We start from the raw sequence: 230686 nt of genomic DNA, 5'->3' as shown, positions 1-230686 counted from the left end.
ACGTCTTCAGGGTTTGTTATAGTTGGATCCGCCAAAATTTCATCTTCCATAAACTGCCGCATTTCTGGCATAGTCGAGTAACTCGCCATCGCAACACCGATCAAAGCAATTGCCAAAATATTAAAAACAATTCCGATAATGCCAAGCACTTTCTCTCCCGATCTGTTCACCATGTCTTGATTCATTCAATCCACCTCTTCCTTTTTTTATGTCTCATGAGTATACGCACAGTTAAGGTTTTGGTCCCTTACTATATTACTCTGTTCCCCTAATAAAATTAATAAAACCTGTTTAAAAAGCGAAAAGAAGGGTATTTTATTAACAACAAAGATTTGAAAGGAGTTCTAAATAATGGAAAAAAATATAATTTTTAGCCAAGCAGATTTCATGTACGGTGTTGGCGGAGCTTCAGTTTTAACAGCTATCGTGTTCTTAATGACAAGCATTTAACCGGAGGTACCGAACACAAAAATACATAGTCTTCAATTAGCAAAAGCAATCCACTCGACTGACAGCGGATTGCTTTTCATATGCCCATTATTCTATTTTTTGACCAGAAGCAGTAACATGCATCGCACTAAAGATTTTCTTTATATTTTGACATCATCGTATTCTTTGTAACGATCAAAAGCCGTTACCGCATAAGAGCAGACTGGTTCTATTTTATAGCTGTGTTCACGGGCATAGTCTGCTGCCCGATCCAAAAGTTTCTTGGCCAGGCCGTGGTTGCGCATCGTTTCATCGACAAAGGTATGTTCGATAACCATAACATTTGCCAGCTCTGTCCACGTAATTTCCGCTTTTATCTTACCTTCTTCTTCAAGGCGATAAGCAAATTCGTCGCTCCCCAGTTCAATCAATTTGAAATCCATCTTCCATTCTCCTCCTATTCATTAATTGATACTCAGCGGACGAAGAGATGCTTCAATCTGAGCACGTTTCGGCTCTAAAAATGGCGGCAACGCTAATTCTTGCACTAAAGCATCCATCGGTTCGTCCGTCGCGAATCCTGGCTCATCTGTCGACAATTCAAAAAGAATCCCATTAGGCTCACGGAAATAAATTGCTTTAAAGTAATAACGGTCGACCTCACCGGAAGTCACAAAACCATTCGATTTCAAATAATTATTCCACTTGCTATAGTCTTCATACGTTTTCACACGGAACGCAACATGGTGGACACTCCCTCTTCCTGGACGTTCCGGCGGAAGGTCTAAACGTTCCTCTAAGTGTATTTCGCCAGCAGGACCCCCTTTTCCTGTCGAAAAGACCAAAATATCTTTTTGCCCTTCCACTGTGGACGGATAATACCCTATTTGTTCAAATCCCATAATGTCTGTCAGAACGGATGCCGTTTTATCGCTTTTCCGAACCGTTAATCGGACATGCCCCAATCCGACAATCGCAAACTCTTCCGAAATCCCGGCTTTGGTCCAAGGTATTCCATATTCAATACCACTGCCGTCATCGACAACAAGCATCAATCTAGAACCCTCGAAATCCTGGAACGTTAACGTCGAACGTTTGAAGCGCTGCTCAATACTGCCATGCGGGACCTCCAATTCATCAAAGCGTTCGATCCAGTAACCTAATGCTCTTTCGCTTTTCACACGGAACGCCGTATTACTGATGCTTGAAACGCCTGGGTAAGTTCGCCCTGCCATCGGGATATCGAAATACGTCATATCAGTCCCTGGAGTTCCGACAGCATCGGCATAAAACAAATGATACGAAGATGGGTTATCCTGATTAAAACTGTTTTTCACTAAACGCATTCCAAGGATCCTTGTAAAAAAGTCATGATTAGCATCGGCGTTGGCTGTTATCGCAGAAACATGATGAATTCCTTCTAATTTCATGCTAACTCTCTCCTCTTTATCTTGAATTCGAGATATTAATCCATACTATCACTGTCTTTTTTGTTGCACAAGCTATTTTGTTCCATAAAAAAAAAAGGCATTCCTAAGAATTAGGATTTGCCTGTTTTGCGTTAGTTTATCCAGCCACGTACTGCATCTGCTAGATTTTTAAAGAAATTCTTCACACTTTCCCAAAATCCCTCATCATTGACGATTGTACCAATTTTGTCTTCAATGGTCTTGCTCAAGTCTTCTAATTGCGTTGACCATTGTGAAAAATCAATATCAAGCTGACGGATGCGATCCATTAGATCCACCAATAATTGACGATCTTCGGGGCTTAATTCAATTTGCAGCTTGTTCAATTGCTCTTCGACTATCTGTTCTACTTCTTCACGTGAAGCCGGGTTTTGCTCAGCAATCTGCTTTTTGATTTCGGTTAATAGCTCACTGACTTTAGCGTCTTCCACGCCGCCGTCTGCAAGTTCAGTAGCAACGGTCAATTCATCATTTGCGACGTCCGTCCGTTCCGGATCCAATTCCTCACCATTTACTTCATAGGCTTTGTAGATTCCTACGAGCGCGGAATGGCCAGTTACTGCTTTAGGCGATGCCACTTCTACAGTCGCGTTTTCAATACCCGCAGTCAGCATGGCATTGGCGTACATTTCAGACGTAACCTGCGTAATGTTATCAGGAGTTACAATTTCGATGACTAGTCCAGCACCTTCATCTTTACGAGTAATTTTAGCGGATGAATACATATTGGCACGGGAATCGCCATCTTTAATGTAGTTGACCAGATCTTCACCCGTCACTTCAATTTCTTCCACATCCACTTCTCCTGCAACATTCAGGCTTTCAGCAACAGATGCTTTTTCATCAGCAGATAGATTGCCTCCGTACACAACGATTGGCAGGCCAAACTTTTCATTAATGCCGACATTTGCCGAACTGTATGACGGCAGCGTAACAGACAAAGTGAACAGTAATGCTATAATAGTTAGTAATTTCTTCATTTCATATTGCCCCTTTCTTCAAATTAATACGAAATTAATTTGAAAAGGTTCCTTTACTTGGTCGACTTGGTCCATCCTTCTTCTTGGATGATTTGACGGTTCTTATACAACTTGCCAATTGCCCGCTTAAAAGCAGCCTTACTCATGCCGAAGATTTCCTGGATTTCGTCTGGAGAAGATTTATCGGTAAACGGCATTTTGCCACCCGACTCCTCTAGGTAACGCATGATTTGTTCAGAATCATCCAGTAAGCGCTCTTGTTTTCTTGGAAGCAAAGAGCCGTTTAACGTACCATCATCTTTTACGCCAATGATACGGACTGTCTTTTCTTCGCCCAGACGCGGCTCTTCTTCCCGCTCAGTTTCGTGTACAAAAATCCGGTGCATGTCAGGCACGGACAGCATAAAGGTGCCGACTGGCAACAAACGGTAAGCACGTGCTTGCAGGTTTTGGTTAAAAATAGTTTCGGGTGCTGGCTGCATCAACTCCAACACTTTTTCTTCTGTCGCCAAGCGTCCGTATAAATCGCCGTGGCGATCGGTCCGAAGCGTCATAAAAATATGATCCCCTTGCTTTGGCCATAATTCCATGATTTGCGGAAGATCCGCCGGCAGTAAGTAGACTTCACGTGTTGTGCCGATATCAACTACTGCGCCTTCTCGAGCGGACACTTTCAAAACTTTCGCCCATCCGTATTCGCTTGGCAGAATGTGAGGAATCATCGGTGTTGCCGAAACGCCACCTTGACGATTACGGTAAAGGAAGACTTCAATTTGTTCGCCAATTTCCTGTCCTTCTTCTATTTCTGATGCATTCATCATTACTTCGTCACCTGAACCATCTGATAAGATCCATTGCGATGTCGAACGGTCTTTTACTTGTAATATTGCTTTTAATCCTGGGTGTAAAGCCATAATAAGCTCCTCCTAATTTCGTTAACTGTCTTTTCCTTCTTTTCTCAGCCGTTCAAGTTTGTCTCTGAAATCTGGACTTGCTTCTAGCAGTTGGACCAAATCGGCAATCCGATCGATTGAATTCCAGCTTAAGTGGTGTTCAATTCCTTCAACGTCCCCATAGATTCGCTCTTCTTCCACTCCGATTGACCGAAGAAATTCTTCAAGCAAGCCATGCCGCTGCAATAACCGTTTCCCCAGCTTCTGACCTTTTGGCGTCAGCACAAGACCTCTATAGCGTTCGTATATCAAGTATCCGTCTTTATCCAGCTTCTGCACCATCTTGGTAACAGAAGAAGGCAACACGGATAAGGCCTCCGCGATATCCGATACGCGCGCATAGCCCTTTTGCTCGATTAATGAATAAATGATTTCAATATGGTCTTCCATACTTGGAGTAGGCAAAATTCTTTCCTCCCTCACGTAGCTATGTTCAGTTTACTATACCGCCATCATTGAAACAACTGGGCTGGACCCCCTTTAAAACAGTCCGTTTTTTCAGAAAGGTTTACGGCAATTATCTCTGGGGTACTTATTACTATAACCAAAAAAATTATTATAGAAAGGTCAGGTGAAAAACATGGGACGCATTCTTTGGATTATTCTAGCAGTTATTATTGTAGTATGGCTTATCGGATTCTTAATGGACGTAGCAGGCGGACTAATACACATTCTTTTAATTATTGCTGCAATCGTACTAGTTATCAATTTGGTTACTGGACGGAAAGGCGTATAGCCATAGCATCAATCTAACACACACGGTTATCCCAAAAGCCACGATACACGGCTTTCGGGATAACCTTTTTTGTTTATCAGTTCAATAATAAAAGCAGAAGAAGAAATCATCGATTTTCTCTCCTGCTTTATTATTGCCTATGGCAGGCATCATTTTATTGTCTGATTTTTGCATAGACGCATGTATCCCGAAGCTTGTTGCCTACCCGGGAAACCGCATCATTGCGTAACGTCCCTTCCAGTTCGAAATGTAGCCGGTTGGCTACTGCACGGCTACGGACATTGTCTGGGTCACAACGAATTTCAACGCGATTAGCGCCCAATTCCTCGAAAGCAAAGCGCGTGATACGTTCCACCGCTTCCGTAGCAAATCCTTTGCCTTCAAAGCGGCTGTCGATCCAATAGCCGATTTCAAACTTGCGCACTTCCCAGTCAATGCGGTGAAGCCCTGTAGAACCGATAAACTGGCCGGTTTCCTTCAGAAAGAAATGCAGGCGCAAATCCTTGCGCAATTTAAAATTTGCTGCAGCTTCTATTAATGTTGCTTCTGTTTCCGACAGATCGGGTTTTTGTTGTGCAAACGGCAGCCATGGACGGAATGCTTCTAGGGAGTGCATGACAGCTTCGTAACTGGCCTTTGCATCTTCTCTCCTAGGTGCACGTATCAGCAATCGTTCGGACTCAAACTCTTCGGGGAAATCAAGCAATACCGGATTGAATGGCGGTTCTTTTGTTTCTATTACGGCGTCGTCCCACAAGACCGGTGTGGTAATTCCAGCCTGCCAGTCTTCTCGCGTCATGCCATAAATCACCGCATCGTAATAGCGGTTTTCCCGCGGAGAAAACCAAGCTTGCCGCAGATGAGCTTCCTTGACAAAACCAGTTCGTTCAAAAGCTTTGCGCATCGCAAAATTATCATGGCGTGTATTGCCTTCTAGACGAATCTTCTTTTCCGGCAACGAAAAAACAAAATCGGCGACCATTTTTAATGCTTTTGGACCATAGCCTTTGCTGCGGTAAGGATCTGCAATCCGCAAATCAAAAAGAGGGATGTCATCTTGCAGATCAAATATTTTCACTAAGCCTACTTGCTGATTTTCTTCGTTTTCAATCCAGAACGTCGTCACTTGATCCGACTTATAGCCGCCTTCTTCAATCGTTTTCTCGATCAAAGCACGGACTGGATGTTCATGGCCATGAAAAGGCCATGAATTTGTTGTCATAAAATGAATCAGCTGCTCTTGCTCTTCCATTGTCCATTCTGTTAACTTCAATACAAAACCTCCAAACATACCTTACTTCTGAACTTTTACAAGACGTAACGCATTCAAAATAACAAGCAGCGTGGCTCCCATGTCTGCAAAGATTGCAATCCACAAGGTTAGCCAACCCGGAATTATTAACAACAATGCAATGATCTTGAGTCCTAATGCAAAGACGATGTTTTCTTTTATTATACGCAATGTTTTTCGGCTGAGTCGAATCGTATAAGGAAGTTTTTCCAAATCATCAGCCATCAGCGCGATATCCGCCGTTTCCAATGCTGCATCCGTTCCTGCTCCACCCATTGCGATCCCGATACTTGAAGCGGCCAAAGCCGGTGCATCATTAATGCCATCTCCGACCATCGCTACTCGGCCGTATTGTTTTTGCAGCTCTTTAATCGCTGCTAATTTATCTGCCGGCATTAATCCTGCTCGAACATCTGTAACACCGATTTCTGCTGCAATAGCTGTTGCCGTTGCCGGGTGGTCTCCTGTCAGCATGATAATCTGGTTGATGCCCATCGTTTTCAGTTTCTGAATAATTGAAGGACTTTCTGTACGGATGGCATCGGCTATCGCGATAATGCCGAGCAATACCGTTTTTGAAAATACGGCAGTGACAGACTTTCCACTCTCTTGCAGTTTACGCGCTTTCTCAGGAATACGTAAGCCCTTTTCTTCAGCCCAATTTAAACTGCCGACGTAAAGGACTTCTTCATTAACGGTTGCATACGCACCTTTACCTGTAACTGAGTTAAAGTTTTCAGAAGGATATGTGCTCGCTGCTTGTTTTGTAATGGCTCTAGCTAACGGGTGCTGTGACATCGTTTCTACTGATGCCGCAAGCTTCAGCAGCTCTCGTCGTTCAATTGCTCCCTGTGCTAAAATATCCGTCACTTCCGGATATCCTTTTGTTAAAGTTCCTGTTTTGTCAAAAGCGACGGCATTGATCCGTCCGGTTTCTTCTAAATGAATACCGCCTTTGATGAGCACTCCTTGACGCGCAGCATTGCCGATGGCTGTCACGATGGCAACTGGTGTTGACACTACCAGCGCGCATGGACATCCCACGACGAGCACCGCTAAGCCTTGATAAACCCATAGTTCCCAGTTGCCGGTCAGAAAGCCCGGAACTAACGCTACCAAGAAAGCGACGATAATGACTGCCGGTGTATAGTATTTTGCAAACTGATCGATAAACTTCTGAGTCGGCGCTTTTTCAGCTTGAGCTTCTTCTACTAAATGAATAATTTTAGCGATGGTGGTATCTTCGACACGTTTTGTGACCGTAACTTCGAGTGCCCCTTCTTCATTCATGGTACCCGCAAAAACTTCGTCTCCTACCATTTTGACTGCAGGAATTGACTCTCCTGTAATCGCTGCTTGATTGACGGCAGATTGTCCGCGAAGGACTGTTCCATCCATGGCGATTTTCCGTCCTGGTTTGACGATCAAAATATCTCCTATGCGGATATCTTCTGTATCCAGCTCGACCAATTCACCAGCGCGTTGAACCAATGCGCGTGCTGGTGCCAAATCCATCAAACTACGGATAGACTGGCGCGCTTTGTTCATGGAGAAAGATTCCAATGCTTCACTGATAGCAAAAAGAAACACCACTACAGCACCTTCACGCCATTCTCCAATAATGACGGCACCAATAATCGCGATGGTCATCAATGTTTTCATATCAAACTGGAAAGCAGTGAGATTTTTTAGCCCGCTCCAGAACATGTGGTAACCGCCTATTGCCATAGAGCTCGCAAACAAAACGATCGACCAAGGATGTGTTTCGTCTAGTCGGAACGATGCGATAATTCCCGCAATCAACAATAGCAGTGAAAAAGCGGTCTCTATCGTCTGGCGTCGTCGATAGAAAGGAACGTGCTTGATCTTTTGTTTTTCAGGATAGACACGGATATGATCGAAAGCTCCTGCTTTTTCAAGCGCTTCAATCGTCACATTTCCGTCAATCATCAGCTTAGAAGCACCAAAATTCAACTTAACATTTTTAATTTCAGGCAAATTCAAGATATTTTTTTCAAATTTAGCTGCGCAACTAGTGCACGATAAATTTTCAAGACGATACGTTTTAATCAATTCCCACACCTTCTTTCGTGTGTTCGTGAGCAATCGTCACCAATTGACGTACATGATCATCAGACAGCGAATAATAAATTTGCTTTCCTTTACGCTCCGACTTCGCTAATGCTCTTTCTCTTAGATAACGCAAATGATGAGAAGCCGTTGCTGTAGAAGATCCAATGACCGCAGCGATATCACAGACGCACATTTCTTGCTCTATTGTTAAGGCATACGCGATGTTCAGTCTAGTTTCATCCGCCAGCGCTTTAAAAAGACTGGCTACCTCACTCAAATTGGTCATGCTCTTCTGTACACGGTCGACTACTTCTGGATGAACTTTTGTCACTTCACATAATTCTTTCATGTCGACACCTCTTTCATTCAAACTAGCATTTGACTGTTTTCCACAGTATATCTATTCCTCCCACCACAGTCAAACGCGCGTTTGAATGAAGCTTATTTACAAGCTGAAAAAAAGGTGCTACAGTTTTAAAGTTATTGCACGAAGAACATTGGATGCGACTCATCTGCTGAATTTGAAAGAGTAGCCGATTTGCTCCATATCTCAACTAAACTACCAGAACAATTGAAGCTGGCCTATTTTCCAATGTACTGGCCTAGCGCAAGTGCAGCCACGGGCTAGACAGAGCGATGAGACAGGTTTTCTCCCCGGCTTACTGTATGAGCTGGGGAGAATCCAGGTAATCCTGGGCCCGCCTTGGCGATGAGCCGGCTTAGGCGCAATTATCTTTGCTCTACTCAAAGCGCGTTTGAAATGCTATTTCTTAAGTTCAACTTATATAGTTCAATTAATATAGAAGGAAGTGGAGTTTTTTTGAATACCTTATCTTACAAAGAGCAATGGTTTGGCAATATCCGCGGTGACATTCTTGCCGGAATTGTTGTGGCTCTCGCGCTTATTCCAGAAGCAATTGCTTTCTCCATCATCGCTGGAGTAGATCCGATGGTTGGCTTATACGCTTCGTTTTCCATCGCTGTCATCATTTCTTTTGTCGGTGGGCGGCCTGCTATGATCTCAGCCGCTACCGGTGCCATGGCACTGGCCATGGTATTGCTGGTCCGTGATCACGGACTGGATTATTTACTCGCAGCGACTATCCTTACCGGTGTGCTGCAATTAATCTTTGGAGTATTAAAAGTTGCCCGCTTCATGAAATTCATTCCTCGAGCCGTCATGATTGGCTTTGTCAATTCACTCGCTATCCTTATTTTCATGGCACAGGTGCCATTCATTTTCGGCGTCAACACCCTCACCTACGTTTTTGTTGGAGTCACGCTAGCGATTGTTTACATTCTACCGCGGTTTTTCACCGCCATTCCGGCACCTTTGATTGCTATTCTGGTGTTGACAGGAGTGGTCATATACGGAGGAATCGATATGCAGAATGTTGGCAGTCTCGGCACCATTTCGCAAACCTTGCCGAGCTTCTTTATACCGAGCGTGCCGTTCAATTTTGAAACCCTGCAGATTGTTTTCCCCACTGCACTGGCTTTATCCGTCATTGGCCTACTGGAGTCCTTGTTGACTGCATCGATTATCGATGATGCAACAGAAACCGGATCAGATAAAAATCAAGAAGCTCGTGGACAAGGAATCGCCAACATCATCACTGGATTTTTTGGTGGAATGGCAGGCTGCGCCATGATCGGTCAGTCTGGCATCAATGTTCAATCCGGCGGTCGTGGACGGCTGTCTACTTTTACGGCCGGTGTCTTCCTGATGTTCCTGATCATCGTCCTCGGCAATTGGGTGGTTCAAATCCCAATGCCGGTCTTGGCAGGCATCATGGTCATGGTCTGCATTGGTACGTTTGATTGGGGCTCGTTCAAATATTTGGCGACTGCACCGAAACCAGATGCCCTCGTCATGCTGCTGACTGTTGTCGTTGTCGTTTACACGCATGACTTATCCAAAGGTGTATTTGCCGGTGTTATTTTAAGTGCTTTGCTGTTTGCCGCTAAAATTTCCAAAGTAGAAGTACGTAAAGAAGGATTGGAAACCAATCCGTCGAATAGATATACCGTACACGGACAATTGTTTTTCGCTTCTTCCCAAGACTTTGTTTCTGCATTCGATAAAGTTGAGACTTCCGAAGAGATTGTACTGGATTTTTCAGATGCAACCGTCTGGGACGACTCAGGCGTCGGTGCAATCGACCGAGTCATGAATAAACTACAAGCACAGGGACAGACTGTTGAAATTGTCGGTTTGAACGCTTCGAGTCATAAGCTTATCGATAAGCTAGCGACCTATAGCAATGCAGACAAAGGCATATAATTAGGAGGATGTTCTATGTATGAGAAAATTTTAGTTGCGGCCGACGGCTCTGACCATTCAAAACGAGCTGCTCATGAAGCTGTCCGAATGGCTAAAGCCAATCCACAGGCTTTTGTCACGTTGCTGTACGTTATCGATTACGAGAAAGCACGGACCGAAATTCTCCACGGGCACAGCAGCGAGGAAGTTCACCTAGAACGTCGCAAGCATTTAGTACCGCTTGAAGAAATCTTCCGTTTTGCAGGTGTTGATTTCGAAACCAAAACGTTGCATGGCGTTCCTGGCCCAACCATCGTCAAGCACGCCAATGAAACCGGCTACGATGTCGTGCTGATTGGTAGCCGCGGGTTGAACGCGCTACAGGAAATGGTACTCGGCAGCGTCAGTCATAAGGTGGCTAAACGCGTTCAAGCTCCTGTCATCATCGTAAAATAATAGCCCAGCCGCTTTTCGTGAATTTGCGAAAAGCGGCTGAATTTTTTCAGTTTTCAGTCGATCGATAGGATTTGTGATCGCTCATTCGGATGTGTAGTCGTTCAACAAGATTTACGGTCGTTCAGTCGAATTTGTGACCGCTCGACAAATTGTATCGTCGCTCACGAAAAAACTCCCCCATAGCAATCACAGGAAGAGTCCGAAATTATTGCATCAAGACGTAGCCGAGGCTGAATAATAACAGCCCACTGGCTAAAGTTGAGAGAATATATCCGCAGCCCTGTAGCCATTTTCCATCTTCGAGATCTTTAACGACGTCCAAAGCCATCGTCGAAAATGTAGTAAAGGCTCCAAGAAAACCGGTAATCCAAAAAACCGGCAAGTTGCCACTGCCAATAAACAGGCCCAGAGCGAATGAACCGGTACTGTTGACCAGCCAAGTTGCAGCTTTCGGCTGCCACATCTTGCTTTCAACTAGCAGGTAGCATAAGTATCGTGTGATGGCGCCTAAAAATCCGCCAATCGCTATGCCGATCATAAAGGCACCTCTCTCCGACCAACCCACAATCCTGCTGCAGCTGACACAATGCAGCTGACCATCATACTTCCAGCAAAAGCCAAGCCCAACCAGATAGATGACTCAAGATAATGAAACCAGTCAGCAGAGAACGCAGAAAATGTCGTAAATGATCCCAACAGGCCTGTCGACACTACTAGACGCAGTTCTACTGACTTGCGTGCCAAACGGATGGCAGCAACTCCGATCAAAAAACTTCCAGCTATATTAACAAGCCAAAGTCCCATCCCCCCTGTAAACGCCACGTATATACTTGCACGTAAAAGTGAGCCTATCATTCCGCCAAATCCCACCGCTAGTATCCTTTTCATTCAAAACGCCTCGCATCTGTTTTCTTTCAGTATAACTTATTCAGCTTTTAAAATTAATGTTGATCCTTCTATATCGTCCACAATTTCTGTTTCATGGAAATCACCTTCTGCCCAATCATCCACTTGATTATGAAAGTAATCCGATTTCAAATGTCCACTCAAGCCAGGTCCAACAATGTGGTAAGCACTTGATAAATCCGCGAGATCTGCTACAAAACGCCAAGATGCCCCATGATCGACATTGCCTTCAGGCGTTGACGCAGCGGCTTGAACCGTGACGTTGGAGCCACCCATTGGCACAGGGTCCGGGTTAAGAAATTCAGCAAAAATTGCGGAGGCACCTGCCAGTGGATGCGGGAAAGTCAATTGATGATTTTCTCCCCAATTCCAATCAGCAAGGTCAATTCCTTGCTCTTCTTCAATTTCAGCTACTGCTGCCTCTAGCGAATCCACGAGCCATTTTTCCGCGCCGCCGTATTCTGTTATCCAAACCCCATCATTTCCGGCAAACGCATTGCGCATCATTTCATCAGTAATATGATTTTTGCCTGCTAGCATTTCGAAAACGTCTTCCGGAAATTCATCTGCCAGCAGCGTCTCCGGTAATTGCCTCATCCATGTGTGGAATACTAAAGGCGCAGCCTGCTCTTGACTGTCGACCTGATCCCACTGTTCAAGAATGGTGAGTACTTCATCGTATTCATCAGTGCTGCTGCGCACCGCGGAAATCATATTCTTTAAAAATTCAGCTGCATACAAATTCTTTTGATCCATCTGTAGCTCCATCATATCCTGTGCCGTCAGTTCATCTGATGCTTCTAGCACCTCAGCAATCCGTTCGTAGCGATATGGCTGTGCCCAAAAATCGGTGATGTGGTAAGGATAGGAATCATCAATCACTTCATTATTCGCTGTGGCAATAAAGCCACTTTCCGGATTGAGCGCTTGCGGTAACTCTTCAAAAGGCACATATCCTTCCCAGCCATATTCTGCCGAATCTCCCGGAACCGGCAATTGTCCGTCTCCAGATTTACGGATAGGAATCCGACCATTTGCTTTGTAGGCAATGGTTCCATCTGTAGATGCAAAGACAAAATTTTGCGCAGGTGCCTGGAAATCTTCTAACGCCAGTTCGAACTCTTCCCAATTTGACGCTTTATTGAAATTTAGCACCGCTTGCAACTCGAGCGTCGGCTCAAGGGCTGTCCATTGCATGGAAAAGACCGCTCCCGCTTCCTCGTCGTCGTACAAGATATTCGAAACGACAGGGCCATGACGTGTTACCAACACTTCATAGTCTTCTGTTTCTTCGTCTTTCACTTTGATTGGTTCTTTTCTTACTTCTGCCTGCTCCCATTCACCTTCGTAACGGAACTGCGTGGGATCTTCAGGATTGGGTGTTTCGATATAAAGGTCTTGGACATCCGGTCCCACATTGGTAACGCCCCAGGCAATTTCTTCGTTGTGCCCTAGAATGATTCCTGGAATACCGGCAAAAATGACGCCGCTGACATTTTGTTCAGGAGATTCCAAATGCATCTGGTACCAGATTGATGGCGTACTGAGACCCAGATGCGGGTCATCTGCGAGCAGCGGTTTGCCACTTGCTGTTTTATCACCTGACACCACCCAGTTGTTGCTGCCATTAAATTCGGGCGGAATCACAGAAGCATCGAATTCGTCGGCCACCTTGACTTGCTGTTGTTTATTTGCAGCCAAAATTGCTGGTGCATTTTCCGGATAGTTAATAAATAGCTCGCGTGCTTTGTCTTCAGAAAATTCGTTTAATGCCCAGTGACGAACAGCGAGCGTATTCCAGTGACCCCCAAGATCATAAGCCATAAATTTGCCGATTGTCAGCGAATCGACGGCTGTCCATTCGGTAGGTTCGTAGCCGAGAAGAGCAAATTCAAAACTCAAATCACCGTTTTCTTTTGCCTCTTCTATATAGGCATTGACGCCTTCTGCATACCATTCTAGCACTTGCTTAGCTTCTGCGTCGTAGCCTTCCCAAGATTTTTCAGCAGCATCTCGTAAACTAAAGGTCCGGAAAAATTTATCGGTATCGACTGCATCTGCTCCGATTACTTCCCCCAATTGACCACTCGCTTGTCTGCGCGATAAATCCATTTGGAACATGCGATCCTGCGCTTGAACATATCCCTGTGCTCTGTAAAGATCAGCATCTGTATCCGCCTGAATATGCGGAACACCAATCTCATCACGGATGACTGTAGCATCGCTGTCCAATATGGCTACTACCGCTTCTCCTTCAATAACGGGCTTGGACTTCGATATGTAAACGTTTACAAAAATAAGCACTGCTACCGACACTGCCACAAGAACGCCCAGAACACCCAAAAGCCATTTCAACCATCTTCTTTTTTTTACTTTTCTCTCCACTGTCTAACCCCCTTTTTCCTATGGTATTTTATTCGACTGACGAAGGATAAATCCCTTTTTTGAAAATATAATATGCTTGTATGCACCATCTCACTTACCTCCAATTCACGTAAAAAAAGATGCCCCAGTTAAAGGACATCTTTTTTCCATCAAAATTGGTCTTCTCCTACAATCTTTACTTCCAGTTCCAAATCGATACCGAATTTCTCCTGGACAGCTGCTTTGACCATGTCGATGGTCTGGATGTAATCATTAGCGGATGCATTGTTTTTATTGACGATAAAACCAGCGTGTTTAGTAGAAACTTCTGCTCCGCCAAATCCTCGTCCTTGCAAACCGCTGTCTTGAATCAACTTACCCGCAAAATTTCCGGGCGGACGTTTGAAAACACTGCCTGCAGAAGGAAACTCCAAAGGCTGTTTCGTTTCTCGCTGATAGGTCAGTTCGCTCATTTTGGCATCAATGACCGTTTGCCTACCAACCTCCAGCTCAAACTCCGCCGACAAGACGTAGAAACCTTTTTTTGTAATGATGCTCTTTCGGTAACCAAGATCTAGTTCTTCTTTAGATAAAACCAGCTTTTCTCCTTCTTTTGAAAGAACTGTCGCCTGTTTAATGACGTCCTTGATTTCTCCACCGTAAGCGCCTGCGTTCATCGCCATGGCACCACCGATGGAACCTGGAATTCCACAAGCAAACTCAAATCCTGTCAGCTGTTTTGCTGCAACTGTTTTCGATACCGTTTTGATGTTTGCCCCACCTTGGGCATAAACTTTCGTACCTTCTATACGAATCGCCTTCAAACTCTTTAAAGTCAGGACGATTCCTCGGAATCCTCCATCCCGGACGACCATGTTTGATCCATTCCCGAGAAGCAGCAAAGGTATATTATTGTTATATGCATATTTCACTGTAAATGCAGTTTCATCTTCAGTCGTTGGTGTTACAAAAATATCAGCTGGCCCACCCATTTTAGTTAATGTATGAAGGTGTAGCGGTTCATCCATTTTGACGTGATCATCTGTCAAAAAATCACGCAAATCCGTTAACCATTGTTCTTTCGTCATCTGAAGCAAATCCTTTCTAAACTTATAGCTTCTACTAGTATCCAATTTTCATCTTGATTTGACAAGCAATAAAGCAAGGTTCAGGTCAAAAGTCCAATAAAATAACACCTTGAATTCGAGAATTATTAATTCGAAGTTATTGACTTTTAGATTTGATGGGGCTATATTTAAGTTAAATGATCGAATTGGAGGTACTTATATATGAGGAAATGGGCAATTGACTCTACACATTCAGAAATCGGTTTCTCAGTAAAACATATGATGATTTCAAAAATAAGAGGCTCTTTTACATCTTATGAAGCAACCATTGAAGCAAACGAAGAGGATTTGCAAGGGGCGTTGATCAATTTCAAAATCGATGTCGCCAGCATTCATACAAATAATCCAGATCGTGACGAACACCTTTGCTCTGCTGATTTTTTTGATGCTGAGAAATTTCCGCACATCACGTTTACAGCTAATGATATCGTTAAAAAAGAAGATGAATATGAAGTGACTGGAAATTTTACCATGAAAAGCATTACACGCCCAGCCACTTTTAAAGTGGAATATAGCGGCAAAGGAACAAACCTACTGGGCGTTGAAATAGTGGCGTTTAGCGTGGTAGGAGAAGTAAATCGTCAAGACTTCGGCCTCACTTGGAACCAGGCACTTGAAACAGGTGGCGTCATGGTCGGCGAAGACATCAAAATCACATTGGAATTACAAGGAAATCCAGCATAACCATAAAACATTAAAAGCAGTGTGAGGAAAATTCCTCACACTGCTTTTTTTAATTGAATCACCCGCCGTCAGAGAGCCATTACCGGCAAGACTTCCAGCGCTTGTCGGGGCTACGGCTGCTTACGCTTTTTCTTTGTCCAGACTCGAGCAGCCTGCCCCTCGAGTCGCTTCAGCCTTTCCACCAATGGCAAAGGACGCCATTACCGGCAAGGCTTCCAGCGCTTGTCGGGGCTACACGGCTGCTTACGCTTTTCTTTTATTCCTGTTCTATTTTCTTTAGTGGTTTAACCGCTGGCCCATTCAATACATCTCCGGTATAAGAAAAACGCGAGCCGTGGCATGGACAGTCCCAAGAACGCTCTGCATCATTCCAAGCGACGTCGCATCCCATGTGAGTGCATGCGGTATCGACAAGGTGGACTTGACCGTATTCATCTCGGTAGCCGCCTGCTTTTTTCTTACCTACTTTAACTAATGAACCTTCATCTTTGCCTAGATCCTCAACTGTTTTAGATGTTCTTTTCAGTTTGCCTGTGATCATTGCCTTGGCAACCGATGCATTGTCTTTCGCAAAATTTTTGGCATCTTCAACTTTAACCTTCGTACGGGTTGGACTGAAAAAAGCTGCATATCGATTTTCGATACCAAGCACTTGATCCGACAGCATCATACCCGCTAATGCGCCGTTCGACATTCCCCATTTATGAAAACCAGTCGCTACTAGAATATGCTCATAGCCAGCCGTAATGGTTCCAATGTATGGGATCTTATCAAGCGTTGTCATATCTTGAGATGACCAGCGATACGGAATCTCCTGAATGTCAAAATGCTCGTCGCCAAATTTTTCAAGGTTGCGGTAATGCTCCATCGTCTCGCTGGAGCTTTTGCCTGTGGCATGGCCATCACCACCGATTAGCAGTAGCTTTTCTCCATTTTCACCTGGTGCATAGCGCAGAGAGCGGGAAGGCATATCGCCGCTGATGTACATGTCGTTCGGGATATTGCCACTCACCTTAGCTGCAATGGCATACGAACGATTGACGGATAATCGCGAAAAATACAAGCCGTCAAAATCATTGAATGGATAATGGGTAGCGACGATGACTTTATTGCACGATAAATGCGAAAGATTTTCCGTTTGGATGACTGGATCGTTTTTACTCAGAATCTTCATAGCACGGGTCTGTTCGTAAATTTTCCCACCCAGACGTTCGATTTCTTTCACTAATCCTGCTAAAAATTTCACCGGGTGAAACTGAGCCTGGCTGCGCATGACCACTGCTTCTGTCACAGGGAATGGCAGTTCCACTTCTTCTTTTGCCAACTCACCGTCAATACCCAGCCTTTGATAAGCTTCCGCTTCTTTTTCGACAAGCTTTGCCCCTGCAGCCGTGTGGGCATAGACAAACGCATTGTGGTGAGAGAAATCACAATCGATATCAAGTTCATGGGCAGTTCCTTCTATAAATTTCAAACCCTCCATATTTGCCTCATAATACAGTTTTGCTTGTTCTTCTCCTACCAGTTTGATCAACGAATCATAATACAAGCCATGCTGTGCTGTTATTTTCGCCGTTGTACGGCCCGTTACACCATCCACCAGTTTCCCAGCTTCAATCAACGTTACTTTCTTGCCGGCTTTTGCCAACAGATAAGCACTAATGATACCGACCATCCCCCCGCCGACAACAGCAACATCTGTCGACTCATTTTCCTGTAAAGCGGGATAGCTTGGAATATCTTTATATTCTCTCCAATACGACTTCTGCACTTCCGGAACCCGACTCACGTTATCACTCTGCACTATGCCATTCCTCCTCAGAAAGCTTTTAATAGATGTCTACCCCTATTGGAAATTCTTAATCAGCTTAACTGCACAAAATATCGCAATTTCCCAGTTATTTGGATATACTGTCGGAAAAAGCTTGAATACTTTCCACCTATTAAAAATACTGTCCGTTCCAGCTATTTTACTGTCCGCTTCGCCAAATTTACTGTCCAAACAAAAAAGGACGCCCCGTTAAGGCCGTCCTTCGTTGCTTTATATTATGCGTTTACTTTTACTAACGAATTTGCCGATTGCTCTACGCGTATCATACCTTCAGCAATGATTTCTTCAGCACGGTCCGGGTACATATTGTGTCCTTCGATGATTACTTCTTCAATATCAGTGATGCCGAAGAAGTCCATGATCAACCGAATATAGTTGACGCTCATTTCAGCAGGAGCCATTTCAGGTGTTGAATAAACTCCGCCGCGTGCGTTCAAGATAATGACTTTCTTCTCAGGAACAAGACCAACTGGGCCTTCAGCTGTATATTTGAACGTAACGCCCGCACGGTAAACGTAGTCGATGAACGTCTGCAATGGCGCAGGAATTGTTTTATTCCATAATGGGAATGCGAATACAACGACGTCAGCATCCATGAATGCATCCATTGCTTTGTTGGCAGCAGTCAAAATGCGTTGCTCCAACTCCGTCATTTCTTCAGCCTGTGCAGATTTTTGCATTGCATCAAAAAAATCCTGACCGAAATAGGGCATATCTTCTTTGAATACGTCGAAGGTATTGACATCAAGTTCCGTACCCATACCGATCGAATCCATGAATACTTCATACATTTTACTTGAAACCCCTTCAGATGCAGGGCGATTGTTTGCTTTTACTACTAAAACATTTGTCATCAGGTTAAAACTCCTTTTGTAATTACATTAAAATTATTTATCTCAAATTAAAAGCACTTTGTTATCCTAAGAAAAAGCAGAGTAAAAGTCAATTACTCTGCCTCAGTCTTATTATCCGTCACATGAATCTCCAGTGCAATAGCTGGTTTTCTTCTTCCCCATTGGCTTTAGCTGAGGACGAATTCCTTCTTCTTCAGCAATTTGTTCAAGTGCTTCAACAAATGCTTCTAAAGGCTGGGCACCAGAAATGGCATATTTGCGGTTAACCACGAAAAACGGGACGCCTTGAACGCCAATTTGGCTGGCTTCTTCAATATCTACTTGCACTTGGGCCATGAATTGATCCGATTCCAGCACCTTTTTCGCTTCGTCACCTGGCAGTCCCACCGCTTCTGCAAGGTTCAATAAAACTTCGTGGTTGCTGACGTTTTTCGCTTCTACGAAATACTGATGCATAAGCTGTTCAGTCAGTTCTGCATCTTTTTCTTGGGTTTCAGCCCATTTAACCAAACGATGAGCTGCCAACGTATTGGCTTCCACCATACCATCAAAATTATATTCTAAACCAACGGAACGGGCATGCTGCGCCACTCCCTCAGTCATTTCTTTCGCTTGTTCCATAGTTTTCCCTAGCTTTTCCGCTAGACTTTCATGGGTCGAGACAGCAGAATCAGTCGGAGTATTCGGATCCAATTGATACGCCTTAAACGAAACCTCAGCCTGGCTTTCAAAACCTGATTGAACCAACGCCTTTTCCAACGTTCTCTTGCCTATATAGCAGAATGGGCATACGTAATCTGACCAAACTTCAATTTTCATTATCATCCACCTCGTCACTAACTATAGCAACGAAAACAACAGCCCTCAATTTTTTTGCCTGTGGAAAGAAAAGCGCAGGCGATCGTGTTAGACCTGACGGGCATAAGACGCGGTGGCGAAGCGGCGTTTTTTCAGCCGCACAGCTAGCGTGACTTATGACCCGAAGGTCTGATCGCCGGAGCTAGACAAAGAAAAGCGCAGGCGATCGAGCTAGACCTGACGGGCATAAGACGCGGTGGCGAAGCGGCGTTTTTTCAGCCGCACAGCTAGCGTGACTTATGACCCGAAGGTATGATCGCCGGAGCTAGACAAAGAAAAGCGCAGGCGATCGAGCTAGACCTGACGGGCATAAGACGCGGTGGCGAAGCGGCGTTTTTTCAGCCGCACAGCTAGCGTGACTTATGACCCGAAGGTCTGATCGCCGGAGCTAGACAAAGAAAAGCGTAGGCGATCGTGTTAGACCTGACGGGCATAAGACGCAGAGATGAAACCATACAAAAGTAGCAAAATTTTCTCGATTAGCTTGCTGTCTATCTTCATCTTCTTCTATAAAATAAAAAGCAAAGCATCAAATGCTATGCCCCTTGGAACAGCACACGCTCTCACTAACAAATTCCTCAGCGCCGCCGCTTCTACGGGCTGGGCGCTGAGGGGTGAAACGAGTGCTTTTCCCGGTTCATTGTGTGAGCCATGCCCAAAGCGGCATATAACAGAGGGCTCTCCCATAAATCACCCAGGAATTTCAAACGCTTAAAAACAATTCCTATGTTCCCTCTACTATAACTAATTCACAAAAAAACTGACTCCCAATAGGGAATCAGCCCAATGCTTCTGTAATGACAGGAACAATCTGTTTTTTGCGTGACACGACACCCGGCAGCAGGACGCGGTTATCAACCACACTTGATTTGAAGGCACTTTCGATGATACCAGCTCTTTCACCAAGAACGATGGCTACCGAATTATTGTTGAGAATATCAGTGACAACAAACACAAAGAGATCCAGACCCTTAGCAGAAATGGTATTTCCCATTAACAATTCAAGCTCTTTTTGACGAACTAGGACTTCTTCCACGTCGATAGCATTGACTTGCGCAACTTCAAATCGACGGTCTCCCGCTTCGAATTCTTTTGAATCCAATGAAATTAAGTCCTCCAAAGTTTTATTGCTTAAATCGGCTCCTGCTTTTAATAGGTCAAGACCGTAGTTCTGCATGTCGACATTAGCAATTCTCGCTAGTTCCTTCGCTGCTTCAACATCTTGTGGCGTGCAGGTCGGTGACTTAAAAAGAAGTGAGTCTGAAATAATAGCAGACAGCATCAAACCGGCAATATTCAACGGCACTTCTACCCCGTTTTCTTTAAATAATTTCAAAATAATGGTCGTCGTACAGCCAACCGGCTCCGCACGGAAAAAAAGTGGATCTGTAGTTTCGAAGTTGGCGACACGGTGATGGTCTACCACTTCGATTACTTGAACTTCATTGATATCTTCGGCGCTTTGCTGGCGTTCGTTGTGATCGACCAGAATTACCTGCCCAGCTTCTTTAGCGACATGCGTCACCAGTCGCGGCTGATCGAATTTGAAAGCCTCTAAAGCGAATAGAGTTTCGTTGTTCACTTCACCTAAACGAATAGGTTCAGCAACCATGCCCATTTCATTCTTTAAATACGCATATGAAATGGCTGAACAAATTGAATCGGTGTCCGGATTTTTGTGACCCAGTACTAGAACATTTGACATAAATAATAGCCTCCTGAAAAACTTAGTTTCTGTGCTTATTCTATCATAACAACCTCAATTGAAAAAATTGAACTTCTAAGCAATAAAAAAATAAAACTGAAGAGTATAAAATTTATAGAATTATCTGTTTTTTATAATTTTGTTATGTACTTTAGCACATGCTAATGGTATAATATGACTAACTAATTCAAAGTTAGGTGGAAGGAAGAGATGCTTGTGACTATTTTACTGGAAAAGAAATACATTCCTCTGGCTGATTATTTCTCCGGAGCGACAAACCCTTCAATAAAGTTAACATTTTCTGAAATCGAACAAATCATGGGACAGAATTTGCCCAATGCCGCCTACTTGAATAAAAGTTGGTGGAAAAAGACAAAAGCACCCGCAAAGCATTTTCACGCTTGGGTAGACGCCGGTTACTTTGTCAGCGACGTCGAACCTGATCGTTTTGTTTTATTTGAGAGGGTTGACCTTTCAAACGGAAATGCCTCGGGCCAAGACGAAGAAGATCAAGACATTCTGTTGATTCGAACTGCAGAGCACGGAGATGCACGCTCTCTTGCAGCCTTGCAGAAAACGGTAGAATCTGAATCCGAATTCATGTTGTACGCTAAAGATGAACGAACACAATCCACACAAAAAGTTCGTAAACAAATCATTGAATGGAAGCAAAGCGGCCATTCGACCATCATCATTGCCATCCTAAATGGTCAACATGTTGGTTATTTAATGATTATGGGAAATGATGCAAAGCGCGCCGCGCACCGGGCGACAATCGATCTTGGTCTCCAAAAAGACGCACAAGGCAAAGGAATTGCAAAGTCACTGCTTGAAAAAGCAGAGGCATGGTCCAAGGAAAAGGGGATCAACCGGCTTGAACTGGCAGTTGTCGAAGAAAACGAACCGGCCCGTAAATTATACGAAAAAGCCGGTTTTGAATCTGAGGGAATCCGCCAAAAATCCATGATGATAAACGGCAATCCCCATAACGAAATTTATTTAGCAAAGTTTTTGGATTAGCAAAAAGGAGCGTGCTTCTTGCACACTCCTTTTCCAATGGATTGAATCGTTGGATTTCATCAGCATAAAGACTTTCACGAAAAACCCGAACCAGTACTGCTGGTCCGGGTTTTATTTTTATTGAGCTAGTTTTTCAAGCAAACGCAAGGATTCGCGGTTGAATGCTGGAATGTCATCCGGCTGGCGGCTTGTGACCAATTGGTCTTGGCACACAGCCACTTCTTCGTCCACTACAGTGGCTCCTGCATATTCCATATCGACTTGAATCGATTTAAATCCTGTTGCTTTGCGGCCTTCCAATGCTTTGGCCGTAATCAATAATTGAGGACCATGGCAAATTGCAAAGACCGGCTTTTTCGCATCCATGAAGGCTTTTGTAAATGCCACAAAACGATCATCGGCACGCAATTGGTCCGGAGAAAATCCACCCGGCAAGAATAATGCATCATAATCCTCGAGGCTAACGTCGTCAATGCCTTTATCAATCGTGACAACGGCTTTGCCCTGTTTGCCTGTCACTTCTTTGCCGGCTTCTTTTTCGATAGTGAAGACTTCGTGACCCGCATCATTAAATGCTTTCGATGGTTCTGTATATTCCACATCTTCGAACATGTCTGTAATTAAAGTTGCGATTTTTGCCACTTTCTACCACTCCTTCTGTTTAATCATTCTCTTTCAGTATTCCACCAAAAGATGAAATTAAACACAGAACTAGCGAAATTTCGAGACAAAAGGATTTTCTGTCTCCCAAAAGCGATAGGGATAGTGGACTGCTTCAAGTGAATTCCCAATACCGACACGCGGTCCGACCGATACGGCATGAACCGGATCTCCTTGAGCGATGTAAAGCGGCTTCTCAGAAAAATGGCGACCGTAATGATCCATCGTGATGGCCATAGCCTTGGTCAGTTTTCCCGGTCCACTGGTCCAATTTTTCATCGGCATATGCTTGCCACGCAGTTCCGCCATCAGTTCGATGCCTTCTACCGGTTCAACTGCGCGGATTAAAATCGCCCGCGGGGTATCTTCCGGCCCACTAACAACATTGATCAGTGTATGGGTATGCATTTGATAGGTATAAATGAGTCCAGGTTTTCCGAACATAATTTCAGTGCGCTTGGTACGGCGATTGCCGAAACTGTGGGCAGCACGATCTTCTGCACCCATATAGGCCTCAGTTTCCACAATTCTCCCCGCAACAACGCCTTCTGGCAATTCATGGACCAGTATCTGGCCAAGTAAATTGCGAGAAAGTTCTAAAGTAGGAGCATGGAAAAAATCAGCAGTAACTGGTGTAAACATAAAATCTCCTCCTACCGGCATTATACCGAATGGGTGGCAGTCACTGCTTGAATAAGCGGTTCGATTTCCTGGATTCTATCATCATGGAAAGCTTCCACGATGGCACTTCCCACAATAAATCCATCCACGTCATCGCGCAGCATGTCGACATGGCTGCTCTTTGAAATTCCGAACCCAGCATACACCGGAACCGGACTTTTCTCCCGAACCTTGCGCATGAAGGCTTTGACTTCTTCCGACATTTTGTCACGGGAGCCCGTTATTCCTTTGACAGTTACTGCATAGACAAAGCCTTCCGCTCCACTGAGAATATCATCTAGCCGTACGTCAGTCGTCGTCAAGGTTACTAGCTGGATCAACTTGATGCCTTCTTTATCAATATAAGGCTGTACCAGCTGCTTATGCTCATAAGGAAGATCCGGAATAATAACAGCTGAAACTCCAGCCTTGCCGCATTGAGCCGCAAAACGCTCAACGCCAAACTTCAGTACCGGGTTCAAATACGTCATAATCAGCAACGGAATTTTGATTTGAAAAGTCCAGCTTTGCAGTTCTTCCAGCACTTTCTGTAATGTGACGCCCTGTTTTAAGGCGCGGTTGCCCGCCGCTTCGATTGTCGGTCCGTCTGCTACCGGGTCTGAGAATGGAATGCCGATTTCAATGGCTGTGACACCCGCTTCCTGCAAGTACAGCACTTGTTCCTTCAAACGGTCAAGACCGCCGTCTCCCGCCATGATGTAAGCAACAAAAGCTTTATTTCCTGAACTCTTCAGCTGTTCCAGTCGATTCATGACAGTCCCTCCAGTTTCTCGGCATACGTAGCCATATCTTTGTCGCCGCGCCCTGATACGCAAATGACCAGGATCTGATCGGAAGTCATCATCTTAGCTTGTTTTTCAGCTTCTGCAATGGCATGTGCCGTTTCAAGAGCAGGAATAATTCCTTCGAGACGGGACATGCTAATGACCGCAGCCAGCGCTTCATCGTCCGTAATCGAACGGTATTCAACACGTCCGATATCTGCTAAGTGAGCATGTTCCGGGCCAATCCCTGGATAATCAAGTCCGGCAGAAATCGAATGTGCTTCCTGTACTTGTCCTGCATCATCCTGAAGTAATTTCATCAAGGCACCATGGAGTACGCCTTCTGTTCCTTTCGTTAAAGTCGCAGCATGTTTTTCCGTATCAATACCTTCGCCAGCTGCTTCGACGCCGATCAGCTGAACATCTTTATCTTGAATAAATGGATGGAACATGCCAATCGCGTTGCTGCCACCGCCTACACACGCCAAAATGGCATCAGGCAAACGCCCTTCTTTATCAAGAATCTGACGTCTAGTTTCTTGGCCGATAACACTTTGGAAATCGCGAACCATTGTTGGGAAAGGATGTGGCCCAAGAGCCGAACCGATTAAGTAGTGCGTATCTTCCACATTGGAAACCCAGTAGCGCAAGGCTTCATTGACAGCATCTTTTAAAGTCGCACTCCCTTTGGTGACACTTTCAACACGTGCCCCTAAAAGTTTCATACGGAAGACGTTCAATTGTTGACGTTTGATGTCTTCTTCACCCATGAAAATGACGCAATCCAAATCGAAAAGCGCACAAATTGTCGCCGTGGCTACACCGTGTTGGCCTGCTCCGGTTTCTGCTACAATTTTGCGTTTACCCATACGCATAGCAAGCAAGGCTTGCCCAATTGCGTTATTCACTTTGTGGGCACCCGTGTGGTTCAAGTCTTCGCGTTTCAAATAAATTTTCGGTCCGCCAAGCGCTTCTGTCATTCGTTGCGCGAATGTCAGCGGTTGTTCTCGTCCAACATACTCAGATAAATAGTGATGGTATTCTTTCTGGAATTCAGGATCTTCTTTTACTTCATTATAGGCATCTTCCAATTCCTTGACTGCTTTCATCAAAGTTTCCGGTACAAATTGGCCACCATATTTGCCAAAAAAACCAGTTTTTTCTATTGTCTGTTCCATCGAATCATCCTTTACTCGTTTAATGAATTCCTGTATTTTCACCGCATCTTTGCGGCCATCTGTTTCGACTCCACTTGAAACATCTACCATATAAGGACTTGTCTGCGTGATAGCAGTATGAACATTTTCCGGATTCAAGCCACCCGCTACAATTAGACGGGATGGATCGATATCAGCTCCGTCGAGTAGAGACCAATCGAAAATGTTGCCGCTCCCTCCACGATGATTGGTGCCGGGAGCATCCACTAGTACGTAATCAGCCAAAGATTTCTTTAATTGAACTACATCTTCTTTCGTGCGGATCGAGAAAGCCTGAATGACTGGTACGCGAATCGCCTTGACCAATTCATCTTTTTCGTCTCCGTGCAGCTGAACCATTGTCAACGGAACGCCTGCAATCGTGTCTTCAATTTCTTTTAAAGAAGCATTGACGAAAACGCCAATTTTATCAGTATCTACCGGAATGTGCTTGGCCAGTTCAGCAGCTTGCTCAATCGTTACTTGACGTCTGCTCGGAGCGAATACAAAGCCGATAGCATCTGCACGATTCGCTGCTTTAACATGTTGCTCTTCTTTCAAGCCACAAATTTTCACTTTCGTCATTTCGCTGCCTCCTCGCTAGTCGCCTGGCGGATCCAACCGCCCGGATCTTCAGATCGCATCAATGCCTCTCCCACCAAAATTCCCGAAGCTCCACTCGCATAGGCGAATTTTGCATCTTCTTTTGTATGCATCCCACTTTCGCTAATCAGCACCCGTTGCCCATCAAAAGGGAAGTTCTCGGCCAATTGCGCGGTCCGTTCAATCGATACGTCAAATGTCTTCAAATTACGATTATTGATGCCAATCAGTTTTGCATCCAGTTCTAATGCTACCCCAAGTTCTTGTTCATCGTGAACTTCTACCAAGACCTCAAGCCCTTTTGAAAGCGCATAGTCGTTAAGACTTTTGAGCTGCTGCTTTTCCAGTGCCGCTACAATCAACAAGATGATCGTACCACCTGCATACTGAGCGCGGTCAATCTGAATTTCGCTGACCATAAAATCTTTGCACAAGACAGGAATCGAAACGGCTTGCGCCACTTCGCGCAGGTCATCAATTGATCCTTTAAAGTAGGTTTCATCGGTCAGAACGGAAATTGCAGCCGCTCCCGCTTCCTCATATTTTTTGGCTTGAGCTACAATATCCACTTCCATCTGAATATCCCCTTTTGAAGGGGAGGCACGCTTTATTTCGGAAATAACACCTTTTTTTTCCTGCAGACGCTGCAACAGCTTTGATTTCTCTGGAAAATGGATAGTGTCCGATTGGACAGGTTTATAAGTTTTTATTTCTTCGTGTTTAGTTGCAATTATTTTTTCCAGTATCGTCATACAAATACCCCCGCTGCTAACCGGTGCAAGTCGAAGACACGCTCGGTTTCGCCTGATTTGATTGATGTTTTTGCCTGTTTTACGCCTTCTGTCACGGTTTTGACTTTGCCACTGACGTAAAGTACCACTCCTGCATTTAATGCCACCGTATCTAGATAAGGGCTGTCGGTTCCGGATAAGACGTTCATGAAAATTTCAGCGTTGCGCTCCGGATCGCCACCGCGGATTGCTTCTATTGACGCGACCTCTAAACCAACTTCGTTCGGATGAATGGTCATTTTCCGCTTACCTTGTTCATCGAAAACAATCAATTCGTTGGTTCCCGCAAGCGACAATTCGTCCAATCCGCCTGCACCATGAACCAAGGCGCCTTTTTTTCTGCCCAGCCGAATCAACGCATCTGCCATCGGCTCAAGCATGTCGAGACGATAAACTCCGGTCATTTGTATCGTAATTGGCAACGGATTTGCTAAAGGTCCCACTAAATTGAAAATCGTCGGAGTTCCGATGTCTTTGCGAATTTGGCGCAAACCGCCAAGTGCAGGATGGATAGCTGGTGCAAACAACAACGCAATTCCTGTTTGGTCAAGCATTGCAGGAATTGATGAAATATCCGCTGCCGTCGAAATACCAAGTGCTTCTAGCACGTCGGAGCTACCAGTTTTACTGGAAACACTGCGGTTGCCATGCTTGGCAACTGTCAATCCACATCCTGCCAATACAAAAGCCGTCAATGTACTGATATTGAAGCTATAAGAACGATCGCCACCGGTTCCACAAACATCGACTAATTCGCCTTCCACCACTGGAAGTTTCACCGCTTTTTCGTGCATCGCTTTGACCAATCCAACTAGTTCATCAGCTGTCTCGCCTTTTTCATGCATGTCGGATAAAAACTTTTTAACTTGTTGTTCATCTATTGTGCCGTTCAATATTTCTAACGATTTTTCGTACATCATATGTTCACTCAAATTCTCTACTCTGCTCATCTCAATCTCTCCTCATCTCGTTTTTGAATACAAAAAGCCCCGCAACCAGATAATTATCTGATTGCGGGGACGGGTTAAAACCGCGGTACCACCACGCATTAATGCAATGTATTTCTGCACTCACTTAAACAGGCTCTTCGCCTTTCCCTTTAACGCAGGGCTTACGTCTCCCTTACTCGCTTTCGCTTTCAGGCCAGCTCTCCTAAGTCCATTCGCGCAGTTTATCCAATCAGCTCTCACCAGCCGCTGACTCTCTAAATGGATTTCCCTGCCTACTCGTCTCAATCCTCGATTTATACACTCTTCTATTCTCGTCTTATCTAAGCTCTTCTCTCAAACAGACTTGTTTTCCGCACAACAAGTTGTCCTTTATACTAAAAGGTTTTGTATATTCTGTCAAGTAAAAGGAAAAGCGGAGGCGCCCATGTAGATTCGACGGGCATAAGACACTTCGGCGAAGCAGCATGTTTTCAGCCGCACAGCCGGAGTGGCTTATGACCCTAGAATCTGGGCGCCGGAGTCTGGACATCAGGAAAAGCGGAGGCACCGTATAGACTCTGACCGACATAGACGCATATTTTCTTAAACAAAAAAAATTCCGCAGCCTCAGCTGCGGAAACATTTCTTATTCTTCAATTAACCCTTTCTCAATCAGGAACTCACGAGCGACATCGCTCGCCACTTCCTGATCTACGTCAACCCGTGAATTCATAGCCAGCATTTCTTCCTCGCTGATTTGTCCCGCCAGCCCACTCAAGACTTCCTCAAGCTCCGGGTATTCTTCAAGTGTTTCCATTCGCACGACAGGAACTGCATCGTATTTCGGGAAAAACGAAAGATCGTCCTCTGTTGTTTCAAGATCAAACAATTCAATGCGGCTGTCTGTCGTGAAAGCCGGAATAACATCTACCTCTCCGCTTTGGACAGCTTCATACATGATGGCCGGATCAAAGCTTTCCGTAGCTGAAAATTCAAATGGATAAGTCGCGACGAGGTCATCGAAGCCATCTCCCTGACGTTCGTAGAAAGGGTGTGGTGCGCCGAAACGCATATCTTCCGACTTCGAAATTTCCGCTAATTCTGAGTAGGTTTCAGCATCATAGCCGCTATCTTTCGAATACGCTAAGGTGTAGCCATTTTCAAAACCGAGCGGCTCTAGCCAAGTTGCATCCAAGGTCTCTTCATAGCCTGCTCTGACAATCTCCAATACTTCTTCCGAGGACTGGCCAGGCACAGACTCTTCCTTCAATACATCCTTCAGTCCCGTACCGGTATATTCCACGTACATGTCGATGTCCCCCTGCTCCAAAGCAGGCGTTAAAATCGCTACTTCCCCGAGACCATCTTCGTATTCCACCGCATATTCCGAATTCGCCTCAATGTATTGCCCAAGAATATGAGGCAAGATATACTGTTCCGTCCAGGGTTTGCCCCCGATTACAAGTGGCTCTGATGCATCTCCACTTGATCCACATCCTGCAATAACAGTTGTTCCAGCCATTAAAATGACTAATGCTGCTTTTTTCATCTTGATTTCCCCCCTATGTTTTTAAGCCTTTTGGCGTTGCTCTTTTTTCAATCCATTTCAAGATCTGATCAAATCCGATGGCCAGCAAAGCAACCGGAAGCGCGCCCGCTAATACTAACGAGTTATTATACGATTGCAGACCACGGTAAATGATGTCTCCCAACCCACCTGCTCCGACGAAGGTGGCAAGCGTGGCGATTCCTACAGTCAAGACGGTCGCAGTCCGAACTCCTGCCATGATGAATGGCAACGCAAGCGGCAATTCAATCTGCCTCAGGATCTGCGTTCGAGTCATTCCCATTCCCCTTCCAGCTTCGATTGTGGAGCCGTCGACACCCACAATTCCAGCATAGGTATTCCGCAGAATTGGCAGCAATGCATAGATAATGAGTGCGATTAATGCGGTCGGTGAACCGATTCCTAAAATAGGCACCAAAAAGCCGAACAAGGCAAGGCTTGGTATGGTTTGGAAAACAGCAGTCACCCCAATGATTGGTTCAGCATAGCGCCGGTAGCGTGTGATGATAATTCCTAATGGCAATGCAATGGCAATACCGATCGCCACTGCTACAAATGACAGATAGATATGTTCCAATAATGCGCTGATAATCATATCCTGTCGGCTGACAAGGGTATCCAGAAAATTTCTCATGCCAGTACCCCCGTTTCCTTAGCAAGAGCTGCTTTCAATAAATCACGGGCATTTGCATATGCCACAATCTGGTCATCCTGAATAATAGCTAAGTGATCCTGGTTGCTTTCATCCAATTGAAAAAAAGCTTCCTCAATTGTAGATTCAGCAGAAATTTTCTTGGTGTCACCTTTCCAATCGGTTGTGAACAAGCTCAGAAATTCCATTAATCTCTTTTCTCCAAATGTGCGCTTTTGACTGATGCGCTTTACGCCGATAAAATTACGCACAAACTCATTAGCGGGATTGTCGATTAATTGCTGCGGTGTTCCTGTCTGTTCGACTTGCCCATCGCGCATCACGATAATCGAATCTGCGATTTTCAAAGCCTCATCCATATCATGTGTAACAAAAACGATGGTTTTATTGATGGTTTGCTGAAGATTTCGGAGTTCGTCTTGCAATTGTTCCCGGCTGATGGGATCAAGCGCTGAAAACGGTTCATCCATTAAGACGATGTTCGGGTCTCCAGCAAGCGCACGGACTACTCCAACACGTTGTTGCTGTCCACCACTTAATTCGAGCGGATAGCGATCCATATAAATCGCTGGATCCAACCCGACCAATTCGAGCAGTTCCCGTACTCGCTCTTCTTTTTTTGCTTTTGGCCATTCCAGCAGTTTTGGTACCAGTGCCACATTATCCGAAATGGTCATATGGGGAAACAGCCCAATACGTTGAATAACATAGCCAATCGAGCGCCGTAATTGAACTTCGTCCATTCCATTAATAGGATTTTCGTCAATAAAGATACTTCCGGCAGTCGGTTTCTCTAACTTATTGATCATTTTCATCAAAGTGGTTTTACCGCATCCACTGGGGCCGATAATAGCAGTCAATTCATGAGTGGGCAGAACGAGTGAAATGTCTTTTAATGCTTCCGTTCCATCCTGAAAGCGCTTTGTGACATTTTCAAATCGAATCATAGCATCCGCTCCCTTCTGATTCTTTCAGCCTAGCTTTTTTATACCCTCTGGCGACTCACTTTACTCCTTTAAAGTATTCACGGAATAATTATTCTTCTTCAAAAACAAGATGAACCGGATTGGCGATTTGCACGTAGCCGATTTCTCTGTAGATTTTATTGGCTGTAGCATTGTTCAGGTCAGTGTAGAGCATTACAAAATCAAACTCTAGCAGCAATTCATCGGTGACTTCAGCAACCAGTGTCCGTGCATATCCGTTGCCACGCCAACTCTCTGGTGTAAACACGAAAGAAACGGTTATGCCGTTTTTTGAAGGACGTGATTTCTTCATGCAAGAAACCGCAACACCATCCACTTCCCACACATAGACTTCCTTCCTTTCCAGAAATATGGAAATCTGATGAGTCGCTTCCGCCTGACTAGAACGGCGGCCGATCCCTGTCTCCACTTCAAAAAGCCTGTACCATTTCTCAAGTGTTTCCCCATCTTTTTTACTGGCAATTCGCCAGGAGCCCTCACTTTTGCGCAATCCTTTATAAACCGCATCAATGCGATATAATCCTTGGTTCATCAATGTTTTTACCATTTCCTCCGTTTGTCTGGTCCACGCTTTCGCAAACAAGCTGCTCGTTTCCTGTTCCCCGACAATTCCGCTGATTTCGATTCCAAGATTTTGTAGACGTTCGGCAATTTCTTTTTCAATTTCAGGAAAGTGCCGAAAAACCACCAGTTGCAAAGCATGCGGCGGCGTCATCAAACACGCACCCACAATTTCGTGCCCAGTTTCTGCAATCGCTAAAAAATATTCCTCATATTGATTGGCTTGAATTTGTCCAAGAACTCCCAGGAACAAGCTATGAATATCTTCATTCTTATACAGCAACGGCGACACTCTTTCTGTAAAAGCTGCTGAATCCGAGTAGATAAGAAATTCCATTTCTCCACGTCCATTTCTGTCGCAATTCCTCTTCATAGGTATTAGCTATATTATGGAAAATCTCCTGCCTATATCTGTTATTTCTTTAATAAAAAAACACCTTTCTCCAAAGCGAGATTGGATAAGGTGTTTTTTGAGTGAATCTATTCCAATTCCATTTGCTTTGTTTCGGTTCCCAGAAATGCCACAGCCATTGCGCCAATGAGGATGGACACACAGAAAATCCCAAAAATCACGTTGATGCCAATACCAGCCGTCAGCATCGAACCGACCAGAAGCGGTCCAAGAACTCCGCCAATCCGACCAAAAGACGCGGCCATTCCTGTCCCTGTTCCACGAATGACTGTCGGATATTGCTCCGGTGAATATGCATAAAGCGCTCCCCATGCGCCCAGATTAAAGAACGACAGGAAAGCTCCAGCAATAACCAATAAGGTAATGGTATCCGCATTGCCGAACGCCAGCGCGCTGGCAGCTGTTCCAATCAAATACGTGACCAATACAAATTTCCGGCCGGCACGCTCGATGAGCCACGCAGCTGAAAAATATCCAGGCAATTGGGCCAAAGTCATAATTAATACATATTGAAAGCTTTGGATAAGGGTGAATCCCTTAAGCACCATCACACTCGGAAGCCAAAGGAACATTCCATAATACGAAAATACGACGGTAAACCAAACGATCCACAGCATCAAAGTAGGGCGTCTGTATTTTTTTGACCAGACATCTTTGATGTTGGTGGAAACCGATCTCAACACATTCTTTTTCGCGGAAAACTGCGGTGAATCGGGCAAGTTGAGACGCAAGTATAATGCATACAACGCCGGCAGCGCAGTCAGTAGCAATGCCACCCGCCACCCGAAAGATGGAATGATAAAATACGAAATAATCGCAGCGACTAGCCAGCCAGCTGCCCAAAAACTTTCCAGCAGGACAACAACGCGCCCACGCTCTTTTGCCGGCACGCTTTCGGATACTAAAGTAGATGCCACCGGCAGTTCGCCACCTAATCCCATTCCAACAAAAAAGCGCAGAATCATAAACGCTGCAAGCGTCGTGGTAAAGGCGGAGATTCCGCTAGCTATTGAAAATAGCAGCAAGGTAATGATGAATATCTTCTTCCTACCCACACGGTCTGCATAAATGCCGAAGACGAACGCGCCGACCGCCATCCCAATCGAGTTGACACTGCCGATCCAACCCATTTGGTTAGAAGTCAGACCCCAATCTTCATGCAATGCCGCAATGACGAAAGCTAAAATTCCGACATCCATTGCATCAAAGAGCCACCCCAGTCCCGCCACCCATAATAATTTATTTTTTGAAATAGAACCTGTTTGTTTCTCAGCTACAGTCGACATTGCCATTCCCCTTGTCTTTACACATGTATAGTCTTATCTTTGACAACTATACGCTCAACGGGATATGGTGACAAGCCTTGATGACAAGTCTGTTTTTTCAAACAACTCATTGTTGATTGCATTTACTTGGATTATATAGGTTGAAGTTGTGATTTTTAACTGTCGCTATTTCACACAACAGCTCTGCTTTCAGGCCGCAGGATATGGCCATGCAGCTGCCGCATTAGGAAGTCGCGCTGTCAGTCGCCAAGAGCTTGCGCCGGTCCAGACGGCCAAATTGATTTTTCATTTTGTCGCGCTGCTCTCTTAGGAGTCTCCACTGTTTTGCTCTTCTTCTGGCTAACTACCTGAAAATACATTATCCCTCAGACTCTCCTAAATTCTCCAGCACCGGCATTTCCATAGGCTAGGTGGCGCGCTAGAGACGTTCACGAAGCGGACGAAGTGATATAGAAAAGACAACTTTTGGCTCAGCCAGAAGAATTGTTCGTCGAAGAAATAATTGCCGCGTTGATACTGACCATCATTGCAGCCTGCTGCGCTTGCATCAGAGTTTCCAGCGAAGTAGAAAAAGTCATGGCAGAGATGTCTTGAACCTCTATATTATCGACCATCGCCTGCTGGACAGCGGTAGAAAAAGCCATATCTTTGTACCAGCGGAAAATCTTGCTTTTTTCTAATTCATGGGTATTTTCCGCAATCTCTTTCAACGTTTCGCCATCCACTTGCGTTACTGCTAAAAATCCTAGAATGAGATACTGCGTCAGACGGATTTTTATTTTTGCCGCTTTAAAAAATTGATGGATTGCCAATACCCTACCTACCATTTCCGAATCATAAGCAAGCGAGTCAAAGGTCATTATTTGAGACAGCCATTGAAGATCATTGCCCATAATGAATCTTTGTTCGCGAAGATCCCGATAATACATATTCATTGTCGTTGCCCGCTCTTCAAGCGATCCTTCTCTATTTCCAAGCAATGCAGCGTAAGGCATGTCTTCGTTCGACGTAAGGAACTTGTGATGCTTCTTCATCTCTTCGTATAATTTCCTTGTCCGTTCGGCTTGTTCTGGATTCTTCATCAACAGAGCCGCTAGGTACGTATAGGATGTTTTCCAAAACTCTGAATTATTTAGCGCTTCTGATTTTGATTGACCAGCTGCAATGAACTTTCCACGCCTTCTTCTTTCATCACCATAAAAGCTGCCGCTACATGAAGCAAATAGGAACGCAGAGGCGAAGTCCATCCCTCATTCTTTTTGATGGTATCAACTGCTGCCTCATGTTTTTTTCATCATAACCCTGACCACGAGACAAATATATATTAGTGACAGCCAATGCAATCCGTTTATCTACAGCCCAACCTGTTGTTTTTGACACTTCTGAGAAAGTCTGTTCAATGTGTTTGATATCCATAGAAAAAGCCTCTTTTTCTCTCTACTACGAGAAAAGGAGGCTAGAAGCTTCATAATTAGACGATCAATACCAAGCTGACTGCCATTACTGCCATACCAGCAACCAATCCATAGATGGATAGATGTGCTTCGTCGTAGCGTTTTGCGGCCGGTAATAACTCATCAAGCGAGATGAAGACCATGATGCCAGCCACGCCAGCAAATATAATGCCAAACAAAGTGTCACTGAGGAACGGCATTAAGAACAACCACGCAGCAATTGCTCCGACAGGCTCTGAAATACCTGATAGAAAACTGTATTTAAGCGCTTTTTTCCGACTTCCAGTCGCATAGTAAATTGGCACCGAGACAGCAATTCCTTCTGGTATATTGTGAATCGCTACTGCGATTGCAATGGCAATGCCGAGAGCCGGATCTTGTATTGCTGACATAAACGTGGCAATTCCTTCCGGGAAATTATGAATACCAATTGCTAATGCTGTAAAAATACCCATTTTCCGAAGTCGTGCATATTCGTCATTGGTCGGTCCGTCATCCATATCTTCTACCGTTTTGACTTCATGCGGATTCCCTAATTTAGGAAGAATACGGTCCACTAATGCCATGAAAACCATGCCACCGAAAAAACCAGCAAGTGTGAGCCAATATCCAGTGACCTCCCCTTGCGCATTCGTCAAAGCGTCTTTTGCTTTAAAGAAGATTTCAATCATAGAAACGTAAATCATGACCCCTGCCGAAAAACCTAATGAAATCGATAGGAATTTTGTATTAGTACGTGATGCAAAAAACGCAATTAAACTGCCTATCCCTGTGGCTAGTCCAGCAAAAAGAGTTAATCCAAGCGCAAATAAGACTGTACTATCCATAGACATGCCTTCCTTCCAATTCTAATAACTATGATTATTGTACGCCAAAAGTTTCCTTTGAGCAACTTTTTTTAATCAGGAAAGATTTTCTGTTGTTCATTTATCTCCCTTCTACAAGCAGACCCTTCAGTTTCTGCCAATCCGCATCCTTCATTGTACGAACAGACGGATTATAAAAAACGCTGGCCGGATGAAAAGTAGGGAAAATATAATAAACTTCAGCAGTTTTTTTAAAGCTGCCTCTCTCTTCATCCCAGTATAAAATCGGTGTCTCCATTAAAACACCATGAAGTTCCGTGACTTTGGCTTTTGCACCGATCAACCGCTGTAAACCGACATTTCCTAAAGTCACAATCAACGGAGGTTGGATGTCCTGAATCTCCGTATCCAATATCGGCGCATGTGCAATGATTTCTTTTTTGGTCGGCGCCCGGTTAACTTTTCCCTGAATTATTCACCGATTTATTGATAAAGGCCCCAAAACCCGAGTTCATCGGCTTTTGGGGCCTTTGCTTATGCATGAAAAAAATGAAAAAAGAATCCGTTTCTGCTAAGGTTAAATCACCACAAAATAACCAACAGAAAGGATTCTTCTTATGGCTACATTACCGCAAATATCCCTTGATTTCAATCGTCAGATCAAATTATCAAATGATGGAGGTTCACTTTCCTCAGATACCGGCGCGTTCCTGTTCAAGGAATTCGACGTAAAGCTTGGCTTTTCGCAAACCGTGGCGAAGCATCTTCATTTGAAAGATACTCGTTCTCATTGGATCCATTCGAACGAAAAATTATTCGGCCAGAAAATCTACCAGATAATAGCGGGTTATGCGGAAGATGATGCTGCGGACCACCTGACGGACGATCCGATTTTCACTCAAGTTCTCGGACAAGGAGCGTTAGCTTCCCAACCCAGTCTATCTCGTTTTTGGCCACGTTTTAATCCGGAAGCGATGATTCAATTACAACAAGCCAACCAGGAACTGCTCGATAAAGTGCATCGGCACCGGAAAGCTGAAGCGATCATCTTCGATCTGGACTCGACACATGCCGATACCTACGGCAACCAGTGCGATGCGGCGTACAATGCCCATTACGGGACGGTCGGTTTCCATCCGTTGGTCGCTTTTGACGGGATCACCGGTGATTTCTTGAAAGCCCAGCTGCGCCCCGGCAATGTCTACACATCCAACGGAGTCGTGGATTTCATCCGGCCGCTGATTGAACATTATAATGAACAGTTTCCTGAGACGACGCCGTTCATCCGCGGGGACAGTGGGTTTGCCGTTCCGGCTTTGTATGAACTATGTGAAAAGGAATCGGTCTATTACGTCATCCGGCTCAAATCCAATGCCATCCTGCAATGTCTTGCGGAGGAATACCATCCATCTTCGACACCATCTGACAGCACAAAGACCGAATATCATGTTTCAGAAACAACCTATCAGGCGAAAAAATGGGATAAGCCCCGGAAAGTCGTCATCCAGTCCGCACGGCCTGCGGGTGAATTGTTCTTTACCCATACATTTTTTGTGACGAATTTCACGGACGTGTTCTCCCCGGAAGCCATTGTCCGCACCTATCAAAAAAGAGGAACCATGGAAAATTACATCAAAGAAGCTAAAAATGGGTTTGGATTTGATCGAATGAACAGCCATTCCTACCAAGTGAACGAAGCGAAAATGATGCTAAGCCTGTTGGCTTATAATTTAGTGAATTGGCTGCGCACATTAACGTTTCCGGAAGGGCAAAAGAAGATGCAGATCCAGACCATCCGGACACGACTGGTAAAAGTGGCCAGTAAGCTGGTGAAGTCAGGACGGTCTCTTTACTTCAAATTGTCTTCCAGTTTTGTCTACCAAGACTTCTTTTGGAAAATCCTCGCCCGGATTCAACAGCTGAAAATCGAATAGCTTCTCATTACTCCTTTTTTGAAATTTGGATCTCTGCCAAGGGAGTCGTCTGCCCAAAAACGCTCTTTTTAAATGAGTCGATGCAGAATTTCACGTAGATGAAATGAAAAAGAGGAAATATGCCTTAAAAAATTTCGACAATCAGTGAATTTCAGCTAAATTCCCGGATGAGCGACCAAGCGTGAATAATTCAGGTTTTCTTTCGATAGTTTCACCGTTGCGCTTATTTTTGGTTCCCCATCTATAAGGCCTGCTACGTACTGCACTTGCAATATACACATCTTCTCTTGCCAAACCGACACTTTCAAGAGAAATCATCAATTCTTTTCCTGCACGCCCTGTAAACGGAATGCCAGTTTCTACTTCGTTTTCTCCTGGCGCTTCACCTACCAGCATGATTGCCGGATTTTCTGGACCACTCCCCCAAACAAAGCCCTCAACAGGACACTCTTTGATTCTTTGCTTCCCTAATGTAGCTAACTCTTCTGAAATTCTGTACATGCCATATCACCTCTATTATTTTTAATGTGAGGAAACCTAACGCAATTTTAAAATAAATCTTGCATTATCAGAAAATATAGACTAATATGTTATAAAACCTAACATAAAGGAGGAAGAGATATGAAAAAGATTGAAACAATTATTCGACCATCGGTTTTCGCAGATGTTCGCCAAGCTCTGGCACTTGAAGGTATAGACGGTTTGAGTGTAACGGAAATTGCGGGAATCGGAAAGCAGGAAGGCCGAATCGGTTTATTCCGAGGTAATGCCTATACGATGGAGTTTTCTCCAAAATTGAAATTGGAGATGGTAGTGGATGACCATAAGGTTGAAGACATCATTCAAGCTTTACTGGAATACGCTTCAACCGGCCAGGTCGGGGATGGCAAAATTTTCATTCTCCCTGTCGAAGAAGCTATACGAATCAGAACAAAAGAACGCGGCACAGTCGCAGTTGGATAAGGAGGAGATTGGATGGAAGCAGTTCAAAGTTCAGTAGATATGTTATGGGTGATGCTCGGGGCCATGTTAGTATTTTTCATGCACGCAGGATTCGCCATGGTGGAATCAGGCTTTACGCGCTCTAAAAATACATTGAATATTTTAATGAAAAATATAATCACTGTTTCACTTGGATCAATTCTTTATTTTATTGTTGGATACGCTCTTATGTTTGGTCCTTCATCTTTTGGGTTGATTGGGACAGAAGGTTTTGCCCTATCAGGAGTTGAAGACATTGGATTCTTTGTTTTCCAAGCTGTCTTCGCTGCCACTTGCGCAACGATCATTTCGGGGGCCGTTGCTGAACGGATGAACTTATCCGCTTATATTCTGTTGACTATCGCCATGACCGCAGTCATTTATCCAGTGGTCGGACATTGGGTATGGGGCGGTGGCTGGTTGTCACAAATCGGCTTCATTGATTTCGCCGGCTCGACTGTCGTACATTTGACAGGGGCTGTAGCTGCATTTATCGCCGCTTGGAAAATCGGTCCTCGTATTGGCAAGTACAGTGGAAAAACCGTCAATACGATCCCTGGTCATAGCTTGCCACTTGGCGCATTAGGTGTTTTCATTCTTTGGCTCGGGTGGTTTGGTTTTAACGGGGGCAGCACCTTAGCAGCTGATCCTGCCCTCGTGCCACCAGTAATCGCTAATACACTATTAGCAGCTTCTGCAGGTGTCATCGCCACTGCTGGATATACACGACTGCGCTATGGCCGCATTGACGCTTCTTTGACCATGAACGGTGCGCTCGCAGGTCTTGTTGGTATTACCGCAGGGGCAGCGAACGTTTCTTTCCTCGGCGCCATTGCCATCGGTTTGCTTGCTGGAATTATCATGACTGAAGCTATCCGTTTGCTTGATTCGAAAATTCGTGTCGACGATCCGGTCGGAGCTATCTCTGTTCACGGTATTGCAGGTATCTGGGGGACGCTTGCAGTCGGCTTGTTTGATACTACTGGTGGATTGCTTTATGGTGGTGGAACGGAAATTCTTGGCCTCCAGGCAGTCGGAGTTCTGGCAGTAATTGCGTGGGCTTCACTATCAACTGGCTTAGTGCTGTTCGCAATTGGCAGTATCGTACCACTCAGAGTTACTGCCGAAGATGAAGAAGCGGGTTTGGATTTTTCAGAGCACGGATCACAGGCTTACTCGATGCAGGATGTCTTGCATGGTTCACCAACGGGTCGCAATGATTCGTTTGCACACCGGCTAAATCAGTTGGGCGATGCATCTACTTCTCAAAAACCGACTTCATGATCAAAACTACAAAAGAGGAATTTCCGGTCAATCCGGAAATTCCTCTTTTTTTCGATTTTCGTCTCTTTTGCGAAATAGGCGCTCTCGCAGCTCGTACCAGACGGCTACCGCCACAAACCAGGCATAGCCCACAAAAAGACCCGCCACTATGTCAGAGAAATAATGTTCTCCTCCTGCCACTCTCGATAAGGCGACAGTCATCGACAATCCAACAGCCGTCAGCCAGATCAGTATCTTGGTCTTTCGTGAGACAGTACCTTCCGAAAGAAAGTAAGCCAGTGTAAAAAGGTACAATAAGCCAACCATCGCATGGTTGGCTGGAAAACTGAAGGATTCCAGGCCGTACTGTAATTCCGGACGCGGCCGCTCGAACCATTCTTTCATGGACTGATTCAGCACATTCCCTACGCCCACAGCAAGAAGGACAAACAGCATTCCTCTGTAATTTTTCCGGAACAGCCACAAATAGACAAGCAGCGTCAGACTCACAGCAGCGATCATCCACGGGTCTCCTATAAATGACATACTGTCGAGCAGTCGCCTCCCGCCAAGCAGTTCCGCTACTTGCTGATCGATTTGAACAATGGCTTTCTCCGGATAATTTACAAGTATGGCAAAGAAACCGAGCAAAGCCGCTATTGCCAATGGATAAAAAAGACGCTTCACGACATCCACCCTCTTTCATCATTACCTCTAGTTTATCACAAGCGAAGCGAAAAGCCCCCTCGCCATATAGGAAAGCGGGCTCAATTGCTCTTTAGTTCATTGTAGCCCCATTACGCCATCGACCATTTTGTATACTTTGTCGCAATAATCGACTAAGCGGATATCGTGCGTCACCACAATCGTTGTTGTTTTTTTGTTTTTCGTTTCTTCCTTCAATAACTCCATTACTTCATAAGCACGGTCGGAGTCCAAAGAAGCTGTTGGCTCATCCGCTAAAATAATGGATGGGTTGCTGTATAGCGCTTTAGCAATCGCAACCCGTTGGCGTTCTCCACCAGAAAGATCCGATGGGTATTTGTCCCGGAGATCACCAATCCCCAAATCTTTGTAAAGCTGTTCAAGCTGATCTTTGGTCATGTTGTCTTTTTTCACTTTATCTAACAGCTTCAACTGCTTTTCAACAGTCAAGAACGGCACCAGATTCGAAGCCTGTAGGATAAAGCCAATTTCTTTCAAACGAATCTTAGAAAGTTGTTTTTCTTTTAAGGTAGAGATGTTTGTATTGTTGATCAGAATTTCTCCATTTGTCGGAGATAAAAGACCGCCGGCAATCGTCAAAAATGTGCTTTTCCCGGAACCCGAAGGCCCGATGACCGCAATCAATTCTCCTCGTTCTGCTTGAAAGTTTGTTTCTTTTAATGCGTCTACTTTCTTGTGGCCTGTGCCAAATGACTTTTTCACCTGTTTCATTTCTAATACTGCCATGATTTAACCTCCAATCGCTTTTAATGGATCAATTTTCACAATCGTCAAGACAGAGAATACAGCACCCAAAATCGCAACCACAATCAGGACCACTCCGTAGATCAGCATCGTCAGAATATCAAATGATACCGGAACCGCACTTGGCAGAAAAGCTCCAGTGAGGAGGGCCAGTCCGAGCCCCACCGCAACACCAATAGTTGCCAGAATGGCTGTCTGCGCAATAACCGAACGCGCCAAGTAGCCACTCGGAATCCCCTGCGCCTTCATGACGCCGAACATGCTGATTTTCTGAACCGTCAGAACGTAAAGGAATATCGCGACGATTACTGACGAAATGACAAATAGAAAGTAAATCATAAAGTTCAAAGTCAGACTTTGCTCGGTATATCCAGGCAGGCTTTCAATGAAGGTTTCCGTTTCGATCACCGCCAGTTCTTCTTCATTTGTAACCGATGAAGGATCAGCTGTACGCACTGCAATGCCGCTGATCTGGCTGTCATTACCAGCTGCCTCTTCCCCGAACTTTACACGCTCGAATGTTTCCAAATCTGTATAAAGAACAGGTGCAGCGTTAAAACGGGCCTCATCCGTAAAGCCAACAATTTCCAGCGTTTCTTTCGTAGAAGACAGGCTCAGGGTATCTCCAAGCCTAAAGCCATCATCTTTAAGTGAATCTCCGGCAACCACTTCATTGCTGCTGGTGAATGCAGTTCCTTCCGTTACTTCCGGCATGATGAATTCGCCGCTGTCAATTCCAAAAATCGAGACATTAGCTTTTTGATCGCCGGTTTGGGCAATGGCATTGAGCTGTCCGAGAACAGCCGATTCCTCAGCATCGATGTCACCAACTAGATCAATGTCAAAAGAAGACTGCGTCAAGCTTTGATCCGATTCCTCAGTCAGCACGATGGCATCCGCATCCCATTTGTCCACCGCTTCCCTATTTAAACTCGCCAGCCCGTTCGCTAAACCAGATAAGAAAAACACCAGGTAAGCAACCAGCATCAAGACGCCGACAATCAATGTAAAACGCAGTTTATTTTTCATTATTTCGTTCCATGCCAAAAACATCTTTTCACTTCCTTTTCTATAATTTATATAGGTTGAGCTAAAGATTAAGCTTTTCCTACGGTTTAAAAAATCTCTCTAGGACAACATTTCCACTGGTTTTCTTGCATGAGATATGGGCAAAAGTTAAGTTCTTTAGTTCAACTTCGATATCTTATTTCTTATCACTTTCAATTATACTGCACGAGGCTCTACACCTCCTGTATAAACCTTATATAAATATAGTATTTATTGCTAATTTGTGAAAACTCCATCAAAAAAGGCGAACCTTGTTTAGATTCGCCTTTTGTCATCTTACAGTATGGACATAATAGGTATTTTGTGAAGACTCGAGTATATGGTCTGGTTTCGGTTTGCCGAGATTGGCTTTGTGTCCGGCAATGTGTTCGGGATTCTTCTCCCAATTTTCCCAATCACTTTCCGATTCCCAGCGTACATAAACGATTAGTCCTTATCACCCTTGCGAACATTTTTCTTTAATACAGTACGGTCAATATAACCAGGCTGCTTTTCGAGCTTGCCTTCTCCGGAGAAGCGGTTTAGTACGAGTTCTGAAAAACCTTCTTTTACTATAAAGCGTTTCATTTGCACAAACATTTCACCGTCTCCTTTTGTTCTATTTCTGGATAAAGTAAAACTCAACAGGAGGCATCCTGCTGAGTTTTACTTATTGTTTCAGCTTTTCTTTGTCCAGCTTCTCGGGTCATAAGTCAACCCGGCTGCGTGGCAAAGTACGTCACTTCTCTGGTTCGCCTTATGCCTGTCGAAGCTAACGGGCCGTTTCAGCTTTTCTTATTCAAATGCAGACTGTACATCCGTTACCATTTGAGCGACTGACTGCAATCCGCCACCTGATAAGTACCAAAAGTCTGGATCCAAGTAGGTGATTTTATCGTTTTGAGCAGCATTAGTTTTTTCAACCAATTTATTTTCAAGAGATTCTGCAGCACTGGCTTCGTTTCCGACAGCCGCGTTGCGGTCAACTACGAACATCATGTCCGGATTTGCTTCCAAAATGTATTCGTAAGAAATGCTTTGTCCGTGAGTCGAAGCTTCAATGCCCTCATCAGCTTGTTTAACACTGAAGACATCATGGATGATGCCAAAGCGCGAAGCTTCGCCACACGCACTATTAACGTTCTTTTTTCTACATATCTAATTGATAGTGACCCATCAGCCTGTGATATCTTGTGCAGCATTTAACACGTCTTCCGGTACAGTAATCGCTTTAATTTCGTTGAATTTACTGTAGTCTGCTTGCATATCAGACTTGATGTTCATCGTTTCACCTTCAATATTCATATCCACGTCCATCTTCATATCCATACTTGTCGTTAAGAATGTTTCCTTATCGATATTGATAATATAGTTCACCGAATGAATCGTCATGTCTTCGAGTGCCATTTGTGCTTCAAGTTCCATTTGCCCTAATGTTTTATCAAGTTGCTGATCCATCAATTCTTTGAATTTATCACCCGACGCATCAAGCGTCACAATGTATGCATCTTCAGTTTGTTTAAACGTAAAATCATCTTTAAACTCTGCCAGTTCTTCAAGCTGTTGAGAAGGATCAGCCGTTTGCTGATCAGCAAGCGCTTTTAAATCTTCAATACTTTCATCGGGCATTTTCAGCCAAGTCGCCATTGTTTCTTCGTACATGTACATGCCTTGATCTGTAAAGTACATTTCCATGTTCATCGGATTGCTGTTATCGATATCTTTTGACACAATGGAGGTTTCTGCTTTTTGGTGGAATGCCATCGGATCAATGGTCATATCCATAGAGGAATCCATTGTCATATTCATTTCCATGCCATCGCTCTGAATCGCCATTGTTTGATCGGTTACAATATCTGCATGCACACTCGTAATGTCTTCAGATGCTTCTACTGACTTCGTATATACTTCTTGAACAGTTAGCTCACTATCTTCTCCTTTTGTTTTTTCATCACCAGATGCCGGTTCTGCAGTTTTGCTGCAAGCGGAAAGGCCAATGGCTAAAGTGGCTGTGCTCATAAACATGATCCATTTTTTCAAAACGATCACCCTCCTGTAGTTTGTTCTAGTTTCACACTATAAAACTCTGTTGTTTTGAATCTCCCTATTCTACGGAAACCCTTGGAAATAGTTTCATATTCCTTGTTTACCCAAATTCCATTCGTTTATTTCTTTCACTTCGATTATACTTTTCATTGTGAGTTAAGAATATGAGGTGGACTTTTTGAGATTAAAACATTTTTTTGGTTACTATAAACCGCATAAACGGCTGTTTATCATTGATTTTTCCAGTGCAGTCTTTGTAGCGATTCTGGAACTTGCGTTTCCAGTCGCTGTTCAGTGGTTTATTGACGATTTGCTGCCGAGCGGCAATTGGGGAACCATTACCACAGTCAGTTTCTTGCTGTTGGCTATTTTTCTATTGAGCACCTTTTTACAATATATCGTCAGCTATTTAGGACATAAACTGGGCATCAACATCGAAACAGATATGAGAGAAGAACTGTTCACCCATGTCCAACGGCAATCCTTCCGTTTCTTTGACAACACCAAAACAGGACATATCATGAGCCGTGTCACCAATGATTTGTTCGATATCGGCGAACTTGCCCACCACGGGCCGGAAGATTTCTTTATCGCCATCATGACTTTTTTCGGAGCATTCGGCATCATGTTCTGGATCAACCCTAAACTGGCCCTAGTCACACTCATTGTCATTCCATTCCTGATCTGGCTCATCACGTTCTGCAACATCAAGATGAACCAGGCCTGGGGCAGCATGTATGGGAAAATTGCTGACGTCAACGGTCGTGTAGAAGATAGTGTTTCCGGAGCGCGCGTTGTTCAGTCATTCACAAACGAAGAGTTTGAAATCGAACGTTTCAAATTAGATAATGACCGTTTCCGTATGGCCAAAATGGTTGCTTATAAAGTGATGTCGGCAACCCATTCAAGCATTTACATGATGACGCGTTTGTTGACTTTAGTCGTGCTGGTTTACGGAGCATGGCTCAACTTCCAAGGTGAATTATCGTATGGAGAGCTTGTCAGTTTCGTGCTGTTCTTGAACGTACTGATCAAGCCTATCGATAAAATTAGCGCGTTGCTCGAACTTTATCCAAAAGGCATGGCTGGCTTTAGCCGCTTCCGTGAATTAATTGAGCAGGCACCAGACATCAATGATCGGAAAAACGCCGTAGCTGTTGAGAAACTAATCGGCAATATCACTTTTGAAGACGTTCATTTTGGTTACGAAGACAATAAACATGTTTTGTCAGGCATTGACTTAAAAATGAGTGCCGGAGAAACCATTGCGTTTGTCGGCCCTTCAGGCGCTGGAAAAACGACTATTTGCTCATTAATTCCAAGGTTCTATGACATTCAAGAAGGTACCATCTCTATCGATGGAATGGATATTCGCGATATGACCAAGCATTCATTGCGCTCACAGATTGGCATCGTCCAGCAGGATGTTTTCCTGTTTACGGGAACTATACGTGAGAACATTGCTTACGGCAAAAGACATGCCAGTGAAGAAGAGATTTTAGCAGCTGCCAAAAAAGCGCATCTAGAGGACTTTGTCCTGAAATTGCCGCTAGGCTATGACACCCAGATCGGGGAACGCGGATTGAAATTATCCGGCGGCCAAAAACAGCGCCTGGCTATCGCGCGCATGTTCCTGAAAAATCCGCCGATCCTGATCCTTGACGAGGCCACTTCGGCACTCGATACGCAAACAGAGAGAGTCATTCAAGAAGCTTTGGCCGAACTGGCAGAAAATCGCACGACCTTGATCATCGCCCATCGCCTCGCTACAATCCGTGATGCAGATCGCGTCGTCGTCGTAACGGAAGATGGCATCGCTGAACAGGGCGGATATAGTGAGTTGCTGGAAAGCGATGGCATTTTCGCAAATCTCCACCGCATTCAGTTTCAGCAATAAAAAAAAAGAAACCGCTCCAGACGAACGCTTTCCTGCGGACTTGCGCCGAACTAACTCAGACTCTAGCGCCCGAGTAGATTTCGACACTTCGTCGCTGCGCTGCTCCGCTGGAGTCACCGTCTTCCGTTCTTTCTTCTAAGCATCCATTAATAATTACTCATTAAAATCTCAAGCACTGCAGCGGCCGTGGCGGTTGAGCGACTTCAGGCAACATAAAAAAACTGCAGACATTTCGAATCGACCGATTTTTTTGCAGTCTAAGGAAGCTATTCTATTGGCCTCTAAAAATAAGATTGGTGGAGAAAAATATTTAATTTTCTCCACCAATCTTTTCTTTCTATACAGGTTGAGAACAGGCTAATTGGAATGGAGGCGGCGAAGTGCAAAGATGTGCTCTTGCATCGCTACGCTAGCTTCGCCGCAATGGACATTAGCCAGTCTTTTCGAGAACAACAAAAGGGCTGTCACCAAAAGTCATTTTTTTATGACCTTTTGGGACAGCCCTTTTTCTTTCTAGCTTCCGACGACAAACTGCTGATAGCGGTCATAGTCTGCATGACTCAATTCGACTTTCAACAAAGTGCCTTCTTCTTCGTATTCAGTTTCGTGAATACTGGCATGTTCATTCAAATAAGCAACGATGTCCCCGCGGTCAAATGGAATGACCAACCGGCAAGTGACATAATCCGCAAAAATCCGTTTTTTGATCACTTCTAGCAATTCATCCAGACCTTTGCCTTCTTTTGCCGAAATCCATAAGCCATCACCGTTTGCATTTGGATAACGGACTCCTGCCAAGTCTGATTTATTGTAAACATACAGCGTCGGCACATTTTCCACACCAACCGCTTGCAACGTCAGATTCGTCACGTCCATCATATAACGGTGTTCTTCATTGGAAACATCAACTACATGCAGTAGAAGGTCCGCATTTCTGGCTTCCTCCAATGTCGAACGGAACGCTTTGACAAGATGATGCGGCAGTTTACTGACAAAACCAACTGTATCTGTCAGCAGGAAGCTTTTATTGTCTTCCAGGCGAATCTGACGTACAGACGTCTCCAACGTAGCGAACAACATGTCTTTTTCAAATACCCGCTTTTCTTCATTCTGTCCAGTTTTCGCCAACAAGCCATTCATGACTGTTGATTTTCCGGCGTTTGTATAGCCGACCAGTGATACAACAGGCATACCTTTTTTAGTGCGCTGCTTGCGCTGTGTGACGCGCTGGTCTTTAATATGCTCGAGCTCTTTATGAAGCTTTGAAATCTGCTCTTCAATTTTCCGACGATCTAGCTCCAGCTTAGTTTCTCCGGCTCCACGGTTGGCTACACCGCCACTGCTACTGCCGCCTTGTCGGCCAAGTGATGCGCGCAGTCCAATCAAACGTGGCAGCATGTATTGAAGTTGCGCCAGTTCTACTTGGACCTGTGCTTCACGCGTTTTTGCACGACGCGAAAAGATGTCTAGAATCAGCATAGTCCGGTCAATGACTTTGCATTCCAGATCTTCTTCTAGGTTTCGGATCTGTGATGGTGACAGCTCATCGTTGAAGATGACTAGATTGGCATCTGCCTCTTCATAGAAAGCTTTAATTTCTTCTACTTTTCCGCTCCCGACATAATGGGAAGGATTAATGCGATCCAGATTTTGTGTAATTTCCCCTACTACTTCCACGCTACATGCCTCGGCTAAATTGTGAAGCTCTTCCATGCCGTAGACGAAATGAAGATCTTTTTGAAGTTGCACACCGACGATGACCGCTTTTTCTTGTAATTCATCCATTTATGTTGTCCTCCTAGTTCAGGAAAGGAAAATTCCCATTCGATGTCTCCATTTTACCACAGTTTCTCTACTGCCCAACTACAGGCGCGGCAGACAGTAACGCCCTTGTTCAAATTCCACGCTATCTACACCTTCCGCAAAATGAACTTCTTCCAAACGTTCTTTTAGACGATCGGTTTCTCTGAATTCAATACGGCAATTATGAAGTTCCAGACTACCGCCCAGAATCTTCTTCCACGCGTTGGCAACTCTTTTTATATCTTTTACCCCAAAAACACAACACTCGATTGCCAGTATCTCATTTGATTCTTGAATGGCTCCATGATCTCTCAACTTTTTGTAGCGCTGACCGTCCGTTTCCTGCCATTCAATAAAAAATGGAGAAGGTAATTTGGCTGTTACTTCTTCTTTGATAAATAGCATTTTCCATTTGATCAGTTCTCCACTTTCAGTCCGGCGTTCAGCGTCCAAAACTCCTGAGGTGTTGATCTCCTGCTCTCTCAAATCGTCATTTAATCTCTGAATGTTATTAGTTCGAAGGCAAATCGTTCCAAAACCCACTTGGTCATGTAGTAATTGCCGAGTAAGCGGATGGTCAGCCTGCAGAGCAATTTCTTCTTTCTCAACTGACAGCCATTCGATATAACAATCCTTCAAATACAATAGTGCATTATGTGTCCCCCAGCTCAGATGCTGCCCCCCGACAGCCGCATGAAACCCTCGTCCCTGCCAACGAGCTGTCGTTTCCTGCGGATTTTTACTTACAAAATGAACAATATGATCTAATTCCATAAAGCACCTCACTTTTTTTGCCCTACTATACCGTTCGCCATTGTTTCTCCTGTCTCCTCTAAGAGGTAGAAACTAAAATTCTGTGTAAATAACTAAGATATTTTAACAGTAAATTTGTTTTTTTACCAAAACAGGTGGTTTTTCATGTTTATGTTCGATAGGCTAAGGTATAGAAAAAAACTATAGGAGGCCATGATGGATAAAAAATTATTGAAAAACCCCGTATTTATAGTATCCACCGCCGTCATTCTGGTGCTTGTCATTTTAGGTGCTGCCACACCGGTACAATTTGGGGAAGTAGCAGGAAGCTTATTCAGTTTCACCACCTTGAACTTCGGCTGGTTTTACTTGCTAGCCGTATTCGTTATCACCCTCTTCCTCATCATCATCGCATTGTCCAGATACGGCGGTATTCGGCTTGGAGCCGACAGCGACCGTCCGGAATTCCCCTTCTTTACTTGGATCGGCATGCTGTTTTCCGCCGGCTTTGGAGCAGGCCTCGTATTTTGGGGAGTAGCTGAACCAATGAGCCACTTTTTCACCACTCCTTTCGGCAATGAAGCACAAACACCGGAAGCGGCAAGAATCGCCATGGGCTATTCATTTTTCCATTGGGGCGTCAGCCAATGGTCGGTATTTGCCATTGTCGGACTGGTCATCGGATTTCTTCAATTCCGTAAAAAGAAACCGGGCTTGGTCTCTACAGCTCTTGAGCCGGTGCTTGGCAGCAAGCCCTTGATCAAACATTCTATCGATTCTCTTGCAGTTATTGCTACAGTAATGGGAATTGCTACATCCCTCGGATTAGGTGTCCTTCAAATGAACGGCGGATTGAATGCCGTATTCGGAATCGACAATGCCTTTCCAATTCAACTGGGCATTATCGCTGTTATGTTTGCAGCCTACACCCTATCTTCTTCTACCGGCCTGAAAAAAGGGATTGCCTACTTGAGCAACTTGAATCTTGGATTGGCACTGGTTCTAATGGTATTTGTCTTTATTGCCGGGCCAACCGTCTTCATCATGGAGACCTTCACATTGGCAATGGGCGATTATATCACCAACTTCGTCTCTTACAGCCTACGCCTCGAGCCTTATGCAGATGGCGAATGGGTAGAGGGATGGACGATTTTCTATTGGGCTTGGGCGATTGCTTGGTCCCCATTTGTCGGCGCATTCGTAGCGCGTGTCTCCAGAGGACGGACTATACGCGAATTCGTAATGGGTGTACTTGTCATTCCACCGGCTATCGCTTGCCTGTGGATTGCAGTCTTTGGAGGTACAGCGCTTTGGTATGACTTGAATCAAGGTACTGGAATCGCCGAAGCGGTCAATAACGACCTAACATCGGCTCTTTTCCAGACTTTCGGAGTTCTTCCGTTGACAACTATCATGTCGATTCTTGCAATTCTGCTGATCTTCACGTTCCTAGTGACTTCGGCTGACTCAGCCACTTATATTCTAGCTTCCATGACCAGTTACGGAAGCCTAAATCCGCCAACAGTCTTCAAGATTGTCTGGGGCATATTGATGTCTGCGATTGCTGCCGTTCTGCTTTATGCAGGCGGACTGGAAGCTCTTCAAACGGCTTCACTGATATCGGCTTTGCCGTTCACTGTATTGCTCATATTAATGCTATGGTCCTTCACTAAAATCATTCGTACAGAATCACCGCCAATTCGAAAATCTGAATTGCAACGATTCAAGCGCATGGAACAGGAAGCTCGAAAGCAGCGCAACAAATAACTGGTTACTTAGAAAAAAGGTGTACAACTCTTCCAAGTGGAAGGAGTTGTACACCTTTTTGGATCGAAACTTTATTTGTCTTCGTTGATCAATCGAACTGTTTCATCAAATTCTTTGTCAATCTGTGCATCTGGTTTGTATGTCGCAAGACTGATAAGCCACGTAACAAGGAGACACAGGAAGAACCCTGGAATGATTTCATAGACACTGCCCATGAAATTGGTCATTTCAGTAGCTCCAGGCTCGTCTGCTGCTGTACCCATTGAATCCCAAAGGATAACCGTAACAGCACCCACGATCATTCCGGCTAACGCACCTTTTGAAGTCAGCTTGCGCCAGAATAGAGACAATAGAATGATTGGTCCAAAAGCTGCACCAAATCCGGCCCATGCATAAGCAACTAAGCCCAAGATGGTATTATTTTGTTCCCATGCCAGGTAAGCCGCAATAACAGCAATCAATGCTACGGCGATTCGCCCAAGTGTTACATATCCTTTTGCTGATGCTTCTTTTTTGAAAGCAATTTTGTATAAATCTTCAATAAGTGCAGATGAACTTACTAAAAGCTGAGAAGATATCGTACTCATAACGGCTGCCAAAACAGCTGCTAGTACAAATCCAGCAACCAATGGATGGAACAAGATCTGGCTCAAGTCAAGAAAGACAGCTTCAGGATCTACTAACGTCGCTGAAGGGTTTTGCTGGAAGTAAGCAACCCCGATAAGCGCTGTCGCAGTTGCTCCGATAAGACTGAAAATCATCCAGCCCATACCAATGCGACGAGCCACACGAACTTCCTTCAAAGTTTTTATCGCCATAAAACGAACGATGATGTGTGGTTGGCCGAAGTAACCAAGACCCCAAGCGACTGCAGAAATAATCCCGATTGTGGAAGCCCCGGAAACCAGGCTCAACATATTCGGATCTACTTCGCGGATACTCGCTGCTGTTTCGCTAAATCCACCTGTGACGAAAATTCCGACTATCGGTACTGCAATTAACGCCAGCACCATCATAATCCCTTGAACAAAGTCGGTATAACTGACAGCCAGGAATCCGCCGAATAAAGTGTAGGCTACAACAACAATTGAGCCCAAGACAAGTCCTAAATGATAGTCCATTCCGAATGAACTCTGGAAGAATAGCCCAGAAGCTACCATACCGGATGAAACGTAAAATGTGAAAAAGATCAAAATGATAATACCTGCAACAATTCTTAATAACCGTGATTTGTCTTTCAAACGGTTTTCCAAGAAACTTGGAATCGTAATCGAGTCACTGGTAACAAACGAGTAAATTCGTAAGCGTGGTGCTACAAAGTACCAGTTTAAAAAGGCACCAATTGTCAATCCGATGGCAATCCACACTTCAACTAATCCGCCGAGGTAGATCGCACCCGGTAAGCCAAGCAATAGCCAGCCAGACATATCCGACGCACCGGCACTAAGTGCGGCGACTGCTGGTCCAAGCCCCCGCCCGCCAAGCATGTAATCGGATAAGTTGGCAGTTTTTCGGTAAGCGTACCAGCCAATATACAGCATGGCGCCAAGATAAACGGCTAACGCAATGATTTGATAAGTTGTATCTGTCATTTTATCCCCTCCTTATTTACAGTGTAACATTATTGACATTTATTAAAAGTCCCATTTTGGTTTTACAGACATTCCGAGCGGGGAAAAGAGTCTCAAGGAGGCGATTATGATGCCATGGAGCAAAAACGATTATCCAGATTCATTTAAAAATCTAGACAACGCTGTCCGCAACAAAGCCATCGAAATTGCTAATGCACTGCTTCGCGATGGTTATGAAGAAGGCCGCGCTATCCCTATTGCCTTAAGCCAAGCCAAACAAACTGAAACAGGAGGTGAGGAGCGGCCGGTCTATGAAATCAGAAAGCACGATGAAGGATGGCAGTTAAAGAAAAAAGACAGCAAAAATGCGATCTTTATCGAAGAAACTAAAGACAACCTGATGGAAGAAGCGAAACGATACGTCAATAGGAATCAGGGAGAGCTCCATGTTTACAACGAAGATGATTCCTTATCGGATACGCTCTACGAATGACGCTGAAATAGTAAAACGCCGCTGTCGAATGACAGCGGCGTTTTACTTAAACCAGCCTTTTTCTTTGAAACGGGAAATTGCTTCGATCCGATTCCCAACTTCCAGCTTATCCAGAATCGTCGAGATATAATTTCTCACTGTACCAGTTGTGATAAACAGCTCTTTAGCAATTTCTTTTGTGCTCCGTCCTTCAGCAATCAGTTCCATCACCTGTTTCTCTCTGTCGGTCAATGGATTTTCGTCCGCATATGCCAAATCCACCAATTCTGGCGCGTAGATGCGACGTCCATCCATAATCGTTCGGATGGAAGCAGCAAGATCCTCACTCGGACTGTCTTTCAGCAAATATCCACTGACCCCTGCTTTTCTGGCGCGTTCAAAATAGCCTGAACGTGCAAACGTAGTCAGAATAATGATGTTGCACGGTTGATCCTTCAAGATTTCCGCAGCATCCAATCCACTTTTTAACGGCATTTCAATATCCATGATGCAAATCTCAGGCTGCAGTTTTTCCACAAGCTCGATTGCCTCTTCTCCATTAGATGCTTTGCCGACGACTTCCATGTCTTCTTCCAAGTCCAAGAGTGACCCTAAAGCTCCCAGCATCATCCGCTGATCTTCAGCTAATACGATTCGAATCATTTCACTGCCTCCTTTGAACTATAAAGAATCACATTCGGTACCCTGATGTTTAAGGTCGTGCCATCCATTACTTTAATGCCCACCGAACCATTTACAAACTCCAAACGTTCGCGCATACCTGCTAATCCGTTTCCCTGCAGAGAAGTATTTCCTCCAGGAAATCCCTGTCCGTCATCTTGAACCTGCACAAGAATTTCTTCAGGGTTTTGCTTAATCAATACGCTGCAACGCGCCGCGCCACTGTGTTTTACGACATTCGTCACCGCTTCTTTCAGGCACATGCTCAGAACATTTTCCACCAAAAGCGGTGTATTGGTTAACTTCGGTGAACCATAGAAGACAAAATCGATTTCAGCGGCTTTCAAAATCTGTTGGACCCGCAAGATTTCTTCATCCAGTTTGGTGCCGCGCATATTAGACACTAGCTCGCGTACTTCCTTTAACGCCGTGCGCGCTGTCTGGCGGACATCATTTATCTCATGTAAAGCAGATTCAGGATTACGATAAATCAATTTGCCAGCTAGATCACTTTTCAAACCGATCAATGATAATTTTTGCCCCAATGTATCATGAAGATCACGAGCAATCCGCTCACGCTCTTCTATAATGACAAGCTGTGAAATTCGTTTATTGGCATCTTCAAGCTGCCCTTCCAGCTTTTCCCGTTTGTTGCGATTATAGGTATTGAATGGCAGAAGGATGACGCCTAATATACTGAGTACAATAAACGGCAGTTGAGAGATGTAAAATTCACTGTGCTCAAAAAAGCCGAATACCACAGCCGCTATCGTCATTCCAATGTGGATGCCATAGATAATGAAAAAACCAACTTTATTGCGCAAGTTTCCAATGAAAAATGCAACAAAAATAGACAGATAGACATAACCAAACAGGATAATCATTCCGATATTAATAGCCATTTCAAAACTCACCCAAACATAAACAAACCCGGTTCTCGAATTATAAGAAAGTCGGTAAGCAATGAAGAACAGCAATAGCAACAGAATGCCTAAAATGATTTCAGTCAATGAAGAAGCGCGAAAGATAAAGAAAAAAGGCAAAATACAAAAGATGACCCAGGCGTAAAGACTCAACCATGGATTTTTAGGAAATATCTGATACCAGCTTTGCATAAGAGCCTCCTGTTCATTTCTATATGACCTAATCATAGCAAACAATAAGAAAAAGAAAAAACCATTCCGCTAAGAATGGCTTTTTCTAGTTATCTCTTATTGTTCAGCGGTTTTCGAATCAGCTAATAAGTGTTTGATTTCACCAAATGTAACGAATGTTTTATTTGGTGCATCATACAATTTATAGCTCAATGATTTAAGACTAGATTTAATATCGATTGTTGTCGCCTGTTGAAGTGGTGGCGTCGATTCGTGTACTTTTTCCAAGTTGTAATTTGGAACACGCGGGCTCAAGTGATGCACGTGATGGAAACCGATGTTACCAGTTACCCACTGCAATACTTTTGGAAGTCGGTAATATGAACTTCCTTCGATTGCCGCTTTTACATAATCCCACTCATTTTCATCTTCAAAATACGAATCTTCAAAAGTGTGTTGAACATAGAACAACCAAATTCCAAGTGCTCCTGCGATAAACATCGTTGTTCCCTGCACAATTAGGAATGCCTGCCAACCAATTGCCAAGATTAACAATGTGTAAATCACAACAAGCGAAATATTGATCAAGTACGTATTGTTACGTTCTTTTTTACGGGCATCTTTACGGTTGAACCGGCTTGAAATCAAGACAAGGAATAGGGGTCCAATTCCGAACATGACCAACGGATTGCGGTACATACGGTATTTGAAACGTTCCCATTTTGAAGCTTCTACATATTCTTCGATCGTCATAATCCAAATATCGCCGACTCCACGCTTATCTAGATTACCACTTGAAGCATGGTGAATCGAGTGTTCGCGTTTCCACTTTTCATAAGCGAAAAGCGTCATAATACCTGTAATGGTACCGACAATTGCATTTGCTTTTTTGTTTTTGAAGAACGATCCATGTGTGCAATCATGAAAGATGATGAACGTACGAATGACGAATGCTGCTGCTACTGCTGATAATGCAATGGTTAGCCAAATTGAGACATCAAGTGCTTGATAGGCCAAGAACCAGGCCAAGATAAAAGGTGGAATTGTATTTACTAATTGCCTTACACTAGATTTTACGTCTGCTTTTTCGAAAGGGGCAACAAATTTGCGTAACTGTGCTGTTTTTTCTCTGCTCATGTTTTCAAATTCCTCCTTAAACGGACTTTTTCGGTCCGGATAACTTATTAACCTAATCATAAAGGGAAAGTTGCCTGACCATAAGACATAAACGTCTATATTTCTATATGACAGTTGTCATGTATTTCAGAAAAACTACTTCTTTAAAATTACAAGCGATATGTGTATACTGATAGTAATCAGAAAAATCAGAACGGAGTGAGACATATGACAGGTCTTGTAGCCGTCATTATGATCTTTTCGATTCCACTTGCAGGCATCATTACTTCCCATCTCCAAACACAGACTAAACTCAAAAACAAGAGGGTAGATACTGAGTTGGAACTCGAAAAATTGAAACACGAGAATTTCGTTATTGAAACACAAAAAATGCGTCTTGAGCTGGAACAATTGAAATTGGCAGATGCAAAAAAAGACGATCACCTGCTGTTGAAATAACGGCAGTGATCTGCGCTGCAAACATTGAAAAGACCCGCTACTCAATTGAGTAGCGGGTCTTTTCGGGACTAAACGGGCACTTGCGCTTTTCGATGTCCAGGCTCCAGCGCCCAGCTCTTCGGGTTGTAAGCCACTCCGGCTGTGCGGCTGGAAACATGCCGCTTCGCCAGATCGTCTTACACCTGTCAGCGCTTTACGGGCACTTGCGCTTTTCGATGTCTAGGCTCCAGCGCCCAGCTCTTCGGGTTGTAAGCCACTCCGGCTGTGCGGCTGGAAACATGCCGCTTCGCCAGATCGTCTTACACCTGTCAGCGCTTTACGGGCACTTGCGCTTTTCTAGGCGAATACGCTGTTTTCGATTTGTTTTAATTGATAGAAATAGGACTTTCTTTCCATCAGTTCTTTGTAGGATCCGCTTTCTACAATCTGACCATTTTCCATAACGACTATCTGATCCATTTTTTCAAGACCAGCCAAGTCATGGCTGATTATGACAAATAGATCTCCCTTACCTTGTCGGAAAAGCTCTTGGTAAATAGCTTGACCAGTCAGGTTGTCGACTGAAGAAACCGGTTCATCGAGAAGCCATAGCGATTTTGCTTTCAAGAGAGCTCGCGCGATTGCCAACCGCTGCTTTTGGCCTCCTGACAGATTCTGTCCTTTTTCTTCTACAGTCATGGTCAACGGAAACAATTCCAGCTGAACTTTGGCTAATGCCTTTTGCAGCTGTTCATCGCTTGCCGCTGCGTCCGCAATCATTAGGTTGCTGCGTATCGTACCATAGAAGAAATGATTTTCCTGTAGCACTACATTCATTTTCTGCCAGGTGGCTTCCTGATCAAGTGTTCCGATAGGATTTCCACCAATTAACAGTTGCCCTTGATCAAGAGGAAAGACATTTAACAGCAATTGCATAAGTGTCGACTTTCCTGAACCACTCGGTCCGACAATCGCGGTCTTCGTGCCCGGCTTTAAATGGATGGAAACATTATCAACTGCCAAACTCTTTTCTCCCGGATAGCTGAAAGATGCTCCTGTGAGCTTGATATCAAGTGGTCCGTCTGCAAGCTGCTCTGTTCCTCGTGGCGCGACCGGCTCTGTGACAATCTCCTCTAACCGCACTGCGGCTTTTCGACTTTCTTCGAAATATGCTGGAAAGGCAGCCATTGGCGCCACATTTTCAAAGGCAGCGATAGAAATCATAACGAGCATGGCTAGATACAAGCCATTTAATTCACCCGCTGCGACAAAATAAGCTCCGACACCCAGCACAAAAAACGACACTAGCAATGCTACAAATGAATTGATAGACTGGGCTAAATTTTCCTCTAGCCCTTCTTTTCGCTGTCCTTCATTATATTGAGCTGCATCAGTTGTCAGCTGCTGTTCTTTGACGCTGAGCTGCTGGTGAATTTTCAAATCCCTAAACCCATAAAGAAATTCTGTGGCTTCAATAGCCAAACTTCCTCGCTTAGCTCTACCTTGTCCATCTGTCCGTCGTTTTCTGATGGAAAAAATTGCTGGAACTGCCACAACCGTCAGCAGCATACCGATGAACATAACAGCAGCAATTCCCATAGAGAAAAATGAGCTGAAGAAAATGGTGCTTAAAAAGACGATCCCTAATACAACTGGTGGATAAAAAACCCGTAGCAAGAAATTCTGTAGGCTTTCTACATCCCCCACGATTCGGGCCAACAAGTCCCCACTCCGGTACTTGCCGAAGATTCCAGGAGCAAGTGGTGCTAGACGCTCAAAAAATGACACTCTCAAATGGCTGAGCATAGTAAACGTTGCCCGGTGAGAATACAAACGCTCTCCATAACGGCTCAATGCCGAAACAAAACCAAATAATTTCAGGCAGGCTGCCATGACAACAAGTGTCGTCATTTGAGAAGTCAACGCCGCTTTGGAAATTAAATAGCCACTTGAACCCATTAATGCGACTCCAGCTACACCTGCTATAAATCCAAAGAAAATGGCAATTGAGACATCCTTCTTCTCAATCAGCGTCAACTTTAAAACATGCTTTAATTCATTCATCGCACGCCGCCTCCCTGCTGTGCTGCTAGCATTTCTTTGTAAGGACCGTAATTTTGCAGCAGTACATCGTGGCTTCCAGCGGCTTCAAGTTTCCCGTTTTCTAGGAAGAAAATGGTATCTGCTCTTCTAATGGTATGAAGGCGGTGAGCCACCGTGATAACCGTTGACGTTTTTTGCAGCTCACGAAGCGAGTTCTGGAGGATTTTTTCAGTCCGCAAATCGAGGCCCGTTGTCGGTTCATCAAATAAAATCAATGATGGTTTCTTTAAAAAAGCACGAGCCAGCGCAATCCGTTGCTTTTCTCCGCCTGATAATCCGCGGCCCGCCTCGCCTATCGGTGTCTCAAAGCCTTGTTCAAGTGTTAACACCATTTCTGCAATTCCCGCCTTTTCGGCAGCTGCCAGTACTTCTTCATCGCTGACTGGCCGATTGGCCCCAATCTCCATATTTTCACGGATAGTACCGGCAAAAAGGTACGGATTTTGTGATATATAGCTTAATTGGTCAAACCAGGACTTTTCGCTGATGGTCTCCCGCGGAACTCCGTTGATCATCAAACGCCCCGTATTTTGTGGCAGAAGTCCCGCCAACAGATGCATAAACGTCGTTTTACCGGAACCACTTTTTCCGACAATCGCCACTTGGCTATAAGGGGGGATTTCTCCATTAAACTGTGCTAGCGCAAATCCCTCTCCATATTGAAAAGACAAATCCTCTAAGGAGATGTGCATAGGTTCAGATGCAAGGGATTCATTGCCCCAAGTCAATGACGAGTGATTTTTCTTGAGCTCAGCACCTAATTGATTGGCTGCCGACACACTGCCACGCGCAGTGTGAAAGGCACTGCCGAAATCCTTAAGTAGATTGAAGAAATCTGGTACTAAAATCAAAATAAAAAATGCTGTAAAAAAGCTAATGCTGTCAAATACGACTAGGCGCAAACCAATTTCAAGCGCGATAATACCGATGCTCAACATAGAAATGTACTCTAACATCAAAGATGATAAAAACGCTGATTTCAACACTTCCATCGTTGAATCACGGAAGCTTAAGCTGCTTTTACGAATGGCCCTCTGCTGTTTTTCAGCCTGACCAAATAATTTGAGCGTCGATAGCCCTTGAAGAATGTCCAAAAAAGTTCCAGAAAATCGGTTAAGTTGCTCCATTTTTTCGTCCGCTTTTTTCTTTGTTCCTTTTCCGACCATCGCCATAAAAACCGGGATAAATGGTGCAGTAATCAAGATGATGACACCAGTTGTCCAGTTTTGAGTGAAAATAACGCCCAACAGCAGCAGCGGAATGATATAAGTTTGGATCATTTGTGGAATGTATTTACTAAAAAACCCATCTACTTCATCCACTGCATCCATCAGCAGGCTGACTTTTTGACCGGACTGGCCTTGAGCCGCAGACAATAATGGATTTTCAGCATAAGATTTTATCAAAGTAGTTCGGAACTCACTCTTTACATCAGCAGCGAGGTTGACACCCGCTCTACCAATTGCATAACCGGCTCCTACACGTAGTAGGATGGCTGCGAACAAACCGCCAAACAACGGCATTAAGCTTTCGAATGCCGCATCCTGAAGAAAAACACGATTTGCAATGAACACGAAAAATAAGGCTTGCCCGATTGTCGCAATCCCTTTTAATAGCGATGCCACTGCCAGGAAGGCCATTTTGTTTTTCCGCTGGAATGCAAGCTGTTTTAACTCATTCATGCCATTCTCTCCTTCGCTTTACCTCCTTCTATTATAGAGCATTTTATGCTGAAACCCTCGTCAGGTGCCCATGAGAGCTGTATTTATCAAAGGCTTTGTTACAACTGTGTTCACAAGTTCCGTCGTTATCTGCACACACAAAACCCTGCGGGCCAAATGCCTGCAGGGTTGGAATGGTTAACTTTCAATTGTTTGTTCATAAGAGCTTGTTGAAAAAATGGCCGTTTTTAACCAAACCATATCTTCGTGTATTTTCAGTTTCAAGGATTGATCAACACATTCTCGGTATTCGGCCGTAAGCTTGACCAGTTCGTATTCGAAAATGGCTAACTCTTCTTCTGTAATCACTGCAAACACCCTCTTAGGTAAGCCGTTTTAGACACCATGCTTTATTACCTATTATAATAAGTCTATTATACCAAAAGATTTATTTTTTTACCATTAAAATAAATTTTTATTTCACAAAAGTAACAATAAGATGGAATAAGATGTTAATCCAAGACAAAAAGCCAACAAACTACTTTCTCTTTCTTCTGGTAATTCTTCTTTTAGGACGTTCAAGATGACACCCCCTGCGAGAAAGGCCGTAAGTACCGAAATAATCCATTCATGAACATCTGCAAAAGCTCCGATTCCCCAGCCGATTAGGATAGAAAAGGCCAGCAGCCATCTACCGTATCGATCGTATTCTTCTTGATGAGTGGCACGCAACCCTTTGTCGTTCGTCATAAAATGAACGCCCATCGCGATGAAGAACAACAACATTCCCCAAACATCTTCATACTCTTCTCTGACAAGGAGATAGCTGATGACACCGTTATACAATGCGAAGGAGATGATATGAACCCAGAAAATACCGGATGTAGCTTGTGGATTTCCTGATTGTTTGTTTTTTCTTTTCGAAGTTTTAACTGAGTGTTCTAAAGCATAGAAGATGACCAGACCAGCCATGGCAATCAGGTATATGTGGTTTTCCAAAAACTGCAGACCGCCATTTTCAAGCTTCCCTTGTAATTCCTTCTGAAAGACACCCAATTCGGGCAATAGATGCATAAAAACATAAGCAACTGATATTCCGCCTGCGATGGAAAGGAATCGGCTACGTGGCAAAACTTTCAGCAGCTTTAAACGTTTTGAAAAAAGGTGGATTCCTACAAATCCAACCGCAAAGATAAAGCTCAGCCAAATCATCTACACGCTTCCTCCTTTTGATATGAATGCTGAGTGACAACTCCTTCAGTATTTCCGCTCAGAAACAGCAGACATCGTATGTTCAAGATAATTCTTCTTTTTACTTATGTCCCCCTAGTTGTAAAAGCGTAAACTAACTGGATAATTAGTGAGTATTTCTTCTATATCCAAATAAAAAAAGCGTCTGGAAAGACGCTTTCTACCTACACCACTCTATACCTTTAGACTTCCGTTTGCTGACTATGCTCAACGGATAATTCACGCAGCTTAAATTTCTGTATTTTCCCCGAAGCCGTCATCGGATATTCTTTTGTGAACTCGATATAGCGTGGGATTTTATGGCGGGAAATTTTTCCTTTGCAATAAGCTTTCAACTCTTCTACACTCAGCTGTTCGCCCTTTTTTAAAATAACCCAAGCCATCAGTTCTTCTCCGTATTTCGGATCAGGCACACCGACTACCTGAACGTCTTGGATAGAAGGGTGCTGGTAAAGAAATTCTTCAATTTCACGCGGATAAATATTCTCTCCTCCACGAATCACCATATCCTTTATGCGGCCAGTGATCGCGATGTAGTCTTCTTCGTCTTGCACCGCAATATCGCCAGTATGAAGCCAACCTTCCCGATCAACAGCAGTTTTTGTTGCTTCTTCATTTTTATAATAGCCTTTCATGACATGGTATCCTCTAGTACAAAGTTCTCCAGGAATTCCGATTTCTACTACTTCTCCTGTTGCCGGGTCGATGATTTTCACTTCCACCTCGGTATGAGGTTTACCGACTGTTGACACACGCTTTTCAATATCGTCATCAGCTCGAGTCTGTGTAATGACCGGTGATGATTCTGTTTGCCCATAAGCGATGGTAATGTCCGATGCGCCCATGTCAGTGATGACTTTTTTCATCACTTCAATCGGACAAGACGACCCTGCCATGATGCCAGTCCGCAGTGTCGAAGTATCGAATGACGAGAATTCGGGATGGTTTAACTCTGCGATAAACATCGTAGGCACCCCGTGAAGCCCTGTGCATTTTTCGTCCTGTACCATCTGCAGCACACGTTTTGGCTCAAACTGCTCCGCGATAATCATCGTTGTAGAATGTGTCACTGCCGCCATCGTTCCGAGGACACAGCCAAAGCAGTGGAAAAACGGCACGGGAATACAGAGCCGATCTTTTTCCGTCAGGCTCATCGTGTCTCCAACCAAATTGCCATTATTGACAACGTTGAGATGTGTCAGCATGACTCCTTTTGGAAATCCAGTTGTGCCCGACGTGTACTGAATATTGATGACATCGTCTGGCTGCATCGAATGGAAGCGTTCCTCAAACTCAAAGTCACTGACTTTTTCAGCAAAATCCTCAAACTCTGTCCATGTATAGATTCCCGGATAGCTATTATTGCTCATGACAATAACTCGCTTAAAATGAGGCAACTTGGCACTTTTAATTTGTCCTTTTTCTGCTGTTGCCAACTCCGGACAAACTGTGTTGAGAATGTCTATGTAGTTCGTCCCTTTAAATTCTTCTCCCAATATCAAAGTCGTCGCGTCCGACTGCTCCAATAAATACTCAAGTTCACTCGACTGATAGCTCGTGTTGACCGTCACCAGTACACCACCCATTTTGCCGGTAGCGAATTGGCTCAACAGCCATTCACGTTTATTGTCTGACCAAATGGCCACATGTTCCCCTTTTTCAATGCCAATTCCGATAAATGCCTTTGCCAGGCGATCTGTTTCATCATCAAATTCTTTGTAAGTTTTTCGAATTCCATGCTCTGGATAAACATACGCCTCTGTTTCCGGATTATGCATGGCTTGTTCTTTAACTACTTGGCCAACTGTTTTCTGTAAAATAACCATTTTCCATCCCCCTAGTTGAAAACGTTTTCAGTCCTCTCTATATTATCACAAAATTCCAAATTAACGGAAGTTGCTGATGTTTCCACACAAACGGAGCGTTCGCTCTTTTTATGCGCTGCATGATAAACTATAGCTATTACATGCTACGGAAGGGACCCATTATGGACTTACAAACAATGCAAGACCAACTTACAGAACGCCTATTGCAGCAACAGCTGATTTCCGCGACCATCAGCCAACCGAGGTCAAAATCAAATGATATTAAGCGCATCAAACTAAAACCCGTTGAAATAAAAAAGAAATACCTGATTCAATTTGAGTACCAACATGAGTATGTTCTGAAGCACGAAAATCTGCCGGTCGAAGAAGCAGCCAGAAAATTGGCTTCGCTGTTCACAGATTTCCGTCAAGCCTTGTTCCAATTTACAGACGAGCAAGTGCAGATCCAGCTTTCTAAAAAATTTAAAATTAGCTGGAAAGCACAGCAGACTGGCGAAAAAAAAGTCGAGCTTTCGCATAACCGCAAAAAGCAGTATTTGCTGGAAGATGGTATTCCATACCCGTTTCTGGTGCGTCTTGGCGTACAGAATACGGATGGAAAAGTCAAAAAACAGAAATACGATAAATTCCGCCAAATCAACCGCTTTATCGAGTTTATTGACGATGCGCTCTCTTATTTGCCGCAGGACCGTACTGTCCGTATCCTCGATTTCGGTTCCGGAAAATCCTATTTGACTTTTGCGCTGTACCATTATTTGCGTATTGAAAAAGGCTTGGACCTCCGTGTCACCGGCCTTGATTTGAAAAAAGAAGTAATCGAGGAATGCCAGCAAATCGCGCAGGACCTTCGCTACGAGCAACTTGAATTCTTGGTCGGCGACATCAACGATTACAACGACGAATCAGCTGTCGATATGGTCGTCACTTTGCACGCCTGTGACGTAGCGACCGACATGGCTTTGGCACGTGCTGTTAAATGGAATGCCAACGTAATTTTAAGCGTTCCCTGTTGCCAGCATGAATTGAATAGCCAGATTGAGGCGCCGGAACTTGGCATCATGCTGCAACACGGGTTGATCAAAGAGCGTTTCAGCGCTCTGGCTACAGACTCTGTTCGTGCGGAACTGCTGTCGCTGGTCGGCTATGAAACCCAATTGATGGAGTTTATCGATATGGAACATACCCCTAAAAACATTTTGATCCGCGCCTATAAAACGGGTCGAAAACCAGCTGCCGGGCAATTTGAACGCTATCGTCAATTTACTGCTCTGCTGTCTGCTAAGCCCTTTCTAGAAAACGAATTGAAGGAGTACTTATGAAACTTAAAAACCTGGTGAATGGTATAATTCTAGCTTTTTCGGTCGTTCTGATCCGGTTTATCGATGTCCAGATCTATGACATGAACATAGTCATCACTTTACTGTTGCTAGTTGCCCTTATCTACGGATCAATGCGGATTGTCGAACGATTTCCGTCTCTCGATCAGCCAGTCAGCAAACGCATGTCGTTTACCGTCAACACACTTGTCATCGTCTCCATCTTTCTGGTATTTTTCATCTTTAAATTGTAGCAAATCAAAAAGAAGCGATAGCCGATTTGGCCGTCGCTTCTTTTTGTCCATCAAGGTGAATTTCTGTTTGGCTTTTTCTGTGCCTGTTCTTCGATAATTTTGTATATATAAGTCTCCACCGTCTCAAGGGTGAAATTCAAATTGCTGGTTTTCAGGTTATTCTTCAAGTAATCCAATTGATGGTCTTCCACGGCCTCCGACTGAAGGTTCAAGGCGTTATTGACATAAAGCATGCCTTCGTTGGTCGGCATCGGACTGTCTACTCCATCTTCTTTTTGGCGCGCTTCCACTTCTTCCATCCCGAAAATTAAGCCCTCTTCTTTCAATCTCTTCATCGCTGTCTCGTAACGCTCTACACCGATTCCCTCAGAAAGCTGCTGATTAAGCTGTTTAATATCCTCCAATGATGCCCCTTTGAAATATTGGGCATAATAAGCCATCAAAATCTGCTCTTTGTCCTGCAATTTTTTCATTGCAATCCCTCCCACGTTAGAACTGTATATAACTCCCTTCCCGATTAAAGGCTTCGTTAGACATTGATACGTAAATTTCTATTGTCTTCCAATCTACCCTAGTGTACTATTAAATTAATACAGTATAACAGGGAGATGGAATTATGAATCAATTACGTGGGTTATTTATGAAAGATTGGACCATCATTAAGGGGTATGTATTATTGGCTTTGCTTTTGGATATCATTATCCCAGTCGGTTCAGCCACACTGTTTCAAGCGGAATTTTACGAAGGACTTCTTGTTTTCTCTGGAACTGTTATGGCGTTGCATACATTGGTTCCGATCGTTCTACTTTCTATTCTATTTACAAAAGAGATGGATCGTCCGGATATATTTTTCCATTCTAGTGCATCAATTCATAAAATCAATGCCAGCAAGCTGCTAACAGTACTTTTTGCAACTGCTATTTCACTGATTTGGATAAGCGCTTTGACATTCATTACTTTACTCTTTGCACCCGATTTAGCTGAAACGAAAAACCTGCTCCCAACTGGCACCATGTTTGCGGCTGGAATCCTTTTTTTCTCTATTCAAATAACGTTTATTTACTATTTTTATTTAACAATTTTTTATACAATGAAATCAAAAATTGGTGGCTTTTCTTATATCGTCACTTTTGGATTATTTATGTTCAGCCTGGAAATGTGGGATCGGTTCAAAACTACTGAACTATATGCTACAGTGACCAATTTCTGGATTATCCCAATAAAAGAGTCCGATCTTTTAACGAATGTATCGCGTGGTTTAATGGGTGCGTTTGAAACTCCTGGTAGGCTCCCCATCGGCGAGTTTCTGATCAGTTCCCTTTTATTGGTCTTCCTATACTTCTTATCGTCTTATTTGTTCGAGAAGAAAGTGAGGGCTTAACATGGGACTCGATTTTGATAAAGACAAACCAATTTATCAGCAGCTGATAGACCGCCTGTCTGGAGACATCATTCGCGGTGTCCGAAAACCCGGTGACAAATTGCCTTCTGTCCGGGAATATGCAATCGAAGTCGGTGTCAACGCCAATACAGTACAACGCGTCTACAAGGAGATGGAATCGATGGAACTTACAGAAACTCGCCGCGGCCAAGGTTCATTCATAACTGAAAATGAAGAGCGCTTCAACCTGTTGCGAAACAGCAAGAAAACGGACTTGGTAAAGTCATTTATTGCCGACGTAGAAGCTTACGGATTTTCAAAGGATGAAATCGTAGAACTTGTCAGGAGGGAAATCACATGATTGAACTGAAGCATATTACAAAATCCTACGGTGCCACCAAAGCGCTGCAGGGTACTACATTAACCCTCGAGACGGGAAAGATAATCGGTATTGCCGGCGAGAACGGCAGCAGCAAATCGACTTTGCTGAAGTCTTTAGCAGGAGTCAGCAAAATCGACAGCGGGTCCATCTTGATCGACGGAAAGCCAGTCTCCCGGAAAGATGCTGAACAGATTGCTTACCTTCCTGATGCCGATATGTTTTATCCGTATTTCACAGTCGATCAATTATTCGCCTATTACAAAAGTCAGTTTGCAGATTTCAGTGAAATAAAAGCAAAACAGGTTCTTGATTTTTTGGAAGTCTCTTTATCTTCGAAAATGAAAAGCCTATCCAAGGGCATGCGTGGCCGAGCAAAAATGGCCGCAACTTTAGGGCGTGAAAGCCGTTATTATTTAATGGATGAACCGTTTTCTGGACTCGATCCGATGGTCCGCGGTGACCTGGTTAAGGGACTGATCCGGTTCACCAATCTTGAGCACCAAACCTTGATCCTGTCGACACATGAAATCCGGGAAGTGGAAACTTTGCTCGATGAATTGGTTTTACTGAAAAACGGCAAGGTGTTGGCGCACAGGCAACTGGATGAAATTCGGGATGAAACGGGTCTGGATATGGTGGAATGGATGACAAATCTGACGAAAGCGGGTGCAGCAAGATGAGTGAGCAGGCATTGGTACAGATTAAAAACCTGTCAAAAACGATCGGTAAAAAAAAAATTATCAAGAATTTGAATCTGGACTTGCACAAAGGACAGATTACCGGATTTCTCGGACCAAACGGAGCCGGCAAGACCACGACCATCCGAATGATGGTCGGATTGATGAAGCCGACGGAAGGCGATGTATTGATCGATGGCCAGTCGGTAAAGCACCATTTTGAAGAAAGCATCGAGAAAGTCGGAGTTATCGTCGAAAACCCCGAAATGTACAAATACATGTCGGGCTATAAAAACCTACTTCACTTTTCCCGAATGCATAAAGGCATTTCAAAAGAGCGAATCGATGAAGTCGTGAAACAAGTTGGCATGCAGAAGCGCATCAAGGAAAAAGTGGGTTCTTATTCACTTGGCATGCGCCAGCGCCTTGGTCTCGCTCAAGCGCTTCTTCACGACCCCAAATTCCTCATTCTGGATGAACCCACTAACGGGCTTGATCCGTCTGGTATCCGTGAGTTTCGGATCTATCTGCAAAAAATCGCACAAGAAAATGACGTCGCAATTTTTGTGTCGAGTCATCTATTGTCTGAAATCGAATTGTTATGCGACCGGATTGCCATTATACAAAACGGTGAATTAATTGATATTAAAAGTGTCAATGAACTTCAGCAATCCCGCTATTATATTCAAGCTGAACCATTGGAGATTGTCGGCGAAGTGCTGACGGGGGCTGGATTTCCTGCAGTGTTGCATGACAAAGGCTATTTAATCGATTCTGGAGCAGAACACATTCCAGGAGCCATCAACCTATTGGTCGGAGCCGATGTCCGAATTTTTGCCGTTCAGCCTTATCGCGAGACACTGGAATCCCAATTCCTTGAAATGACCGGAGGTGGAGAAATTGCTCAAGCTCATACAGAATGAATGGATGAAGTTATGGAGTCGTAAATCTTCCTGGATTATGATTATTCTACTAGTAGTCATCCTGCTCAGCTCTGCTGCCATCACCAAATGGGTCGATGATTCGATGAGTGCCAGCAATACAGAGACTTGGCAGCAGGTAGAAGCGAGCCAAATGGCGTACAATTCAAGCATGTTAGAGGACAGCAACTTAAGTGAAGGTCAGCTTGAGTATTTTGAAGGTCAAGTAGCCGTTTCCGAACATCGTCTCGAAAACAACATTGCTCCTTATGAATACAACAGCATGCAGCAAGGCGTCGTTGAATCGTATATCATGATGTCCGTTGTCACTTTGTTCACTGTTATCGTTGCTGGTGGCATTGTGGCTGCCGAATTTTCGCAGGGCACCATCAAAATGCTGTTGACGCGCCCTGTTAAACGCTGGAAAATCTTAAGCTCGAAGTATATTGCTACGATGCTCTACGCATTGTTGCTGGCGATAGTATTATTCATCGTAACTGCATTGGCAGGCTTAATTTTTTACGGTGTCAGTGATGGAACACTGCTTGTCTGGAACGGTTCAGAGGTAGTAGAAGGATCGTTCTGGCTAGAGGGCCTTAAACTGGTCGCACTCAGTTTTGCCAGCGTCTGGATGATCGGTACTTTCGCCTTTATGCTCGGCACCGTATTCCGTTCCAGCTCTCTAGCTATCGGCTTATCGATTTTCCTGTTGTTCACAGGCGTTCAAGTGGCATTCCTATTACAGAATTATGAAATCGTCAAATACTACTTGTTCACTCATACGGACCTGACACAATTTTACACTGGCAACATCCTGATTCCGGATATCACCATATCAATGTCCATTCTTGTATTGATCGTTTACTTCCTAATATTCATGGCCATCAGCTACTGGACATTCGGAAAAAGAGACATCACAGCTTAACCGAAAAGCGCAAGCAGCCGTGTAGATTTGACGGGCATAAGACGCTCCGGCGAAGCGGCATGTTTTCAGCCGCACAGCTGGAGTGGCTTATGACCCGAGAATCTGGCTGCTGGAGTCTAGACACCGAAAAGCGCAAGCGCCCATGGAGATTTGACGGGCATAAGGCAGACCGGCGAAGCGGCGTTCTTTGCCGCAAAGTCGGGTTGACTTATGACCCGAGAATCTGGGCGCTGGAGCTGGACACCAAGAAAAGCGCAAGCGCCCGTGGAGATTCGACGGGCATAAGGCAGACTCAAAAAAATTATAAAAAAACGAAAGCTGGCCCAGAATCTCTGGGTCAGCTTTCGTTTATCCATTCTACCAATGCCTCTACTACTTGGTCCTGCTGTTCGATTGCAGGTATTTCGGCTGGGTTATCGCCTTTTTGTTCCCCATATAAACCGAATTGCGCATGATTGCCGCCTTCAATTTCCACGAAGACGCTGTTATTTGAGAACAGCTCCCGACTTTCTTCAATAGCTTCAACTGTCGACAAGCCATCCCGCTCTCCATATATCGACAGCATCGGCAAGCCGCTGCTTGAAAAATCACTCGCAGGATAAGCACCCAGAAAATAAAGCCCGGAGAGCTTCGGTGAAGGATCTTCTGAATAAAAAGAAGCAGCTACACCGCCCAGAGAGTGGCCGCCAAGAAACCATTCTTCGACTTCTGAATGCTCGTCGATCACATCAGCTGCTGTTCCAGAACCGAGTATCCCAAAATTCAACGGCAATTGAGGAATCGACACTACAAAGCCTTGTTCACTTAAGGATTGCCCAAGATAGGCGTAAGCTTCCTTTTCGACCTTGGCACCCTGATACAGGATTACGCCTTTGCCGTTCGGCGATTTCGGCTGAAAAATCAGTCCTTCTCCATCACTTTCAATCGCATCCAAATCTACTTTTTCGGCCAAGGTGGCACTTGGTTCATAATCGAACTGAGCATAAACAACAAAACCGACAACCGCAATCATCAATAACGCAAAAACTGTCATTACAATACGGAGCAGTCATTTTTTCATCGGGACACCTTCTGTCTGAGCCTATTAATAAGCCAAGCCTACACGGCTCTGAATGAATTCCTGTGATTCTAGCTGACGATAGGCGAATTCTGCCGTATCACCAACTGTGATCTCTTTGCCTTCTTTGGGCAGCAACTCTTTTTCTGCACGATAATTGCCTCTGGCATCGCCGTCCGGTAAGTAGGTTGGACAAACAATCGTCCAATGAAGAGACGTTTTTTCAAACAACCGATAGACGGCTTCGTGCTCCTCGGCAGCAAAAGTCAATTTACGCTTAGAATCTCCGCCTTCGTAGCGAAGTAAACCCGGGCTCAGCCGGCTGTCTAAAATTCCGGCCGTTCCGATTGTAATTACCCGTTTGATATCATGATTTTCCATCGATTGGACGATTAAAGGTGCAGCCTCAGACAAAGTTGTCGTCCGATCTGTGCCAATGGCGCTGAAAACTGCCGTAGTTCCTACAATTGTTTTTTCAATATCTTCCGCATTCCGCACATCTCCCAAGATAATTTCCAGATTTGGATGTGCCTGTAGCTTTTCTGAACGGACTAAAGCCTTTACGTGATGGCCATCAGCGAGAGCATGCTTAAGAATCTCACCTCCGACACGGCCGGTCGCTCCAAATATCGCTAGCTTCATTGATTTCCCTTCTTTCATTTAATTTGAAAAGATTAATGTACGTTCTATTTGAAATGGTACCCTTGTTTTGCCAATACTTCCTTTATGTCTTCACGATGCGGTTTGCCCAGAAAATCGGCCATTTGCTGTGTCCAAGTTGCAATTTTCTGATTCGAACCGCGGCCGGCATAATAAGCTTGGATCGTGCTGTCGTATTCTGGCAAAAGAGTTTCGTATTTGGCTTCGTCGTATTCGTTTTCGTGCAAAATCGCTCCGACTGGCAAGCGAGGCTTGACTCCATTGGCCTCGTCCGGTACACCAATTGTCAAACCATAAACCGGGAAAACCCCTTCCGGCAAACCGACCAACTCGCTAATGGCTTCCATATTATTACGGACACCGCCGATATAACAGATTCCGTAGCCTTTTGACTCTGCTGCTAATACTAGATTTTGCGCGAGCAACCCGACATCCGTTACAGCGACGATCAGGTTTTCTGCACGGTCAAAGACAATTTCCTGTTCCTGTAATCTACCCGCATGCTGCAGGCGATTATAATCGGCACACATTAAGAAGACAGCTCCCGCCCCTTCCATTTGCTTGGCATTTTTAGATAACTCGCCTAATTTTTTGCGCTTTTCAGGGTCTGTCACCCATACGATCGAGTAAGCTTGGACAAAATGGGAAGTGGCCGCATGCTGTGCTGCCTCGACCAGTTCACTGACTTCCTCTCGCGACAATTGTTTTTCTTTATAATTTCGCACTGAAGCATGTGTTTTCATTAACTCGATAGCCATTAATTGCATCTCCCTCTTTATTCGTTTCTCTTATCGTACCAAATTCTTCACTATGATACTGTTTTAGTGATTTTTGCTACAATAGAAGCAATAGAGGTGAAAGATTTGAAACATACAAAGACTGCTTTTTCCATTCTTTTCTTATTAATTCTTGGTGGTTTTTTATTCATATGGCTGGAAAATGAACTGGCATTCCGGGAAGAGTTGGATGGGCGTCCTTTGCCTTCTGGACTACACCCCATCGTGGAAGAAAAAAGCGACTTACTGGTTGCCCAAGCTGCTGAGATTGGTATCGATATTCTGATTACAGACGGCTACCGCTCGCCTGAGGAACAAGACAGGTTGCACAACCAGGGCCGCAGCGCACCTGGGACTGTCGTCACCTATGCAGAAGCCGGAGAATCCTACCATAATTACGGGTTGGCCATTGATTATGCTCTGCGACTTGATGATGGTTCGGTTGTATGGGATATTACACGGGATGATAATGACAATGGTGAAAGCGATTGGTTCGAAGTCGCGGCCATCGGCAAAAAATTGGGCTTTGACTGGGGTGGCGACTGGCAGCGCTTTAAAGATTATCCTCATCTGGAAATGACTTTCGGTTTGTCAATTCGCGAGTTGCAACAGGGATGGCGTCCAGAAGATAAGATGAAGTGAAAAAGAACTTTTCGATGGCTCCAGAAAACCCTACGAAATCGCTACACAAAACGATCTTAAAATAAAGTAATAAAAAAGCCAAAACGCCCTCCAAGTAGAGAGGTTTTCGGCCTTTGACGATTCTGTTTTCTGGAGTAATTTTCTATTCATTAGATTCTTCTGTTTTTGCTACTCACCGTGTGCCCAGGCAATACGTGGATCAATCTGTCTCGTCATACGCACCATGACAGGCTGAAAACCCATTCTCGGCCAGAAGTAAGAAGCCAATTGGTTTGCTGTATTCCAGTCAGCAACAAGATAGTCGAACCCCTGTTTTTTCATCTCACCAAAGCAATGATTTGCTAACGCACGCCCGACTCCTCTGCCGCGAAGATCCGGATTTGTAGAGGCAGCGGGTAGTTCTGCACAATTCTCGGGTGTCACCAAACTCAACGGATCTTCTTTGCGGAAGTAGACATGGAATCCGGCGATTTGATCTCCCTGCTTGGCCATCCATAAGTAAGCATTTTCATCTTCGGTCAAGGCCTCATAGCTTTCCTTGACATCTTCTAAAGTTTCCCGTGTGATAGGTAGCCAAGAAGGCGCTGTTGCCTGGTGAATGCTGTTCCACATGGCCATTTTCTTCAGCAGCGGTGAATCTTCCCTATCGCCTTTGCGAAATTCAAGCTTCGCAATTGCGCCATTCTTCGGTTCGAAATCATCTAATGAAAGAACCCCATATTTTTGGTCAAAACTAAACGATTGATCCAGCCACTGATCAATGACTGCATCGTTGCCAAGAGGCGCCAACAGCATGTGGTGAAAGTAGCCATGCTTAATCCATTCAGCTCCAGCATTTGCATATAGCAGCCTCAATAAACGAGGATGCTCGTGTTCGCTAATGGCGATGGATTCATAATCCATCCAAACATAACGGCCATGCTTGTCATCTTCTTTAAATTCGTAAATCAAGTAACCGATAACGTCAATACCTCTGACTGCAACAATCCCGTTGATGAAAGGACGCTTTAATAACTTCCGCACGACTGCTTCTGTATCATCAATTTCTTCAAATCTTTCAGGTAAAAAGCTGAAGATTTTCCGTTCTCGCACTTGACGCTTTGCCAGCAGAACTGATATTTGCCGAATATGCTTTTCTTCCATTCCCGTAATTTGAATCATCCATTATCACTCCTCTGAATGAAGTTTCACTTCCAATATTCCGTAATTGCCGGCTTTCACTTTTTCACCAAACCGGACTGGAACCGGCTCTACGAAAATAGGACCATCTATGATGATTGTGTGGAATTCGCCTTCTTCACCGCAGGCATCTACCCCTGCAGCTTCGAGTTCACTAATCAGTTCATGCGTAAACTCACGTCCTAAAAAGCGTTCGTCCAAGCGCTTGGTATCAACAACGGTAATGATAGCCCGAAATCCTTCGTCGATCAATTCTTCCAGTAATTTCTTACGCGGCTCCTGCCACAGCGGATGGCTGACATCTATTTCTGCCTCTGCACTAACTTTTTGCACCCATTCCAAGTGGTCCTGCAAATCGATATCGCCGTAGACTCCCATGTCGATGCCTTGCGCTTTGAAGCTCTTCAAATGTTTGATGAATTCCTTTTCATACCCCGACCAGCTAGCTTTTCCAATAACTAAAGGCAAACCCATCCGTTCAGCCTGTGCTTTCATAACTTCAATCGGCAAGCCATGTGAACGGGATTTGGTGCCATCTTCTTCAAACATTGTAAATAATGCAAGCGGTACATGCCCTTCTAGCACTGCACGGTAATAGGCAAGCGATGAATCTTTCCCGCCGCTCCATGACATAACAAATGATTTTTGCATAATGCACCTCTTTTTTATATTTCTGTGTTGTTGTAACTAGTTCGCCACAGCTTGATTAAAACCCTTTTGTACAGATTCATTTTGATGTTCTGAAATAAGTGGAAACGCTATCTAACTATCCGAAAGCCTGCCTGCCTCGCACAAATCCATATTTATTGAAACTCTACCTGTTTAACACGTTAAAACACAGGGAAAACTTTACTATACTCAAAGGAGGCAGAAGCATGCAACAGCATAAATTATACGTAAACGGTAAGTATACAGAATCCGCAGGAACGGAATGGATTGACATTATTAATCCTTCGACTGAAGAAGTCATTTCGCAGATTCCCAAAGGAAACAAAGAAGATGTCGACCGTGCCGTAGACGCCGCATTTCAAGCACAAAGAGCGTGGGAACTGACACCAAACATCGAACGCGGTAAAATTGTCCGCAAACTCGGAGACAAAATCGCAGAAAGACGTGAGACATTTATTGACCTACTGCAAGAAGAGCAGGGAAAAAGCTATGAATTGGCAAGTGGCGAAATCGATCTTGCTATTGATTACTTCCATTACATGTCAGAATGGGCAAGACGAATCGAAGGTGAAATTCTGCCGAGCGACCGGCCGAATGAAAATATTTTCATCTTTAAGAAACCGATTGGCGTCGTAGCTGGCATTATTCCTTGGAATTTCCCGGTCTTCATACTCGCTAGAAAAGTAGCAACTGCCTTGGTAACCGGCTGTACGATTGTCATAAAACCAAGCCAGCAAACACCGAACACTGCCATGGAATTCACAAAAATCATCCATGAGATGGACGAGATTCCAGCGGGTGTCTACAATGTTGTGACTGGAACTGGCTCCGAAATCGGCAACGCACTTGCGTCACATAAAAAAGTGCAACTAGTTACCTTGACCGGCAGCGTGCCAGCGGGTACCAAAGTGATGGAGGCTGCTGCGCAGAACATTACCAAAGTTAATTTGGAGCTGGGCGGCAAAGCTCCTGCTATTGTCACTCAAAATGCGGATCTCGACTTGGCTGCAGAAGCCATCGCCACTTCTCGCTTGGCAAACAATGGGCAGGCGTGCACAAACGCCGAACGGGTGTATGTGCATGACAGTGTTGCAAATGAATTCACAAACAAGCTTATTTCTGTGTTTGAATCGAAAGTTATGGGAGACCCACGCCGGAACAAAGAGGCGGACATGGGACCACTTGTCAGCCAGGATCGGCTCGATACTGTAGATGACATGGTTAAGCAAGCAGTCACAGAGGGTGCCACTGTCGCAATCGGCGGCGAACGCGACAGCAGCCAATCCGGCTTTTTCTACAAACCGACTATCTTGACAGGTGTAGAGCATGATTCGGCCATTATCCGAGATGAAATTTTCGGTCCCGTACTGCCGATCACCACCTACAGCACCTTGGAAGAAGCTATCGAAAAAGCCAATGATACAGAATTCGGCTTATCTTCATCCGTCTACACAGACGATTTGAACGAAGCTATGCAAGTTGTCAACGAAATGAAGTTTGGTGAAACCTATGTGAACCGTGAGAACTTCGAAGCTGTTCAAGGCTATCACGCCGGCATGCGAAAATCCGGACTCGGCGGCACAGACGGCAAACACGGCATGGAAGATTTCCTTGTCACACAAGTGGTTTATATGCAGTATAAGACCGGAAAATAACTACATGCAAAAACACTCTTCCTTTTTTCGGGAAGAGTGTTTTTTGGAAACTTGAATGAATCAGAAAAAAGCGACTGGGGTTTTCCCAGTCGCTTTTCATCTTTTTATTTTCCTACCATGTTCTCGGGTTTTACCCATTCGTCGAACTGATCAGCAGTCAAATGTCCGCTGTTTACGGCAGATTCTTTTAACGTCGTGCCGTCTTTATGTGCTTGTTTCGCAATTGCTGCAGCTTTTTCGTAACCGATATGCGGATTCAACGCTGTAACCAACATCAAAGAATTGCTGACGTGGTTTTGGATAACATCCAGATTGGCTTCGATGCCCACTGCGCAGTGATCATTGAAGCTGACTAAGCTATCTGCCAGGAGACGGACAGACTGTAGGAAATTGTAGGCAATGACTGGCTTGAAGACATTTAATTCAAAGTTCCCTTGACTTGCCGAGAAGCCAATTGTTGCATCATTGCCCATTACTTGAGCCGCAACCATCGTTAATGCTTCGCTTTGAGTCGGGTTGACTTTACCTGGCATGATCGAGCTACCAGGCTCATTTGCAGGAATCGTGATTTCGCCGATCCCGCTACGTGGACCACTTGCCAACCAGCGAACGTCGTTTGCAATTTTCATGGCGTCTGCAGCCAATGCTTTAATGGCACCGTGCGTGTAAACCATTTCGTCATGGCTTGTCAGCGCATGGAATTTGTTTTCTGCAGAAGTGAAAGAAGTTCCAACAGCTTCGCTGATAAATTCTGCAACTGATGGACCAAAAGTCGGATCGGCGTTGATGCCTGTTCCCACTGCCGTACCACCGATTGCCAATTCACGCATGTATTCAACGCTTTCTCGGATCATGCGCTCACTTTTTTCAAGCATATGTCTCCAACCGCTGATTTCTTGTCCAAGTGTCAACGGCGTCGCATCCTGAAGATGAGTACGTCCAATTTTAATGATTTCGTCAAATTGCTGCGCTTTCTCATCCAATGTTACCTTTAGCTTCTGAACAGCAGGTACCAAGTTTTCAGTTACCGCTAAAACGCCTGCAACGTGCATCGCTGTCGGATACGTATCGTTAGAGCTTTGAGACATGTTCACATCATCATTTGGATGAAGTTTTTCATCAGAATTCTGTTCTGTCAAAATCTCATTACCGCGACGAGCCAGAACTTCGTTCATGTTCATATTAGATTGTGTACCGCTCCCCGTCTGCCAGACCACCAATGGAAAATGATCATTCCACTTGCCTTTGATAACTTCATTTGCAGCAAGTTCAACAGCTTTCATCTTCACTTCAGACAACTTCCCAAGTTTATGGTTCGCTTTGGCTGTCGCTTTTTTCAATTGGGCAAAGGCCATGACCACTTCATGCGGCATACGCTCCGTGCCGATTGCAAAGTTCTGTACGCTGCGCTGCGTTTGAGCGCCCCACATTTTATCTGCTTCAACTTGAATTTCACCAATCGTATCCTTTTCTGTACGATACTGCATTCCATTCACTCCAATTCTGGTTTCTATGTATCCTTCTCTTCTATTATAACCACATCCACCAGCAAAAAAGCGACTTTTGCAGTTAAAAGTCGCTGGTTTTGCTGCTAAAAAATTCTTCTATTATCGCTTCATCAGAATGGGGAATATACTCGCCTTTGACGATTTGTGCACCGTTGATTGAGCCGCTGGACAGCAGGATCAGATCATCCGGCCCACTTTCCTGTAGGGCTGCCAGAACTGCTTCGCGCCGTGAATTGGCAGTCACCACTCGCTGCTTGTAAGGCGTTGTAAAACCTTTCAATACTGCATCGACTACAGTGCCCGGCTCATTGTCGCCAGGATGATCGACAGTGACGACAAGAACGTCGGCTTTTCCTTCAGCTGCTCTCGCCATTTTCGGCATTTTCGAAAAATCCCGTATACCGATGCCTGCAATGAGTGCAATTAAACGATTATGCGACAATTTTTTCACTTCTTGCAGTACGGCGGCCAAAGCGACTGGCGTATGGGCATAATCCAGAATGATTTTCCGATTTTCAGGGCCGTGGATCATTTGAAAGCGACCTTCGACCTGTGGCATGTCAGACAAAACAGCTAAGATATCTTCCAGCTGAACGCCTGACAAAATAGCCGTACCAATCGCTGCCGTCAGATTAGCTGCATTATATTCACCAAATAGCGGCACGTGTACTGGCCACCGCTTTTGCTGATAGCATAAATCAAACTTCAATCCGGTATCTGAAGATTCACAAGCTGTCCAAATTAGATCAGCACCAGAATGCAGCTGATTGCTGTATGTCAGATGAGGATAGTCAATGGCTTCCAGAATCTCCTTTGCCATCCCTTCGTCATCGATATTAACTACGGCAGCTTTGGCTTGTTTGAACAATAAGAGTTTCGACTGAAGGTAGTGGGTAAATGTCTTATGGTACTCCAAATGTTCTTCTGAAATATTGGTGTGGATGGCGACATCAAAATTAATGCCCTCCACACGCTTTTGATCTAACGCAATAGAAGAAACTTCCATCGCCACTGCCCGATCTTCTTCAGTCACAAACTTCGCAAAAATTTTATGGATATCAGAAGAAATTGGAGTAGTTGGGGTGCTTTTGTAGAAAGGGATTTTGCCATTCGCGCCTATAATTCCAGTTGTCCCAATGAATCCACAAGCAATACCAAGGAGGTTGAACAAATTGTAGACATAAGTCGCTGTCGTTGTTTTTCCATTAGTTCCTGTAACACCTACTTTAAACAAGCTTTTTTGGGGAGAATCATAAAAAAAATCGGACACATGAGCAAGTGCTGTCCGGACATTAGCAACCACTGCAAACGAAAGTTCCGGATATTTTTCGGCATAATACACAATTATCTGTTTGTTTGAACCGATAATTGTGGATGCTCCATTTGCGATAGCTTCATCGATATACAAATGTCCATCAGTATTTTCACCCGGCACACAAAAGAAAGCGCAGCCTTGAGTAACATGTGTTGAATTGTACTCGATTGAATTAATGTTTGATTTTTTAGGTCCAAATTGATCGATTACAGGGAAAGACGGGATGCTGGCGAGTTGTATCTCCATTAAAAAGCTCCTTAGGGAAAAAAATTATGTCAAATACCTATAGTTTCACAGGAACATGTATCATTATTCTATCATTTCCCTCTGATAGCGCCAACATTTTCAGTCGAATTACGTCGAATTTTTCTAAAACAGAAGATTTTATGCATGCATTTACCAACACAAAGAAACCCTTGCCCAAGAATATCTTTGAGCAGAGGCTTTTGTGGCTATTTGCATTTCGAGTTCTTTTCGGTGAACTCATCATGCATGTATTCAACTATTGGTACAATCTAGTTTGCCCGTCAGATTTCTGAGTGCAGCCATCCACAGCCCACCTTCATCTTATATTTCACTCCTAAATATCATTTTCTTCATAAGCCTCAATGGTCCCAGGCCTGCACATATAAAGTATCGCCACTCACTTCAACAATCAATACTTTCTCGTCTTGACCGATGGCTTCATTGTCAAAGCCGGTTGCACGCTTTGAAATCACTCCGGCATAAGTCTCCAAAATCACTTCCCCGTATCCGTCTACAGGAATCGGAATGGTGACATCAGCTACTTTTCCAGGTAGTGATTCTTCCGAATAGGCAATTGTTGGCTCTACGGAAGAAAGTGGCAATAAAATAAAAACGTAAAGTAATAAGTCTAATACAAATGCAAATCCGGCAGAAATCGCCAAAACTGACCATTCGTTAAATTCTGTAGCTGTTTCCAACAAAAAGCCGATTGCAGAGCCGATTGTAATAAAAGTAAGAATGACGGTTGGATTGATTATCGGCAAAGCATCTCTGAGGTCAACAATGTCTCCGAAAAAGACACATAGCACAGTGAGCGCTCCTGCTACTAGAAGGATATACATATAGAGCTGTTCCATTTGCATGCCAAAAATCATCGTACCAAAACCTCCCAATCCAGTAAAATATTTTCCATCTTATTTATTAATACGAATAACGCTGGAAGAAGTTGCAGAATTCTTTGAAATCCAACAAAAAAAACCCGTTCTATTATAGAACGGGTTTTGCGAATTGAAGTTCATGAAAACCTTGTACCAGTTGAAATCCGATTCCTACATATCCTTCGTTAAGCAATTGCTGCTGTTTTTCGAGATCATCTAGTTTCACAGTGACATAGTTATCATAACGGACGACAGAATTTTCCAAGTCCTTCACCAGGATGTAGCGTTTTAATCCATCGTACTTTTCCTTCAGGGCAGCAATATGCATTGCCTGGGTAAACTTGTCTTTCAGGCTAGGGATATTCATAGGCGCGACAGTACAGCAGACGTAGCGGAATTCCTCATCAAGATTAGGCAATTCTTTCATGATGACTTCAGCTAATTTTTGCTGGAGACGATTCCCTCTATATTCAGGAAGAACCACGGAAATTTCCTGATAGATCACTTTCCGCAACTGTTCCGGAGGTAGGCCGATATCCCAGCCCAGATGCTCTTCATCGATTTCGGGAATCAGTAATGCCCTAAAACCAATCAACTCGCCTTCGACAAAAGCACCCACCAGAAGCCCACGTTCGTTCAGGATAAATAAGAACTCCTCAGTAGTAAGAGCCTGAAGCGTGGCCTTTTCGGGAAGCAACTCAATTACTTTTCCTTGAATTTGTTCTATTACGGGTAGATCTTCCAAATACAACCGCTTCATAGAAAAGGGAAGTTTTTTATGAAGCACTTGGTTCGTTATTGTGCCTTCATGCAGTAACTTCATCAGCCATTCTCCTCCACATATTTATGTAGCTTTAGAATACCACTTCCATCTAGGAACGTCTGCAAGTTTTTCCAATTACCCCATTAATTAAATTATCTTATTGGTGGGTTCGAAAACAGAGCATCTGCTTTCTCTTTCAAAAACCTTTCAATTTCCTTTTGATTGCGCAGAAAAATGACTTGGTTGTGAGGACTTTCTTCTATAAATTGCTTCATCCTTTTTCTCATCTTCACTTTTCTAGCGCTGTATGTAGAAATGATGAACATCAAAAAGTCTTTATCTAGCTTTTCAGGACAGCCATGGGCCATATCTGGACGTGTTTTCCCATGATTCATGATGCGGCGCTTGACCACTCGATACAAGCAAACGGCTAAAGGAAGTTCCAAGTAGACGATGGCATCCGCCTTTTGGCTTCGGATTTCGTAGGTACTTGTGTAGTTCCCTTCGATGATCCAGCTGTCCTGCTCAACCAATTGCTGCTGTTTCCCCCAAAATTCTTTATCGCTACTTTCCACCCAACCAGGCTTCCAAAAATAAGCATCCAAGTGATAGACAGGGATTGCTGATATGTCTGCCAATTTTCTTGAAAAGCTTGATTTGCCAACTCCTGATGACACACCAAGCACCATAATTCTTTGCATAAACGTTTCTCCCCACTCTCAACTTGTTTAGTTTTTTTATTATAATTCAAGACGGAATACAACAGTAGCAAAAAGAATATTTCATAATCACTTGCAATACATGTAACCCCATGTTATTCTAAGGAAGAATTATTTTTGTTCGGATAACTTTTTATAAAGTGTCAGATGTTCATCTGCAAGATTTGAGCAAGGATAGTAATACAATGTATGCTCACGCATACGAGGAGGAAATACACATGGAACAAGGTAAAGTAAAATGGTTTAACTCAGAAAAAGGATTTGGCTTCATCGAACGCGAAGGCGGCGACGATGTATTCGTACATTTCTCTGCAATCCAAAGCGAAGGCTTTAAATCACTTGACGAAGGTCAAGAAGTAACGTTTGATATCGAGCAAGGCCAACGCGGTCTTCAAGCTACTAACGTTCAAAAAGCTTAATCTAAAGCTAACTTATCAATGAGCTCTTCTTCGGAAGAGCTCATTTTTCATTCATTTTCATGGAGCCGCAGCCAGTGAGATCTTGGTTGCGGCTTTTTTATGATTTATTTCAAATATGCAACTTCTCATAAGACCTCCATTCTTTTCGACCTTTTCTCCCCATTAAAAAAGACAGCATTTGCCCTATCGGCAAATACCGTCTTACATTTCTTTCTAATTCAGCCAAAAATACAGCTGAAAAACCACGAAAATCAAAATACATAAGCCAATTGTTCCGAAAACGATCGCCATCGCCAATTTCTTTCCGGTCATACTGTCACTCCTTTTCCATTCTCATTTCTTCAATGGTTCCGTTAATTTCATAAGTGCCTGTATCTTTATTCGACAAGACTGTCAGAATGCTGCTGTCTGCCGGGTAAAATGCAGAATGGAAACTGACGCCGGGATCGTATCCCGTGACATGATATTTTAGGACTCCATCTCCTCGGCATTGAATCCATAATCCATAGCCGTAGTCTCCGTCTTTTCCGGATGCATGTACTTGGAGCATCGTCTGCAGCATTTCTTTCGTCACTAAAACGCCTTCCATTAAGCAATTCCAGAAGTTCGCCATATCATTTGCAGTGACATAAGCTCCGCCATCAGCACCGCCCCGGATTGGAATGGCATATTGATTTGTTCGCCACATTCCATCTTCTTCAATATAGCCCAAAGCCGTTTGTCTCGGCAGGCGATCCAGACGGAAATAACCCGAGCTCTGCATCTTGGCAGGAGTAAAAATCTGTTGTTCTATAACTTCAGCAAACTCTTTTCCTGTGACTTGCTCAATAACAAGGCCCAGCGCAATAAATCCGGCGTTATTGTAACGGAATCTTTCACCCGGCTGGAACATCATCGGCTGGTCTTTAAATAAGGGAATAAAATCTGAAGCGGTTTCCATCAAATACATGGGCTGTTTTTTCCACAGTTCTTCAAAATCGTCCATCACCTGTTCATCAAAATAATCTGGTATGCCCGATGTATGCGTCAATAATTGATGGATGGTGACGTCAACATGCGAAAAATCCTGCGGTAGCAGCTCGGATAGTTTATCGTTGAAATCGAGCTTTCCAGCCTCCACCAATTGGCATACCGCAACAGCCGTGAACAATTTGCTACCGGATGCAATGCCGAACCTTGTATCGACAGCATTCGGCCGTTCGTCAGCACGATTGGCAAATCCTCTTGCGGTCGTCCAGGTTTCCTTCCTCTGCAGATAAGCGACACCTGAAAAATCGACATCCTCCATTTTATCCATAATCAGATTACTTGATTTCTTTTGCTGAAATCGGCCATCTTCTGTAATGATGATTTGGCGACCATCAAATAGCTCGATCGATAAGGGATGCGTTTCACTTTTTTGTTTCGAAAAATACCACGTACGCTTTGGTGCCACTAATATAATATAGGCATTTCCACTCCCCAGGAAATTCAATGCTTTCGGATCAATCCCTTTATTGCCTCGAACTGGGATGTCCATTTCCTCTATCTGCTCACCAACTTCTTCGACATTTGGTGTGGTGATGCTCACTTCGCTGATATCGAGCAGAGAGTCCACTGTAAAATTACCCATACGGTCGATGCTACGCCGCGCGATAAATTCAATGACATTACCGGCAGGATCTTGAAAATAAAAAGCATCAGCATCGAAATTAGCGTAAAAGACTTCATCCATGCCTTCTTGGCGATTCAAAGTTACCCGCTCACTGGCCCACCATTTGGCAAGCGTAAACTGGTTACCTGGAATGTTCAGTGCAAAATGATAGGTCGCGGAGCTTTCGGATTCCTGAAAGACCAATTGGGATTTTCCAATTGACAGGGTAAAGCTGCTTTCATCTTCTTCAACAATCCGAAAGCCCAACTGATATTCATAAAATCCTTTCATATCCTCTAACTGATTTGTGTATAAGGTCACCTTTTTAAACATGTCCTCACTCCTTGCCTTAAGCATACCGAAAAATCTGATCATTTACCTCTAATTAGCAATAAAAAAAAGAGCACTGGGCTCTTCTTTTCTGTCGTTGCCTAAATACTCAAGGTGGCAATCAGCTGCTTACCGTATAGCGGAGCCTGATCATGTCGCGGCATTCGATGCCATTTTCAAAAATAGGCTCCGGATAATTCCGTTTGAAAAAGTCTGAATCAATAGCATGGATGCGAAATCCACATTTCTGGTAAAGCGCAAGCTGGTCCAGACTTGAATTGCCAGTACCAATTTCCACAAACTGAAAACCGCGATGCATTGCTTCAGTTAAAGCACGCTGTAGAAACTGCCGTCCATAGCCTCGGCTGCGGAAACTTTCTGCAACCACCAAATTCTTGATTTCAACGGTTGTGTTCGATAGAGCGAGCAGAACATATACGCCTATCACTGAACCTTCCCGTTCCGCAATCATGCACCAGCCAGCTGCACAATAAGCACGAACCAGTCTTTCCGAAGGGTCCGCTTCCAATAATAACTCCATCGGCAGCGGTTCATGAGCCTGCAGCAGACGGAATTTCATCATTTCTTTTCTTTAAAGCCTTGATCAATCAAATAATCTTCAGCATTGTCGAAAGTCCCAAAACTTTCTTCCAGGTTTTTCCCTGTATAGACATTCCAGAATGGCTCTTCATAAACTAAATCTAACTTCTCACTGTCGCGATTCATCCAAGTCTTGTCATATGGTGGTTCCGGTTCCAAAGACAGATAATCTATGGAATCAGCAATTACGCTGCGCAGCTCTTTTTCGGAAAAATCACGAACGTTGACAAAACCTTTTTTGTCCGCTTCGTAATGTGGCAAGTTTCCGACGTAGACAAATCCGTTGCCCGTTGGATGCAAATGATAGATAGCAATTTTCTTATCGTAAAGACTTTCTTCATAATGAAAATTCACGCGTTTCATCGACACATCTTTTCTCGTTAACTCAGGAAAAGATTCAATGATTTCTAGTTTTTGTTCAAATGTCAACAATCTCATTACCTCGTTTCTCAGTTTCAATTATTTCATCAAAAACCTTAGTAAGCTCCAAGACATAAACCTGCACTTTGTACGAAAGTCTGCAGATATATAGTTACACCCATTTCGTATTTTCAATTACCATCCAGTATAACATGCCAAGCCTAATCCTACATCCATAGAAAAAAGCTGCGCGCGCGCAGCTTTTTTCTACCTATGACATTAATCAAAAAGTAATGCTGTTTTTAGCAAAACACGAACTCGCCTAATTACTTCTTTTTGCCGAACGGCCACCAAACACCCCGGTCAAAAGAAACCGAAATTGCCGGTATCAATAACGGCAAGACAATCAGTCCGTACAGCAGCAAGCCGGTAATAACGATGGTTGCGATTTGCACAAGGCTCAATACGCCAGAAGGCATCATGGCACCAAATGTACCTGCTAAGATGATGGCAGCTGTAATAATGACTGTTCCCATCTTCGCCATCGACGTACGCATTGCATCGCGAACGGTGACGCCATTGAATGATTCTTCGCGGAACCGGTCGAGCAGGAAGATCGAATAATCGACTCCCAGCGCCACTAGCATGACAAATCCAAAGAACGGCACTGCCCAGCTGATACCATCAAACCCAAGGCCATTCACAAAGATCAATTCTGCAATGGAAATCGATGTGTAATACGTCAGTAAAAGTGAACCGATCATATATAAAGGCATGATCAATGAACGGAATAAAATTGCCAGAACAACGAACAAACTGATCAACATGATGATCACTGTATTCGTAAAGTCACTGGATGATACTTCTTGTAAATCACTGTTGATGCTAGAAATTCCGCTGAACGCGATTTCCGTTCCCTCAAGTGGCGTGCCTGCTACAGTGCGCTCCACTGTTTCTTTAATCTCCGTAGTAATTTCGATTGCTTCATGAGAATAAGGATCTTCCGACAAGATTACTTCCATCACCATTCCTGTCCCATCGGCAAAAGAATAGCGGTCCAATACCTGTTCAAAATCATCACTTTCCAGTGTTCCTTCCGGAATAAATAAGCCTGTATCACGTACAGCTCTACTGTCGCTCATTTCTCCCATCATATTGACAGCTTCCGTTAAGCCGGTTTCGATTTCAGCAAGGCCTTCGTTCGAAGCACCGACTCCATCTGCCAACTGCGTTAACCCGGCACTGAGTTCGGCGGTTTGTTCAGCTGCTCCAGCTAAGCCTTGCTGAATTTCTGACAAGCCTCCACTGATTTGCGTCAAAGCTCCTACAGTTTGGGGAATATTCCCTGTTTGCTGCAAGCCTTGAGAAACCTGACCTAATTGTTGATTGATTTGGCCAAGCCCTGCAGCCGCCTCAGTCAAGCCTGCGGAATTTCCGGCTTGTTCGCTGATGGCGGTTAAGTTGGCCTGAACTTCTGTAAGGCCCGCCTGAACTTCGCCGATGCCATCACGTGCTTCGCCAAGCCCATCAGCTAACAGACCAAGTTGCTCGTCCACATAAAGCTCTTCGATTATATCCCCTGCCGGACGTGTAATTGACCGGACAGTTTCGACGCCATCGATTTTTTCAATCTCTGCACTTAATGATTCGAAGTAAGGGACAGTCGACCGCCCCGTCAAGGATTCATCTGACTTCACAATTACTTGGACAGGCAATGAATCGCCTTGCCCAAACCCTTCTTCGATCGCACGCAAGCCTTTCACTGATTCATATTCCGAACCGATTTCATCCACCGTGTTAAACGATAGAGAATTATCGTACGTAAACAGTAGAGGTACCGTAATTAGAGCTACTACTAGCATTGATAACAACGGTCGGTTAATTGATAGTTTGCTCATCGTGACCCACAATTTGCTGTCTTTGTGAGAAGCCGATTTTTTTGCCGGCCAGAATAATTTCTCTTTCAATAAAGACATAAAGAACGGCACGATCGTATACAGTACCAGCAACAGAACAAATATCCCGACCGCTACCGCTACCGCTGATTTAAAAATCGGAAATTCAGCAAATCCAATGGCAAAAAAGCCGACAAACACAGCAACTCCACTAATCAGCAAAGTTCTTCCCGCTGTTTTATAGGTATTAATGATTGATTGTTCCACACCATGCCCAGCCGACAATTCTTCTTTGTAGCGACTCAACAGCAGGATACAATAATCTGTTCCGATTCCAAACAGAATGGCCACTAGGAATATCTGTGTATAGTTGGAAACCGGGAATCCGAACCAGTCGATGAAAAATGCCACAATCGATTGGCTCAATAAATAAGAGATTCCGACTGCGACAAGTGGAACGAACGGTGTCACAATCGAACGGAATACTGCTAGCAATAAACCAAAAATCAAGACCACTGTAATGATTTCTGTGCGTTTCAATCCTTCCTGTGAGCTGACGTTGACATCATTACTAATGATGGCTTCTCCAGTTACATATGCCGTAAGGTCCTCAGGAATAATGGTTTCCCTGATTGTGTCAGCAACGGCGTTCACTTCTTCGTTCGTACCATCAACCGTAATCGGCATCAACACCGTTTGACGGTCTTCCGAAATCAGCTGGTCCTCCAGTTCTTCGCTTTCAACCGGATTCAATACACTCGTCACGGGACTACCCAGCGCTTCGATATCCGTCACCATCTGTTCGAGCGTTTCCCGCATCGGTTCCGTCATTTCACTTTCCAGCGGTATGACAAGAGAGATGGTTTGATCCGAGGCATCTGCCTCCGTTAGAATACTCGATGCGATTTGCGAAGAGGCTTCATCAGATAACTGAAACGATCCCGCTTCTTCTGCTTGCTTTGTTAAATTCGGCGCCAATAAGAATAAGACAACCGTCAATACGATCAAACTAATCGCAATCAGCCATTTAAATTTCAATACATTGTGCACGTGTTACACTCCATCCATTTTTATAATTTTTTTCAGTTTCCGAAAAATCGTCAGAAATTGGTCTATTTCTTCGTCCGCAATATTTTCGGACATTAGCTTTTCGATGTAATCCGTCAACACTTGATCCAGCTCCAAAATAAGAACCTGGCCTTTATCCGTGAGTTCCAGTAATTTTTCACGTCTGTCGGCAGTCTGAACAACTTGAATCACTTCTTTTTGCAGCAACTTTTTTATACGGCTGGAAATCGCACTTTTATGTACGGCCTGTAGTACCGCTAACCTTGCTGAAGTAACTCTTTTTTCCTTACCAATCAGCTTCAGCATTTGAATCTGCTCTGGTGAATACTCTTTCCATAAAGGGTGATCAACCGACTTGATAACTCGCTCTGTTCCGTAGATCAGCACCTCTTGAAAAAGATCCACCGCCTCTTTTATTCGCATGTCCAAAATAGTTTACCCCCTCAACCAATATTATTAGTTTAGGGGGTAAACCTTATCAGGTCAAGCAAGAACTTTATTTTCAAAAAAAAAAAACCTGTGAACATAAGTTCACAGGTTGGTCTATTCGATATCGCGTGTAGCTGTTTTACTGATTTCAATTCGTCTTGCATAAACATTTTTCGCGATAGTCTTAATCACGGCATATACTGGAATCGCTAAAATGATGCCCCATAGACCGGCAATATTTCCTGCTGCTAAAATCAGTGTAATAACCGTTAACGGGTGTACGTCGAGTGATTTCCCCATAACGTTCGGCGTGATGAAATTACTTTCGATCTGCTGTGCGACAAGCATGATGATGGCTACATAAACTGCCATGATTGGGTCTTGTACAAGCGCAATGATAATTGCCGGAATAACCGCAATATAAGGTCCTAAAAACGGAATGACGTTAGTGGCCATACCGATTAAAGCCAGCAGCAACGCATAGTCCAGCCCAATTATCAGATACCCGATCAGCAGCATGATTCCCACGAGAAAGCTGACAAACAACTGGCCTTGAATATAGGCCTGCAGGGTTTCATCGATGTCATGCAATGTTTTGCGGATCCACCCTTTCCGTTCTCCGGAAAAGAAACCGGAAATAAACGGAACAAATTTCTCATGGTCGACCAATAGGTAAACCAGGAAAAACGGCACCAGCACCAAAGTTATAATACCAGAGACAAGGCTGGTGACAAAGGAAATGATCCATCCACCAACGTCACCAAGACGATCACCAATTTGACTAGCCATGCCATTCAACTGTTGTTCAATTGAATCAGGAAGACGATCTCGCTGATCGAATATATATTGAGCGGATTCTTCCACGCCTTCTATAATTTCAGGTGCGTTATCCACCAATGAATTAATCTGACCGGTAACAATCGGTCCAATCATGATGTAAAACAAATAAAACACTAAAACAATCGACAGAAGCACGGTAAGAACCGCAGCCCATTTCGGGAATTTCCGCTTCATTAGAAAATTCAGGATTGGTCGTGTTAAAAAGAACAAAACGCCCCCTAACAATAATGGCACAAAAATTGTTCCTGCTATAATAAACAGAGGATCAAATATACCTTGTACTTCAATAAACAATCGAATAATGACTAAAGCTAGAATTATTCCTACCCCTACTTGAAACCAAAGCTTGTTCGTCAAACATGTCACTTCCTTTCTTTTCATTAGTATACCCATTTTACCATGAAATTATGGTATTATATTTTTTATGTAGTTTTGAAAATATTAGACAAAAAACGTACGATTATGTCAATCAATGAACAATCAATGGAGGATTTCTTCTAATGGACCTATTATGGCTTACAATCAAATTTCTACTTCTTGGCCTGTTTCAAGGCCTTACCGAACCTATTCCCATCTCATCAAGTGGGCATTTGCTAATCGCTCAATATTTCCTGGATGTACAGATTGAAGGAAGCGTTTCAACTTTTGCATTGCTAGTCAATAGCGCCTCGCTGATTGCAGTCTTGATCATTTATCGTGATGATATTAAACGACTTGTCGTTAATGGTTTGAAATATTTTACCGTTAAAAATGCAGAAACCAAGCGGGACTTCATGTTTATTGTCTATCTCGTCGTCGCGACTATTCCCGCTGCCTTCATCGGTGTCTTGTTCCAAGATGCCATAGACGACAACCTTTCGACCATCGTGACAGTCGGTTTGACCTTAATCGTCACTGGCTTTGGTCTTTGGTGGATCCGCAATATGCGCGGCCAGCGTAAAGATGGCAATATGACAATGAAAGATGCCATCATCATCGGCGGAGCTCAGGCTATAGCCCTCATTCCAGGCATCAGCCGAAGCGGTGCTACCATCGTAGCCGCAATGGCACGAGGCATCAATCAAGAAACCGCTTTGCGTTTTTCATTCTTATTATTTATCCCAATCAGCCTAGGCGGTGCGGTTCTGAGCATCACGGATATCATCAATGATGATAACTTAGCTTCGATGGCAATTCCGTATTTGATGGCATTCCTTGGGTCTCTCGTTGCTTCTTATTTCTCATTAAAATGGTTCATGAATATTATGGCGAAAGGGCAATTAAAGTATTTCGCTATTTATTGCTTTATCGTCGGACCACTCGTCGTATTGGCATGGCTCTTATTAAATTAATCTAAAAGGCAGACTGTCATGAAAATGACAGTCTGCCTTTTGTTTATCGGTTAAAGAAGTTAGCCGTGTAATACGGCTGATTCTCTTCATTGAACGCTGTGCCTATTCCTAAATATCCAAACTCTGGTTTGACAATATTTTCACGGTGCCCCATAGAATTCATTAAGCCTTCATGCGCGAAAATACTGCTATACTGACCATATGCCAAATTTTCACCAGCCACATAAAATGAGATACCGTCTTCATTCATACGATCAAACGGTGATTGACCCTCCAGATTAGTGTGACTGAAATATTCATTGTCCGCCATGTCTTTACTATGCTTGCGAGCTGTCAGCTGGGTCTGTTCATCCCATTTCAACAGCGGCAAGTTGCGCTGAATACGTGCCGAATTGGTCAATTCGAAAAGCAGGTATTCATAGCCTTCCTTCAATTCTTCGTTCGCCTCTGCGTATATTTCGGGCCGTGCCTTCTCCAAATCCTCGTGGATCACCTGCACGGCGGTCACGCTATCTCCTTCGTGAATATCATAAAAAATCGTCGTGTAGGTATTATCGATTTTAAAGACATCGTATTCTTCACGGGTATCAAGTATATATTGAACATTACCTTTTTGAAGGCTTTTCAGCGGGACGCCAAGCAACGAACGGACTTCAGATTTAGTGGAGTCCATCGTGATGCCTTCCGTAGAAGAAATCAAATCCTGATTGGTGAACATTCCGTTCACTTTTTCATCCTTATCATAGGACAACAACACATAGTTCTGATAATCCTGATGATAGCTATGCCAGTCAGTGCCGTACTCATTACGCATCAAGCGGAGCGGCATCCCGACTTTTTCCTGGGCTTCATCTTTGTCCATGCCAAGCGTCACATTGTGAACGGCAACCAAGGAATCCGTTTCCGCTAGTTCCGGTTTCGCCACAGCTTCCGGCATTTCAAGCGAGCTGGAAGCGATCATAGACCGCAGTTCAGTCCCCACACGCGAAGTGAAGTTTCGGGCTCCATCCATCGCCCGGGACACTTCCGGATCTTCAGTGACATTTTCAATTGTGCGATCGACAGAATCCAAGAAACTTAAATCGACATATTCACCAACTGGTTCTTCCCAAATCGGGCGCGCAAAAAAAACGGCCAGCAACAGAACCATCAACCAAAAAAGTTTTCGCACACACATCACCTCTTACCTTATAGTTTAATGGCAAACGCATCATCCACAAAACAAAAAGCCTTTGTACCCGAAAAGCGCAAGCGCCCGTGTAGTCCCGACAAGCGCTGGAAGCCTTGACAGTAATGGCGGTCTTCAGCCATTGGTGGCAAGGCTGAAGCGACTCGAGGGACTGGGCGCTGAAGCTAGACAACAAGAAAAGCGCAAGCGCCCGTGTAGATTCGACGGGCATAAGACGCACTGACGAAGCGGCGTTCTTTGTCGCACAGTCAGAGTGACTTATGAGCCTAGAATCTGGGCGCTGGAGCTAGACACCGAAAGCGCAAGCGCCATTAACTCAAAAAGAGGGACCATCATTTATGATGGTCCCTCTTTTCTTCAATTAAACTCTTCTGTAATAGCGGTCTTTTTAGGTGAACTGAAAAGCAAAGTAAATGCCAGGCCAAGCGCAAACGTCACGAGGCTGGTGATGAGCGTGTCTGAATCAGCCGAGAAGCCAGGGAATACCACAAACAAAGACCCTATAATCAGACCGATAATTGCCGCGTAAGTAACGTAAGTAAAGTGCTCCAGTAAGTATTGGATTGCCTTACTGCTGACAATAAATCCAACGATGACGCCGGCACCGATAGCCAAGGCAACCGGAATGTTCAGCGTGGATAAGGCATTGATGGCTGTCGAGTAGACGCCCAATAACAGCAGAATAAACGAACCACTGATTCCAGGTAATAACATTGCCATACTGGCTAACCACCCGGAGAAAAACAGCAAAAAGAAAACAGGCAGAGTGAGTGATGTGATTGGCGCCAAGTCTTCCTCAGTCGGTATGAAAGCAGTAACCGCCAATGCCGCTCCAATAACCACCAGAATAATCAAATGTCGCGAAGTGAAGTTCTTTTTAACTTCCGCTTGTTTCATGATGTACGGAATGACCCCGATGATCAGCCCCATGAAGAAAAACTGCGTCGCTTCATAATACTGCTCCAATAAATATTCGATGACTCTACTGAACAATAGAAGGGTTATAACAATTCCAAGGCCGAGCGGCACTAAAAATCCGAGATATTTTCTCCAATCCCGGCTGAAAAATCCGCTGATTGACTCCAATAAGCGATCGTAAATCCCTAAAATAAACGCAATCGTACCTCCGCTGACCCCAGGGATCAAATCGCTAATGCCCATTAAGATGCCGCGGTATATATTCTTCCATTCCATTCGTCTAATCTCCTCATCTTAAAAATAACTTTCATTAGTATAGCATGTGCGAATTAGAAACTCGAGCTTCACTTTGATCGTTTCAATTCAGAAACAAGACTAGCTTAATATCCCTTTCGCCTCTTCTATGATGGTCCGAACAATTTCTGCCGCAGCTACTTCCTCCTTCAAACTCCGTGTAGATTGCCCAGCCCATAACGACATGAATTCAGGATTATTGGCTTTTGCTGCAGCTGCTCGAATGTCTTTGGTGATAGTGTTTTGAGAAGGGAATGGCAAAGGATTGATACCGGTTTGTTCAAATTCCTGAATAAAACGGTTTTTGATGCCGCGTGCCGGACGTCCCGAAAAACTTTTAGTCACAACCGTGCTCTCCTCGTCGCTTTTGAATACTGCCTGCTTGTAAGCACTATGCACGCCGGATTCTGTAGAGCTGACAAAACGGGTGCCGATTTGGACTCCTTGTGCTCCAAGAGCCAGCGAAGCAACCAGCCCACGTCCATCCACAATCCCCCCTGCTGCAATGACAGGAATTCCGACTGCATCGACTACTTGTGGAACCAAGGAAAGTGTTCCAATCTGCGCCCCTGCTGGATGCTGATCAAGCGAAAAAGTGCTACGATGCCCTCCTGCTTCACTTCCTTGGGCTACTAGAGCATCTACTCCTGAAGCCTCTGCCTGCTTTGCTTCTGCCACTGTCGTTACCATCGCCACAATTTTAACTTGTCGCTCTTTAGCAGCTTTCATTTGAGGAGCTGACAGGCAGCCAAAAGCTGTACTGACGATCGACACGCCTTCCTCAATGCAGATATTGAACTGTTCTGCGCTCCAATCTGGTGATTGATAAGAGGCTTGGATTTCTCGAATCCCTAGCTGCGAACGAAAAGGGCTTAACGTCTTTTGGACTTCTGCTAAGCGGCGAAAATCATCTTGAGCCGGTGCTGCAAAAATATTGACGCCAAACGGCTTTTGGGTTGCACAACGAATTTCCTTGATTGCTTGCCGCAATGCATCGGGCGCCATGTAAGCCGCCCCCAAAGTTCCCAGTCCTCCTGCATTGCTGACTTCAGCAACCAGCTCGACCGTCGTTGGTCCCCCTGCCATACCTGCTTGGACAATCGGATAATCGATTTTAAACAATCGACAAATTCCTGTTTCCAATGAAATCATGAATAGTCCGCCTCTCTTCGATTTGAATGTATTTTGCATTGTTCCAAGTATCTCGTAAACGGCAATAGACAGCAATAGGGAACTTTCTTACGGGATGCAGCGTTCTTTATTGTAAGCAAATACAAGAAGGCGGGATTTATTATGAAGGGATTCCTCTCACTTTTGGGCATCACTTTAATTGTTGGAGCATTTGGTTTAATCCTCTTATCTTTTTACGGCAACCCTTTAGAAAAGGTGATCAGCCAGGAAAGAATGTACGCATATATCGAGACACGTCAGAATGACCTACCGGAGATACCTCCCAAAAATCAATTGACCACTGAGATTCCTGAACAGGCAGCTTTCACGACTACAGCGTTTGCGGCGATTGACAATAGTTGCGATCAAGCTTCCTTGGAATGACAAAAACTGACTCGAAGGGTTGGCTGTCAGAGTCTAGACAAAGAAAAGCGTAGACAGCCGTATAGCTATACAAATTACTAAAATCATAATTTTCTAAAAAAAATAAGCACTTATCCAGTAAACCAGATAAGTGCTTATTTCATTTTGCCTGTAATTGCATGATGTGTTTCAACCCTTCATGAGCTGTACTGAATATTGGGGTCTTGCTGTCCAATTGCACAATCGACATGGCTAGCTTCGGGCTAATGCCGACAAGAATACATGTGGCTCCTATCAAATTCAGTGTGTCGTTCATCATCTGGATCTGATAACGGACCTGATTTTCAAACTCTTTGATACCACTTAAATCGATCAGGACATACTCGATTTGTTTCTCGGAACATTCCATCAAAACCGTAGCAATCAATTGGTCGGTCCGGTTTCTATCAAAATTTCCAATCAACGGCAACGCAATCGTCTTGTCCCAAATGTTTAAGATGGGAATCGACAATTCTTTGATCAGTTGCGCACTGCGCTTCTGCTCTTCTGCTTGCATTGTGACATCCATCAGCATGACGATATATCCCTCAGGTTCATCGCTGTTATTCATAATCGGTGCGATGACAATGTCGGTCATGACCTGGTTTCTGATTGTAATACGCGTTCGGTGAACTCCGGTCAGTTTCTGCATCACTTGCTTCTGGTGCGATGGGCGCTCATGGAAATCGTCCATGCTCATCCCGATCATTTCTCCGCAGTCCAGCATGCCGTACAAAGGTGCTACCTCATTCATTAATCGGCAGGCTTCAGAATTCATCCATCTGATGGTATAGGAACTATCCGCAATGATGATAGTTTCACCGATAACATCCAAGGCGTTCAGTAAAAATATATTTTCCGGAATCTCTCCTATAGCTGGCATATTCTTCCACCTTATCTTCTGATTTCCACAGACTCGTGTTTATTCATTATGCCATAGTAGTCCGCTAATTAATCGTTCTTTTGAAAACTTTATTTTGTAGGTACTATCACTTTTTCTCGTGCAGCAGAATAGTTTCCGTCGAACCGTTCGATTGTTTCGTTTCTTAGCCAGTACGTCACTGGAAACAGTTTATCAAGAAAATAACGGTCATGGGAAACGACGATGATGGTACCTGGAAACTCGCTCAAGGCCTCTTCCATCACTTCTTTCGCTTCCAAATCAAGATGGTTGGTCGGCTCATCCAAAATCAGGAGGTTGTGGTTTTGATGCATCAATTGCGCCAAGCGAAGCCTCATCCGCTCGCCTCCGCTGAGCTGACGAACTGGCTGGAAAACCATGTTACCGAAAAATAGGAATTTTGCCAACATCGGACGCGCATCATATTCGGACACAGCGACAGCGTCTCGGAATTCTTCAATGATGGTTCTGTCATTGTCCATCTCCAATGTGTGCTGGGACAGATATCCAATTGATAATCCGCTGCCCAACTTTACTTCCCCTGCATCCGCCTGTTCTTTTTCCAACATCATATTGAGCAGAGTTGTTTTCCCTGTGCCATTGGACCCTACAATTGCCGCGCGTTCTCCGTAACGAATATGCATCGAAACATCGTGGAATAAAATCCGATCCCCGAACTCTTTCCAGACTCCATCTAGGAAGATAACGTCTTTTCCGCTACGTCCATCTATTTGAAAATCCAGAGCCATCTGTTTTTTTGTTAGCATTGGACGGTCGAGTATTTCGATACGGTGTAAGGCTTTTTCTATGCTTTTCGCCTGCCGATGCATTCCTGCGTTCGGTGGATTCGCGCGATTTGCCCATTCTTTCAACCGCTTAATGGTTTCTTTCATCTTTTGAATTTTCTTCTGTTGGTCCTGATACTGCTGAAATTCAATCAGCAGGCGTGCTTCCCGTTCTTTAACATAACTTGAATAGTTGCCAGCGTATTGAATCAAGTCCCCTTGGTCGATCTCCCAAATATGAGTAACGGTTTCATCCAGAAAATAGCGGTCGTGGGAAGCGAGAACAATTGTCCCTTTGTAATGACTGATAAATGAACCTAACCACTCAATAGCTTCCAGATCCAGATGATTGGTCGGTTCATCCAGCAACAACAAGTCTGGCTTCTGCAAAAGTAATTTTGCCAGCCCCACTTTCGTTTTTTCTCCCCCACTCAAATGTCCCCATTGCTCAAATTTCAGTTGCTTAATTTTCAATCCATTCAGCACTTGATCGATCTTCACATCAATATCGTAGCCGCCCCGTTGAATAAAATCATCCTGCAACATGCCATAGCGCAGCAACAGACGGTCCAGCTCTTCTGGAGAAGCGTTTTCCATTTGGCGCTCCATCCCTGTCAGTTGCTGCTGGAGAAGAGTCAATTCTGAAAACACAGCGATCATCAATTGCTCAACAGTCCGTTCTTCCTGTTCATCAGGCGTCTGCTCCAGCAAACCACTGCTGCTGTCTTTTTTCCACGTTATGATTCCCTCTGTGGGCTGTAAAATTCCAGCCAAAACATTCAAGAGAGTGGTTTTCCCTTCTCCGTTCCGTCCGACAAGACCAATGCGTTGGCCTTGCATGACTTCGCCTTTTATTTGGTTGAATATTTTTTGTGTCGCAAAATGACACAGTATATGTTGAAATTGGCTAATAATCATGATGCTCTTCCTTTCCTGTGAAGAGACGCACGCACAGCAAAAAAGGCACGCCAAGAGGCATGCCTTTGTTAAAATCCGATTGCAGGCAGATGTCTCTTACTGATAATTTTCACTCGATGCAGTTAGTTGAAAAAGGACAGACTCCTCCTGTTCAGCTACTCCAGTGAAAGTAACGCCATGAAGAATGTAGAGATATTTTTGACATTCTGTCATGCGCTTACCAGTTTGATTCATCTTACCCACCTCCTTAATATATTTCCTATATTATACATTCCCCGATGACTTTCGTCAATATTTTGACGGAATATTCTTTTTTATCTGCTATCTGCTAAAGAGTAGGTATAAATTCCTTGAAATCGGGAAACAGTAAAGTAACAGTACTCTAGCGGAGAGGGGGATCAGGAAATGTCCATGTATTCCAGATTGGCTTTTGATAACGATACCCGAAAAGTAGAGAAGGCACTGAAAAAATACGAAGACAAAAAGACAGAAGCATTGGTATTGCTGGCAGAAATCGATATGCTCGAAAAAATGGAAGATGTTCAAGACGCAGAGCTGTGGAGACGACAGTCGATGAAAGAAAAATTAGTAGCAGTAGAACGCCAGCGAAAAGATTTAAAGGAAACCATTACAAACTACGTGGAAAAGTACGGAGATCACGACCTGCATCACTATACGGAACTGCTGCAGGAGCTTGAAAAAGACAAGGCAAAATGAGCAAAGGCAGGAGCCAGTCGGGTTCCTGCCTTTGTTTACTCATTTCCAGATTTTTTTCTACCAATGGACCGCAGGATGTCTCCCATCCATCCCTTTCGTTTCAAATAAAGATAAAGGAAAAATGTCGAGCTAAGAATCACCAGCAAGGACCCAACATAGCCAAACTGCCATTTCAACTCGGGCATGTTTTCAAAATTCATTCCCCAAAGGGCTCCCCATGCCATGACCGGTGTGAACAAAGTAGTCAGAACCGTTAAAGTTTTCATAATCTCATTGCCTCGGTAGTTGGCCACTACATTTTCGATATCGACCATGTTATTGACTTCATCTTCGTATGAATTGACGAGCATGACACAGCGCTCAATACGATCAGCAGTTCGTTGGTATTCTATTTCTTCTGTGACTTTTTTTCCGAACGTTTCTTTAATCGCCATTTTAATTTCTTGAAAACCCATAATGAGATGCTTCCATAACAAAATTTCATGACGAATATTCTCGATTTCCCCTAAGGTTTTCTTGTTGTTCTCTTCTTTGATTGCCCACAGTAAATCGTGCAACCGTTCTTCGAAACTATCTATTTTATGTAATATGGAAGCGACCATTTCTCCAAGTATGATCACCATCACTTCTATAGCAGAAGTGGCGCTTTCCATTTGACGTAAAATTTCTTCCTTCTCTAAATCGGCGTCTTTTTCAAAATCAATTTTATTGGTAACAAAGACCTCGTTGGACAAATAGAAGTGAAAGACTTCACGCGAGTCTTTAGACTTAGCACTCTGTCGATAGATTAATGATCCCCATAGCGCTTCTTTGCCACGATTCGCCGTGTGAGTATGGAGAATATTAACGGACAGATTTTTAGATTTGTCGATCCAATTATACATTTTCTCATTTTCCGGAAGAAATTTACGGAAATTATAATCTTCAACTCCATCTTCTTCATGCCAAATTGCATGCTTAAATGCATATTGCGGCATTGTTATATCTCCTCTCTATTCAATACGATGCAAAAAGCAAGCCAGTACATGGCTTGCCTACTCTTTTTGCGGTGTATGATCTCTATATTTTTCATTTGAGTTTTCTTCGTATTCCAGATCCCTGTCCGGCATGGGCTCCATCTCTTTTTCAAGCGGCATATTCCGGCGCGGTTCGACTTCTGGAATCAGTCTTTCGCCTTCTTTGCTTTTACGGCCTTTCTTCATCCAAAACACCTCCTTGGACTGTTGTTATACCATAATTACCCGTTTTGGTTTTTTATAATCCAATGAACCAACTTTGATCAATGCACCGTCAATGATTCGATTAGCGCTGCATCATCCGGATACGCCATTTCTAATTCCCCCAGTTCAGAAATCGATTTCCAAGCCACATCTGCAATCCACTCATCGCCTTCTCGCAGCGCAATTTCACCGCCGGTCACTTCTACTTTAAAATAGGTAATTTCGAATGATACTGCCGAGTCTTCATACTCACCCGTTCGTGTATTCAACTTCTCCAGCACCCGCACAGTCAATCCAGTTTCTTCAAAGAATTCCCGTGAGCAGCATTGTTCGGCAGTCTCACCTTCTTCAACACCACCCGCTGGTACTGTCCACTTCTTATCCTCACCAGGGACTCCCTGCAATACCAATAATACTTCATTGTTTTGATTGACGCACACGCCTGCTGCGCCTTTCCAGTTCGACATTTCCATACGATCTCTCCTATAGCCTATTTTTCGGTGTATGCACCTTATTTCTTTTTTCAACAGTCATCACCTGTCAGTTCTTTTTACGTTACCACATATTTCAGTGCACTGGGGAGGCTTCCACAAATAATTCAGGCCAAGACAAAACGGCTTGCCGAAGCACGCCGTTTCAGTGGGATGTTACTCTGCCTTTTTCCTGTGTTCCTGCTCCAAAACGATGCCATGGGTGACATCTGGCAGCCCAAGGTCTCCTGAAAAACCATTTGCCCTGTAAAAGGCATCCGCTGCCGAAGAATCTGTCCGGACAACAAGTTCACGAAAGTGACCTTGCGCATCTTCAAGAATTTTTTGCAGCAATTTTGTGCCGATTCCCTGTCTGCGGGCACTCGCAGAAATGTAAAATCTCCGAAGTCTGCCAATCCCTTCTTTGCTCGAATACGGGTCGCGATTTAATCCGCCGATTGCTACCAAATGGTCATGATGGTCCCATACTCCGTACAGCACTTCAGCAGTCTTATTGAATGTATTGCTTCCATCTTCATACTGATCTACAAGTCTTCTTAAAAAACGATAGCCTTCTGCTTCACTTTCTTCAACCAGTTTTGAAACATCCATTTGCTTTAAGTCTTGGATTTCTTTGATTTCTACTGCCATGTCGCATCCTCCTCATTTTGGATATCCACTTTCTACTTACGGATTTCTTGACAAATGCTTTCTCTTTCAGTGTATAGCAGTTAGGATTCGATTACCAATAAATATCAGAATTTTCTTTCAATAAATAAACAAGAAAGACTGCGATAATACACAGTCTTTCTTGTTTATTGAACAGGATCTTCAATTGCTGATTTTCTATCCTCTGTTTTCTTAATGATGAAAATACTAGCTTCGTAAAGTCCTGCCATTGGAATTAACACAAGCAACTGACTCAAAAAATCAGGCGGGGTGATCAACGCTGAAACAATGGCCAACACAAGATAGGACCATTTTCTGACCTTTTTCATTGAAACCGATGTCAATACACCAATAGACGATAAAAATAAGGCAATGATTGGCATCTCAAAAAGCAAGCCTAACGGAACTGTAGTCATTATAAGGAAATGAATATATTCATTTGCTGAAATCATTACATCAAAGTTCGCCATCCCAAGCCCAATCAGAAATTGAAAGCTCAATGGGTTAACAACAAAGTAACCAAAAGCGAGGCCTAGAATAAACAGCACAAGCATAACGGGAGAGTAAAGTCCGAGAAAACGTGCCTCTCTTTCTTCAAGTCCTGGTTTTACAAATTGCCAAATAAAATGAATCAAGAATGGCAAAGACAATCCCAAAGCGAGTGTCGCGGATATGGACGTATAAAATTTAATGACTTCCAGAGGTCCTAAAATAACCAGATCATTTCCTTTAACAATATAAGGGAACCAAAAATTTAAAGTTGAAAAGACAACCAACAGGAAAAAAAGGAAAACAATCGCACTTTTAATTAACTGTTTTCTCAGTTCTCCTAAATGGTCGACTAAAGTATCAACTTTCATCGTCGGTTCTTCTACTGGCGGTTTCGGCTCTTTAATAGGAGGCTCCGGCATTTTTTCCAGGGCCTTTTCCGCAGGTTTCTCTGGCTGCACCGCTTTTTTACGCAACGGACTTGTTAAGTTTTTGTCTCCATACGGATCCATCTAACCACCTTCATAGCTTCTCAGATTTTTTAAGGTCTTTATCCTCGACAGTTTCTTTTTTTACGGTTTCGTCGTCATCATCATCCATCAAGCCTTTTGTTGATCGCTTGAATTCAGAAAATGTTTTTCCAACTGCCCCACCGATTTCCGGCAATTTTTTTGGTCCAAATATAATTAGCACAATCACCAAAATGATGATCAAGCCTGGTACCCCAATTGAAGCTAATCCACCCATATTGTTTTCCCTCCTTTGTTAGACAAGTGATCCACCTTCGCGGCTGTAGCGGATAACGCCTTCTGCACACCGATAAGCCAACGCTCCGACAGTCCCGGTCGGATTGTAACCGCCATTATGCGCAAAGTTTCCAGCTCCTACAACAAATAGATTTTCAGCATCCCAGTGCTGCAAGAAATTGTTGACGACACTGGTAGCTTGATCTGCTCCCATAACGGTCCCACCTGTGTTATGAGTGGTTTGATAAGGAACAATATCATAATCTGTAATCGGGTTTCTTGTCACTACTGTTTTCGCACCCATTTCCTGCATGATTTCTCCAGCTCGTTCCGTGATATAGTTATGAAGCGCCCGGTCCTGATCAGTAAAGTTGTAAGTCAACTCCAGCAATGGGACACCGTAGATATCTTTATAAGTGCCATTAAGCGCTAAGAAATTCTCTTTATGCGGCATCGAAGCTCCTTGACCACCAACATTTAAGGTTCTCGTAAAGTTTTCAATTGAAGCACGCTTAAATTCCGCTCCCCAGGATGGCGTATCCGGTGGAGTCGAATTGGCGAGAATCGGACGAGATCCAGTTTGCGTTATCGATAAACTGGCACCGTGTATAAAATCCAGATCCCCATGTTCGAATGAATCTCCATTAAAATCATCCACGGTCATACCAAGTGCTCCTGCGCCCATAAAGGTATTCATCTGTTCGTCAAAGAAACCCGTTGCTCCTGGAAGAATTTGGTATGCATAGTTTTTGCCGAGTGATCCTTGTCCTGTTTCTGGATCGTATTGTTGTCCGATTTCAGAAACCATCAAGAGCTTGGCATTATTCATGACATAACTTGTCAGAACCACGACGTTAGCTGGCTGGATAAATTCTTCAAAAGTCACCGTATCGAAATAACGTACCCCTGTTACCCGGTCTCCTTCTTTCATAACTTCAACGACGTTGGCATTAAACTTAACTTCATAATTGCCTGTTTCTCTGGCCGCTGGAACAACGGTAATTTCCGGAGAAGTTTTCGCTCCATACTCACAGCCGAAACGCTCACAGAATCCGCAATATTGGCACGCATTGATTTGCTGTCCATCCGGATTTTCATAAGCTTCTGATAAGTTGGCAGAAGGGACCATAAAAGGAGATAGCCCCAGATTGGATGTGGCTGTTTCAAAACGCTGTAAAATTGGTGTTTTCTTCATCGGCGGAGTTGGATATGCACTCGACCGCTTGCCCCAAAACGGATTTTTGTCTTCTCCTGAAATGCCAGCCGTCTTTTCAAAACGATCAAAATACGGCTCTAATTCATCGTAGGTGATCCCCCAATCCTGGATGGTGTATTCAGCTGGCAGTTTATTGGCTCCGTATTTTTCATCCGTTATAGTTTTTATCTGAAGATCATATGGAAGAAAACGCCAAGTTTGGCCATTCCAATGTGTTCCGGCTCCACCCAATCCTTCACCCAGTAAAAAGGATCCCAACTGACGCATCGGCAATGCACGCTGCCGGCGATTGTTGCGGAAAGTAATGGTTTCCCTTGATAAATCCTGCATTAATTCGTAGCGGACTGCGTAGCGATATTCGTCATGAACAATGCTAAAATCCTCTGTACCGCGCTCCCGGCCACGTTCCAACCCGACCACTTTAAGTCCCTCTTTTGCACATTCAGCAGCGATGATTCCGCCTGTCCATCCGACCCCTACCGTTACTACATCAACGCTATCTAAAGTCGTTACCATATGAGTTCCCCCTTTTTATTTAATCATGCATGCCTAGAGACTGAGGTTCGATTTCGACAAAGTCTTCGCTTTCAATTTCATTGATATAGGCAGCCTGATGCCCAGGGAAGTCTTTCATCCGCCAGCCTCCCATATTGGCGTTGCCGCCATAAATCGGATCCGCGTATACGCCTTCTAAAGTAGCCTGTCTCAAGAGTCGGAAAAAGAACTGCGAATCGACTCCTCTCATCTGGATTTCACCTTCCTGAAAAGCTGTCAAAATTTCATCCATCTGTTCGCCTTCTATATCAACGAAATTCGCGTTAAATCGACTCTGTGCTTCCTGTTGCATCAATTGAATTCCCTGACGGAACATCTCATTTCTTTTTAATCGGCTTTGGTAACCTTGCGTGGGCTCTCCTTCGTAAAAAGGAGCCTGCATGTACTCTTTCGAATTTTCGCCATAGCTACCCGCCAGTTGCTGATCGATAAAGTAAGCTACCTTCAAACCGATGGCTCCCGGACCTAAATCATCCTCCGGAAAAATCCGCTCAGTGGCTTGATTTAAAATTTCAAATTCTGCGTTATTCCCAAAGAATACGAGTCCTCTAACTCCGCCAGCCGCGCCCATTGACTCCTCGGACGTGCCAGTTGAGGTAGGTGAAGCTGTATCTTGCTGATTAGTATTTGCACCTATCAATCCGCCAATAATTCCGCCGCCAATCAATGCACCTGTTGCAATACCTGAAGTCTTCAGAAAGTCCCGTCGCGAAAAATTCTTATCCTTTTTTGCCATCTTGCTGTCCCCCTTCTATTTGAGCTAATAAATATTTTTTGAATATTAGAATATTATTTACTATACCCCTTATGAAAATTCCTATTCATAAATTTTGAAGAAATTTATGACAATCATTTTTATCAAATAAAGGCGGTTTCTGAAAAATCTCAGAAACCGCCTTTATTTGCTTATTTAAAGACATGAAAAGAGCCAAGGGAGTGAACACCTCGGCTTTGTAGCATAGTAATTTTTAGTCTAAGACTTTGATAGTAATGTTTTTGCGACCAAATTCTAAAGCTTCACTTTGTGTTGGGATGAAAACATCGATTCTGTTGCCTTTGATTGCGCCGCCAACGTCTCCAGCGATTGCTTCTCCGTATCCTTCGACCCAAACTTTAGAGCCAAGTGGAATAACTGAAGGATCTACTGCGATTACTTTTTGGTTTGGATTTGCACGAAGATCAATTCCTGTTGCTGTAGTTCCAGAACATCCTATGCAATAAGCTGTATAAGCTGTCGCAGAAACAGTCATTGTTTTACCAGACTGCGTTGAAGCTTGTGCTGGTGCTTTTTCTGCTGGAGCACTTGCTGGTGTTGGAGCTGGTGCTGTTGATTTCGCTGGTGCTGGTGCTGGTGTTGATGCCGATGCAGTTTTGGCTGGTGCTTTTTCTGCCACTGCTGTTCCGCCCTTAACGACCAACTCTTCACCTGGATAGATCAGGTGACCAGAAACGCCGTTCCAGCTCATCAAACTATCCAATGAAATTCCGTTTGCGCTAGCGATTTCAAATAATGTATCGCCTGATTTTACTGTATATGTTGAGTTGTCCGCTTTTGTTTCTGACGCTACTTGTCCATCAACTTTAAGTTCTTGGCTCGGCAAGATCAGATCTGAGGATAAATTATTTAGTCCTTTTAAGCTTTCTACTGATACGTTTTTATCTTGTGAAATCCCCCAGAGAGTGTCCCCTGATTGAACTGTATACGATGATGAAGCGCTAGCCGACGTAGCTGCTCCCACACTTAATGCTGCGATAGCAGTTAGTGTAACGATTTGCTTTTTCATAAATTAAAATTCCTCCTTTTCACTAACAAGAATGATCATAACACCTTGACATTTCAGGAACATGACAGAACGGCAGATGGAACATAACAATTTAATGACACAGATTTATGTTTTATTACAAATTGTAATAAAACTGATAATTCATTGGGCAATTCCGACAAAAGATCAGGGACTCCCTATCTTCTTAACACATACTTAGACGCCTTGGCGCTCAGAAGCGGGATTTTTTTGAATCAAACTTCTTTGTTTCGACTTCTTATTTAGTTTGCTTCATTTTTTTCGCGGTGTTCGGTGTTTCCGCGTTAAACTGCGAACAAAATGGTATCGCTGAAATTTACGAATACAGTTTGGAAACTGTCACTTTCGGCGTCCAAAAATATTATCCACTTTGAAATTTGCTGTCGATTCTTACGCTGATTGTCATTGCGATATTTTCATCACTCCTGCCGATTCGGCTACGTCCGTGCTTGGCATGCAGATAACAGACGACACGTTGAATCCGCCGAACCTGGTCACAATTACTTGGGGCCTTACTGCCATCGTCATTTATACTGGCGGCACACAAGGCCTGCAGAATGCTTTAATGATCGCAGCGCTCCCTTTTTCAGTAGTCATCATCTTAACCGGTACTTCACTTTTCACGGCGGCTGCCACTGATCCGCTCACGAAAAAAAAAAAGAAGGTAACAAGAAAAGCGGAAGCGCCCGTGTAGCCCCGACAAGCGCTGGAAGCCTTATCGGTAATGGCGCTTTTTGCCATTGCTGATTAGGGCGAAGCGACTCGAGGGGCTGGGCGCTGGAGTCTGGACCACAAGAAAAGCGGAGGCGGCCACATACTTTCTTAAACCACCAAACACCAAAAAAGATCCGGCACATTTTCATGTGCCGGATCTTTTTTGGTGTTATTTAAAAACGCTGGTGCTGTGCAATGGTTGAACTTTAGATTTCGGATCTAGGTAGGACTTAGCGTTATTGATGGCTGTTGGCGCTTCACCGAAGCCTACTGCAATCAATTTGACTTTGCCTTCGTATGTGGCGATGTCGCCTGCTGCGTAAATACCAGGAATGCTCGTTTCCATCTTAGAATTGACGATGACCGAGTTTTTATCCATCTCAAGTCCCCATTCCTTGATAGCTCCTAGAGAAGTGATATTACCGTAGTTAACGATGACATGATCTACTTCAAGACGTTCTTCGTTGCCTTCTTTGTCGATCAATACAAGCTCATTGATCTGGCCGTTTTCACCAACCAACTCTTTGACACCAAATGGTTTTTTCACTTCAACTTTTGATTCCATCAAAATGTCAATGTTTGCCTCATGTGCCGTCATTTTTTCTCTGCGATGGCTTAACGTCACATGGGATGCCACATTTTCAAGCATCATCGACCAGTCGACTGCTGAATCGCCGCCACCTAGAACGACTACTTTCTTGTCACTGAAAACAGTCAAATCTCTAACACCATAATGAAGGGTTTTCCCTTCGAACGCTTCGCATTCTTCTACCGTAAGTTTACGGGGTTGGAATGCACCGACACCGGCAGTCAGCAGGATTGCTTTCGTGTAATGCAGACCTTTATCCGTCTGAATGACAAAATGGTCCCCCTGGCGCTTTGCAGCTGTCACGGTTTCCTCCAAACAAATTTTGGGATCTCCGTATTTCGCCTGCTGCACAAGGTTATCCACCAGGTCTTTTGCCAATATTTTGGGAAACCCACCTACATCGTAAATGAATTTATCGGGGTACAGCTCAGTCAGCTGACCTCCAAGCTGTGGAAGGCTGTCCAAAATCTTCACTTTCATTTTGCGCATACCGCCGTAAAAGGAAGCAAACAGGCCCGTCGGCCCGCCGCCAATAATTGTAATATCAAAAACTTCGCGTTCTCCCATTTATAACACTCCTAATCTACTCAATATCTATATCCTATCATATTTACCCTGGATTCACGCCATTGGACTTATGGCGGAAATTTAAAAAATAAAAATTTGAATTATCTGTCTGCTATCCTTAAACTGAAGAATGGATAGACAAGAAAGGATGAGTGTAGTGGATTTAGGAATCAATGGAAAAGTAGTCGTGGTTATGGCTTCCAGCAAAGGGCTAGGCAAAGCGACGGCACTCGAATTTGCCAAGGAAGGCGCCACGGTCATCATTTCAAGTCGCAACCAACAGGCGCTTGACGCAACCGCCACTGAAATAAAAGAGGCTTCCGGTAACCAACAAGTGTTCTCCCACGTTTGTGATGTTTCCAAAGAGCCTGATATCCAGGAACTGTTCCAATTCGTCACCGATCAATTTGGTCGCATTGATGTTTTAATCAACAATACAGGCGGTCCGAAAGCTGGTGGATTTGACGCAGTGGAAGATGCTGACTGGTATAAAGCATTCGACCAAAATTTGCTGAGTTATATCCGCGCCTCTCGTGCCGTACTTCCTTATATGAAAGAACAGCAATTTGGACGCATCATCAATATCTCTTCTTCTTCGGTCAAAGAAGTGATTGACGGCCTGATTCTCTCCAATACCTTCCGTGCAGGAATGGTCGGCTTCTCGAAAACGTTGGCACGTGAAGTGGCAGGAGATAATATCATGGTCAATATGGTCGGTCCCGGGCGCATTGCTACCGATCGTGTGGCAGAACTCGATCAGATTGCAGCAGACGCGCAAGATGTTCCGATTGAACAAATCGTTGAAAAAAGCAAGGCGAGTATTCCAGCTGGCCGCTACGGTGAGCCCGCGGAATTTGCCAAAGTTATTGTTTTTCTCGCTTCAGCTGCCAACTCCTATTTGACGGGCCAGTCCCTCGTCGTAGAAGGCGGTTCGTTAAAAGCCTTGTAATGTGCCAAATGATTATACAGGCAAGCTAAAAATCGATATACTGGGAAATGAACCAATTATAAAGGAGATGTTTTTAGAATGGCGAAAAAAGGACACATCCACATGGAAAATGGCGAAATCATCGAATTCGAACTTTTCCCGAACGAAGCACCCAACACTGTTGCAAACTTTGAGGACCTTGCAAACTCAGGTTTCTACAACGATGTAACATTTCACCGTGTAATTCCTGGCTTCGTAAGCCAAGGCGGCGACCCAACCGGCACTGGTGCTGGCGGCAGCGGCAAAACAATCAAATGCGAAACTGAAGGCAACCCGCATAAGCACCAGGCAGGAAGCTTATCAATGGCGCATGCTGGCAAAGATACTGGCTCAAGCCAATTCTTCGTCGTTCACGCACCACAGCCTCATCTTGACGGAGTCCATACTGTTTTTGGACAAGTGACTTCAGGATTGGAAACCGCTAAAGCAATGAGCAATGGCGACAAAATGACAAAAGTTCACGTTTTTGACGAAAAATAAGGATGAATAAACTTAACCGACCTGAATCAGAATTCAGGTCGGTTTTTGTTTGGCGTTTTTTCCATCATATTTTCTCTCAGTTTTGAAATACTTTCCGTTTCGAGTGAAATACTTTCCGTTTGGCATGAATTACTATCCAAATCGAAGCAAATACTTTCCAAGCGCCAAAAAGCGAAAAAAAATACGCCCGCAGGCGCATTTTCTACAACACTTTGCTTAAAAACGCTTTTGTCCGCTCATGTTGCGGGTTACCGAACAATTCTTTCGGTACGTTTTCTTCGACAATATAACCACCATCAATGAACAACACGCGATCGCCCATTTCAGCGGCGAATCCCATTTCATGCGTTACGACGACCATGGTCATGCCTTCACGTGCTAGTTGCTTCATGACGTCTAACACATCTCCTACCATCTCAGGATCGAGTGCAGAAGTCGGTTCATCAAAAAGCATGATTTTCGGGTCCATTGCAAGTGCACGCGCGATAGCAACACGTTGCTTCTGACCACCCGAAAGTTCTCCTGGATAAGCTTTCGCTTTCTCGCTCAATCCAACTTTCTCCAACAATTCATAGGCCTTTTTCTCAGCAGCTTTTCTGTCGCTTTTCTTCACTTTCATTGGTGCCAGAATCACATTTTCCAGTACCGATTTGTGAGGAAACAAATTAAATTGCTGAAACACCATTCCGACGTCTTGACGGATTTTATTAATGTCCACTTTGGAATCGGTAATGTCCGTTCCTTCAATGTAGACATGTCCACCCGTAATTTCTTCTAGTCGGTTTAAGCAGCGAAGAAACGTGCTTTTCCCTGAACCGGATGGGCCAATCACACAAATCACTTCTTTTTCTTCTACGACAGTACTCATATCCTTCAACACTTCCAGCTTGCCGAATGATTTTTTCAAGTTTTCTACTCTGATCATAGTCATCGTAAAACAAACTTCCTTTCTACGTAGCTCGCCAACATGGAGAGCAAGTATATGATGACGAAGTAAATGATCCCTAGGATTAAGTAAACATTAAAGGCATCAAACGTGGCGCTGGCCTGAATTCGGCCTTCTTGCGTCAAGTCTGCAACTCCAATGACCGATAGCAGGGATGTATCCTTCAATGAAATAATTGCCTGGTTGGTAATGGTCGGCAGCATTCGTCTGAAAGCTTGCGGCAAAATGATATAACGCATATTCTGTGTCGAATTCAGACCAAGTGAGCGCGCTGCCTCTGTTTGTCCTTTATCAATCGATTGAATACCGGCACGAATGATTTCCGAGAAATAGGCACCCGCATTGATAGCCACCGTCACAATTCCGGCTGTTGTATTGTCCAATGATATAAAATCCAACGAATTTAGGCCAAAATAAATAAAGAACAGCTGGACGATGAACGGCGTCCCACGAATGGCGTCAACAAAGATTTTAGCAATCCAATTCAGGATTTTCAGCGGTGCCAGTCTGAACAGTGCAACAACCAAACCAATCAGGAATCCAATAACAATGGCGATCGCAAAAATATAAAGTGTAACTTGCAGCCCTTCCATTAAATACGGAAAAGCATTGACAATTGTATCCATACACGTATCCCCTTTACATAAAAAAATGCAGCGCGCTTCTGCGCGCTGCATTCATTTTTTATCCCACTTTAACGATCAATAAGACTTTCACTAAATGAAGTTTTTTTATTCTGCGATATACTTCGCCAAAATTTCATCGTATTCTCCGCTGTCGCGCAATTCCTGAAGACCCGCATTGATTTGTTCAAGCAGTTCTGCGTTTTCACCTTTCAGTACTGCAATTCCGTACTGATCTCCGGTTAAACGCTCACCCACTGTTTTCAAAGCAAGTCCACTTTCGGCAATTGCATAAGCAATAACTGGATAATCTTCCAACAGCACATCCGCATTGCCATTTGAAACTTCCTGGAACATGGATGGGCTATCTTCGAATTGTGCAACGGTATAGCCATATTCCGCTTCATTGTCGCGGGCGAATTGAGCACCTGTTGTCCCGCTCTTCACCGCTACAGTCTTGCCTTCAAGGTCTTCTAGAGCCATGATGTCTGTATTTTCTTCAGCTACAACAAGAGACAATCCTGCATCAAAATAAGGATCTGAAAAATCAACTACTGCTTGACGTTCTTCCGTAATACTCATACCAGCAATCGCGACATCCAATTGGTCTGCCTGTAAAGCCGGGATAATTCCACCAAAATCCATCGGGCTAAATTCAATTCCAAACCCTTGGTTTTCAGCAATTGCCTTAATCAAATCAATGTCGATCCCCGTATATTCGCCATCTACTTCAAATTCGAAAGGTGGGTAGGTTGTGTCGATTCCTACTGTATACGTTTCTCCTTCACTGCTGCCGTCACCACTTGTCGCGCCTTCTTCACTTTCATCGGATCCACAGGCAGCAACTATGAGCATCGTTGCAATAAGTAGTGCTAAAAGACTCCACTTTTTCATTTTATTTCCCCCTTGTTTTCTTCCATCGGTCCATCTGAATATTAATATATCACAATTTTCTCAATTTCAGAACCTTTGATAAAAAATATCCGACATTTTATAAAATTAAACAGGATTAATGAACCTCTTTGTTAGCCACTTCTCTTTTTTTCCGCAAGCGGTTAAACAGCCGAAAATTATGAACTAGCGTTTTTATAACCGCATATGCAGGAATCGCGATCAAAATACCGATAAATCCGTACAATGCTCCGGCAATCATCAATAGCAGGATAATCGTCAACGGATGGATATTCAAGCGGTTGCCCATGATATTTGGCGTGACCAAATTCCCTTCTAGCTGCTGTACTACCAGTAAAACCAAAATCACTTTTATCGCCATCCACATATCGCCGCTCATCAAAGCAACAAACAGTGCAGGAATAATCCCAATTAGTGGACCCAAAAACGGGACGATAATCAGGAACATCGCAAAAATAGCCAAACTGAGGGCATAATCCAGTCCGATGATCAAATAGCCTATATACATCAATGCCCCAACTGCAGCAGCTACAATTGCCTGGCCTACAATAAACGCAGACAATGTTCGATCGACATCTCTCAATACTTTTTCACCTTCAGGCTTATGTTCCTCCGGCAAATACTTTATTAAATGCGGAATGAACTTTTCATCGTCTTTTAATAGGAAGAACAAGACGAACGGGACGACTATCAGCACAATAGCGATATTCATGATCATGGTCAAAATGCTCATCACATTCTCCAACAAGCCTTCAGAAAGATTTTGCAAATAATCTAAAGTCCATGCTCTTATTTCTGGACCGGTGACTCCTCCTATTTGAAAATCAGACAGAAAATTATTCGATTCCTCGGCTACTTCTTCAACAGTTTCTGGAGCTAAGTTTGCCAAGCTTTCGACCTGAGTAGTGATAACCGGACCGAAAAAATAAATCAGAATGGAAAAAATTAAGACGATGACTGTAAAGACAATTCCGATTCCAGCAAGTTTAGGTACATGACGCGTCAGCCACTTGACAAAAGGTCGCAATAGGTAGTAAAGAAGACCCCCTATTAGAATTGGGGCGAAGATAGTAGCGATGACAATTTGCAACGGTTCAAAAAGATAATCGATTTTCCCCAGAAAAAACAAGGTGACTGCAACCAGTAGTATCGCAGTTGTATATTCAAAAAATGGTTTCTTAATCCACAAAACTTTTCCTCATCTCCTTACATGTCAGCAATTTCTAGAACACACAAAAAAACGAAAGCAAAAAAAGCTTTGCTTTCGCTTACTGTCATTCTATTACTTATCTTCTTCAAGTTCACGCATTTCTTTATGGGTTTGTGGGAATGCATTTGCCTGCCATTCATCCCGGTAAGCAGAATCTAATTGAGACAAGCCCTGCTCAGCAGAATCTTCCAATGCATCGACACTTTCACGCTCGTCGATTTCCGCACTGTTACTCATATTCGAATCATCTGTTGTACGCACTGCGTTTTGTTCCTGATATGCTTTGTAAACAAAAATTCCAGAGGCTGCTGCGAGCGCGCTGCCAATAAGTGTATTCATCGTTGATTTTTTCATCTGAATCCCTCCAAAAGTACATGGTTTTTCTCACTTTTTTTTGTATACCCTATATATGAATTTTTAACTAAGCTACAGAGAATTTTTTTATGCTTCAGGATTTCAGCTGACGCAATGCTTTTTCTTCTGCTGGAATTCGGACGAAAAAAAGCAATAGCGCATTTGCAATGCTGAAGATCAAAGCTGTTCGCCATGCACCAAAAATGAGCGGCAACGCCGCAATTTCCAAAACGACCACTATGTAATTGGGATGTGGCAGCCATCGATACGGTCCCTTCTTCACTTTGTCCGCTCCAGGAAGAATGAGGATTTTGGTATTCCAAAAGCGTCCCAGAGAAGATAAAGCCCAAAAGCGAAGCAGCTGTGCACCAACGAAAATGACTAAAAAGATCTGCCAGCCGCTCCCTAGCTCTATTCCCGATGTCCAGCTTTCAAGAAGCAGAGAAACAAAGAAAAGCACATGAAGCAGGACAATCCATTTGTAATGTTCAGCTCCAACTTCAATGGCGCCTTGCTTTCTCATGGTTTTTTCATTGGAACGCGCATATACCACTTCCAACAGCCGTTGCAAAACGACAAAACCGATCAACAGATAGAAGAATGTCATAGCGCCGAATCTCCCCATTCAAGCCACAGCATTTCCGAACTGAAACCGGGTCCCAAAGCGGTAAGCAGTCCTTCTTCTCCCTGCTGCGGTTTCTTTTCCATAAAGTCCTTTAGCACATAGAGCACTGTAGGAGAAGACATATTGCCGTACTTTGCGAGCACTGCTCTTGAAATATCCGTCTTGTCCGTTGTCAGGCCTAGTGATTTTTCATATGCCGTCAATACTTTTTTACCGCCTGGATGAGCAATGAAATGGGTAATATCCAAAGACGTTTTTGAAATTTCTTTTAAAAAATGATCCACATTGGGTTTCAACCATTTTTCGATGATTTTTGGGATATCACGCGAAAAAACCACATGGAGGCCTTCGTCTTTAATGTCCCATCCCATAACATCTTCAGAATCCTGCATTAAGGTTGATTGTGTATCTTTAATATGGAATCCTTCTCCTGGCAAACTTACTTTATCTCCCGTAACCAAGGCACAGGCAGCACCGTCCGCAAACAAGGAAGTTCCAACCAAATTACTTTTCGAGGTGTCAGAGCGCTGAAAGGTTAAACTGCAAAGCTCCAAACAGAGAACCAATACGACCGCTTCGGGATACGCACGGCAATAATCGTCGGCACGGCTGATTCCCGAAGCACCTCCTGCACATCCAAGCCCCCATAGAGGGATACGCTTTATATGCGGAGGCATCTGCAGGTTATTCATGATACGGGCATCAATGGTCGGTGTAGACATTCCGGAGCTTGATACGAAGATAAAGGCATCGACATCCTTTTTGTCCACTTGTGCTTCTTCCAGACACCGAGCTACAGCGCGGCTTCCCATTTTTACCGCTTCCTCCACATAAAGTCGGTTCTTCTCTTCCAGACCTCGCTCTTTTTCAAACCAATCTAAAGGCGCAGCAAAATAACGGCCTTCGATCTGGCCGTTTCCAAATACCCTTAAAAGCCTTTCAATGTCATCGTAATGGCCGCCAAACAAACTCCGAACCACACTAACAATCTCTTTTTGATCTACATGATATGGAGCATTTTCCGTAACTACTTTTCGAATCATGGACATCGACATTTCCCCCTCTGCATCGTATTCATCAATTCTTTATTTCTACCATGGCAGTGCTACGATATTTCCGTCCTTGTCGTTCTGTAGTTGCTGACGCTTTTCGGTTTACAGCAATATTCCAAAATTACCCTATCATGCTTCCCAATAAACTTATTTAATAGAAATAAAACAACTATCACTAAAAGAATTGAATGGAGGACCCAATGCAAAAAGCACGAATGAGAAAGTGCCCACTCTTCTCGAAGTCCTCCCCATGATCAAAGGAAAAGCCATGATCAACGCAGATAAGGCTTGGAATTTGCGGCATGAACTTTATGAGCTGGTCGAGCAGCACGATTTATTCGACCACTTCATGTTAAAAAGTGATAAACCCGTTGAACAATTGACCGATTTTTTTCATTCAAATCCACGGAACATGTTTTATATGCATAAGCTGAGTGACAAAAATCTTCATCAACTCGACCAATTGCTGGAGGATATCTCCCCGATAGCAGTTGAACTTCTCTTTTATACAGAAGATGACGAGGTAGTGTCAGATACTGTCATTGCCAAGCTTAGGGACCAAACGAACTTATGGGGCAATGCGCTTGATTTTGCTGAGAATGCACGGCATTCAGATTCTCTTTCTCTACTGGATCCCGATAAAGGCTGGGGCTGGCTTATAGATCGGGGCATCTGTATGATTCAGACAGATCATCCATTGAAATTCATGGATTATGCAGAAAAGAAAATGAAGATAACCGAACCCGGCTGATTTCATGCCGGGTTCACTTCCTTTAACAACTTCTTCATCCTTTCTCCGACCAGTCTTGTTGAATCTGGATTCTGTCCGGTGCCAAGCGCCTGGATTCGCTAACACAAGCAACAGATGGCAGCTACGTTATTCGAAATAAGATCCTCGATTCCCTCAGCGTCTGTTACCGTGAAAATTAACTATTACTGTACATTCTCATCATCTTTTTCTTCAACTCTTAAAAATCAGTCGCGGAATAGCCCCCTAACAAGTTTGTCCATCGGATAAATGAATGTTCTGCTCAGACCGTTTACAAGGTTTATTCTTTTATTCTCTATTTTTTCGAAAAATTACTCTACAGCTATTTTTTACTCATTATATTATTTTTTATAACAATTTGTTATTACTTTTTACTTTTCAATGTGGTAAAATAAGATCAAATAGGGAGGGATCAATATGAAGATATTGTTGTCTTTAATTGCAGCTGTCATCCTGATGTTCAGTTCGTTTTTGTCTCCCGCCAAAGCGATTGTTTTGTTTGATGACGTCTTTGCCAGTCACCCGTTTGCTTTTGAAATCGCTTACCTGTACGAAGAAGGAATCATCAACGGCTATCCTGATGGAACCTTCAGACCAAATGATCCCGTTACGCGGGCTCACGCCGTCGCCATGATCGGACGCGCATTGAATTTGGACGATACATCCCGCCCCACTGGCTTTAGGGATGTACCGGCAAGCCATCCGTTTTCCGGTTACATCGCTTCAGCAGTTGAAGAGGAAATTATTGTCGGTTTCCCGAATAATTATTTCCGTCCGAATTGGACTGTCACTCGTGCCCAAACTGCCGTAATGCTTGATAGAGCTTATTATTTCCCAGAAGCTCCAGACAATAACTTCAGGGATATGAGGGAAAATCACTTCGCTTTTGATGCTGTATCAAGACTCGCCTACCGAGGAGTTGCACGCGGGTATCCGGATAACACGTTCCGTCCGGACACTCCTGTCACACGTGCTCAGTTTTCTGCATTCCTGGCCCGCGCGATTGAACCGGCTTTCATACCTGAAAAACAGGAGTTGCTTATGACAGCCAATGAAATCTTGGCGGACCTGCAAGCCGAGGATTTCGGTGATGTTGCTGCTTATGTCAGCTCTTCAGAAGGATTGACTTTCTGTCCTTACAGCGGCGGCTGTATTGACAGTGGCGGCGTCACTTTCACTAAAGCTCAGCTTCCTGATTTCATGAATGATCTTAATGATTATTTATGGGGATATCAAGACGGCAGCGGCTTTGAAATCAATTTGACACCTGCTGAGTATTACGATGAGTACTTGATGGATGCGACTTATACCGCCAAGGAACGCTATGGACGGACCATCCAGCCAACTACACATGAGTTTATTCACCAACTGTATCCGCAAGCGACCATTGTCGAGTTCTATTTCCCTGGCACAACGCAATATGAAGGGATGGACTGGCAAAGCTTGAACATGGTATTCGAGAAAAACAGCAGCGGAGACTGGGTATTGAAAGCGATCATCAATGACCGTTGGACTATCTAGTCTTTGAAACTAGACGAAGAAAGACCCGGCATTTTATCTGCCGGGTTTTCCTTCGTTTTCTTTTGTTTTTTTCAATAGTACCGTTAAGGCTGCTTCGAATTTTTCATTGTCTTCAGGACGCCGTTTTTTCGGTCCTTTCATCCGGCCTCCACCTTGACGTATTTTTTTAGCGACATGGCGACCGTGTAGCAGCTGTTCAATGTTTTCATTCGAATAGACGCGGCCGTTCTGATCAATCGGAATGCCCCGTTTGGCAAGTACCATTGCCGCAAGTCCATAATCTTGGGTAACGACAATGTCCCCTTTGTCGACACGGTTTACAAGGACGAAGTCGACGGCATCAGCGCCTTTGGATACAGTGATGGTTTCCGCTCCTTCCCTGTGCATCTCGTGAGAAGTGTCGCAAATCAATATGACCGGCAGCCGGTATGTTTTAGCCAAGTTGATTGTCTGCCCAACGACCGGACAGCCATCTGCATCAATAAGAATTTTGACCATTACTCCTCCGCTCCTTTCACAATTTCATCCACCAGTTTCTCCGCTGCTCTCCGGTAAAGGTTGCTGGTATGCACCAATGACGCAATGAGCAGTACGCGCTCCAGCTCCTCGGAATCTTCGACACCCGCCACTTGTTCGGCAGCCCCTTCCGCTTGCCGCTTTAAGGCATCCGCGAAGACTTCCGTGTTGCCCTGTTGGAGGTTTAAATAGCTTCGATAAAATTGCTCCAGATCCAGCTTTTTTTGTGCTGCCTTTTCATTGATGCCATTCAATACCAGCTTGACGTCATTAATCGACAATGCGCTTTTCATCTGATAAATCAAGCTGATCAGCATGATATGGTTACGGCTATATTTTTTATTTTGGACCGGATAAAATAATTTTCCTTTGGCATAATTATTAATCATGGTTTTGGTCAGAATCTTCTCATCCAGATGACGTTTTGATTCGGCAAAAGTAGATTCGAACAATTGAATGACCTGATCAATATACAAATCGATCTTCGGAATATCTTCTGGCAGAATCTGATTATGGAAAGCCATTGCTTCAATGATTTCATTTGTTTTCTCCATGTGCGCCCACGCTCCTAAGGTGTTTCATACACGCTATCTTACCCCATCATTAAGATTTCTCCAAACTTGACTCTATTTATTAATGCGAGTATCTTTATATGTAGTTTCAATAACTACATATAAAGAGGAGTTGTTCCACGTGAGCACCTATATCAGAGAACCCTTTAACGCCTTATCCCATTTAGCGGGTGCTGTGTTGTCACTAGCTGCGCTGTTAGCAATGGTCATCAAAGTCGCCTATGCCAACGAATCCGCTCTGCATGTTGCAGCTGTTACCATCTTCGGCATCAGCCTGATCTTGTTGTATACAGCTTCCACCATCTATCACTCAGCCCTATCACAACCTTATATCATTGCGTTCTTGCGAAAACTCGATCACTCGATGATCTTCACTTTAATCGCGGGCTCGTATGCCCCTTTTTGCCTAATTGCTCTTGGCGGAACACTTGGCTGGACCTTATTTTCCCTTGTCGCCATTTTAGGACTAAGCGGCATCTTCTTTAAAATGATTTGGTTTCATGCTCCGAGATGGCTGTCTACGGCACTCTACATTGCCATGGGCTGGATTATTATTTTCGCTGTGGTCCCATTGGCGGACAGCATGTCTTTGACCGGCTTGCTGCTACTCATAGCAGGAGGAGTTTCCTATACAGTAGGCGGTATCATTTATGGACTAAAACCCGACTTTCTGTCTTCCAAGTATTTGGGCTTCCATGAAATTTTTCACCTCTTTATCCTTTTCGGTAGCCTCTGCCATTTCCTATCCGTCTATTTTTATGTTCTATAGAAAAAACAGAAGCAACTAGGCAGCCCTAATAAGCTATTCACACTGCAGAGTATTCAAAGTAGTCTTTCAGAATGATAGGATAAGTGTTAAATCAGCTGAAACGAAAAAAGGAGTTCACAAATTTCTTTGTGAACTCCTTTTTCGATTCTTCAGTGAGAAGACGCATGTTTTTTGGACATCATCCACATATAGTAAAAGACGATAAGTATGACAAAAATACCGAGCATTAAATACAGATTTGAATACCCGACAATCCCGGCAATGATTCCCAGTGAAACTGAGCCCACTGCAATTCCGCTGTCATATAAAGCGAAAAAGGTTCCTGTGGCATATCCGCTGCGATGTTTATCAGCTGCCCGGATGGCAATCGTTTGGAAGCTTGGTAGCAATGTTCCATAGCCAAGACCCACCAATCCTCCCGAAGCTAACAACATCCATGAAGAATCCGCAAAACTCAGTGAAATAAGCCCTGCTCCAAAGATAATAATCGAAGGAATGATGACAACGCTAGGGCCTATTGTGTCAAACAATCTCCCCGTAATTGGACGTACAAGCAGCATAGCTATTGCATAAACTACAAAAAAGAAACTCGCTGCTTTGATTAATCCAAGCGACTCAGTATAAACGGAAATAAACGTCAGGATACTCGCATAAGCAAATGATATGAAAAATCCAACGGTTGCAATCGGTATGGATTTTTTCTCCAGAAAATCATTGATTGTCATTTTATGCTTGTCATTTTTACTAACCGGCTCCTTTTCCACTTTAACGGCTAAAGCACAAAAGAATCCGATAATCATTATACCGGCCAGCACAATAAAAATAATTCGTGCTGAGATATACTGTTGCAAGGTCAGCGCAATAAAAGGGCCGACTATTACTGCAAGATTCATGGCGATTCCATAATAACCCAAGCCTTCACCGCGCCGCTCTGGCGGAATGATGTCCGCTGCAATGGCTCCAGCTACGGTCGTAACCAAACTGAACCAGATGCCCTGGAAAAAGCGCAGCAGCAAAAGCACTGTAAAACTTCCGACAAACACATAAAACGCTGTACTGACGGCGAACAGAAAGAGAGCAATCATCAGTATTTTCTTCTTCCCGAATTTTTCCAGAATCATCCCTGCAAAAAAACGCATGATAATAGCAGATAGCAGGAAGATAGAAACCGCCACTCCTCCTTCTGTAACTGTGCCGCCTAAATCATTCAATACATAAAGCGGCATGAACGTCAGCAGTGCATAGAAAACCACAAAAATAAAAAACGTACTGATTGAGATATTAATAAAACTCTTTGTCCAAATCGGTCTTTTTTCAGCCATTCCCTATATCCTTTTCTTCAGAACTCATTCTTCCTATTTTTTTCAGCAAAGCAAGCAGCTGATTTTGTTCTTTATCCGAAAGGTGTGAAACCAGTCTCTCTTCTGTTTGAAGAATTCGATTTTCAATTTCCGGTATCTTTTGTTCAGCAAAAAGAGAAAGTTGAACAATTCGCTCACGTTTATCTTTTCCTTCTCGGCGTAATATCCATCCACTTTCCTCTAAACGGACAATTGTCCTCGTTACAGTTGGTGCTTCGACATTCAAATACTGCCAAATCTCTTTCTGTGTCATCGAACCGAATTGCTTCAGGCAAAACAGAATAGACCACTGAGAACTGTACAGTTTAAATTCCTTTAAGCCTGAATTATTCACGCTTGGTCGCTCATCCGGGAATTTAGCTGAAATTCACTGATTGTCGAAATTTTTTAAGGCATATTTCCTCTTTTTCATTTCATCTACGTGAAATTCTGCATCGACTCATTTAAAAAGAGCGTTTTTGGGCAGACGACTCCCTTGGCAGAGATCCAAATTTCAAAAAAGGAGTAATGAGAAGCTATTCGATTTTCAGCTGTTGAATCCGGGCGAGGATTTTCCAAAAGAAGTCTTGGTAGACAAAACTGGAAGACAATTTGAAGTAAAGAGACCGTCCTGACTTCACCAGCTTACTGGCCACTTTTACCAGTCGTGTCCGGATGGTCTGGATCTGCATCTTCTTTTGCCCTTCCGGAAACGTTAATGTGCGCAGCCAATTCACTAAATTATAAGCCAACAGGCTTAGCATCATTTTCGCTTCGTTCACTTGGTAGGAATGGCTGTTCATTCGATCAAATCCAAACCCATTTTTAGCTTCTTTGATGTAATTTTCCATGGTTCCTCTTTTTTGATAGGTGCGGACAATGGCTTCCGGGGAGAACACGTCCGTGAAATTCGTCACAAAAAATGTATGGGTAAAGAACAATTCACCCGCAGGCCGTGCGGACTGGATGACGACTTTCCGGGGCTTATCCCATTTTTTCGCCTGATAGGTTGTTTCTGAAACATGATATTCGGTCTTTGTGCTGTCAGATGGTGTCGAAGATGGATGGTATTCCTCCGCAAGACATTGCAGGATGGCATTGGATTTGAGCCGGATGACGTAATAGACCGATTCCTTTTCACATAGTTCATACAAAGCCGGAACGGCAAACCCACTGTCCCCGCGGATGAACGGCGTCGTCTCAGGAAACTGTTCATTATAATGTTCAATCAGCGGCCGGATGAAATCCACGACTCCGTTGGATGTGTAGACATTGCCGGGGCGCAGCTGGGCTTTCAAGAAATCACCGGTGATCCCGTCAAAAGCGACCAACGGATGGAAACCGACCGTCCCGTAATGGGCATTGTACGCCGCATCGCACTGGTTGCCGTAGGTATCGGCATGTGTCGAGTCCAGATCGAAGATGATCGCTTCAGCTTTCCGGTGCCGATGCACTTTATCGAGCAGTTCCTGGTTGGCTTGTTGTAATTGAATCATCGCTTCCGGATTAAAACGTGGCCAAAAACGAGATAGACTGGGTTGGGAAGCTAACGCTCCTTGTCCGAGAACTTGAGTGAAAATCGGATCGTCCGTCAGGTGGTCCGCAGCATCATCTTCCGCATAACCCGCTATTATCTGGTAGATTTTCTGGCCGAATAATTTTTCGTTCGAATGGATCCAATGAGAACGAGTATCTTTCAAATGAAGATGCTTCGCCACGGTTTGCGAAAAGCCAAGCTTTACGTCGAATTCCTTGAACAGGAACGCGCCGGTATCTGAGGAAAGTGAACCTCCATCATTTGATAATTTGATCTGACGATTGAAATCAAGGGATATTTGCGGTAATGTAGCCATAAGAAGAATCCTTTCTGTTGGTTATTTTGTGGTGATTTAACCTTAGCAGAAACGGATTCTTTTTTCATTTTTTTCATGCATAAGCAAAGGCCCCAAAAGCCGATGAACTCGGGTTTTGGGGCCTTTATCAATAAATCGGTGAATAATTCAGGTTAAGGTTTCGTTCACTTCTTTGATTGATAACCGAGATTTTTGATGAATTTCGTGAAATAGCAAGTTTTTCATTATCTTCACCCTCATAAATTATTTACTCAGGTAATTATATGCTCCTTAAATTTCTTTGTAAAGGAAAGTATTTTGACTCTCAAAGAAAAATAGGGCTGTCCCAAAAGATCACGAAAAATGACTTTTGGTGGCAGTCCTTTTATCGTTCTCGGAAAGATCGGCTAATTGTCATTTCGGCGAAAAGACATTGTACGAAGAGAGTTTGGACAATATCTTTTCGAAAGGGCTAGCAGAGCGATACAGGAGCACATCTTTGCACTTTGCCACCTCTATTCCAGTCAGCCCGTTCTCAAAATGCAGACAAAAAATTGGAAGAGAAAAAGGCTTGATTTTTTTCTCCTCCAATTTTACTTTTCGAAACTTGTGGGACAGTCTCTTTTCTTCTTTTACTAAATCAGAAATCCCTGTTTTTTTGCATCAAACAATAATTCTTCACGGAACTTTGGATGTGCGATGGCTACCAAGCGCTTGGCACGTTCTGAGATAGAAACCCCATGCAAATGGGCTACTCCATATTCAGTAACAATATTGTCCACGTCATTTTTTCCGGTGGTCACCACTGAGCCTGGAGCAAGCGATAATTTAATCCGTGATAAGGTGTCATCTTTGGCAGTTGATGGCATGCAAATATAACCTTTTCCATTCTCCGCAAACCGAACACCCCGGGCAAAATCAACCTGTCCGCCACTTGACGAATAATACTTTCCGCCAACCGTTTCAGATGCACATTGGCCGAACAAATCCACTTCTGTTGTCGAATTGATAGACACAATATTCTTTTCTTTGGCAATTTCTCTTGGATCGTTGACGACACTTACCGGCAAAAATTCAACTGCTGGGTTGTTATCGATGAAATCATACAGGTTTTTGGAACCAAAAGCGAAAGTGGCAACGATTTTTCCTGGATTCGTAAACTTCCGTGTTCCATCCACCGCACCCGCAGCTACCAGATTTGCGACGCCGTCCGGCAACATTTCCGTGTGGATTCCTAAGTGCCTGTGGTCCTTCAACATACTGATGACTGCATTCGGAACGGAACCGATTCCGATTTGCAGTGTATCACCGTCTTGAATATCTTGAATGATTGAAGAGGCGATCAACAGATCCTTATCGCTGACTTCCAGAATCTTCTCTTCTGAAAGGGCTGTGTGATGCTCCACATATCCCGAAATTTGGCTGACATGTATTTGATTGCGACCATATGTTCGTGGCATTTGGTCATTCACTTCTAGAATAAATGGCACTTTCCCAATAAAATCAGCAATGTAATCGGCTTGTGTTCCCAAAGTGAAATAACCGTGTTCATCCATCGGCGAAGCTACCGTCAAAATCATCGACATTTTGGTGACATTTTGAAGCATACGCGGCATTTCATGAAAATTGTTTGGGACCAGCTCCATCTTTGCTTGCTGGTAAACTTTTCGAGTAGCCCCACTCAGGAAATACGAAACATGCCGCAATTGCTCTATTTCGCCTTGAATGTACGACCGTGAGCGCAAAGCGAGCATTTGATGGACTTTTACTCCATCCAATTGTTGTGCATTTTCTTCCAATATATCCAGTAACCGGATTGGTTCCCCATTAGCAATCGGGATGATCAGATCCGCTTTGGGATCGATTAAATCTATAACTTCTTGTGGTGTTAACGCTTTTCCCATTATGTAACCCCCGCTTTTCTTCGTATTCTCTAACTTTACCATATATGATGTTGGCTCTATTTTTTCCGAAATTTCTGTACCATTGTGCTCTCTGTATAAATAAAAAACCGTCAGTTTTTCTGACGGTTTCGATTTTTCAAGGCAAAAACAACGCCGGACAGGCCGAACAATGCCATCAATGCCCATAGGATCACAAGAATCATAGAACCTATTCCATCGCTTCCTTCCACTACAGCAGTCAACTGCAAAGCAAAGAAAGCAAGGCTTATTAGAGCAATTGCACCGAAGTAAAGAATTCGCGCTTTAAAACTAAAGTTCTTCATGTTCTAGACTCCTTTGGTTTTTTCTTTGGTTTCCAAGTAAATCAACCATTATCTTTTATGCAATCAACCATTACCATTACCATTCACTTTTCAGAAAGACTTCAAACGTCAGAATCAGCAATAGTAGTCTTTATTTGATGAGAAACTTCGTACGGCTGTAGCCCTCTTTTGATTTTTCGACTTCCAAGATAGCTGGAATTGCGGCTTTCAATTCCTGAACGTGTGAAATGACCCCAATCATTCGTCCTGATTTTTGCAGGTCAATCAGCGTTTCAATCGATTTATTGAGCGATTCTTCGTCAAGCGAACCGAACCCTTCGTCGATGAACATTGTATCAATGGAGACATTTCCTTGGAAGCTTTGAATAACGTCCGCCATTCCCAATGCTAAACACAGCGATGCGTTGAACTTCTCCCCACCTGACATGGTCTTTACATCACGTGTCTGCCCCGTATACGCGTCATAGACGTCCAAGCCAAGCCCGCTTTGTTTGCCCCGCGCTTCCTGACGGTCACTACGGATCAAGTGAAATTGACCATTGGATAAATTTTTCAGCCGTTCGTTGGCTGATAGGATAATCTGTTCCAAATATTCGATTTGCAGATAGCGTTCAAAAGAAATCTTCAAACCGTTCTGTCCACGGATCATGTCATGAAGATCTGCAATCCGGTTTAGTGTTTGCTCAGCTTCAAGTGCTTTTCCAATTACCTCATGAATATTGGCAATCAAGCTCAATCCAGCCTTTTCGAAATCCTGTGAGCGATTGCGTTCAACAAGTGCCTGCTCGTAAGTACCTTTTAGTTCTGCCAGTTCTGTTTCAGCCTGGTTCAGGTCCTTGCGGCTTTGAGCTGCCAGCAATTCTTCCAGCTCGTTGACCTGCTGCAGCAAAGTATGGCGGGTTTGGTTATACTCCAAGACATCTTTTTTCAAAGCTGTGAGCGCGGCTTCTGTCATTTTTGCCTGCTGATAAGCTGCTTCAGAATCAAATGACGATTTTACCAGGGCTTCCGCAAATTGCTGCTGAGCTCTTGTTCTTTTTTTTGTTATTTCTTCTGCTATATCTTTGGAATATCCGATGGAAACCGCGGCACTCGCCAGTTGCTCTTTCGATTTTTGAAACTTTTCTTGAGCGCTAGTCCAGCTTTGTTCCAACTGCTGCTTGCGCGAAGCCGATTGCTGCAACTGCTGTTTCAAGACAGAAAGCTTTCGTAAATTTTCTGGAACCGCAGCCAGTTCGTTTTCAAAAACTGCTTTGGCGGTATGATAAGAAGACTGCTTTTTCTGCACATCTTCCGCCATCCCACGATTTTTTTGCTCTAATTCCTCAATCTTACTGGAACAAATAGCTAATTGTTCTTTCCATTTCCGCAAATCCAACTTAGCTGCCTGCTGCTCTTTTATTTGCTCTGTTAACTGAAGCTTTGTTTGTTCCAGCTGACGCGACTGCTCTTCTGCCTGCTCCGCATCCAATTTCAGGTTTGTTAGTTCTTCCTGTTTATTTCTCAGTTGCTCCTGCAAAGTGAATAGTTTAGCTGATCCATTGCGGTATTCTCCGTCCACTAAGTCAAAATCGGATTTTGCTGCTTCCACTTGCTCTTTTGATACAGTTTGTTCTTCTATTTTCAGGTCTATGCCAGGATGTTCCACGCTTCCACAGACTGGGCAGGCTTCCCCATCATGCAATTGAGTGGCTAGAATATGCGCTTGATCGGCAAACCACTGAGCTTCCAGTTGGCGATAAGAAAGTTCTACTTGTTCAAAAGTTATCTTTTTTGCTTCTTGAATAGCTTGTTGCTGCTTTTTTTGCTGTTTCAGCAAAATATACTCAGCTGCTAGTCTAGCTTTCTCTGTGACAGCCGTTAGTTCTTGCTGCGTTTCATCAGATGATTCCAGAAAAACTTCCAATTTGGCGATTTTTTCATCAAACTGTTGCTTCTCATCTTTTTGAATAGTAAACTCTTTTCCAGCTTGCTTCCGATGGATTTCCGACTGCTGCGCCTCTTTCTCAAGACTGGCTAGATTTTCTTTTTTCTGCTCCAGCTCTTGAATGGCTGGCAATAGCTTTTCCAGATAAATGATCTGCTCACGCAGCTTGTCCCGTTCGCCTTGAAGCGCCTGTTGCGCAATAAACACCTGTTCAGCAGAAAGCTTGTTTTGCTCTGCCTGCTCTTGCTGGCTGATTGAAGCTTTTAGATCCGCTTTTTTCTTCATTTCATCGGTGCTCAATTCATGGAATAAGCTTTCAATACCAGCAATATAGCCGGCGCGTTCCGCTGATTGCAAAGCTATTTCTTTTTCTGCATATTCTGCCTGCCGCTGTTTCAACTGTTCGAGCTGCGCTTTTTTCGTATCCAATTCGCCAAAGCGGTCATTCCATTTTCTTGCTTCGTGGTAAGCGCTCATTTTGTCAGCATGAAGGGTGTAGACAGTCTGGTATTTTTGTTCATCGCTATTGATCTTTTGTTTGTAATAGTCGGCCTCTTTTTCTAGTCCGGCAAGCACCTGATTGATGTTCGTATGCTCACGGCTCAATACTTCAAAAATTTCCGAATCGCGTTCCGGCAAAGAAGAAGTAATCCGTTGGATATAACTACTCAGGATATGCTGTTCACGCTCAAAGATTTTGGCTGCCTCGTCTTTTTTTTGCTTAAGCCGCTCACTGATCAGTTTATACGGCTCCGTTTTGAAGATTTTACGAAGAATTTCTTCTTTGTTATCTGTTTCAGAAGTCAGCAGCTTGCGGAATTCACCTTGTGGAAGCATGACGATTTGGCTAAACTGATTTTGTGTCAATCCGATAATCTCTTCGGCACGCCGATTGATTTCCGAAACCATCTGCCGTTCAACACAAGGCTTTTCACCTTCCCCGATACGTTCAAAAAACTCGTAGCGTTCGCCAGTGGCACTTTTATTTCCTTTTTTCACGTGTCCCATCTGGCGTAAAATCCGGTACACTGTGCCATGGATTTCGAATTCCATTTCAACGCAAGTATGCGTTGCATCATCCGCAAAATCACTTCTTAATATCCGTGATTCACTGCGGTCAGAGCCACTAGCTGAGCCATACAGAGCAAAGCAGATGCCATCAAAAATAGTGGTCTTCCCCGAACCGGTGCTACCTGAAATAACGAACAACTGATTTCCTTGTAAGTCAGCAAAATTAATTTCTTCGGTGTTTTTATAAGGGCCGAATGCAGTCATTTTCAGCTTTAAAGGCCTCATGATTTCACCTCTTCTGTTTTGGCAGGCTCTTCCTGCAGAAATTCCTGAAGCACTTCTTTGAAGATATCAGCAGTTTCAGCTGACGCTTTTTCGCCTTTCACTTCTTCGTAAAAAGTATGGAACAAGGACAATGAATCCATCTTACGGCGTGATCCCACTTCACTTTGCAGCATACTCCCGGAAAAATTTTTCCGTTCCACGTGCATGGCATTCGGGTACACTGAACGCACCTTTTCCATCGGAAACAGCACAGGAGCATCATCCAATAAAGTCACGAAGACAAAATCATCGCTAATTTCATGACGTAAAATTTCATTAATGGTGCCTTCAACAGTCCGCATGTTGCGCCTCGGCGAGAATAAGCGCTTCTCTACTGACACTTCGCCTCGTGCATCCATTTCAACAATATGAAAACCTTTTTGGTGATGCTCTTCTGAAATTGAATACTTCAAAGGCGATCCCGAATAACGGATTGTTTCATTTAACACGTAATGGGCTTTATGCAAGTGGCCAAGTGCTGTGTAGTGAAATCCTTCGAAATGATGGGCATCCACATGCTCTGCCCCGCCAATCGACAGCGGCCGTTCAGAATCACTGGTATTCTCTTCCTGTTCGCCATGATGTGTCACAAAAGCGTGTCCTACAAACACATGACGAGCTTGTGGGTCGTATGCGGCTTTGATGTTTTCCGTAATGGCTTTCATAGCTTCATTATGGGTACGGATGGCATCATCTTCAAACTCATAACGAACCATCGATGGATCCGTGTAAGGAATCAAATGAAAATGGACTTCTCCAAACTGGTCGCTCAAGACAACCGCTCGATGATCTTTATGGACATGCCCCGCGATATGGATTTCATTCATCTTCATTAGCCGACTGCCAAAATTCAACCTTCCAGGACTGTCGTGGTTGCCTGCTACTGCCAGTACCGGCGTCTTTAATTCCAGCACTATTTTTGCTAGTACCTCGTCCAGTAAATTGACGGCATCAGTTGGCGGAACTGCTCGGTCATAAAGATCTCCCGCAATGATGATGGCATCCGGCTGTTGCTCTTTTATGGCATCCATGAATTGCTCCAATACAAATTGTTGTTCTTCTGTCATATAGATTCCCTGTACCAGCTTGCCCAAATGCCAGTCAGCGGTATGAAAAAATTTCATTGTATTGCTCCTTTCTTCACTTACAAAAGAATATATGTTCGTTCCATTATACACGATACTGGCTGCTTGTTTTAATTTCACTTATGCCCTATAATAAGAACAAACGTTCTCACTAAAAGGAGGGTTACTCATGAAAGCACAAATTTTAAAGGCTTTTAAATACCAGCAGTTTGTTGACATGGTGTACATGGCCAATGATGGAACCATCAGCAAACGCCGCATCAACATTTTGAAGGTCAGTGGAGACTCGTTCCAGGCCTATTGTTTTCTTCGCCGTAAGAAACGCACCTTTAAAATAGATAATGTGCTTTCACTGATTCCCGTTATCCATAAAGAGCGCCAGATTATATAAGCCCATCTGTCCTTATGATACACTGTAGGAAACGTGTTTTGGAGGGTGAAATGATGAGATTAACTGTTTATCTTGCTGGGGAGATCCACAGCGCCTGGCGCGAGGAAATCAAAAAAAAGTCAGCCGCATTGGATTTGCCGATTGATTTTGTCGGACCGATGGAAATTCACGAACGCTCGGACAATATTGGTGAAGATATTCTTGGCGAACAACCTGATGCTGTCGCTAAAGACCACGCTGCTTCTAGTTTTAATAACTTGCGCACTGGTGTCTTGATGTACAAAGCTGATTTGGTCATCGCACTTTTCGGTGAACAATACAAACAATGGAATACGGCGATGGATGCCAGTACAGCACTTGCTTCCGGCAAGCCGGTCATTCTCATCCGTCCGGAAAAATTACATCATCCATTAAAAGAATTGTCACGAAAAGCAAATGCCACGGTTGAAACCTGTGACCAGGCAATTAAAGCGTTAACTTATATCATCGAATGAAAACAGCCGCTTTCGCCCTTTATCTTTCAAGGTTGAGAGTGGCTGTTTTTCAATTTTTTATGCGCTAGCTTCGTCGCTCACCCTCAAGACAAGGGCCCTTGCTCCTGCATCGCTCCGTTAGCTTCGTCGCAATAAAAAAAGTCCCTCAAGGGGGACTTTTTTATCTGTACCAGCTTCCGACTATTGGGTAGTCGAAATATTCGTTGTTGAGCGCTTTGATAATCCCCATAATTGGAATGATGACACCCATCAGCCCGAATACAATAAGCATCGGAATTCCAATAACGAAAATGATCAGCAAGCTGGAGATCGAAATCAGTACACCTATAGCAAGTTGGAACAGCAACGCTTGAATTGACAGCCTCTTGACTTCTTTATCTTCTGAAATTAGAAACACAATCACTGGAACAAGAAACGGAGCGAAAAACGCGCTGGCATGGACAAGTATTTTCAAACCTGTGTTTTCCATCATGTAAACCTCCAGTCAAATCTTTCTTATACTGTAATATACGGATGAACCACTGGAAAGTTTCAATCTTTATTCGCTAATGTTTAAAACGACTTTGCCAAATTGGTTGCCCGACGCTAAATAATCAAAAGCTTCCTCTACCTGGTCCAACGGAAATGCTTTGTCGACGACTGGCCGCATATTAAAAGACTCCATATGTTCAAGCATAGCACGTAATTCTTCACGGCTCCCCATAGTTGAACCGACTAATTGATATTGTCCATAAAAGAATTTGCGAAGATTGAGATCCACAGTATCTTCTGTAGTGGCTCCAAAAATAACGATACGTCCGCCTTTTTTGAGAATGTCGAGTGATCGATTAAAAGTAGCTCCTCCCACACTATCGATAACGAGGTCAATCGTTTCATCTGCTAATTCTTTCAGCCAATCACTGTCAGTAGGAATAGCTAAATCAGCTCCAATTCTTTTGGCGTGCTGACGCTTTTCTTCACTACGAGAAGTGACGATTACTCTAGCTCCCTCATTTTTGGCAAATTGAATCAGGAATGTCGCGACACCGCTTCCGGCGCCTGGTATAAAAAGAGTGTCCCCTTTTTTTAACTGTCCCTTTGTAAATAACGCGCGATATCCGGTCAATGCCGACAAAGCTAAACTCCCTGCCTCTGCCCAACTTAAATAAGGAGGTTTCTTCTCCAATTGTTCAGCAGATATCGCAATTTTTTCGGCAAATGTTCCATGGTCCGGCATTCCTAGGATATCGAATTCTGCGGGTGGTGCTTCGCTGTTTGTGTGCCAGCGTAATGCAGGATTGATGATTACTTCGTCTCCGGTGGCAAAGTCGACTACATCTTCGCCCACCGATTCAACTATGCCTGCCCCGTCAGATCCAACTATTAATGCTTCGGGATTATCCCCATAACGCTTAATCAAACCTAAGTCTCTACGATTTATACCTGCTGTTTTTAAAGACACTAAGACTTCTTCTGCTTTCGTTACTGGTTCTTCCATGTTTTTTAATTTCCATTCACCTGATTCCATTACGAATGCTTTCACATATTTCACCCTTCCTTAAAGTATTCACTGAATAACTCCAATTGCGTCTTGCTGACAATATCCTGCGAAAATAACGGAACATAAACCAGTTTTTGTTTCGGAAAAGTTTCTTCAATCTGCTGCATGTATTTTTTCTCATGCTTTTTTCGTTCCATTAAAAATTCACCATCTGCCGCTTCCGGCAAGACTTTATTGACAATGAGAGTATTCACATGAAGATGATAATTATGCAGAAGATCCAGGGCTTTTTTGGTTTCCAAAATAGGCAAGCGTTCCGGATTTAGTACAAAGATAAATCCAGTTTTCTGTTCATCCAACAGCAGATCACGAGCTTTCGAAAAACGCTCCTGCCTTTCTCTCAGAACATCATAAATCGGATCTTCCCGCGGTTCGCCATCGTTCAACAATTGTGTGTAATTAGCATTAGTTTTGCGGCGCTTTTCAAGCAGTCCTTCAATCCAGACACCCATCAATTCGGGTAAAGTCAAAAGTCGGATAGTATGGCCAGTTGGAGCGGTGTCGAACACCAATTTGTCAAAGTTCTGACGTTCTTCTAGGATGATATGAATCAGCTTATCAAATAACGCGGCCTCGTCTGCACCTGGCGAAGCTTTCGCCGTGTCTAATTGCCGGTTCACTTCTTCCATCATACTCGAATGGACCGTGCCTTTAATATTGGCTTTTACCGTTTTAATATAATTATCCGTTTCAATTTCCGGATCAATTTCAAGAGCATAGAGATTATCAGCAATCGCTTTTGTTTTGCCGCCAATTTTCTGGTTAAAAATATCCCCCACATTATGGGCAGGGTCCGTTGATATCAATAAAGTTTTATTGCCCTCTTTGGCTGATCTCCAAGCAATAGCTGCAGCTGATGTCGATTTTCCGACACCCCCTTTTCCTCCGACAAAAATGATGCTTTTCGATAGTACATTCATTCTATTCCCTCATTCCTAAAGAAATTAACAGCAGCGAATGCCTGTTAACGGTGATTTGTCCATGCCCATACGCAGATGCCAGTCATGGAATTCTTCAATCATGTACGGATACAATTCTAGTGTATAGTAATAGACTGGATTCGGGATCCCTAGCATCTCCGAATAAAGCATTAGGAGGAAGAGATCGTCCTCATCCCGAAGCTCACGGGCAATTTCAGTGCGATGCGGCAATTCAAGGACAGCTTCATAAAAAGCAATCAACTGTTTCAACTTGTCGAACACCAACATATCAACACCTCTTTCTACTAAAAATGGAAGGGATCACAAAACGCATGACCCCTTGGCCATTTTCTTATTTTACTCATCTTCTGAGAAACCAGGATCTGTTTTCTTAAGCAATGCCTGAATAGCTGTCAGGATAATCCAAAGTGTAAAGACAAAGATGATGGCTCCAAAGACAAATAACAGCATACTTGGCTGTTCTGCATACCACGCCCATTGCAAGAACACTTGCTGGAACATTGCCCAAAGCGTCATGAACATCAGGAAAATCATCGGGATGATTGTAATCATGTAATTTCGTCCAAGTTTCTTGAGCCAAATGGAAATAAGCAATAAACTGATGCCGGCAAGCAGTTGGTTGGCTGTTCCGAATAACGGCCACAATAAGTAACCGCCTGAGCCAAAGCCATTTGGCCCTTCAGGAAGCAAGACCAGTGCCGCACTTGCCCCAACAGCAATTGTCGTAGCTACGTGCTTTTTCTCAAGAGAAGGAATTTTGTATTCGACACCTAATTCCGAAATGATGTAACGCATTAAGCGGACCGAAGTATCCAATGTTGTTGCAGCAAACGACACGACGATAATAGAAACAATCGTCGAAGCAACTTCGGGTGGAATCAGCAAGCCTTGAGCTAAATTGGTAGCCCCTTCGATAAATGCGCCTAAACCAGCTCCGTTAGAAGCTTGGAAACTGCTGTAAGTTGCAAAAAATGTCTCACGGTCAGGGAACAATGTGATAACGGCAATGATTGAAATCAGTGCCAAAACCCCTTCACCTACTGCTCCTAAATAACCGACAAAACGTGCTTCGGTTTCTTTATCCAATTGTTTTGAGGTAGTCCCCGATGAAACAAGTCCATGGAAGCCTGATATTGCTCCACAGGCAATGGTGATGAACAACAACGGGAACCAGGAAATATCGGCATCTGGATTAGTTGCAGGCGCTGTAATTTCCGGATTAGTAAACAATAACCCAAGATAAAGAATTCCCAGTCCGACAATCAATTGGTGAGAGTTGATAAAGTCACGCGGCTGAAGCAATTTCCAAACCGGCAAAGTAGAAGCGATATAGACGTATACCATCAGCACGATAATCCAGATAAAGAAGGCTGTTGAAATCGCTCCGAGACCGAATAGCCCGGCTCCATCTTCTCCACCCATGTATTTAACAAGGTCAATTTGAAGAAAGCTCACTTGGCTGGCAACGATAGCGGTTATGTACATGACTGCCAGAGCAACAAGTGAAGGAACAAGCATTTTCTTATTCTTCTTATAAACGGCGTACCCAATCCAAATCGCTAAAGGAATCTGGATAAATACCGGAATGACGCTGGCAGGGTAAGAGATGAATAGATTGGCAATGACCCAAGCGAATACCGCATTAACCATTAAAACCAAGATCAAAATGATGAACAAGAATAGCATCTTTCCGCGCTGGCCAATCAAGCGATGCGCGAGCGTACCCACTGACTGTCCTTTGTTTCGGACTGACAAGACCAATGTTCCAAAATCATGAACTCCCGCAGCAAAAACAGTTCCGAGCACGACCCATAACACCGCTGGCAGCCAACCCCAATAAACTGCGATAGCTGGACCTAAAATTGGTGCAGCTCCAGCAACGGAAGTGAAGTGATGACCCCACAATACAAATTTATTGGTAGGCACAAAATCGACGCCATCTTTAAAGCGATGTGCGGGTGTAACATAGTTCGGGTCAAGCTTGAAAATCTTTTCTGCTATGTATTTGGAATAAAAACGGTAACCTAGTACAAACACAAAAATTCCAATAGCAGCAAGTGCAATAGCATTCATAAATCCAGCCCCTTTTTCTTTTTTGCAAGCGCTGACAAACGAACTTGTAGCTCAATCATAGAGGAGTCACGCAATAATGTAAATGTTCCGATAAATTATTCGTTTGATCAATTCAGCTTAAGAGATAACTTTCTATCTATCGCTTTAGCCTTTGCCAACGAATAAGCGATTTTCTGTTTTCTTCCTTAGTTGTCGAAAAATATAGAGCAAAACACTGAAAAGATTCGGAATGCTCATTAATCGCTTTGATGGACGTAACCCAGCTGCCGATTGAGTAACCTACTCGGAGGCGCAGCTCGAGTGGATTCGGCGTAAGCCTTTGGAAACTGTCTTAAGCAATATTAAATAAACAAAATCAGTTATTCACTTTGAAGGTCAGTGTTTATTTTTTGTTCATATAGTTTCAATTTGGTGTAAATGATTTCAAGGACAGGAGCCGCTACCTTCATTTCCTTGGCTCGTACAAGCAGGTATCCCTGTAAATGTTCAGCTTCAGTAGGCTGCATCTTCTCAATGTCCCGCTGCATGGAAGATTTCATCTCCGCACCCATGCTATTAATCCGCTTGAGTTGTGTTTCAGCAATTCCAGGTTTGATCGGAGCATCCATCTTTTCCATGATTGCCGTAAGCTCTTCCAAAAATGCTTGAATGGTGCGCTGTCCTGTTTCAAGATCTCGTATCGGTCCAATAGAAGTTTCCATCATTGAAGTAATGCCAGACATCGCAGTTATGAACAAATACTTATGCCACATTTCCTGATTGATGTGATCGCTCTTGATGAACTCCGCTTTGGTGCCCGTAAAGGCCGACTCTAGTTTTCCAATTCTTTCTGTTTTTTCGCCCGTTCGTTCGCCGTAAATCAGTTGATGGACAGGGCTAGTCTGAACAATTGTGCCATCTTCCGCTAAAGTCGATTCGACAAAACACAATCCTCCAAGAACGTTTTCTTCTCCAAACGCCTCAGTCAAGGACTGCAAGTGAGCGATGCCATTCAGTAGAGGCAAAATCATAGTTTCTGGACCAACGAACGGCTGAACATCCTCTATTGCATTTGCAAGCTGATAGGATTTTGTAGATATTAACACAACATCGAATGGTCGGCTTTGTTCATTTTTAGTAATCAACTTTGGTGAAAACTGCAGATCCCCATGCTTGCTGTGAATGTTCAATCCTGTCTGCTGTAACTTTTCTTTTTTACCTTCTCTCACCAGGAATGTGACGTCTTCTTCTTTCTCCAATAAACGCCCACCAAAATATCCACCAATAGCTCCTGCTCCAACAATTAATATCTTCATTACTTCACTCCTTTTCTATACCTTTTCATAACGCCAAATACCGTTGTCCATTATGCGTGTGCATTCTTTTCTGTGCCGCAAATATTCCAGATGTGCTAAGGTTTCTCCAACGGCAAAGCGCATTTCATGAACGGTTAAAGGACGATGAAATAACATTTCGCACGCTTCAAAAATACTGAGTGCCTGTTGGACGGTTTCCAGCGTTTCATCTAGCCGTATGTCATGATGCGTTAACAGCTCATCAATTCTCTGATTGGCTCCATAAAATGGTTTCCCATGAGATGGAATAACAAATTCAGCATCCAACTCCCTAACCTTTTTCAACGAACTCAAATACGATGCTAAGGGGTCATCATTGCCATGAAACCAATACGAAATATTGGGTGTGATTTTCGGTAGAATATGATCTGCAGAAAACAGCGTTTTTTGCTCTTCATTATAAAAACAAATCATGCCATCTGAATGTCCGGGTGTGCAAATAACTCGATATTCAAAATGACCAATCTTCACGGAATCCCCTTCTTTCAAATACTGGTCAATTTGCGGTAAAGGTGAAACAAGAGGCTTGAATTCTTCCGTATTCTTTGCCATCTGAGCTACTTGTTCTTCTGAAATTCCAGAAGTCCGGTAGTTTCCCGGTATGCTTTCCAAAAACGAAGCTGACCAGGCAGCCATGCCTACTTGTGCATCTATTTCTGTCATCCAGACTCGCGCCCCTGTTTTTTCTTGCAATCCACCCGCATATCCAAAATGGTCCGGATGGTAATGAGTCACCAGTATATCGGTGACTTTTTTATCACCCAGCTTGTCACTCCACACCTCTCTCGTTCTGTCATTGTTTAACCCAGCATCGATGACAGTCCAACCGTGATCATTTTCTGCCATAAAGCAGTTTACATGATCTAAACGGAACGGCAGTTCAATCCGAACCGGCTCAACTCCAAGCTTTTCCAGCATCGCCGCATTTTCAAGCTCTCGATTTGCCAAAGGAGGTGTCATGGCTTCAGCACTAGCTTCCCAATAGTTTTCCGTCCCTGCAGCGATTTGTGTGCTTTAGCAGCTTCTGCAAGCGGATAGGTTGCACCAATCGTTAAAATCAATTTTCCGCTCTTCATATAGCCTAATAATTCGCTGAAACTCCGTTGGAACAATTCCGGATAGCGCATAATCTGAGGCAGGAAAAAGCCGATGACTGATTGGTTCTTTCGCATTAACTGACCTGGACTGAAAGTGGCCTGTTTTCCACTGGCAGCCCCGAATATGACGAGCCGTCCAAATGGAGCAAGGCATTTCACGGTTTTATTGAAGACCTCGCCTCCTACCATTTCAAGTGCTAAATCTACACCTTTGCCATCGGTAATAGCCTTAACTTTTTCGACCCATCCTTCTTCCGTGTAGTTGACTAAGTGAGTTGCCCCCATTTTCTGTGCATGAAACAGCTTTTCTTCTGTGCTGGCAGTTGCGATGATTTTTCCAGCACCGAAAATCTTGGCTAATTGCACTGCAATTGCACCGACACCTCCAGCAGCCGCATGAATCAGCACCGTTTCTCCTTTTTCGAGCCTCCCCATGGTTTTCAAAATATGATAGGCACTCAGCCCCTGCAGTGGCAAAGCGACAGCCTGGTCAAAACCGACGCCTTCTGGAACTTCTGTCAGGACACTTTGGTCGACGGCGGCATATTCCGCATACCCTGCAGAACCGATCAGCGCGACAACACGATCACCTGCTTTAAAGTTCTTTACGTTTTCTCCGATCTCAACAATCACACCAGCCACTTCTGATCCTGGAATATAGGGTAGTTCAGTCGGTACTACATACTTTCCTTCGCGCCTTGCCGTGTCAGCATAATTGACGCCAATTGCCTTAACTTCGATAATTACTTCTGTACCTGCCGGATCCGGTTTTTCCGCCTCAACAAACTGCAGAACATCTGGTCCACCATATTCTTCAAACTTTATAACTTTCATCACTGTCTCCTCCTAACAAATATAATGTTCCTCATCCACCAGCTTCTCAGCAATTTGTCTCTTCACTTTATCCAGACCACTGCGCTGCAGCCGGATCAACTCGTTCGTCACAGCGGTCGTATTACGAGCCAATTGGTCTTCTGAAGAAGCTGCCTGCATCAATTTGCGCGCCGCCATTTCCACTTCCAGCAGTGCATCACCAGTTAGCGCCTGCACCATAAGAACTTTCAACGCGGACTGCTTTTCTTTATCTGTTTCTATTGCTTTCGCCGTTCTCATCACCGCAGATTCCAACGCGTATAAAGCAATTGCGATGTCCGCCAACGCCATCAAAACTTCCTGTTCTTCTCCCATTCCAGTACCATATGATTCATACGCAACACCTGTGCTGAACAGGAAAATACGCCGAACCGCCTCTACGGCCGCTATTTCCCGGGAAATGAGACCATCAACTATTTTTTGTGGAGATTGCATTTCTTCGATAGCCGAAACCGTCAATTACGAAAGTGGCACATTTCCTTTCGCTGTCTGTTTCAGCAAATTGCCAGGTATCAGCAAACGGTTTACTTCATTAGTACCTTCAAAAATCCGATTGATCCGTGAGTCACGATACATTTGCTCTACTTTATATTCTTTGATAAAGCCATATCCCCCGTGCAATTGCAGTGCTTCATCCGCTACAAAGTCGAGCGTTTCCGAGCCATGCACTTTGCAAACTGCACATTCGACCACATATTCCATCAACTGTTTGGCTATCTTGCTATGATCTTCCGATTCATAAAGGTCGCCAAGCGCATCCTCCAGATATCCGGCAGTTCGGTATTGCAGTGATTCGGAAGCAAAAATACGCAATGCCATATCAGCCAATTTTTCCTGAGTGGCTGTAAATTCAGCAATCGCTTTGCCAAATTGGTGACGCTCTTTAGTATATTTCAACGAAAGCTCCAATCCATACTTAGCTGCGCCCATGCAAGCAGAACCCAAATTATAGCGGCCCAGATTCAAGACATTCAAAGCAATGACGTGGCCTTTACCGATTTCGCCAAGAAGATTTTCCACCGGTACTTCACAATCCTCGAAAATGACTGCACGCGTAGAAGAACCTTTGATGCCCATCTTCTGTTCCTCGGGTCCAAGCGATAGACCAGGATGATCTTTCTCAACGATAAACGCAGTAAAGGCAGTGCCATCCACTTTTGCATAAACAATAAAGGTATCTGAAAACTCCGCATTGGTAATGAACATTTTCGTTCCATTTAATAGGTAATGAGTGCCATTCTCGTTCAGCTTGGCAGTGGTCTTGGCGGCAAGGGCGTCTGATCCAGCCCCTGGTTCTGTCAGACAATAAGCACCGATAAATTCACCGGAAGCCAATTTCGGCAAATACTTCTCTTTTTGCTGAGGCGTACCGAAATAAGTGATTGGCAAAGTCGCAATGCATGTATGATTGGAGTGCGCCACTCCGTAACCTCCAGCTGATCCGAGCGACTCGCCGACCAATCCTTTACTGATTTTGTCCAGACCGAGACCTCCGTATACTTCTGGAATACTGTGTCCAAGCAAGCCCAACTCTCCTGCTTTTCCAAACAGCTCTTTGACCAACCCGAAGTTTTGGTTTTCAATTTCTTCATTGTTGGGCCGAACTTCCTTCTCCAGAAAGCGCTTAGCTGTTTTAGCAATTAATTGATGTTCCGCTGTAAAATCTTCTGGGGAAAAAAAGTGCTCGGATGGCTGGTAAAGAAATGCTGCTCCTTTATAAGCCGTCGTTTTAGTTTTCATAATGGCTTGCCTCCCTGATTAAATGCTTTTCTAGATGCTCTCGGTTGGCCTCTGGCAAAGCTTCACTTTTTTGGGTTTTAAAATCGAAATGGACGGCACTTGCCTGCCCTTTTGCAATAAGCTCTCCGCTTTTCTGGCCTTTGATTTCATGTACAACCTGAAAACTTGAATTGCCAATTTTACTGACTTCTGTTCGAACCATCAGTCTTTGATTGTAGTGGCCTTGACTAATGAAATCACAGGATGCTGAAGCTAAAATAATTTTCCAGTTGTTGATATCGTGTCCAAAACCAAGTTCTGCAAAAAAGTCAGTTCGCGCTTCTTCCAGGTAAATGAAGTAACTGATATTGCTGATATGTCCCAATGCATCAGTTTCACTAAAACGCACTTTTATTGGAATTTCATGAGCCATCTCTATTTCCCCTCCTTTACGCATTAAGCGATTCCATTCAAAATCAAATCACTGTAAATGCCAGCTAGCCGATCTGCTGATATTCCTCCTGTTGGATTAAACCATTGATAACTCCAATTGGTAACGCCTAAAATAGCAAAAGCAACCATCTCAGGTTCAAGCCCTTGTCGAAATTCATGTTCAGCGACACCGTTACTTATAATCTTTTCAAGGTTTTTCCGGAATTTCTCACGTTTCCCTTTTACTTCTACCGCGTTTTCTTCGCATAAATGCCGCATTTCCCTGAAGAACACTTTCCCACTTGGTCCGTGATTTGCAATATCCGTAATCAATAATGCGATAAGTTGCTCTAGTTTTTCACGGTTGTTGAGCTGGCTTTGCCGAATTATTTCCTGGCGTTCCAGCAGATCATCGATATAGCCTAAGTGAATGTCCATCAGCAGCTGCTCTTTGCTGGTAAAATAATAGTAAAATGTTCCTTTGGTCACATTTAAAGCTTCAACAATGTCTTGTATAGACGTCTCACTAAAGCCTTTTTTCTCAAACAGAAGAATGCTTTGCTGTTTGATGTCCTCTTTCATGATTATTCCCCGCCATTCGTTTTTCGGTAATTTAAAGAGCGTGCATACCACCGTCGACGATAATGATATCACCCGTTATGTAATCGGACGCTTGGGATGCCAGAAACAACGCCGTTCCTTTCAAATCCTCTTCTGTCCCAAAACGATTCAAAGGCGTCCGGGCTAGCAAGCCTTCCTGCCCTTTCTCCATTACCGCTTTCGACATTTTAGTCGGAAAGAATCCTGGAGCGATGGCATTCACGTTGATGTTATGCTGACCCCATTTAGCAGCGAGGTCTTTTGTAAAAGTGATGACCGCGCCTTTGCTGGTGTTGTAGCCAATCGTATCCATTAGCGTCGGATCGATCCCCCCGAGTCCCGCAACTGATGAGATGTTGATGATTTTTCCGCTCCTTTTTTCGATCATCGTCTTTCCTACTTCACGGCTCATTAAAAAAGTGCCAGTCACATTTACATCCATGACTTTTTTCCAGGCATCCAATGGCATGTCGACAACAGACGCTCCCCATGTTGCACCTGAGTTATTGACCAGAATATCAATGGAACCAAATTTCTCGAGCGTTAGTTGAACGACATTTTCTACATCTTCCGGATTGGTAACGTCGCAGGCCAACGCAAGCGTACCAACGCCCATCTCCATGAGTTTGTCAGCCGTCTCCTGACAGGCCTCCACTTTGCGTGAACACAAGACAACGTTCGCCCCTGCTTCAGCAAAAGCTTCTGCCATCATAGCACCAAGACCTCGGCCCCCTCCTGTGATAATGGCCGTCTTGCCATCCAGCTTGAATAAATCCATTACGTTCATTTTCCATCCCCCTGACTGATAATAAAAAATCATACTAACTAGTTAGTATGTTCAGAATACTTGGATTTCATGTTACCGCTTTCAATTTTGTATTGCAAGAAGAGCCGCAATGGAAAAAATGCTCCTCCTCCTAGTTTCTCCTCCAATTCAGCTGGTCAAAAAATGTGGAATTTGGTACAGGTCAACATTGCCTCCTGACAAAATGACTGCAGCCTTTTCATCTGCCATGCCGGCTTTACCTGCCATCACCGCAGCCAAGGCAGTTGCACCTGATGGTTCTATCAGCTGTTTGGTACGTTCCAGCAGAAATTGAAACGCTTCTTTTATTTCTACTTCAGAAACCAGGACCAATTCATCCAGATGCTCTCTCAAAATCGGAAAGGTCAAATCACCGGGTTGCGAAGTGCGCAGTCCGTCTGCAATGGTCGTGGTTCCAGAAATCGCCGTGATTTCCCCTTTCTGAAGTGACAGGAACGTATCGTTTGCGGTCTCCGGCTCTACACCAATTACCCGGACTTCAGGCTTCAAAGCTTTTGCCGCGCACAGAATTCCGCCGATTAGGCCGCCCCCACCAACCGGCACAACGATGACATCAACATCCGGTACCTGCTTCAAAATTTCGATTGCGATAGTCCCTTGACCAGCAATGACAGCTGGATGATCGTACGGGGGAATATAGGCGCCGTGGTTGTCTTCTGCCAATTGCTTAGCTCTCGGTATCCGCTCAGCAGATGTCAGTCCGCAATACTCGACTTCGGCCTGGTAGGCTTTAATCGCTTCGACTTTCACGCGATTGGCGTCCTCCGGCACGACAATCATCGCTGGAATTCCTAATTGACTTGCAATATAGGCGACGGCCTGCCCATGATTGCCCGACGATGCTGCGGTGATGAAACGTGCACCTCCTGCCACCGCTTGCTTTACGGCATTCGTGGCTCCGCGTATTTTGAACGAACCCGTCTTTTGAAGATGCTCTGCTTTTAAGCAGACCTGCATTCCACAGCGCTCATTCAAAAGTGAAGAAGTTAAGATCGGTGTTTTTTGGATGGTATCACCGATTTCTCTATACGCTTTTTTCACGTCATCCAAGCTGACCATTTTACCCGCTCCTTTGTCTCGCTTTTTCTATCTGTCCCGATCTTATCATATTCATGTGTAAAAAATTAATTATTCAGATAAAATTCAGTCACCGATGAATACCCGATCACTTCCTGCTTAGTTTCTTTTATCGATGTAAGTAGGAGATGTGGGTATTCAATCCATCCCCCTTTACGGTAGACTAAGATTGCAAATCCCGCAAAGGAGTGAAGAAATTGTTGAAACGATTGGTGGTCACTGGCTACAAGCAACATGAACTAGGGATATTCGATGAAAAGAACCCGGGCATCCGTTTTATTAAAAAAGCGCTGGAAAACCGTTTTCGGGCATTGCTTGACGAAGGTCTGGAATGGATCCTCTTGAGCGGACAACTCGGAGTTGAGACCTGGGCTGCAGAAGTGGTGTTAAATATGAGAGAAGAGTTTCCGGAATTGAAGTATGCCGTGCTGACACCTTTTCTGGAACAAGAAAAAAGATGGAATGAAACAAAGCAAGAGCAGTACCGAATAATCCTCTCTAAAGCCGACTTTCACCGCAGTTTGACCAGCAAACCCTACGAAGCACCTTGGCAGTTTATCGAAAAAAACAAATTTTTCCTGCGCAACTCTGACGGCATTTTAATAGTCTACGACGAAGAAACCGATGGCTCGCCCAAATTCATCAAAAAAGAAGCTGATCGTTATGCAGAGACCACAGACTATCAGGTACTTACGATAACCGGTGATGACCTTCGAGTTGTGACAGAAGAAGAACAAATGAACGAATGGGATAGCTAAAAGCTTTCAGAACCTGTTCCCCAGTTGACGGTGAGCCTGCTTTTAGGTAACCTTAGCAACTATGTTAAAAAAATCATTTCAGGGGGAACTATGAAGAAAGCTTCGAAAGTCTTTTACATCACGTTTGCACTGGTCATTTTAACTGTCGCTTTCGGTGTTATCGCACCTGAAACCTTTGAATCTGCCACTGGAAGTATCCGTAACTATATCAACACTGCATTTGGCTGGTACTATCTATTGATCATGGCTATCCTAATGATTTGCGTTGCCATCATAATGGTCAGTCCTTACGGCAAAATCCGTCTCGGCAAAGATTCGGATCGTCCAGAGTTCTCGACGTTTAGCTGGATTTCCATGCTGTTTTCCGCGGGAATGGGAATTGGTCTCGTCTTTTATGGAGCTTCAGAGCCCCTATCTCATTTCGCTGTTCAAACAGCAACAACTGAACTTGGATCGGACGCGGCGTTCAAAGAAGCCTTGCAGCGCTCTTATTACCACTGGGGCATCCATATCTGGACGATGTACGGAATGGTCGCACTGTCTTTAGCATTTTTCCAATTCAGAAAAGGTCAACCTGCATTAATATCATCAACATTGAAGCCAATTTTCGGAGACAAGATGAACGGTCCTTTAGGAACGCTTGTTGACGTGCTCGCTGTTTTTGCAACAGTATTCGGCGTAGCAACATCACTCGGATTTGGCGCTGCTCAAATTAACGGGGGCATCGCTTATTTATTCGGAGCGCCACAGGAATATTGGGTGCAGATCATCATCATCGGCGTTGTAACCATCCTGTTCATCATTTCGGCCTGGTCTGGGCTAAACAAAGGAATTAAATACTTGTCCAATATCAACATGATTTTGGCAGTTATTTTACTGATGCTGGTACTGGTTTTAGGTCCAACTCTTTTAATTCTGAATATGTTTACTGAAACCTTTGGGGAATACATCCAAAACCTCATAAGCTTGAGTTTCAAATCTGCCCCTTTAAATGCGGAAAACCGTAGTTGGTTGGATAGCTGGACAATCTTTTATTGGGCCTGGTGGATTTCTTGGGCGCCGTTTGTCAGCATGTTTATTGCCCGCGTTTCCAAAGGTCGGACAATTCGTGAATTTCTAGCCGGTGTCGTTCTTGCACCAAGCATTTTCGCCGGAATCTGGTACGCTACTTTCGGCACAACGGCAATCAATTTCCAGAAAAGCGGAATTGATTTGACAGCCTTTCCAACTGAACAGACTTTATTTGCGATGTTCAACGAGCTGCCTCTCGGATTTCTCATGTCGATCATCGCGATTATGCTTGTTAGTACATTTTTTATCACTTCAGCTGACTCGGCCACTTTTGTATTAGGAATGCAGTCGACGCATGGCTCATTGTTGCCAAGCAATCAAATCAAAATTCTCTGGGGAATTGCCCAGTCGATGGTGGCTGCCATCTTGCTATCGGTAGGCGGCTTGACAGCGGTGCAAAATACCATCATCATTGCTGCATTGCCTTTCTCTTTTGTCATCATCTTGATGATGTTTGCTTTGTTCAAGGCCTTGAACCTCGAATTGCAATTGATGCAAAATAAAAAATAACCAGTAGCCACTTTTGGAGTCACCTCCAAAAGCGGCTTTTCTTATTGGTTAAATAGAGAAGGTTGGGGTATAGGATAACTAGACAGTAAACTTGGAGGTGTTCCAGACATGCAGGCAGAAACCAAAAAAATTATCCAGGAATCATTGGATGCATTGCTTGAAAATGATTTGTTCCTACCAGACTTGACGAACAGAAAACAGGCTTTCGCTTCACTGAGCGCCATTCTTTCCACACCCGACAAAATACATAAATCTTTTCTCAGAGTTCCCCTGGATGATGGGAGCGTGGTGCGAATTCCATCTTATCGTGCGCAGCACAACGATGCGATGGGACCTTATAAAGGCGGAATTCGATTCCACGAAAGTGTAAATGAAGAAGAAGTCATCAATCTGGCATTTTTGATGACCTTAAAAAATGCCCTGCATAAAGTTCCATTTGGTGGAGGCAAAGGTGGAATCGTCATCAACCCACGCGAATATTCGGAAAAAGAACTGAATCTCATTTCCAGAAAATATGTTAGTTATTTTGCGGATGTCATCGGTCCCGACAAAGACATTCCTGCACCAGATATGGGTTCAGGTGAACGGGAAATGGACTGGATGATGGCAGAATACAAGCTGGTCCATCCTGGCACGTCTTATTTGGGAAGCTTTACAGGTAAAAGTGTCGTTAACGGCGGTTCTCTTGGAAGGCGGGAAGCAACTGGAAAAGGCGTTTACTTTACCTTCCGCTATTTGCTTCATGATTATGTAAAAGCAAATAAACAGCTGCTTACCAAGAGTGACAATCTTTTTGCCAAAACCACTTTGGAGCTATACAACCGACCTTTAAAGATGGCCGTTCAAGGCTTCGGAAATGTGGGCTCTGTTGCAGCTCTTGAAGCCTATCATTGTCATTTAATTAACCATAAAATTATTGCTGTTAGTGATCGCAACGTAACTTTATACAACGAAAACGGATTAGATATCCCTGCATTGATTGAATTCACCAAAACAAACCGCGGGGATTTGCCCTCAACAGAAGAGCAACTGCAAAGTGCCACCATCAAAGCTGAAATCAAAGAACGCGATTGCCTCGTCACTTTGCCTGTTGACGTCTTACTTCTCGCAGCACTAGAAAACCAGATTCAAAAAGATAATATGAAAGATGTCCAGGCGCGAATCATCATTGAAGGGGCGAACGCACCGACTGCACCGGAAGCTGACCAATACTTGAGTGAGCAAGGAGTCGTTATCATTCCTGATATCCTGGCAAATGCCGGTGGGGTCATTGTCTCTTACTTTGAATGGCTACAAGGTCGTGAAACTCAATTTTATGATGAAGCTGAAGTCTATCGATTATTGATAGATAAAATGAAAGAAACGATGGACATGATATTACCGCAATACTATGGAGATCCATTTGCCCTTCGTCAAAACTGCTTTATCCATGCGGTCACGCGATTGTCGACTGTGCTCTATCGGCAAGGTAAGCTCTACTGAACTGCAAAAAGCACAGCCCGACTTACGGGCTGTGCTTTTTTATATTTCCGAAATTCTACGGTCATGCGAGATTTTGTACGCATGGTGCCGAAAGTTTAGGATTTGGTCTTCTGAACATTCGATGCCTTCTGTTACAAGAGTCGGATCGAACATGATTTTTTCTACTTCCGGTGCTTTTTCCGTAATCGTCAAATAGCCAAGCGTCAGCTTCTCCCGGTTTTCCGGCCACTCTTTTGTCGGATCATCGGTGGGATCTCCCGGCTGCCCTAAAATCACATTTAAACGGAACATCACTGGCCCTTTTGCAATACGATCTTCCATATCTGTTTCGAAAAAACCGATTGGCAAGGCAATCGCATCTAGCAGCGATAAGGTTTCCGTTCCACTTTCCGGTTCCCAAAGATATTTGACCGGCTGCCGCTGCCTTTCCTGATTGATGAAATAAAATGCATGGACTGAGTTGTATTGACCTGTTGCAAAACTTGACGGCGCCTGCATTTTCCGGATATTGGCAATCATCGCTCCGCTTTCTGGATAATCTGCCAGCAAGTCTGCCAGTTCCGTTAAACTTGGTTTGCCTTTCTTGAATGACTTGACGACGCCAAGCATCTCGGTAAAAATTTCAGGTGTTCTAGCAAAGAAAATGGGAGATGTGACACCCACGATGTTGGTGACTTCCCCGTTCGGCAATTGGAATTGCACCGCCATGCCTTTGACCGGAGACATCGCGTCGGCCCATGTCGGATCCGGAGAAAAATGCGAAAAGCGCACAAACGCTGCGATTTCCCCCTCTTGAAAATGCGAAGCTGTCGTCAAATGGCCGGCAAGACCGGTCGCTGTGAAACGTGCCCTGTAGCTCTTTCCTCTTGCATGGGCTCTCCGAAAACTTGGATGTGTACCAAATATCTTCTCAATCTGACCAATAGCCGTTTCTGCTAATTTGTCCATTTTATCACCTCTTACTACTTCATACCCCTTTTTGCACCCTTTAACAGCTCAATGCTGATCCGCATACAGCCACCAGAAAATGGTAGCTGCCAATCCGATTATTCCTGTAAAAAATACTGCTAGAAAGCTGCCAAGTCCAAGTGCTATCCTTGTCCCTGCTATTTCACTGAATATAGCCGGAACCGCCCATGGGAAAAATGCTCCATAGCCAGCTGCCGCAATCACTTGAGCAAGCACTACCATAAACAGGATAAAGCCGATTGGCGCCAGGTATCCTCTACTCCAACAGGCAAAAAAAGCCGGTGTTGTGCTCAGTGTCACTGTGAGTATTGTCGTAGTCAACAGCACAAAACCACTGTCCAATGCCACCTCCATAGACCCTTTGGCAGCTGGATGAAAAATCCAATAGCAATTCCGAGAACGATGACATATACGCTCAAAAGGAAATTGGTAAAAAACACTGCGAAAAATTTCGCCATGATGATGTTCAGGCGATGCGAGGGCAGTGTCAGCAAATCCTTGATGGTCCGATCTGCGTATTCTCTACCGAATACCCAGCTCGTTACAAAACCGAATACCAGGATTCCTCCAACCGCAATAATTTGGGCGATCATTCTCAGGTAGGTAGGCCAATCCGCCGAGCCAAAAATCTGCGCTTTATCCCCGATCAGCCCCGAACTTTTTGCAAGCTCTGGATTTTGTAAGACAAATATAAAAAATCCAGCCATTAAGGGCGCCACTGTAAAGACGGCCAAGGTAATCCAGATCATTTTAGACTTCCTGATCTTCAAGCCTTCCACTCCAACTGCTGTAAAAAAGCTCATCGATTCACACCCCCCGCTCTGTGATGACGCGTAAAAAGTATGCCTCCAGCTCTTCTTCCTCCAAAGCTAAATGATTGGGAGGAACGTCTTCGGATACCAAATAACGGGAAATTTTTTCTGGATGCCGCACCGCATATTCGGCAGTCGTTTCGATTTTCCCATCCTCATTGAAAAGAGATGGATATCCTGCTTTGTTCATCGCTGCCAAGACTTTCCCTCTGTCTTGCGCATCGATGACCAATCGTCTGTTGAGAAGGTCTTTAAACTGGTCTGCTTTGACTTCCTGAAGCAGGTTCCCTTGATGGATTATCCCTATTTTGGTGGCAACTTTAGCCACTTCGCTCAATAGATGGCTCGACATGAAAATCGTTACCCCTAGATCATAGGCTAAATGCTGAAAAAGTTCCCTGACTTCAATAATCCCTGTCGGATCCAGTCCATTTGAAGGCTCATCCAAAATCAAAATCTCCGGTTTATGCAACAATGCTTTTGCAATCCCCAAACGCTGCATATTGCCCAAAGAAAGCTTGCCGGCTTTTTTATCTGCGTATGCCGTCAGCTTTAGTTGGTCCATCACCTGTTGAACCGCGGAACTGTCAGAGACGCGGCGCAGCCGGCGGAAAATCTCCAAGTTCTCTTTGACTGTAAGTTCTGGATAAGCATAAGGCGTTTCCACAAGGCTTCCGACTTTTGCCCATAACGAATGGTTTGCAAGCCCTACTTTCTGATTTTCAATGTAACAGTCCCCTTCACTCGGACGGATCATTCCCAGCAGCATCTTGATGGTGGTCGTTTTGCCTGAACCATTCAATCCAATAAACCCGTAAATTTCCCCTCTTCCAATTTCCAATGAGATATCTTCTACAGCCAAAAACTTCTTGTAGCGCTTGGATACGTGAGACAACCGAATGGCTGAATTCATTTTCAATGCTCCTTTTCCTGAAGACTCCCTTTGCTTTAGAAATGACGATTTTTTATTTTCATTATGTGCCCGTTTCTTCAAACTTACAATCACCTGAGTGGCAATTAAAGAATTTTCTTTGGATCACTTGAATATTCTCTATCGGGAAGGGAATACAGAAAAAGAATGAGCAACACACAAAAAAGGAGGCAATATACGTGGATTTTAAACATGAAAACAATAAGTTCTCGGCTCTGGAAAATTCCGAAGAGATGGCTTTCTTGAGCTATGTATCAAATGGGGATGTATTGACTGTCGACCATACCAAAGTTTCTCCGCAACTGGAGGGTCAGGGGATCGGTAAGAAATTAGTGGCGCAAGTTGTTGAATATGCCCGCAGCGAAAACAAGACAATCGACCCGCAATGTCCATTCGCCAATGGCATCATCGAAAAGACTCCTGAATTCCAGGACGTGCTGACCAAATAAAAAAGCATCCGCATTTGGCGGATGCTTTTTCTTTTGGCTTTGTTTTCGAGAAAAGCAACGGCGTGAATACATCACTTAAGAAAGCAATCAAAATTTATGTACAGCCACCAGTTCAGTTGGAGATTTAGAGACATCTATTACTGATATTCACCCGTTCAATGACAACTTCTATAGAATTTCGCATGATCACGATCTAGATCTGAAGATCAATACGTTGGTTTGGAAAAATGCAGAAGACTATCATCGTGCGCTGGTGCAAAGTGATGAAATGCAGTCTATACTTCCGAATTCGAGGCCTCTGGCAATTAAGTCCCTGTAAAAAGATCTCAGCGATATATCGTTTTCATTTTTGTTGACTACACTTACGCATTTTAAACTAAATGCTGTTTCTGAAAAGAAGACACCATTTCGAGCAATTTTATGCAGTCTTTAAATTTCGAATGTTATTATAAAGTAAGACTTGCTTAGTCGAACATGATTCCGCTGGGCCTGAGTTGAAAAAGTGATTATCCATTAAAGGAGCTGTACTGACAATGACGGAAAAGAAACAACTTGGAAATACCGGTTTGTTCATTAATCCAATCGGCCTTGGCATAAACGCTGTTGGCGGACACAATCTTTACCCTAATTTAAATGAAGACACCGGCAAAGAACTGGTTCACGCTGGCATCGACAATGGGTTGAATTTCATAGATACTGCATATGCATATGGCTATGGCCGTTCAGAGGAATTGCTTGGCGAAGTGCTGCAGGAATCTGGTGCACGCCACGAACTGGTGGTTGCTACCAAAGGAGCTCAACGCCGGCAAGACGGCAAGGACACAATGGACAACTCCCCTTCATTTTTGAAGCAGTCAGTAGAAGACAGCTTGAAGCGCCTTCAGACCGACTATATCGATTTATTTTATATCCATTTCCCAGATGAACAAACACCAAAAGCCGAAGCCGTCGGTGCTCTACAGCGCTTGAAGGAAGAAGGCAAAATCCGCTCAATCGGCGTCTCGAACTTTTCCATGGAGCAATTGAAGGATGCCAACAAGGATGGCTATGTCGACGTTTTCCAAGGCGAATACAATCTGTTGAAGCGTCAGGCTGAAGAAGATTATTTCCCTTATGTAAAAGAGCATGGAATTTCCTATGTTCCCTACTTCCCTTTTGCTGCAGGCTTGCTTGCCGGCAAATACGATAAAAACAAAACCTTCGATGATTTACGGACGAATATGCCTCATCTCCATGGACAAGAGTTCGAACGCAACTTGGAGAAAGTCCGAAAGTTGAAAGATTTTGCTGAAGCGAAAGGGGCTGAAACAGCTCATGTTGTGCTGGCCTGGTACTTGTCGCGTCCTGAAATCGATGGCGTTATTCCCGGAGCAAAACGTGCAGATCAGGTGTTATCGAACTTGAGCGCATTAGACGTCGAGCTGAGTACTGAAGAACTTTATGAAATTGGTTCTATTTTCAAAAATTGACCTAAATAAAAGGCGACCCACAAGGGGTCGCCTTTTATGATGATCATTTAAATTCGCCGTCATTGATATTGTATAAGTAACTCCAGTTATCAGCTTTATACAATTCATGGAAAGTAATACGTTCCCCGGTTCCAAGGGTTACTTCTTCTCCAACAATCGCTACTACCATTGCCGTTCCTGTGTTATCCAAGTTCAAGTAAACATCTCCGATAGAAGGGCGGATCGCATTCTTCTCACGCAATACTTCTTCTAGTTGAGCATCTTGCTTCAGCTGCTCAGCCGAAACCTTGGATTTGTCCAAGTAGACGATATCATTGCTGTTTGCTTCTTCCCCAGGGGCCATGACGAGAAATTCTTTTGATTTTACGGTATTTTGGCGCGTAGTAATCACATTTTTTCCTTCAATCGATTCAACTTTTTCGAATTCATTCAGCGAATAATGGTCCATATAATCCGGATCGGGTTTAGTAATCAGGATATAACCGCCTTCTTCTGCTGGCTGATTCTCAATCAAAGTATATTTGGACCCAAAAAACAAGAAGGAATCCATGTGTTTCGGTTTGTAGAGCGTAACTTCATCAGCTTTGCTTGCGACTTGCTCCATGTCTTTGACGCGGAACATAAGCACCGACTTTTTAGCCAGTGGTTTCACAGAATAAACTTTGTGCAACTCATTTTGATAATAAACAAATTGTCCTTTTCGTACCTGCAATAATTTCATTATTTGCCCTCCGTTACTGTCATAGCTATGGCTTCATTCTAGAGGAAAAATGCATAGAAGTCCATGCAAGCACGCGTTTTTTTTGGTATGCTACTATCACAAAAACTATTATTGACGGGGGTGCCTTGAATGGACATTGAAAACCAGGATGACTTTATCATCAAAAAATACCAACAGGAAGAACAGATCATGGTTCAGCTATTTGTCCAATGGTGCACGAATCATAAGCTGAATCCGGCTGAACTTTACCAACGTGCCTATCCGGGACAACTACAAAGTTCTGTGCTGACTGACACAATAGATCAAGCAGATACAGAAGAGCTGGATATTGACCACGAAACTCTACTGGATGTCCTTCAGATGTTCGGAAATTACGATTTAGCTTTTATTGTTTCTGAAGAAAGTGAAAAACTCTCAAAAAAGTAAAGATCTTGTGCAAAGGCACTTAATCTTTACTTTTTTCTTTTCCGCAGTTCTTTGGCTTTGTTTTCAATATAGCTGGTGCGCAGATTTTCAAACCGATTGGATGCCACGTTGCTATAGATTTTATCAAACTTCGACTCTTCTTTGACCGGTTCAGCTTCGGTCTCCTCAATGCCCTCTGCTTCTACAGGTTCCGAACGTTCTGGCAGCTCTTCTTCTTTTTTGTCATTGACCATTAACCCATCACTCCTTTTTCTACAGCTACTCCTACTTTAAAAGTTTCCCTTGATCACATCAGGATAAACACCAGAAACAAGCGGCCCTCCTAAGTTAAAAGATGACCGCCCTTTCTGTCAGACGGTTAGTTTCGCTGTTTTTAATGCTTTCCCAAGAAATTTAGCAAGTTCCAGCATGCCATACTTGCCAGCTTGTGCTTCCGCATCAGCGTTATAGTTAGTGTTAGTGTTCACGTCATAAGTATAGATATCCCCAGCAGCGTTGCGAATAAATTCAATTCCGGCTACGTTGATATCATTTTGTTGCAAGAAAGCTTCGTATTTTTTAAGAATTGGATCATCAAAGCCTTCGATTACCTGGAATTTCGGCTTCTCTTCAGCTTCTTCCCCTACAGGACAAAATAAATCGTCGATCCGGCAAGCATCTGCTGGACACAACTCAAACCCTTCAGATGTATCTACTTGAACAGCATAAACAAATCCCCCCCGACAAATTCACATCGGGTGATGAATGGTTCTGGTGCTTGAATGTACTCTTGGATCAAGGTGATGCCGTCAATGGACGGTTCAAATTCAGTGCTTTCGACATATTCTTTCAAGGCTTCGAGCGAATGGAATAGTCGCACACCCAACCCTTTGCCGGCACGATTGTGTTTAGTGATGAAAGACGGAACATTCATTTTTTCAGCAGCTTTTAAAATCTGCTCTTGACCATTTACAGCAATCGTTTTCGGCGTTTGAATCCCTGCCGCATTTAATGCCATATATTGGTTGACTTTGCTCACTTCAAGACGCAAGGCACGGCTGCCATTGAAGACTGTACGGCCATGATGCTCAAGCCATACTAGCAAGGACTCGGTCAGTTCAGGCGCAAAGCGATGGCCTCTTGTATGGGAAGACGCGCTCATCCGGCTGTAAAAAACACCTTCAGGCGGTGCTTCGTTCAAATCGACTAACCCCTCATCAATAAACCAATCTTCATAGGGCAAACCCAGTTCGTCAAGCCGTTTGAATAAGTGGGTCGTCCATTCTTCGTTTTCGTGAATTACATAGATTTTTTCTGACATGTTGTACCCTCCTAGATGGTCAGCGCTTTATTCGCTTTTCTTTTTTCTTCGACCAATGGCATAACTTGTTGTGAAAAACGTTCCATTTCTTCCAGTTGCGGAGAAAATTGCAACAGCAGCAAGTCCAACCCAACATTTTCATAAGCAACAATCTGGTCTGCGATTTGTTCAGGCGTGCCGATCAAGTTCGGACGCAAGCCACGGTTTGATACCGAGTAATCTTCCAGCTTTATTTGCTGCTCCAATTGCGATTTGCTGACAAAATCATTATACCCGATATATCCTTCTGTTTCTTTGACATCGGTAATGCGCGCATATTCTTCAGCTGCTTGCTCTTCTGTATCCCGGCAAATCACATAAGCCGCCATGCCGAATGTCTGCAAAGGATCCCCACCAGCTTGTTGGCGCAACTCTTTCATGCCAATGATTTTCTCATGGATTTCTTCTACAGTTCCACCATGCATGACATAAGAATCACACGATTCCACGATTGATTTTTTGCCTCGTGTGCTTTCGCCGCCAGCATACAGAATCGGATGAGGGCGCTGCACCGGCTTCGGTTCAAGGCGCGCGTTTTGGATATCGTAATACTTTCCTTTAAATGAAAACTCCTTTTGCGTCCACATGCCTTTGACAACTTTCAAAAACTCGTCCGTCCGGTCATAGCGTTCGTCGTGTTCTGTGAACTCCCCGCCATATTGTCTCGCTTCTTCCGCCCACCAAGCCGACACCACATTCAATGTAAAGCGACCATTGGAGATTTGATCAATATTCGCAGCCATTTTTGCTGTGATTGCTGGGTTATGGAACGCGGGACGAATTGCCGCCATAATTTCGATTTTTTCTGTCACTGTTGCAAGTGCTGCAGCCGTAGACCAGGCTTCAAGGGAATCAGCCTCCATTCCTTTAATATCATTTAAATTCAATTCCGCGATCAAGGTTGTATCATAACCCCATTTTTCTGCGGATTGAACAACTTTCTTTGCGTACTCAAATGTCGGTGGCATCTGTTCTTCGTCTACATTTCGCAGCCATCCGCCAAAAATTGGCAACCAAAACCCATATTTCATCATCACCCACACCCTTCTTGTTCGAACCAACTTCTCGAAAGATTCAATCTTTTAAAAGAATAAAGATAGTATACAACATATCCGACAATTCTTACCAGTAAACTAGACTTTAAATTTCTATAAAAAAAAAGCCGAGTTATCGGCTTTATTCCTATAGATTATTTAGAGAACGAAGCCGGCATGACTACTCCAATGACTTCGCCTGTCGCACATAACGTATCACCTGTGTAGACCTTTGTCTTCACTTTAAATTTCTTCGGGTGAATTTCTTCAATTTTACCCACTGCTTTTAAAATAACTCCTTGAGGTGTCGGTTTTAAATAATCAACATGCAAAGAAGCCGTGACAAAACGCGGTGGCGCTTCCCCACTACCTGGCTCAAAGCCATTTTTCCGATGGAGCGCTAACGACGCAGAGCCTGTTCCGTGACAATCAACTAATGAAGCAATCAAGCCCCCGTAAACAAATCCGGGAATCGCTGTATGTACTTTCTTTGGCTCATATAAGGTGACAGTTTCCTCACCGTTCCAGGCTGTACGGAAATGGTGACCTTCTTTATTGAGTCTGCCACAACCATAACACCAAGCAAAGTCTTCTGCATACTCATCTTGTATTGCGATTACTGAATGATTCTCCACGACTTATTCCCCGTTTCTTTTCTAAGATAGAAGTTATGTCACATAAACTCCATTTTGTAAAAGTCTATACGAGTAGCCTACACTAAAGAATCTGATAGTTCAAAATCCAAAGGAAAAAGCATGATCCTTTTCATCAGATCATGCTTTTTCCTTTTTCCATCCCTCGAAAATCCTGAGGGAGTTTTGCACGCGGAAAATCTTATTAAATTCTTTCTACAAACTGTACATCTCTGACGAATACGAAACTCTCGTCATTGCAGTTTAGTTACGCTGACTGTCATTCGCCGATAAGGCAATTACATTCACATTTACATCTCAGTGAATTTTTTGGTACTGCAGTCAGGCTTTCAAATGCACTTCCACAAAAAACTTACAGCTTACTGTTTGAAACACTTACCGGATAGAAACCCAAATAACAATGGTTCCTGACAAGAGTAAATATCGTCAGCAAAGCAAATTTCCCGCCAAGGCTGTGCAATTTCTCGTCTGAAGGCGATTCTGGATCGAATCCAGTCGTATTCTTCCGACGGTGATTCCGCCTTGTACTTTACATTACCCACCTTATAAATGAATCTAAACCTATTTATTAAAATTTTTTTATGAATTCTGAATAATATTTTTACATTTCATCTTTCTCCCTCTATACTAATAATTAGTTCGAAAACCGTAATACATAAAGGAGAGATCATATGGTTAAAAGTTTGCCAACACGTTTAGCGGTTCCTGTCGGAGAGACATGGGACTTATCCAATTTATTCAATAGCTCCAAAGATTTCGATCAAGCATTGGAAAGCTTGGAGCAGGAAGCTGAAGCCTTAAATCATAAAACTCAAGGTACCATCACCGATGTGCCGACTACCATTCAGACTTTAACAGATTACATGGCCTTCCTTGAGAAATTAGTCATAGTCAGCACCTATGCGAGTTTGACGATCAGCACAGACCAAACCAACAACGAGGCTCAACTGCAGTCTAGTAAGTTTAGTGCTGTGGCTGCCAAGATTAGCAGCAAGCTGTCTTTTATCAACAGTGAGCTTCTCGCTTTGCCAAGAGAAACTTTGGAGCAGGCGATGCAGGAGTCAGCAGAATTCAAAGGTTTTCTGGAAAAACTGCTTCGCAAAAAACCTTACCAACTGCATCCTGAAGTGGAAAAAACGCTTGCTGCTTATTCTTCCACTTTCAGTGCGCCATATGGACTTTACAACACCACGAAAATGGTCGATATGAACTTTGAAGATTTCGAAGTAAATGGCCAAGCATACCCGCTCAGCTATGTTTCCTTTGAAGGAGATTGGGAAGCAGAGCCCGATACAGAGCTTCGCCGTGCAGCATTTGATGCTTTTTCCAAAAAGCTGAAAGATTACCAGCACACGACCGCGAAAACCTATGATATGCAGTTGCAAACAGAAAAAACAACAGCTGATTTACGTGGCTATGACAGCATTTTTGACTATCTTCTCTCCAACCAAGAAGTGGACCGCTCGCTCTACAATCGCCAAATCGATCTAATCACCAAGGAACTTGCACCCCATATGCAAAAATACGCAAAACTATTGCAGAAAGTTAACGGCTTGGATCGTATGACTTTTGCAGACTTAAAAATTTCCTTGGACCCGAGCTACGAACCCGAAATCACTGTGGAGGAATCCAAAAACTATATTGATGGTGCTCTGTCCATCATGGGCCCTGATTACATCGAAATGGTCAATCGTTCCTATTCTGAAAGATGGATCGACTTTGCCCAAAACAAAGGGAAATCGACGGGCGCTTTCTGCTCGAGTCCTTACGGTGTCCATCCGTATATTTTAATATCCTGGACTGGACGCATGAACGAAGTCTTCGTGTTGGCTCACGAACTTGGCCACGCAGGCCATTTCTACAACGCCAATCGTGAACAGAACATCTTTAATGCACGTCCTTCTCTTTACTTTATCGAAGCGCCTTCTACGATGAATGAAATGCTGGTCGCCAACCATCTGCTGAAAAATTCAGAGGATCTGAAATTCAAACGTTGGGTGATTTCATCGATTGTTGCGAGAACTTACTACCATAATTTCGTCACTCATCTGCTTGAAGCCGCTTATCAGCGCAAGGTCTATGAGCGGATTGACGGAGGACAAAGCGTCAATGCTGGAATTTTAAACACCATCAAACGCGGAGTGTTGGAGGAATTCTGGGGAGATTCCGTTGATATTACAGACGGTGCCGAGTTGACCTGGATGCGCCAGCCGCATTATTATATGGGCTTGTATCCATACACTTATAGTGCGGGATTGACCATCTCCACCCAAGTATCCAAACGAATTTTGAATGAAGGCCAGACGGCTGTAGATGAATGGCTGGAGGTTCTGAAAGCAGGAGGCACCAAAACGCCGGTGGAACTTGCACAAATGGCAGGAGTCGATATCACGACCGAACAACCGCTGCGCGACACCATCGCTTATATCGGCGAGCTGGTCGACGAATTAGTCCGCTTAACAGAAGAAATCGAAGCAGGCTAAAGAAAAGCGCAAGCGCCCATCTAGATTCGACGGGCATAAGACGCTCTGGCGAAGCGGCGTTTCTTCAGCCGCACAGCCAGAGTGGCTTATGACCCTAGAGTCTGGGCGCTGAAGCCTAGACAATCAAGAAAAGCGCAAGCGCCCATCTAGATTCGACGGGCATAAGACGCTCTGGCGAAGCGGCGTTTCTTCAGCCGCACAGCCAGAGTGGCTTATGACCCTAGAGTCTGGGCGCTGAAGCCTAGACAATCAAGAAAAGCGCAAGCGCCCGTCTAGATTCGACGGGCATAAGACGCTCTGGCGAAGCGGCGTTTCTTCAGCCGCACAGCCGGAGTGGCTTATGACCCTAGAATCTGGGCGCTGAAGCCTAGACAATCAAGAAAAGCGCAAGCGCCCATCTAGATTCGACGGGCATAAGACGCTCTGGCGAAGCGGCGTTTCTTCAGCCGCACAGCCGGAGTGGCTTATGACCCTAGAATCTGGGCGCTGAAGCCTAGACAATCAAGAAAAGCGCAAGCGCCCAACAACTTAAAAGAAAAAAAGCCGTACGCATTTCCTTTGCGTACGGCTTTTTCTACTTTTTCTTTTTGCGCCAAAGCAATAGCTGTTCTATACCAATGGCGATGACTGTACCGGTGATCAAGCCGTTTGATAAAGTAGCTGCAAGAACAGAAGGCAAGTTCCCCATGCTTTCAGGTGGCACGAACATAATGCCCACGCCGCTCATCAAGCCGAACGCAGCTACTTTATAGGAATATTGTCTGTTTTTTTCATTTTCCAGTTCCGTAAAGGCCATTTCCACCATTTGGGTGAATACAGCAAAAATGACCGCATAAGCTACCGGAGCTGGTAAAGAAGCAAGAATAGCCATGAGTGCTGGGAAAAAGCTGATTAGCACAACGATGACACCGCCGAAGATGAAAGGCTTGAGCGCTGGTGTTCTGGTGGCACTGACAAATCCAGCCGCTCCTGAAATCGGCACAGGACCGATGGACGAAAAAATTCCAGCAATGATGTGGTTGATACCGGATGCCACTGAAGCTTGTTTGATGCGCTTAGGCGCTTGAATTGAAAAGGAATTCTTCAATACGCTTTCCATTACCCGGATCGATGCCATCATATTGGCAATTAGCAGAATGGTTAAAAACAAAGCCGTGATGAACATGCCGCTGTCCCAAATCAACGGTCCAAAAACCAGCATTTCAGGCAAGGCAATTAAGGTGCTCCCCCCGCCTTCAGCCTCGGGTGATTTTCCAAGAATCCAAAAAATCAGCCACCCGGCTGCAATCGCAAACAGCATGGAATAGCGACTGACCCACGGCACTTTGTGGCCCATGAGAAAGAAAGTCAGTAGAATCACTGCAATGCCACCCAGCAGCACTATTCCATCCACTGCATCTCCTTTCGAAACGATTCCCAATAAGCCTGATAAAATCGACTCGCTGATTTGGAGCACCAACAATAACAAATACACGAAAGTGATGGTTGGTGTAAAAAAAACCTTAAGCTTGTCAACCAAACCTGTATAGGCAAACACGATAAAAAGGACACCGCTGTACAACAAACCACTCTGCAACGCTTGAAGGGATTCTTCCATAGAGGCATACAAAATTCCGACCAAGCCCGCGTAAACAATGAAAATACCCCACCACAAACCGGCAGGCCCTTCGTTGATCGGCATTCGATGCCCGATAAACGCCTGCACTAAACAAGCAATACCAAGCACGAACATAGTCCGCTGCACAAATAACGCAGTATCTGTCGCATCCATACCAAAGATGCTGGCAATTGCAATTGGTGCCGCAATAGAAGAAGCAATCAAAAAAACCGCCCATTGCACACCACCAAAAATATTTTTCATAATCAATTTCTCCACTTCTTTGTTCTGATCGGTTGGTTACAGTATACACCTATTGAAACGATCAAAAAAAGCCCTGACAGTTGTCAGGACTTTGATTTATTACGAGCCGCTTTTTCTTCATTCACTTTGTGTACGGCTTCTTGCGGATTAACGATGTCTTCATCTGATCTTTCCGAGTCAAAACCATCTTTGTAGACGACTGGATAACCTTGTTCTTCCAATTGCTTCACTTGCTTGTGTGAAGCTTTAACCAGCAAGCGCACGATCAGCACGGATAAAATGAATATAATAACGACAGAAATAATCCCAGGGATGTATTCCGATTTGTCTTCAGGAAAATATAAAAAATCCATTGTATTGATTCCCACCTTTAAACCTCAAGTTTCATCTTATTATACATGATTCTTGCGCTCACTCTTTGAACGAACGTGAACATTTCATGGCAAGTGCTTTTAGGCTTTCAAGGACTTCGTATCGATAAAAAAGCCGATTTTAGGAAAAATCGGCTTTTTCGAACTATCAATAACTTTCAGAAACGACGGCAAATCGTTTATTCTTATGTTCACCACTTTCGATTTCATCAACCAATGCAATTGCGTAATCAGCATAGCTGATGTAGCTTTTTCCTTTGCTGTTGACGATAAACCCATCATCGCCTTTTTGATAACGTCCTGTTCTGTGACCTTCCGGATCGAAAAATGCAGCAGGACTCAAAAATGTCCAATCAATCCCTTCTGATGCTTCCAAAACGGCCAGATTTTGTGCTTGGCCGTTAGCGACCGACTTGAACGCTTCAGGAAATTCAGGGGTTTCCACCAAACGAGTCGTCCGCGCTTCATCAACAAATAAGCTGCCAGCACCTCCGACCACGATCAAACGAGTATCACGAGCTTCTTTGAGCGAATCAATAAGAAGTCTTCCAGCTTCAACGTGTTGACTTGCCTTTTCGGGAGGGACACCAAAAGCGTTGATTACTACATCAAAAAGAGCTAAATCTTCTGACGTCAAACTGAAGACATCTTTTTCTAGCACCGGCACGTCCGGATTCTCAACTTTCTGCGAATCCCTCACAATGGCCGTCACTTTATGCCCTCTTTTCAAAGCCTCTTTTAAGATTAAATTACCAGCTTTTCCGGTAGCACCAATAATTCCTACCTTCACTTACCTCTCCTCCAATCTCTATCATCTGTACAGAACGAACAAAAAGATTAGCTTTTAAGAAATGGTTCGGCTTTGCTTTTTATATACTTGAAGAGGCGGAATGCTGTTGAGTCACATTAAATCGATCGGCCGCTTGCTTTAATATTTCGAAAGAACGTTTTCTTTTTTCCTGATCATAGATATAAGAAACAGCAATCACTTCATCAATCTGCAAGTCGGCTACAAAAGCCCCCAAGCGCTCGCCTATCGTCTCTTCATCACCTTTGAAAGTGTATTGCGACATTCCCCGCACCATCATTTCCTCGCGGTAGCTCCATTGTCCATCCATCGTATCGAGTGGCGGCTTCAGCAAGTTCTTGCTACCTCTAACGACATTCAAATAGAATTGATCAGCGGACGTCGACAAAATCTCAGCTTGTTTATTAGAATCGGCACCAATAACGTTGACACAGACCATTACGTACGGCTCAGTCAAGTATTCAGAAGGCTCGAACTGATTTCGGTAAATCTGCAAAGCCTGTTCTAGTTGCTGCGGTGCGAAATGGGCTGCAAATACATATGGCAGACCGAAGCGTGCAGCAAGCTGAGCACTAGAGGTGCTGGATCCCAAAATATAAATAGGTACTGCCGTTCCCACACCTGGATGTGCTCGGACAGGTCCTTGTTCTTCAAACGGTTTCAGGTAATTTTGCAATTCGACGACATCTTGCGGAAAAGCGAACGCAGTTTCCTGGGTAGTTCTGCGGAGCGCGTGTGCTGTCTGCATATCTGTTCCTGGAGCACGCCCAAGACCGAGATTCAAACGGCCCGGATGCAAGGTTTCCAAAGTGCCAAATTGTTCTGCGACAACCAAGGGTGTATGGTTTGGTAGCATGATTCCGCCCGATCCAACTTGAATGGATTCGGTATTTTCAAGCACCTTGGAAATCAAAATCGCCGTAGCAGAACTGGCAAGGGTAGCTGTATTGTGGTGCTCAGATAACCAAAACCGCCGGTAGCCCAATTTTTCTACATGTTGTGCGATAGTGACCATTTCGTCTAATGCGTCTTTCGTCGTTCCGCCTTCACGAACTGGAACCAAATCCAGAATGGAAATCGGAAATGAATTTACAGGATGTGACATTTTTTAACTTCCTTTCATCCTCCGTATGCTCTAAGGATAAAAGGAAAATTTATGGTACACAAACTATCTGCCTGCCTTTCGCCAATTAACATTTAGCCCATCGCCGATTCAGATTTCGTAACTCTTTCCTATTACCGCAAACTCTACTTTCCCAGAATAACTGGACTTTGCCGCATGCAAAATCTCATCCAACTCTCCATATTGTGGCAGATGGGTCAACAGCAATTGTTTGACACCGGCACGTTCAGCAAGGTTTCCAGCTTGACTGCCACTTAGGTGCCCTTGAATAATTCCAATGTATTTTTCATAGAGATTCGATTCAGCAACAAGTAGATCAGCTTCTTGAGAAAAATCGATCAACTCTTCTTTCCAACTCGTATCTGCAGTAAACACAACGTTCTGGTCATTCGCAGTGAATTTTATGGCCAGACAATAAACCGGATGAACCGTTTCACAGAATGAAACCTTCCACGGGCCTAGCTCAAGCGTTTCTGAAGCCTGTATGGCTCGACCTTCCGTGACGCCTTTATACGACAGCTTCTCGAATTCATTCCCATCCTTATCATGGGCATAGATAAGCAAAGGGGTCTTCCATTCTTTCAGTTGCATGCCTACCATAGCAGCATGTTGCAATACGCCGATATCAGCAACATGATCCGGATGGTAATGGCTGATGATTACAGCATTCAGATCACATAACGCTGTGTAATTCTGAACTGCCGCCAATACCCCGCTGCCACAATCGACCAGACAACGAAATCCGTTCTGTTCAATCAAAAATGCTGATGTTGCCTCATTTTTATTGGGATAACCGCCCCAAATGCCTATCGGTATGATTTTCAAAAAACCACTTCCTATCTGCAATTTTCTCCAGTATAACCTATCAATCAAAGTTCCTCTTGTTTAACCCTTCACTTGCGGTGGTATGCATACTAGTAAGATAGAAATTATTTGGAGGGATTACATTGACTTTAAAAATGACAGTTGAAAATGCAGTTCAAGCAAGAAAAGAAATCGAGAAATTAGCAGCTCAGGGATACACGCACGATGATATCTACATCTTCGCACACGACAAAAAACGCGGCAAAGACATCACGAAAGCATTAGACACAGAAGAAGTCGGCATGAAAGAACAGGGCTTCCTGGATAGCATGAAAAACATGACTAGCTCACGGGGCGATGAGCTCCGTGCAAAATTAGCAGCGGCCGGCTTATCGGATCAAGAAGCAGAGCAGTACGAGGAAGAGCTTGATAAAGGGAAGTTAGTTATTGTCGCAAACAAAAACGTAGAATAATTGACTTCTGAAGCATCGCTTATTACATAGCGATGCTTTTTTGTGCGATAAGTTATGTTGAGCTCTATTTTTCAACTATTCTAATATGTTATTTTTGTCCAATTAGTATGTAGGTATATTGAGTTATCTCTTTTTTTAAAGCCTTTTTCCTGTTGTGTCCCCATATCTCTTTTGTTATATTTAGATAGGGATTTTTTAATTATTAAAAAATTTATGAATGCATTAATTCGCACCAAGGGGGAACAATATGAAAAGTTTAAAAATGGGGAGTGCTTTTGTCGGCATTATCGTCGGAGCTGGATTTGCTTCCGGTCAAGAGATTCTGCAGTATTTTACTAGCTTCGGTCTTATGGGAACAATCGCAGCAATTCTTGCAACCGCTTTATTTGCATATTTAGGGATGAGTTTAACACGACTCGGAAGCCGGATGAAAACGACATCACATAAAGAAGCTATTTTCGGCATCAGCGGAAAAATAATCGGTACCATCGTTGATTACATTATTATCTTAACTCTTTTTGGAGTCGGGGTAGTGATGATTGCGGGGGCAGGCTCTATCTTTTCTCAACAATTCAATTTGCCAGCGCCACTCGGCAGTACGGTGATGGTGATTCTTGTCATTTTGACTATTATGCTGAATGTCCAAAAAGTTATCGCTATTATCGGCAGCATTACACCGTTTCTAATCATTGCTGTCATAGGCTTGGCTGTATACAGTCTGATGACGATGGATTCTACGTTTGCGTCATTAGATCCGGTTGCTAATAAACAAAATTCAGCTTTGTCAAACTGGTTCCTGTCTGCCATCAATTATGTGTCATTTAATATTGCAGTCGGTGCTTCGATGGCGATTGTCATGGGTGGCACCGAAAAAGATGAAAAAGTCGCAGCACGCGGCGGACTCATTGGCGGACTCATTTTAGGTGGTCTGATTATTCTAAGCCATTTGGCGATTTTCTCAAAAGTGGATGTTGTCGGCAATGCCGAAATGCCGTTGCTGCAAATTGCTGATGATATTTCGCCGGTGCTCGGAATCTTCATGTCATTTATCCTTTTCGGCATGATTTACAATACCGCGGTCAGCATGCTGTTTTCATTCTCTGCACGTTTTGTTGTAATGGGTACAGCGAAATCCCGCATTTTCATTATCGTTGTCGGCACTGTCGCTTACATCTTAAGCTTTGTCGGTTTTACAAAACTCGTCAGTTGGTTTTATCCGACCATCGGTTTTCTTGGTTTGTTCCTCGTCGGAGCTTTAATTGTTGCCGACATCCGAAAATCGCATCACAAGAAACTTCAGTAAGCGGGATCACTTTTCCGCGACACCCAAGCCGCCAAAGCCTGCCACACTGCTTTGGCGGTTTTTTTATGGTACTGTGAAAAGCGAAGGCGACCATGGAGCTCCGACAGGCTTAAGGCGGACTAGCCAAGTGGCGTATTTGTGCCACTGGGCTGGGCTGACTTGAGACCCCGAGGAGCTGGGCGCCGCAGCTAGACAAAGAATTGCGAAGGCGACCATGGAGCTCCGACAGGCTTAAGGCGGACTAGCCAAGTGGCGTATTTGTGCCACTGGGCTGGGCTGACTTGAGACCCCGAGGAGCTGGGCGCCGCAGCTAGACAAAGAATTGCGAAGGCGACCATGGAGCTCCGACAGGCTTAAGGTGGACTAGCCGAGTGGCGTATTTGTGCCACTGGGCTGGGCTGACTTGAGACCCCGAGGAGCTGGGCGCCGCAGCTAGATAAAGAATTGCGAAGGCGGATAATCACGCTAAAAATCAAAGATGCCATCATCTTATGACCGCTGAATAAATTGAAAAGGAGTCTCTTTATGAATCAATTTATCAAAACACCAGAACAACAAGCGTTAATCGATCGACTTCGTGCCTTACAGCCGATTTTCCAAGCACGCGAGCCGGAACTGGATGTACGTGGCTCCTTTCCTTTTGAAAACATCAAAGACCTAAAGAAATTAGACTACCATACCTTGACCTTGCCGCGGGAACACGGCGGTCAAGGGTTTGGGCTGTACGAATATGTATTGGCTCAGGAAGCCATAGCTGAAGGATCAGGATCGACGGCACTTTCAATCGGCTGGCACGTCGGCATTGTTCTGGAATATGCTGAGAATCGTCATTGGCAGTCAGAATCCGCTGATTGGCTGATGGCAGAGGTTGCAAACGGCGCGCTTATCAACACCGCGGCTACAGAAGCCAATGCCGGAAGCCCAGCCAGAGGCGCTTTGCCGCAGACCACTGCTGTTCTTGATGGAAACCACTATATCATAAATGGAAAAAAAACCTATACTTCTATGGCGCCCGCCCTCGATTATATTTTCGTAACCGCGGCCACAGAAAACGATGAAGTCATCACTGTCATCATTCCACGCCATACTGGTGGGGTGTCAATCGACGAAACCTGGGATATGCTAGCGATGAGAGGTACTGCGAGCCATACACTGGTCCTCGATAAAGTCCGGATTCCTAGAACCCATATTTTGAAACCCGCTAGAACTGCAGCAGCCACTAAAGGCTGGTTACTCCATATTCCAGCATGCTACATTGGAATTGCTGCGGCTGCGAGAGCCTATGCAGTCGAGTTCGCCGCTAATTACATCCCTGCATCTCTTGACAAGCCAATTGCAGAGACCCCTGCCATCCAGCAGATCATCGGTGAAATGGAACTTCAGCTTGCTACTGCCCGCCATCTTTTATACGGAACTGCAGAACGCTATAGCCATGCTGCCAACAAAGAAGACATGGATGAAGCTTTGAATATCACAAAAATAGCCGTTACTCACGCTGCTATGGAGGTTGTCGATAAGGCCATGAAGATCGTTGGCTCCCGCGCTCTTTCAGAAGACAACCCGATGCATCGTCACTATCTCAATGTCCGAGCGGGACTCTACAATCCACCAATGGAAGACATGGTCAAAAATCAATTGGTGACGCGAGCAATCAAGGCTTTTACACAACACTCAAAAACAGAGGTGAAATAAACCATGGAAACCATCGTTTGGATCAATGATACTAAGATACATGCTCTCAACTTCAAAGAAGAAGTGAGTGAAGAATCCAATTCTAAACAACAAAAAAGAAAAATCTCTTTCGACTTTAAAGTGACTAGCGAAGAATACCACGACATTGCAGTACTGCTGTATAAAATGCATTTTCAGATTCGCATTCCAGTGCAAAAACTGGAGTTTGATGCGTCAATTTCCAATTATTCAACGTCCATCACCGACTTGTATAAACCTGGACAAATAGCCGATTATTGTTTGGAGTTGATTGAAGAGCTGTAGATAGGCTAAATAGGTACTGTTCACCTTTCTACAGTTCGCAATATAGCGAATAAATAGCACTTCGTTGCTTATTTACTGTACTTCTTAGCACAAATACGATTGAAGCTTTGTGTAAAAATTGACTGCTTTAGTTCAATTCATGCAAACAGCAAAAGAAGCCCAAGACCTATCAGAGGTTTCGGGCTTTTTTCAATTCTGCTTAAAACGACTACCTTTTTTGTTAGTCCGCAATCTAGCCATTAATTCTTCTGCTTGCTCACTTTTGATACGGGTAGTTTCTTCATCCAAAGCAACTGCCAACTGGCCGTTCTCCGCACCGATGATAAACCAGGCATTGATCTGACTTCCTTCCGGCAAGCGGTTGGCGGGCAAGACCAATTCTAGCTCTTCGCCTTCCACTAAAATGACTGCATATCTGCCGTCTTCAATCCGATCTAAAATTCCTTTCATCGCCTTACCCTCCTATGCATGCCAAGTCCTGTTCTTGAATATCATCCAGCGTTCCTTGGCCAATTCCTTTAATATCAAGCAATTCTTCCACATTTTCAACTGGCCACTGGTCGATGATGGATCACGCATAAACTTCGCCGATTCCTGAAATTTCCTGCAATTCTGCTGAGGAAGCTATGTTCAAATCAATGCACCGGTTCTCACCTTCGGTTGGCACCCCTTCCTGCTGCGTCTCTACACGGTAAGACTTGCCGTCTGTTCTAACCAGAATGGTGCCGTTGACATCCGTGCCATATACTTCTGCTCCTGAGTTTTCTGCAGCAGCAATTACCTCTGCATGCGGATGGCCATAGGAATTATCAGCTCCAGCACTGTAAATCGCCACTTCAGGAGCTACTGCCTTCAAAAATTCTGGACTTGTCGATGTATTGGAACCGTGGTGTCCCACATGCAAAATTTCCGCATCCAGGTCCATGCCATTGTCGATCATTTCCTGCTCCTGCTTAACCCCTGCATCTCCTGTGAAAACAAATCCTACATCACCATAGGTTATTTTCAATGAAACAGATTCTTCATTCGTTGCACCGGTGATTTCGTCTGGGTACAGCACTTCGATTTGCAAAGATCCCACTTCAAAGCTGTCGCCGCTTCTCGGTTCCACATAATCCGAGCCGCTCGCTTCGATAGCCTGTAGGGCATTGAGGAATGTATTAGAACTGCTCGTATTTCCGGACATCCACACTTCCCCAACCTCGAATTCCCCGATTACCTGCGCTAGCTGGCCGATATGATCAGCATCGGGATGGGTGCCGACAACGATGTCAATATCCTGGATTTCCTGTTGTTTCAGGTAATCCACTGCTTCTGTCGAATTCCAGTTGCCTGCATCAATCAACATCGAAAACCCTTCAAACTCCAATAACGTGGAATCCCCCTGGCCGACATCAATATAATGCACTTTCAACCCCCCCTGGACGATTTCCTCCCCAGCGAGTTCTTCAACTTGCTCACTTTCTTGATCTGTTTCGTTGCCATTGTGTTCTTTTTCCGGCTGCTCAGTAATTTCCGTACAAGCTGTTAACAACACCAAAATAAGGACTGTCAGTAAAGGAATTATGATCTTTTTCAAAAACTCACTCCTCTTTCTCCAGTGAATTTTACCACAAGCAAACCGAAATGAAAAAGCAGGACAAGGGAAATCCCTTGTCCTGCTTTTATTTAAGTAGACATGTAGTCGCCGCCGTTCATATGCAGGAACTGGCCTGTCATATAGGAGTTCTGGGGATCCGCCAAAAAAACATAGGCTTTAACCAGCTCATAGGGCTGTCCTGGACGTCCTGCTGGCACATCTTCACCAAAGTCGTCGGCTACGTCCGGATTTAAATCAGCATAGGTTTTAGTGATTAACGGTGTCCAGATTGGTCCTGGCGCGATGCCGTTTACTGCAATTTCCTCCCTTACCAAGCGACGGGCCAACGACCGAGTCATTGCCACCATTGCCCCATTGGCTCCTGCATAATCGATCAGATCCGAATGGCCACGGTAAGCATTGATGGAGGCTGTGTTGATAATACGTGAACCTTTTTTCAAATGTGGAAGGGCCGCTCGAGTCAAGTAGAACATGGCAAAAGCTTTGATTTCAAAGGTCTTCAGCATCTGTTCATCGGTAATAGCCAGAGGAGAAGTTTGGGGATATTGATAACCGGCATTGTTGACTAAGATATCCAATTGGCCGAACTCAGCCAATGCGAATTGGACCAACCGGTCACAATTCTCTGATTTTCCCAAATCACCGCTTAGCGCTTTGGCATCGCCTCCGTAGCCTTCAATCAGTTGAATTGTCTTTTGGGCACCTTCGTCGTCACCGAGATACCCGATGACCACTTTTGCGCCTTCCTTAGCGTAAGCAATTGCGACCGCTTGTCCAATCCCACTGCTAGCGCCTGTGACTATGGCGACCTTTTCAGTGAGTGCTCCACTGGCTTTATAGTCTTTTAAATCGGTATTATCAAACTGCTTATCCACCATCTCCCCACCCTTTCAGCACCTAATATATACTAGGAATTTTTGTTAAATGCCAGACGTCGTTTGAGTATTGCTGGATGGTGCGATCACTTGAGAAAATACCGGAAGCTGCTATATTTTTCACGCACATTTCAGCCCACTTTTCCGGATGCGCATAAGCCTTCAAGATCTGTTCATGCGCTTTTGAATAACTGCGAAAATCCTTTAATACGAAATAAGGATCGCTATCTTCCATCAACTGTCCAACAATAAAATCGACATTGTTTTTTCCGTCTGTCCATTCACCTTTGATCAGCTCTTCCATCAATTGTGCAATTTCCGAATCCGAATCAATTATTTCCTTCGGATTGTAGGATTTTTCCTTCTCGTATTGCATGACCTGCTCAGCTCGCATTCCGAAAACAAAAGCATTTTCTTGGCCAACCTCTTCAAATATTTCGACATTTGCACCATCAAAAGTACCAATTGTCAATGCGCCATTCATCATCAGCTTCATATTACCTGTTCCTGAAGCTTCTTTGGAGGCTGTCGATATCTGCTCGCTGACATCTGCCGCCGGAATCAAGTATTCCGCTTGTGTCACGTTGTAGTTTTCAACAAAAACGACATGAAGGTGTTTTCTTGCCAACGGATCGCTGTTCACTTTTGAGGCAACTGTATTAATCATTTTGATCACTTGTTTAGCAAAATGGTAGCTCGGCGCTGCTTTTCCACCAAAGAAGAAGGTCCTCGGATAGGGCCGATACGTTGGATCTCGTTTGATCCGATCATACAGCATTTGGATATGAAGGATATTCATCAACTGGCGTTTATAGCCATGGAACCGCTTGATGTGAATATCAAAAATTGAATCCGGATCCACGACGACGTTTTGGTTTCGTTGGAGGTGGTGAATCAAATGCTCTTTTTTCAAGCTTTTGATTGCTTGGAAATCCTGAAGAAATGAATGGTTTTGCGCAAAATAATGCAATTCGCTCAACCGTTCAGGTTCCTTGATCCACCGCGGCCCAATCGCTTCTGTAATCAGTCCCGACAATTCATGGTTAGCTTTAAGCAACCACCGGCGATGCGTAATTCCATTAGTCTTGTTATGAAATTTATTCGGGAATTGTTCGTTCAGTTCTTTCATTTCGCGCTTTTTCAAAATCTCAGTATGCAATTTTGCCACGCCGTTCACTTTATAGCTTCCCACTACCGCCAGTACCGCCATTTTAATGGTGCCATTTTCGATAATGGACAGTTTGTGGAGAGCCTCCTCATCGAGTTCCTGCTGCTGCAAGCTCTTTTTAAAGCGTCGATCGATTTCTTCGATGATCAGATAGATTCTTGGGAGCAAGGACTGGATCAAACGGCTGTCCCATTTTCCCATTGCTTCTTCCAGAATCGTATGATTTGTATAAGAAATAGTGCGGGTCGTGATATCCCAGGCTTGATCCCAGCTTAAGGCATGATCATCAATCAACAGGCGCATCAATTCTGGAATGGCCAGAGCTGGGTGCGTGTCATTGATTTGGATAGCAGCATTTTCAGGAAGTGCCTCTATAGAAAAACTACGATTATTTAAAATGGTTTGAAGCGATGCACTGCATAGGAAATATTGCTGTTTCAGACGCAGAATTTTTCCGGCCTCTAGAGAATCATCCGGATAAAGTCGATCCGTGATTTTAGCAGTTTCATGCTCATAAACCGCATAATCTTCGCGACCGGGAAACGGTCGATCCGAAACCTCCGCTTGCCATAATCGAAGGGTATTGACTGTACCACCATTTGCCCCCACAACCGGCATATCATAAGGAATCGCTTTGACCCATTCCGGGTTTTCCACGTTGACTTTAAGTCCATCCAGCCCCATGACCACTTGGATCTCTCCGTAATAAGAAATGTCCACCGCCAGTTCCTCGCGGCGAATGTCTACATTGTGTTCTTGCTGTATCCACTGGGTAGGCTGTTCTGTCTGATAGCCGTTGACAAAATGCTGTGTGAATAAACCGCCCTTGTAGCGCAAACCATATCCGTGACCCGGCAACCCAAGAGACGCCAAAGAATCCACAAAGCAAGCCGCTAACCTTCCAAGACCTCCATTTCCGAGACCCGGTTCCGTTTCCAGTTCCTCTATCTCGGACAGTTGCAGACCCAGTTCATCAAGTCCTTCTTTTACGGTGTCGTAAAAATTTAAATTGATGAGGTTTTGCCCCAGAACTCTTCCGATAAGGAATTCTATGGAAAAATAATACAATTTTTTTTCGTTATTATCTCTATATAATTGGTTGGTTCGATTCCAGCGCTTCTGAATCCACTCCTGTGTCATTTCCCAAAGCGTTTCATAGGCCAGTTCCGCGGTTTTTTCCATTCCCTTGCGTTCCATTCGAGTGACAAAGCTTTTCTTAAACTCTTCTTTGTAAGAAAACATAATTGGCACACCCCTTCAGATTATCCTGTCATAGAGTTTAGCGTACTCGATCGCAGAGCGCGACCAGGAATAATCACCTTTCATGCCATTTTTTTTGATAACTTCCCAATGTTCAGGCTGCTGGTAAAAAGCCAGACATCGCTCGAGAGCAAGACTAAAGGCCTTGTTCTGTAAGAAATCGCTTAAGAACCCATTGCCGGCTTTTAAATGTTCATCATATTCTATTACCGTGTCTTTCAAACCGCCTGTTTTATTGGCTACCGGAACAGTTCCATAACGCATCGAAATCAGTTGACTCAAGCCGCAGGGCTCAAAATGAGAAGGCATCAAGAAGATATCGGCGCCCGCGTATAATAAATGAGCAAATGCCTCATCGAAGCCCACATGAACATAGACCTTGTTCGGGAAATCAATGGCTAGTTTCTTGAAAAACTGTTCATACTGTTCTTCACCAGACCCCAATAACACAAACTGAATCTCCTGTTCTGCTAATAAAGTGGGAAGCACTTCCTGCAGAACATCAATTCCTTTTTGCCCTGACAGCCTGGAAATCATCGTCAATAACGGCACATCCCCTCGTTCTGGAAGTCCCACTCTCGATTGGATTGCTCGTTTGTTGACTTGTTTTCCTTCTATGCTCATGGCATCAAACTCCCGTTCAATGGCCAAATCTGTCGCGGGATTATAAACTTCAGTATCGATGCCGTTTAAAATACCGATCAGGTCCTGCTCTTTTTCCTGCAGCAAGCTATTCAGTTTTTCTCCATAAAAATCCGTCAAGATTTCATCTCGATAAGTGGGACTGACAGTGGTTACTTTATCGACATAAGATATGCCAGTTTTTAAAGAATTGAAGTTGCCATTCCACTCTACGCTGCCATCATCATAATAACGTGCATCCATTTCAAAGTTTTCTAGGAATACACCCCTTGAGAACTTCCCTTGAAATTGCAGATTATGAATTGTCAGGACAGTCTTAATCGAGCTGATAGACGTATATCGCTGATCTTCTTTCAACAAAAATGGAACCATAGCGGTATGCCAATCATGAACATGCAGCAGATCTGCGGGCTTTTCCTGACGCCGGACGATTTCCAGAACTGCGCGGTTAAAAAAAGCATATCTCTCTGAGTCATCTACCTGGCCATAAATTTGATCTCTTTTGAAATAGTCATCATTTTCTACAAATAGAAATTTCACACCAGCATGATTGTATTCAAGGACTCTGAAAGACATTTGTTGACCTTTAAAGTCGAATTCCAGCGACTCTTTCAGAGCAAATTCAGATATATATTCTTCGGAAATCAAGCTGTACTTAGGTACGATGACATTGAGTTCATGGCCCAATCTGCTAAGCTCTTTCGGCAACGCACCCATTACATCCGCCAGGCCTCCAGCTTTGGCAAAAGGCGCGCATTCTGCTGCTGCCATAATAATTTTCATCACAAGTCCTCCTTAGTAACCTTTTCCCCTTTGCGTAAAACAATCGGATGCTCCGATGTTCCGTGCAGAACTACCCCTTCGCCAATATAAACTTCTTTATCTGCAATGACGTAAGATAAATCACAGTTTTCTTCAATAATACATTTTTGCATAATAATACATTTCTCTACACGTGCACTCTTTTTAATGTAGACTGCACGGCTAATGATACTGTCACGCACTTCACCCATAATAGTGCTACCATTCGCGACCAACGCCCGTTCGACATGTGAGCCAGTGATATAACGAGTGGGCGGTTCGTCTTTTACTTTTGTATAAATCGGACGATTAGGCAGGAACAGTTGCTTTCGATTTTCTTCATCCAACAAGGCCAATGAGGCACGGAAATAGCTTTGAATAGAATCAATAACGGCAAAATAACCTTTGTATTCATACTCATTAAATGTATAAGGACTCTTCTTCAAATTAACGACATCTTCAACGCTTACCACCCTTTTGTCACGGTGAGTCCGAATCAGTTCAACCAGCAGATCTTTGGACAAAATATAGGTTTTCAAGGAAACCCCTTCACTTACCGCTTCTGTGATATCTGCACCTGAACGGATATGCTGATCCAGCATGTCTTTGAAATCCAATTGGTTAACAACAAAGCTATTGATAACGACAGCATAGGGCTGAATGCTCTTCGTGAAAAACTGCATATGCTCTTCCAAAGCTGCAAATGCACCAATACTCGATATTCCTCCATCACGCTGGGTAACTGGAAGGAAAAAAAGGCCATTTTTTCTTCGGTCCAAATCCCAGCTTTTTCCTACCCCAATGTGATCCACCAAAGAGGCAACGGGGTATGAAGGGAAAACGCCAACTGTATTAACACCAGAATTCACAAGATTCGATAAAGGAAAGTCGATTAATCGATAGCGTCCCGCAAACGGTACAGAAGAAACAGTCCGTTGCATTGTCAGATCCTGCAGCCCTTCTTTTTTAACAGAGGCATCCACTACAGCCATTAAATTCATTTCCCACCACGCTCCTTCCATTCATCCAGTTGCTGTTGCGTCAATAAAACCACTTCATCCTGCTGTTGACCAAGTACTTCGAACCCTTCCGGTATATCAAGCCGAGGCGGCACAATCGCCCGATGAAGCTTGACGTCTTTATGGATCGTCACTCCGCTCATGATGACACTTTCCGAAACCGAAGCCCCTTCTTCAATCTTCACGTTCTGAAAAATGACAGATTTTATAACTTCACCAGAAATCACACAGCCCTCATTCACCATAGATCCTTGGACGTTCCCAGTTTCAGTAATGACCTGGGGTGGAAGTTGTGGATTTGAGGAGAAAATACGCCAAGCCGAATCGTGCAGATTCAGTCCAGAATTCAAGTCCAGCAAGTCCATATTAGCTTCCCATAGGCTTTCGATCGTTCCAACATCCTTCCAATATCCTTTAAACGGGTAAGCAACCATTTTTTCGCCTTTTTGCAGCATAGCTGGCAAGATGTCTTTTCCAAAATCATGGGAAGATTCTTCGTCTACATTATCTGTCTCCAGATACTCTTTCAATTTTCCCCATTTAAACACGTACACACCCATAGAAGCCAGATTGCTTTTCGGATTTTCAGGCTTTTCGTCAAATTCCATCACATCCATTTTGTCGTTGACGTTAATGACCCCGAATCGACTGGCTTCTTCCCATGGGACTTCCAGCACTGAAATTGTGACATCCGCCTCATGCTCTTTATGATAGTCCACAAGTAACCCATAATCCATTTTGTAAATATGATCTCCTGAAAGAATCAGCACATATTCCGGATTACAGGATTGAAGAAAACTGATGTTCTGATAAATTGCACTGGCAGTTCCGGCATACCATTTTATGCCCTCAATTTCTGCATAAGGCGGAAGCATAGTGACTCCGCCGTTATGGCGATCCAAATCCCATGGCGTTCCCAGCCCGATGTACTCATGTAGGACATGCGGCTGGTACTGTGTCAGCACGCCAACAGTTTCGATTCCTGAATTGGTGCAATTGGATAATGGAAAGTCAATAATCCGATATTTTCCGCCAAACGGAAGCGCAGGCTTGGCTATGGTATAAGTTAACGATTTCAACCGGCTTCCTTGTCCGCCGGCCAACAGCATTGCGACTACTTTATCGTTCATCATGCTTCACTCCCATCCTGTTTTTGTTTCCATATGCTCATCGTAAATGCAGGCAAATCCATTTCTACGGAATATGGCAAATCATCGTATGGATCACCCACCGCCCCAATAACAGTCCTTTGAACATCGTTTCCTGATGTAAAGATTTTTTCATACGCTGCGTTTTTTGGAACTCCTAGCCTAAAATCCTCGTAATGATGACTCGAAAAGTTACAGACGACAACACACTCATCCTGTGGCATATACCCCCTTCGAATAAAGGCGGCCACACTTTGTTCATGATTGTCCGCATCGATCCAGGAAAAGCCATCCGGATGGTCGTCTAATTGAAAAAATGCTTTTTCCTTTTTATAAAAAACTAGCAACTCTTTTGTAAAATCAGCCATTCTCTTATGTTCGTCGGTTTCCAATGAAGGCCAATCCAACTCCGGTTTAAATTCCCATTCTTCGAAATGGCCAAACTCTTGGCCCATGAACAGCATTTTTTTTCCGGGATGGGCAATCCAGAAACCGAACAGCAACCGTAATTGAAGAAAGCGTTCATCTAGTGTTCCAGGAAGTTTGTTTAATAGGGATTTTCTTCCATTCACCACTTCATCATGCGACAGTGCAAGAAGATAGCGCTCCTGATACTGATATATCAGAGAGAAATTCATTTTTTGATGTGCTTCAGAGCGTTGAGATGGCTGTATCTCCATATAATCCAACGTGTCACGCATCCATCCGAAGTTCCATTTATAGTGAAAACCGACACCCCCTTCAGAAACGTCGTGCGTTACTTTTGGGTAATGCCAAGCATCTTCGGCGATCAATAGAGCTTCCGGGTAAAACTCCCTTAAACTATTCGTCAATTTACGCAGAAAATCGGCTCCTTCTTGGTTGTGTGGACGATTTTCTCTATTTGGGATGAACAATAAACAAACCAACGCATCCATTCGGAAGCCATCAAACTTAAATTCGTTTAGCCAGTAATGGGCGCTGGATATCAAAAAGCTAACGACTTCCCCTTTTTGAATATCAAAGTTTAATGTTCCCCAGTCGGGATTGGCACGCCGCTCTTCGCGTTCATCCTCGTATAAAGGACCCCCATTAAATAGAGCTAGCGAATGTTCATCGACACAGAAATGTCCAGGAACCCAATCCAGAATCAGTCCAATTTTATGTTCCGCACATTGTGCGATAAAATATTTCAATTCATCTGCTGTTCCATAGCGGCTGGTTGGTGCAAAATACCCTGTGGTTTGGTACCCCCAGGATTCGTCCAGCGGGTGCTCTGTAATAGGCAAAATTTCTATATGGGTAAAACCCATGTCCAATATATAGGGGATCAATTCCGAAGCCAATTCACGGTAGTTCAAAAAGCCGCCTTGTGCATTGCGTTTCCAGGTCCCAATATGTAATTCATAAATCGCCATGGGTTTTTCACAATGGTCTTTGTTTTGAATTTTCTTTTGCTGTAAAACCGTTTTCGACCATGTATGCTTGGAGGATGCCGCTACCACTGATTTGGTTTCCGGTCTCATTTCACCCTCAAACGCGTAGGGGTCCGATTTCCTCAGCTCCTTACCATCCTTTGTTTTAATGATGTATTCATACGGATAACCGGTCAACCTTTGATGAATCTGTATCTGCCAAACGGTCGCGTCCAGGGGATGCTGCTCCATTTGAAAAACTTCTTCTTTTGGACTTCCAGGACCTGTACAAGCTACCGCTACTTTGTCCACATCCGGAACCCATATCGTGAATCTTGTTTTATCTGAAGTGGCATGTGCTCCAAAATAGAGATAAGCATCTTTCATGAGCCCGGCATGGAAAGCATCAAGCAGTTCCTGAGTAAGATGGCTTTGCAGGTCATTCATCTTCACACCTCCAATTTTTTTGCAGTTCCGTGTCTTCTTTAAATTCTACATGAGTCCTACAAATTCCTTGTTTAAAAAGAGAATTGTTCAAATTTTTAGATATATTTGAAGAGATTTACGGCATTTCCGTTCGGAATTTTTACACATTTCCTTTCCCTTATACCCTTGTTTAGAGCAAGAATATCCACTACGCTTAGAAGGATATTTGTATTATTGAAAGAGAGGCTGAATTTTTTGCAAAAATATAGAATACTATTGCTAGCTATTTTCTTCAGCATTTTTTTGACTGCATGCAATCAGGGCATTGAAGACCCTCTTGAATGGGAAATAGATGATTTCACTTTCACCAACCATAATAATGAAGATTTCGGCTTGGCCGATCTGGAAGGCGAAGTTTGGTTGGCCGACTTTGTTTTTACCAACTGCACCACGGTCTGCTTGCCAATGATGGCAAACATGACAGACCTGCAGGCACAATTGAAAGCCGAAGGACTAGATGTTCAGATTGTTTCCTTCAGTGTGGATCCGGCATTTGATAAGCCTGAAACTCTGAAATCTTATGCGGAGAATTACGGAGCCGATTTATCCAGCTGGAATTTACTAACTGGCTACACTCCTGAAGAAATCGATGAGTTTGCGATGGATAATTTTCAGACTTTAGCCAGAAAACCTGAAAATGATGACCAGGTCATTCATGGAACCTCTTTTTATTTAGTCGATCAGAAAGGCGTCATCATGAAATTTTATGATGGATTAAATCCACCGGTTGAAGAAATTCTGGCGGATGCGGAAATCCTATTGGCGGAGGAATAAAAGATGAAAAGAAAAAAAATCTGGACGGCTGCGCTGCTGCTTGCCGCTGCCGCATTGCTGCTACTTTTTTTCATACCAAGGGAAAATGTACCCGCACCAGAAAGTCGGGTAGTGCTGGAACATTCGTTTAGAACGTATATCGCACCTTCCTGTTTTGAGCAGGCTGACGCCACTAACTTTCTGGAAGAATCAACACTGGGGGAAGCGCAGGAGCTCAATTATCCCCCACATTCTTCCTGCACTGAAAAAGCCTTTGAAGGCAATCGGGACAGCGGCTTTATCCAACTGCTGAAAGAACTGGGCATCACGGAAAAGGAATCACAGGATTGGTAATAAAAAACAGCCAGAGAAAAATTTCTCTGGCTGTTTTTCCGTTATTGCATTCATGTAATCACTTTGACACAAACTGGAGCGGTGGTCTGGACAATATTCTCTACGGTACAAGGAGCACCTGAATCGACAATTTTCAAAACAGTTAGCGTATGTGAATTTTCGTTCGCCACTACCATCCAGACATTCCCCGGAATTAAAGCAAAATGCCTCGGCCCTTCCCCTCCCGACACGATTAAGCCAATATTCTCCAGGGTTCCGTTATCCTGAATGGCAAAAGACGCAATGCTGTTGTGACCGCGGTTAGAAGCATATACAAAAAGACCATCGCTTGAAACAGCAATTTCTGCGCTGGTATTTTCTCCTGTGTAGCTGTCAGGTACTAAAGGCAACAGCTGCAAAAAATCCAATTCTCCTTCCTGACTGATTTTGTAGACCAACAGCGTGGAATTAATTTCGTTTAATGAATAGACTAGAGGTTTTGCAGGGTGAAAACTTAAATGGCGTGGACCAGCTCCGCCTTCTGTTTGTACTTTGTATTTAAGCGTCAATGCGCCCGTATTAGCGTCTAGCTTGTAGGTGGATATGGTATCCGTTCCCAGGTCTGACACCAGAAACAAGTTTTTTCCTGGAACCTGGATAATTGAATGTGGGTGAGCAGCATCTTGCCTTTCTGCGTTCGGTCCGGATCCTTCATGTTGCACTGAAGCCACCAACTCTCCGATAGCCCCATTTGCACGCAGTGGATGGACATTAACAGTAGCGCCGGAATATGTAACAGACAACAGCCATTGCCCAGTTTCATCGATAGTGACATGAGCCGGATGATCGCCATTCGAAGATTGGCGATTAATTTCCACTATTTTTTTTGAAGCTGGATGAATCCAATAACTGACGAGCTCTCCATCATCCACTTCACTGGCAGCTATAAAGCTCGTGCCGTTCGGGTGAACAGTAATAAAAGAAGGACGTTCAATACCCGCTACGCCCATTAGCTCTGTCAATTCTCCGGTAATGTCTTCAAACTCCCAGAGCTTGATGCCCTGTTCTATTTCTGATGAATACGATCCTGTCAGCAAGTAGCTAGATGCCATCAAATTCCTCCTCGATATCTAATATGAATCACATTTTCCGGCTATAAAAGAGATGACAAGCTGCTTCTATCTATTTTATAGAGGCAAGTCAAACTAGCAGAAGCTCATGGCGGGAATATTGCCTCTCGCGGTGGTTGGAAGCAATCACTTCGCCACAATGTAATTTTTTAATTTCCGTGAATTTCTGGTACAGATGAGTTAAAGTAAGCTATGAAACCTGACCAGTCTATTATAAGAGAAAGAGGGTTGCCCATGAGAAATTTTGGTTTATCCATCCGCGAAAAAAGCATTGTGTGCATCGGCTTTATGGGTGTTGGAAAAACAACCGTTGGAAAACTGCTGGCTCAAAAACTCTATCGCAGTTTCATTGACATCGACGTGGAGATTGAGAAAGAATTTGCAATGCCGATTCCGCAAATATTCGAAGTCTATGGTGAGCAGGCTTTTCGTGCCAAAGAGAAAGAGCTGATTGTAAAGTACAGCAAACAGCCTTTGAATATCATTTCCGTTGGAGGTGGTGCCTTTTTGCAAAAAGAAGTACAAGATATCTGCATGGCAAATTGCATCGTCTTGTTTCTCGACATTTCATGGGAATCCTGGAAAGACCGCGTTCATATCCTAGTCGACAACCGGCCTTTGTTAAAAGGACGTTCTCTTGAAGACATGAAAACACTGTTTCTTGAACGGCAAACTATCTATGCATTGAATCACTCCAAATTTCAGGTCGATAATTTCAAAGCGGAAGAAGCCGCTGATTATTTGGCAGATGCTTTAAAACTATCCTGGGAAATCCATGCACCCCAGCCAAAATAAAAAGAGAAACCGCCAGAGATATGGCGGTTTTTTTGTATATGAGCACTTCCGCTTTTCTAATTGTCTAGACTCCAACAGCCAGATTCTAGGGTCATAAGCCACACCGGCTATGCGGCAAAAAGCGCCACTTCGTCGGTGCGTCTTATGCCCGTCGAATCTCCATGGCTGCTTCCGCTTTTCTTTGTCCAGACTCCAGTGCCTAGCTCTTCGGGATGTAAGTCGCTCTGGCTGTGCGGCAAAATACGCCGCTTCGCCAGATCGTCTTACACCTGTCAGAGCTGATCAGGCACTTCCGCTTTTCTAGGAGTATTGTGCTTTCACTAACTCTAATAATCCTGCTTTTTTCAAATAATGTTCAGGTGCAAGAAAGGTGATGGTCACCACTCCAGGATGCCGCCCGATTTCAATTGATCCGGTTATGGTGGCGCGGTTCATGATTTCTGGAACGGGGACGCTAAACAGATCAGCTGCCCGCTGCAGCCCGTTTTCCGTGGCATCATTCAAGGTTGGTCCTGTACCGACAAAAGATACCGGCAGCGATTCTTCGAGCTTGTCTATGTTCCATTTTTCTGCAAGCTGACGGGCCGTTTGTCTTTCATTTTCTGTAAAGGGTTTAGCAGTATATGGCAGATCTTCGACGTTCGGCAAAAGAATAGGACCTGCGTTATTCAATCCTTTAATGACATGAACTTCAAGATGAACAATACCGGCAACGTCCGAAGTATGCCCTGCAATTTCTCCATCTCCTTGCATGGCGTGCATATCCCCCAGATAAATCCCACCACCTGGCACTTTCACCGGACAAACTAAAACTGCTCCAGCACGGACACGGCTAATGTCCATATGACCATCTGTCCGATGAGTCTCCAGCTCTTCCTGCGTGCTCGCATATTCATGTGGAGCACCGACAAGAAAAGAACCAAAATCACCGGCATTATGCGAATCGGGTGTTGGGCGTGAAGGTGTTGTTCCCAGCTGTCCCAAAAATGGTCGCATGCGCGCGATGGTTCCAACCAAATCATGTGGCGCAAACGTCACAATCGGATTTTGCACAGAGTTCTCAGGCGTTTTCATGTAACCCCGGCCATCTTCAGCAATTGTCTCTGCTGCTTCTTTGGATAAGGTGATCCCCACATCCCCCTTTTCTCCGAAAAACATCGTATAGCCATTGGTAAAAACGAATGGTGTCACATCTGCATCGCAGTTAGCACAGCGAATAGCTTCCTGTCCAACGCCTTTGATAACGGTATCTGGATACATTGTTCCACACCCAGGGCATTTCACCGCAATAAAAGGATCTCCGAGAAAGCGACCTTCGACAGGGCTGTCATTTCCTGAAGATGTAGCTTGAGATGTCACTTCGACCGATTTAATTTTGATGACGATGCCGTCCCCCGGTTCTGCGCCTTCGACATAAACAGGTTGCGTTACTTCATGGCCACCTCGTATACAAGGAGTAATCATTGGTCCCCAACACCCTGGAGCAGTGTGAGCAATGATATGCCCGCCATCTTTTATAGGACCCAGCATTTCTTTTCCAGGATCTAAAACACCATCGATATACCGGTTGACCAGCAAAGTCTCGACCGCTGTTTTTGTTGTCTGAATTTTTCCATTCAATTTTTTACCTCCTCGTTTTAATATTCAGTTATCTCGAATTATACGTCATGAACTACAAGCTTTCAATTTTCTACCTTCTGAACTTAAGAAAATGCGCGTAAGAATCTTTAAAGACTCTTACGCGCATTAGGATTCTGCTATAAATGAATAGCTATCTGAATGAATAATTGGACCATAATGTAAAAAGCGATAGCAAATTTCAAATTGAATTGGAGGCCATTGCGGATTCCACTTAATCCATTGACACTGCTTAAAATAATGACCGGCATAACAAAAGGCGACAAGATGATAGAGATGACGCTTCCTGAAGTCACGGCTAATACCACCAGTTCCGGCGGATACGGGAAAGAGATTCCCTCCAACACCCCAGTCACCAAAACGATGACCGGCAACGGACCCAATCCGATAAACCCCAGGAAAATCACAATGAACGGAATCAGAAACAGAATATTTAGCAACGGGATGATTCCGGTCAAAAAATTCATGCCGCTAATCACATAGTCGCCGACATTCGATTGATTTAATGCATAGATTAACAAACCCGCAGCGATTAAAATGCTGAATTGCTGTGCCTGCTTGGCAATTCCCGTTGAAAAATAATACCGGGTCTCCACAACAAAACTGGAGGACTTTCTTTTGATTAGAAAATACAGCAAGGACCATATAAGGATGACTAATGGAACGGTTAGTAAAAACTCCACTCCAGTTATTTCGTGGACAAAGAAAATAGTCCCAAACAGAGAAATGAATAGAAAAACAAATTCCGCAACATCTTTATTGAAGTTTCCTTGATTCCGTGAATTCTTCATGGCTTTATTGACTTCTTGTTCTAAAACATGAGAAAAGTCCACTCCGTATTTCTTTTCCTGGAAATAGGAAAAGATTACTGATAAAATCGTTCCCGCTAAAGCAAAAACGAACCCAAGTGCAATCGATTTCCATAGAGTCGCTTCCAGCGCTTCCACAGCAAAAATAAAGCTAGGAATGCTGATGACCCATAATGTAGATAGCCCAAACCCGCGCAGAATAGCTGTTCCCTTAAAGTTTTCCCACGCCTCGTCTTTATGCTCTTTTAAAAATGTATCGATAAAACGGTACATCATCGGAACTACTCCAAACAAAAGGAAATGGGAGATCACTTGTGTCATCGCCATGAGACCAAAGTAAAACTTCTGGCTTTTATTTAGAAAATTATGTGCGAAACTCATAATTTCTTCTATATAAGGTTCTTCTTTCAAAACCCAACTGATCATTGGCACTATTAGCAGCAATCCGATGAGGCTTCTCATTTGCTGCAATCCTCGAACTATATCGTCCGCAACAGAATTACTCGTGAAAAGAAGAACAACCAAGGCCATAACAACTAAAAATAATTGCAGTTGAATTTTCTTGAAGGGCAGCAAGAAAAAAGCAGACAATAAAATTAATACACCTAAAATTGAGAGCATCGTGGTTAATCCAGCAATCTCAAAAAAGTAGGTGATAAAATGCACTAAGGCATATGCCGAAACAGAAAAAATAAATCCTTGAGCAGCTTTATGATTCATTCTTTTCCCCCTGACTGGCATAATTGCCTCTTTCTATTCTACACTTTTTTGTTCCACAACTTTTCAAATTCTATAAATTCCCATTTCAAGTCCAAATTGAGTGGCAGAAGCATGCAAGGAAATCTCATCAACTTCTTAAGATTTTTTATTTTTAATACATGTATGATATGCTCTGAGATAACAATGAATTATAGAACAATTCCCTCCAAGAAATGGACTGTATTTCATTGAGCAAGGCGTTTCTCTGGTCTAAAAGCTTAGGCTGTATCGACAAAGTGTTTTAACAGTATAGGAGGAGTTAGATGTGGGTGTAACAAAGAGCTTTTTCATTGCGTTGTCTAAAAATCAGGTGTTAAACAGCGCCGCTAAAAAATGGGGCTTGAAATTAGGGGCCGGTAAAATGGTTGCTGGAACTGATATTCAAAGTATGATGCAGTCGGTAAAAGAACTAAATTCGAATGGAATTAGCGCAACAATCGATAGTCTTGGTGAATTTGTGCATACTAAAGAGGAAGCGGTACGAGCCAAAGATGCTATCCTGCGAACACTAGAAGCTATTCAGAGTCATAGTGTGAATGCACATATGTCTGTTAAGTTGACACAAATCGGTTTGGACATCGATCCCGCCTTCTGTCTTCAAAATATCCAAGAAATTGTCGCTGCTGCTGAAAAATACGATATTTTCATCAATTTGGATATGGAAGATTATGCTCACCTGCAGCAAACACTCGATATTCTCGAAGCTCTGCTCAAGCAATACGAAAATGTCGGCACAGTTATCCAAGCCTATCTATACCGATCCGAAAAAGACGTGGAAAACTTGCAGAATGTCCGTCTCCGTCTTGTAAAAGGCGCTTATAAAGAAAGCGTAGAAGTTTCTCTTCAGGAGAAAAAAGAAATCGATGAAAATTATTTGAAGCTGATCAAGATCCATCTTCAAGCTCCTGGATACACGTCAATCGCGACGCACGATCATCATATTATTGGACAGGTTAAAACATTTATAAAAGAAAAAAATATCCCATTGGACAGCTTCGAATTCCAGATGCTCTACGGGTTTCGTTCAGAAATGCAAAAAGACCTGGCAAAAGAAGGTTTTGCTTTCACCACCTATGTTCCTTTTGGCCAGGACTGGTATGCCTACTATATGAGAAGATTGGCTGAAAGGCCTCAAAACATCAATTTGGCATTAAAAAGTTTAGTTTCAAGATAAAGAAGCACATCCGGAAAAATCCGGATGTGCTTCTTTATGTCGATTGGATCAACCGATTGCTCTGAGTGGAATCTACACGGGCGCCTCCGCTTTTCTTGTTGTCCAGACTTCTGCGCCCAGTTCCTCGAGTCGCTTCAGCCTTGTCCGCAATGGCCGAAGAACGCCATTACCGCCAAGGCTTCCAGCGCTTGTCGGAACTACACGGGCGCCTCCGCTTTTCTTGTTGTCCAGACTTCTGCGCCCAGTTCCTCGAGTCGCTTCAGCCTTGTCCGCAATGGCCGAAGAACGCCATTACCGCCAAGGCTTCCAGCGCTTGTCGGAACTACACGGGCGCCTCCGCTTTTCTTGTTTCAATCCAGGTTTCTTACTTGGATAGGTGGCAGGTCTTGCTGAAGATTTTTTCTGTGTCTTTCGTATTGCGGTGGCAGCATTAAGGCCTTTCCTAAAGACTCAGGTGATTCGTCAATTGCAAATCCTGGTGGATCAGTAGCAATTTCAAATAAGATATCTCCGTATTCACGGAAATAGATGGCATTAAAGTAATTGCGGTCCTGAACAGGCGTCACGCCGAGTCCGTAAGTTTCCACTTGCTCTTTCCAATCCAATTGGTCGACATCATCCTGTGCACGCCATGCAATATGATGGACAGTTCCAACGCCCATTTGCCCTGTGCCGACTGGAGACAATTTCACATCAATGATATTGCCGAGTTCACTTGCTGCACGAAAGCGCATGAAGTCACCTTCTTCACCCATTTTTTCGAATCCTAAGACCGTTTCCAATAATTCAGCGGTTTTTTCTGCATTGGCCGTGTACAGGGTAGCTCCACCAAATCCTTTGATCGCAATGTCTTCCGTTACTTCACCAATTGACCAGCTGCTCGGTTCGCCTAGTTGTCTTTCAACCAGCTCCAAATGAAGACCGTGCGGATCATCAAATGTAAGGGATTGTTCTTCAAAGCGCGTTGTTTTTGAAAATGGAACCTCGAATTTCTCCAGCCTTTTTTCCCAGAAAACCAAAGCTCCGGCAGGAACTGCGTAGGTAGTGACGCCCACTTGCCCATCTCCAATTTTCCCTTTATAGGCTTCACCCCAAGGAAAGAACGTGATAATGGTTCCAGGTTTTGCGGTTTTATCGCCAAAATACAAATGATAGGTTCCTGGATCATCAAAATTCACCGTTTTCTTTACTAAGTGCAAACCCAAAACACCGGCATAAAAATCTACATTCTCCTGTGGATCTCCAACAATTGCGGTAATATGGTGGATCCCCATTGATTTCTTTGCCATTTTGCAGCTCTCCTTTATTATTGAATCTACCTAAGTAGCTTACCATTCAGTTATCTCGAATTAAAGATATCGAAATGGGTTTCTCAACTAAATTTCTTTAGGCTAACATCATCATTTGGGTATATTATCTTCGTGTTTTTTCAATTGTTGTTTCTTTTGATCTTTAACTTCTTTCAAGTCTTCCTTGTAATCCTGTTTGTCTTCTTCGATTTCCTCTTTTACCTGATTTTCTTCGGATTTCGAGATATTCGAATTTTCCTGTTCTACTTCCACTTGCTCTTTTTGTTGTTCTTTAATCTCATCTATTTTTTCTGCGTCTTCTTGATGTTGGTCTTCTACTTCTGAAGTAGAAGGAAGGAAAGGTTCATCGTTGTAATCTGTTCTTTTGCCATAACGAAGCATTTCATAAATAATCAGCCCGTTGTTGGGCATTCCGTTAGCAGTTTTCATTGGCACAATATCAAAAACAACGAAATAAAAGGCGTAAAAGACGAAACGATTCCAAAACGTCTCATATTCTTCGAACATACCATTCGCTATTAAGGCATTTATTGTAAATGCCACAATGACATTCGTTAAGATCGGGCCTGCATAAAGCGATATATAAGCAAGTTTCCCTTCTCTTTTCAGTGAATCGTACGAAAACCAACTATATAAATGATAATATTGTCGTATATCGAACATCCCTATTTTGATGATCCTTGGTCCTGACCCTATCGTCATTCTGGGATTTCTCACTCCCAGAATCAAACTCATCAGCAAATAACCTGATTCTCTAATGAAGACAACTACCGGTAAAATAATAAATGCAGAAATTATTAATGCAACCAGATCTGCTAATCCAAACATTCGCTCACTCCTTTTGAAAGCTCAAAAAGCTCTACCTCTTAAAGTACCCACCTTATGTTGCATTCCTACATAATTATCATTACAAATATATTTCAATTTGATGAATTTAATTCGTTGGTCACTATCTTTTTTCATGGTAGCATAGCTATTATATAAAGAAGTTAGACTTAACTGGAATTTGAACAAACTTCTTCGTCATTTAATCTATACCCAAATGGACGGGCATTCAATATACTGCAACCAATAAAATTCACTTTAAAGGATGGATAGTATGGGAGCAAAAATGAAACACTGGACTCAAAAAAAATGGATCATATCGGTTTCCTTGATCACTCTTTTATTTGTGATAGCCATTTTTGAGGAAATTACCTTTTCTCCCGATGCTTCCGCATCTATACAAATCTCAGGATCCGCCGCATTCAGCCCACCACCGGACATCAATGAGATCAGCGACCGAGTGAGGGTTGTTAAAAACTTGTCTTACAGTGATTCTACTAACAGCTTTCTGGATATTTACCATCCTAGGGAGACAGTCAATTCAATGCCGGTTATTTTGTGGATTCATGGTGGGGGTTATGTTGGAGGTTCCAAAGACAGTCGTCAGGACTATGCGATGGCTTTGGCGGATGCCGGATATGTAGTGGCGAACATTAATTACGCACTGGCCCCTGCGTCTCTTTATCCAGGTCCAGTGCTGCAGGCCAACCAGGCACTCGCTTATATGCAGCTTCACGCTGCTGAATACGGTGGGGATATGAACCGTGTATTTGTAGGGGGCGATTCAGCGGGTGCGCAGATTGCTAGCCAAGTTGCCGCTCTTGTGTCAAATGTGGAATTGGCCAAAACAATGGCGATCCAGCCGGCCATCTCCAATAGCCAGCTTCAAGGAGCATTGCTATTGTGTGGGTTGTATAACCTGGACACAGTCAGAGCCACAGCTTTCCCAAATATTGATGTTTATTTAACAGCTTATACAGGTGCCGAACCATTCGAATCGTTACCAGAAATTGATGAGCTGTCTACTGTCCAGCATGTCACCTCGGACTTTCCGCCTGTATTCGTCACAGTCGGCGACGCAGATCCTTTTGTCTCGCAATCTACTGAACTGGTCGCTGTTCTGCAATCCTATGACGTTCGGGTCAGTTCCGTATTTTTCGAAGGCACTCAGAAAAACCTGAAGCATGAATACCAATATGATTTAAGTACAGAGGATGCACGGGAAACGCTCAAAAAAACCCTCCAATTCCTATTCGTCCATAGTAAGTAAAACAAAAATGAGCAAGCCGCAGACAAGCGGCTTGCTCATTTTTGTTTCATCCTTGGTTTATTGCACTTTCCTTTACAACAGCCGTAGTGTGTTTCCGCTTTTTAGAAGGCAGCATGTTGAACAAGATATTCAAGACGATAGCGGTAACACTGCCTGCTACGATTCCGTTGCTGGTTAAAATTTGGATGCTTGAAGGCAATTGTACGAATAATTCAGGAACCACCGTAACGCCGAGCCCGATTCCGACAGAACAAGCAATAATCATAGAGTTTTCTTGAGAATCGGTGATAACTGTACTCAACATTTTAATGCCTTGCGCAATGACCATACCGAACATGGCGATCATCGCTCCACCAAGTACAGACGGTGGGATGATTGTCGTCACAGCAGCGATCTTCGGAACAAATCCAAGCGTGATCAGCATGATGCCTGCAATCAGAATGATTTTTCGTGATTTAACACCGGACATCTGGATGAGCCCAACGTTTTGTGAAAAGGCTGTATAAGGGAAAGAATTGAATATTCCACCAAGTACAATAGCCAATCCTTCCGCTCGGTATCCTTTTGCCAGATCTTTCTCGGCAATTTTCTTTTTTGTGATGTCACTAAGTGCAAAGTAGACGCCTGTCGATTCAACTAATGACACCATGGCTACTAAAATCATCGTTAAGATAGCTGGCCATTCAAATGTCGGAGTTCCAAAGTAAAAAGGCTCGACCATATGGAAGTATGAGGCATTAGCGATCGGCGAAACATCCACTTTCCCAAGGAAAGCAGCAGCTATTGTCCCAATGACCAACCCCAAAAGAATGGCAATGGCTCTTAGAAAACCGCTGGAAAACCGGTACAAGAAAACGATGAATAAGAGAGTACCAAAAGACAGACCGATATTGACAAGTGAACCAAAATCACTGGCTCCTTGCCCACCACCCATATTGTTGATGGCTACAGGAATTAACGTGATACCGATAATTGTAACTACTGTTCCCGTAACAACCGGCGGGAAAAAGCGAACGAGACTGCCGAAAAACCCACTGATCAAAACAACGAATAACCCGGAAACGAGAATAGCCCCGTAAATAGCGGATATGCCGTACTGCCCGCCAATGGCAATCATCGGTCCAACCGCGGTAAACGTGCAACCAAGAACCACCGGAAGCCCGATGCCGAAGAAACGGTTGCTGACAATTTGAAGAATCGTCGCTACTCCGCAAAGCAGAATATCAATCGCTACCAAATACGTTAATTGTTCTGGTGTCAGTCCAAGCGCTTCCCCTACAATTAGTGGTACCAATACCGCTCCTGCGTACATTGCCAATACATGCTGAAATCCTAAAGCCGTTTCGCCCATCATCTTTTTCATCGCGTGTTAGCCTCCTCGAAAAATGACACTTTCCCATTTTCTAAAGACGCAATGTTCGCCAATGTCTCCACACGAATGCCGCGTTCACGGAGCAATTTACCGCCTGGCTGGAATCCTTTCTCAATAACGATACCAATGCCCGCTAATTTTGAGCCTGCTTGTTCAACAATGTCCAATAATCCAAGAGCCGCTTGGCCATTGGCAAGAAAATCGTCCATCACCAGCACAATGTCATCTTTTTGGAGAAAATCTTTTGAAACGGAAATATCATTCGTTTCATTTTTGGTATAGGAATGGACGCTTGCTGTGTATAAATGATCAACCAATGTCAGTGATTTGCGCTTTCTTGCAAATATCGCGGGCACACCCAAAACTAACCCGGTCATCATCGCAGGTGCAATTCCTGAAGATTCTAACGTTAAAATTTTTGTAATGCCATCTTCCTTGAAGCGTAATGCAAACTCTTCCCCAATAGCTTGCATTAATGGTGGGTCAATTTGATGATTCAAAAATGAATCTACTTTTAATACCGATTCTGACAAGACTTTGCCGTCCGATAAAATTTTATCCTGTAATTTTTTCATGCTGTCAGCTCCTCTTCTGTCACGGCTGAAGGCATGAAAAAAAGCCCTCAGAACGTGCATCCATCCATACCATGAGTGGAGCAATGTCCTTCGAGCTTGAATTCGAAAGGAAACAACAAGAATAGACACCTAAACAGGCGCACTCCTTCTGCTTCGTTGCTTCTCATAGTCAGTTCGTTTACGGCAAACCGGTAGAAACTTGCGGGCCATATCCCCGCGATTATATGAGTAGATTGTATTTGAATGCTCTCATTATAGCACGCCACTATTCCTTATCAAGAGAGCATGTATTTAAAAAAATATTCCCTTTATTCAGACAGAATCTGCATTTTTGTCTTTCTGTTCTTTCCATAAATGCTTGATCAGCTCTTATCGAATGGCTTTTGAAATGTTTTCGGGTGCTTCACTTTCTAGATTATAGTTCACATAGACAGCATCATTACGGGCGCAAAGATTGTCGGACTGATAAAGCTCTTCGCATAGCTCCAGCCGACTGTTGCCAATCTTTCTTGATCCACGCTACCACTTCAACATGCTTTCCAAAATTAATTTATCCGGTAAATTTCAACGTGGTCTTTACAATGACCATTTTCCATTTCGCAAAATTACGATCGGGTGTAAACAAGTCGAACAGCGGATTTCTCGCTGCTTCAAACCATACCGGTACAGTCGTATTATTGATATGGCCGACTGCGTCTGTCTCTGAAACTCTTGGCGTCAATATCGTTTTATACACGATGCCTCCTCCTATTTTTTCAAAACTCTTTCGTTCGCTAGTAGCTACACGAGCCTCAGAAGACCAACAAAAAAAGATGGTACCGATTCGGCATCCATCTTTTCTCTGTTAATTATTAATATACTTTTCAAAAACATCACCAAAATCTTTAACATGATACTGATTGCGGACAGAAGTCATCCAGGTAAAACCGAAATCGGTCAGTTTCGAGTATTGATCATCTAATGCCACATCACCGGACCTCGAATTCTGCAGGATGGCGACGGCTTTTTCCAGGCTGTTATTGGCCATATTGATGATAATTGAATTTTCATGAGTACTTTCAGCAATTCTCAATAGCGATTTATAAAGATCTGTTAAACGTTCCGCTTGCTGTTTTTGAACATCAATTTTAAAAGGAATTGTCCCTACAGTAAACGCGATTTCTACATCTAGATCGATTTTACCAGCGGTTTCGAGAACTACACCTGAAATCGTATGCTGAGAATACGGATAGCGCTTCAAGGTCCGTTTCGACGACATTGCACTATCTCCATCGACGTGAATGATGGCAAGGTTAGTGAAGCAGTATTCGTCTGCTTTTGTCTTGATTAGAAAATAGATTTTTTCCCCATCTTCGTACATAACATAGTCATCAGAATCCGTTTTGTCAAAATCTTGCGGATCGATTATCTTTCCTATATCTGATAAACCAAGAGCTTCTGAAGCCATTTTTTTAAACATCTCGTCAATTCCCCTTTATCCATAAAATAGTGGTTTGTTTAAGTTTATTTTATCAAAAAAATGAAAAAGGAACCCCAATAAGAGGAAATTTATTTTTATAATTCCTAAAACAAGAAATTCTATTTCTATCAATTTAGATAACCAGCTCTATATTTATTTAATATGCTCATCAGCGCTTCTATCCACTTTGTAAGTGAATTCCACTTCCGCTTCTTTACCGGCAGGAATGCGCACGCGGAACTCAAGTTCATTTGACTTCTTCAATTCATAATCATGGCTGGACGATTCCATCTGCCAAATCCGTTCGTGAATTTGATGGTTGACTTCGATTCGCACATATTCCGATTTCCGGTTTTGCAATTTGTATACGTACGTCACATAGTCAAAATGCCCGTGTCTGCCACGCCTTTTCTCCCAGTTTTTGCTAATAATATCAAACGCTTCTCCTATGACCACTGATACTTCCTGCTGCGCCGCAGTGTGGCCGATAGCATTCTCCCCGATAAACTCCATTTCACCATCTCGGTCTTGCTCGTACACTTTGAAAATCCCTTTCGGCAATGGAACCCCCATATGATTGGCTGAGGTATTGTCAAATTCCACTATAACCTTTGCCTGCTGACTGCCCGGTTCTACTTTATAGATCTTTCGAAAAGCCACGTCCTGTGCTTTATAGAAACTAATTTGCTTCGTCTGCCCGTGCAACAGAGTCACTGGACGCTCGATGCTGTAAGCATGATAATCGGCGAAGCTATGCTCTCGGAAAGCAGATTCCGATTCCTCGGCTTTAGCAAACAGCCTGGCTTGTTCATGTATTGGACGAGCATCTACATAGCGGTTTACCTTACCAGAAGCCAGCTTGAGCCGGCTGTCAAAAAAACTCATGCCGCTGTTATTGGAAAGCTGGACCCAGCCTGAGAGAGTCAATTGGGAGCCGCGAATTTCTGCGACATAACTTGCCTGCCATTCCAATCCTTGTGTCAAATAGGAAACTTTCGCTTCTAGGTCCGTTTCGATGGAAGCTGTTTTCCATATCAATGCCGGTTTCGTCAATAGTCCTTCCGGCAACGAAGGGAGTATCAGCTCGCCAATCGGATCGATGACCACTTCTTTCGTATCGACACGTTCACCGATGATACTACCATAAACACAAAGCAAGCGGATTTGCATCTCTTCATCAAGCTCTGCATTTCTCACAGTGATCACATCGTCCATGTACTTTTCCAAGAGCTTCTCTTTGTTGATTAAGTCATAATTATAGCTTTGTTCCAGTACGTGGATTCCATCGACCAAGACGGATTCAGTTTCAACTCCCGAAGCGACATCCATAAATTGGATTTCAGTTACTTCTTTGTTTGCTGGAATCGTTCGTGTCTCTTTGACCAATCCGAATCCATCGTTATAGACGGTCAAACTTAAGGCTGTCTGTTGTTGACGCGTTGATTGGAATTTCATTTGGATCTCTCCTTTTCCAAGACCTGATTTGACTGTTTAACTTGAACAAAAACAAGACTTCTTTCGTGCTTCTGCTGCACCAGCAATTAGATCATCCAAGCTCAGCCTATCGATTTAAAATATTGTTTCAGGTAAGCAATAGTATCCAAGCGGCATTCTTCTGATAAAGGCGATTTTTTCGGATGCACTAAATCGCCATATAACAAATCTCCTAAAAAGCGTAATTCTTCCTGATGCCGGTGTTTTTTTTGATGGTCATAAACTTCAATTTTTATGTAAATCGCTGTTCCTTGCTCAGTAAAATCGGTGACAGTAATTTGGCATTTCATATTCATTCCCACCGTTTCTTTATTTTTCTGTTACTGGATTTTTTCTAAATGCCTCATAAGGCTTCCCCAATTTTTACGCTCTTCGCTGTTCGGGTCATGGACGAGTACACTTTCTCGATTGAATATCATGACTGGTCGGTGTTGGAGATTATAAGCACTCCACTCGGGAAGCTTGGGCGTGTTCGGGTTGCCGCTTTGGGCGAAACAAATCCAGGAGTGATGCATTTCTTCCGCTAACTTCTTTCGCTCTTTTAGAATTCCGGTTAACTTTTCCGTTCCCGCTCTTGAAAGGGTATTCCAAACAAATGGCAGTTCTAAGCCGTGGCAGGCTTTCAGCTCTCCACCGTAAGCAGGAGTTTCCCAGTCGAACCGGTACATCCATACCGGAGCACCTATTTTCACCTGAAGTTCTGCAAGTTTCAAAGCCGGAAATGTAAACAGGCTCATCGTCATCAAGTTATCGTAGATTCGTTGATTCAGCTCTTCTCCATTGATTAGGTGTTGTGAAATCCCCTGCCAATTAAGGCCGAATGCATGCTCGAAAATGGAAGAAATTTCTTCCGCATCGCTTTGCTTCCAACGAGGGTCAAAAAAACTAAAGAGCCGGTATTCGTCCTTATTCGTACCAATCAAGACTGGAATCTCTTTCGCTATCCCTTCCGCTACGGCTTGTTCTGGATGCATAGGGAGCAAGTCGCCTTCTATCACCGGAACAAGACTCATTGCAGGCAATAAAGCCGCTGTATCGACTAATTGCTGTGCTGGAATTTGCCTAATCTTGTCCACTTCACCATGACCAATTTTTAGCGCAGCCAAAAGGCGACCGCTGACTTTTCCCGCGATGGTCGAACTGAGAACGGTTGCTGCTGCACCACTTTGCATAATCGCCTGATGGAACAACCCTTTTGCTTTTGGAACTGCCAACAAGACACCGATGCTCATGGCACCTGCAGATTCGCCGAAAACCGTTACGCGCTTCGGATCACCGCCAAATTTCCCAATGTTGTCTTGTACCCACTGAAGAGCCGCAATTTGATCTTGAATACCGCAATTGCAGGACTCTGAAAAATTATCGCCGCCAACATCACCCAGGTGCAAAAAACCGAGAGCTCCCAAGCGGTAATTGAATGTTACGACAACAACGTCCCCTTCAGCCGCAAAAGAACGGCCATCGTAGGTCTGGCTGGAGCCTGCTCCGGACGTAAAAGCGCCGCCATGAATCCATACCATGACCGGACGGCGTCTACTGTCAGCTGCAGGTGACCAGACATTCAAGTAAAGGCAATCTTCACTAGTATTATCTGTTTGATTGCCTAAAAACTCCATGATTCCATTAGAGGCCTGAATAGCGGCCGGACCGAATAAAACAGCCTCACGCACTTCTGTCCATGGCTCCGGAGGCTGTGGTGCACGAAAACGTCGACCGCCGATAGGCGGCTTGGCATAAGGAATGCCTTTCCAGACAATCACATTCCCCTGCTGCTGGCCTCTCAGCTTTCCGTATACACTTTCAACAATGGTTGCCGTCATAGTTTTCTCCCCTTACCGATGGTGCTTTGTCCCCTATATTCTAACATTCATCGGCTTGAATAGCCTTATTTTATCTGATTATTTAGTACAATCAAAAAAATTATAGCACATACCTTATTTGAACAGAAAAAAAGACCCGGAGCTTTTGCCCGAGTCTTTGGCTGTTAAAATAAACCGATGGCTTTCCCATCAGCAGTAACGTCCATATTCAGTGCAGCAGGCTTCTTGGGCAGACCTGGCATGGTCATGATATCTCCTGTCAGGCAGACCAAAAATCCTGCACCCAGCTTTGGAATAACTTCACGGATCGTAATGGTGAACCCTTCAGGACGACCTATTAATTTAGGCTGGTCCGATAACGAGTATTGCGTTTTCGCCATACAAATCGGCAAGGAATCCCAGCCGTATTTTTTCAATTCGACTAGTTGCTTTTGCGCGAGGTCCGATAATTGAATATCCGCTCCACCGTATACTTTTTGAACGATTGTCCGAAGTTTATCTTCAATCGCATCGTCTTCTTTGTACAGGTGTTGGAAATTTGTTGGACGCTGCAATTCCTGCTTGACCAGCTTGGCCAGGGCAATTCCACCCTGTCCACCTTTTTCCCAGACTTCCGTCATAGCAACGGCAACCCCTTCTGCTTCCGCCCAATCCAATACTGCCGTTAACTCCGCTCTACTATCACCGGCAAAGCGGTTTAGCGCCACAACCGGCTCAATACCAAATTGGCGAATCGTATCCACATGCTTTTCTAAATTGACCATGCCACGTTTAACGGCATCTGCATCTTCTTCTACCAATAGATTTTTCGCAACACTGCCATGCATTTTTAGCGCACGGATAGTTGCTACGATTACGACGGCATCCGGATGGAATCCGCCTTTTCTCGATTTGATGTGCATGAATTTCTCTGCACCCAAGTCTGCTCCGAATCCCGCTTCCGTCACCACAATATCCGCTACTCTTCTGGCCGTGTTCGTCGCAATCAACGAGTTGCAGCCATGGGCGATGTTGGCGAACGGACCGCCGTGGATGATGGCAGGTGTTCCTTCAATCGTCTGGACCAGGTTAGGCTTAAAGGCTTCTTTCAGCAATAACGTCAAAGCCCCTTCCACTCCAAGGTCTCTTACCGTGATTGGTTCTTTATCATACGTGTAGCCGATGACTATCTGTGCCAGTCGCTCTTTTAAGTCTACCAAAGAAGTTGCCAAACAAAGCACTGCCATAATTTCTGAAGCCACGGTAATGTCGAAGCCGTCCTGGCGAGGAATTCCTTGCCCTGGACCACCCAGCCCAATGGTTACTTGGCGTAGTGCACGATCATTAATATCCAGCGCGCGCTTCCACGTAATACGACGCGGGTCGATATTCAAGAGATTTCCTTGATGCAAGTGATTATCAATCAACGCAGCCAATGCGTTATTTGCTGAAGTGATGGCGTGGATATCTCCTGTGAAATGCAGATTAATGTCTTCCATTGGCAGAACTTGTGCAAATCCGCCGCCCGTAGCCCCACCTTTCATCCCCATGACTGGACCTAAAGATGGTTCGCGTAGCGCAACTGCCACCGATTCATTCAATTGTTTAAACGCATCCGCTAACCCTACCGTAACAGTAGACTTCCCTTCTCCGGCAGGAGTCGGACTAATCGCTGTCACCAAAACCACTTGTCCCATTTTTTGAACAGGCGGCAATCGATCCACATTGATTTTCGCTTTAAAGTTTCCGTATAATTCCAAGGCTTCTTTAGAGATGCCTGCCTGTTCTGCAATTTCCAGAATCGGCAGGATAGTCGCTTCGCTCGCAATCGATAAATCCGTAAACGCCATGAATAAAATCCCAACTTTCAATTTTTCATTCAGTATACCTTGTTTTTCATCAAAACGAAAAAATAACCGCCTCTCTAAATTGTAGAAAGGCGATTACTATGTTTATACAAACTGAAAAATAATTTTCTATACAAGTTGAACGAATGGTTTCAGCCTGTCGATATTCCGCAAACCAGCTCCGCTTTTGGACCAAAATCCTATGGGCACAAAGCGTCCGTCTTGAGCGACTTTTTCGTTTACGCACCCTCATTGAATTGAAAAACGATTTCTTTAGTCAAAATTTTATAGCTGTTTTTTTCTTTCCCTCACGAAACACTAAAAATCTGTTTTCATCTTGTTCCAAAAGCCCAAATCACCCATTAGAACCGAACATCCCCAATGATCGTCAGTTCCGGGAAATCTTCCTCTACTGTTGCCAATAGATCATTTTCCTCCAACTGCTCATAGAGTTCTTCTTCATCGGCTTTTTGGACCGGCTCCAGATTTTTGATAAGATCATGAAACTTAAGAATGTATTTTTTTTGACCATTTTTAGTCAACACATAGACATCTAGAGTCTCGTACTTTTTCACTTCTTTCAATTGCTGGTGCTCCAAAATCGATGCTGCATCCAACTTGTTGAAGTGGGTATAAAGGAACCCTTCCGAACGCCCTTCTTCCGCTGAAATAAAGCTCATTTTTGCGTGATGCCGGTTGATAAAGCGTTCGGACAAAGACTGATGAAACGAAATGGTTTCCCATTCTACGTCGTTGCTGTACTTCTCGATAAAACGCTCAGATAAAATCTGGTGGCGCGTTACCCGCGTCCAGTCTACATGACGAGCATGGCGATGAATCAATGGCATTGGCAAATACTGATAGCGGCACAGCTCTGCCCAAGCCAATTTGTCCTGGTGCTTCTCAATAAACGCAGGCGACAATCCTTTGGAGTTGGCCAACTGTTGCTTCATCGAAACAAGTTTCCAGTATTCTACCGCATCAAACGGGGCGCCTTCTTTTTCAACCATCTTTTGCTGCTTTTTACTAAGTTCTTCTGCAGCGATTGAGCGCCATTTCTTTTTATCCGCGTATTTCTCGATAAAGGTTTCAGAAAGTCTTTGCTTCTTAATAATTTCATCCCAAAACAAGCGATTTCTATACTTCCGGATAAAGCCTTCCGATAATTTCTGGTGACGTGAAATTAGCTTCCAATTCACTTGATCCAGGTTTTCTTTCATGAATCGTTCCGATAACTGCTCTTCCTGGCAAATCTGATTCCAAGGGATGGAGCGTTTGTCTGTCAGTTTCTTTTCTTCCATTAATTCGGCTAAGGAATTGAACATATAAACCACTCTCTCTTTGCATTTTGATAGTGTCTATATTAACATGCCTCTCAACGAAAAACCCGCACGCCGGTCGAAACCGAAATGCGGGAAATGACTTTCTCTTCTATTGTCCGTACTAGCCTTCCTTATCTTCTGGATCATCCTGCAGGTCTGGGACCCTCCCGCCGTCTGTTATCTCCATGTCTTTTTCCTGCTCCCTCATTTCCTTTTCCAGTTGCTTTTGCTTTAATTCCTCTAAATTTTTGTCTCTCGCCATTGTAATCCCTCCTTCTCTTTATTCATTGTCTTATTCCCGTATACTAGCTATTGAAATTGAAAATTGTTCCTCTCCAAGAATTTCACATCTTGCTTTTCCTGAAGCAAAATCGTATTTTGTAGTTAGTATTTTAGAAGCAAAAGCCATATAGTTAAAATCATGACTTGCCTCACAAATTATAGGGAGGATGAAAAGACATGCCAAGTATCAATCACCGCATTTATTGGTCAAGCATCGTACAGGATTCGTGGCAGCTGTTCATTGCCAGAACAGAAAATGGATTGTGTTATGTAAGCTCTCCAAGTGGGAGCTTTGAAGAATTTACGGCTTATATTAAAAAACAGTTTCCTTCGGCTACTTTGGAAATCAACGATGACTTTCTGGCTCACTATAGTCAGGAATTAACGTCTTACCTGAAGGGTTCAAAGCAAAAATTTTCATTACCTATCGACGTAAAAGGCACTCCCTTTCAGCAACAAACATGGCAGGCATTGAAAGAAGTTCCATATGGGCAAACCATCTCTTACTCTGAAATTGCCAATCGCGTCGGCAGGCCGTCAGCCGTTCGGGCAGTGGCAACCGCAATTGGTGCAAACCCCCTGCTTATCACTGTCCCATGTCACCGCGTCATCGGCAAGAACGGCACCATGACAGGATACAGGGGCGGCCTTGCTTTCAAACGTTTTTTACTCGATTTAGAAATACAAAATTCAGCAAGAAACTAAACGAACTCCCGCTTCTGAAGAAGCGGGAGTTCGTTTTTTATTCAAATCCATTATTTTTTCTTTTTAACAATCGCTACTGTACATCTCGATACACAAATAAGTTTTTCTTCTTCATCGACGATTTTAATATCCCAGACCATTGTTGTTCTGCCTTTATGTAATGGCGTACCGATGGCGGTGACCATTCCTTCCTGCTTGCCGCGAAGATGATCGGCATTGATCTCTAAGCCAACGGCAATTTCGTTTTCCTGATCGATCAACTGCCAAGTTCCGACACTGGCAACCGACTCAGCTAATACTACAGAAGCACCGCCATGCAGCTGTCCGAATGGCTGGTGCGTAGCTGCATGTACAGGCATCGTCGCTAGTACTTTGTCCGGTGTGATCTCACCGAATTCAATTCCCAATACACCTGCAATTGTTTCTTCTACCGGTTTCATTTGCATAATAGCATTCTCCTTTTCAATTTAAAAACTCCTCAGCTTTTAGTATGTTGGCTGAGGAGCCGTTTCCTTAAGCTTTGTTTTTAGCATAGAGCTCACGCAACAGGAATTTTTGTATTTTTCCGCTGGCATTACGCGGTAGTTCATCGACAAAGCGATAATTTCTCGGACGTTTGAAGCGTGCAAGCTTATCGTGATTGACGCAAAACTCTTCCAATTGCTGCTCAGTCAGTAACGCATCCTTGACGACAATAAACGCCATTACTGCCTCTCCCCATTTTTCGTCAGGAATCCCAAGAACAGCAACATCCTGGATGAGCTCATGCTCATGCAAAACATCTTCCACTTCACGTGGATAGATATTTTCGCCGCCACTGATGATCATGTCGTCCACTCGGTCGGCCACAAACAAATAGCCGTCTTCATCCACATACCCTAAATCACTGGTGTGATACCAGCCTTTATACAGCACGCGAGACGTTGCCTGTGGACGATGGAAATAACCTGCCATCATGCTCGGCCCTCGTACAATGATTTCCCCGACTTCAAATGCCCCTACTCTGTCATCCGGTTCTGATGGCCCTTTTTCATTCGGGCGAACGATTCGAATTTCGTGGTTAAAGGCAGGTTTGCCGGCAGATCCCGCTTTAGTCAACTGCTCATCTTCGGCGAGAAACGTGATGGCCGGGCCCATTTCCGTTTGGCCATATGCCTGAATCAATTCAATTCCCAGAACTTCTTTGACCCATTTCACCAATATAGGTGCCATTGGAGCGGCACCGTACAATCCACGCTGTAGCGTTTTGACCTTCGCGTCTGCCCCATCTAAATCAGCCATCACGCTCCACATGGTCGGTACGGCAAACATGACCGTAACTTTTTCTTTTTCGACAGTTTCGACTGCAGCTTGAGGGTCGAATTGATGCATGATGACGCTCGATGCCCCTGCTTGAACGCGCGGAATGACGCAGCAATGCAATTCAGCACAATGAAACATTGGTGCAATAACCAGACCTACATCATTTTTCGTGTATTTCAGCATCGCAATGCATGTCATGCTTTGTTCAGCCATATCGCGATGACGATGAATCACACCTTTGGGGCGACCTGTCGTCCCGCTCGTATACATGATAGCGTAGGTGTCCATTTCATCAACTTGCACAAATGGGTCTGTCGGAGGCGCTGCGCTGACCTGTTCCTGATAGCTCACTGCATACTCCGGCACATCGCTGTCTATAAACCAGAATTGAATACTTGGAAACTGTGCAGCGACTCTTTTGATCGTGTCTTTTAAGGCTTCTTCAAAGAGAACAACCTCAGGCGTCGCATCATTTAAAATATATACCAACTCTTCGGGTTTTAAACGAAAGTTGATGGGATTAAAAATAGCTCCAATTTTGGCACAGGCAAATAATGTAGTAGGCAATTCACTATTGTTAAACAAAAAGCTTGAAACACGGTCACCTCTGCTGACTCCTGCCGAGGTCAGCGCATTTGCTAAACGATGAACTTCATCACTCCATTGCGAGTAGGTCCATCTTTTCCCTCTCCTTATATCAACCAGCGCTTCTCTGTCCGGGTATTGGCCTACTGTCTGATCAAAGATTCTGCCAAGTGTCGCATACATTCTTTACTTCTCCTCCTTCTAATGTAACCGTTCTCTTTGCCCATTTTCTTATATGATGTCAGAAAAAAGGTAATATTGCAACAACTCAAAGTCTCATCTTTGCTTAAGAAAGTAGTCCTTTTTTCTATTTAGATGTACTCAAAAAGAAATCATTGCAAAAGACTTCCCACTCATTTTTTCTTATTTTGATTTTGCAGAAAAAAATTAACAAATTAAAAGCAGTAATTTAGTATTGGCTATTAACATTTGTGAAATAAGTCCGATAAACTTTATATACAAACTGTCGCTTTCTGCAATTCTTTAATTAGGCGAACTCAACCAAAGTGGCAATGAATGTAAAACCATCTTTTCATTACTTTTGTTTTTGTAACACAAATGTAATATTGAAACTTATTGCCTATATTAAATTAATTATATAGACTTAAGTAAATCATAGATAATAGATTGAATTATCTATAAACAGAAAAAGGGGTTTGAGGATGAGGAAAATTATTTTTACGTTATTTGCAGCTACCACATTATCATTGGCAATTGGCATTTCGGATACAGAAGCTAGTAACTATACGATTAAACCAGGAGATACGTTATGGAAAATCGCTTCAAGTAATAATGTTTCAGTCGATCAGCTGATCACCTGGAACAAGCTAGCATCCAACTCTATTTATCCAAACCAGAAAATCAAGGTCGCAGCCGCTTCAGCTCCAGCTGCTACTCCACAAAAGGGCAGCACTCCTAAAACATCGGCAATCTCAAAAAATACATATACGGTAAAAGCAGGAGACACGTTGTCGCATATCGCAAGGATCCACAGCACCAGCGTCAGTTCCGTCCAACAACTGAATCGACTGTCAGGCAGTGCCATTCGCCCTGGACAAAAGTTAACGGTCAGCGGAAAAGTTCAAGCCTCTGCACCAGCAACGACCGTCAAAGCTCCTGCAACAGCTCCAGCTGTCTCTACAACCAGCACATATCGCGTGGTCAGTGGCGATACCCTAACAAATATTGCTAAACGCCATGGCACATCCGTTTCGAAATTAATGAGCGCTAACGGATTGAAAACGAGTTCAATCCGCGTCGGACAGGCACTAAAAATCGACGCAAGTTCAGCAGTAAGCCAGCCAGTAACCGTTTCTAATCCAATTACCACTGCGCCTGTGCCATCAGGAGATATTTCTACACTTATTGCTACAGCTAATTCCCTATTAGGCACACCTTACAAATGGGGCGGCGCTGCACCAGGTGGTTTCGATTGCAGTGGCTTTATCTATTACGTCTACAACAAGGCCGGGGTAAACGTTCCCAGAACCAACACCACAGGTTATGATGCATCATCCTATACAGTAAGTTCTCCTCAAGTCGGCGATTTAGTGTTCTTTAAGAATACATACCGTGCAGGAATTTCACATATGGGCATTTATATCGGCAACAACAGCTTTATTCACGCTGGCGGCAATCGGGTTCAAATTACTAGCTTGAACGACAGCTACTGGGGCAAACATTTCGACAGCTACAAGCGTCTAAACGCAATGAAGTAAAGAAAAGCGCAAGCGCCCGTGTAGCTCTGACGGGCATAAGGCAGATCAGCGAAGTGGCGTTCTTTGCCACACAGCTGAGTTGACTTATGACCCGAAGAGCTGGGCGCTGGAGTCTGGACAATAAAGAAAAGCGCAAGCGCCCGTGTAGCTTTGACGGGCATAAGGCAGATCAGCGAAGTGGCGTTCTTTGCCACACAGCTGAGTTGACTTATGACCCGAAGAGCTGGGCGCTGGAGTCTGGACAATAAAGAAAAGCGCAAGCGCCTACTATAACAAAGAAGAGCAGTACCGGTCCATTCGGTGCTGCTCTTCTTTGTTTTCCACATGCAAGTCAGCAGTTTGGCACAAAGAGAATTCCATTAATTATAATAATTATCACTTAGAATTAATTTTAATTTAAATACTGATATCATGAAGTTTGTAGTGTTTTTTATACATAAGAGAATGAGGTGTTCGATTCATGAGTACAAACAAAACAGGTTTAACAACCAGCTGGGGTGCCCCAGTAGGAGTAATCCAGCTGCTGGATTACTGGCTTTTTTCTATGTCCACAAAAAGAATTCGAGCTTCCTACAGAATTTTATCCATTAGAAAAAGAGGCCCACTAAGGCCTCTTTTTCACTCTTCTTCGCTATCGGCTAACTCATTCGCGATGATTTTCGCCAGATCAGAACCGTTTTGTATGCAGGCACCAATTCCCACTCCAAAATATGAGGAACCTGCCAATTTAATACCCGGAACCAATTCTTCCATTTTTAGCTCCAGTGCGCTGATAGCGGTTTTATGCGCCATATGGTAATTGGGCATCAAGTTTTCCCAGCCAGTCACTTCGACAGCCAGAGGCGCTTCTTCAATCCCCAAACTCTTTCGGACATCCTCCATCGCTACTTTCGCCAGCTCTTCTTCAGATAAACCTTTTAGCATTTCATAAGAAGGATGCGAACTCTTATAGAATAGCCGAACCAGTAATTTATGGCTTTTCGAGGTATGGCGCCATTTCCGGCTGGTCCAGGTGCAGGCATTGCAGTGCAGGTCACTTTCTTGTGACACAATAAATCCGGTACCATCTTTTGGCAGTCGCTCGTCTAGAATATCAAATCCGAGATAGACACTGATTAACGAAGAATTTAGAAACTGATCGAATTCGATATCCAGCTCTACTATCCCTAAAAGCTGCTGCGCAACTTGATGAGGTGTGGCCAAAATTACGTAATCGGCATCTATCATCTCTCCATCTTCAAGTTCCACCCGGTAGCCTTCCTTATTTTTATTGATCGACTTGGTTCCGACCCCTTTCAATATGCGGGTATGGTCCAGCTTATTTTCCAGTCTATCAATCAGAACCTCCATGCCTCCGTCAAATGAAATGAATTTTTTATTGGCCACTCCTTGGAAAAATTCCTTATTCGCTTCAAACCCCTTAATAAGGCTGCCGTATTCATTTTTGTAATCAACCAGGTACGGCAAAGTCGACGCCAGCGTCAGTTCATGGAGATTGCCCGAATAGACACCGGATAAAACAGGCGCAATCTGGTTTTCAACCAATTCTTTGCCCAGAAAAGCTTCAAGAAACTCACCGATCGAACTGTCCCGTGTAAAACTTTCATTGACACTGTTAAAATCCTTCAACGCTGCCTGCTTGCCTTCTTCAGAAACGAGCGTTGAACTAAATAATGCTTCTTTACTCATCGGAATACCAAAAACAGAATCTTTTGGAATAGCATGCAGTACCTTATTGGCATATAAATAAGAAATTCCAGTACCATTGTAGACCATCCGATTTCCCAATCCCAACTCTTCAATCAACGGCATAACGCTCGCATGACGTGCAACAATGGAGTCTGCCCCGACTTCCATGACGAATTCGTCACCTGTTACGGTCTTGATCTTACCGCCCAGCTGCGGCTCCCGCTCAATCAGCACCAATTCGAGATTGAGGTTTTCCTGCAGGTTGAGCTTCTGCAAATAATACATTGCGGAAAGGCCGGTGATGCCTCCTCCGATGACTACAGCTTTTTTCAACTTTATCCACTCCTTGCTTATGCTTACATTCTACCAATATTTCGAACTGTCAGCAGGAATCTTTTTGTCTTTTTTTAATACGCTTTTTCGATGTCCCCATGGTAGGATAAAAGATAGATACCCGTATTTTCTATGCGGAAGGGAGAGACGTTTAATGATTAACGCTATTGACCAGAATATCATAGAAAGACGCTCAATCAAGAAATTCAAAGCTGATGCTGTCGATCTTGAGGAAATTATCGAACTGTTGAATGTCGCCAAATGGGCACCCAATCATAAAGTTAACGAACCTTGGCGTTTTCAGCTGTATACAGATGCTGGCAAAGAAAAATTTGTTCAGGCATTTATTGAATCCATGCTTACTCCGGATGGAGAAACCCCACCAAAAGTGCTCAATAAAGCCGATTACTTCCGCAGCATTCCACTTCACTTGGTCGTCATCATGCCCGAAGACCCGAGACAAAGAAGATGGGACGAAGACTATGGCGCAGTTTCTTCCATGCTGCAAAACTTTCAGCTGGCAGCCTGGGAACGCGGCATCGGTATGATCTGGCGCTCCAACGACTGGATCTACAATCCTGTGTTCCGCGAGGCCATCGGTGTGAAGCCAGGCGAGAAAATCGTCGCTACGATGATGATCGGCTACCCTGCCCACGTTCCTACTAAACAGGAACGCACGGATATCCGTGAGAAATTGACTATCATTAGCGAGTAATAAAACAATTTGAAGAGATGGCGCAATCTGCGCCATCTCTTTTGGTTCGCTAAAAATTCTTTTGAACACTTGGTGCACACCAGGAAGCTGGGTCAGCACATAAATTATTTGATGTCCATGGGAACTACTTCAAGGAGCAGCGGTCTAATAGAGAAAGAACACAGAATTTTGAAGGAAAAGGGTGACGGTGTGATGAAAACAGCTTGGATGGCTTTTTTATACCTGTGCATTTTCGGCTTATCCGTTTATGTTTATTCCACTCAACTGAATGGTCCGGCTGCTGGACTGCATCAACGGCTCCTGCCTGTCGAGATTAAAACGGTGAAGGCGGGGATGAGCGAAGATGAACTGCAGAAAATCGTGCAGGATGCCAAGGCAACCGGGGACGTACTGTCCATTGCCGGCATGCAGCACAGCCAAGGCGGGCAGACGGTGTATCCGAACGGCATTATGATCGATATGAAGCCCTACAATAAAATCCTCGCAGTCAATGAAGAAGAAAAAACAGTGACTGTACAGAGTGGCGCAAGGTGGGCTGATATCCAAGAAGTGATCAATCCCTATGGCTTATCACTGAAAGTCAGCCAGTCACAGAACATTTTCACTGTCGGTGGTTCACTGAGCGTTAATGCCCACGGTTTAGACATTCGCAACGGCGGTTTAACAGATACCGTTTCCTCCATGCGTTTAATGAATGCTGACGGAGAAATTCTCCAGTTAAGCCCTGCGGAAAACAGGGAATTGTTTTATGCGGTTCTTGGCGGCTATGGCTTGTTTGGCATTATTTTGGATGTCACGCTACAGCTGATTGATGATGAGTTGTATGAAACTAAAACGGCAAGCATGTCTTACAGCGACTATCCGTCGTATTTCAAGCAGCAGGTACAGAACGAACCGGATGCAAAAATGCATTTGGCACGTATTTCCATTGCACCGGAGTCTTTTATGGAAGAAATGTATACGATTACGTACAAGTCAGCCCCAGACCAAACACCCTTTCCTGAATTTCAAAAACTGAAAACCGAAAACCTGGTGGCAGTACCGAAGTTTTTCCTCGGGCTTTCACGCATCAATGATGCCGGAAAAGACAGCTTTTGGAAAGCTCAAACAACCTATACACAGCAAATCGATGGAAATTTTGTTTCACGCAATAATGTCATGCGGTCAGATTCAGAATTCATGGAGTATGATAATAGCCGGAAAACCGAAATTCTTCAGGAGTATTTTGTACCCGTAGATCAATTTGAACAGTATATCCCGGCGTTAGCAACTGTACTTGAAGCCAATCCTGAGTTTAATTTATTGAACGTCACCATCCGCTATGTCGGACAAAACGATGATGCGGTATTGTCCTATGCCAAAGAGGATATGTTTTCACTTGTACTGCTGGTCAACCAGGGAACCGATACCAAAAGTGTCCAGAAAACGCAGGACGTCGTCCGGGAAATGATCGATGTGACACTTGCACATGGTGGCAGTTATTACCTGCCTTACTTTGGATACCCGACAAAAGCACAAATGCAGGAAGCCTACCCAAGAACCGAACAATTCTTTGAATTGAAAGACCGGTTTGACCCGGACCATCGTTTTATGAATCTTTTTTACGAGGAGTATCGGCCATGAACTATAAGCGTTTCATCTATTACCAAGGCACCGTTAGTATGGCATCCAGCATGATTTTCCCATTCTATATTCTGCTAATCAGAAATGTCGGAGACAGCTATGCCCAGTTCGGCTGGGCATATGGCTTATTCGCATTGACCGCCGCATTGTGCTACCCGCTGATTGGAAAATACGCCGACCGTGTCGGAGATAAAACCTTTCTGGTCATCTATTCCTGGGGGATGGCCATCCTCCTGCTGTTCTTTCCACTAGCTTCAGAGGTTTGGCATGTCTACATTCTGCAGGTTCTGATGGGTGTGCTTGGTGCGGTCCAGAGAAACTCCGAAAAAACGGTTCTGGCGCTATGTCACAAAAGAAATTGCCGGCACGCAAATTGGCCGCTACCATGTCTGGACCTCTGTCGCCGCTGCCCTCGCCGTCATCGCCACCGGCTATCTCGTTGATTTTCTGACGATTGCCAGCATCTTTTACGTCGCTTCTCTTGTTTTCGCTTGGAGCGGGCTGCAACTGTTGAAATTAGAAGCTACTGGAGCATAGACAATCATTGCTGTTCATCTCAAAAAAAACGTCTTCCTTCCGGCCATCGCAATGGTTGGAGGGAAGACGTCTTTTCAACATAAAAAAATTACACAGTCTTTTTATTTAATACAGACATGGCTCCCATCGCCCCTGAAAATTCCCCATTATCTGGAAACACAGGAACCGAGCCGCGCAGAATGGTATAACTTGTTACAACTTCCTTCAGCAATGGATTATCAATGAAGGAAGAGCCAATGTAGACGATGGTTGAGCTTTTGCACTGTCGAGCCGCTTGCACACTGACTGTACTGACCGTTTCACCCACTAGACCGATGACCGTCGCCAGCAGCTCTTCTTTCGTCAAATCTCCCGAAATGGAAAACAGGTTCTGCCCGAAGTTACTGGCTGTCAGTTCTCCTGAGATAGGAGGCTCCTTGCCTTCGTAGATATGCTTAACCTTCAAATCAATCCGTTCGCGGGAACCCTGTCTTGCCAACGCGACAATGTCGTCGTAACAAGTAACGCCCGTCAACAGATGGCTCAATCCGATCAACGTGCCTCCACCGACACCGGTGCCGCCCAAACGCTCATGAATATTGTCTTGAATACAGTGAATAGAGGTTCCAGTTCCAACATTTGTCACCAGATATGCATCTTCCAAACGGCCCATCTCCTTGAGAAGAACCTGCACACCAAGGTGAGTCGCTTCAAATTCAACCATTTCCTGAGCTGGCTGATGGAGCAAAGAAACCAGAACACCCGACCTTCCACCTGTTACACAAACTTTACTGTCACCAAGACCGTTCACCCAGTCGGCAACTTGCTCAATTTCAGCAATTGGATACTTTTCAAAATGGACTTCTCCTTTTTTCGTATATGCCACTTTGATCAATGTACCGCCCGCATCTATTCCGACAATCATTTCCGCACCTGCTCTTTCTCGCATTCTTCTAAAAATGCCAGATAATATATACACATATGATGAAATTTTACCACACTCGTTTCTGTTATGGGAGATGTTTGCCGGTTGGTTTCAAGAAGCAAGAATTTCTTCTTTCTATCTGTTATGTTAATCAAGGAAGTTTAACGGGTATAGCATACCCAAGACATCAATAAAACAGAGGAGGAAATAATATGGATGCTGCAATATGGCTTTACATAGCACTTGCTATTTTCGTCGTTGGGCTGATTATCGCGATAGTCGGGGTTGTTATGCTGATATCAGGAATCAAGGAACCAGTTAAAAAGATGAAAGGTTCCGCAAGCAACCTGAAAGAGCGGGTCGATAAGCTCAATTTAGAGGCAACAACTTTATCGCATCACGCAAATGAATTAAAAGAAGATCTTCAAATGAAAACTGAAAAAGTTAATACGCTGATTGATGCGGGAAAAGGCACAGTGAATTCGGTCATCGACTTAAACGCTTCGGTCCGCGCAATTACCAGTAACATTTCGTTAAGAGTGGATCATGACAAGCAGAGTGTTGCGCAAGTGAACCAATACAGCAACACAGCCATGGGTTTTCTCGATTTTATAAAAACCCAGATATCTTCTGAAACTATCAACTCCACCTATACTCCGACATCTGTGGCTGATGAAGGTCAGTTGCCAAAAAACTATTAAAAAAATTAGAAAAGGCAGCCATCGCGTAGGCTGTCTTTTCTAATGGAGTATAGGTTCTTACTTTAAATACTTAGAGTTTTTGCATCCTGTGAACGCAGTTCAAGGACCATCTACAAGTGGAGTTTTTACTGAAGAAAAAGCTGCGCTAGAAGTAAGTTCAATACCTTTTAACGCAGCTTTTTTAGTATCCACTTCTTTTTGCTTAATTAGCTTTTCAGAATTTCCATATTTTTATGGATGTTGACCTGATGCGGGAATGGAATTTCGATGCCCTTTGCATCCAATGCTTCTTTAATAGCTTTGCGCAGTTGTCGTTCTACCGCCCATTGCTCTCCATTCTTTGCTCTTGCAATGATTCGCAAAGTAACGTCTGACGCACCAAATGCTTGTACGCCAATAACATCTGGACCTTCAACGATACCCACAGCTTCTGCCGCCACATGCGCACAAGCTGCCTGTATGACTGCCATCGCTTCGTCGATGTTTTCATCGTAAGAAATGCCAATATCCACAAGCGCGCGCATATTGCCACGCGAATGGTTACTGACTGTAGTGATGTCCCGGTTCGGAATATAATTTAACGTGCCATCGAAACTGCGAATCTTCGTTGTTCTTAAACCTACCGCCTCCACAATGCCATCCATGCTTCCGACAGTTACGTAATCATTCACATCAATTTGTTTTTCCAGCAACAAAAAGAACCCGGTAACGACGTCACTAACAAGGCCCTGTGCCCCGAATCCTATCGCCAGTCCAACAATTCCAGCACCGGCAATTAAACTCGCCACAGACAAACCGAATATATTGAATAAAGTTGTAACCAATATGAAGATCAAGACGTAAGAGAACAGGTTTTCTGATAAGCTCTGAAGCGTTAATGCACGGCCTTTCGTAACATCGCCTTTTATCAATAATTTATCGAAGAAACGGTTTATCAGTTTTTTTCCGATCGCTTTCACCAAAACAAAAGCAATCAGAATTCCAATTATTTGAGCTGCAATTACTCCAGCTCCAAAGAGGAGCGTTTCCCCGTCGAAATTTTTAAAACTAAACAAAAAACCATCCTTTCTATTTTCAGGGTGAAACAGCAGGGTTTTGCCGCAATCGTTTTCCATATTCCTGTTCCTTTATAACATACATAGATAGATGATTTCACTCCCGGATAGGGTTTTCTGTTTTTATAGCATATTTCGTTTACAATTTCGCTTTTCCCTTTACAGATCCAATTGTTTTATTTAGAGAATCGCACTGATCCGAACAAAAGAAAAGAAGAATCTTCATGCGAAGCGTCTTCTCTTCCGATAGCCTGAGATATGTAAACTTGTGTCTAGTCAAAAGTACGTTTAAAACCCTATACAATTGGAAATTAAATGTATTTTTTCTAGCAAATCGACTTTCTCTTCTTGCTCTTCAAAGTTCATCGGAATAGGGGTTGTAAATGTAACTTGGGTTGGTATTAAGTTACATTCAAAAGAAGGATTTTTTTTGCTCCTAGATTGCAATATTAAATGCAACAAAACATGAAAACCCATTAAACTGCGGATTAGGCGATGTTGGCGAGTTCTTCTAAGAAGCACGCTTCCGGTGTCCGGTACCCGAGAATCTTTCGCGGCAGGCGGTTGCACCAGTTCTCTGCGTACCGGATGGTTTCCTCTGCCACTGAATGGATCGCTTTTCCTTTTGGGATGAAGCGGCGGATGAGCCCGTTGTGGCGCTCGTTCGTTCCGCGCTCGCAGGAGGTATACGGGTGTGTAAAAAAGACTGCCGTTTTGTCCTTTTCGAGCGACGCAGCCAGTTCTGCGAACTCCGACCCGTTGTCGGAAGTAATGGTCTTGAAGACCTGAGCGAAGTTCGCGTCAAACTTGTTCCGCACGAGTTCCAACGCTTTCGTAATGGAATCACTGCCCTTGTCATCGATCCGGATGATGATTTCCTGGCGGGTCTTCCGTTCAGTCAGCGTCATCAAGGCTTCGTCCTGGCTTTTCTTGCCGATGACCGTATCGATTTCCCAATGACCGAATTCGGTCCGGTCTTCCACGGCTTCCGGTCGCTCTTCGATACTGCGGCCAAGCACGCGCTTGTTCACTCGGATCCGCCGCTTTTTTGTATTCAGCCGCACTTTCATCGGGAGGTCGATGTTTTTGACCCCGATGTAGCCAAGCTCGATGTAATTGTAAAGCGTTTTGGTGCAGACCCGTTTGCCTTCGAATTGTTCATGGAGTGTTGCAGATCCGCAGACCGCGTCGGGTGACCAGTGGTCGTCCAAGATTTTGGTTTCTGTGTACTGGATAAATTCGATGGCGTCATCTAGCTTGAGGTTGGCTCCACAGGCTTGGCGGTTTTCTTCGTATTTCAGCTGTCCGGTTTCCGGAAAGTAGGCTTCGAATGTCGCACGGCCGGTCTTCATCTGCGTGACGGTGCCACGTTTGAGTTCTCGGCTGATTGTGCTTTTGGCGCAGCCAATCGCTTCTGCAATAGCGGTTTGGGTTTTTCCCTCCTCCTGAAGCGCGGCGATTCGCCCACGGTCGAAAGGGGTCAAGTGTTTAAACGAGCGTTTTGATGTGGTAGACTGTGTGTGTGCCATAGATAAACCTCCGTATCGATTGATGTTTCGTCGACTTAATCATACACGGTTTATCTGTGGCTTTTTCTGTTTTTTTAGCAAGTTAGCTGTTGCATTTCATTTTACAACTAGCCGATTTTTTTTGCTTACAAACGTTTATTTAAAGATGATCCATAATTAACTGTGCATACAAAAGTACAGAATTTAGAATTCAAGCCGTTTATAAGAGGATTCTTCTTTTCTTTTAAGGAATACAAATATATCCTATTTTCAAAAGGCAGTGATTTTATAGATGAAGTATCAGCAGAAGAATTTTGCGGAAGAACTAAAGATAAAGATTCAGGAGATGGAATCGGCCTTAAAAGAACATAGTGAAATTGTGTTAAGAGAAAACAAATTCATCTTCGAAAATAGAAATCTTGAGTTTTATGTTGGTTTTGATCTTGATGGTTCAGATCATTTCCAGCCAGGCTACTGTTCCACTATTTCGATTGGTATATCAGATAAATTCAATCCAGACGGCGAACTCATTAACTTGCATATTATTACAATTTGGGAATGCCAACGAAGGGTTTTGGGTTTACCTATTTCGAAAAACATACCTGGGAGTAAAATTATCGGAGAATTTCCGGATGAATCTCTAGAAGAAATAAAAGAGGAATTGAAGGAATACATCGAAGAATTTTTAAACGAAGAGTATTAGAAACTGAATGGAACTTAATTCAAATTAAGTTACTTTTAGAATTTGCTCATCATAATCGATATTTTATTACTTATATGTTATATTCGGCGTATGGAAAAGCCAAAATGGACAGTCAATGCATATAAAAAAGACAATGGCGAAGAACCTGCTGCTGAGTTTTTAAACTCGCTTCCCAAAAGGAAAGAGCGAAGGTATTACGCACCATTCAATTACTGGGAGAGTTTGGTCCAACGCTGCATATGCCACACAGAAGACCGATAGAGAAAGACATCTATGAACTCCGCACAATTCTAGTCAGCACTAGCTTTCGCTTTTTCCGTTTTCATTACGAAAATGGTGAATTCATTTTATTGAATGGGTTCCGAAAGAAAACTGGAACAACACCACCTGGGGAAATCGAGCGCGCTAAACGCTATTTAGACGGATGTTCCTTCTCTCATGCAAGAATACGATAAAAACCAGGACGAGCAAACGAATAGCTCCAATCTAGTTGAAAGTTAATAATAACGCCTGTAATAACCCCCGATCGGCCAAATGGCCGATCGGGGGTTATCATTGTTTTGAATGTAACTTAACTGCACTTTTGTTACATTCAGTTTTCAGTGTTCACTGCCCTAATTCTTTTTAGATTTCGAAAGAGTTGCTGGATTAAAATCGGTAAAAAACTAATGTTGTTTCTTTAGAAACTTCAAAATCAATAAAACGGAATACCTTTAATTTAAGGTATTCCGTTTTATTGTTACTCTACTTCTCGGAGCATTTTTTCTATGATCATAACTCGCTCATTCATATCATCAAGTTGCTTCTTGACTAGCACAGTATTTTCTCTTTCTAACGCAATTCGTTCATTTGCTCTTTTTTCACTTCGCTTAATGATTTTGTAAATGATAAAGATAATAATTGCTGGTATGATGATCGAAAAACCTAATATAAATGTGGTTGCTACTATATCCCCTATATTAAAGCTTGTTGTCTCAGTCACTCTCTTTTTCTCCTTTATTGTCATTTTTCTTTTTAACGCTTAAAGAATTTGCTAGCTTATGTACCAATTGGTCGTTCAATTCAATTTGAAATGAATTAAGCATGTAGTATTTAGCTGCTTTTCCACTCTCTAAAATTTCCATATCGCTCGTAACCAATTCGGCCTCCTCTAGTTTTTGTAAGTGAAGATATAACAGTGGTCTACTAATACCTAATTCTCTTGCAAGCTGACTCACGTATTGCTTCCCTTCTGAAAGAACGGCAATAATTCTGAGTCGATGGGAATTCGACAAAGCTTCAAGGACTGTAAGTAAATGATCTCCTGAATTAAAATGTGTCATATGTAAGTATAATATTACAGGTATATATATAAGTCAATTCTTGATCATGGATAGTTTAAAAATTTTATAAACTTCATTCTTCACTTTTCATTTCAACGTGTTCGTAAACGTACCAAAACACTTCACGAACGTTCGTCATTACCGATATATATTTCCGAACCAAAATTTCGTTTCTATTTTATTTCAGAAAAAAGCCGAGTGCTTTGTTGGGCACCCGGCTCTTACCACTATTCATGTATCCAAAAAGTTCTTTCCAACTAAGCTCTTTGAAGAAAAAATGAATGCTTCCACTAACCGAACGGTGTTATTAAGATCATCCAAATCGACAATTTCGATGGGGGTATGTGTATAGCGAGAAGGAATGGATATCACTCCTGACGAAACCCCGGTAGATGTCATGTGGATTGCCCCGGCATCTGTACCGATGCCCATGAAAATTTCCTGTTGATGCGGAATATTCTGTTCTACCGCAACTTTTTCCAAAAGTCCTGTGACAAGCGGATGCGATATCAATGACTTGTCGGCGATTTTGATGCAGGGCCCGCTCCCGAGCTTCCGCGTTCCTGTCATTAAGACATCGTACGTATCACTAGTCGGTGTTGTATCGATGGCCAAGGCAAAATCAGGTTTGAGATTTGGTGATAGTACAGAAGCTCCTCTTAACCCCACTTCTTCTTGAACCGTAAAGACACAATAAATTTCGCCATGTTTACTGTCTTTTTTCGACTGAAGATTGTTGATCAGTTCGATCAACACGGCACAGCCTGAACGGTCATCGAGTGCTTTTCCGACTACGCGATTGCGTTTTTTGTCTCCTACTAATTTTAGGCCACTGCCATAGCTTATTGGCTGACCAACTTTAATGCCCATTTCCAGAATTTCTTGTGCCGAAGATGCCCCGACGTCGATATACAAATCACGGTGAGAAGTGATTCTTTTTGGATCGTCCCATTTCACATAATGAACAGCTAAAGTTCCGATTACTCCTTCAATGTAACCATCCGCCCCTTTAATAGTGACAGGTTGTGCCAGCAGCACACGATTATCAAATCCACCGAGCTGTTCAAAACGAAGTGTGCCGTTCGGCTCGATTTTTTTGACGATAAAGCCGATTTCATCTGCATGTGCTGCCAGCAGAATCGATGGCAACTGAGGATCTGTCGCTTTTATCGTCGCAATCAGATTACCCAGAGCATCCACCTCCAATTCATCCACTTTATTCTCTATTTCATTTTTGATAAAGCGTTGAACGTCTTGTTCAAAACCACTTGGCCCTACTAGTTCACATAGATTTTTTAGCAATTGATACAAAGCTCATCCACTCCAATTATTGGTTTGATAAATAGACATCCGTCATTAAATCATTGCTCATCGGATGCGGTATATAGTCTTCCACATAATCGCTTTGTGCAAGCGGTGGAGTTGTATAAGCGAGCATTACCCACGGCGCGTCTTCTTGGAACAACTGTTGCGCTTCTTTATAAAGCTCAGTCCGTTTGTCTTGATCAATGGTTTCACGGGCTTCTGTGATCAACGAGGTAAATTCATCACTCTTATAGAAGGCGATATTCTGTGCCGGCACTTGTGCATTGGTTTTGCTTAAGTTTGGATACAAGAAGTTATCGGGATCAGCCATGACGCCGGTCCAACCGTACATCGCCATACTGTGCTTGCCGTTTTTCGTATCTTCCAAATAGGTTGCCCATTCCATCGAGACGATTTCAGCCGTAATACCAATTTCAGCTAAATCTGACTGGATCGCTTCAGCAATTTTCATTGGTTCCGGCAAATAAGGACGCGGATTGCTCATTGTATACAGTTCAGTTTTAAAGCCATCTGCAAATCCTGCTTCAGCTAATAGCTTTTTCGCTTCTTCGACATTGTAATCGTATTTTTTCAACGTATCATCATGGCTCCACAGTGAAGGAGGCAATGGACTCGTTGCGGTGTCCGCTAACCCGTTATAGAATGCATCTACAATTTCTTCTTTATTGATTGCCATGCTAATTGCTTTTCGGACTAATGGATCATTAAACGGTTCTTTTTCCATATTGAAGGCCATATAGCCGATATTAAAACTTGGGCGCTTCTGCAGCTCTAGCCCTTCTGTTTCTTCTACGATATTCGTGTCACCAGCGTTCATGCCGTCTAAGACGTCAATTTCTCCAGCTTGTAGAGCGTTCAATCGTGCTGCATTTTCAGGGATTACTTGATAGATAAGTTTATCCAAATAAGGTTTTCCGTCCATCCAGTACTCAGGATTTTTTGCTAATGTAATGGTACTGTTACGGCTCCACTCTTCAAACTGGAACGGTCCTGTACCTACTGGATGCTCATACAATTTGTCACCATACTGCTCAATAGCGGCCGGGCTTGCAATCCCGAACATGGAAATGGCTAAGTAACTAAGGAATGGAGCCGTTTTACGTTTCAGTTTGATTTCAAGCTCATGCTCACCTGTCGCTACCACATGCTCGATTAAATGATTTTCATCTCCTTTAAATCCGCCATAGAGGAACGGATAATAAGGAAAATCTCCTTGGTGGTATGGGTTTTCTGGGTCCATCCACCGCTCAAAATTGAAGACGACCGCTTCCGCATTAAAGTCAGTTCCGTCATGGAATGTGACGCCTTCACGTAATTGGAATGTCCAAGTCAAGCCATCTTCACTCGAACTATACTCAGTTGCCAGTTTCGGCTGTAATTCTAAATTTTGGTCGTATTCCAACAAAGTTTCAAAAACATTGTGAGTAACCCGTATGGACTCGCCATCTGTCACATTGATGGGATCCAGTCCAACCGAATCAGCTCCACGGCCATAAATCAATGTGCCCCCCTGCTTGTCTTCTTCCGTCATCTCTTCTCCACTGTTTTCCGCACTCCCTGTTTCATTGTTCCCAGAACAAGCTGCCAGCAATAAAACCAAAATCAGTAAAAGGCAAATTGGACGATATAGATTTTTCTCCATTATTTTTCCCCCTCGTATGTTTTTTGATACTTTTTATCTACATAACGGAAGCTAATTCCATATAATTATAGACAATAAGAAGATAAGGTTAAGTATAAGCATATTAATGCAAATTATCAAATGAGTATTCTGAATTTTCTTTTCAAATGAATATAATTTAGTTTTTTGAAGATGTCCAAATAAAAACTCTACATCTTCAGATTGCTTCACTACTCTCTATATCACTTCCCGATCAACCCTTATAGCTATACAAACTAACCCGATGCAAATTTTAAGCATCAAAAAAAGCCATCCACTAATCGTAAAATGGATGACTCTACCTATTATCAGTCGTTTAGTTTTCTTTTTTCGGTTGTACTGTAAGATCTGTTGATCACTTTAAACAATTGTTCGATTTTATTCAAAATATCCAGTGACAGCAAGCCATTGCCTTCTGCAGTTTTCGGATAGCCAAGCGGCATTGTGCGGCGAACCAATTGAGCATATAACTCAGCTTCTGTTAGTTCACGGGCAAATTCTTTTTCTGCAATATTTTTAATTAATGCCAAAGCTCCAGATACATGTGGCGTTGCCATTGAAGTGCCTGACAAACTGGCATATTTCCCTCCCGGATACGTCGAATAAATGTCGACGCCTGGAGCTACTAAATCGATTTCATCATTCGTATTGCTGAAATTGGCAATTCTTCGATCAAAATTCACTGCTCCTACTTGAATTACCTCACCGTAAGCTCCTGGATAAGCGAATTCGTTGGTATCGTGAAGGTCATCTCCTTCGTTGCCTGCAGCACAGACAACTGGGATACCGACGTCTACAGCACGCTTAATCACCTCGTGGAGATCCGTTACATCTTCCGGTCCTCCAAGCGACATGGAAATGACCGTTACCGTTTCCCCGTTCGGTCCTCTCCAATCAATCGCAAACTGGATGCCGTCGATGATTCCCTGATATTCCCCGCCGCCTTCCCCCGCCAGCACTTTCAAAATGAGCAGCTGAGCAGATGGTGCCACTCCCGCTATTCCACCATCTTTTCTATAGGAAGCAGCAACAGTCCCTGCGACATGTGTGCCATGGCCGTTATTATCGTCAAAATTCGCTGCATCGCCATCGAAATCAGGCGTAAAGTTTTTCCCACCAATAATTCGGTCTTGCAGATCAGGATGATCCGGCTGACAACCGGTGTCTAAGATGGCAATGATCGTCCCTTTCCCTTTTTCTGCTGCTTCCCACACTTCAGGAGCTTCGATCATCCGTATACCTTCGGGAATCTGTGGTGCCTGTTCAACTATCTCTTCTACGCGGTAAGGAATTAAATAGAGCTTCGTCATTCGTTTCACTCCCCTTAATTTCCAATTCTTTTCTTACTTCACTTAATTCGTCATGTTCTGTCCGAATCCTTTAATATTCAAATGAAAAAATCGATGCCTATTGTGGCACCGATTTTTTCTCTTTCTTTACAATTGTCTAAACCCACCGGTATTCGCACGAACGTTGACCTCGGAGTATTTCTTGAGGTCGCGTTCTTTTGACAACATCGTTCCAACCCATCCGCCGATAAAGCCAAGGGGTACAGAGAATAAGGCTGGATTGGTCAACGGGAAAATCGGATCGCCAACGAAAATCGCCGCTCCCGCTTCCGGACTCATTACGCTCGGGCTGAGGGAAACCAGTACTAATGCTGAAATCAACCCGGTTAAAATTGCGGATACTGCTCCGGTCGTGTTAAAACGTTTCCAGAAAATTGTATAAAGAATAACCGGCAAATTAGCACTGGCAGCAATACAGAATGCTAGCGAGACTAGGAACGCTACATTCAAGCTTTGTGCAAAAATCGCCAAAAGGATGGAGAATGCCGATACGCCAAGAGACGCATAGCGGGCTGCCAACATTTGCTGGCGTTCCGTCGCCTGACCTTTTTTGATGATTTGGCCATAAATATCATGGGCAAACGCTGAAGCACCTGTCAAAACAAGTCCCGCCACTACAGCTAGAATTGTTGCAAACGCAACAGCTGAAATGAACGACATTAGCACATCACCACCTAAAGCCTGCGCTAACAGAGGTGCCGCCATATTTCCGGCAGGGTTTGTCGCGGTGATCAAATCAGATCCTACGAAAGCCGCGGCTCCGAAACCAAGAAAAATAGTCATAACATAAAAAATCCCAACAATCCACGTAGCCCACATCACTGAGCTTCGGGCAGTTTTTGCGTCTTTAACGGTAAAGAAACGCATCAGAATGTGTGGCAGTCCTGCAGTTCCGAGAACCAAAGCAAGCATTAACGAAATTGTATCTAATGGAATTTTGTATTTTACGCCAGGACTTAAATACGCTTCTCCGTGAGGCGTAGCCGTCTTCATTTGCGTAAACATCTCCAAGATATTGAAGTTAAAATTCTTCAATACAAGGAACGACAAGATAACGGTACCAATCATCAACAGCACTGCTTTGATAATCTGCACCCAACTTGTTGCTGTCATCCCACCGAACAGTACATAAATGGTCATCATGATGCCGACAAGCAGAACAGCCCATATGTAATCAATGCCGAACAGCAATTGAATCAATGCTCCTGCCCCAACCAATTGGGCAATCATGTAGAAGATAACAATGGTAATAGAACTTAATGCCGCTGCCCCGCGGACTTTTTTTGCATTAAAGCGCGCATTGATCATATCGGCAAGGGTATATTTCCCTAAATTGCGAAGTGGTTCAGCAACAATGAAAAGAACTACTAAATACGCTACTAAGTAGCCGATAGAAAATAAGAAACCATCAAAACCGAACAAAGCAATGGCTCCTGCAATTCCTAGAAAAGAGGCTGCTGATAAGTAATCCCCTGCAATAGCCAAGCCATTTTGCCAACCGGTTAAGCCGCCTCCCGCTGTATAGAAATCACTAGCGGAATTTGTGCGTTTCGCTGCAAAATAAGTAATGACAAGGGTGATCCCTACGATAAAGACAAAAATGGATATAACCGTAGCATTCATTTAGTTTCCTCCTCGTCATATTCAAATTCCTTTAACGTGTTCTTAGCCATTTCATCGAATTTTGCAGCGCGTTTCATATAAATAGTCACAAGAATCCACGTCATCGCGAACAGTCCGAAAGCGAATACCCACACCCACGTGATATCTCCAATAAAAGTGGCATTTAACCAGTCTGTATAAGAAATTACGATATTAAATAAGAGATAAAGACCTAAAAATAGAATCGTTGTCGGAATCAAAAAGCGCTTTTTTCTCCTCATCAATTCTCTGAAGCTTGATGAATTTTCTATCTTTTCAAAATCAGGTATTCCATCCGGAAGCCTTTCATGAAAGGGCTCTTTACCGTTTTTTCCACTCTGGATTCCGTTTCCTGTGGTGACCTTCGTCATATTTTTCACCTCTTTTTTATTATTCCGAATCTATAGACAATTAAAGCACTCTAAATTTCTAGAGTCAACATTTATTTGTAAAAAATGTAAATATGGCATATATTCTCTTTCTCATTTTCATCCCCACATAAGTTGGGCTAACCACTTGGCTTTTCAAGTGGCTCAATAGGATGAGTTAGCGTCTTAGCTACAACTAAACAAAGGGTTTTTTCAGCTTTTACAGAATACAATAGCTAGAAGAGCTAAAAAACGAGGAGCCGATGAAATGAAAAAATGGATGATTTACGGAACAACTGGCTACACGGGTGAATTGATTGCCAGAGAAGCGGTTAATAGAGGTATGTCTCCTGTACTTGGAGGTCGCAATGCCGATAAAATCCGACCATTGGCTGAAGAATTGTCACTGGAATTCCAAGCCTTTCCGTTAGATAAACACGCAGCAGCACAACTAGAAGATATCGATCTGGTCCTCCACTGTGCTGGTCCTTTTCAAGTAACTAGCGAACCCATGATTCAAGCATGTTTGTTAGCAAAAACACATTACTTGGACATTACAGGAGAAATTTCTGTATTCGAATGGACTCATTCCCTGCATGCTCGAGCTGCTGAAAAAGAAGTCATTCTGTGTTCCGGAGTCGGCTTTGATGTGATCCCGACCGACTGCACCGCTTTAAAATTGAAAGAAGAAATGCCTGACGCAATTGAGCTGGCACTTGGTTTTGATTCAGATTCAGGCATTTCACCAGGTACGTTCAAAACCATGATCCAAGGTCTGGGCTCAGGCAGCATGCACAGGGAAGATGGAATCTTAAAGGCTGTTCCAATCGGACGTCAGCACCGGACCATCGATTTTGGGCGCGGTTCACGTTCCGCCATGGGAATTCCTTGGGGCGATGTTTCAACCGCATTCTACACGACTGGTATTCCGAATATTTCTGCCTGGATTCCGATGCCAAAACCTCAAGTTTACAGCGCACGTTTGATGGGCGCAGCGGGTCCCTTGCTGGCGACAGATTGGATGAAAGAAAAACTGGAAAAGCAAGTAGAAAAACGGGTGAAGGGTCCAGACAGCGAAGTTCGAGCTAATTCCCCGGCCTATATTTGGGGAGAAGCAAAAAATCAGGAAGGCGTCATCAAAGTCGCCCGCATTCGAACCGCCAACGTCTATGATCTGACAGTCTATGGTTCTCTCGAGATTGTCCGTCGTCTACTGATTGAAAAAGTCGAAGGCGGATACTATACACCCGCAGGCCTGTTCGGCTCCGTTTTGGTGGAAAGCTTACCTGATTCGGGTACCTTTGAAATCGATACTTTTTATCCCCGGTAAATGGAGCTGGGGTCTATTTCCAAACCTCTCTACTGGAGCCATGCCCAAAGCGCCAGTAACGGCATAGAAAATTACCATTCCATCTATCCTGTTATAAAAAGGGCATCCACTGTCTGGGAGTGAGCCGTGCCTAAAGCAGACGAATCGCTTTAAAAGCCACATTCTCTAATCCGATTTTCGAACATAAAAAGAAGACAAACCCGGAAACCCGAATTTGTCTTCATCCTTAACTAAGTTCTTTCGTGATTAATTGCATTCGCTGGTTGAATAGAGTTGGATAAGATAAGAAGCCGAGCATGACACTGGTCACAGCGGCTGTTGTCAGTAATAGGAACATGATGAGAAGTTGGAATTGAACGGCTTGAATCGGGTCTGCTCCCGCAATGATTTGCCCACTCATCATTCCTGGTAACTGAACGAGTCCAACAGTTTTCTGACTTTCTATTGTCGGAATCATGCTGGCTTTTATCGACGTGATTAATTGTCGGTGGATGGCCTGTTTAGGCGTTCCACCGAGCGACAAGATCAGCTCTGTTTGGTCTTGGTTTGACTCGACTTCTGCTGTAAAACGATTCAGGAACAAAATCGATAACACCATTGAATTTCCAATAACCATCCCGCTGATGGGAATAATGTATTGGGCTGTTGCTGGCGTAATATTAAAGCCGAGCAAGATGCCTTGCGTCAATACCTCCACAACTATCAGTGTAGCTGCCACTTTCGAGGTAATTCCCTGAATGGCTGCTCCTTTTTTCTGTGCGTTATGCGTAGCTGCTGCAATCATCAAACCGACCATCAGGAAAATATAGATTAGGCTTTCCGAATCAAAAACAAATTTCAATACATAGCCGACCGCTAGCAACTGAACAATCGAACGTAAAGTTGCAACAATTGTATCCCGTTCTAAGCCGAGATTTAAGGTTTTGGACAATACGAGAGGAATTGCTACAAAAATGAGGGTGATGGATAAGGTTAAGTAGCTCATTCGGCCTCCCCCGTAACAAACTGTCTAACTTTGTCATTTACCGGATCATTGAGCAAATCACTTTCGCCCGTTTCGACCACTTCGCCGTCCATCATCACCCACGTATAATCACCGATTTCAAGCGCTTGTTGCAGATTATGCGTAATCCAGATGATGGCAGTGCCGTATTTCCGATTGATTTTGACGATCAATTCTTCAATTTCCCTCAAAGACGTGCGATCTAAAGAAGAGGTGATTTCGTCGAGCAATAAAACGGCCGGTTTATTGACGAGTGTCCGGGCGATGGAGACTTTTTGGCGCTGACCACCGGACAAGTCTTTGACTTTCCGCTCCATCAGCTCTTCTTCCAGTCCAACATCCTCCAATAATTCGACCGCTTCAGCTTTCGATAGAGATTCTCCTTGAAGTTCCAGCGGCAAGCTTAAATTTTCGTAGACGCTGCCCGTAATCATTGGCGCACTTTGAAGTGCTATGCCAACAGAGCGACGTAGTTCAACTGGCTCATAGCTTTCAATCGGCTGATCTTTAATATAAACTTCTCCTGATTGTGCCGATAATAGCCCATTGCACAATTTTAAAAGTGTCGTCTTCCCAGCCCCTGACGGACCAACCAGTGTCGTGATTTTCCCTTCTGGAAAAGAACCAGTAATGCCTTTTAAAATAGGTGTTTTCGAAAACGAAAAATCTACATGATTAAAATGGATAGCCGGTTTATACCTTACAGACATGAATGCCACTTCCTTTCGGACAGAAAAACAGCACACTTTATGCTGTGTGCTGTTTTTCGTTGCTATTACGCTTCTAGTTTGCGTTGTGCGAACTCATCATCCATTTTCAGGAAGTACTCGCCGCCTTCTTCAATGGCTCTCACTCTCGCAATGATATCGCGGAATGATTTTTCTTCTTCCATTTGTTCTTCGATAAACCAATCCAGGAAGGACAGCGTCGCATGTTCTTGAAGCTCATCAGCTAATGTCACCAGTGCATAAATATTGCTGGTTACACCTTTCTCTTGCGACAATGAGTTTTCAAGAACATCCAAGGCGCTGACAAAATGATTTTTCGGTTCAGTCAAAGCTTGCAGAACTGGTTTTTCATCCATCATCACCAGGTAATTATAGAATTTCATTGCATGATAATGCTCTTCTTTTGACTGGATTAAATAAAAGTTCGCAAAACCATGAAAACCTTTTTTCGAAAAATACGCTGCCATTGCGGTATAAGCATGTGAAGCTTGTAATTCATTGTTAAATTGATCGTTCAATGCGTTCGTTAGTTTTTCTGATAACATGTTTATTCCTCCTATTTCTTATTTAGAATTATTATAATGTAGTTAATATAACATAGCTCTATCGCATAATCAAATTAAATGAGAATATTAGTTTTCAATTGATAATAAATATCAGTTATACCGGAATTCTTCTTCGCTTCAATGATAATTATTATCGTTTGGTACTAATAACACACCTTTTCCAAGGTATTGTAGTACGATATGTTGTATAAGATTTATGTAAGGAGATGTTAGCATGTCAGACGTGAAGTTAGATTCAAAAGTATTCGCCATCTTAAAAGAAAAAATTCAAATGATACAAACTGAAGAAGGCGCCGTTTACCTAGTCGGACCCATTCGGCTGCCTGTGAACTTATATGACGAAACTTTTATATTTAATTGGTATTGCTGGTTAAGCCTTGATGAGGTTACTGAAGACTATGAAAGCATCATCGGAAAACTCAACTCTGCAAACCTTGCGGAGTACCAGCAATCCAGCGTTCTCGTTTACGGTGATTTTGAAAACGATTCAGATGCACTGATCCGCATGCATTCCATCTGCCACACAGGCGATATTTTCGGTAGCAAACGCTGCGATTGTGGTTACCAATTAAAACAATCCATGAAGCGAATTACTGATCACGGTACCGGTGCGTTGTTTTATTTAGCGAATCATGAAGGACGCGGAATTGGCCTCTTCAGCAAAGCCATGGCGTATGTATTGCAGGAAAACGGTTATGATACAGTTGAAGCCAACGAACAGTTAGGCTATGTAGATGATTCCAGAAGGTACGGAGATGCTATCGCTGTGCTGCAGGCACTGCGCACCAAGCCAGTCACATTGATGACCAATAATCCCAAAAAAATGGATGCCATTGAAAAAGCTGGGCTCCAAATTACTTCAAGAGTCTCTTTATGGGGTGACGAATCCGAATACAACTCCAACTACCTGCAGACCAAAATTGACCGCTCAGGGCATCTCAGAGACGAGGAGGAGATTATGCATGTCAAGCCATGAATTTTATATGGACCTCGCACTCAGCAATGCCAAAAACCTGAAAGGCCAGACAGACCCAAACCCACTGGTCGGTTCGGTTATCGTCAATGACAATCGAATTGTCGGCATCGGCACCCACTTAAAAGCCGGCGAACCCCATGCTGAAATCCATGCGCTTCGCATGGCAGCTGACATGAGCCGCGGTGCGACCATTTATGTAACGCTCGAGCCCTGCTCACACTTTGGTCGGACTGGCCCCTGTGCACAAGCCATCATTACCGCCGGCATCAAAAAAGTTGTCGTGGCTACTTTGGATCCTAATCCACTTGTCTCTGGAAACGGTGTCCGTATGCTTGAAGAAGCCGGCATTGAAGTAATCGTCAGTGTGCGCGAAGAAGAGTCACGGAAAATGAACGAAGTGTTCAATAAATTCATCGTCGACAAAACTCCTTTTGTCACCTTGAAAGCTGCATCTACACTTGATGGAAAAATTGCTACTCATTCTCTCGACAGCAAATGGATTACTTCTGAAGAAGCTCGATTGGATGTTCATTTACTGCGCAGTCAGCATATGGCCATACTGGTGGGCGTTGGAACGGTTATTGAAGATGATCCTGAATTGACGGCACGTATTCCAAATGGTCGAAATCCGCTTCGTCTTGTGTTAGATTCCACGCTACGCATTCCGCTTGACTCAAAGCTTGTGACAGATGGAATCGCGGATACTTGGATCTTTACAAGTCGAAATCACACTAACGAGAAACGGAAAGCCTTAGAAAATTTGGGGATTTCCATTTACGAAACTAACAAAGATACTCAAGTAGACGTATTCGACGTTGTTCGCATACTTGGTGAAAAAGGAATTTCTTCGCTTTTTATTGAAGGTGGCGGCACCATCAATGCGGCATTTTTAGAAAATGGCTTGATTGATAAAGTGGTATTTTACTTTGCCCCTAAATTGGTTGGTGGGAAACTCGCGCCTACTTTCGTTGAAGGAACTGGTATTGAGTGGATGAAAGACGCCATCAATCTTCGTGACGGTGAATTCAGCAAAATTGGCAAAGACTTTAAGTTTACAGGCTATCCCGAAAAGGGAGGTAACACTAGATGAAATTCGGTTTTGACATAGACGATACACTGATCAATTTGCGTGAATACGCGTTTCATTATTACCAAGAGCAACTGGACAAACGCGTGGACATCGACATTTTCCATGCTTTGAAACGCGTTGAAATACATGAGGCATTCGGATTAAGCGATGAAGAAGGAAAAGACATGTGGAATTCCTCTTTAGATTTTTTGTATTTCACCAACTGCCCTATATATCCCGGTGCCCTCAAACTCTTGAAGCAACTCGCGTCGGATGGCCACGAAATCTTCTATATAACGTCGCGTCCACCAGAGCATACTGAGAATACCTTCAACTGGTTGATCGAACAGGGTTTCCCTGTCCAAAAAGAGCACTTTTTCTGCGGCATGAAAGATTTGGAAAAGGCAGGCATCATCAAAAACCTGCAACTGGATTATTATGTTGATGACAAGCCGGCTGTTTTGGATACTTTAACGAACGCTCCAGTAACAGTAATCGTCAAAGATCAATCCTATAACCGTCATCTTGATTTGCCGCGCGTTAAGGACTGGAACCAATTAGGTGATCTGATTAATAGCGAAATGAAGTGAAATTCTCAATCTTAAACAAACCAAGCGAGGAAGAATGATTTATTCTTCCTCGCTTGGTTTGTTTATATGTGCTCTATTCTTTTCTAAAATCGAATTTTCTCTTTATCTAACTTTGTCTTCTTCACTCAATTGACATTGCCTGAAAGCTTCGTCCAAGGTATCAAATCTGCCTAAGCGATGGACTTTTCCACTTCTGATATCCATAAAGGTATAAATCGTCACATGGCCACTTTGGTTTTGCCAAGTTGCTTTCTGCACGCAAATCACTTCGTCACCTTTAGCATAGTAGCTTTGCGTATCCATGTGAACGACCGACTCCTCGATCCATTTCTGAAGAATATCATGGCCTCCTGCCACACCTCTTGGACCAACCAATTCAATATGAAGATCTGATTACTTCCAACACCGCTTTAACATCCTTGTCGTTTACTTTACTTGTCCATTGATCTGCAATTTTGAGATTGTCCTCCATTGCCGCTTTTCCTTTCCTCTATCTTGTTGACGTGTTTTTTCTGCAACTCTACAGAATCGAAAAAGAAGACAGGAAAAACCCACCTTCTTTAGTAATTCTCGTTTTTCAGCTTTTTAAACGTTTCTACAAATTTATCAGGGTCTGTATAGATTTTATAGGTCAAGACGCCGCGATGTGTATGAAGATAAAGCAAGCTGGCTTCAGACGAAAATGATTTATAAGAGATATCCCATATATTCTCTACGTGAAACTTTGTTGCAGAAGTCACCAATGTATCTGTGAACAATTGAATATTGCATTCGGTTTCGACGATTTTCATTTCGCCAGCCTCGATGGAGCGCTCTGTGTCGATGTAAGTAATGGACGACAATAAATTTAGTTGGTCCAAGCCGGCATTCCTCCTATAGTTCCTTTTCTAGAAGTTTATCGTATAGGAAGGGTTTTAAGCAAAACATCCGTTTATTCCAAGGTCCAAAAGTTAATTTCGGGTAAATAGACTGGTTGACTCAGTGCGTGTTAAACTATTCTCACAATATATTATTCATCCAGGAGGGCTCTTATGGAAACTTGGTTTGCTGCGACATCCACCCATTCTTTCAATCCCTTTTCCTTGAACCACATGCTGGCATTGGTCATTGCTGGTGCGGGAATTATTGTACTCGTCTCTGCGAAAGAGCGATTGAGAGAAAAGAAGCAACTATTTCAATGGCTGCGCTGGTCGCTACTGTCTATTCTTTTCATTTCGGAATTTTCCTATCATTACTGGGCCATTACAAATGGGGTATGGAGTTTCAGTGGACGGATGCCTCTTCACTTATGCGGAGTGGCTTCTATTGCTGCCATGATCGGTCTGCTAACCATGCGTCCCCTATGGATTCAACTTTCTTTTTACATCGGCATTGTGCCTGCTATCTTGGCTTTGATTACTCCAGAACTGCCATTTGACTATCAACATTTCCGTTTCTGGAAATTCTTTGTGCACCATACAGCAATTCCTTGGGCCTGCTTATTTTTGGCATTATGCCGACCTGACGCCATTACTTTGCGCTCCGTTTTTTCCGTCTATACGCTGTTGCTTGCTTATGCAGCGCTTATCGGCTTCTGGGTCAACCCATCAATTGACTCCAATTATCTTTATTTGATGCAGCGTCCGACAACCACTTCCCCGCTGGATTTCTTTGGTGATGGCATTTGGTATTACATCAACCTTTGTCTGACAGCCTTGTTGTTGTTTTTAGGTCAATATCTGCTGTTCCGAAAGTTCTTTAAAAGCCCTTAGCATGGTTATTCAATCTCAAAGTAATCTTGTCGTTTCTCCAAAGTTTCCGTTTCTTTCCTTTGCTAAACAATGGTTTCAGTGATGTGCCATTGGGCAATAAAAAGAGAGGCTCCTGAGTCTAGGAGCCTCTCTTTCAAGCTTGTTTGACCAATAATCCAGTTAAGGCATCAATGAAGAATTGATTTTCCTCCGGTGTTCCGACAGAAACCCGCACATAATCAGGTAACCCCCAAATTTTCCCGTGACGGACAATTACACCTTTCGCCATTAGCTCCGTGTACAGCTTTTCACCATCTTCACCTATTTGCACTAATACGAAGTTGGCCATGCTTTCGATGTACGCTAATCCCAGTTCATCAAAGGCCTTGTATAATTGTTTACGGCCGGCTTTATTGGTTTCCTGCGAAGTCTTTACGTGCTCAGCATCTTCAATAGCTGCTGTTGCTGCAATTTGTGCTAAAGTATTAACGTTGAATGGCTCTTTTACTTTTAAGATCGATTGAATAATCGACTCAGAGGCGATACCAAAACCAACACGTACTCCGGCAATGCCGTAAATTTTCGAGAAAGTCTCCAGCGTCAGAACTGGATACCCTGCGTTGATGTATTCGATGCCATTGGTATAATCGGTCGCGTCTGCAAAATGATCGTAAGCAGCATCGATAACTACTAATACATCATCAATTGCTTTCACTAATTTATCCAAATCCGATTTGGTCATATACGTACCTGTCGGATTATTCGGTGTACAGATATAAATAATTTTGGTTTTATCCGTAACAGCGGCAATCATCGCATCCACATTGAATTCGAAGCCTTCTGAGAATTTTACTGGGACCACCGTTGCCCCCATAATATGTGCGCCAAAATCGTATTCGCTGAACGATGGAGACGGTACAATCACTTCGTCTCCTTCTTCAAGAAAAGCTTCAGAAATCAGTGTGATCAGTTCGTCCGCTCCATTTGTTGGAATGACCTGCTGCGGGTTCACATGAAATTCCTTAGCAATTGCTTTTTTCAATGCGCTGGCATCTGCATCCGGATAGCGGTTCAATTCCGCTAACCCATTTTGGATAGCAACTAAGGCTTTAGGGGACGGCCCCAATGGATTTTCATTGGAGGCCAGTTTAATGACACGGTCCAATCCCAATTCTTTCTGTACTTCCCAAATTGGTTTTCCGGGAGAATAAGGCTGAATTTTGTCTAATGTTTTGCGCGCTTTAATATTGCTTGAGCTTGTCATTGAAATTCCCCCAAAAGATGTAAGTGTTGTACCATTCTTTGTGTTCTTATAATCATATCAGCCTTAGCGGGCAAATCAACCGAAAAAGCTATCAAAGTAGTGCGAGCTCTTCTAGAATCGGCCGAACAGAAACAGTAGCGATAATCTTCCTCTATCAATTTGTACACCTGCTATTCAGCACAAATTTCTTCCTCTCATTATTATACAGAATTGCGGCATTAGTTGAACATACTTAGCCAACTATTTGTGACGGACAATAAAATATGCTTTACTGTTAAGCAGACAGAGCTAAAAAGAAGTTTTACAATGATCAAAAAAATGAAATTCGCATTCACCCCTTTTCTTCTATTACTGACGCTAGGCGCATGCTCTGATAATGAAGACACAACACCTGAAGAAACTACAGAACCCGAAACGACCGAGGAAGTTGCCGGTGAGACAGCCCCTGCGGAATCCTCCCTGGAATTGCCTGCTCAAGAAGAAGTGGTAGTCGTTGTGGACGGAGAAGAAATTTCAGGAAATGTCTACAATAGCGTAGCACGGCAGCTGGAAACTACATTGGCTGCTCAAGGACATGCAACATCGGATGAAACTGCCGAGATGGTGAAAGAGCAAGCAATGTCCGTGTTGGTGGGCAATAAAGTGATCTTGAATGATGCAGAGCAAAAGGGCTACGTGGCCAACGAAGACACGGTCAAAGAACGCTTGGAAGAATTGAAAGGCCAGTTTGAGACGGCAGAAGGAATAGACGAAGCATTAAAGGAAACCGGATTTATACTGGAGGATACGGAAGTACAGCTCCGAGAGCAACTAGTATATGAAGAGTATGTTGCAGAAGAAATAAAAGCCGATAGAGTGACCGATGAAGAAGTAAAAGAAGCTTACGAAGGCTTTGTTGAAACTTCTGAAAAAGAAGCTCCTGCCTTTGAAGAAATGGAGCCGACTATTCGTCAGTCACTCGAGCAGCAAAAAACACAGGATGCGGTATTCACTCGCATCGAAAAGCTGAAAGAATCAGCTGAAGTTGAAGTCAAGATTTAACCAAAAACATCCTGCTCATACAATTGAGCAGGATGTTTTTTTTAGTTAGGCTAGTTTTTCTGAACAATAAGCAAGGATTTCTTCTTCTTCCTCATCTTCAAGTCCAAATTCAAGTGCGCCTCTTGTTTGCTTGTCGATAAAGTTGTAATGCGCTATGCGGGCTCCGGTTTCTTCTGCAGCAATAATAACGCGCAGTTCCAAGCCGCTTTCAGTATACAGTTCGTCATCTTCATCAACTTCAACATTTAACAAAAACTCGTAACGATCGCCTACCATAATGCCCGTAGGATCGTTAATTTTGTGAAACACATAATCTGTAATTTGCATTGTAACACCTCCGTTCTTCTATTCTAGCTTGTCTGCACCTTTTTGGACAGTTGAACGGAGAAATAAAACGTTTAATGCGATATTAAAAGGGAATACAGGCAGGGTGAAGACAATTAAAGGAGTGGATATCGAATGAACGTATTAGTTATTGGAGCAAACGGTCAAGTCGGTCGCAACGTTGTCAAAGAATTAGCAGCATCAAACCATGAAGCAACTGCCATGGTCCGCAAACAAGAACAGGTAGATAAGATGAAAGAACTTGGAGCTTCCAAAGTAGTACTGGCAGACCTTGAAAAAGATTTCAGCGATGCCTTCGAAGGCGTAGACGCTGTCATTTTCGCTGCAGGCTCTGGACCTTCAACAGGAGCTGACAAGACTTTAACCATCGATTTATGGGGCTCAGTCAAAGCGGCTCAATACGCGCAGGAAAAAGGCGTCAAACGCTTTGTACAATTGGGATCGGTGGGATCAAATGACCCTGATGCCGGCGGCGAAGCGATGAAGCCTTATCTTGTAGCCAAACGCACAGCAGATGAATTGCTTCAGGCAACCAATTTGGATTATACAATTGTCCGCCCCGGAGCGCTGTCAGACGAAGACAAGTCCGAGAAAATTGAAGTATCTCTAAAAGGCTTCTCCTCATTGGAAGGAAGATCCATTCCAAGAGCAGATGTAGCACATGTCCTAGTTGACGTGCTTGACCGCAACAATACTTACAACAAAGTATTCGAAGTGCTACAAGGCGATCAGCCGGCCAGTGAACAATTGAATTCCTTATAGAAAAGACTGGAATAGCAAGCAAAAAAGAGCGGATGGATTTCCGCTCTTTTTTGTGTTAAAATAGACAATACGATAACCAGAGGACGTGATAAGCATGATTAATATTCAACCACCCAAAGCGGATGTGACGATTACACAGCGCAAACAGGAAATTACAGGTGACGAAGCCGTCATTAAACCGTTATTCGGCTTTATCGATTTGCACGATATTCCACGCGATAAAGGCGGTATCATTCAATTCTTCAACCATAGCGGCGAGCTATTGTTTGTTGGAAAAGCCCGTAAACTTCGTCAGCGTGTGAAAAAGCATTTCGAGGATTCGGTATCTCCGTTGAAAAACCATCGCGAAGAAGTATACCGCATTACGGTTTCCATCATCGAAGATCCGATGGAACGCGATATTTACGAAACGTATTTGATTAACACACAAAAAGCCAAATACAATGTTGATAAAGTATTTTATCAGGAACAACAATAAAAAAACGGAGGCCCTTTGGCTCTCCGTTTTTTTATTGTTCTAGATAAGTTGAACGAGTGATTTCAGCCTATGAATATTCCACAAACCAGCTGTACTTTCGGGCCCACAGGATGTGGGTCATGCAGGTAGTGCGACAGGACGTCGCGCGACTAGCTGCCAAGAGCTTGACCCAAAATCCACTCGGGCTTTACGCCCGAGTGGATTTCGACACTTCGCTATTTTGCGAGAGTCTCCGCTAGTTCGCCCCCTATCTTGATGATTTGTTACTAAAAGATGCTGAGAAGAAAGAGCGAAAGACGGAGAAATACAAAAATGTGCTACTGGAGTAGTGAAGCGACATCCTATCACGGTGCCAGTTACATGACCCACATCCTTTGGGCACTAAGCATTTTCTGACATGCCGCTTCTTCAGTTCAACCTACATACACTTACTCTGTTAGCCATTTTTCGAAATAATGATGGCTATGGCCTTCAGGGTGATTATTAATTAAGCCGAATTCCGAGAAGCCCTGCTTTTTATAGAATTCCGGAGCTTGAAAACTAAAGCTGTCAACTATCATCAGTCGGTAGTTTTCAGTACGTGCGTAAGCTTCTGTTTGAACCATCAGCTTTTCCGCAATGCCTTGGCCTCTGGCTGTCGGATCCACCCAAAGAAAATCGATATGAAGCTGCCGCCAAAAACCCGTGGTCGTTAATCCTCCTATGATTTCCCCCGCTTCATTACGGACGATAAAGCTCATTTGTTCGAATTTAGATTTTACTTCTCCGGGTAAACTGGCAACATTGTGTTCGATGACCTTTTTCCGGATAAAGTCGCGATCCTCCGCCACTTCTTGTTTAGTGATTTTCATTAGTATAGCCTCCTGTTAACTGATTTAACTGCCTTTTCCCATCTTCTCACCATTTGCTTCTTTTGTGCACCTTCTTCTACCTCGATGTTTTAATTTCCCATCCAAAAGGAATAGTAAATTAATAACTAAGTTTTTTGGAGGAAACCATATGTCATCATATATAAAAGAAAGTCTATCCGCCAGCTGCCAAAGCGAATACGATCCGCTCCGGCGCGTTCTGCTTTGCCACCCACGCTATATGGAAATAAAAGATGTCATCAATGATATCCAAAAAAGATATAAAGATGAAAACATCGATGTGCCCAAAGCGCTCCATCAGCACAATGAATTTGTCCAGGCATTGATAGATCAAGGTGTGCAAACCGATTTAATCGAGCCCTCTGACGAATATCCCGAACAAGTTTTCACGCGCGATATCGGATTCACCATTGGGGAGACGGTCTTTATCGGCGAAATGGCTTCTGAAATTCGTCAAGGAGAAGAACAGGAGCTTCGGAAGTGGATGGATGTACACGATGTCAACTTCAAGCATTTGACGGGCCATCGCATCGAAGGCGGTGATGTCATCATCGACCGCGATACTGTCTTTGTCGGCATTAGCAGCCGAACTTCCAAAAAAGCCATTCGTGATCTGCAACTCGAACTCCCGGATTTTGAAGTCATGCCGATTTCTTTTAATGAAAAATACCTGCATCTTGACTGTGTTTTCAATATCCTGTCGCCAACCGAAGCGCTAGTTTTTCCGGAAGCATTCGACATGGCTACTGTTCAGATGCTGGCTGAACGTTATACCTTGATCCGTGTCAACGAAAAAGAGCAATTCGCGCTTGGTGCCAATGTGTTATCCATTGGTGACCGGAAAGTGT

Annotated in this window: 229 protein-coding genes, 7 pseudogenes, 1 riboswitch and 1 other annotated feature (2 of these 238 only partly in view); of the genes and pseudogenes, 66 read left to right on the top strand and 170 right to left on the bottom strand. The window is 43.8% G+C overall.

The window, feature by feature from the left end:
- The 6 genes from BBH88_RS02700 to mntR form a co-directional block, all read right to left on the bottom strand.
- On the bottom strand, window positions 1-185 hold the start of the coding sequence (locus tag BBH88_RS02700) for a DUF4064 domain-containing protein (RefSeq protein WP_006830225.1). Its footprint begins 394 nt before the window's first position; only the first 185 of its 579 coding nucleotides appear in the window; the start codon lies at window positions 183-185; its stop codon lies off the left edge, out of view.
- A 405-nt stretch (window positions 186-590) separates the two neighbouring features.
- A complete protein-coding gene (locus BBH88_RS02695) occupies window positions 591-872 on the bottom strand; it encodes a GNAT family N-acetyltransferase (RefSeq protein ID WP_006830226.1) in 282 nt (93 codons plus the stop codon).
- Between the two features lie 21 nt (window positions 873-893).
- A complete protein-coding gene (locus BBH88_RS02690) occupies window positions 894-1859 on the bottom strand; it encodes a ring-cleaving dioxygenase (protein WP_006830227.1) in 966 nt (321 codons plus the stop codon).
- A 131-nt stretch (window positions 1860-1990) separates the two neighbouring features.
- Entirely contained in the window at window positions 1991-2878 is an 888-nt protein-coding gene (locus BBH88_RS02685) for a DUF1002 domain-containing protein (RefSeq protein WP_065536191.1), read from the bottom strand.
- 53 nt (window positions 2879-2931) lie between these two features.
- On the bottom strand, window positions 2932-3792 hold the full coding sequence (locus BBH88_RS02680) for a CvfB family protein (protein WP_006830229.1): 861 nt from the start codon (window positions 3790-3792) through the stop codon (window positions 2932-2934).
- 21 nt (window positions 3793-3813) lie between these two features.
- On the bottom strand, window positions 3814-4236 hold the full coding sequence (gene mntR, locus BBH88_RS02675) for a transcriptional regulator MntR (protein ID WP_006830230.1): 423 nt from the start codon (window positions 4234-4236) through the stop codon (window positions 3814-3816).
- 175 nt (window positions 4237-4411) lie between these two features.
- Here mntR and BBH88_RS19100 point away from each other — a divergent pair, with 175 nt between their 5' ends.
- On the top strand, window positions 4412-4567 hold the full coding sequence (locus BBH88_RS19100) for a lmo0937 family membrane protein (protein WP_146558271.1): 156 nt from the start codon (window positions 4412-4414) through the stop codon (window positions 4565-4567).
- A gap of 154 nt (window positions 4568-4721) precedes the next feature.
- Here the strand turns inward: BBH88_RS19100 and BBH88_RS02670 are convergent, their stop codons facing one another.
- From BBH88_RS02670 to BBH88_RS02660, 3 genes are read right to left on the bottom strand one after another with little or no spacing between them, the layout of a single operon-like run.
- Entirely contained in the window at window positions 4722-5840 is a 1119-nt protein-coding gene (locus BBH88_RS02670; protein WP_006830231.1) for a GNAT family N-acetyltransferase, read from the bottom strand.
- A 21-nt stretch (window positions 5841-5861) separates the two neighbouring features.
- Complete coding sequence (locus BBH88_RS02665) at window positions 5862-7931, bottom strand: heavy metal translocating P-type ATPase (RefSeq protein ID WP_006830232.1); 2070 nt, start codon at window positions 7929-7931, stop codon at window positions 5862-5864.
- On the bottom strand, window positions 7924-8280 hold the full coding sequence (locus tag BBH88_RS02660) for an ArsR/SmtB family transcription factor (protein ID WP_006830233.1): 357 nt from the start codon (window positions 8278-8280) through the stop codon (window positions 7924-7926). Before BBH88_RS02660 ends, BBH88_RS02665 begins: the two co-directional genes overlap by 8 nt.
- Before the next feature lie 471 nt (window positions 8281-8751).
- On the opposite strand from BBH88_RS02660, the gene BBH88_RS02655 reads away from it, so the two are divergent.
- Both BBH88_RS02655 and BBH88_RS02650 read left to right on the top strand, forming a co-directional pair.
- Window positions 8752-10215, top strand: a complete 1464-nt coding sequence (locus BBH88_RS02655; protein ID WP_065536192.1) for a SulP family inorganic anion transporter — start codon at window positions 8752-8754, stop codon at window positions 10213-10215.
- A gap of 15 nt (window positions 10216-10230) precedes the next feature.
- Window positions 10231-10650, top strand: coding sequence for a universal stress protein (locus BBH88_RS02650; RefSeq protein ID WP_006830235.1), 420 nt, complete (start codon window positions 10231-10233; stop codon window positions 10648-10650).
- Between the two features lie 205 nt (window positions 10651-10855).
- On the opposite strand, the gene BBH88_RS02645 is transcribed toward BBH88_RS02650, so the two are convergent.
- From BBH88_RS02645 to murB, 4 genes are all read right to left on the bottom strand, one after another.
- A complete protein-coding gene (locus tag BBH88_RS02645) occupies window positions 10856-11188 on the bottom strand; it encodes a fluoride efflux transporter FluC (RefSeq protein WP_006830236.1) in 333 nt (110 codons plus the stop codon).
- Window positions 11185-11538, bottom strand: coding sequence for a fluoride efflux transporter FluC (locus tag BBH88_RS02640; RefSeq protein ID WP_040852447.1), 354 nt, complete (start codon window positions 11536-11538; stop codon window positions 11185-11187). The genes BBH88_RS02645 and BBH88_RS02640 overlap by 4 nt, the downstream gene beginning before the upstream one ends.
- A gap of 36 nt (window positions 11539-11574) precedes the next feature.
- A complete protein-coding gene (locus BBH88_RS02635) occupies window positions 11575-13941 on the bottom strand; it encodes a penicillin acylase family protein (RefSeq protein ID WP_065536193.1) in 2367 nt (788 codons plus the stop codon).
- A 149-nt stretch (window positions 13942-14090) separates the two neighbouring features.
- Window positions 14091-15008 carry a UDP-N-acetylmuramate dehydrogenase gene (murB, locus tag BBH88_RS02630; RefSeq protein ID WP_065536194.1) on the bottom strand — a complete coding sequence of 306 codons (918 nt, stop codon included), beginning with the start codon at window positions 15006-15008 and terminating at the stop codon, window positions 14091-14093.
- A gap of 201 nt (window positions 15009-15209) precedes the next feature.
- Here murB and BBH88_RS02625 point away from each other — a divergent pair, with 201 nt between their 5' ends.
- On the top strand, window positions 15210-15731 hold the full coding sequence (locus BBH88_RS02625) for a YceI family protein (RefSeq protein ID WP_065536195.1): 522 nt from the start codon (window positions 15210-15212) through the stop codon (window positions 15729-15731).
- Between the two features lie 256 nt (window positions 15732-15987).
- Here BBH88_RS02625 and BBH88_RS02620 read toward each other — a convergent pair whose 3' ends face one another.
- The 4 genes from BBH88_RS02620 to BBH88_RS02605 all read right to left on the bottom strand — a co-directional run bounded on the left by BBH88_RS02620 (window position 15988) and on the right by BBH88_RS02605 (window position 20979).
- Window positions 15988-17535 carry an FAD-dependent oxidoreductase gene (locus tag BBH88_RS02620; RefSeq protein ID WP_006831677.1) on the bottom strand — a complete coding sequence of 516 codons (1548 nt, stop codon included), beginning with the start codon at window positions 17533-17535 and terminating at the stop codon, window positions 15988-15990.
- 242 nt (window positions 17536-17777) lie between these two features.
- Complete coding sequence (locus BBH88_RS02615; protein ID WP_006831678.1) at window positions 17778-18416, bottom strand: FMN-dependent NADH-azoreductase; 639 nt, start codon at window positions 18414-18416, stop codon at window positions 17778-17780.
- 111 nt (window positions 18417-18527) lie between these two features.
- Entirely contained in the window at window positions 18528-19235 is a 708-nt protein-coding gene (locus BBH88_RS02610) for a DsbA family oxidoreductase (RefSeq protein ID WP_065536196.1), read from the bottom strand.
- 817 nt (window positions 19236-20052) lie between these two features.
- Window positions 20053-20979, bottom strand: a complete 927-nt coding sequence (locus tag BBH88_RS02605) for a manganese-dependent inorganic pyrophosphatase (RefSeq protein WP_065536197.1) — start codon at window positions 20977-20979, stop codon at window positions 20053-20055.
- Between the two features lie 210 nt (window positions 20980-21189).
- Between BBH88_RS02605 and BBH88_RS02600 the strand changes: the two genes are divergently transcribed.
- Entirely contained in the window at window positions 21190-21999 is an 810-nt protein-coding gene (locus tag BBH88_RS02600; protein ID WP_006830034.1) for a GNAT family N-acetyltransferase, read from the top strand.
- Window positions 22000-22116: 117 nt separating this feature from the next.
- On the opposite strand, the gene BBH88_RS02595 is transcribed toward BBH88_RS02600, so the two are convergent.
- The 15 genes from BBH88_RS02595 to BBH88_RS02525 form a co-directional block, all read right to left on the bottom strand.
- Entirely contained in the window at window positions 22117-22641 is a 525-nt protein-coding gene (locus tag BBH88_RS02595) for a type 1 glutamine amidotransferase domain-containing protein (RefSeq protein ID WP_065536198.1), read from the bottom strand.
- 69 nt (window positions 22642-22710) lie between these two features.
- Window positions 22711-23301, bottom strand: coding sequence for a DNA-3-methyladenine glycosylase (locus BBH88_RS02590; protein ID WP_065536199.1), 591 nt, complete (start codon window positions 23299-23301; stop codon window positions 22711-22713).
- Window positions 23302-23321: 20 nt separating this feature from the next.
- Window positions 23322-24092 carry a tryptophan synthase subunit alpha gene (gene trpA / locus BBH88_RS02585; RefSeq protein WP_006830037.1) on the bottom strand — a complete coding sequence of 257 codons (771 nt, stop codon included), beginning with the start codon at window positions 24090-24092 and terminating at the stop codon, window positions 23322-23324.
- Window positions 24089-25885 (bottom strand): tryptophan synthase subunit beta, encoded by a 1797-nt coding sequence (trpB, locus tag BBH88_RS02580; RefSeq protein WP_006830038.1) that lies wholly within the window; start codon window positions 25883-25885, stop codon window positions 24089-24091. Before trpB ends, trpA begins: the two co-directional genes overlap by 4 nt.
- Window positions 25882-26655, bottom strand: a complete 774-nt coding sequence (trpC, locus tag BBH88_RS02575) for an indole-3-glycerol phosphate synthase TrpC (RefSeq protein WP_006830039.1) — start codon at window positions 26653-26655, stop codon at window positions 25882-25884. Before trpC ends, trpB begins: the two co-directional genes overlap by 4 nt.
- Window positions 26652-27644 carry an anthranilate phosphoribosyltransferase gene (gene trpD / locus BBH88_RS02570; protein WP_006830040.1) on the bottom strand — a complete coding sequence of 331 codons (993 nt, stop codon included), beginning with the start codon at window positions 27642-27644 and terminating at the stop codon, window positions 26652-26654. The genes trpC and trpD overlap by 4 nt, the downstream gene beginning before the upstream one ends.
- Window positions 27645-27706: 62 nt before the next feature.
- Window positions 27707-27942, bottom strand: a binding site (T-box leader).
- A 327-nt stretch (window positions 27943-28269) separates the two neighbouring features.
- Window positions 28270-29172, bottom strand: coding sequence for a glycine betaine ABC transporter substrate-binding protein (locus BBH88_RS02565; protein WP_006830041.1), 903 nt, complete (start codon window positions 29170-29172; stop codon window positions 28270-28272).
- A gap of 13 nt (window positions 29173-29185) precedes the next feature.
- Window positions 29186-29824 (bottom strand): ABC transporter permease, encoded by a 639-nt coding sequence (locus BBH88_RS02560; protein ID WP_006830042.1) that lies wholly within the window; start codon window positions 29822-29824, stop codon window positions 29186-29188.
- The gene (locus BBH88_RS02555) at window positions 29821-30789 is read right to left on the bottom strand and encodes an ABC transporter ATP-binding protein (protein ID WP_006830043.1); all 969 of its coding nucleotides are present in this window, start codon (window positions 30787-30789) and stop codon (window positions 29821-29823) included. Before BBH88_RS02555 ends, BBH88_RS02560 begins: the two co-directional genes overlap by 4 nt.
- An 88-nt stretch (window positions 30790-30877) precedes the next feature.
- Entirely contained in the window at window positions 30878-31726 is an 849-nt protein-coding gene (locus BBH88_RS02550) for a GNAT family N-acetyltransferase (RefSeq protein ID WP_065536200.1), read from the bottom strand.
- A 143-nt stretch (window positions 31727-31869) separates the two neighbouring features.
- Window positions 31870-33087: an MFS transporter gene (locus BBH88_RS02545; protein WP_065536201.1), complete on the bottom strand. Its 1218-nt coding sequence runs from the start codon at window positions 33085-33087 to the stop codon at window positions 31870-31872.
- Window positions 33088-33557: 470 nt separating this feature from the next.
- Complete coding sequence (locus tag BBH88_RS02540; RefSeq protein WP_238323385.1) at window positions 33558-34334, bottom strand: DUF4003 family protein; 777 nt, start codon at window positions 34332-34334, stop codon at window positions 33558-33560.
- Window positions 34297-34503 carry a hypothetical protein gene (locus BBH88_RS02535; RefSeq protein WP_006830047.1) on the bottom strand — a complete coding sequence of 69 codons (207 nt, stop codon included), beginning with the start codon at window positions 34501-34503 and terminating at the stop codon, window positions 34297-34299. The genes BBH88_RS02540 and BBH88_RS02535 overlap by 38 nt, the downstream gene beginning before the upstream one ends.
- A gap of 55 nt (window positions 34504-34558) precedes the next feature.
- Window positions 34559-35368 (bottom strand): zinc transporter ZupT, encoded by an 810-nt coding sequence (gene zupT / locus BBH88_RS02530; RefSeq protein ID WP_006830048.1) that lies wholly within the window; start codon window positions 35366-35368, stop codon window positions 34559-34561.
- A 100-nt stretch (window positions 35369-35468) separates the two neighbouring features.
- The gene (locus BBH88_RS02525) at window positions 35469-35819 is read right to left on the bottom strand and encodes a uracil-DNA glycosylase family protein (protein ID WP_269148248.1); all 351 of its coding nucleotides are present in this window, start codon (window positions 35817-35819) and stop codon (window positions 35469-35471) included.
- 145 nt (window positions 35820-35964) lie between these two features.
- Between BBH88_RS02525 and BBH88_RS02520 the strand changes: the two genes are divergently transcribed.
- Complete coding sequence (locus BBH88_RS02520; protein ID WP_065536202.1) at window positions 35965-37281, top strand: IS1380 family transposase; 1317 nt, start codon at window positions 35965-35967, stop codon at window positions 37279-37281.
- Between the two features lie 195 nt (window positions 37282-37476).
- On the opposite strand, the pseudogene BBH88_RS02515 reads toward BBH88_RS02520, so the two are convergent.
- Window positions 37477-37782, bottom strand: a pseudogene (locus BBH88_RS02515) (uracil-DNA glycosylase family protein); the annotation flags it as partial.
- 120 nt (window positions 37783-37902) lie between these two features.
- Here BBH88_RS02515 and BBH88_RS02510 point away from each other — a divergent pair.
- Both BBH88_RS02510 and BBH88_RS02505 read left to right on the top strand, forming a co-directional pair.
- Window positions 37903-38244, top strand: coding sequence for a P-II family nitrogen regulator (locus BBH88_RS02510; protein WP_006830050.1), 342 nt, complete (start codon window positions 37903-37905; stop codon window positions 38242-38244).
- Window positions 38245-38256: 12 nt separating this feature from the next.
- Window positions 38257-39546 (top strand): ammonium transporter, encoded by a 1290-nt coding sequence (locus tag BBH88_RS02505; RefSeq protein ID WP_006830051.1) that lies wholly within the window; start codon window positions 38257-38259, stop codon window positions 39544-39546.
- A gap of 27 nt (window positions 39547-39573) precedes the next feature.
- Here the strand turns inward: BBH88_RS02505 and BBH88_RS02500 are convergent, their stop codons facing one another.
- From BBH88_RS02500 to BBH88_RS02475, 6 genes and pseudogenes are all read right to left on the bottom strand, one after another.
- Window positions 39574-40212 carry a phosphatase PAP2 family protein gene (locus tag BBH88_RS02500; RefSeq protein WP_065536203.1) on the bottom strand — a complete coding sequence of 213 codons (639 nt, stop codon included), beginning with the start codon at window positions 40210-40212 and terminating at the stop codon, window positions 39574-39576.
- Between the two features lie 96 nt (window positions 40213-40308).
- Entirely contained in the window at window positions 40309-40977 is a 669-nt protein-coding gene (locus tag BBH88_RS02495) for an ABC transporter ATP-binding protein (RefSeq protein WP_006830053.1), read from the bottom strand.
- 3 nt (window positions 40978-40980) lie between these two features.
- The gene (locus BBH88_RS02490) at window positions 40981-42048 is read right to left on the bottom strand and encodes an ABC transporter permease (RefSeq protein WP_065536204.1); all 1068 of its coding nucleotides are present in this window, start codon (window positions 42046-42048) and stop codon (window positions 40981-40983) included.
- A gap of 286 nt (window positions 42049-42334) precedes the next feature.
- Window positions 42335-42642: pseudogene (locus BBH88_RS02485) on the bottom strand (antibiotic biosynthesis monooxygenase family protein).
- Window positions 42643-42837: 195 nt separating this feature from the next.
- Window positions 42838-43176: pseudogene (locus tag BBH88_RS18735) on the bottom strand (ABC transporter substrate-binding protein); the annotation flags it as partial.
- A gap of 42 nt (window positions 43177-43218) precedes the next feature.
- The gene (locus tag BBH88_RS02475; RefSeq protein WP_238323382.1) at window positions 43219-44091 is read right to left on the bottom strand and encodes a DUF6612 family protein; all 873 of its coding nucleotides are present in this window, start codon (window positions 44089-44091) and stop codon (window positions 43219-43221) included.
- A 175-nt stretch (window positions 44092-44266) separates the two neighbouring features.
- Here BBH88_RS02475 and BBH88_RS02470 point away from each other — a divergent pair, with 175 nt between their 5' ends.
- Window positions 44267-45985, top strand: coding sequence for an ABC transporter ATP-binding protein (locus tag BBH88_RS02470; protein ID WP_006830058.1), 1719 nt, complete (start codon window positions 44267-44269; stop codon window positions 45983-45985).
- Between the two features lie 513 nt (window positions 45986-46498).
- Here BBH88_RS02470 and hflX read toward each other — a convergent pair.
- A complete protein-coding gene (gene hflX / locus BBH88_RS02465) occupies window positions 46499-47770 on the bottom strand; it encodes a GTPase HflX (protein WP_006830059.1) in 1272 nt (423 codons plus the stop codon).
- 78 nt (window positions 47771-47848) lie between these two features.
- Complete coding sequence (locus BBH88_RS02460; RefSeq protein WP_006830060.1) at window positions 47849-48562, bottom strand: VOC family protein; 714 nt, start codon at window positions 48560-48562, stop codon at window positions 47849-47851.
- A gap of 195 nt (window positions 48563-48757) precedes the next feature.
- On the opposite strand from BBH88_RS02460, the gene BBH88_RS02455 reads away from it, so the two are divergent.
- A complete protein-coding gene (locus BBH88_RS02455) occupies window positions 48758-50308 on the top strand; it encodes a BCCT family transporter (RefSeq protein WP_065536205.1) in 1551 nt (516 codons plus the stop codon).
- Between the two features lie 71 nt (window positions 50309-50379).
- On the opposite strand, the gene putP is transcribed toward BBH88_RS02455, so the two are convergent.
- Window positions 50380-51900 (bottom strand): sodium/proline symporter PutP, encoded by a 1521-nt coding sequence (putP, locus tag BBH88_RS02450; RefSeq protein ID WP_006830062.1) that lies wholly within the window; start codon window positions 51898-51900, stop codon window positions 50380-50382.
- 109 nt (window positions 51901-52009) lie between these two features.
- On the opposite strand from putP, the gene BBH88_RS02445 reads away from it, so the two are divergent.
- Window positions 52010-52372, top strand: a complete 363-nt coding sequence (locus tag BBH88_RS02445) for a DUF2188 domain-containing protein (RefSeq protein WP_065536206.1) — start codon at window positions 52010-52012, stop codon at window positions 52370-52372.
- A gap of 42 nt (window positions 52373-52414) precedes the next feature.
- Here BBH88_RS02445 and BBH88_RS02440 read toward each other — a convergent pair whose 3' ends face one another.
- The 3 genes from BBH88_RS02440 to BBH88_RS02430 form a co-directional block, all read right to left on the bottom strand.
- Complete coding sequence (locus BBH88_RS02440) at window positions 52415-53014, bottom strand: response regulator transcription factor (RefSeq protein ID WP_006830064.1); 600 nt, start codon at window positions 53012-53014, stop codon at window positions 52415-52417.
- Window positions 53011-54147: a sensor histidine kinase gene (locus tag BBH88_RS02435; protein ID WP_065536207.1), complete on the bottom strand. Its 1137-nt coding sequence runs from the start codon at window positions 54145-54147 to the stop codon at window positions 53011-53013. Before BBH88_RS02435 ends, BBH88_RS02440 begins: the two co-directional genes overlap by 4 nt.
- Window positions 54148-54243: 96 nt before the next feature.
- Entirely contained in the window at window positions 54244-55263 is a 1020-nt protein-coding gene (locus BBH88_RS02430; protein WP_006830066.1) for a Delta(5) desaturase DesA, read from the bottom strand.
- Between the two features lie 207 nt (window positions 55264-55470).
- Between BBH88_RS02430 and BBH88_RS02425 the strand changes: the two genes are divergently transcribed.
- Entirely contained in the window at window positions 55471-55701 is a 231-nt protein-coding gene (locus tag BBH88_RS02425; RefSeq protein ID WP_006830067.1) for a hypothetical protein, read from the top strand.
- A gap of 336 nt (window positions 55702-56037) precedes the next feature.
- Here the strand turns inward: BBH88_RS02425 and cydC are convergent, their stop codons facing one another.
- From cydC to BBH88_RS02405, 5 genes are all read right to left on the bottom strand, one after another.
- Window positions 56038-57744 (bottom strand): thiol reductant ABC exporter subunit CydC, encoded by a 1707-nt coding sequence (cydC, locus tag BBH88_RS02420; protein ID WP_065536208.1) that lies wholly within the window; start codon window positions 57742-57744, stop codon window positions 56038-56040.
- Window positions 57741-59465, bottom strand: coding sequence for a thiol reductant ABC exporter subunit CydD (gene cydD / locus BBH88_RS02415; RefSeq protein ID WP_065536209.1), 1725 nt, complete (start codon window positions 59463-59465; stop codon window positions 57741-57743). The genes cydC and cydD overlap by 4 nt, the downstream gene beginning before the upstream one ends.
- A 177-nt stretch (window positions 59466-59642) precedes the next feature.
- A complete protein-coding gene (locus BBH88_RS19345) occupies window positions 59643-59813 on the bottom strand; it encodes a hypothetical protein (RefSeq protein ID WP_169314371.1) in 171 nt (56 codons plus the stop codon).
- 111 nt (window positions 59814-59924) lie between these two features.
- Window positions 59925-60656, bottom strand: coding sequence for a hypothetical protein (locus tag BBH88_RS02410; RefSeq protein ID WP_065536210.1), 732 nt, complete (start codon window positions 60654-60656; stop codon window positions 59925-59927).
- A 221-nt stretch (window positions 60657-60877) separates the two neighbouring features.
- Window positions 60878-62521 carry an AMP-binding protein gene (locus tag BBH88_RS02405; RefSeq protein WP_006830071.1) on the bottom strand — a complete coding sequence of 548 codons (1644 nt, stop codon included), beginning with the start codon at window positions 62519-62521 and terminating at the stop codon, window positions 60878-60880.
- Window positions 62522-62682: 161 nt separating this feature from the next.
- On the opposite strand from BBH88_RS02405, the gene BBH88_RS02400 reads away from it, so the two are divergent.
- Together BBH88_RS02400 and BBH88_RS02395 are read left to right on the top strand one after the other, a co-directional pair.
- Window positions 62683-63840 carry a class I SAM-dependent methyltransferase gene (locus tag BBH88_RS02400; RefSeq protein WP_006830072.1) on the top strand — a complete coding sequence of 386 codons (1158 nt, stop codon included), beginning with the start codon at window positions 62683-62685 and terminating at the stop codon, window positions 63838-63840.
- Window positions 63837-64091, top strand: coding sequence for a hypothetical protein (locus tag BBH88_RS02395; protein WP_006830073.1), 255 nt, complete (start codon window positions 63837-63839; stop codon window positions 64089-64091). Before BBH88_RS02400 ends, BBH88_RS02395 begins: the two co-directional genes overlap by 4 nt.
- A 50-nt stretch (window positions 64092-64141) precedes the next feature.
- Here BBH88_RS02395 and BBH88_RS02390 read toward each other — a convergent pair whose 3' ends face one another.
- Window positions 64142-64564 carry a hypothetical protein gene (locus BBH88_RS02390; protein ID WP_006830074.1) on the bottom strand — a complete coding sequence of 141 codons (423 nt, stop codon included), beginning with the start codon at window positions 64562-64564 and terminating at the stop codon, window positions 64142-64144.
- Window positions 64565-64707: 143 nt separating this feature from the next.
- On the opposite strand from BBH88_RS02390, the gene BBH88_RS02385 reads away from it, so the two are divergent.
- Genes BBH88_RS02385 through BBH88_RS02365 form a run of 5 tightly spaced genes read left to right on the top strand, consistent with a single transcriptional unit; the run spans window position 64708 to window position 68376 of the window.
- Complete coding sequence (locus BBH88_RS02385; RefSeq protein WP_006830075.1) at window positions 64708-65472, top strand: hypothetical protein; 765 nt, start codon at window positions 64708-64710, stop codon at window positions 65470-65472.
- A 1-nt stretch (window position 65473) separates the two neighbouring features.
- Window positions 65474-65833 carry a GntR family transcriptional regulator gene (locus BBH88_RS02380; RefSeq protein ID WP_006830076.1) on the top strand — a complete coding sequence of 120 codons (360 nt, stop codon included), beginning with the start codon at window positions 65474-65476 and terminating at the stop codon, window positions 65831-65833.
- Window positions 65830-66534 carry an ATP-binding cassette domain-containing protein gene (locus tag BBH88_RS02375; RefSeq protein WP_006830077.1) on the top strand — a complete coding sequence of 235 codons (705 nt, stop codon included), beginning with the start codon at window positions 65830-65832 and terminating at the stop codon, window positions 66532-66534. The genes BBH88_RS02380 and BBH88_RS02375 overlap by 4 nt, the downstream gene beginning before the upstream one ends.
- On the top strand, window positions 66531-67454 hold the full coding sequence (locus tag BBH88_RS02370) for an ABC transporter ATP-binding protein (RefSeq protein WP_006830078.1): 924 nt from the start codon (window positions 66531-66533) through the stop codon (window positions 67452-67454). Before BBH88_RS02375 ends, BBH88_RS02370 begins: the two co-directional genes overlap by 4 nt.
- Entirely contained in the window at window positions 67432-68376 is a 945-nt protein-coding gene (locus BBH88_RS02365) for an ABC transporter permease subunit (protein WP_006830079.1), read from the top strand. Before BBH88_RS02370 ends, BBH88_RS02365 begins: the two co-directional genes overlap by 23 nt.
- A gap of 337 nt (window positions 68377-68713) precedes the next feature.
- On the opposite strand, the gene BBH88_RS02355 is transcribed toward BBH88_RS02365, so the two are convergent.
- Genes BBH88_RS02355 through BBH88_RS02345 form a run of 3 tightly spaced genes read right to left on the bottom strand, consistent with a single transcriptional unit; the run spans window position 68714 to window position 70851 of the window.
- On the bottom strand, window positions 68714-69409 hold the full coding sequence (locus tag BBH88_RS02355) for an alpha/beta hydrolase (protein WP_065536212.1): 696 nt from the start codon (window positions 69407-69409) through the stop codon (window positions 68714-68716).
- Window positions 69410-69460: 51 nt separating this feature from the next.
- Entirely contained in the window at window positions 69461-70075 is a 615-nt protein-coding gene (locus BBH88_RS02350; RefSeq protein WP_006830082.1) for an NAD(P)-dependent oxidoreductase, read from the bottom strand.
- Window positions 70076-70119: 44 nt separating this feature from the next.
- Window positions 70120-70851, bottom strand: a complete 732-nt coding sequence (locus tag BBH88_RS02345; protein WP_006830083.1) for an NADPH-dependent oxidoreductase — start codon at window positions 70849-70851, stop codon at window positions 70120-70122.
- A 105-nt stretch (window positions 70852-70956) separates the two neighbouring features.
- Between BBH88_RS02345 and BBH88_RS02340 the strand changes: the two genes are divergently transcribed.
- Entirely contained in the window at window positions 70957-71511 is a 555-nt protein-coding gene (locus tag BBH88_RS02340; RefSeq protein WP_040852399.1) for a M15 family metallopeptidase, read from the top strand.
- Between the two features lie 168 nt (window positions 71512-71679).
- On the opposite strand, the gene BBH88_RS02335 is transcribed toward BBH88_RS02340, so the two are convergent.
- Window positions 71680-72672: a GNAT family N-acetyltransferase gene (locus tag BBH88_RS02335; RefSeq protein ID WP_006830085.1), complete on the bottom strand. Its 993-nt coding sequence runs from the start codon at window positions 72670-72672 to the stop codon at window positions 71680-71682.
- A 6-nt stretch (window positions 72673-72678) separates the two neighbouring features.
- Window positions 72679-73341, bottom strand: coding sequence for a Dph6-related ATP pyrophosphatase (locus tag BBH88_RS02330; RefSeq protein ID WP_006830086.1), 663 nt, complete (start codon window positions 73339-73341; stop codon window positions 72679-72681).
- A gap of 224 nt (window positions 73342-73565) precedes the next feature.
- Here BBH88_RS02330 and aldA point away from each other — a divergent pair, with 224 nt between their 5' ends.
- Window positions 73566-75014, top strand: coding sequence for an aldehyde dehydrogenase (gene aldA / locus BBH88_RS02325; protein ID WP_006830087.1), 1449 nt, complete (start codon window positions 73566-73568; stop codon window positions 75012-75014).
- Window positions 75015-75118: 104 nt separating this feature from the next.
- Here aldA and fumC read toward each other — a convergent pair whose 3' ends face one another.
- From fumC to BBH88_RS02300, 5 genes are all read right to left on the bottom strand, one after another.
- Window positions 75119-76501, bottom strand: coding sequence for a class II fumarate hydratase (gene fumC / locus BBH88_RS02320; protein ID WP_006830088.1), 1383 nt, complete (start codon window positions 76499-76501; stop codon window positions 75119-75121).
- An 82-nt stretch (window positions 76502-76583) separates the two neighbouring features.
- Complete coding sequence (locus BBH88_RS02315) at window positions 76584-78083, bottom strand: UDP-N-acetylmuramoyl-L-alanyl-D-glutamate--2,6-diaminopimelate ligase (protein WP_065536213.1); 1500 nt, start codon at window positions 78081-78083, stop codon at window positions 76584-76586.
- A gap of 359 nt (window positions 78084-78442) precedes the next feature.
- Window positions 78443-78958, bottom strand: coding sequence for an NfeD family membrane protein (locus BBH88_RS02310; RefSeq protein ID WP_006830090.1), 516 nt, complete (start codon window positions 78956-78958; stop codon window positions 78443-78445).
- Window positions 78959-79070: 112 nt separating this feature from the next.
- Window positions 79071-79784, bottom strand: coding sequence for a hypothetical protein (locus BBH88_RS02305; RefSeq protein WP_006830091.1), 714 nt, complete (start codon window positions 79782-79784; stop codon window positions 79071-79073).
- A 92-nt stretch (window positions 79785-79876) separates the two neighbouring features.
- A complete protein-coding gene (locus tag BBH88_RS02300) occupies window positions 79877-80425 on the bottom strand; it encodes a P-loop NTPase family protein (protein ID WP_065536214.1) in 549 nt (182 codons plus the stop codon).
- Between the two features lie 236 nt (window positions 80426-80661).
- On the opposite strand from BBH88_RS02300, the gene BBH88_RS02295 reads away from it, so the two are divergent.
- A complete protein-coding gene (locus BBH88_RS02295) occupies window positions 80662-80862 on the top strand; it encodes a cold-shock protein (protein ID WP_006830093.1) in 201 nt (66 codons plus the stop codon).
- Between the two features lie 316 nt (window positions 80863-81178).
- Here BBH88_RS02295 and BBH88_RS18730 read toward each other — a convergent pair whose 3' ends face one another.
- The 6 genes from BBH88_RS18730 to BBH88_RS02265 all read right to left on the bottom strand — a co-directional run bounded on the left by BBH88_RS18730 (window position 81179) and on the right by BBH88_RS02265 (window position 88374).
- Entirely contained in the window at window positions 81179-82828 is a 1650-nt protein-coding gene (locus BBH88_RS18730; protein WP_006830094.1) for a serine hydrolase, read from the bottom strand.
- A 118-nt stretch (window positions 82829-82946) separates the two neighbouring features.
- Window positions 82947-83405: a GNAT family N-acetyltransferase gene (locus tag BBH88_RS02285; RefSeq protein ID WP_006830095.1), complete on the bottom strand. Its 459-nt coding sequence runs from the start codon at window positions 83403-83405 to the stop codon at window positions 82947-82949.
- On the bottom strand, window positions 83405-83857 hold the full coding sequence (locus BBH88_RS02280) for a hypothetical protein (protein WP_006830096.1): 453 nt from the start codon (window positions 83855-83857) through the stop codon (window positions 83405-83407). Before BBH88_RS02280 ends, BBH88_RS02285 begins: the two co-directional genes overlap by 1 nt.
- Before the next feature lie 254 nt (window positions 83858-84111).
- Window positions 84112-86730 carry an MMPL family transporter gene (locus BBH88_RS02275; RefSeq protein WP_065536215.1) on the bottom strand — a complete coding sequence of 873 codons (2619 nt, stop codon included), beginning with the start codon at window positions 86728-86730 and terminating at the stop codon, window positions 84112-84114.
- 3 nt (window positions 86731-86733) lie between these two features.
- Entirely contained in the window at window positions 86734-87171 is a 438-nt protein-coding gene (locus tag BBH88_RS02270) for a MarR family winged helix-turn-helix transcriptional regulator (RefSeq protein WP_238323459.1), read from the bottom strand.
- A 120-nt stretch (window positions 87172-87291) separates the two neighbouring features.
- A complete protein-coding gene (locus tag BBH88_RS02265) occupies window positions 87292-88374 on the bottom strand; it encodes an AI-2E family transporter (RefSeq protein ID WP_006830099.1) in 1083 nt (360 codons plus the stop codon).
- Window positions 88375-88517: 143 nt separating this feature from the next.
- Here BBH88_RS02265 and BBH88_RS02260 point away from each other — a divergent pair, with 143 nt between their 5' ends.
- Window positions 88518-89348 carry an undecaprenyl-diphosphate phosphatase gene (locus BBH88_RS02260; RefSeq protein WP_065536216.1) on the top strand — a complete coding sequence of 277 codons (831 nt, stop codon included), beginning with the start codon at window positions 88518-88520 and terminating at the stop codon, window positions 89346-89348.
- 43 nt (window positions 89349-89391) lie between these two features.
- Here BBH88_RS02260 and BBH88_RS02255 read toward each other — a convergent pair whose 3' ends face one another.
- The 3 genes from BBH88_RS02255 to BBH88_RS02245 all read right to left on the bottom strand — a co-directional run bounded on the left by BBH88_RS02255 (window position 89392) and on the right by BBH88_RS02245 (window position 92901).
- Window positions 89392-90525, bottom strand: a complete 1134-nt coding sequence (locus BBH88_RS02255; RefSeq protein WP_238323381.1) for a CAP domain-containing protein — start codon at window positions 90523-90525, stop codon at window positions 89392-89394.
- Window positions 90526-90894: 369 nt separating this feature from the next.
- Entirely contained in the window at window positions 90895-91731 is an 837-nt protein-coding gene (locus tag BBH88_RS02250) for a DUF368 domain-containing protein (RefSeq protein ID WP_006829309.1), read from the bottom strand.
- A 99-nt stretch (window positions 91732-91830) separates the two neighbouring features.
- The gene (locus tag BBH88_RS02245; protein WP_006829310.1) at window positions 91831-92901 is read right to left on the bottom strand and encodes an NAD(P)H-dependent flavin oxidoreductase; all 1071 of its coding nucleotides are present in this window, start codon (window positions 92899-92901) and stop codon (window positions 91831-91833) included.
- 141 nt (window positions 92902-93042) lie between these two features.
- Between BBH88_RS02245 and BBH88_RS02240 the strand changes: the two genes are divergently transcribed.
- Window positions 93043-93303, top strand: coding sequence for a hypothetical protein (locus BBH88_RS02240; RefSeq protein WP_006829311.1), 261 nt, complete (start codon window positions 93043-93045; stop codon window positions 93301-93303).
- Between the two features lie 139 nt (window positions 93304-93442).
- Here the strand turns inward: BBH88_RS02240 and BBH88_RS02235 are convergent, their stop codons facing one another.
- The 3 genes from BBH88_RS02235 to BBH88_RS19095 all read right to left on the bottom strand — a co-directional run bounded on the left by BBH88_RS02235 (window position 93443) and on the right by BBH88_RS19095 (window position 96159).
- Entirely contained in the window at window positions 93443-94204 is a 762-nt protein-coding gene (locus tag BBH88_RS02235) for an STAS domain-containing protein (protein WP_065536218.1), read from the bottom strand.
- Window positions 94205-94293: 89 nt separating this feature from the next.
- Window positions 94294-95925, bottom strand: a complete 1632-nt coding sequence (abc-f, locus tag BBH88_RS02230) for a ribosomal protection-like ABC-F family protein (RefSeq protein WP_065536219.1) — start codon at window positions 95923-95925, stop codon at window positions 94294-94296.
- Between the two features lie 96 nt (window positions 95926-96021).
- Window positions 96022-96159 (bottom strand): hypothetical protein, encoded by a 138-nt coding sequence (locus BBH88_RS19095; RefSeq protein WP_154669114.1) that lies wholly within the window; start codon window positions 96157-96159, stop codon window positions 96022-96024.
- A 171-nt stretch (window positions 96160-96330) separates the two neighbouring features.
- Between BBH88_RS19095 and BBH88_RS02225 the strand changes: the two genes are divergently transcribed.
- On the top strand, window positions 96331-96642 hold the full coding sequence (locus BBH88_RS02225; RefSeq protein WP_006829314.1) for a hypothetical protein: 312 nt from the start codon (window positions 96331-96333) through the stop codon (window positions 96640-96642).
- Between the two features lie 35 nt (window positions 96643-96677).
- Here the strand turns inward: BBH88_RS02225 and BBH88_RS02220 are convergent, their stop codons facing one another.
- The 9 genes from BBH88_RS02220 to BBH88_RS02185 form a co-directional block, all read right to left on the bottom strand.
- Window positions 96678-97619: a magnesium transporter CorA family protein gene (locus tag BBH88_RS02220; protein WP_006829315.1), complete on the bottom strand. Its 942-nt coding sequence runs from the start codon at window positions 97617-97619 to the stop codon at window positions 96678-96680.
- Between the two features lie 57 nt (window positions 97620-97676).
- Complete coding sequence (locus BBH88_RS19340) at window positions 97677-97844, bottom strand: hypothetical protein (RefSeq protein ID WP_169314368.1); 168 nt, start codon at window positions 97842-97844, stop codon at window positions 97677-97679.
- Window positions 97845-97921: 77 nt separating this feature from the next.
- Complete coding sequence (locus tag BBH88_RS02215) at window positions 97922-98335, bottom strand: NUDIX hydrolase (RefSeq protein ID WP_083387734.1); 414 nt, start codon at window positions 98333-98335, stop codon at window positions 97922-97924.
- 174 nt (window positions 98336-98509) lie between these two features.
- Entirely contained in the window at window positions 98510-98983 is a 474-nt protein-coding gene (locus BBH88_RS02210; RefSeq protein ID WP_006829317.1) for a GNAT family N-acetyltransferase, read from the bottom strand.
- A 164-nt stretch (window positions 98984-99147) separates the two neighbouring features.
- Window positions 99148-100002, bottom strand: a complete 855-nt coding sequence (tatC, locus tag BBH88_RS02205) for a twin-arginine translocase subunit TatC (RefSeq protein ID WP_006829318.1) — start codon at window positions 100000-100002, stop codon at window positions 99148-99150.
- A gap of 10 nt (window positions 100003-100012) precedes the next feature.
- The gene (gene tatA / locus BBH88_RS02200) at window positions 100013-100237 is read right to left on the bottom strand and encodes a twin-arginine translocase TatA/TatE family subunit (protein WP_006829319.1); all 225 of its coding nucleotides are present in this window, start codon (window positions 100235-100237) and stop codon (window positions 100013-100015) included.
- 18 nt (window positions 100238-100255) lie between these two features.
- Complete coding sequence (locus BBH88_RS02195) at window positions 100256-101968, bottom strand: GMC family oxidoreductase (RefSeq protein WP_065536220.1); 1713 nt, start codon at window positions 101966-101968, stop codon at window positions 100256-100258.
- A gap of 19 nt (window positions 101969-101987) precedes the next feature.
- Window positions 101988-102743 carry a gluconate 2-dehydrogenase subunit 3 family protein gene (locus tag BBH88_RS02190; protein ID WP_006829321.1) on the bottom strand — a complete coding sequence of 252 codons (756 nt, stop codon included), beginning with the start codon at window positions 102741-102743 and terminating at the stop codon, window positions 101988-101990.
- A 232-nt stretch (window positions 102744-102975) separates the two neighbouring features.
- Window positions 102976-103791, bottom strand: coding sequence for a 3D domain-containing protein (locus tag BBH88_RS02185; protein ID WP_065536221.1), 816 nt, complete (start codon window positions 103789-103791; stop codon window positions 102976-102978).
- A gap of 388 nt (window positions 103792-104179) precedes the next feature.
- On the opposite strand from BBH88_RS02185, the gene BBH88_RS18725 reads away from it, so the two are divergent.
- Window positions 104180-104503: a BCCT family transporter gene (locus BBH88_RS18725; protein WP_065536222.1), complete on the top strand. Its 324-nt coding sequence runs from the start codon at window positions 104180-104182 to the stop codon at window positions 104501-104503.
- Window positions 104504-104692: 189 nt separating this feature from the next.
- Here BBH88_RS18725 and BBH88_RS02175 read toward each other — a convergent pair whose 3' ends face one another.
- Window positions 104693-105679, bottom strand: a complete 987-nt coding sequence (locus tag BBH88_RS02175; RefSeq protein WP_006829324.1) for an NAD(P)/FAD-dependent oxidoreductase — start codon at window positions 105677-105679, stop codon at window positions 104693-104695.
- A 157-nt stretch (window positions 105680-105836) separates the two neighbouring features.
- On the opposite strand from BBH88_RS02175, the gene BBH88_RS02170 reads away from it, so the two are divergent.
- A complete protein-coding gene (locus BBH88_RS02170) occupies window positions 105837-106628 on the top strand; it encodes an SDR family oxidoreductase (RefSeq protein WP_065536223.1) in 792 nt (263 codons plus the stop codon).
- A gap of 78 nt (window positions 106629-106706) precedes the next feature.
- The gene (locus BBH88_RS02165; protein ID WP_065536224.1) at window positions 106707-107147 is read left to right on the top strand and encodes a peptidylprolyl isomerase; all 441 of its coding nucleotides are present in this window, start codon (window positions 106707-106709) and stop codon (window positions 107145-107147) included.
- Between the two features lie 202 nt (window positions 107148-107349).
- Here BBH88_RS02165 and BBH88_RS02160 read toward each other — a convergent pair whose 3' ends face one another.
- From BBH88_RS02160 to BBH88_RS02130, 7 genes are all read right to left on the bottom strand, one after another.
- A complete protein-coding gene (locus BBH88_RS02160) occupies window positions 107350-108078 on the bottom strand; it encodes an amino acid ABC transporter ATP-binding protein (RefSeq protein ID WP_040852115.1) in 729 nt (242 codons plus the stop codon).
- A complete protein-coding gene (locus BBH88_RS02155; RefSeq protein ID WP_006829328.1) occupies window positions 108075-108719 on the bottom strand; it encodes an amino acid ABC transporter permease in 645 nt (214 codons plus the stop codon). Before BBH88_RS02155 ends, BBH88_RS02160 begins: the two co-directional genes overlap by 4 nt.
- A 105-nt stretch (window positions 108720-108824) precedes the next feature.
- The gene (locus tag BBH88_RS02150; RefSeq protein WP_006829329.1) at window positions 108825-109610 is read right to left on the bottom strand and encodes a transporter substrate-binding domain-containing protein; all 786 of its coding nucleotides are present in this window, start codon (window positions 109608-109610) and stop codon (window positions 108825-108827) included.
- 115 nt (window positions 109611-109725) lie between these two features.
- On the bottom strand, window positions 109726-110817 hold the full coding sequence (locus BBH88_RS02145) for an AI-2E family transporter (protein ID WP_006829330.1): 1092 nt from the start codon (window positions 110815-110817) through the stop codon (window positions 109726-109728).
- A gap of 93 nt (window positions 110818-110910) precedes the next feature.
- Window positions 110911-111192, bottom strand: coding sequence for a hypothetical protein (locus BBH88_RS02140; RefSeq protein ID WP_006829331.1), 282 nt, complete (start codon window positions 111190-111192; stop codon window positions 110911-110913).
- Window positions 111193-111286: 94 nt separating this feature from the next.
- Window positions 111287-111799, bottom strand: coding sequence for an isoprenylcysteine carboxyl methyltransferase family protein (locus BBH88_RS02135; RefSeq protein ID WP_006829332.1), 513 nt, complete (start codon window positions 111797-111799; stop codon window positions 111287-111289).
- The gene (locus tag BBH88_RS02130; RefSeq protein ID WP_006829333.1) at window positions 111796-112866 is read right to left on the bottom strand and encodes a type III polyketide synthase; all 1071 of its coding nucleotides are present in this window, start codon (window positions 112864-112866) and stop codon (window positions 111796-111798) included. Before BBH88_RS02130 ends, BBH88_RS02135 begins: the two co-directional genes overlap by 4 nt.
- A 253-nt stretch (window positions 112867-113119) precedes the next feature.
- Here BBH88_RS02130 and BBH88_RS02125 point away from each other — a divergent pair, with 253 nt between their 5' ends.
- Window positions 113120-113620 carry a glycerophosphoryl diester phosphodiesterase gene (locus BBH88_RS02125; protein WP_006829334.1) on the top strand — a complete coding sequence of 167 codons (501 nt, stop codon included), beginning with the start codon at window positions 113120-113122 and terminating at the stop codon, window positions 113618-113620.
- 435 nt (window positions 113621-114055) lie between these two features.
- A complete protein-coding gene (locus BBH88_RS02120; protein WP_065536225.1) occupies window positions 114056-115159 on the top strand; it encodes an S-layer homology domain-containing protein in 1104 nt (367 codons plus the stop codon).
- Between the two features lie 33 nt (window positions 115160-115192).
- Here the strand turns inward: BBH88_RS02120 and BBH88_RS02115 are convergent, their stop codons facing one another.
- Together BBH88_RS02115 and BBH88_RS02110 are read right to left on the bottom strand one after the other, a co-directional pair.
- Window positions 115193-115657: a YaiI/YqxD family protein gene (locus BBH88_RS02115; protein WP_006829336.1), complete on the bottom strand. Its 465-nt coding sequence runs from the start codon at window positions 115655-115657 to the stop codon at window positions 115193-115195.
- Window positions 115657-116229 (bottom strand): DUF1836 domain-containing protein, encoded by a 573-nt coding sequence (locus tag BBH88_RS02110; RefSeq protein WP_006829337.1) that lies wholly within the window; start codon window positions 116227-116229, stop codon window positions 115657-115659. The genes BBH88_RS02115 and BBH88_RS02110 overlap by 1 nt, the downstream gene beginning before the upstream one ends.
- Before the next feature lie 139 nt (window positions 116230-116368).
- On the opposite strand from BBH88_RS02110, the gene trhA reads away from it, so the two are divergent.
- Window positions 116369-117016, top strand: a complete 648-nt coding sequence (trhA, locus tag BBH88_RS02105) for a PAQR family membrane homeostasis protein TrhA (RefSeq protein WP_006829338.1) — start codon at window positions 116369-116371, stop codon at window positions 117014-117016.
- Between the two features lie 149 nt (window positions 117017-117165).
- Here the strand turns inward: trhA and BBH88_RS02100 are convergent, their stop codons facing one another.
- From BBH88_RS02100 to BBH88_RS02070, 7 genes are all read right to left on the bottom strand, one after another.
- Window positions 117166-118338: an MFS transporter gene (locus BBH88_RS02100; protein ID WP_006829339.1), complete on the bottom strand. Its 1173-nt coding sequence runs from the start codon at window positions 118336-118338 to the stop codon at window positions 117166-117168.
- Window positions 118331-118711: a MarR family winged helix-turn-helix transcriptional regulator gene (locus BBH88_RS02095; RefSeq protein WP_269148243.1), complete on the bottom strand. Its 381-nt coding sequence runs from the start codon at window positions 118709-118711 to the stop codon at window positions 118331-118333. The genes BBH88_RS02100 and BBH88_RS02095 overlap by 8 nt, the downstream gene beginning before the upstream one ends.
- Window positions 118712-118892: 181 nt before the next feature.
- Window positions 118893-120209 carry an IS1380 family transposase gene (locus BBH88_RS02090; protein WP_065536202.1) on the bottom strand — a complete coding sequence of 439 codons (1317 nt, stop codon included), beginning with the start codon at window positions 120207-120209 and terminating at the stop codon, window positions 118893-118895.
- 614 nt (window positions 120210-120823) lie between these two features.
- Complete coding sequence (locus BBH88_RS02085) at window positions 120824-122092, bottom strand: acetyl-CoA hydrolase/transferase family protein (RefSeq protein ID WP_006829341.1); 1269 nt, start codon at window positions 122090-122092, stop codon at window positions 120824-120826.
- Window positions 122093-122202: 110 nt separating this feature from the next.
- On the bottom strand, window positions 122203-122415 hold the full coding sequence (locus tag BBH88_RS02080) for a hypothetical protein (RefSeq protein ID WP_006829342.1): 213 nt from the start codon (window positions 122413-122415) through the stop codon (window positions 122203-122205).
- A 130-nt stretch (window positions 122416-122545) separates the two neighbouring features.
- A complete protein-coding gene (locus BBH88_RS02075) occupies window positions 122546-125638 on the bottom strand; it encodes an SbcC/MukB-like Walker B domain-containing protein (protein ID WP_065536227.1) in 3093 nt (1030 codons plus the stop codon).
- The gene (locus BBH88_RS02070) at window positions 125635-126801 is read right to left on the bottom strand and encodes an exonuclease SbcCD subunit D (protein ID WP_065536228.1); all 1167 of its coding nucleotides are present in this window, start codon (window positions 126799-126801) and stop codon (window positions 125635-125637) included. The genes BBH88_RS02075 and BBH88_RS02070 overlap by 4 nt, the downstream gene beginning before the upstream one ends.
- Window positions 126802-126931: 130 nt before the next feature.
- On the opposite strand from BBH88_RS02070, the gene BBH88_RS02065 reads away from it, so the two are divergent.
- Window positions 126932-127153: a hypothetical protein gene (locus BBH88_RS02065; RefSeq protein ID WP_006829345.1), complete on the top strand. Its 222-nt coding sequence runs from the start codon at window positions 126932-126934 to the stop codon at window positions 127151-127153.
- 53 nt (window positions 127154-127206) lie between these two features.
- Window positions 127207-127647 (top strand): YtoQ family protein, encoded by a 441-nt coding sequence (locus BBH88_RS02060; protein ID WP_065536229.1) that lies wholly within the window; start codon window positions 127207-127209, stop codon window positions 127645-127647.
- A gap of 160 nt (window positions 127648-127807) precedes the next feature.
- Here the strand turns inward: BBH88_RS02060 and BBH88_RS02055 are convergent, their stop codons facing one another.
- From BBH88_RS02055 to BBH88_RS01995, 13 genes and pseudogenes are all read right to left on the bottom strand, one after another.
- On the bottom strand, window positions 127808-128116 hold the full coding sequence (locus BBH88_RS02055) for a DUF4870 domain-containing protein (protein ID WP_006829347.1): 309 nt from the start codon (window positions 128114-128116) through the stop codon (window positions 127808-127810).
- A 69-nt stretch (window positions 128117-128185) separates the two neighbouring features.
- Entirely contained in the window at window positions 128186-129169 is a 984-nt protein-coding gene (locus BBH88_RS02050) for a zinc-binding dehydrogenase (RefSeq protein WP_006829348.1), read from the bottom strand.
- 5 nt (window positions 129170-129174) lie between these two features.
- Window positions 129175-130107, bottom strand: a complete 933-nt coding sequence (locus BBH88_RS02045) for an ArsA family ATPase (protein WP_006829349.1) — start codon at window positions 130105-130107, stop codon at window positions 129175-129177.
- Window positions 130108-130131: 24 nt separating this feature from the next.
- Window positions 130132-130395 carry a cory-CC-star protein gene (locus BBH88_RS02040; protein ID WP_006829350.1) on the bottom strand — a complete coding sequence of 88 codons (264 nt, stop codon included), beginning with the start codon at window positions 130393-130395 and terminating at the stop codon, window positions 130132-130134.
- A gap of 69 nt (window positions 130396-130464) precedes the next feature.
- The gene (locus BBH88_RS02035; RefSeq protein ID WP_065536230.1) at window positions 130465-132201 is read right to left on the bottom strand and encodes a carbon starvation CstA family protein; all 1737 of its coding nucleotides are present in this window, start codon (window positions 132199-132201) and stop codon (window positions 130465-130467) included.
- A gap of 359 nt (window positions 132202-132560) precedes the next feature.
- Window positions 132561-133496 (bottom strand): ketopantoate reductase family protein, encoded by a 936-nt coding sequence (locus tag BBH88_RS02030; RefSeq protein WP_006829352.1) that lies wholly within the window; start codon window positions 133494-133496, stop codon window positions 132561-132563.
- 15 nt (window positions 133497-133511) lie between these two features.
- Window positions 133512-134495 (bottom strand): MBL fold metallo-hydrolase, encoded by a 984-nt coding sequence (locus tag BBH88_RS02025; protein WP_006829353.1) that lies wholly within the window; start codon window positions 134493-134495, stop codon window positions 133512-133514.
- Window positions 134492-135466, bottom strand: a complete 975-nt coding sequence (locus tag BBH88_RS02020) for a quinone oxidoreductase family protein (protein WP_006829354.1) — start codon at window positions 135464-135466, stop codon at window positions 134492-134494. The genes BBH88_RS02025 and BBH88_RS02020 overlap by 4 nt, the downstream gene beginning before the upstream one ends.
- Before the next feature lie 12 nt (window positions 135467-135478).
- Window positions 135479-137245: pseudogene (locus tag BBH88_RS02015) on the bottom strand (acyl-CoA dehydrogenase family protein).
- On the bottom strand, window positions 137235-137657 hold the full coding sequence (locus tag BBH88_RS02010; protein ID WP_006829355.1) for an acyl-CoA thioesterase: 423 nt from the start codon (window positions 137655-137657) through the stop codon (window positions 137235-137237). Before BBH88_RS02010 ends, BBH88_RS02015 begins: the two are co-directional and overlap by 11 nt.
- A 23-nt stretch (window positions 137658-137680) precedes the next feature.
- Entirely contained in the window at window positions 137681-138238 is a 558-nt protein-coding gene (locus tag BBH88_RS02005; protein WP_006829356.1) for a TetR/AcrR family transcriptional regulator, read from the bottom strand.
- 31 nt (window positions 138239-138269) lie between these two features.
- Window positions 138270-139043, bottom strand: a complete 774-nt coding sequence (locus BBH88_RS02000) for an SDR family oxidoreductase (protein WP_065536231.1) — start codon at window positions 139041-139043, stop codon at window positions 138270-138272.
- A 147-nt stretch (window positions 139044-139190) separates the two neighbouring features.
- Complete coding sequence (locus tag BBH88_RS01995) at window positions 139191-140141, bottom strand: threonine ammonia-lyase (RefSeq protein WP_006829358.1); 951 nt, start codon at window positions 140139-140141, stop codon at window positions 139191-139193.
- A gap of 215 nt (window positions 140142-140356) precedes the next feature.
- Between BBH88_RS01995 and BBH88_RS01990 the strand changes: the two genes are divergently transcribed.
- The 3 genes from BBH88_RS01990 to BBH88_RS01980 all read left to right on the top strand — a co-directional run bounded on the left by BBH88_RS01990 (window position 140357) and on the right by BBH88_RS01980 (window position 143980).
- Window positions 140357-140917, top strand: a complete 561-nt coding sequence (locus BBH88_RS01990; RefSeq protein ID WP_065536232.1) for an SLOG family protein — start codon at window positions 140357-140359, stop codon at window positions 140915-140917.
- Between the two features lie 90 nt (window positions 140918-141007).
- The gene (locus BBH88_RS01985; protein WP_065536233.1) at window positions 141008-142498 is read left to right on the top strand and encodes a glycine betaine uptake BCCT transporter; all 1491 of its coding nucleotides are present in this window, start codon (window positions 141008-141010) and stop codon (window positions 142496-142498) included.
- A gap of 108 nt (window positions 142499-142606) precedes the next feature.
- On the top strand, window positions 142607-143980 hold the full coding sequence (locus BBH88_RS01980; RefSeq protein ID WP_065536234.1) for a Glu/Leu/Phe/Val family dehydrogenase: 1374 nt from the start codon (window positions 142607-142609) through the stop codon (window positions 143978-143980).
- A gap of 39 nt (window positions 143981-144019) precedes the next feature.
- Here the strand turns inward: BBH88_RS01980 and BBH88_RS01975 are convergent, their stop codons facing one another.
- From BBH88_RS01975 to BBH88_RS01965, 4 genes are read right to left on the bottom strand one after another with little or no spacing between them, the layout of a single operon-like run.
- Entirely contained in the window at window positions 144020-144928 is a 909-nt protein-coding gene (locus tag BBH88_RS01975; RefSeq protein ID WP_006829362.1) for a catalase family peroxidase, read from the bottom strand.
- A gap of 48 nt (window positions 144929-144976) precedes the next feature.
- Window positions 144977-145291: a hypothetical protein gene (locus BBH88_RS19470; protein ID WP_083387733.1), complete on the bottom strand. Its 315-nt coding sequence runs from the start codon at window positions 145289-145291 to the stop codon at window positions 144977-144979.
- Entirely contained in the window at window positions 145267-145752 is a 486-nt protein-coding gene (locus BBH88_RS19465) for an ABC transporter permease (RefSeq protein WP_083387732.1), read from the bottom strand. The genes BBH88_RS19470 and BBH88_RS19465 overlap by 25 nt, the downstream gene beginning before the upstream one ends.
- Window positions 145753-145756: 4 nt before the next feature.
- A complete protein-coding gene (locus BBH88_RS01965; protein ID WP_065537327.1) occupies window positions 145757-146674 on the bottom strand; it encodes an ABC transporter ATP-binding protein in 918 nt (305 codons plus the stop codon).
- A 131-nt stretch (window positions 146675-146805) separates the two neighbouring features.
- Here BBH88_RS01965 and BBH88_RS01960 point away from each other — a divergent pair, with 131 nt between their 5' ends.
- Complete coding sequence (locus BBH88_RS01960; protein ID WP_331244223.1) at window positions 146806-147141, top strand: GNAT family N-acetyltransferase; 336 nt, start codon at window positions 146806-146808, stop codon at window positions 147139-147141.
- A 533-nt stretch (window positions 147142-147674) separates the two neighbouring features.
- On the top strand, window positions 147675-148610 hold the full coding sequence (locus tag BBH88_RS01955) for an aldo/keto reductase (RefSeq protein ID WP_065536235.1): 936 nt from the start codon (window positions 147675-147677) through the stop codon (window positions 148608-148610).
- Window positions 148611-148653: 43 nt separating this feature from the next.
- Here the strand turns inward: BBH88_RS01955 and BBH88_RS01950 are convergent, their stop codons facing one another.
- Window positions 148654-149331: a hypothetical protein gene (locus BBH88_RS01950; protein ID WP_006829367.1), complete on the bottom strand. Its 678-nt coding sequence runs from the start codon at window positions 149329-149331 to the stop codon at window positions 148654-148656.
- Between the two features lie 129 nt (window positions 149332-149460).
- On the opposite strand from BBH88_RS01950, the gene BBH88_RS01945 reads away from it, so the two are divergent.
- Window positions 149461-149757 carry a BTB/POZ domain-containing protein gene (locus tag BBH88_RS01945; RefSeq protein ID WP_006829368.1) on the top strand — a complete coding sequence of 99 codons (297 nt, stop codon included), beginning with the start codon at window positions 149461-149463 and terminating at the stop codon, window positions 149755-149757.
- A 26-nt stretch (window positions 149758-149783) separates the two neighbouring features.
- Here the strand turns inward: BBH88_RS01945 and BBH88_RS01940 are convergent, their stop codons facing one another.
- The 4 genes and pseudogenes from BBH88_RS01940 to BBH88_RS01925 all read right to left on the bottom strand — a co-directional run bounded on the left by BBH88_RS01940 (window position 149784) and on the right by BBH88_RS01925 (window position 152765).
- On the bottom strand, window positions 149784-149990 hold the full coding sequence (locus tag BBH88_RS01940) for a hypothetical protein (protein ID WP_006829369.1): 207 nt from the start codon (window positions 149988-149990) through the stop codon (window positions 149784-149786).
- A gap of 117 nt (window positions 149991-150107) precedes the next feature.
- A pseudogene (locus tag BBH88_RS01935) lies at window positions 150108-151057 on the bottom strand (ATP-grasp domain-containing protein).
- A gap of 11 nt (window positions 151058-151068) precedes the next feature.
- Complete coding sequence (locus BBH88_RS01930) at window positions 151069-152127, bottom strand: LLM class flavin-dependent oxidoreductase (RefSeq protein WP_040852130.1); 1059 nt, start codon at window positions 152125-152127, stop codon at window positions 151069-151071.
- Between the two features lie 158 nt (window positions 152128-152285).
- Window positions 152286-152765, bottom strand: a complete 480-nt coding sequence (locus tag BBH88_RS01925) for a PaaI family thioesterase (protein ID WP_006829372.1) — start codon at window positions 152763-152765, stop codon at window positions 152286-152288.
- 689 nt (window positions 152766-153454) lie between these two features.
- Between BBH88_RS01925 and pepF the strand changes: the two genes are divergently transcribed.
- The gene (pepF, locus tag BBH88_RS01920; RefSeq protein ID WP_006829373.1) at window positions 153455-155266 is read left to right on the top strand and encodes an oligoendopeptidase F; all 1812 of its coding nucleotides are present in this window, start codon (window positions 153455-153457) and stop codon (window positions 155264-155266) included.
- Window positions 155267-155840: 574 nt separating this feature from the next.
- Here pepF and BBH88_RS01915 read toward each other — a convergent pair.
- The 5 genes from BBH88_RS01915 to BBH88_RS01895 all read right to left on the bottom strand — a co-directional run bounded on the left by BBH88_RS01915 (window position 155841) and on the right by BBH88_RS01895 (window position 160254).
- Complete coding sequence (locus BBH88_RS01915; RefSeq protein WP_065536236.1) at window positions 155841-157127, bottom strand: purine/pyrimidine permease; 1287 nt, start codon at window positions 157125-157127, stop codon at window positions 155841-155843.
- A gap of 83 nt (window positions 157128-157210) precedes the next feature.
- A complete protein-coding gene (locus BBH88_RS01910) occupies window positions 157211-157480 on the bottom strand; it encodes a hypothetical protein (RefSeq protein WP_065536237.1) in 270 nt (89 codons plus the stop codon).
- A gap of 166 nt (window positions 157481-157646) precedes the next feature.
- Window positions 157647-158288: an NAD(P)-dependent oxidoreductase gene (locus BBH88_RS01905; RefSeq protein WP_065536238.1), complete on the bottom strand. Its 642-nt coding sequence runs from the start codon at window positions 158286-158288 to the stop codon at window positions 157647-157649.
- A 79-nt stretch (window positions 158289-158367) separates the two neighbouring features.
- On the bottom strand, window positions 158368-159411 hold the full coding sequence (locus BBH88_RS01900; protein ID WP_065536239.1) for an LLM class flavin-dependent oxidoreductase: 1044 nt from the start codon (window positions 159409-159411) through the stop codon (window positions 158368-158370).
- Window positions 159412-159519: 108 nt separating this feature from the next.
- The gene (locus BBH88_RS01895) at window positions 159520-160254 is read right to left on the bottom strand and encodes an MBL fold metallo-hydrolase (RefSeq protein WP_006829378.1); all 735 of its coding nucleotides are present in this window, start codon (window positions 160252-160254) and stop codon (window positions 159520-159522) included.
- Window positions 160255-160376: 122 nt separating this feature from the next.
- Between BBH88_RS01895 and BBH88_RS01890 the strand changes: the two genes are divergently transcribed.
- The 4 genes from BBH88_RS01890 (at window position 160377) to BBH88_RS01875 (ending at window position 164004) form a co-directional block, all read left to right on the top strand.
- A complete protein-coding gene (locus BBH88_RS01890; RefSeq protein ID WP_006829379.1) occupies window positions 160377-160706 on the top strand; it encodes a YflT domain-containing protein in 330 nt (109 codons plus the stop codon).
- 247 nt (window positions 160707-160953) lie between these two features.
- Window positions 160954-162009, top strand: a complete 1056-nt coding sequence (locus tag BBH88_RS01885; protein ID WP_006829380.1) for a YkvI family membrane protein — start codon at window positions 160954-160956, stop codon at window positions 162007-162009.
- Window positions 162010-162534: 525 nt separating this feature from the next.
- Window positions 162535-163701, top strand: a complete 1167-nt coding sequence (locus BBH88_RS01880) for an acyl-CoA dehydrogenase family protein (protein WP_006829381.1) — start codon at window positions 162535-162537, stop codon at window positions 163699-163701.
- 3 nt (window positions 163702-163704) lie between these two features.
- Entirely contained in the window at window positions 163705-164004 is a 300-nt protein-coding gene (locus tag BBH88_RS01875) for a DUF3219 family protein (protein WP_065536240.1), read from the top strand.
- 189 nt (window positions 164005-164193) lie between these two features.
- Here BBH88_RS01875 and BBH88_RS01870 read toward each other — a convergent pair whose 3' ends face one another.
- The 8 genes from BBH88_RS01870 to glgB all read right to left on the bottom strand — a co-directional run bounded on the left by BBH88_RS01870 (window position 164194) and on the right by glgB (window position 174358).
- Window positions 164194-164454, bottom strand: coding sequence for a DUF3006 domain-containing protein (locus BBH88_RS01870; RefSeq protein ID WP_006829383.1), 261 nt, complete (start codon window positions 164452-164454; stop codon window positions 164194-164196).
- 121 nt (window positions 164455-164575) lie between these two features.
- Complete coding sequence (locus tag BBH88_RS01865; RefSeq protein ID WP_238323380.1) at window positions 164576-165583, bottom strand: MBL fold metallo-hydrolase; 1008 nt, start codon at window positions 165581-165583, stop codon at window positions 164576-164578.
- Window positions 165584-165672: 89 nt separating this feature from the next.
- Complete coding sequence (locus BBH88_RS01860; protein ID WP_065536241.1) at window positions 165673-166482, bottom strand: SDR family oxidoreductase; 810 nt, start codon at window positions 166480-166482, stop codon at window positions 165673-165675.
- Window positions 166483-166501: 19 nt separating this feature from the next.
- A complete protein-coding gene (glgP, locus tag BBH88_RS01855; RefSeq protein ID WP_065536242.1) occupies window positions 166502-168889 on the bottom strand; it encodes a glycogen/starch/alpha-glucan family phosphorylase in 2388 nt (795 codons plus the stop codon).
- Between the two features lie 15 nt (window positions 168890-168904).
- Window positions 168905-170332 (bottom strand): glycogen synthase GlgA, encoded by a 1428-nt coding sequence (glgA, locus tag BBH88_RS01850; RefSeq protein WP_006829387.1) that lies wholly within the window; start codon window positions 170330-170332, stop codon window positions 168905-168907.
- Entirely contained in the window at window positions 170332-171351 is a 1020-nt protein-coding gene (locus BBH88_RS01845; RefSeq protein ID WP_006829388.1) for a GlgC family sugar phosphate nucleotidyltransferase, read from the bottom strand. Before BBH88_RS01845 ends, glgA begins: the two co-directional genes overlap by 1 nt.
- Window positions 171348-172499, bottom strand: coding sequence for a glucose-1-phosphate adenylyltransferase (locus BBH88_RS01840; RefSeq protein WP_006829389.1), 1152 nt, complete (start codon window positions 172497-172499; stop codon window positions 171348-171350). The genes BBH88_RS01845 and BBH88_RS01840 overlap by 4 nt, the downstream gene beginning before the upstream one ends.
- Window positions 172499-174358 carry a 1,4-alpha-glucan branching protein GlgB gene (glgB, locus tag BBH88_RS01835; protein WP_006829390.1) on the bottom strand — a complete coding sequence of 620 codons (1860 nt, stop codon included), beginning with the start codon at window positions 174356-174358 and terminating at the stop codon, window positions 172499-172501. Before glgB ends, BBH88_RS01840 begins: the two co-directional genes overlap by 1 nt.
- Before the next feature lie 234 nt (window positions 174359-174592).
- Here glgB and BBH88_RS01830 point away from each other — a divergent pair, with 234 nt between their 5' ends.
- Window positions 174593-175171: an SCO family protein gene (locus BBH88_RS01830; protein ID WP_006829391.1), complete on the top strand. Its 579-nt coding sequence runs from the start codon at window positions 174593-174595 to the stop codon at window positions 175169-175171.
- Between the two features lie 3 nt (window positions 175172-175174).
- On the top strand, window positions 175175-175504 hold the full coding sequence (locus BBH88_RS01825; protein WP_006829392.1) for a hypothetical protein: 330 nt from the start codon (window positions 175175-175177) through the stop codon (window positions 175502-175504).
- Window positions 175505-175554: 50 nt separating this feature from the next.
- On the opposite strand, the gene BBH88_RS01820 is transcribed toward BBH88_RS01825, so the two are convergent.
- The gene (locus tag BBH88_RS01820; RefSeq protein ID WP_006829393.1) at window positions 175555-176595 is read right to left on the bottom strand and encodes a lactonase family protein; all 1041 of its coding nucleotides are present in this window, start codon (window positions 176593-176595) and stop codon (window positions 175555-175557) included.
- Between the two features lie 252 nt (window positions 176596-176847).
- Here BBH88_RS01820 and BBH88_RS01815 point away from each other — a divergent pair, with 252 nt between their 5' ends.
- Entirely contained in the window at window positions 176848-177408 is a 561-nt protein-coding gene (locus tag BBH88_RS01815; protein ID WP_006829394.1) for a shikimate kinase, read from the top strand.
- Between the two features lie 300 nt (window positions 177409-177708).
- On the opposite strand, the gene BBH88_RS01810 is transcribed toward BBH88_RS01815, so the two are convergent.
- A complete protein-coding gene (locus tag BBH88_RS01810) occupies window positions 177709-179028 on the bottom strand; it encodes an acetamidase/formamidase family protein (RefSeq protein ID WP_083387730.1) in 1320 nt (439 codons plus the stop codon).
- A gap of 137 nt (window positions 179029-179165) precedes the next feature.
- Window positions 179166-180575 carry a hypothetical protein gene (locus BBH88_RS01805; protein ID WP_065536243.1) on the bottom strand — a complete coding sequence of 470 codons (1410 nt, stop codon included), beginning with the start codon at window positions 180573-180575 and terminating at the stop codon, window positions 179166-179168.
- 304 nt (window positions 180576-180879) lie between these two features.
- Here BBH88_RS01805 and BBH88_RS01800 point away from each other — a divergent pair, with 304 nt between their 5' ends.
- Complete coding sequence (locus BBH88_RS01800; protein WP_006829397.1) at window positions 180880-181788, top strand: proline dehydrogenase family protein; 909 nt, start codon at window positions 180880-180882, stop codon at window positions 181786-181788.
- Window positions 181789-182138: 350 nt separating this feature from the next.
- Here the strand turns inward: BBH88_RS01800 and BBH88_RS01795 are convergent, their stop codons facing one another.
- Window positions 182139-183077, bottom strand: a complete 939-nt coding sequence (locus BBH88_RS01795; protein WP_006831048.1) for a ring-cleaving dioxygenase — start codon at window positions 183075-183077, stop codon at window positions 182139-182141.
- A 111-nt stretch (window positions 183078-183188) separates the two neighbouring features.
- Window positions 183189-183926 carry a hypothetical protein gene (locus BBH88_RS01790; protein WP_006831049.1) on the bottom strand — a complete coding sequence of 246 codons (738 nt, stop codon included), beginning with the start codon at window positions 183924-183926 and terminating at the stop codon, window positions 183189-183191.
- Window positions 183927-184197: 271 nt separating this feature from the next.
- Between BBH88_RS01790 and BBH88_RS01785 the strand changes: the two genes are divergently transcribed.
- Window positions 184198-185193 carry an alpha/beta hydrolase gene (locus BBH88_RS01785; RefSeq protein WP_006831050.1) on the top strand — a complete coding sequence of 332 codons (996 nt, stop codon included), beginning with the start codon at window positions 184198-184200 and terminating at the stop codon, window positions 185191-185193.
- 46 nt (window positions 185194-185239) lie between these two features.
- Here BBH88_RS01785 and BBH88_RS01780 read toward each other — a convergent pair whose 3' ends face one another.
- The 10 genes from BBH88_RS01780 to BBH88_RS19080 all read right to left on the bottom strand — a co-directional run bounded on the left by BBH88_RS01780 (window position 185240) and on the right by BBH88_RS19080 (window position 195323).
- Window positions 185240-186547, bottom strand: coding sequence for a nucleobase:cation symporter-2 family protein (locus tag BBH88_RS01780; protein ID WP_006831051.1), 1308 nt, complete (start codon window positions 186545-186547; stop codon window positions 185240-185242).
- 5 nt (window positions 186548-186552) lie between these two features.
- Window positions 186553-187140, bottom strand: a complete 588-nt coding sequence (locus tag BBH88_RS01775) for a xanthine phosphoribosyltransferase (protein ID WP_006831052.1) — start codon at window positions 187138-187140, stop codon at window positions 186553-186555.
- A 146-nt stretch (window positions 187141-187286) separates the two neighbouring features.
- Window positions 187287-187388: riboswitch (purine riboswitch) on the bottom strand.
- 302 nt (window positions 187389-187690) lie between these two features.
- Complete coding sequence (locus BBH88_RS19530; protein WP_006831053.1) at window positions 187691-187876, bottom strand: hotdog family protein; 186 nt, start codon at window positions 187874-187876, stop codon at window positions 187691-187693.
- A 108-nt stretch (window positions 187877-187984) separates the two neighbouring features.
- Window positions 187985-188599, bottom strand: coding sequence for a PH domain-containing protein (locus tag BBH88_RS01765; protein WP_006831054.1), 615 nt, complete (start codon window positions 188597-188599; stop codon window positions 187985-187987).
- A gap of 153 nt (window positions 188600-188752) precedes the next feature.
- Complete coding sequence (locus BBH88_RS01760) at window positions 188753-190054, bottom strand: DUF4139 domain-containing protein (protein WP_006831055.1); 1302 nt, start codon at window positions 190052-190054, stop codon at window positions 188753-188755.
- A gap of 101 nt (window positions 190055-190155) precedes the next feature.
- Window positions 190156-190383: a hypothetical protein gene (locus tag BBH88_RS01755; RefSeq protein WP_006831056.1), complete on the bottom strand. Its 228-nt coding sequence runs from the start codon at window positions 190381-190383 to the stop codon at window positions 190156-190158.
- A gap of 30 nt (window positions 190384-190413) precedes the next feature.
- Window positions 190414-191913: a carboxylesterase/lipase family protein gene (locus BBH88_RS01750; protein ID WP_006831057.1), complete on the bottom strand. Its 1500-nt coding sequence runs from the start codon at window positions 191911-191913 to the stop codon at window positions 190414-190416.
- 164 nt (window positions 191914-192077) lie between these two features.
- Entirely contained in the window at window positions 192078-193742 is a 1665-nt protein-coding gene (locus BBH88_RS01745; protein ID WP_006831058.1) for a formate--tetrahydrofolate ligase, read from the bottom strand.
- A 359-nt stretch (window positions 193743-194101) separates the two neighbouring features.
- Window positions 194102-195064 carry a hypothetical protein gene (locus tag BBH88_RS01740; RefSeq protein ID WP_006831059.1) on the bottom strand — a complete coding sequence of 321 codons (963 nt, stop codon included), beginning with the start codon at window positions 195062-195064 and terminating at the stop codon, window positions 194102-194104.
- Between the two features lie 118 nt (window positions 195065-195182).
- The gene (locus tag BBH88_RS19080) at window positions 195183-195323 is read right to left on the bottom strand and encodes a hypothetical protein (protein WP_154669113.1); all 141 of its coding nucleotides are present in this window, start codon (window positions 195321-195323) and stop codon (window positions 195183-195185) included.
- 197 nt (window positions 195324-195520) lie between these two features.
- On the opposite strand from BBH88_RS19080, the gene BBH88_RS01735 reads away from it, so the two are divergent.
- Window positions 195521-196048 carry a methylated-DNA--[protein]-cysteine S-methyltransferase gene (locus BBH88_RS01735; protein ID WP_065536244.1) on the top strand — a complete coding sequence of 176 codons (528 nt, stop codon included), beginning with the start codon at window positions 195521-195523 and terminating at the stop codon, window positions 196046-196048.
- A 50-nt stretch (window positions 196049-196098) separates the two neighbouring features.
- On the opposite strand, the gene BBH88_RS01730 is transcribed toward BBH88_RS01735, so the two are convergent.
- Window positions 196099-196494 (bottom strand): hotdog fold thioesterase, encoded by a 396-nt coding sequence (locus BBH88_RS01730; RefSeq protein ID WP_065536245.1) that lies wholly within the window; start codon window positions 196492-196494, stop codon window positions 196099-196101.
- A gap of 67 nt (window positions 196495-196561) precedes the next feature.
- Window positions 196562-198118, bottom strand: a complete 1557-nt coding sequence (locus BBH88_RS01725; RefSeq protein ID WP_065536246.1) for a fatty acid--CoA ligase — start codon at window positions 198116-198118, stop codon at window positions 196562-196564.
- A gap of 479 nt (window positions 198119-198597) precedes the next feature.
- Between BBH88_RS01725 and BBH88_RS01720 the strand changes: the two genes are divergently transcribed.
- Window positions 198598-199653, top strand: coding sequence for a C40 family peptidase (locus BBH88_RS01720; protein WP_065536247.1), 1056 nt, complete (start codon window positions 198598-198600; stop codon window positions 199651-199653).
- Between the two features lie 618 nt (window positions 199654-200271).
- Here BBH88_RS01720 and BBH88_RS01715 read toward each other — a convergent pair.
- Window positions 200272-201675 (bottom strand): protoporphyrinogen oxidase, encoded by a 1404-nt coding sequence (locus tag BBH88_RS01715; protein ID WP_065536248.1) that lies wholly within the window; start codon window positions 201673-201675, stop codon window positions 200272-200274.
- Between the two features lie 154 nt (window positions 201676-201829).
- Here BBH88_RS01715 and BBH88_RS01710 point away from each other — a divergent pair, with 154 nt between their 5' ends.
- From BBH88_RS01710 to BBH88_RS01700, 3 genes and pseudogenes are all read left to right on the top strand, one after another.
- Complete coding sequence (locus tag BBH88_RS01710) at window positions 201830-202390, top strand: nitroreductase family protein (protein WP_006828185.1); 561 nt, start codon at window positions 201830-201832, stop codon at window positions 202388-202390.
- A 192-nt stretch (window positions 202391-202582) separates the two neighbouring features.
- Window positions 202583-204013 (top strand): FAD-binding oxidoreductase, encoded by a 1431-nt coding sequence (locus BBH88_RS01705; protein ID WP_154669112.1) that lies wholly within the window; start codon window positions 202583-202585, stop codon window positions 204011-204013.
- Window positions 204010-204550: pseudogene (locus tag BBH88_RS01700) on the top strand (MFS transporter). The gene BBH88_RS01705 and the pseudogene BBH88_RS01700 overlap by 4 nt, the downstream one beginning before the upstream one ends.
- An 88-nt stretch (window positions 204551-204638) precedes the next feature.
- Here the strand turns inward: BBH88_RS01700 and coaW are convergent.
- Entirely contained in the window at window positions 204639-205454 is an 816-nt protein-coding gene (gene coaW / locus BBH88_RS01695) for a type II pantothenate kinase (protein WP_006828182.1), read from the bottom strand.
- A gap of 212 nt (window positions 205455-205666) precedes the next feature.
- Here coaW and BBH88_RS01690 point away from each other — a divergent pair, with 212 nt between their 5' ends.
- On the top strand, window positions 205667-206155 hold the full coding sequence (locus tag BBH88_RS01690; protein ID WP_065536249.1) for a DUF948 domain-containing protein: 489 nt from the start codon (window positions 205667-205669) through the stop codon (window positions 206153-206155).
- A gap of 206 nt (window positions 206156-206361) precedes the next feature.
- On the opposite strand, the gene BBH88_RS01685 is transcribed toward BBH88_RS01690, so the two are convergent.
- Together BBH88_RS01685 and BBH88_RS01680 are read right to left on the bottom strand one after the other, a co-directional pair.
- Window positions 206362-207270 carry a mechanosensitive ion channel family protein gene (locus BBH88_RS01685; RefSeq protein ID WP_238323379.1) on the bottom strand — a complete coding sequence of 303 codons (909 nt, stop codon included), beginning with the start codon at window positions 207268-207270 and terminating at the stop codon, window positions 206362-206364.
- Window positions 207271-207698: 428 nt separating this feature from the next.
- Window positions 207699-208739, bottom strand: a complete 1041-nt coding sequence (locus tag BBH88_RS01680) for an IS30 family transposase (protein WP_065536250.1) — start codon at window positions 208737-208739, stop codon at window positions 207699-207701.
- A gap of 271 nt (window positions 208740-209010) precedes the next feature.
- Between BBH88_RS01680 and BBH88_RS01675 the strand changes: the two genes are divergently transcribed.
- Both BBH88_RS01675 and BBH88_RS19970 read left to right on the top strand, forming a co-directional pair.
- Window positions 209011-209421, top strand: a complete 411-nt coding sequence (locus tag BBH88_RS01675) for a hypothetical protein (RefSeq protein ID WP_006828179.1) — start codon at window positions 209011-209013, stop codon at window positions 209419-209421.
- 179 nt (window positions 209422-209600) lie between these two features.
- Window positions 209601-209876: pseudogene (locus tag BBH88_RS19970) on the top strand (type II toxin-antitoxin system RelE/ParE family toxin); the annotation flags it as partial.
- A 284-nt stretch (window positions 209877-210160) separates the two neighbouring features.
- Here BBH88_RS19970 and BBH88_RS01670 read toward each other — a convergent pair.
- From BBH88_RS01670 to BBH88_RS01640, 7 genes are all read right to left on the bottom strand, one after another.
- Window positions 210161-210403: a hypothetical protein gene (locus tag BBH88_RS01670; RefSeq protein WP_006828178.1), complete on the bottom strand. Its 243-nt coding sequence runs from the start codon at window positions 210401-210403 to the stop codon at window positions 210161-210163.
- Window positions 210396-210743: an ArsR/SmtB family transcription factor gene (locus BBH88_RS01665; RefSeq protein WP_040851634.1), complete on the bottom strand. Its 348-nt coding sequence runs from the start codon at window positions 210741-210743 to the stop codon at window positions 210396-210398. Before BBH88_RS01665 ends, BBH88_RS01670 begins: the two co-directional genes overlap by 8 nt.
- Before the next feature lie 231 nt (window positions 210744-210974).
- Window positions 210975-212054, bottom strand: a complete 1080-nt coding sequence (locus BBH88_RS01660) for a M42 family metallopeptidase (protein ID WP_006828176.1) — start codon at window positions 212052-212054, stop codon at window positions 210975-210977.
- 16 nt (window positions 212055-212070) lie between these two features.
- Window positions 212071-213711, bottom strand: a complete 1641-nt coding sequence (locus BBH88_RS01655; RefSeq protein WP_065536251.1) for an ABC transporter substrate-binding protein — start codon at window positions 213709-213711, stop codon at window positions 212071-212073.
- A 326-nt stretch (window positions 213712-214037) separates the two neighbouring features.
- Complete coding sequence (locus BBH88_RS01650; protein ID WP_065536252.1) at window positions 214038-215039, bottom strand: S8 family peptidase; 1002 nt, start codon at window positions 215037-215039, stop codon at window positions 214038-214040.
- 126 nt (window positions 215040-215165) lie between these two features.
- On the bottom strand, window positions 215166-216701 hold the full coding sequence (locus BBH88_RS01645) for a solute symporter family protein (RefSeq protein WP_006828173.1): 1536 nt from the start codon (window positions 216699-216701) through the stop codon (window positions 215166-215168).
- The gene (locus BBH88_RS01640; RefSeq protein WP_006828172.1) at window positions 216698-217090 is read right to left on the bottom strand and encodes a DUF485 domain-containing protein; all 393 of its coding nucleotides are present in this window, start codon (window positions 217088-217090) and stop codon (window positions 216698-216700) included. The genes BBH88_RS01645 and BBH88_RS01640 overlap by 4 nt, the downstream gene beginning before the upstream one ends.
- Window positions 217091-217355: 265 nt before the next feature.
- Between BBH88_RS01640 and BBH88_RS01635 the strand changes: the two genes are divergently transcribed.
- Window positions 217356-218417 (top strand): saccharopine dehydrogenase family protein, encoded by a 1062-nt coding sequence (locus BBH88_RS01635; protein ID WP_006828171.1) that lies wholly within the window; start codon window positions 217356-217358, stop codon window positions 218415-218417.
- A 226-nt stretch (window positions 218418-218643) separates the two neighbouring features.
- Here BBH88_RS01635 and BBH88_RS01630 read toward each other — a convergent pair whose 3' ends face one another.
- The 3 genes from BBH88_RS01630 to BBH88_RS01620 form a co-directional block, all read right to left on the bottom strand.
- On the bottom strand, window positions 218644-219402 hold the full coding sequence (locus tag BBH88_RS01630; RefSeq protein WP_006828170.1) for an ABC transporter permease: 759 nt from the start codon (window positions 219400-219402) through the stop codon (window positions 218644-218646).
- Window positions 219399-220130 carry an ABC transporter ATP-binding protein gene (locus BBH88_RS01625; protein WP_006828169.1) on the bottom strand — a complete coding sequence of 244 codons (732 nt, stop codon included), beginning with the start codon at window positions 220128-220130 and terminating at the stop codon, window positions 219399-219401. Before BBH88_RS01625 ends, BBH88_RS01630 begins: the two co-directional genes overlap by 4 nt.
- A 65-nt stretch (window positions 220131-220195) precedes the next feature.
- Window positions 220196-220693, bottom strand: coding sequence for a ferritin (locus BBH88_RS01620; RefSeq protein WP_006828168.1), 498 nt, complete (start codon window positions 220691-220693; stop codon window positions 220196-220198).
- Between the two features lie 235 nt (window positions 220694-220928).
- On the opposite strand from BBH88_RS01620, the gene BBH88_RS01615 reads away from it, so the two are divergent.
- Genes BBH88_RS01615 through BBH88_RS01605 form a run of 3 tightly spaced genes read left to right on the top strand, consistent with a single transcriptional unit; the run spans window position 220929 to window position 223349 of the window.
- Entirely contained in the window at window positions 220929-221690 is a 762-nt protein-coding gene (locus BBH88_RS01615; protein ID WP_006828167.1) for a GTP cyclohydrolase II, read from the top strand.
- Window positions 221677-222780, top strand: a complete 1104-nt coding sequence (gene ribD, locus BBH88_RS01610) for a bifunctional diaminohydroxyphosphoribosylaminopyrimidine deaminase/5-amino-6-(5-phosphoribosylamino)uracil reductase RibD (protein WP_006828166.1) — start codon at window positions 221677-221679, stop codon at window positions 222778-222780. The genes BBH88_RS01615 and ribD overlap by 14 nt, the downstream gene beginning before the upstream one ends.
- A complete protein-coding gene (locus BBH88_RS01605; protein WP_006828165.1) occupies window positions 222777-223349 on the top strand; it encodes a 5' nucleotidase, NT5C type in 573 nt (190 codons plus the stop codon). Before ribD ends, BBH88_RS01605 begins: the two co-directional genes overlap by 4 nt.
- 102 nt (window positions 223350-223451) lie before the next feature.
- On the opposite strand, the gene BBH88_RS19525 is transcribed toward BBH88_RS01605, so the two are convergent.
- Entirely contained in the window at window positions 223452-223652 is a 201-nt protein-coding gene (locus BBH88_RS19525; RefSeq protein ID WP_006828164.1) for a hypothetical protein, read from the bottom strand.
- A gap of 257 nt (window positions 223653-223909) precedes the next feature.
- The gene (locus BBH88_RS01595; protein WP_006828163.1) at window positions 223910-224209 is read right to left on the bottom strand and encodes a hypothetical protein; all 300 of its coding nucleotides are present in this window, start codon (window positions 224207-224209) and stop codon (window positions 223910-223912) included.
- A 171-nt stretch (window positions 224210-224380) separates the two neighbouring features.
- On the opposite strand from BBH88_RS01595, the gene BBH88_RS01590 reads away from it, so the two are divergent.
- Window positions 224381-225100 carry a YwaF family protein gene (locus BBH88_RS01590; RefSeq protein WP_006828162.1) on the top strand — a complete coding sequence of 240 codons (720 nt, stop codon included), beginning with the start codon at window positions 224381-224383 and terminating at the stop codon, window positions 225098-225100.
- Window positions 225101-225233: 133 nt separating this feature from the next.
- Here the strand turns inward: BBH88_RS01590 and hisC are convergent, their stop codons facing one another.
- The gene (gene hisC / locus BBH88_RS01585; protein ID WP_065536253.1) at window positions 225234-226343 is read right to left on the bottom strand and encodes a histidinol-phosphate transaminase; all 1110 of its coding nucleotides are present in this window, start codon (window positions 226341-226343) and stop codon (window positions 225234-225236) included.
- Between the two features lie 306 nt (window positions 226344-226649).
- On the opposite strand from hisC, the gene BBH88_RS01580 reads away from it, so the two are divergent.
- Window positions 226650-227384 carry a SurA N-terminal domain-containing protein gene (locus BBH88_RS01580; RefSeq protein ID WP_065536254.1) on the top strand — a complete coding sequence of 245 codons (735 nt, stop codon included), beginning with the start codon at window positions 226650-226652 and terminating at the stop codon, window positions 227382-227384.
- 45 nt (window positions 227385-227429) lie between these two features.
- On the opposite strand, the gene BBH88_RS01575 is transcribed toward BBH88_RS01580, so the two are convergent.
- Entirely contained in the window at window positions 227430-227711 is a 282-nt protein-coding gene (locus tag BBH88_RS01575; protein WP_006828159.1) for a DUF6509 family protein, read from the bottom strand.
- A 132-nt stretch (window positions 227712-227843) separates the two neighbouring features.
- Here BBH88_RS01575 and BBH88_RS01570 point away from each other — a divergent pair, with 132 nt between their 5' ends.
- Window positions 227844-228491 carry an SDR family oxidoreductase gene (locus BBH88_RS01570; RefSeq protein WP_006828158.1) on the top strand — a complete coding sequence of 216 codons (648 nt, stop codon included), beginning with the start codon at window positions 227844-227846 and terminating at the stop codon, window positions 228489-228491.
- A gap of 94 nt (window positions 228492-228585) precedes the next feature.
- On the top strand, window positions 228586-228969 hold the full coding sequence (locus BBH88_RS01565; RefSeq protein WP_006828157.1) for a nucleotide excision repair endonuclease: 384 nt from the start codon (window positions 228586-228588) through the stop codon (window positions 228967-228969).
- 428 nt (window positions 228970-229397) lie between these two features.
- Here the strand turns inward: BBH88_RS01565 and BBH88_RS01560 are convergent, their stop codons facing one another.
- Window positions 229398-229820 carry a GNAT family N-acetyltransferase gene (locus tag BBH88_RS01560; RefSeq protein WP_006828156.1) on the bottom strand — a complete coding sequence of 141 codons (423 nt, stop codon included), beginning with the start codon at window positions 229818-229820 and terminating at the stop codon, window positions 229398-229400.
- Window positions 229821-229968: 148 nt separating this feature from the next.
- On the opposite strand from BBH88_RS01560, the gene BBH88_RS01555 reads away from it, so the two are divergent.
- Window positions 229969-230686, top strand: partial view of a dimethylarginine dimethylaminohydrolase family protein gene (locus tag BBH88_RS01555; RefSeq protein ID WP_065536255.1) — the 5' portion only. It continues 137 nt past the right edge of the window; the window shows 718 of its 855 coding nt (coding positions 1-718); the start codon lies at window positions 229969-229971; the stop codon falls past the right edge of the window.

The sequence above is a fragment of the Planococcus antarcticus DSM 14505 genome, assembly GCF_001687565.2.
In the GTDB taxonomy this organism is placed as follows: Bacteria; Bacillota; Bacilli; order Bacillales_A; family Planococcaceae; genus Planococcus; species Planococcus antarcticus.
This window is presented reverse-complemented; position numbering and strand designations above follow the sequence as displayed.

Coding starts and splice junctions, on each gene's coding strand:
- BBH88_RS02695 (WP_006830226.1), bottom strand. CDS start 872: ATGGATTTCAAATTGATTGAACTGGGGAGCGACGAATTTGCTTATCGC.
- BBH88_RS02690 (WP_006830227.1), bottom strand. CDS start 1,859: ATGAAATTAGAAGGAATTCATCATGTTTCTGCGATAACAGCCAACGCC.
- BBH88_RS02685 (WP_065536191.1), bottom strand. CDS start 2,878: ATGAAGAAATTACTAACTATTATAGCATTACTGTTCACTTTGTCTGTT.
- BBH88_RS02680 (WP_006830229.1), bottom strand. CDS start 3,792: ATGGCTTTACACCCAGGATTAAAAGCAATATTACAAGTAAAAGACCGT.
- BBH88_RS19100 (WP_146558271.1), top strand. CDS start 4,412: ATGGGACGCATTCTTTGGATTATTCTAGCAGTTATTATTGTAGTATGG.
- BBH88_RS02660 (WP_006830233.1), bottom strand. CDS start 8,280: ATGAAAGAATTATGTGAAGTGACAAAAGTTCATCCAGAAGTAGTCGAC.
- BBH88_RS02650 (WP_006830235.1), top strand. CDS start 10,231: ATGTATGAGAAAATTTTAGTTGCGGCCGACGGCTCTGACCATTCAAAA.
- BBH88_RS02645 (WP_006830236.1), bottom strand. CDS start 11,188: ATGATCGGCATAGCGATTGGCGGATTTTTAGGCGCCATCACACGATAC.
- BBH88_RS02640 (WP_040852447.1), bottom strand. CDS start 11,538: ATGAAAAGGATACTAGCGGTGGGATTTGGCGGAATGATAGGCTCACTT.
- murB (WP_065536194.1), bottom strand. CDS start 15,008: ATGACGAAAGAACAATGGTTAACGGATTTGCGTGATTTTTTGACAGAT.
- BBH88_RS02625 (WP_065536195.1), top strand. CDS start 15,210: ATGAGGAAATGGGCAATTGACTCTACACATTCAGAAATCGGTTTCTCA.
- BBH88_RS02615 (WP_006831678.1), bottom strand. CDS start 18,416: ATGACAAATGTTTTAGTAGTAAAAGCAAACAATCGCCCTGCATCTGAA.
- BBH88_RS02610 (WP_065536196.1), bottom strand. CDS start 19,235: ATGAAAATTGAAGTTTGGTCAGATTACGTATGCCCATTCTGCTATATA.
- BBH88_RS02605 (WP_065536197.1), bottom strand. CDS start 20,979: ATGTCAAATGTTCTAGTACTGGGTCACAAAAATCCGGACACCGATTCA.
- BBH88_RS02600 (WP_006830034.1), top strand. CDS start 21,190: ATGCTTGTGACTATTTTACTGGAAAAGAAATACATTCCTCTGGCTGAT.
- BBH88_RS02590 (WP_065536199.1), bottom strand. CDS start 23,301: ATGTTTACACCAGTTACTGCTGATTTTTTCCATGCTCCTACTTTAGAA.
- trpA (WP_006830037.1), bottom strand. CDS start 24,092: ATGAATCGACTGGAACAGCTGAAGAGTTCAGGAAATAAAGCTTTTGTT.
- trpB (WP_006830038.1), bottom strand. CDS start 25,885: ATGACGAAAGTGAAAATTTGTGGCTTGAAAGAAGAGCAACATGTTAAA.
- trpC (WP_006830039.1), bottom strand. CDS start 26,655: ATGACGATACTGGAAAAAATAATTGCAACTAAACACGAAGAAATAAAA.
- trpD (WP_006830040.1), bottom strand. CDS start 27,644: ATGAGCAGAGTAGAGAATTTGAGTGAACATATGATGTACGAAAAATCG.
- BBH88_RS02565 (WP_006830041.1), bottom strand. CDS start 29,172: ATGAAAAAAGCAGCATTAGTCATTTTAATGGCTGGAACAACTGTTATT.
- BBH88_RS02560 (WP_006830042.1), bottom strand. CDS start 29,824: ATGAGAAATTTTCTGGATACCCTTGTCAGCCGACAGGATATGATTATC.
- BBH88_RS02555 (WP_006830043.1), bottom strand. CDS start 30,789: ATGATTCGATTTGAAAATGTCACAAAGCGCTTTCAGGATGGAACGGAA.
- BBH88_RS02550 (WP_065536200.1), bottom strand. CDS start 31,726: ATGGAATTTCTTATCTACTCGGATTCAGCAGCTTTTACAGAAAGAGTG.
- BBH88_RS02545 (WP_065536201.1), bottom strand. CDS start 33,087: ATGTCGACTGTAGCTGAGAAACAAACAGGTTCTATTTCAAAAAATAAA.
- BBH88_RS02540 (WP_238323385.1), bottom strand. CDS start 34,334: ATGGACTTCGCCTCTGCGTTCCTATTTGCTTCATGTAGCGGCAGCTTT.
- BBH88_RS02535 (WP_006830047.1), bottom strand. CDS start 34,503: ATGGATATCAAACACATTGAACAGACTTTCTCAGAAGTGTCAAAAACA.
- zupT (WP_006830048.1), bottom strand. CDS start 35,368: ATGGATAGTACAGTCTTATTTGCGCTTGGATTAACTCTTTTTGCTGGA.
- BBH88_RS02520 (WP_065536202.1), top strand. CDS start 35,965: ATGGCTACATTACCGCAAATATCCCTTGATTTCAATCGTCAGATCAAA.
- BBH88_RS02510 (WP_006830050.1), top strand. CDS start 37,903: ATGAAAAAGATTGAAACAATTATTCGACCATCGGTTTTCGCAGATGTT.
- BBH88_RS02505 (WP_006830051.1), top strand. CDS start 38,257: ATGGAAGCAGTTCAAAGTTCAGTAGATATGTTATGGGTGATGCTCGGG.
- BBH88_RS02495 (WP_006830053.1), bottom strand. CDS start 40,977: ATGGCAGTATTAGAAATGAAACAGGTGAAAAAGTCATTTGGCACAGGC.
- BBH88_RS02490 (WP_065536204.1), bottom strand. CDS start 42,048: ATGTTTTTGGCATGGAACGAAATAATGAAAAATAAACTGCGTTTTACA.
- hflX (WP_006830059.1), bottom strand. CDS start 47,770: ATGGATGAATTACAAGAAAAAGCGGTCATCGTCGGTGTGCAACTTCAA.
- BBH88_RS02460 (WP_006830060.1), bottom strand. CDS start 48,562: ATGGAATTAGATCATATTGTTCATTTTGTAAGTAAAAATCCGCAGGAA.
- BBH88_RS02455 (WP_065536205.1), top strand. CDS start 48,758: ATGGATAAAAAATTATTGAAAAACCCCGTATTTATAGTATCCACCGCC.
- putP (WP_006830062.1), bottom strand. CDS start 51,900: ATGACAGATACAACTTATCAAATCATTGCGTTAGCCGTTTATCTTGGC.
- BBH88_RS02445 (WP_065536206.1), top strand. CDS start 52,010: ATGCCATGGAGCAAAAACGATTATCCAGATTCATTTAAAAATCTAGAC.
- BBH88_RS02440 (WP_006830064.1), bottom strand. CDS start 53,014: ATGATTCGAATCGTATTAGCTGAAGATCAGCGGATGATGCTGGGAGCT.
- BBH88_RS02435 (WP_065536207.1), bottom strand. CDS start 54,147: ATGCAAAGCTGGTATCAGATATTTCCTAAAAATCCATGGTTGAGTCTT.
- BBH88_RS02430 (WP_006830066.1), bottom strand. CDS start 55,263: ATGAGCAGAGAAAAAACAGCACAGTTACGCAAATTTGTTGCCCCTTTC.
- BBH88_RS02425 (WP_006830067.1), top strand. CDS start 55,471: ATGACAGGTCTTGTAGCCGTCATTATGATCTTTTCGATTCCACTTGCA.
- cydC (WP_065536208.1), bottom strand. CDS start 57,744: ATGAATGAATTAAAGCATGTTTTAAAGTTGACGCTGATTGAGAAGAAG.
- cydD (WP_065536209.1), bottom strand. CDS start 59,465: ATGAATGAGTTAAAACAGCTTGCATTCCAGCGGAAAAACAAAATGGCC.
- BBH88_RS02410 (WP_065536210.1), bottom strand. CDS start 60,656: ATGATTTGGCTGAGCTTTATCTTTGCGGTTGGATTTGTAGGAATCCAC.
- BBH88_RS02405 (WP_006830071.1), bottom strand. CDS start 62,521: ATGGTTATTTTACAGAAAACAGTTGGCCAAGTAGTTAAAGAACAAGCC.
- BBH88_RS02400 (WP_006830072.1), top strand. CDS start 62,683: ATGGACTTACAAACAATGCAAGACCAACTTACAGAACGCCTATTGCAG.
- BBH88_RS02395 (WP_006830073.1), top strand. CDS start 63,837: ATGAAACTTAAAAACCTGGTGAATGGTATAATTCTAGCTTTTTCGGTC.
- BBH88_RS02390 (WP_006830074.1), bottom strand. CDS start 64,564: ATGAAAAAATTGCAGGACAAAGAGCAGATTTTGATGGCTTATTATGCC.
- BBH88_RS02385 (WP_006830075.1), top strand. CDS start 64,708: ATGAATCAATTACGTGGGTTATTTATGAAAGATTGGACCATCATTAAG.
- BBH88_RS02380 (WP_006830076.1), top strand. CDS start 65,474: ATGGGACTCGATTTTGATAAAGACAAACCAATTTATCAGCAGCTGATA.
- BBH88_RS02375 (WP_006830077.1), top strand. CDS start 65,830: ATGATTGAACTGAAGCATATTACAAAATCCTACGGTGCCACCAAAGCG.
- BBH88_RS02370 (WP_006830078.1), top strand. CDS start 66,531: ATGAGTGAGCAGGCATTGGTACAGATTAAAAACCTGTCAAAAACGATC.
- BBH88_RS02355 (WP_065536212.1), bottom strand. CDS start 69,409: ATGACAGTTTTTGCGTTATTGATGATTGCGGTTGTCGGTTTTGTTGTT.
- BBH88_RS02350 (WP_006830082.1), bottom strand. CDS start 70,075: ATGAAGCTAGCGATATTTGGAGCGACCGGCCGTGTCGGAGGTGAGATT.
- BBH88_RS02345 (WP_006830083.1), bottom strand. CDS start 70,851: ATGGCTATCGAGTTAATGAAAACACATGCTTCAGTGCGAAATTATAAA.
- BBH88_RS02335 (WP_006830085.1), bottom strand. CDS start 72,672: ATGATTCAAATTACGGGAATGGAAGAAAAGCATATTCGGCAAATATCA.
- BBH88_RS02330 (WP_006830086.1), bottom strand. CDS start 73,341: ATGCAAAAATCATTTGTTATGTCATGGAGCGGCGGGAAAGATTCATCG.
- aldA (WP_006830087.1), top strand. CDS start 73,566: ATGCAACAGCATAAATTATACGTAAACGGTAAGTATACAGAATCCGCA.
- fumC (WP_006830088.1), bottom strand. CDS start 76,501: ATGCAGTATCGTACAGAAAAGGATACGATTGGTGAAATTCAAGTTGAA.
- BBH88_RS02315 (WP_065536213.1), bottom strand. CDS start 78,083: ATGGAGATACAACTCGCCAGCATCCCGTCTTTCCCTGTAATCGATCAA.
- BBH88_RS02310 (WP_006830090.1), bottom strand. CDS start 78,958: ATGATTTTTGGCATGCAAATGGAACAGCTCTATATGTATATCCTTCTA.
- BBH88_RS02305 (WP_006830091.1), bottom strand. CDS start 79,784: ATGAAGTTACTGCATGAAGGCACAATAACGAACCAAGTGCTTCATAAA.
- BBH88_RS02300 (WP_065536214.1), bottom strand. CDS start 80,425: ATGCAAAGAATTATGGTGCTTGGTGTGTCATCAGGAGTTGGCAAATCA.
- BBH88_RS02295 (WP_006830093.1), top strand. CDS start 80,662: ATGGAACAAGGTAAAGTAAAATGGTTTAACTCAGAAAAAGGATTTGGC.
- BBH88_RS18730 (WP_006830094.1), bottom strand. CDS start 82,828: ATGTTTAAAAAGGTGACCTTATACACAAATCAGTTAGAGGATATGAAA.
- BBH88_RS02285 (WP_006830095.1), bottom strand. CDS start 83,405: ATGAAATTCCGTCTGCTGCAGGCTCATGAACCGCTGCCGATGGAGTTA.
- BBH88_RS02270 (WP_238323459.1), bottom strand. CDS start 87,171: ATGCGAATAAAAGAGGCGGTGGATCTTTTTCAAGAGGTGCTGATCTAC.
- BBH88_RS02260 (WP_065536216.1), top strand. CDS start 88,518: ATGGACCTATTATGGCTTACAATCAAATTTCTACTTCTTGGCCTGTTT.
- BBH88_RS02255 (WP_238323381.1), bottom strand. CDS start 90,525: ATGTGTGTGCGAAAACTTTTTTGGTTGATGGTTCTGTTGCTGGCCGTT.
- BBH88_RS02250 (WP_006829309.1), bottom strand. CDS start 91,731: ATGGAATGGAAGAATATATACCGCGGCATCTTAATGGGCATTAGCGAT.
- BBH88_RS02245 (WP_006829310.1), bottom strand. CDS start 92,901: ATGATTTCATTGGAAACAGGAATTTGTCGATTGTTTAAAATCGATTAT.
- BBH88_RS02240 (WP_006829311.1), top strand. CDS start 93,043: ATGAAGGGATTCCTCTCACTTTTGGGCATCACTTTAATTGTTGGAGCA.
- BBH88_RS02235 (WP_065536218.1), bottom strand. CDS start 94,204: ATGCCAGCTATAGGAGAGATTCCGGAAAATATATTTTTACTGAACGCC.
- abc-f (WP_065536219.1), bottom strand. CDS start 95,925: ATGATTATTAGCCAATTTCAACATATACTGTGTCATTTTGCGACACAA.
- BBH88_RS19095 (WP_154669114.1), bottom strand. CDS start 96,159: ATGAATCAAACTGGTAAGCGCATGACAGAATGTCAAAAATATCTCTAC.
- BBH88_RS02225 (WP_006829314.1), top strand. CDS start 96,331: ATGTCCATGTATTCCAGATTGGCTTTTGATAACGATACCCGAAAAGTA.
- BBH88_RS02220 (WP_006829315.1), bottom strand. CDS start 97,619: ATGCCGCAATATGCATTTAAGCATGCAATTTGGCATGAAGAAGATGGA.
- BBH88_RS19340 (WP_169314368.1), bottom strand. CDS start 97,844: ATGAAGAAAGGCCGTAAAAGCAAAGAAGGCGAAAGACTGATTCCAGAA.
- BBH88_RS02215 (WP_083387734.1), bottom strand. CDS start 98,335: ATGGAAATGTCGAACTGGAAAGGCGCAGCAGGCGTGTGCGTCAATCAA.
- BBH88_RS02210 (WP_006829317.1), bottom strand. CDS start 98,983: ATGGCAGTAGAAATCAAAGAAATCCAAGACTTAAAGCAAATGGATGTT.
- tatC (WP_006829318.1), bottom strand. CDS start 100,002: ATGGATCCGTATGGAGACAAAAACTTAACAAGTCCGTTGCGTAAAAAA.
- tatA (WP_006829319.1), bottom strand. CDS start 100,237: ATGGGTGGATTAGCTTCAATTGGGGTACCAGGCTTGATCATCATTTTG.
- BBH88_RS02195 (WP_065536220.1), bottom strand. CDS start 101,968: ATGGTAACGACTTTAGATAGCGTTGATGTAGTAACGGTAGGGGTCGGA.
- BBH88_RS02190 (WP_006829321.1), bottom strand. CDS start 102,743: ATGGCAAAAAAGGATAAGAATTTTTCGCGACGGGACTTTCTGAAGACT.
- BBH88_RS02185 (WP_065536221.1), bottom strand. CDS start 103,791: ATGAAAAAGCAAATCGTTACACTAACTGCTATCGCAGCATTAAGTGTG.
- BBH88_RS02175 (WP_006829324.1), bottom strand. CDS start 105,679: ATGGGAGAACGCGAAGTTTTTGATATTACAATTATTGGCGGCGGGCCG.
- BBH88_RS02165 (WP_065536224.1), top strand. CDS start 106,707: ATGGCGAAAAAAGGACACATCCACATGGAAAATGGCGAAATCATCGAA.
- BBH88_RS02160 (WP_040852115.1), bottom strand. CDS start 108,078: ATGACTATGATCAGAGTAGAAAACTTGAAAAAATCATTCGGCAAGCTG.
- BBH88_RS02155 (WP_006829328.1), bottom strand. CDS start 108,719: ATGGATACAATTGTCAATGCTTTTCCGTATTTAATGGAAGGGCTGCAA.
- BBH88_RS02150 (WP_006829329.1), bottom strand. CDS start 109,610: ATGAAAAAGTGGAGTCTTTTAGCACTACTTATTGCAACGATGCTCATA.
- BBH88_RS02140 (WP_006829331.1), bottom strand. CDS start 111,192: ATGAAAAAATCAACGATGAATACACTTATTGGCAGCGCGCTCGCAGCA.
- BBH88_RS02135 (WP_006829332.1), bottom strand. CDS start 111,799: ATGACATTCTTCTATCTGTTGATCGGTTTTGTCGTTTTGCAACGGCTG.
- BBH88_RS02130 (WP_006829333.1), bottom strand. CDS start 112,866: ATGTCCATGATTCGAAAAGTAGTTACGGAAAATGCTCCATATCATGTA.
- BBH88_RS02125 (WP_006829334.1), top strand. CDS start 113,120: ATGATCAAAGGAAAAGCCATGATCAACGCAGATAAGGCTTGGAATTTG.
- BBH88_RS02120 (WP_065536225.1), top strand. CDS start 114,056: ATGAAGATATTGTTGTCTTTAATTGCAGCTGTCATCCTGATGTTCAGT.
- BBH88_RS02115 (WP_006829336.1), bottom strand. CDS start 115,657: ATGGTCAAAATTCTTATTGATGCAGATGGCTGTCCGGTCGTTGGGCAG.
- BBH88_RS02110 (WP_006829337.1), bottom strand. CDS start 116,229: ATGGAGAAAACAAATGAAATCATTGAAGCAATGGCTTTCCATAATCAG.
- BBH88_RS02100 (WP_006829339.1), bottom strand. CDS start 118,338: ATGGCTGAAAAAAGACCGATTTGGACAAAGAGTTTTATTAATATCTCA.
- BBH88_RS02090 (WP_065536202.1), bottom strand. CDS start 120,209: ATGGCTACATTACCGCAAATATCCCTTGATTTCAATCGTCAGATCAAA.
- BBH88_RS02085 (WP_006829341.1), bottom strand. CDS start 122,092: ATGGGAAAAGCGTTAACACCACAAGAAGTTATAGATTTAATCGATCCC.
- BBH88_RS02080 (WP_006829342.1), bottom strand. CDS start 122,415: ATGAAGAACTTTAGTTTTAAAGCGCGAATTCTTTACTTCGGTGCAATT.
- BBH88_RS02075 (WP_065536227.1), bottom strand. CDS start 125,638: ATGAGGCCTTTAAAGCTGAAAATGACTGCATTCGGCCCTTATAAAAAC.
- BBH88_RS02070 (WP_065536228.1), bottom strand. CDS start 126,801: ATGAAATTTTTTCATACCGCTGACTGGCATTTGGGCAAGCTGGTACAG.
- BBH88_RS02065 (WP_006829345.1), top strand. CDS start 126,932: ATGAAAGCACAAATTTTAAAGGCTTTTAAATACCAGCAGTTTGTTGAC.
- BBH88_RS02060 (WP_065536229.1), top strand. CDS start 127,207: ATGAGATTAACTGTTTATCTTGCTGGGGAGATCCACAGCGCCTGGCGC.
- BBH88_RS02055 (WP_006829347.1), bottom strand. CDS start 128,116: ATGGAAAACACAGGTTTGAAAATACTTGTCCATGCCAGCGCGTTTTTC.
- BBH88_RS02045 (WP_006829349.1), bottom strand. CDS start 130,107: ATGAATGTACTATCGAAAAGCATCATTTTTGTCGGAGGAAAAGGGGGT.
- BBH88_RS02040 (WP_006829350.1), bottom strand. CDS start 130,395: ATGTTGGTGTTCGACAAGTTGAAACAGTTGATTGCTTTTTATGAAGCT.
- BBH88_RS02035 (WP_065536230.1), bottom strand. CDS start 132,201: ATGAATGCTATTGCACTTGCTGCTATTGGAATTTTTGTGTTTGTACTA.
- BBH88_RS02030 (WP_006829352.1), bottom strand. CDS start 133,496: ATGAAGATATTAATTGTTGGAGCAGGAGCTATTGGTGGATATTTTGGT.
- BBH88_RS02025 (WP_006829353.1), bottom strand. CDS start 134,495: ATGACACCTCCTTTGGCAAATCGAGAGCTTGAAAATGCGGCGATGCTG.
- BBH88_RS02020 (WP_006829354.1), bottom strand. CDS start 135,466: ATGAAAGTTATAAAGTTTGAAGAATATGGTGGACCAGATGTTCTGCAG.
- BBH88_RS02010 (WP_006829355.1), bottom strand. CDS start 137,657: ATGGCTCATGAAATTCCAATAAAAGTGCGTTTTAGTGAAACTGATGCA.
- BBH88_RS02005 (WP_006829356.1), bottom strand. CDS start 138,238: ATGAAAGAGGACATCAAACAGCAAAGCATTCTTCTGTTTGAGAAAAAA.
- BBH88_RS02000 (WP_065536231.1), bottom strand. CDS start 139,043: ATGAACGTAATGGATTTATTCAAGCTGGATGGCAAGACGGCCATTATC.
- BBH88_RS01995 (WP_006829358.1), bottom strand. CDS start 140,141: ATGGTCAGCTTGGATGACGTGAAAAAAGCGTATAGAGAAATCGGTGAT.
- BBH88_RS01985 (WP_065536233.1), top strand. CDS start 141,008: ATGAAGAAAGCTTCGAAAGTCTTTTACATCACGTTTGCACTGGTCATT.
- BBH88_RS01980 (WP_065536234.1), top strand. CDS start 142,607: ATGCAGGCAGAAACCAAAAAAATTATCCAGGAATCATTGGATGCATTG.
- BBH88_RS01975 (WP_006829362.1), bottom strand. CDS start 144,928: ATGGACAAATTAGCAGAAACGGCTATTGGTCAGATTGAGAAGATATTT.
- BBH88_RS19465 (WP_083387732.1), bottom strand. CDS start 145,752: ATGAGCTTTTTTACAGCAGTTGGAGTGGAAGGCTTGAAGATCAGGAAG.
- BBH88_RS01965 (WP_065537327.1), bottom strand. CDS start 146,674: ATGAATTCAGCCATTCGGTTGTCTCACGTATCCAAGCGCTACAAGAAG.
- BBH88_RS01955 (WP_065536235.1), top strand. CDS start 147,675: ATGACGGAAAAGAAACAACTTGGAAATACCGGTTTGTTCATTAATCCA.
- BBH88_RS01950 (WP_006829367.1), bottom strand. CDS start 149,331: ATGAAATTATTGCAGGTACGAAAAGGACAATTTGTTTATTATCAAAAT.
- BBH88_RS01945 (WP_006829368.1), top strand. CDS start 149,461: ATGGACATTGAAAACCAGGATGACTTTATCATCAAAAAATACCAACAG.
- BBH88_RS01940 (WP_006829369.1), bottom strand. CDS start 149,990: ATGGTCAATGACAAAAAAGAAGAAGAGCTGCCAGAACGTTCGGAACCT.
- BBH88_RS01930 (WP_040852130.1), bottom strand. CDS start 152,127: ATGAAATATGGGTTTTGGTTGCCAATTTTTGGCGGATGGCTGCGAAAT.
- pepF (WP_006829373.1), top strand. CDS start 153,455: ATGGTTAAAAGTTTGCCAACACGTTTAGCGGTTCCTGTCGGAGAGACA.
- BBH88_RS01915 (WP_065536236.1), bottom strand. CDS start 157,127: ATGAAAAATATTTTTGGTGGTGTGCAATGGGCGGTTTTTTTGATTGCT.
- BBH88_RS01910 (WP_065536237.1), bottom strand. CDS start 157,480: ATGGATTTTTTATATTTTCCTGAAGACAAATCGGAATACATCCCTGGG.
- BBH88_RS01900 (WP_065536239.1), bottom strand. CDS start 159,411: ATGTCACATCCTGTAAATTCATTTCCGATTTCCATTCTGGATTTGGTT.
- BBH88_RS01885 (WP_006829380.1), top strand. CDS start 160,954: ATGAAAAGTTTAAAAATGGGGAGTGCTTTTGTCGGCATTATCGTCGGA.
- BBH88_RS01880 (WP_006829381.1), top strand. CDS start 162,535: ATGAATCAATTTATCAAAACACCAGAACAACAAGCGTTAATCGATCGA.
- BBH88_RS01875 (WP_065536240.1), top strand. CDS start 163,705: ATGGAAACCATCGTTTGGATCAATGATACTAAGATACATGCTCTCAAC.
- BBH88_RS01870 (WP_006829383.1), bottom strand. CDS start 164,454: ATGAAAGGAATTTTAGATCGGATTGAAGACGGCAGATATGCAGTCATT.
- BBH88_RS01860 (WP_065536241.1), bottom strand. CDS start 166,482: ATGGTGGATAAGCAGTTTGATAATACCGATTTAAAAGACTATAAAGCC.
- glgP (WP_065536242.1), bottom strand. CDS start 168,889: ATGTTTTCTTACAAAGAAGAGTTTAAGAAAAGCTTTGTCACTCGAATG.
- glgA (WP_006829387.1), bottom strand. CDS start 170,332: ATGAAAATTATTATGGCAGCAGCAGAATGCGCGCCTTTTGCCAAAGCT.
- BBH88_RS01845 (WP_006829388.1), bottom strand. CDS start 171,351: ATGAATTTAATGGCTGTAGTGGATGCCTCTGTTAAAAAAGAAGGGCTG.
- BBH88_RS01840 (WP_006829389.1), bottom strand. CDS start 172,499: ATGAACGATAAAGTAGTCGCAATGCTGTTGGCCGGCGGACAAGGAAGC.
- glgB (WP_006829390.1), bottom strand. CDS start 174,358: ATGAATGACCTGCAAAGCCATCTTACTCAGGAACTGCTTGATGCTTTC.
- BBH88_RS01825 (WP_006829392.1), top strand. CDS start 175,175: ATGAAAAGAAAAAAAATCTGGACGGCTGCGCTGCTGCTTGCCGCTGCC.
- BBH88_RS01820 (WP_006829393.1), bottom strand. CDS start 176,595: ATGGCATCTAGCTACTTGCTGACAGGATCGTATTCATCAGAAATAGAA.
- BBH88_RS01815 (WP_006829394.1), top strand. CDS start 176,848: ATGAGAAATTTTGGTTTATCCATCCGCGAAAAAAGCATTGTGTGCATC.
- BBH88_RS01805 (WP_065536243.1), bottom strand. CDS start 180,575: ATGAATCATAAAGCTGCTCAAGGATTTATTTTTTCTGTTTCGGCATAT.
- BBH88_RS01795 (WP_006831048.1), bottom strand. CDS start 183,077: ATGGCAAAGAAATCAATGGGGATCCACCATATTACCGCAATTGTTGGA.
- BBH88_RS01790 (WP_006831049.1), bottom strand. CDS start 183,926: ATGTTTGGATTAGCAGATCTGGTTGCATTAATAATTTCTGCATTTATT.
- BBH88_RS01785 (WP_006831050.1), top strand. CDS start 184,198: ATGGGAGCAAAAATGAAACACTGGACTCAAAAAAAATGGATCATATCG.
- BBH88_RS01780 (WP_006831051.1), bottom strand. CDS start 186,547: ATGATGGGCGAAACGGCTTTAGGATTTCAGCATGTATTGGCAATGTAC.
- BBH88_RS01775 (WP_006831052.1), bottom strand. CDS start 187,140: ATGAAAAAATTACAGGATAAAATTTTATCGGACGGCAAAGTCTTGTCA.
- BBH88_RS01765 (WP_006831054.1), bottom strand. CDS start 188,599: ATGTTTAAAAAAATGGCTTCAGAAGCTCTTGGTTTATCAGATATAGGA.
- BBH88_RS01760 (WP_006831055.1), bottom strand. CDS start 190,054: ATGAAATTCCAATCAACGCGTCAACAACAGACAGCCTTAAGTTTGACC.
- BBH88_RS01755 (WP_006831056.1), bottom strand. CDS start 190,383: ATGAAATGCCAAATTACTGTCACCGATTTTACTGAGCAAGGAACAGCG.
- BBH88_RS01750 (WP_006831057.1), bottom strand. CDS start 191,913: ATGACGGCAACCATTGTTGAAAGTGTATACGGAAAGCTGAGAGGCCAG.
- BBH88_RS01745 (WP_006831058.1), bottom strand. CDS start 193,742: ATGGCGTTTACGGATTTATCGATTGCGAGCGAAGCGACTATCCTGCCG.
- BBH88_RS01740 (WP_006831059.1), bottom strand. CDS start 195,064: ATGTTCAATTCCTTAGCCGAATTAATGGAAGAAAAGAAACTGACAGAC.
- BBH88_RS19080 (WP_154669113.1), bottom strand. CDS start 195,323: ATGGCGAGAGACAAAAATTTAGAGGAATTAAAGCAAAAGCAACTGGAA.
- BBH88_RS01735 (WP_065536244.1), top strand. CDS start 195,521: ATGCCAAGTATCAATCACCGCATTTATTGGTCAAGCATCGTACAGGAT.
- BBH88_RS01730 (WP_065536245.1), bottom strand. CDS start 196,494: ATGCAAATGAAACCGGTAGAAGAAACAATTGCAGGTGTATTGGGAATT.
- BBH88_RS01725 (WP_065536246.1), bottom strand. CDS start 198,118: ATGTATGCGACACTTGGCAGAATCTTTGATCAGACAGTAGGCCAATAC.
- BBH88_RS01720 (WP_065536247.1), top strand. CDS start 198,598: ATGAGGAAAATTATTTTTACGTTATTTGCAGCTACCACATTATCATTG.
- BBH88_RS01710 (WP_006828185.1), top strand. CDS start 201,830: ATGATTAACGCTATTGACCAGAATATCATAGAAAGACGCTCAATCAAG.
- BBH88_RS01705 (WP_154669112.1), top strand. CDS start 202,583: ATGAAAACAGCTTGGATGGCTTTTTTATACCTGTGCATTTTCGGCTTA.
- coaW (WP_006828182.1), bottom strand. CDS start 205,454: ATGATTGTCGGAATAGATGCGGGCGGTACATTGATCAAAGTGGCATAT.
- BBH88_RS01690 (WP_065536249.1), top strand. CDS start 205,667: ATGGATGCTGCAATATGGCTTTACATAGCACTTGCTATTTTCGTCGTT.
- BBH88_RS01685 (WP_238323379.1), bottom strand. CDS start 207,270: ATGGAAAACGATTGCGGCAAAACCCTGCTGTTTCACCCTGAAAATAGA.
- BBH88_RS01680 (WP_065536250.1), bottom strand. CDS start 208,739: ATGGCACACACACAGTCTACCACATCAAAACGCTCGTTTAAACACTTG.
- BBH88_RS01675 (WP_006828179.1), top strand. CDS start 209,011: ATGAAGTATCAGCAGAAGAATTTTGCGGAAGAACTAAAGATAAAGATT.
- BBH88_RS01665 (WP_040851634.1), bottom strand. CDS start 210,743: ATGACACATTTTAATTCAGGAGATCATTTACTTACAGTCCTTGAAGCT.
- BBH88_RS01655 (WP_065536251.1), bottom strand. CDS start 213,711: ATGGAGAAAAATCTATATCGTCCAATTTGCCTTTTACTGATTTTGGTT.
- BBH88_RS01650 (WP_065536252.1), bottom strand. CDS start 215,039: ATGACGAAGCTCTATTTAATTCCTTACCGCGTAGAAGAGATAGTTGAA.
- BBH88_RS01645 (WP_006828173.1), bottom strand. CDS start 216,701: ATGAATGCTACGGTTATATCCATTTTTGTCTTTATCGTAGGGATCACC.
- BBH88_RS01640 (WP_006828172.1), bottom strand. CDS start 217,090: ATGACGAAGGTCACCACAGGAAACGGAATCCAGAGTGGAAAAAACGGT.
- BBH88_RS01635 (WP_006828171.1), top strand. CDS start 217,356: ATGAAAAAATGGATGATTTACGGAACAACTGGCTACACGGGTGAATTG.
- BBH88_RS01630 (WP_006828170.1), bottom strand. CDS start 219,402: ATGAGCTACTTAACCTTATCCATCACCCTCATTTTTGTAGCAATTCCT.
- BBH88_RS01625 (WP_006828169.1), bottom strand. CDS start 220,130: ATGTCTGTAAGGTATAAACCGGCTATCCATTTTAATCATGTAGATTTT.
- BBH88_RS01620 (WP_006828168.1), bottom strand. CDS start 220,693: ATGTTATCAGAAAAACTAACGAACGCATTGAACGATCAATTTAACAAT.
- BBH88_RS01615 (WP_006828167.1), top strand. CDS start 220,929: ATGTCAGACGTGAAGTTAGATTCAAAAGTATTCGCCATCTTAAAAGAA.
- ribD (WP_006828166.1), top strand. CDS start 221,677: ATGTCAAGCCATGAATTTTATATGGACCTCGCACTCAGCAATGCCAAA.
- BBH88_RS01605 (WP_006828165.1), top strand. CDS start 222,777: ATGAAATTCGGTTTTGACATAGACGATACACTGATCAATTTGCGTGAA.
- BBH88_RS19525 (WP_006828164.1), bottom strand. CDS start 223,652: ATGGATACGCAAAGCTACTATGCTAAAGGTGACGAAGTGATTTGCGTG.
- BBH88_RS01590 (WP_006828162.1), top strand. CDS start 224,381: ATGGAAACTTGGTTTGCTGCGACATCCACCCATTCTTTCAATCCCTTT.
- hisC (WP_065536253.1), bottom strand. CDS start 226,343: ATGACAAGCTCAAGCAATATTAAAGCGCGCAAAACATTAGACAAAATT.
- BBH88_RS01580 (WP_065536254.1), top strand. CDS start 226,650: ATGATCAAAAAAATGAAATTCGCATTCACCCCTTTTCTTCTATTACTG.
- BBH88_RS01575 (WP_006828159.1), bottom strand. CDS start 227,711: ATGCAAATTACAGATTATGTGTTTCACAAAATTAACGATCCTACGGGC.
- BBH88_RS01570 (WP_006828158.1), top strand. CDS start 227,844: ATGAACGTATTAGTTATTGGAGCAAACGGTCAAGTCGGTCGCAACGTT.
- BBH88_RS01565 (WP_006828157.1), top strand. CDS start 228,586: ATGATTAATATTCAACCACCCAAAGCGGATGTGACGATTACACAGCGC.
- BBH88_RS01560 (WP_006828156.1), bottom strand. CDS start 229,820: ATGAAAATCACTAAACAAGAAGTGGCGGAGGATCGCGACTTTATCCGG.